The sequence below is a fragment of the Thermaurantimonas aggregans genome, assembly GCF_003851885.1.
GTDB classification, from domain to species: Bacteria; Bacteroidota; Bacteroidia; order Flavobacteriales; family Schleiferiaceae; genus Thermaurantimonas; species Thermaurantimonas aggregans.
In genome coordinates, this window is the sequence record NZ_BHZE01000002.1 from 1 (window position 1) to 218,841 (window position 218,841).

The following is a 218,841-nucleotide window of genomic DNA, read 5'->3' on the forward strand; positions in this document are numbered from 1 at the left end:
GACTGCAGTACACCTGGACCATCGCTCCGCCGGTGCCATCGACAGGGGTAAACACCGCAGCCCCCACCTTCGACATACCTCTGACCACCAATGACAGTGTGGTGTACACCGTCAAACTGGTAGTTACCGATACCAATGGCTGTGTGGACAGTGCAAGCAAGCAGTACTGGGTATATCCAAGGCCGAAGGCCGACTTTACCACATCGGCCGATACGGTGTGCGACGGCACAGCGGTTACCTTCACAAGCACCTCAACCTCTAACCAAAGCGGAGTACCACAACTGATTCATCAGTGGAACTTCGGCAACGGGCAGACCTCCACAGACTCCTTGCCGGCTCCGGTCGTCTTTACCAACAGCGGCACACAGGACAGCCTCTACACCGTATGGCTGAAGGTGACCAATGCCTTTGGGTGTGTAGATTCGGTCTCTAAAAACATCCTTGTACGCCCAAGTCCTATCGCTCAGGTTGATACAGGAATTACTGTTGCATGTGCACCTTTTACCATTGACTCCACCAACATCAAAGCCGTTGTTTACCCCCAGGCTAATGGTGTATACACCTGGCAAGTAATTAAAAACAATCAGGTTTTGACCAATTTTGGCGGACCCAATGCCGTAAACTACACTATGACCAACGACGGCGATACGGTTTTGATTCGCCTCATCGCTACGTCACTCTATGGTTGTGGTACCGACACAGCTGATCAGCTTTTTATCACCATCCCGAATCCGAGTCCCGGATTTGTGCTGTCGGATACAGCGGGTTGTCATCCACTTACGGTGCAGATTACAGACACATCTTCTGCCGGGGTTACTCACCAGTGGTTTATCAATGGAGTATTGGCTTCTACGATAAAAAATCCTCAATTTACTCTCACCAACACCTCCTTTACGACCGACTCTACGTACACCATCAAGCTTGTCATAACGGCCAGTGCTACCGGTTGTAAGGATTCAACAGAGCAAATTGTAAAAGTCTTTGCACGTCCTGATGTGAACTTTACTTCCACTGAAGCCTGTCATGGTTTTACCACGCAGTTTACTGACCTGACAACGACGGTTGATACCATCCTTCAGCGAATTTGGATTCTGGGCAATGGGGATACCCTCTTCGGATCAGCGAATCCTACGTATACCTATTCTGCACCAGGAGTATATAATGTTACTCTTATCGCTGTAGATAGCCGCGGATGCAGCAACTTTACCACAAAACCTGTCATCGTACGGCCAAATCCGGTGGCCAGCTTTATCACTCAATCGACCTGTGGTCAGGATACCGTTTGCATCGGCCAACCTTTCGCTTTAATCAGCACTTCAACCATTGATTCCGTCCTCGGCGGATCTTTATCGTATCAATGGGATATTCTGAACAACGGCACTATTGACTACACAACATCCCAACCATCTCACACTTTTACTCAAACCGGCACTTTCCCGATTAAACTTCGGGTCATTTCCCAATACGGTTGTATCGACTCGGCTATTAAGAACGTTGTCGTCATTTCTCCTCCAACAGCTACGTTTTCACTGAGTGATGACTCCATTTGCGGCTCGGTCAATGTTGGAATTATCGATTCCAGTTCCGGCCGTCTTGATTTTTACTATTGGGAGATCTTTGTTAAAGGCCCTCAAAACAACGAAATTGTCTTTTACACCGACAGCAATCCAAATCTGACACAAGGCCCGTTGCTCACCCCTTCGTACAACAATACCGATACCACTTATTATGTCCGGCTCACCGTGGGCAACTGTTGTGGCATCTCAACAGCCATCGACAGCGTCGTGGTGATTCCCATTCCAGTTCCCGATTTTCAGATTTTGCCCGACTCCGGCTGTTCGCCCCTGACAGTTACACTCCAGTTAGATGGCCTCATTCCGCCCAATGCTGATTCCCTGACCATAGATTTTGGATTTAATAACCAAAAAACCTCCATCACACCCACCATCATTCAAACCAATAATGGCCCAATAAAAGTCTGGGGGCAACCCTCTTTTACCTATACATACACAGGCACCTCGGCCGATACTACCTATTTCATCACTCTTCGCGCCTACAACGCCTGTGGTGACACGACCAAAGTCTTGCCTGTAAAAGTAGCTCCTAACACTGTTCAAGCCTTTTTCCAGAGTGCGCCTGCCATCGGCTGCGAACCGCTCACCGTGAATTTCCAGAACCTCTCCTTCGGTGCCTCCTTCCACAGTTGGTGCTTTGACTACAATCCCATTACCAAACAGTGCAACGGGCAGACATCCGTAGCGCAAAATCCATCGTATACATATCCCACTGCGGGCACGTATACTGCTGCACTCTTTGCCAACAACGGCTGCGGATATGACACCATCATGACGCAGATACAGGTATTTCCAAGTCCGATAGCGGATTTTACATACAACAACAACGTTTGTGTGGGCGATACCGTCTTTTTCACCAATACATCCATCTTCCCTCAAGGTCAGATCGTTCAAAACAACTGGAATTTTGGCAACGGACAAACATCTACGCAGATCAATCCCTATGTGGTGTACAATCAAGCAGGCACCTACAACGTGTGTCTCTACATACAGTCCAACACAGGCTGTGGCGATTCGGTATGCTATCCGGTGACGGTTTTTGGCAAATCAGCAATAAACTTCTACGCCCAAAACAAATGCTTCACCGATCAACCCATTCAGTTTTTTGATTCGACCAATTCGGCCGGTGTAATTCAAACCATCTGGAAGTTTGGCGACGGCAATACGTCCATAGCCCCCAATCCACAACACACCTATGCAGCACCAGGCATTTACAACGTCACACTGATTAAACAGATCAACCAGGGATGTATCGATAGCATTACAAAGCCCGTACACGTTTATCCCATGCCTACAGCGGCTTTTGTGCTGCAACTGATCGCAGGCGACAGTTGCAGCACCCCGCAGACATATAAATTCCTCAACCAAAGCCAGGGTGCTTTTGGATTTTCCTGGGATTTTAATTTCAACAACAGTCCCGGTCAGTTTACTTCGGTGCTCAATGAGCCTACCTTCACCTACAGCCAGCCGGGCGTATATCAAATACGCCTAATCGCCACCAATGGCTATGGCTGCACCGATACCGCCTACCGCACCATCATCATCGGCAATGGGGTCTTCCCCGACTTCACTCCCGATTCTGCTGCGGGCTGTGTACCTCTCACTGTCCACTTCCAGGATGCCTCCATCTACTCTGTAGGCATCGATACGGTGAAAAACTGGCATTGGAATTTCGGCGACGGCACCACCCTCTCTGGCATCCCAAATCCTACCCACACCTACACCATTGCCGGCAAATACACTGTCACGCTTTTGGTTGAGATGGCCTCCGGTTGTATCGACAGCGTCACCAAAAACGGCTTTGTCGATGCCTATCACCGCCCGGAAGTCAATTTCGACATCCTCTTCGAATCGCTCCGTCGCGTCCGATTGGTCAACTACACCTTCGAAGGCGGAGTGCTCACTAACTACGAAATCGACTTCGGCGACGGTACTACCTCCAACGACAGCACCCACCAGTACGACGTCCAGCTGCTCGGCCGCGACTCCATACAGATCTGTCTGAAAGCCACCAACTCCCTTGGCTGCGACTCCACCCTCTGCAAGCGCATCTGGCTCTGGAAGCATCAGCTCGACGTGCCCAATGCCTTTGCACCTGACCTCACCGAAGTAGGCGAAGGCAACGTCTTCTTGCCCAAAGGCCACAATCTCAAAGAATACCACCTGCGCATCTACGACGGGTGGGGCAACCTCATCTTCGAATCGCGCTCGCTCGACGACAAGGGCTCGCCCAACGAACCTTGGGACGGCCGCCACCAAGGCACCGGAAACATTCTTCCGATGGGCGCCTATGTCTGGACCATTCACGCTCGTTTCAACGACAATACCCTCTGGGAAGGCAAGCTCATGCCAAACGGCGAACGACTCACCTTTGGCACCGTTACACTGATTCGCTAATTCCGCTGAATGAAAACTCTACTCCCCATACTCCTGCTCCTCTCAGCTACACTCCGCATACGTGCACAAGACCCCGTCTTCTCGCAAATGTTGCTCAACAAAAACTACATCAACCCGGCCTATGCCGGCTACTCGGGCGACATCTCCTTCGACCTGCAGTCGCGCGTACAGTGGCTTCGCATACCAGCCTATTTTCTGACCAATGCCTTCTCTCTTCACGGCGGGTGCAATGCCACACGGCTCGGCTACTCCATCACCGGCATGCACGACATGCGCGGTGAAGGCTTCCTCCAAAACACCCGCATCAACGCAGCCGTATCCGTGAACATTCCCGCCTATTCGAGCCGAAGGCTTCGCCCGCGCTGGCTGCGCGACAAGAAGTTTATCTGGTCCACAGGCCTCAACATTGGCGTGGGTCAGCGCTATCTCAACTGGGAAAGGCTCACCTTCACCGACCAGTACGACATTTACTTCGGCTTCGTCCGCCCGCAATCGCTCGTACAGCCGCAGAACGTCGCCTCCAACATCATCATCGACCTTTCTGCCGGCACCCGTGCCCGCATGCAGCTCGGCGATGCCGGCTCATATCTGTCGGCAGGCTTTGCCCTTTGGCACATCAATCGGCCCGTAGAATCCTTCTTCTTCACCGACAATCGCCTGCCTATGCGCTACACAGGCCACGCCTTCTTCCATTGGCAGACGGAGAAGTACACCAACACACCTCGCTATTTTTCCTTCGGCTGGATAGGCAACTACCAACTCGAGATGCAGACCAACGTCGTTATGGCCTACCGCGACTTTGGCCTCGGCTACATGCTCGGCGCCGGCTACCGATCGGAGCGCATCTACGCCCTCACCCGCCGGGTCGATTCCTGGGTCTTCCAAATTCACGTCCGCAAGGAGCCCTTTTACCTGAGCTATTCTTTCGACCTCACCATGTCGAGCCTCGGTCCACACCGCACCTTCGGCACACATGAGTTTGGCATCAGCTATTTACTAAAGGGGTACAACATGTGCACCGGGTCTCTGCGCCGTTCGCGTCGCAAGAAGGCTGACTGCTTTTACCTCAATGACGACCTCTACGGCAAGCTTGGCTTCAGCGGCTATCACATGTAGCGTTCTGCTCTTTCAGGGTTTTACATTTTCTTTTTTTGAGTTTTTTGGGCGTGCCCCAGGCGAAGGGGCCAAAAGGTGCCTTCGCCGTAGGGCTTGGGCCAAAAGGCACCTTCGCCGTAGAGCTTGCCCAGGCAAGAGGCCGAGAGGCACCTTCGCCGTAGGGCTTGCCCAGGCAAGGGGCCGAAAGGCACCTTCGCCGTAGGGCTTGCCCAGGCAAGGGGCCGAAAGGCACCTTCGCCGTAGGGCTTGCCCAGGCAAGGGGCCGAAAGGCACCTTCGCCTGGGTCGGGCTATCCGCTCATATTCGCCTTGCACGTGGGCGCATCACAGCCTGGGTGCGTTGTCTGCCCTTCGGGCCAGCCAGCCGCTCCCAGTGTGCTGCAGCCCACCCGCTGCGGCTCATATCCGCTACTATCCCTCACGCGGCAGCGGCCTGCAGCCGCTTTAAAAAACTTTGAACTCAAACTTTAACTAAAACTAAAACTTTTTCTGCGCATTTCTGAGAGTTTTACGGAATTTCCACCCTCTTTGCGTCCGCAGTACGTTGAAGAGTCGCAGATGCGGAAAAAGCTTCCCTGAGTTTTCGTCGCTAGGTGCTGGGGATGTGAGTAAAAATTGTATCCCCCTTCCCCGCGTGAGGCATGCGTAGGGCGCGCGATAGCGCGGTGCGAAGGCGAAGCGAAGCAGAGCCGAAGCACGGAAGCGAAAGCGTACCCCGCAGCACGCCGACCCGAACGACTGAGCGTAGCGAAGGAGGTGAGGGGCACGCCCAAATAAAAATCAAACCCAAAATTCAAGCTCTTTAACCGAAAGTGGTGCCCGTGTATCCTAAGTTTGTGGGCACGATTAAGCCTTAAACGTATGACGGAACTGGAGGCTTTGGCCCGTATCGAAGAGCTTCGCGCACAACTACACCACCACAACTACTGCTATTACATACTCGACAAGCCCGAGATCAGCGATCAACAATTTGACGAACTGATGAAGGAGCTCGAAAAACTCGAGGAGCAGTATCCTCAGTTTTCCGACGAAAACAGTCCGACACGCCGTGTGGGTGGTGGGGTGCTTGAGGGCTTTGAGAATGCGCCTCACAAGTACCCTATGCTTTCGCTGGGCAATACCTACAGCGAGGGCGAGTTGCGCGACTATGTAGCGCGCACCGAACGCCTGGCCGGCGGCAAATGCCAGTTTGTGTGCGAGCTGAAGTACGACGGAACAGCCATCAGCTTGCATTACCGCGATGGTCAACTGGTACAGGCGCTCACGCGGGGCGATGGAACTGTGGGCGATGTGATTACGGCCAATGTGCGCACGATTAAATCCATACCCCTTCGACTGTCAGGCGACTATCCAAAAGAATTCTATATACGGGGTGAGGTCTTCATGCCTTTAGAAGGCTTCCGTAAGCTAAACAAGGAACGTATCGAGCTGGGGCTTGAGCCCTTTGCCAATCCGCGCAACTGTGCCTCGGGTACTCTCAAGTTGCTCGACACTAGCGAAGTAGCACGCAGGCCTCTGGATTCATACATGTATTTTGTAATCGCCGAGCCCCCTGTGGCTCCATCGCACTTCGAATCGATGATGAAAGCCCGGGAATGGGGCTTTAAAATACCCGACCCTGAGAAGCGCATGGTGCAACTGGCCAACAGCGTGGAAGAGATAATGGACTTTGTATACTATTGGGATGTGGCCCGCCACGACCTGCCCTTTGAGACCGATGGGGTTGTGATAAAGGTTAATCATTACCACCTTCAAGAGGAGCTTGGCTTCACAGCAAAGTCGCCCCGTTGGGCTATAGCGTACAAGTTTAAGGCTGAACAGGCGCGAACACGATTGCTCGACATCACTTACCAGGTAGGACGCACGGGAGCTATAACGCCAGTGGCTGAGCTTGAACCGGTCTTTTTGGCCGGCACTACAGTGAAGCGCGCCTCACTACACAATGCCGATCAGATCGCCCGGCTCGACATTCGCATTGGCGACTACGTGTACGTGGAGAAAGGCGGTGAGATCATCCCAAAAGTGGTAGGTGTGGATCTTACAGCCCGGGCAGCCGACTCAAAGCCACATCAATACATCACTCAATGCCCGGAGTGCGGCACCGACTTAATTCGCGAGCCGGGCGAAGCTCTGCACTACTGTCCGAACCGGGAGGGTTGTCCGCCCCAGATCATCGGCCGACTCGAGCACTTCGTCAGCCGCAAAGCGATGGATATCGAAGGTCTTGGCGGTGAAACAGTGGAGCTGCTCTACCGCAATGGCTTAATAGCCGATGTGGCCGACCTCTACGCCCTTAAAGACAAAAAAGACCAACTGCTCGCCCTCGAGCGCATGGCTGAAAAGAGTGTTGCTAACTTGCTGGAGGGCATAGAGCGCAGCAAGCAGCAGCCCTTTGAGCGGGTGCTATTTGCCCTCGGCATACGCTATGTAGGCGAAACAGTGGCCAAAAAAGTGGCTCGTGCCGTAGGCAGCATCGATCGACTCATGACCGCTTCAGTTGCCGAACTAATGGCTATAGACGAAGTAGGAGAAAAAATCGCGGAAAGCATTATCGAATACTTTTCGAAAGAGAAAAATCGCTTGCTTGTGGAGCGCCTGCGCACTGCCGGGCTGCAGATGGCTGTAACAGGTGTAGAAGCAGCACCTAAGTCTGATAAACTGAAGGGCTTAACGGTGGTGATTTCTGGTGTTTTTCACACCATAAGCCGCGATGACCTTAAGGAACTGCTCGAAAGTCACGGGGCTAAGGTGGGCAGTGGGATCACCGGAAAGACTGACCTACTCATCGCCGGCGATAATATGGGACCTGCTAAGTTGCAAAAGGCGCAACAGCTCAATGTGCGCATTATGAGTGAAAAGGAGTTTTTTGAATTTTTGGAAGGCCGCTAATAAGGTGGAAACCCGTGTTTTTTTGCTGATTTGAAAACTTTTTTTGATTTTAAAAGTATGATTCAATAGTATATTTACATCCAAATAACCTTTTACCACAATGATTAACGAAGAAAAAGAGATGCTGGAGCGCTTCCAGCAATATGTGGATGGAGAAAACAAGGTAGAACCCAAAGATTGGATGCCTGAGGCCTATCGCAAGACTTTGATCCGCCAAATCAGTCAGCACGCTCACAGTGAGGTGGTGGGTATGCTTCCCGAAGCCAATTGGATCACTCGTGCGCCTTCCCTTCGCCGTAAAATCACCTTGCTAGCAAAAGTGCAAGATGAAGCTGGTCATGGATTGTATCTCTACTCAGCCGTAGAGACTCTCGGTGTGAAGCGCGAAAAGACCATCGAAGACTTGCTCAGCGGAAAAGCGAAATACTCCAGCATATTCAACTATCCAACTTTGACCTGGGCTGACATCGGTGCAATCGGTTGGTTGGTCGACGGTGCTGCCATTGCCAATCAGGTGATGCTCTGCCGCACAAGTTATGGCCCTTATGCCAGGGCTATGGTGCGCATTTGCAAGGAGGAGAGCTTTCACCAGCGTCAAGGATATGAAATCATGATGACACTGGCCTTCGGTACTCCCGAACAAAAGGCGATGGCGCAAGATGCCCTCAACCGATGGTGGTGGCCTTCTCTTATGATGTTTGGGCCCTCTGACGACAACTCTCCCAACAGTGCCCTCTCGATGAAGTGGAAGATCAAGCGCAAATCTAATGACGAACTTCGCCAGGAGTTTATCGACAAAACGGTACCACAGGCTGAATACCTCGGACTCACCATACCCGATCCACACCTGAAGTGGAACGAGGAGCGCGGCCATTACGACTTTGGGCCCATCGAGTGGGAAGAGTTTTACAACGTGATATCAGGCAACGGTCCGTGCAACAAGCAGCGACTCGATGCCCGTCGTAAGGCTCACGAAGAAGGCCGCTGGGTGCGCGAAGCTGCTGCCGCCTTTGCTCGCAAGCGCGCCATGGAAATGCAAGAAGCGTAATTTTAATAAGAAAACCCCTATCAAATCCTGACTTCTTCGATAAGTCGGGATTTTTTATTTATAAAATTCTACGTTAGCTAATCTTCGCATACGATGCGCTGGATGCGTATAGGTGCTGATAGTAGAGCAGGGTAGGGCGGTGTTCGGGTTTAGTGAGTTTTGGATCGTCTTTGTACAGCGCTAAGGCTGCATCGCGGGTTACTTGTACTAAGAGTTGGTCGGTGGCCAGGTTGGCAATCTTCATATTCACCAATCCGCTCTGTCGAGTTCCCATGATGTCGCCTGGACCGCGTAGTTGAAGGTCGATTTCGGCAATTTCAAACCCGTCGTTGGTTCGGCACATCGTATCAATTCGCACTTTGGCATCCGATGATAGCTTGTTGCCCGTAACCAGGATGCAATACGATTTTTCGGCTCCCCGGCCTACTCGGCCGCGCAACTGGTGAAGCTGCGATAGGCCGAAGCGTTCAGCATTTTCGATGACCATCACTGTAGCATTGGGCACGTTCACGCCCACTTCGATCACTGTAGTAGCTACCATGATGTTTGAAATGCCCTTGACAAATCGTTCCATCTCATGGGCTTTTTCTTCAGGGCTCATTCGGCCGTGTACAACACTGAACTGGTAATCGGGCAGAGGAAATGCCCGCTGAAGGCTTTCGATGCCCTGCTCAAGCGCCAATAGATCCAGTTTCTCCGATTCTTCGATGAGCGGATACACCACGTACACCTGTCGGCCTTTAGCGATTTCGCTTTTCATAAATCCAAACAAGCGCAGTCGATGCGCTTCAGTTACGTGATAGGTAGCCACGGGCTTCCGGCCTGGCGGAAGTTCGTCGATTACCGAAACTTCCAGGTCGCCGTACAGAGTCATCGCCAGGGTGCGCGGTATCGGCGTGGCGGTCATTACTAAGATATGTGGGGGATTGGTATTTTTTTTCCAAAGTTTACCCCTTTGTTCTACGCCGAATCGATGCTGCTCGTCGATCACTGCAAGCCCAAGATTTTTAAAGGCGACTGTATCTTCGATCAGCGCATGTGTACCGATGAGGATGTGCAGTGAGCCATCGCTCAGCATCCGATGAATTTCCCGGCGCTCAGCTGTCTTAGTGCTCCCTGTCAGAAGTTTCACAGTAACAGGCAGGCCATACAGCATTTCGCCGATGGTTTGGTAGTGTTGTTGAGCGAGAATTTCGGTAGGAGCCATCATACAAGCCTGGAAGCCAGCATCTACTGCCATGAGCATAGCTTGAAGGGCCACAAGGGTCTTGCCGCTGCCCACATCGCCTTGCAAGAGGCGGTTCATTTGTTTGCCACTGGTCACATCAGCCCGTATTTCGCGCAATACTCTGATCTGAGCATTGGTGAGTTTATAAGGCAGCTTTTGATGGTAAAAAGTGCGCAAATGGTTATGTATTTCCTTGAAAATAAAGCCTTTGTTGTTTTGGCTGACGAGCATCTTTTGCCATACGACTGAAATTTGAATGAAAAAAAGCTCTTCGAATTTCAATCTCTGACGCGCCTTTTGAAGTTGTTCTTCGCTTTGCGGAAAGTGGATGTAAAAGAATGCGTCTTCGCGCGATATCAATTGATGCTTTTCGATGAAGTCGAAGGGCAATACTTCTTGCCATTTGCCTTTGATCAGTTCAAGAGCATTTTGTATTATTTTGGAAATTCCCTTGGAGTTCAAACCTACGGAGGTAAGCTTTTCGGTGGTGGAATATACTGGTTGTAATTTTGAGGTCATCTGTTGCCCAACACCAGGTCTTTCTTCCAGTTCCGGATGAATGAAGCTGTATGTGCCATTGAAGTAATTAGGTTTACCGAAAAGAATGTATGGTGTATCGAGTTTTATGAAGTCTTTTAAAAGCTTCAATCCCTGAAACCATGTAACTTCTACATTGCCTGTATCGTCGTAAAACACCCCGGTCAAGATGCGTCTTCCGCTTTTGGTTTTTGTTTCTTGTATGGATTTAAATTTTCCAACGATCTGGATGTCAATTTCGGTGGATTTAATTTGTGAAATAGTGTGAAATGTCGTGCGATCTACATATCGGAAAGGGAAGTGATGGAGCAGGTCATTTAGGGTGTGAATATTCAATTCTTTTCTCAGCAATTCTCCCCTTTTCGGACCCACCCCTTTGATATATTCGACAGGAGTATGTGCTAGTTCAAAATTCAAAAAAGTTCATTTTTGCAAAAATCAACTATCTGTACTGAGATTGGTAGAAAGAGTTCAGCTAATTCATCAAAAACGAACAAATTCTTTTAATTTTTCTTATTTTCACCAAAAATAACAAATTCGATGAGGTATCTAGTGGCTTCTCTCTTCTTCAGACTGTTTGGATGGAAACTGCAGGTGAGTGACCTGTCAATGATTCCCGGAACGGTAATGGTGGCAGCCCCACATACCTCTAACTGGGATTTTCCGATTGCTTTGTTTGCTTTCTGGAAGATGCGAATTCCATTTAAGTACTTCATTAAGGACAGTTACACCAAGTCGCCCCTGGGCTGGTTTTTCAAGTGGACCGGGGCTATTGGCGTAGATCGCAGCAGATTGAAAAACAATCTCGTGGAATATGCGGCCGAACTACTGAAGAAAAATCCAAAAATGGTGATATTGGTGCCTGCTGAAGGAACGCGAAAGCGTGTTGATCGCTGGAAAACAGGATTTTATCACATAGCCATGAAGGCAGGTGTCAACATCACTCTCGGCTTTGCCGATTATGAGAAAAAAACTGCCGGGGTATTGGGTGTGCTAAAGCCCAGTGGGGTTTTTGAAAAGGACATGTCAAAAATTCAGGAACAGTACAAAAACATAAAAGGCAAGTATCCGGAGCTATACAACGAGAAAATTTTTTAATTTTTTGGTTCTTGTTTACAATCTTTAAAATTTTTGTCATCAATAAATCGTATGTCTATGGAAGAAATCACAAACATCTCGTCACTTAAACAAAATCTTGAACTCAATAAATACATACAATTAGCCGTGGAATACGGCTTGATCCTGTTAAAGGCGCTTGTCGTACTCATCATTGGTCTATGGTTGGTTAAGCGACTGGTAAAGACCGTTGAGCGGATCATGATACGCTCCAGTGTCGATGAAACTCTTCGCCCGTTTTTACTTACCATTATCGACATTGTCTTGAAGGTTGCGCTTTTCATCGCAGTTGTTGGAATTTTGGGTATTCAGACCACCTCTTTTGTAGCAGTGCTTGGTGCGGCTGGTCTGGCTGTGGGTCTGGCCTTGCAGGGAAGTTTGTCGAATTTAGCTGGAGGGGTAATCATTCTTTTGCTAAAACCTTTTAAAGTGGGGGAAGTGATTGATGCACTCGGCTTTGCTGGAACAGTAAAGGAAATTCAAATATTTCATACGATACTCCACACCTTCGATAATCGCCGGATCGTAATACCCAACGGGCAATTGGCTAATTCGAGTCTGACCAACATAACACGTAATCCTATCCGTCGGCTTGACCTTGAAGTTTCTGTTGCCTATGGCAGTGATATTGATTTTGTAAAGCAAACCATCACAGAGATAATCAAAAGTGATGAACGCTTTCACAATGAGCCTGATCCGTTGGTCAGGTTACTTCGTATGGCCGACAGCGCTATCGTATTTATTATTCGCGTTTGGGTTGATACGGACAAATATTGGCCTGCGTATTTTGATTTATTGGAAAACTTGTATAAAGAATTCTATCGCCGGGGAATTTCGATTCCATTTCCGCAGCTCGATGTGCACATTCAGCAGAAATAAAAAAGGGGGCTTAAGCCCCCTTTTGTAAAAGTAAAGTTCTTATTTTTGAAATTTTGCGTACTTATTGCGAAACTTATCTACACGACCTGTGGTATCTACGATCTTCATCTTTCCTGTGAAGTAAGGGTGAGAAAACGAAGAAATTTCCATCTTCACCAAGGGATATTCTACGCCGTCAATGGTAATTGTATCTTTAGTTTCAGCACAGCTCTTAGTGATCACATAGTCACCAGTGCCCATATCTTTCATCACCACTGTACGGTAATTTTTCGGATGAATATTTTCTTTCATTTTTATGTCGATTAAAAAGCTTTTAGAAAATGGCCTGCAAAAGTAGGCAAATCGCTTGTTATTTTGCAACTGATTTTCTGAACTAAATGATTCGTCTAAGAGCTTTAACACTTTTTACACTTTCGTTGCTTGTCATCACACTTCTGTCTTGTCGAAAAGAATTTGAATTTACATCTACACGACTTGATTTGCGATTTTCGGCCGATACTTTATATCTCGATACAGTTTTTACCGGATTAAATTCCTCTACGCGAATACTGAAGGTTTTCAACACCTCGAACGAAGGTATACGCATCGAATCTGTCGCACTGGCACGTGGTGAGCAGTCATGGTACCGGCTGAATGTCAATGGCATTAGCGGCCGAAGTGTCGAAAATGTAGAAATCGGTCCTCGCGACAGCATTTACATATTTGTAGAAATCACGCCACTGTCTAACAGCCTTGAGCTTTTATATGTAGATAGCATTGAGTTTCGGTCAGGAGGCAGGGTGCGCCATGTGCACCTGGTCAGTCTTGTTAACGATGCTTATTTTCACTTTCCGAACAGATACATTCCAGGCCTTGGCATTCCCTACTCTGTGGCTCCTTGCAACACAACTTTGCCAAATGACAAGCCACATGTTATCTATGGGTATTGGGTGGTAGATAGTCTTTGTACACTTACCATACTACCCGGCACTAAATTGCATTTTCACTCCGGAAGCGGAATTTGGGTGTATAATGGTGGAACGTTGCTCGTTGATCCACAGAATACAGGTTCGTATGAAAATCCCGTTATTTTTCAAGGCGACCGACTAGAGCCCTTCTACAAAGAAATTCCCGGGCAATGGGGTGGAGCTTTGGGGGGAATTTTCTTAATGGGAGGCAGTAAAAACAACGTGATTCAAAATGCTTTGATTAAAAATGGCACTATTGGCATTGTGCTCGACAGCCTTGATTCGCCCAATTCAAATACTTTTATTAAAAACACGAGGATTTTTAATTTCTCTCGGGTAGGCATACTTGGAGGGTTTGGCAGTGCTGAAATTCAAAGTACAGTGGTGGCAAACTGTGGATTGTATTGCTTTTATGCCCTGGGCGGTCGCTACAGTTTTACATTTACCACCTTTGCCAATTATTGGAATCAAAGTGCACGTGGAACCCCAGCTGTAGCCATCACCAACTTTTTTGAAGACCCCGATCGGCGCATTCAGGTGCGCGATATTCTTAAGGCAGATTTTTCGAGCTGTATTATATATGGTGCAAACAATCAAGAGCTTGGACTGTACAGAGCTCCAGCATCGAGCAATGGGACGTTTTCATATTTTTTCAGAAATTCTCTGATCAAAGTGGATAATGACTCAACAAAAAGGGGATTTGATATTTCCAATCCCTTGTTTTTCCAAGATTGTAAGTTTAATCTCAATCCGAGATTTAGAGATATTCCGAGCAACAACTACTCGATTGATTCAATTAGCCCTGTCATTGATCAAGCTTTTTTCAACGATGCCATTGCCATACCTTTGGATATACGAGGTCGATTTCGCTCTAATGGAGGACTGCCCGACATTGGAGCCTATGAATACTATCAACAGTAAAAATTTTGAAGTATGGATTACATCACTGGCACACAATGGTGGATTATCGCAGGCATTTTGCTACTGATTCTTGAAATTTTTACGCCTGCTTTTTTTGCAGCAGCATTGGCTGTAGGATGCTTTATTACGGCGGTCTTTTCTTATTTAGGAACTCCTACTGAAATCAGTTGGTTGATTTTTTCTGCAGTTTCAATCATCACAGTTATTTATCTGCGACCATTAGCGAAGAAAATGTACAATGGCAAGCAGTTGAAAACCAATGCAGAGGCTATGATTGGTCGCACAGCTGTGGCCGAAACAGACATCAATACCGTTCAACCCGAAGGTTATGTAAAACTCGATGGCGTAAGTTGGAAGGCTGTTTTGGCTGACTCTTCAACATCTGTATTCAAGGGAGATCACGTCAAAATTGTAGGATACGAAAGCATCGTGTTAAAAGTGAAAAAAGTGTGATTAAGGCGAATATTCTATCAGTAATCCTTTGGTTTAGATGGTGTAGTTGAACGTAATTTGCAGCAAATTACCCGCCGATGGCAAAAAATTTACTCATAGTAGAGTCGCCTGCAAAGGCAAAAACCATTGAAAAATTTTTAGGAAAAGATTACAAAGTAGAGAGTTCGTATGGCCATATCAGAGATCTGGATACCAAGGGATTGAGTGTAGATGTTGAGAACAATTTTAAGCCCAAGTACGTCATATCTCCCGATAAAAAAGAGATTGTCAATAAATTAAAAAAATTAGCCCAAGAAGCCGAAACTGTATGGTTGGCTAGCGATGAAGACCGCGAGGGAGAAGCAATATCTTGGCATTTGGCCGAAACGCTGAAGCTCGATCCCATGAAAACCAATCGCATTGTTTTTCATGAGATTACAAAAACTGCCATCGAAAATTCCATAAAAAATCCCCGAAAAATTGACCTTAATTTAGTAAACGCACAACAGGCGCGACGTATTCTAGACCGCTTGGTGGGCTTCGAAATGTCACCTGTGCTATGGAAAAAAATCAAAAGTGGACTCAGTGCGGGCAGAGTGCAGTCGGTGGCAGTTCGACTTATCGTAGAGCGCGAACGCGAAATTCATCAATTTCAATCCACTTCCTACTTTCGAGTAGTTGCAATCTTCCAAAGTGCTGATGGCAAAACCTTTAAAGCTGAACTCAATCAGCGCTTCGATACAGAGGATCAAGCCCTTGATTTTCTTAAAAAAGTTACGGGATTTCCCTTTGAGATTGTCAATGTAGAAAAAAAGTCGGCTACGCGCTCGCCAGCGCCTCCGTTTACAACATCTACTCTTCAACAAGAGGCCTCGCGAAAGCTCGGTTTTTCCGTATCGCAAACCATGACCCTTGCTCAAAAACTCTACGAAGACGGGTTCATTACGTATATGCGCACCGATAGTGTAAACCTGAGCGAAGAGGCTCTAGCTGCTATTCAAAGCCAAATTAAAGCTGAGTTCGGGGAAGAATACTCCAAACTTCGACGATACACTACCAAATCGAAAGGTGCTCAGGAGGCACATGAAGCCATACGCCCTACGTATTTCGACAAAAAAGTAGCCGGCAGCGATGCCCAACAGAAAAAGTTATACGAACTCATCTGGAAGCGGGCCGTAGCCTCACAAATGGCAGATGCACAGATCGATAGAACAATCATTTCCTTAAATGCACCCGGCGATGGACTCCTTTTTCAGGCAAAAGGTGAAGTTATACGCTTTGATGGCTTTTTGAAACTCTACATCGAAGGCACAGATGAAGAGGAGACCGATGAAGATTCAGCCCTCTTGCCAAATGTGCAAATAGGTGATGCCGTAAAAGCACTCGAAATACAAGCCACACAGCGATTTACCAAGCATCCGCCTCGCTACACAGAAGCTTCCCTCGTCAAGAAACTCGAGGAGCTTGGCATCGGTCGTCCATCGACCTATGCCCCTACTATTGCTACCATTATCAAAAGGGGGTACGTTCATAAACCCGTTTTAGAAGGTAAAATTAGAGAATACAAAATTTTAACCTGGGAAGACGGTTCCATTAAAGAAAAAACTGAAACTGAAGTAACCGGAGCTGAGAAAAACAAACTCTTGCCTACCGACATCGGCTTTTTGGTCACAGATTTTTTGGTTGAAAACTTCAATGAAATTCTGGATTATCAATTTACTGCTCAGGTCGAAGAAGAATTTGACGAAATAGCTCGTGGCCAAAAAGATTGGGTGGAAATGATCCGAAACTTTTACAACCATTTCCACCCCACGGTAGAGGAAGCGTCAGAGAAAAAAGAAAAAGTAACAGGCGAGCGCGTTCTAGGTACCGACCCAAAAACTGGTAAAATTGTTTATGCCAAAATAGGTCGCTATGGACCTATGATTCAAATTGGCGAGAATACAGACAGCGAGAAGCCACAATTTGCCAGCCTGTTGAAGAATCAATCCATCGAAACCATAACGCTCGATGAAGCCTTAAAGCTCTTTGAATTGCCGCGCAAAGTAGGCGAATATAAAGGCAAAGAAATCGTCGCTGCTGTAGGTAAGTATGGACCGTACATCCGATATGGCGATTCTTTTATTTCCTTAAATCCCAACCTGGGAGACAGCCCACTTACCGTCACACTCGAGCGTGCCATTGAACTGATTGAAGAGAAACGAAAGTCAGCCGATTCGGGAATCATTCAAAAATTCGATGGCGTGACTCCTGAAATTCAAGTGCTAAAAGGCCGTTACGGACCTTACATCAAACAAGGCAAGAACAATTACAAAATTCCCAAAAGCACTAACCCACAAGAACTAACACTCGAACAATGCCTTCAAATCATTGAAGCTCAAAAAGCTAAACAATAACCACCTTATTTCATGGAATTGAAAGAGCTGCTCTATCCTGTGCCCGAGTACTGTGTAGATGAAGTGAGAGAACAGCTGCCTGCACGGCTTGGTAGTTTGATCCGTTATCACAGTGAGTTCGAAGGCTTACCCGACTTAGAAAACGCAAAGCTAGCAATCATCGGTGCGCCAGAAGATAGAGGATCGCAGCATAACAAGGGAAGCGCTTCGGGTGTCGATAAAATTCGCTACCAATTTTACAAGCTCTTTCCAGGCGATTGGAATACAGATGTAATTGTTGATCTCGGCAATCTCCAAAAGGGTTATAATCTTTCTGATACACATGCTGCATTGCAGTATGTATGTGAAGAGTTGATTTTACGACAGATTATACCCATAGTTGTAGGGGGCTCAAACGATTTGTTATACCCTTTATACAGAAGCTTTCAAAAAGCTGAGCAATTCGTAAACATCAGCGCTGTAGATACTTTCTTCGATCTTGGTAATCACACCAAAGAGGTAAACGACCAAAATTATCTGAGTCACATTGTATTAAACCAACCATTTCTCCTAAATAACTTTACCAACATCGGCTACCAGAGCTATTTGGTAAGTCCTGACGAGGTACAGCTGATGGAAAAGATGTATTTTGACTATCACCGATTGGGCGATGTAAGGCCGATAAAACGCATAGAACCTCTCATTCGAAATGCCGATATTGTTTCTTTTGACATGATTAGTGTGAAAGCGGCTGATAATCCGGGGCATGCACAAGTGCAACCCAATGGCTTTACCGGTGATGAGGCTTGTTCTATCATGCGTTATGCCGGTTTGAGCGACAAGTTATCAGCTATTGGATTGTTTGGATACAATCCAGCTTTCGATCATCACGCTATATCAGCCATTTTAGCTGCACAAATGCTTTGGTATTTCATTGAAGGGTATTTTTTGAGAAAAGGTGATTATCCGATGTGTTCGAAAAAAGACTTTTTAAAATTTACAGTGATCATTGAAGACGGAGACCATCAAATTGTTTTTTACAAAAATCCAAAAACAGGTAGATGGTGGATGGAAATTCCCTTAAACAATCCGATGGATAAGAATATCGAAAGACACCTTTTGATACCCTGTGATGAAGAAGATTACAACAATGCCGTGAACCAGGAAATACCACTGCGATGGTGGAAAGCCATGCAAAAAAATGCGCTGATTTCATGAAAAAAACGGAAAATTAAAATTTCCCTTTTGGAAAATTAAAAAAGTCATAAATTAGCCAAAACTTAAAGCGATTACATAATTTGGGTACATGAAGAAATTTTCAGTCCTATTTTTTGTTTTTTTCCTTACAAAAATCACGTTTGCCCAGCAGGAGATTCAGTTTACGCAATTCATGTTCAATCGTACCTTTTATAACCCTGCTCATACCGGAATGTCACCCGCCATTTGTGCTACAGTATTTAATAGAAGTCAATGGGTTGGTTTCGATGGTGCACCTGTAACATTGAGCGGTGTAATTGAGTCACCAATCAATTTTTTACATGGAGGGTTGGGTCTGAGACTTTACAGAGATCAAATCGGTTTTTTTGACGATATAAATTTTGGACTATCCTATTCATATCACATCGAGCGCGCTGAAGGTAGATTGGGTATAGGGGTACGGATAGATTTGATTAACAAATCCATCGGAAATGCTGACTGGATTACTCCGAGCGGCAATCTCTGGGTAAGTGATGGATCGATCGGTGCACCGGCCTCAAGCGGCCTTTCGCCCGATTTTGCTTTTGGTGTGCACTACGAAGGTACTAAGTTCAGCGCTGGTATTGCCTCCACCCGGCTGCTCGAAGCAGAAACCGACCTTCAAAACGGCACTGGTGGTGTGGTGAAGTTTAGAGGTCGTCGCACACTTTTGGGAAATTTTGGATACAATTTTCCTCTGGAAGGCACTAACTGGGTTTTGGTGCCAGGCACCTTTATAAAATATGATTTTACTAAACTTCAGGCTGATCTTAATGTAATGGCCTATTACAACGAGAAATTTTGGGGAGGTTTGTCATACAGATTTGTCGATGCGCTTGCGCTCATTGCCGGTGCACAAGTGTTGCCTTCGCTGGCTGTTGGATACTCATATGACCTCACTACATCATCGATTCGAAGAGTCTCTTCCGGAAGCCACGAAATCTTCTTGAGATATTGCTTCAAAATCACCATTCCTCCAAGAGAAATTGGAAGTTATAGAAACGTCAGATTTTTGTAATATAGCGGCCTGAAATAAATACCCGAAATCATCGTTAAAGCGAATGACTAAAAATCCTCAATACAATCGTCAAATAAATCACAATATGACAAGAGTTGCCTCATGGCTGTTTTTGGCTGGTGTTGTACTGAGCTCTTGTAGGAGTTCAGACCACGGTGAGCTCGTAGGCGTAAAAGATAGACCAAGATGGTATCCTTCAGAGCCTTATGGAATGGTCTTCATCAGACAAGGTTCGTTTAACATGGGTAATTCTGATCAAGATGTGCCTTATGCACAAATCAGCCCAACAAAAACAGTTTCAGTACCTGCTTTCTGGATGGATCAGACCGAAATAACAAATAACGAGTATCGGCAATTTGTTGAGTGGGTTCGTGATTCGATTTTAAGGTATAGACTTGCTGAAAATGAAGATGTTCCTGGTTATGAGTTTATATCACCTGACAATGTGAAAAGGCCGACTTTCTTCGACGAATACATGAACGCCAACTATCCTGACTCAATGAAGCGAACCTTGAATTGGGAGCCAAAATTGATCTGGGATCCGCGTAAATATCCAAGTGAAGAGTACACACAGATTATAGAATCAATGTACTTGCCACCTGAAGAGCGTTTTATGGGTGAGCGAATCATTGATGCACGTCAGCTCAATTACGTCTTTTTCTGGATTAACAAGCAAAAAGCTGCTCAGAAATCAAACAGAGTAATCTTTGACTACTTTGATGATGACAACGATGGCAGAAAATTCTCATATCGAGACTATATAAAAGACACAAAAGAAGAATCAGACAGGTCTTCTTTCTTTGAGCAGTCAATAATCAATGTATATCCCGATACCCTTTGCTGGATTCACGATTTTGCTTACTCTTTTAACGAACACATGCACGACGATTATTTCTATCATCCAGCATATGACGACTACCCGGTAGTGGGAATTACTTGGAAACAAGCTCGTGCCTTCTGTAACTGGAGAACAAAGTATAGAAATGATTATCTTGTTTCAATTGGCGAATCAAAGGAAAAGGAATTCCGCCTGCCCACTGAAGCCGAATGGGAGTATGCTGCTAGAGGCGGCATCAACAATATGACCTATCCTTGGGGTGGTCCTTATGCCATTAATTCATCAGGTTGTTATTTGGCTAACTTCAAGCCCATGCGTGGTAACCTGACAGCTGATGGTGGATTCTACCCGGTAAAAGTGACTGCATACAATCCTAATGGTTACAATTTATATAATATGGCCGGAAATGTGGCTGAATGGACTTCAACAGCTTTCGATGCTGCTTCCTATTACTATGTGAGCGATATAAGCCCTGATTTTCAGTACAATGCCAGCGATCGCGACGACGAGACTTTAAAGCGCAAGGTTATCCGCGGAGGTTCTTGGAAAGACGTGGCCTACTACCTGCAGGTAAGTACACGCGACTTTGAATATCAGGATACAGCAAAATCGTATGTGGGATTCCGCTGCGTTCAGTCGTTCCTCGGTAGAGATATTAAAGATTTCTAATCAAAAAGTCAATTCTATTGTTTAACTCTAATCTAAATCAAACATGCCACTCATCGATGTAAATGGTAAAAAGTTCAAAAACTTCTTGGCTAAACTATACGGTTTTGGTGCAGCCGTTGTAATCTTAGGAGCAATGTTTAAAATTCTGCACTGGCCAGGTGCTGACATCATGCTTATCGCTGGTCTATCTACCGAAGCTGTTATCTTCTTTTTTTCAGCATTCGAAAAACCTGCTCCCGAATATGACTGGACACTTGTGTATCCCGAACTCGCAGGTGTCGAAGATCTAGATTCCAAAAATTCAAACGCACTGGTTCAGCAGTCATCAAGTGTAACACAAGAGCTCGACATGATGCTCAAAGAGGCTAATATTGACGAAGAACTCATCCGTAGCTTAGGGGAAGGACTCAGAAAATTTGGCGATGCTGCTTCTAAGCTCAACGAAACAATTGATGCTGCTGCCGGCACACAGCGTTATAATGAGCAAATCACATTAGCTGCTAAGCATATGGAAAGCCTAAACGCTTTGTACGCTGTTCAGCTTGAAGGCACTGCCAGCCAAATGGAACTCCAAAACGCACTTATAGAAAAGCTAGGCAACAGCATTGAAAACACTGAAAAACTTTCACATGAGCTAAACGAGCTTGTGACCAATATGGCAGCTCTCAACAAAGTATACGGTGGTATGCTTTCAGCAATGGGAGTTAGCAGATAATAACCCAAAATCAAATTCTTTTATTAAGAACGAAAAATGGCACAAGGTAAACTTAGTCCACGGCAACGAATGATCAATATGATGTATTTAGTGCTCACGGCACTTCTGGCACTGAATATATCAAAAGACATACTTGATGCTCTTACAAAACTCAATGAAGATCTGGCCTCTACTGTGATGACAGTTGAGAAAAAACTCGGTTTTTTATACGATGCGTTTGACAAAGCAGCGTCTGAAAATCCAGAAAAGGCTGGAAAATGGAGAGATATGGCCTATGAAGTGAAGGAGAAATCAACCGAGTTGTATAATTTTATCGAAAGCCTTAAAAAAGAGCTCATTGAGATAACAGGTGGTATCGATGAAAAGTCTGGAAAGCCCAAAGGGCTTGACAATAGAGAAAAAGTAGCTAATTACCTTCTTAATGACCCATCAGTTGGTGGCGCCGGAAAGGCGAAAGAGCTGAAATCAAAGCTTGAGAAATTCAGAGAGGAAATGAAGACTTATGTGTCTGACAATCCCTCTTTGGTTTCTATGCTCGATGCCAATTTCAACACAGGTAAGCAGAAGGTTGGCGACATTCAAATCGAGTGGGAAAATGCTACATTCGAACACTATCCTCTAGCGGCTGTACTTCCATTTCTCACTGGTATTCAGGCCAATGTACGCAATGCAGAGGCCGATATTATTTCTCACCTCCAAAGTAACATAGGAAAAGCGGACCTTAAATTTTCAGATGTATATGCTGTTGTAAAGCCTAATGCACTATACATAACTCAGGGAGAAACTTATGAAGCAGAAATTTTTCTCGCAGCTTTTGATGCTACTCAAAAGCCCGAAGTTTACATCAACGGTCAGAAGTTAGACCCCTCAATGATCAACAATGGCATTGCAAAATACCGTGTTAATGCTTCAACAGTCGGTGAGAAGTCTTATTCCGGAAAGATTGTCATTCGTCAAAATGGTGAAGAAAAAGAGTACGAAATACCTACTCAAAAGTACACCGTAGCTCCCTCGTCCGTAGTTATTTCACCTACAGCGATGAATGTGCTCTATCGCGGTGTGGATAACCCGTTGGAGGTAGGTGTGCCAGGAGTTGATCCTTCGAAAGTAGAAGTCAAGGGTCCTGGATTGACAAAAAAATCTGACGGTACTTACACAGTAGATATTACCAAACTTGAGGGAACGACAGCTACGTATGAAGTTTTTGTGAAGACAGAAGAAGGAGTAAGAAAAGCCGGAGAGAAAAAATTCCGAATCAAAGGTTTACCTCAGGCTTCTGGAATGATTTACAACCGCAAGGGGGGGCTTTTCTCAGCAAATGCAGTTAAAAATGCTGAAATACAAGCTGTTTTTGAAGACTTTGTGTTTGACCTTTCATTGAAAGTTGTATCGTTTGAGGTCGTTGTACCCGGTTTTCCGCCTCAGCAGATTAGAGGTGACAGATTTGACGACGCTACGCGCAAAAAGATTGAAACTCTTAAGCCAGGTTCGAGCATTACCGTTCGCAATATCCGTGCTATCGGACCAAAAGATTTTCAGGTAACTAACATTTCTCCGATATCTATCGATATTCAGTAAAACATGAAAAATAGAATTTTCCTTGTTGTATCTCTTGCATCTGTAATTACCCTCAGTGCTCAGGTGCTAACCCCGCAGGACGACGGTATCATCCCTGCAGCTACTCGCTTTCACAACAACAATAAGGTTTTTGAATATCCTTATTTGAGAGAGGCGGATCTTATGTGGAGCACACGTCATTGGGAGCGAATTGATCTCAAGGAAAAAGCAAACTTCCATCTTTATTACCCTGAAACTCCATTACCTGACAGAAAGTCGCTGTTCAATGTATTGATAGATGGAATTTTAAAGGAGGCTACAATAGTAGATGTATTTGGTGACGATCGATTTGAAATCCCATACACTGCTGAAGAAGTAAGCCGATATGTTAAGACTATTGACACCATCTTTAACCCAGATGACCCTTCAAAAATTGATCTGATTGATACCATTGAAATTAAGAGTAAAGATGTAATTGCTTACTACATCAAATCAGATTGGTTTTTTGATAAACAGCGTGGTGAATTAAAAAACAGAATTATAGCCATTGCACCGGTAGTTAAAAACCCAAGGACAAAAGACATTTATCCATTATTCTGGGTATGGTTTCCCGATGCCAGGTATGCATTGGCTACCAATACTGCCTTCAATCGGGGAAACAACATGCAACGTCTCACGTTTGACCAAGTTTTTCACCTCAGATTTTTTACATCTGTGATATACAAGGAAGAAAACGTGTATGACCGCTCAATCGCTGATTATAAAAGAAAATCAACACTTGAGCAATTGCTTGAAGGACAGCAGATAAGAGAGAAATTAAGAAACTTTGAAAACGATTTGTGGGAGTTTTAAGATTCTTAATTGAATGTAATTATGCCGTGGTCATTCCACGGCTTTTTTGTTTGGTAACGGTTTATTAAAACAAAAAATCTACCTTTGCAGTCAAAACGGTTCAATGTTTAGATATATACACCTGTTCCTGTTTATTATTTCGCTCTCAGTAGGTGCTCAGTCTTACGACACGATCAGAATAATGACGTATAATCTCCTTTATTACAGAGTTAACTTTGAGCAATGTACAAATACAACAAATAATCCGAACAATAAAGACAATTACATTGCAACAATTTTTGATCATGTAAAACCAGATATTTTCATCGTTCAGGAAATGGGGGTTAACCCTGGCGCTTTTGATGGACCGCTCGTCACTTTTCATCAGAATATTTTTCTAAATAGAGGTTTAACACATTACAAGCGAGCTAATTTTACAAGAAGTAACAACTCAAACATTGTCAATGCGTGTTTTTATAACTCTAGTAAAGTTGAGCTGAAATCCCAATTTTTATTGACAACCGGCAGTAACAATCAGAACATTACAAGAGGCATAGACTTTTATACTTTTTACTATAAACATCCTAACCTCGGTCAACCTGGTGTAGACACTGTATTTTTTACCTGTATTGGTATGCACTTAAAAGCTGGAAGTACTCAATCTGACATTACCCAGCGTCAATTCGCCTTAGAAGCGGTGATGAATCACATCAATAACAATATTGGACAAGCTAACATATTGATTATGGGTGATTTTAACATGAATAGCTCATCCGAACCAGGTTTTCAAGCACTTCTTAATCACCCGAACCAAAATATTCGTTTTTATGATCCTTTAAATTCATTGGGTACTTGGTTTAACAACTCAACCTATGCTTTTCTTCATACACAATCTACGCGTTTAAATCAAACCAATAACAACTGTTTTGTAGGTGGTGGGCTTGATGATCGCTATGATATGATTTTAATTACTGACCCTATCCGCAATGAATCTAAAGGAATGAAGTATGTGCCGAATTCTTATAAAATTCCAGGAAACGACGGCCTGAGATTTAAAAACTTTATTACTTCTACGAACCCAGTACCTAATACTAGTGTACCCCCTGCTGTTTTAACTGCTTTGTACGAAAATTCAGATCACCTGCCGGTTTACTTAGATGTGACCGTTATGCGCAGCAACCTTAGCATCTCTGAATTTTCTCATAAAAAATGGAAGTGGAACGTTAGTTACACAGATGGGCAACTAAAATTTTTACTTGACGGATTATATCCTGATAACATTGACGTCTCAGTCACAGACATGACGGGCAAAATAGTGTATCGCGCGAGAATTGGAGTTTTAGAAAATGAGATTAAGCTCAACATGCCTTTAGCAAAAGGTATGTATATCGTTAATGTTTCTGAGTCTGGCCAAAGCACCAGCAGAAAAATAATTGTGTATTAGAGATGAGGCTCCGTTTCGGATATTCCTTTTTAGCTATATTAATCGTATTCAGTGCTCGGTCGCAGCAATTTGAAGAGCGTGTAACCACCGCAAGTAATGTGAGGCTTACGGTTACAAATGCAGGCACGTTTGGCAATGCCTTCAGAGGCTACAGAGATGGAACCGGAAGGCAAAGCTGTGAATATCCAGCTGGAAGTGGGATCGAACACCTTTTTGAAGGAGGACTATGGGTAGGGGGAGTTCGCCGTGGCGATGGAAGTATTCTAGTTAGTACCTCAGCACTCGATGCTCCTCAAGGATATGCTCCTGGTAGAGCAGGCTTTGAATTTACTATTCCAGTAGGCGCGCCTCCTATGCAAGAGCGATCTTCACTCACGGATTCGCGCTTTTATTCGCCATCGGCTGTGTCACATCAAGATTTTATTGCTGTTTTTAACGATGTGAGTCAAACGGTGCCTGGTACTTCTATACCCATCACCGGACACCAATTTCCGATGAATATTCAAGTAACCCAGGAGACATATAATTGGAACTATTCGTTTTCTGACTTTTTTGTGATCGTCAATTATAAAATAAAAAATATTGGAAATGCTGCTTTCGACAGTCTTTATGTAGCTCTTTGGAACAATACCGTAGTGCGCAATGTGAAAGTGACCCCTGCAGGGGCCGGAGGTAGCGTGTTCTACAGCCAGGGAGGCAATGGATACATGGATTCGCTTGGCTTGGCTTATTGCTACGACGCTACCGGCGATGTAGGCTTTACCGAAAGCTACATCGGTCAAAAATTTTTAGGTGCCGAAGACAAATTTGGATTTCATCACTTTTTACTCGACAGCACTTTTAATAAAAAAACAGGCCAGTGGGTTAAAGAAAATTTTAAGGCACATTACAACGCCTGGCAGTTTAACAATTCAAGTAATCCAATTTTCTTCTTTCCGACCAGCGACGAGTTGAGATACAACAAAATGACTGCGGGGCTGAATCACCATCCGTGTTGGAATGACCCATCTTCAACAGCCTGTCAATCTACATTGGGTGTAAACTTGCAGGTAGAGCTAAACAAGAGTGGAAACCGATCTGACATCGTAAGTGTAGGGCCCTTTAATGACTTTTTACCTGGCGATGAAATCGAAATAGCTTTTGCATATGTCATTGCCAAAAAATTTGAAGATGGCAATCCTAATTCAGCTAACAACGAAATACAGCGCAAAAACCTAATTACCAATGCAAATTGGGTACAAGTGGCATATAACGGTGAGGATAAAAATTTTAATGGAATTCTCGATCCAGATGAGGACAGAGATGGCAATGGAAAAATTACACGCTTTATTTTACCTGCTCCCCCCGACATTCCTCGTACACGAGTAGAGCCTTCGAACGGCAAAGTTGACATTTATTGGTCTGACAACAGCCTGTACAGTATTGACCCAATTTTACAGGAAATGGACTTTGAAGGTTTCAGAATATACATGACCAAACCAGGCTTTGATGTAGTAAATGTACAGGACATCGCATCAGCCTTTGTGTTAATTGGGGAATACGATATTCAAAACGGGATAGGAAATGATGTGGGAATGGAGAGAATTCGCCTGGCTACTCCTGTGAAATTTGACGGCGATACTACAGAATACCATTTCAAATACACTATTGACAATTTGCTGAATGGCTGGCAATATGCTGTATCGATCACTGCCTTCGATCGCGGGGATCAGTCACTGAATCTGGAAAAATTAGAGTCATCACGTTTGGCAAACCAATTTAGGGTTTTTCCAGGTACGCCGGTTAATGAAAACATGAAGGAAAATGAGCCCTTTGTATATCCAAATCCTTACTACTATGGCAGTTCCTGGGAAGGTGTAAGTAATTTTCAGGAGGAAACTAGAAAAATTTACTTTGCCAACTTGCCAAAGCGCTGCAAAATATCGATTTACAACCCAGTAGGAGATTTAATTGACGAAATCATCCACGACGAAAACTACAATGGCAGCGACACCCGTTGGTTTCGATCTTTCGCAGCTGAGGACCCTGAAAGAAATCGATTTAGTGGTGGAGAACACGCTTGGGATTTACTCTCGAAAAATACACAAATAATTTCGAGAGGTCTTTATCTCTATACGATTGAAGATCTCGAGACAAGTAAACGCTATACTGGAAATTTTGCAATAATTAAATAAATCCTTCATTCTTATGAGACACATTTATTCTTTTTTCTTGACTCTCACCCTGGCACTTAATGTAGGAGCGCAAACAACAGTGCCATACGTGAGTATTCACGACATTCAGTATGTCTCGCCTACCAATTTGGCAAACTGTGTTGACTCTTCTCAGTACGAAAATCAGCTTGTTCGTACACGTGGAATTGTGATTGTAGACGGTGGTAGAGTAGAAGTTCCCTCTTCAGCCGTGCAAGGAGGTTTTAGACCTTTTATGTATATTGTCGATACGGCAGCTGCCGGGCAGATGGGACCTTTTAAGGCAGTGGAGGTAGCTGGTTGGTATCCTAGCGGCAACCAGTTGGTTCCACATCCCGTAGCTTGGCAAGTAGTAGCTGGCGATGTGGTGGAGGTAATCGGTATTGTAAAAAACTTTAATCGCCAGACACAAATTGAACCTCAGCAGTTCAGCCATATCAATCTTATTTCATCAAATGCTCCTGTGCCACAACCTACAGTAGTAAGTATAGGCCAACTTAACGACAACAACCGCGTGAATCAACTAACCACTGGTGAACAGTGGGAAGGTGCCTTTGTGGAACTCCAAAACGTAACCGTTGTAAATGTGGAGTATTTTGCAAACGGTACTCGCGTAAGTTTTGATGTGGTAGATGGCAATGGCAACAGAATTAATGTTTCCGACCGCTTTATTGCTCAAAAGCTTCCGTCCTATCAAGTGACTAACCCTAATTCACCCTATGCCACCATCAATGGCGGACCAGGTACCGGTACTTTTCAAGCTCCAGTGGTCGGTGCATTCTATCAAAAACTAAAAGGAATCATCCTTCACTCTGCCAATGGATGTACTGGCCTGAATGGTCGCGGCTATGAGCTCAACCCATTCGACTCTACTCACTATGTACTTGGGGCTACTCCTCCTGTAATCAGCGATATTCAGAGAATACCTCCTGTGCCTAACCCGACTCAGAGTGTTAAAATCACTTTTATAGCCAACGATCCTGATGGCACTGTCGCGAATGCTAAAGTGTTCTACAGCTCAAACCTTTCAACTCCCGTGGCTCAGTTTGACTCCATCACAGCTACCCTTAAGCCCGGTACTACCGATGAATATGAGGTAACTCTTCCCCCTCAAGCGCTGAATACCGTGGTGAGATATTACATAAAAGCAGTGGATAATCAAGGTAATGTAGCTCGTCAGCCCGTCGGTACTTTTAACAACGAACCGCGTGTATTCCACTACACTGTGCGTTCTTCAGGTATGGTAATTCCTGATCTTCAATATGCATTAGATGGTGGTGCTTCGCCTTATGTGGGTCGTCAGGTTACAGTAAAAGGAATTGTGACTGCCACAGCTAAAGACCAAGACCTTGGATATGTGTATATTCAAGACCCAGACTACAACGAGTGGGCAGGCATTTGGTGTGTAGGTGTTGGTTTGTTTGATCTCTTCAGACACGAAGAAGTAGTAGTGACAGGTGTGGTAGAAGAGTTTTTCAACTACACGCGCTTGCAAGTAGTGAACGTGCAAAAAACCGGCAAACTTGACAGCACTGCTGTACAACCTGTTATTCTCAACCCGTCAGACAGTGCCACACTACAGCCGCTCAATATGGAGAAATATGAAGGTATGCTCGTTCGCTTCCAGCATCCTACTCAGGGTCAGAAAATCCGAATTACTGAGCCTAAACTCACTTTTGGTGAATATAGGATTGGTACGCAGGCAGGCAATACATCGCCCAACAACTCTTTTAGAGTGCACGCCGGTAGACAAAGTACCACTGCATTCAGCTCACTGTGGGTACAGCTTGTAACAGACACCATGTATGCTACAGTGGATGGCACTATGAACGTTCCACCGATTGTAACAAGCGATACCATGACATTTGATGCAGTACAAGGTATTGTTTTCTTTAGTTTCTCAAATTACAAACTTCATCCACGCGCTAACGATGACTTTTTAGGCGCAAACTTCCAGATGTTGCCAGTGACAAACCGCCCGAATTCTCCGCTGAATACCAAAGAATTTGAAAATGTACGCGTAGCCATTTACCCGAACCCAGCGAAGGATATTTTGAACATTACCTCTTCACTTTCAGAAAATGCTACCGTAACGATCACCGATATACAGGGTAGAGTAGTGAAGCGCATCGAGCTTCGTCCGTTTGAAGTGAATACATACGACATTACAAACTTCAAACCCGGCCTTTACATCGTTTCACTCACTTGTCAGAAGGGTACTGTTATTTCCAATTCAAAGCTTGTAGTACAATAAATCTTTAGGCAAAGGCCGGCTTATAAGGCCGGCCTTTGCTTTATTAAAGTAAAACATATGCGCTCCAAAAGTCTGTTGTATCTCTCAGCAATTATCGTCGGGCTTACTACTTGCAAAAAAGGAACATTTGTAGAAAACCAGCCTCCTAAAACACAACTCTTTCTCGATGAAATAAACAGAGTAGGAGAAAATCGACTGAACTCCACAGTGTTTCTCTCATGGATTGGTACTGATGCCGATGGCTATGTAGTAGGTTATGAATTTAGCATCGACAATCAAAACTGGTTCTACACAACTCGTACTGACAGTGTTTTCCGATTTTCGATAACCGCTGGTAAAGACACGGATGATATCAACTTTTGGATACGCGCAATCGATAATCTCGGCGCTAAAGATCCAAATCCTGCTTATCTAAAAATTCCTCTGAGAAATACGCCTCCAGTAGCAGTTTTTGATGAAACTGCTTTGCCGGCCGATACGGTGATTGTGGCTGCTACCTTCAGATGGAGAGCTACCGATGCCGATGGCGACAACACCATTACAAAAGTAGAAATACGAGCCAATGACGGTGATTGGATTGAGTTACCGAGAAATTCCAATTTGTTCACAGTGGTCTTGAAAAAGCCATTTCAATCGGGCACGCATCAAGCAGATATTTTCATCGATAATCAGCGCACACCTCTTCCTAAAGGATTGGATAAAATCCATTACAATCAGCCCAATGTGCTTTATATCAGGGCATTTGACATAGCCAATTCAGTAAGCCAATTAGATACATCAGATGTCTTTGTGATGGTGCCAGCGTCCAATGATTTTCTCATCATTGCAGGTCAGCCTTCCAACATTTGGGATGTATACAAACCGATTTTTGACCAGATTACGCCTAATGGTTTTGATTTTATTGATTTAATTCGAAATCAGGGAAAATATCGTCCGAAATTTTGGAATCCTACTTTTCGCCATATCATATCACAGTATCAAAAAATCTTTGTGTTTACAGATCCAACGAATTATCAAAATCCTGTCAGCGGACAATCAGCTTCTCTTCTTGTCTTTATGGCACCAGCGATGGCAGAGTACAACAATCTCGGAGGCAAATCATTAATTACTACTACTCTTACAGCCAATGCAGATATTAGTGCATTTTCAATTGCCTACCCTATTGATGGCCTTGTAGTTTCGGGGGGGCAAGCCCGATTAACACCTGATAGTGCCATTTACTCTGTACAGGGCACGCCGATACTCTATCCTTCCATCAAGCCCCAGTTTGTACTTACAGGTCTCGTACCCATTGTGCGATCACCTGACTCAGAACCTTTTTACCGTGCTCAAATTACCCGCTTACAAGGCTGGCAAGGCGACAACTTAGTGGGAGTTCGCCGAAAAAATGGTCAGGGAAATGTGCAGCAGGTGTTTTTTGGCATAAATCTCCACCACTTTGCTCAAGACGGCACCAATTTACAAGTATTACTCAATCAAATCATTAACAATGATTTCAACTGGTAATCGAAAGGCCTTTTTTACCGCGCTCAGTTTAGTTTTTACACTGCTTTCATTTGCTCAGCCTAAATCGGGGACCGGTGCACTGAAAGGAAAAGTGACCGATGCTACGAACGGCGAAGAATTGATAGGTGCCAGCGTCATCCTTGTGGGTACATACATGGGTGCCTCTACCGATATAAATGGTATGTATCTGATCCCAAACATTAAAGCTGGTGATTATGTAGTGCGCGTACAGTACATCGGCTATACCACACAAATTCTGACTGATATCACCATTAAGCCAGGCGAAACCAAGACTTTAAACATTGCATTACGCCCTCAAACAGAGTCCCTCAACGAGGTGACCGTGGTTGGACGCAAAAGTACAGTAAACCTTGAAAGTGCTAAAAGTGAGGTTACCTTTAAATTTGAAGAGATTGCGCAGATGAACGTGAGAAACGTTCAAGAGTTGGTTGCTATGCAGGCCGGGGTAGTTAAAACGCAAGATGGTCTGCAAATCAGAGGTGCTCGTGTGTATGAGACTGAATACATCATAGACGGAGTATCAGCCCAAGACCCACTGGCTGGTACTGGTTTTGGGGTAGAGGTGAGCTCCGGCGCGATCAATAGTCTCAACCTCATTACAGGAGGTGCAGGTGCAGAGTATGGAGGAGGTTCATCAGGTGTTATAGCTACTACCATTCGAGAGGGAGGAGATAAGTTTGAAATCTCGGGAAACTGGCAGCGCGATTATTTGATTAACAGCAAAAATCCAACTTCATTTAATACAGATATAGTAGAACTCACTTTTGCCACTCCGATACCGGGCACCAAGAAAAAATTGACGCTTTTTAACAACCTTACCACACGCCTTACCGATGAATACTTTGGTCCTACGGCTAACCAACTCGTATCTTCACTATTACCAGATCAGTCAAATCTCCTTGCCCCGCGCTATTCAAACACGCATATCCATACCCTCAAACTCGCTTATCAGCTAAAGCCAGGTACCAAGATTACCTTTACCAATCAATTCAGCCTCTCCATCAATCAAAATACGCGAATGCTACAAATTGTTGGCTTTGATGCCATCTTGGTTCCTGGCTTTCAATACGCTCGTAGTCAAAATTTAGACAATGCTACTACTTATACTCATAAATCTATTCTGAACGCCATCAATATTAATCATTTAATTAATAAAAAGTTAGGCGTCAACATTTCACTGGGTCGACTCTTTACCAATCTGAGAGCTGATGCCAATGGCCGCCCCTTTAGAACGCAGACTGTAGATCAAATTTTTGATGAAGACCACATAACCACTGATCCGGTTGAAATTTTCAATCCTGGCGATCCTTCAGGCACGTATTATGTTTTGCCGGGTAATGGTCTTGTAAACAACGGCGGAATAAGCCCCATTTGGCATGACCACTACGCACAGGAGTATTCTATTCGCACCAAGTTTACGTTCAATCCAAACGACAATGTCAATTTTATTTCATTCGGCTTTCAGCATTCTGCCAACGAATATCAATGGATAGATGTTATCAGACCTTGGGTAGGAGCTCCTATCAAAATCAATGATAGCACCTTTACGCCCTCCATTAGCATAGGATCTTCTAATGACATTTGGGCAGTAAAGCCACATAACGGAGGATTGTTTGTAGAGGATAAAATCACCTACAAAGGTATACAAGCCACCCTGGGCTTGCGACTCAACTACTGGGCCATGGGTCGCTTTGCCGATGAAGCAGTAGAAAATCCGGCCAGCCCGGTAATCGATCAGGTTCGTCAAGACTATTTAAACAAAACCACCAAAGTTCTTGGACTTCGTTGGAAGGCGCGTCTCATGCCGCGGATCAACGTGTCATTTCCAGTTACTGAAAACAACGTACTTTATTTCAACTACGGGCACAGCATGCGCATGCCACATCCTCGATTTGTGTATGCTGGACTCGATCCGGTGTACCAAAACAGATCATTCCTTGCTAACCTCGGAAATCCGGACATTGATCCTGAAATTAATGTGAGTTATGAAGTAGGTATTAAAACGAAAGTAAACAAAGATTTTGGCTTTACGCTTACAGCTTTCAACAACAATCGGTTTGACTACATTGTGTCGCGTTCAGTGATTACGCGTGATCCGACAGGACGATTTGTTACGCGTACCATGTTTATAAACCAAGACTATGCGCGTATAGCCGGAGTAGAATTTGGCTTTAACTATCGCCTGTATGCTCATTACAACTTTTTTGGAAATGTCGCCTATCAAGTAGCCCGTGGTAAGTCAAACTCAGCCCGTGAGTCAGCCTTACAGATAGCTCAAAACGGTGAGGTTCAGCTTAGCCGCGAACAATTTCTGGCTTTTGACCGGCCTTGGAACGTAAATATTGGTTTGATGTTTAATCCAGATTCTACCTTTAGAATTTTTGGCCGAAAAATTACAGGTTTCAGGGCATTTGCAGTTTATCAATATACCAGTGGTTTCAGATATACACCCATGAGACGCGTCGGCGAGCTTGAAGTAAGACCTGGTGTTGAACGACCGCTCTTTATGCCGGAAAACGATAAGTTTCTGGCTCGTCTGGCGTCACCTTGGCACAATGTGGATCTAAAAATAAGCTATGATTTCTTCATTAAACGCAACACCGGATTTACATTCTCTTTGGAAATGCGAAACGCCTTAAATAACAAAAACGCCCAAATCATTAATCCGGTTACTGGACGAGCTTATGAATACGGTGACGATGTACCAAACGATTGGCGAGATCCCCGCCCTGAATACAACGGCCCGCAAGAGCGCGGACTTGATCCAAGAAATCCAGCTCGCTACTTACCCCCTCGCCAGCTGCTCTATGGTGTAACTTTTAGATTCTAGGCCTGTGATGAAAAAAGTGTTTCAAATATGCCTCCTGGTCTTGGGAGTACATTTTTCGACTGCTCAGGTGTTTCCAAGTTATGGTGGGGAGCGCGCTGGGTTATCAGCTCTTACATTTCTAAAAAACGATATTAACCCCCGTTCGGCGGCTTTAGGAGGTGCTTCAGCTGCACTCAACGGTGACGCTTACTCTATTTTGTCAAATCCGGCAGCTTTGGTGCAACTTAAAGACAAGGGCTTTACTCTTGCTAATAAATTTATTGGTGCCGGGGTGAATCAGAGCTTTGTGTCGTTTGTAAATCCACAAAGTGATGAAACATCCGTTTGGGGTTTTTCGCTTAATTCACTTACAAGCGGATTCATTAAAGAGCGCACTGAATTTATGCCCGGTGGCACAGGCCGCGAATTTTCGGTAGTCAATATGGCTTTTGGAGCTACATATGCAAAGCTACTGAGTGAACAGTTTTCCTTCGGAGTAACGATGAAATATGTTTATGAGCATGTGGCGGGTTTTAATAACCACACTGCTGCTGTTGACTTATCTTTTCTCTACAAAACAGATTTTAAAAAACTTCAATTTGCCGCTGTACTTCACAACTTCGGAGGGAGCAGTTCATTAGCTTCGCGTGAGGACATCCCGGTCACTTTCAACAGAACCTTAGGTATTGCCCTTGAGACCAATCCCGTACCTACGGTTTTTTCAGTTGGTATGTCGATTGAGCCCTATCGAGCTGATAAACACGCCCTTCTAACAGCTTTTCAAATCAGCCACCCAAATGACAACAGTGAAAATATTCGTTTAGGTGCTGAATATTCTTATGGTGACCAGTTTTTTGCGCGTTTAGGCTACAAAATCAATGTATTAGGACACGTATATCCCACAGCTGGTGTAGGTGCCGCTGTACCTTATGGAAATGGACAATTCGTACTGATCGATTATGCCATTACTGCCACTCGTTTTTTTGGCTCACAGCATCTGATGGGTGTTCGCTTTATGATGTTAAAATCGAAAAAATAAGATGAAAAAAGTTATTCTTACGGCAAGTGCTTTGCTCTTGATCGCTGGCTGCCGGAAATATTTCGGAGAAAAAACGGATTTGAGTTTTATCGATGTGCCCCAGTTTACAAACAGAGAAATTGCATATGTGCCTATTTTGCCGGCGTTTAATGGCTTTATTAAACCAGTAGACATCGCAGTAGGATTTGATGAACTGATTTATGTGGCCGATGAAGGTGCTCAGGAGATCGTACAGCTCGATGAAACTGGCCGAAGGCTTGGAAGTTTTCCGATACCAGGTCTGCGCGCCGTGACTCAGGACCGCAGATTTGATCTGCTGGCCATTGGCACAGCCGATACAGTGATTGCAGGCTCTACTTTCACCTTTACCTGCATTTACCGCATTCGAATGACCGGGCCAGAAGGCTATAAACTCAATCCTTCAAATGCTCGTATTATTCGTAAAATTATGCATCCTTTTTATTATAAGACCACTTATTCAAATTCGGATTTAAATGTTCAGTTTAACAGAATTGGGGTAATAGCTTCTACAAATCCGGCTGAAAACAATTCGTATTTCGTCACACGTACAGGCCCGGCCAAAAATCCGATTCTCGGCCCCGATGATGCAGTTTTGTTATTTAGCAACAACGATCAGTACATCACCCCTGTTACTGTATCAACTTCTCAAGGTACTTTTAATGACTATTTTCAAAAGCCTTTTGGCATCACCACCTTTGCTAAGCCACCACAGATTACAGCTCGTACAGGGCAGAGCTTTATGGTAACTATGCTTGAACCCAACTCGGCTATTAAAGTACAGAACATTGAGCGTATTGAAAGTGAATTTGGAGCTGAATATCGTCCCAGATTCTTCCCTTACGGCGATACATCCAAATCAGATGGCGGTTTACATGAGCCGTTTAAATTTCAAGAACCAGTGGGCATCACACTGAGTGGAGATGCTGCTAACTTCATTTTTGTAGTGGACAAAGCGAAAGATTCATTGTATCAATTTTCCGGAAATGGTCTTGAAGGAGTACAGCCGCCGGCGGCTACGGGTATTACCAAGCTTCAAAAAGCGAGCTTTGGAGGCAGAGGTAATGATTATACCCAGTTCAGAGCTCCAATGTCTGTGGCTTTTTTCAAGAAAATTCTCTATGTAGCAGATTCAGAAAACGGAAGAATTTTGCGCTTCAGGCTTACCTTAGACTTTGATTAATTGGTAATAAAAATTCACTGCATCGGTTTCAGTGTAAATAATGCGAATTTTTGTAAGCAAGTGTAGCGAATTATTCAGTATTCTTCTATTTTTGTTTGGATTTTCAGCATATGCTCAATAAACTATTCATACTTTTCATTTGCCTTTTTGGACTTTCACTCTCAAGCTTTGCCCAGGGTGGTAACGATCGAATACCTCCTGAAGATCGCATTAACGAATGTGTTCTATTTATCCCCAATGCTTTTACTCCTAACGGCGACGGAATAAACGATCGCTTTGGAATAAAAGTAAACCCCAACTGTTTTATGGTGAGTTTTAATATGAAAATTTTCGACCGTTGGGGAAGAATGATTTTTGATGCTGATGACTATCGCGAACCGTATTGGTGGGATGGAAATTTTGACGGTAATCGCATGAAGGAAGGAACCTACACCTACCACATCATCGCCGAATTTGAACTACCCGACCGGAGCGATCGGGTAGAAATTCGACGACAAGGTTTTTTTACACTAATTCGCTAGTTTCTTTTCACAAGTTCGATTACAGTTCAAATCCGAAATCGATATTGTTCTTTTGATTAAGGATTAAGCGAATTTTTGATTTCAACTCTGGCAATTGTACTTTGTCGATAATTTCACCCGCAAAAGCCAATAATAAGAGTGCTTTTGCTTTGGATTCGGCAATACCTCTTTGCCGTAGGTAGAACAAGGCTTCTGTATCCATTTGACCTACTGTGCATCCGTGCGAGCACTTAACGTCGTTGGCGAATATTTCCAACTGTGGCTTGGTATCAATGGTAGCTTTTTCAGAGAGTACAATGTTGTTGTTTTGCTGAAAAGCGTTTGTCTTTTGAGCGTGTGGTGCTACGTACACTTTGCCGTTGAATACCCCTGACGATTTTCCGTCATAGATGCCTTTGTAGAGCTCGTTGCTTTGGCAGTGAGGTGCAATGTGATGAATGGCAGTGTGGTGGTCTACAAATTCATCGCCCTTCAGCATCGTTAAGCCCCACAAGTGGGCTTCAGCCATTGGATCGATCAACCTGACTGTGGGATTGTTGCGCACGAACTTTCCACCGAGACTTACGGTAGTGAGATTTAATACAGCATAACTTTCTAGTTGATACGCTGTATTGTCGATCAGTGCTGCTTCGTTGTTGTCGTTTTGTAATTTATAATGGTCAAGTATAGCTCCGGTGTGAAGAAATATCTCTGTAGCAGCATTTGTTAGCACGGGTGCACCACTCAATGAATAATGGCTCTCAATTACTGTGGCTCTAGAATTTTTTCCAAGTACCAACAAGCTTCGAGGTTGATGCAAAACGGGCTGAGTACATTCAGTAGAAAAATAGAGGATTTCGATAGGCTTATCTACCACTTTGTTGTCGGGCACAAAAACGAATGCGCCCTCTCGTGCAAAAGCAGTGTTTAGTGCGGTGATGCTATCGCCGTAATTGATGAGCTTTCCGATATACTCATGAGCAATCTCGTCAAATCTATTGAGCAAGGCAGAAAATGTGCAGATATCGTATTGATGATGGGTAGTGTGGCTTAGCCAAGAGGCATAATACCCATCTACAAACACGATGCGGTATGTATCTGTTTCAGAAAGAAAGTATTTTCTTACAACATTGAGGTCTAAATTCTTTTCTTTTGGGTGGAAGACTCGATAATCGTACTTGGTAATAGGCTTCAGATTGGTGTACTTCCAGTCTTCTTCCCTTTTAGTCGGGAATCCTCTTTGTTCAAATACTTCAAGAGCCTTTTGGCGGAGTTTGTGAAATTCGGATTTTTTCTGTCCGTTAAGTTGATTTTCAAAGACGATAAACGATGAAAGCAAAGTGTCTTTTAAAAGTTCCATTGTTGAACTAATGTGATCATTAAACCGCAGCTTCTTCCTTTATCCAGTCGTATCCCTTTTCCTCGAGTTCGAGAGCCAGTTCTTTTGTGCCTGTTTTTACAATCCGACCTTTGTAAAGCACATGTACATAATCAGGCACGATATAGTCGAGTAAGCGCTGATAGTGGGTAATGACTAAAAAGGCATTTTCGCTGGTGCGGAGTTTATTTACACCATTTGCTACGATTCGCAGGGCATCGATGTCGAGGCCTGAATCGGTTTCATCGAGAATGGCCAATTTGGGCTGCAACATAGCCATTTGGAAGATTTCATTCCGCTTTTTTTCTCCGCCTGAGAAGCCCTCGTTTAAGGAGCGACTAAGGAAAGACTTATCCATACTTAGTAGTTCCATGCGCTCGCGCATGAGCTTGAGCATTTCTTTCGCCGGCATGGGCTCCAGGCCACGGGCTTTGCGATTTTCGTTGATGGCAGTCTTGATGAAATTAGTAACCGAAACACCTGGAATTTCTACCGGATATTGAAACGATAGAAATATGCCGAGATGGGCGCGCTCTTCGGGTGCAAGTTCTAAAATATTGGTACCTTCAAATTCGATCGAGCCCTCTGTTATTTGGTAATCTTCTTTACCGGCAATCACGTTGCTCAGCGTACTTTTTCCTGAGCCGTTTGGCCCCATAATGGCGTGTATTTCGCCTTTATTTATTTGGAGGTTGATGCCTTTAAGTATGGGGGTATCGTCAACTGATACGTGTAGGTTGCGTATGGTAAGCATGTGATGTGTGAATTGTAATGGTTTATTGTGCTTTTAAAAATTTATCCAACAGAGCCTTCAAGGCTGATAGCCAGCAGTTTTTGTGCTTCTACGGCAAATTCCATAGGCAGCTGATTAATCACTTCTTTGGCAAATCCGTTTACAATCAGGTTGATTGCCTCTTCTGTGGGTATGCCGCGCTGGTTGCAGTAGAAGATCTGATCTTCGCCGATCTTACTTGTGGTAGCTTCGTGTTCTACTTTGGCGGTGGGATTTTCGATTTCGATGTAGGGAAAGGTATGCGCTCCGCACTGATCGCCCATGAGCATGCTATCGCACTGTGAAAAGTTACGTGCGTTTGTAGCGCGCGGACCTATTTTGACCAGTCCTCGGTAGCTGTTTTGACTCTTGCCGGCCGAAATTCCTTTAGAAATGATGGTACTGCGCGTATTGCGGCCTAGGTGAATCATTTTGGTACCCGTGTCAGCCTGCTGGTGGTGATTGGTAACAGCTACAGAATAAAATTCGCCCACGCTGTTGTCGCCTTTTAAAATGCAGGAAGGATACTTCCAGGTAATGGCCGATCCCGTTTCTACTTGGGTCCACGAGATTTTAGCGTTGCGTTCGCAGAGACCGCGCTTGGTTACGAAGTTGTACACGCCACCTTTGCCATCTTTATCGCCAGGATACCAATTTTGCACAGTGGAATATTTGATCTCAGCGCCTTCCAGTGCTATGAGCTCAACTACAGCAGCATGGAGCTGGTGTTCATCGCGCATCGGTGCAGTGCAACCCTCCAGATAGCTTACGTAGCTGCCTTCGTCGGCTATCACCAGTGTGCGTTCAAACTGTCCGGTGCCGGCTTCATTGATACGGAAGTAGGTACTGAGCTCCATCGGGCAGCGCACTCCTTTTGGAATGTAGCAAAACGATCCATCGCTGAAGACGGCCGAATTCAGAGCAGCGTAAAAGTTGTCGGTACGCGGTACAACAGTGCCCAAATATTTTCTTACCAGGTCTCCGTGCTCGCGAATGGCTTCGCTCATCGAGCAGAAGATAATGCCCAGCTCAGCAAGTTTTTCTTTAAAAGTTGTTTTTACAGAAACACTATCTACCACCACATCGATAGCTACACCTGCCAAGCGCTTTTGCTCATCGAGGCTTATTCCGAGTTTTTCAAAAGTTTTTAGAAGTTCTGGATCGACTTCATCCAGGCTGTTGAGCTGCTTTTTGGGTTTAGGCGCAGAGTAGTAAGAAATCGCCTGAAAGTCGGGTTTTTTGTACTTAATGTTTGCCCATTCAGGCTCCTTCATAGTTTGCCAGATTCTGAAGGCCTCAAGCCTCCATTCAGTCATCCACTCAGGCTCGTTTTTCTTAGCCGATATCAATCGGATGATGTCTTCATTGAGGCCTGGAGGAACCTTGTCGGCATCTATTGGGGTATAAAAACCGTATTTGTAGTCGCTTTGCGTTACTTTTTCGAGAATTTCCATAACCGGAAGTTTTTAGACGGCAAAACTTTCACCGCATCCGCAGGTGCGTTTTGCATTAGGGTTGTTGAAAACGAAACCTTTACCGTTGAGTCCGCCGGAGTAATCAAGGGTAGTACCTATCAGATAGAGAAGGGATTTTTTATCGACGGCTACTTTGATCTCTCCGTGTTCGAATACTTTGTCGTCAGGAGCTGGGTCAGCAAACTCCAACTTATACGACAGGCCGCTGCAACCGCCTGAAGTCACGGTCACGCGTATACAGCGCGATGTCCCATTTCCCTCGCTTTCCAGCAAGTGCAATATTTGTTTTTTTGCGCTGTCAGATACTTGGATCATAATTTTTAATTAATCTAAATTTCAATGCAAAAGTATAACAAATAAACCTCCTAAAATGTGTAAAGTTTGTAAAAACATGACTTTTGGGACAAAGTTGTAAAGTCCATTAGAGATCTTCTTAAAGAACTACTTTTGCTCCGTATGAATATTGGAATTCTTTGCCACCCAACCTATGGTGGCAGTGGGGTAGTGGCCACTGAACTCGGAATGTATTTTGCCTCGAAAGGCCATAAGGTTCATTTCATTACTTATGCGCAGCCCGTGAGGCTCGATATATTGGCTGAAAACATTTATTACCACGAAGTAAAAGTTCACGAATACCCCCTTTTCGAGTTTCCTCCCTATGAATTAGCTCTTACCAGCAAGGTGGTACAAACTGCCTTAAAGTGGAAACTCGAAGTCATTCATGCCCATTATGCTATTCCTCATGCCTATTCAGCCATTAATGCCAGTAGAATTTTAAAAGAGCATGGGGTTCATCTGCCAGTCATCACAACACTACACGGTACTGATATTACTATCGTGGGACGAAATCCCGCCTATCACGCAGCTGTAAACTACTCCATCAATCACAGCGACATAGTAACTGCCGTGTCGCAAAGCCTGAAAGAGGAGTCGTATCAGCATTTCAGCATCGCAAAAGAGATCGTTGTAGTTCCAAACTTTGTAAACTTCGACGAATTCAATCGCGACATTCCTTGTATTAAAAAACAATTTGCACCCGAGGGACAAAAGATTATCACACACATCAGCAACATGCGTCCGGTAAAGCGCTTGGGTGATGTGATCGAAATTTTTGCCCGAGTGCGCAAGCACATGCCTGCACGCCTGCTTATGGTGGGCGATGGCCCTGAAAAGGAGCCGGCAAGAATTCTCGCTAAAGACCTCGGTGTAACTGATGATGTTATCTTCGTCGGAAATGCCGTTGATATCTATAGGGTCATCAAATGTACCGATGTGCTCCTCTTGCCATCAGAAAAGGAGAGTTTTGGACTGGTGGCACTAGAGGCGATGGCAGCCGGAAAACCGGTAGTGAGTACCAATACAGGAGGTTTGCCCGAAGTAAACATTCATGGTGAAACGGGATTTCTGGCAAATGTGGGTGAGGTTGATAAAATGGCCCACTATGTTTTAAATCTTTTGAATGATCCAAACCTCTATAAAAGAGTGAGCGAAAGCGCTTTTGCAAATGCAAAAAAATTTGACATAAATAAAATTGCACCGATTTATTTAGAGCTCTATCAAGAATCTTTAGTCCGTTAAAAAAAAATTATAAAAATCATATTATTATTTTCAAGTTCTTGATTTATTTTGATAGAAAATTGCTCCAACAGTGGACACAGTTTATTATTTGGCCTGGTGGAATCTCGAAAATTTACTCGATGTAGAAAATGCCGATAGGCCTGAATGGCGAAAGAAAAAAATTGGCAAATACATCATCGGATGGAATGCAGAGATATTGTCAAAAAAAATCAGAAATATATCTTCAGCCATAGCCGAAATGAATAACGGCATTGGGCCTGACATCATAGGTGTATGCGAGGTAGAAAACGAACGCCTTCTCCACCTTTTAGCTGAAAGTCTTTCAATAACAGGTAGAAGATACTCTTTTGTACACTTTGACAGCTCTGATAAGCGGGGCGTCGATGTTGCCTTTCTTTTCGACGAAGCACTCTTTGAAGTTCCAAAAAATCTCTTATTTACCGTTCGCCTGCACAAGCGTTCCGCCACCAGAGATTTACTGCAAGCAGAATTCATCACTAAAAAAGGAAAATCGCTAATCATCATTGGCAACCACTGGCCTTCGCGCACCGGCGGGCAATATGAAACAGAACCCTTCCGCATTATGGCCGCTGAAACGCTAAGCTATTGGCTTTACCAAATTGCTGAAAAACGCGGCAACGACCAACCAGTACTAGTAATGGGAGACTTTAACGACGAACCTTTTAGCCGATCGATAACTGAGTATGCGCTCTCTACCCCAAATATTCGTTTGATTCGTTCTGCTCGAAAAGATCAAAACGGCATTTTTACTCCTTATTTGCTCAATTTGCTGTGGAATGAAATGGCCGACGGGAAAGGTACCTACCTATACAACGGCAAATGGAGCGTATTAGATCAAATCATGGTGAATCGCGCTATTGCTTTGAATAAAGGATTTACAGTGCTTAGTGCCGGAATCTATGACCACCCTGACCTTCTGACGCCTGGCCTGAACTCTTCACCAAAAGCCTTCGGTGCTCCCAGTAAAGCCCGTCGCGATCTTAAGGGAAACATCCGCGAATCATATGGTACTTTTTGGTCAAAGGGCTATAGCGATCACTTACCTGTTGTAATATTGTTAAAGGAAAATTAAAAAAAAATATATCATGAAAATAATGCTCGTAGATGATGATCCGGTGTTCAACTTCATAGCCCGGAAACTTATCGAATCTTCAAAAATCGACTTTTCTCTTGAAGAATACCTCGATGGATCAGATGCATTGGAAGCATTGAAAAAAAAGGATTCACCTGATCAACTACCTGATCACATCCTCCTGGACATCAATATGCCAAAAGTGAACGGTTGGCAATTTCTTGAGGCTCTGCGCAATATGAATATCGAAAAAGATATTACCGTTACCATCGTAACCTCCAGCATCGATGGTGAAGATCGCCGAAAAGCTTTTTCCTATCCCGAAATCGACGAATTTTTAATAAAACCAATATCAAAAAACGACCTTTCAGAAATATTGCTAAAAAAGAAAATCTAATCTCCCTCTCATTTTACTAATTCACACACCATGAAAACAAAAAATGGCAAACAGAATCTGCCGGAATATGTAGTAGGCATTGGAGCATCAGCTGGCGGTCTGGAGGCCCTCCAGGAGTTTTTTAAAAATGTGCCAACCAAATCAGGATTAGCATATGTGGTGGTACAGCATCTCTCACCCGACTACAAATCGCTGATGAATGAACTCCTGGCGCGTTTTACTTCTATACCCATTCAAATCATCGAAGATGGAATGGTACTGGAAGCAGACCACATCTATTTAATTCCACCCAAAAAAAATCTTACTGTTTTTCACGGTAAACTTTTGCTCGAAGAGCATAAACCCTCTAAAGGTATAAATCTGCCTATTGACATCTTCTTCAGGTCGTTGGCCTCAGATTATGGAAAAAAAGCTATTGGCATCATACTCTCAGGTACAGGAAGCGATGGTACCCTCGGCATTAAGGCCATTAAGGAAGCTGGAGGAATGGTGATGGTGCAAGACGAAAAGACAGCCAAATTCGACGGAATGCCCAAATCGTCAATAGCTACTGGAGTGGTTGACTTTATACTGCCGCCCTCCAAAATGCCTGAGGCCATCATTAATTACATCAAACACCCTTTTATCGAAAATAAAAACGGCATTGAAGAAATTCTGACCCAGAACATCGACCAGCTGGCTAAAATCATGCACATACTGCGCGAGTATAGCGGCATAGACTTCTCTTATTATAAAGAAAACACCATCATCCGCCGTCTGGAGCGTCGTATGTCGATCAATCGGCTGAATTCGCTGGACGAATACCTCATTCTTCTTAGTTCTGACGACAACGAGAAAGACATCCTCTACCGCGAGTTTCTCATCGGCGTAACGCGTTTCTTTCGAGACGAAGGCGCTTTCGAATTTTTGAAAGATCAGGTACTGCCTGAGTTGCTCTCTAAAGACAAGAAATCGGTGCGCATCTGGTCGGTCGGTTGCTCTACGGGCGAAGAAGTGTACTCCATCGCACTCTTGGTGCGCGATTTTATCGATACCTTTAATCTCAACATCGAAGTAAAAATCTTTGCCACCGATATCGATAAAACCGCAATTGAAATTGCCGGACAAGGCGTGTACGCTGAAAGCGTGGTGAGCGACATCGATCCGGTACTGTTGTCGAAGTATTTCATCAAAAAAGACAACACCTACCAGATCTCTGAATCCATTCGAAAGATGGTCATCTTCGCCACACACAACGTATTGAAAGACCCTCCCTTCTCAAAGATCAACCTCATCGTGTGCCGCAATCTCTTCATATATCTCAAGCCCGACAGCCAGTACAAGGTGCTCAATATGTTTTACATGTCGCTGTCGCACAAGGGCATTCTCTTCCTCGGCACCAGCGAAACCCTCGGCGATCTGAGTGAAGCCTTTGAGCCCATCAACGTAAAGTACAAGATTTTCAGAAAAAAAGAAGGTTATCAGCCGGTTTTCATTCCAGAGAGTAACCTCTCCTTCCAAACAAACAACCGATTGTCACGTGAGCCGCGAACGGGCCTGCTGCGCGAAGTGAAGCGACAGTCAGAACTCAGCGAAAAAATCATTAACGCCGTTCTGCCCCCCTCCATTGTTGTAAACAATAAGCTTCAGATCCTTCAAATAATCAACGACATAAATCCCTTCGTAACCATCCAATCGGGCAGGTTCAATCAAAACCTCGGCACCATCATCCACCCCGATTTACAGATCGTAATCAACAACATTATACGACGACTGAAAAACGAAGGCGACGTAGTATCGTTTGAAAACATTAAGTTTGAACACCTAGCCGATAGCTATGACATACAGGGCACAAAAATTTCAGACAGTGAAGCTGAGTCGATTTACTTAATCAGCTTTTACAAGGGCAAGGCTAAAAAACAACAAAAACAAAGCGAAGAGGTACTCTCCCTCGAAGATCACTACCACGACCGGGTTAAGGAACTCGAATACGAATTGCAATTCGTAAAAGAAAGCCTTCAAGCCACCGTCGAAGAGCTCGAAACCTCAAACGAAGAGCTGCAGTCGTCAAACGAAGAACTTATCGCTGCTAACGAAGAGCTGCAAAGCACCAACGAAGAGCTGCAAAGCGTAAACGAAGAGCTCTACACCGTAAACAGCGAGTTTCAACTTAAAATCGACGAACTCACACAGCTCAACAGCGACATTACCAACTTGCTGAACAACACAGGTATTGCTGCTCTCTACCTCGATCGCAAGATGTGTATTCGCAAGATTACGCCCTCCTTCAGCGAGCTGAGCCATGTGATGGACTTCGACATAGGTCGCCCGATCCACCATTTCTCAAATTCCATACTCTATCCCGAATTTTTGAACGACATCAAATCCGTTCAGAAAGACCTGCAAATCATCGAGAAAGAAATCGAAATCGGTGAAAATAATTATTATCTACTTCGCATAGCTCCATATCGCACTGATTTTCAAGCTGTAGATGGAATTCTTGTAACTTTGACCAACTTAAAAAACATCCACGAGCAGCGAAAAGCCCTTGAAACTGCTAATCAACGCCTGCAAATGGCCCTCGAAATGGGCAACATGGCCTGGTGGGAGTGGGATGTGCAGACAGGTCAGGTAAATATGCATGAGAAAAAAGCTACCATGCTTGGCTACAGCCCTGAGGAGTTCCCAAAAGAGGTATATGCTATATGCGAGTACTTGCACCCCGAAGATTACGAGCGCACCATGCAAGCCATGCGCGATCACTTAGAGGGTAAATCCCCGATGTGGGATATTGTGTACCGTATCCGATGTAAAGACGGTAGCTACAAAAAATACCATGACCGCGGTGGCGTAGTTACCAGAGATGATAGTGGAAAACCGCTGAAAATGGTGGGTATTGTTATGGATGTAACGAATTATTAAAGAAACAATTATGCAAGATGATAAAAAAAACATACAAAAGTCGATCGATGCATTTTTATCTGAATACGCAGATAAAAAAATCGACGATATTGTCTTAAACAATTTGAGCGAAAATCTTCATATTTTTAAAAAAGAATTAGAATATCAAAATGATGAGCTCAAAAGGATAAATATTGAGCTAGAAAGTAAAAATTATTTTATAGAAAATATCTTTCGAATTATACCTTCTATAATCTTACTTATCGATGAAGATTATAAAATCATAAAGTACAATCAAGCCTTTGAAATTTCGTTTAAATATTACAGGGATATATTCGATGATTTTAGAAAAATATTTAAAGATGAATCCCAAACTGATCTTTATCACTTACTTCAAAATGATTATCCGCGTATTACATTAAAAGGAATCAATAATCAAATATATCTTGCTGACGCTACATCGATAATATTAAATGAACGTAATATTACATTAGTACACTTAACAGATGTTACTGAATTAGAACTAAGTAAACAAAAATTAAAAGTAGAAAACGAAATAAAATCACTTTTCGAAGAAATAAATAAAGTTCATATAGATGGCATTTATGAAGAGTCGATTATTCAACAAGTAGGTCAAAAATTGGTGAATGGACTTGCTAAAATTCTATCGGCAGAAAAGATTTATTTATTTGACTTTAGTGATAACAATCATGTTCTCAAATTTGAGTCTCCATTCCTTTCAAATGAAATCTCAAATAAGGAGGAGATTGAGAATTTTTTTATGAAAGAACTCGATTGTATTTTTTATAAAGATTTTGATAAGTTTGATAAGAATAATTACTTTAAAAATATCGAATCAGATATCACCGAAAGGGGATTTATTTTACATAAAATATTTTTGCGAGAAAAGGGTATTTTGAATGGATGTTTTTTTATATTAAGTAAACATAAAATAGATGAAAAGATCATTGAATATCTCAAATTAGAAGTATCAAATATTTTCTTCAAATTGTTGGGCGAATCAAAAATATTTGAAAGTGAAAGGAGGTTAAAGGCAATTGTAGAAAATTCACCGGATGGATTAGCAGTTATAGAAAATGGTAAATTAATTTTTGCAACAGACAATTACTTTAAAATTACATCTATTCCCAAAGATGATCCACGATGGAAAGACCTTCAAAAAATATTTGACTACATACACCCTGAAGATCGTGAGTCAATCCGTGAAAAGCTACTTACAGCTCTTGCCAATAAAGAAACTACTTTGACGTATGAATTTCGAATATTAAACAACGAGGGTAAATATGTATGGCAACAAGATCGAATTAATATAGTTTACTTTAGTAATGATAATTTCAGAATATATGTAACTGCGCGTAACATCACCAATCAAAAAGAACAACTTCAACAGCTCAAAATCTTGGAAGCAGCAATTAATCAGAGCGATGCATCTATTGTAATAACCGATAGTGATGGCAATATTGAATTTGTTAATAAGGCATTTACAAAAATTACTGGTTATACATTCGAGGAGGCAAAAGGAAAAAATCCAAGGATTTTGAAATCTGGGCTTGTGGCTGAAGAAGTCTATAAAAACTTATGGCAAAATATCACCAATGGAAAGAGTTGGAGCGGTGAATTGATCAACAAGAAAAAAGACGGAACCTTATACATTGAAAGCGCCCACATAACTCCCGTGGTGATAAATGGTAAAATCACAAATTTTGTGGCCGTTAAAAATGATATTACAAAAATTAAAGAACTAAATAAAAAATTTGAAACTCTTTCGCTTGTAGCTTCTCATACGCAAAATCTTGTAATAATAACGGATAAAGAGGGAAGAATTACTTGGGTTAATAAAAGTTTTGAAGAAAAAACTGGTTATTCGTTTGATGAAGTTATTGGTAAGATTCCTGGATCTTTTTTGCAAGGTCCGGATACAAATCCTTTACACATTGAAAATATACGAAAAAAACTTAAGGAACTTGTACCCTTTAAGCAAGAGATTTTGAATTACACCAAAGATGGAAGGCCCTACTGGATCGAAATGAGTATAACTCCTATTTTCGATCAAAAAGGCAATCACATAATGTACATAGCCGTAGAAGATGATGTGACAAACAGAAAAGAATCTGAACGAAAAATATTAGAGAGCGAACGAAAAAATCGGGCTATATTAAATGCACTTCCAGACCTTATTTTTATCATTGATAGAAATTTAAAGTATATTGATTTTCATGCTTACGATCCTTCCCAGATTTTAATGCCACCGGAAGCTTTTCTTGGTAAAACGGTAAAAGAAATAATGCCGAAAGAGCAAGGTGAAATTATAGCAAAAAGTATTATTGAAACGTTTCGAACAGCTGAATTAAGAGAGTTTATTTTTCATTTAGACATCAAAGGGAAACGCAGATATTACGAAGGACGTTGTGTGTTAAAAGACATTAATTCCGTTCTTATCTTAATTCGCGATGTCACAAAACTTAAAACTTTTGAGCAAGAACTCATCAATGAAAAACTCTTGTTTAAAACTGTAATCGACAATTTGCCGAACACAATTTATGTAAAAGATAAGTCGTACAAAAAAATACTCGTTAACAAAGCAGAGGTGGCCTATTTAGGAAAAACATCAGAAAGTGAGGTGATTGGCCGAACCGACGAAGAATTTTACCCTGAAGAAGTTGCCAAAGGAATTTTCAAAGAAGATCAGGAAGTACTCACTACCGGTCAACCCTTAATTAACAAAATTGTAGAATATACTAACAATCGAGGAGATAAAAAATACATGATGATATCAAAACTGCCCTTTAAAGATTTCAACGGGCAGATAGCCGGTATAATCGGTATAGGTGTTGACATTACAGCTCTGAAATTAAAAAAACAAGAACTACAAAAAACAATCGATGTAATAACCGATCAAAACGAGCGTTTGCGCAGCTTTACCTATATTGTAAGCCACAACATACGCTCTTATGCTGCTAATATCGATGGTCTAATCGAACTTATTAATGGCAATTTAATTTCAGAAGAGGAAAAGCCTGAAATGCTAAATTTACTACGGCAAGCATCTTCAAATCTCATGGAAACCATCACTACGCTAAATGAAGTAATTACCATCGAGCGCAAAGTATCAGATAAAATTCAAACTATTGAATTAAACTCCGTGATTAAAAAGGTATTGAGTGTAGTGCAAAAGGAAATTGTAGATAATCAAATCATCGTTGTAAATGAAATACCCGATGGCGTAAAAGTTATGTTCAATCCAGCATATTTAGAAAGTGTAATTCTCAATCTTACAACCAACGCTATAAGGTATAGGAGAAATGATGTAAGAAGTTTTATAAAATATGTTTACAAAGAAGAAAAAGGAAAAAAAATCATCGAAGTTTCAGATAACGGAAAAGGAATAGATCTTCAGAAGTTTGGCAAGAGGATTTTTAATATGTTTGAGACCTTTCACGGCAATCCCGATGCCAAAGGATTAGGACTTTTTATTACCAAAGCACAGGTAGAAGCTATGGGAGGAAAAATAGAAGTAGAAAGTGTGGTAAATGAGGGGACGACCTTTAGAATAATACTCAAAAATTAAAATAAAAGTTTAATGTTTTGGGTAAACAATTTGATGGAAATTGCCAATAAAACAATACCGAAAGTTTTTCTCAAAATTCCAAGACCACTATTGCCAAATAGTCGCTCCAATCTTTCGGTATTTTTAAGTACGATATAAACAATCAGAGAATTTACGAGAATTCCGGCTAAAATGATTTTATAATCGTATTCTGCCCGCAGTGAAATTATGGTAGTAAGTGTACCAGCACCAGCTATCAGCGGAAAAGCAATTGGTATAATTGAGGCAGTGTCAGGATTTTCTTCTTTATAAATGCGAATGCCTAAAATCATCTCAATTGCCAAGAAAAAAAGTACCAACGAACCAGCCACAGCAAAACTGTTTACATCCACTCCTAGTAAACCGAGAAACTTTTCACCGGTAAAAAGAAATGCGATCATTATGACGGTAGCTACAAGGGTAGCTTTTTCCGATTGTACGTGACCGACCTTTTGCCTTAAAGAAATGATTAATGGTATTGAGCCCAAAATATCGATTACGGCAAAGAGTACCATCGTTACGGTTAAAAATTCGTCCATTAAAAAAATTATTTTTCGACAAAGATATTTTCTACTAAATTTGTTTTAATTATTTGCCAAAAAAATTAATTATCTTTTATAAGATCAATGCAACTTACGCCTGACTTTATAAGAAAATATATTCCTAAATATCTTCGAAAGAGTAAGAATTTGATGATTCTTGTAACCGATATTGAAGGGATAATTTTATATGTGAATGATTTTTATTTAAAACACTTCAATTTCAAATCAGAAAATGTTGTTGGAAAATTGTATACGACTCAAATTTTTTTAGGGGACAATGAGAGAATATTAGAGGCAATTAAAAAATGTATTGAAAACCCTCAGAATTCAGAAAAAATTATTATAAGAAAACCAAAAAAACATAACAAAACATATTATTATTCCAGCTGGGAATTTTTTGCTATCGTCAATGATTTAAAAGAGCCGATAGGAATTCTTTCTATTGGCTACGATATTTCAGATTCTTTCATCCTTGATGACCCTGAGATAGATGAATTTTATTCACTAGTAAACAATATGACCGCGGAATCATGGACATTTTACGACACCGATTTGCACTTGAGAACATGCAATCAAAAAGCAATCGAAATTGCAAAAAATGTTTTCAATGTAGAGCCGATCAAAGGTGATCACGCGATGATGTATGTTTTAGAAGAACACAAGCCAATAATGTAAAAGGCATATCAAAAGGCTCTGACAGGCGAACAAGTGCAGATGGAATTAAGTAATTCTACAGGACATTTTGTAATAACTCTAAAGCCAATTTACGATAAATCTGGTAAACTTTTGGGCATTGCACACTACTGCCTTGACATTACCAGCTTAAAGAAAAGTCAGGAAGAAAATCGCATTTTAAGTACGCGTTTTCAAACACTCATCAATCAAATTAATGGAATAGTGTTAATAGTTGATTTAAAAGGAAAAATTCAATACGTTTCTGACAATATTAAAAAGTTATCAGGTTTCGATAAAGAGTTTGTAATAAATCGACAATTTTCTGATTTTATTTATCCGGATGACTTACCTGAATTGAATCAGGCTTTTTAAAATCTGAGAAATTTAAATGATACTGTGGTGATTACCTTCCGATCGCTAAATGCAGATGGTTCATACAATTACACTCTAGGAAGAGGTATAGTAATCGAAGAAGACGGTGAAAAATACATTTTATCTGTTATACTTAATATTGATGAATTGCGACAAAAAGATGAAATTATCGAGAAGCATCACAAACGATTTCAACAAATTGCCTGGTTACAATCCCACGAAGTACGAGCTCCTTTAGCGCGATTGCTTGGGCTTACAGATGCTATTTACACCGATCTGATCGAAGATAGGGAAGAGTTAAAACAATTCATCCATCACATTAAACAATCTGCGCTCGACCTAGACGCTGTGATTCACAAAATTGTTCAGTTGACCGATACTGACAAAAAGGTTGATAAATAATCATTTAACTCTTCATTTATCCAAAGTTGATCCAGTTTTTTTTGGTATCATAAGCAGTAATTTCTACATTTGAGGGAGAATTAAAAATTCCACGCAACACTAAACACCAAATTTCTGCCCATTTCATCGGCGAAGTATTTCCAGCGGTTTAAATAATCGCGGTACTTCTGGTTCAGAAGATTTTCAACCCCAATTGAAAATCGAAATAGGCTCTTCTGAGCAGGTAGGGTAAAGGAAATGGATGAATTTAATAAAGTGTAACCGGCGGGAGGCGGCATAAAATCCTGCTCGGGTAGCACGCGCCTTTGTCGTGCTACAAACAGGCCGGTGATGCGCCAGTCAATGTTCTTGATTTTGTTAAGTTCGGGAAATGCGATAATTAAGGAAGTTTGTGCGCGGTTGGCGGGCATCCAGGCTAAGGGTTGTGATGTGCTTAAATTTTGAGCATAGAGAAAGGAACCTTTTGCTTCAAGAGTGAAGGGTTCGAAGGGGCCAATTTCTGCATTTACGTCCAGACCAGTGAGCAGAGCCAGATCGTGTTGATTGTACTTAAAAATCGGAAATGCACCGCGTATGGTAGAGCGAAGTTCGCCAGTAGGCTCAAGATTGATGAAATTGCGAAACAAGTATGCATAGGCATCGGCCTGAATAGTAAGTGATCCCTTGTGATAGAGAGTATTTACATGCTGTTGAATGCCGAATTCATTGCGCAGTGTACGATTACCTTCCTCAATGCCGGCTACGCCCTGGTGTAAACCGAAGCTGTAGAGCTCATTTACATCTGGGGCTCGTAAGGTGAGTTGCCCTTCATATGTAATAGCTTTTCGAGCATCTCTGAAAATGTTTGTAGCGAGATTAACCGTGTAGGTTTGAAAAGTTCTGAACTCCTCTCTAACCACCAGTGGCACACTGCGCTCAATTGGGAAGGCTTGCAAACGTATAAGTTCGTATCGAAGACCATATGTATACTCCTGATTGAGGATTCTTTTTATGCCTGAGTGAAAAATTGCTACTCTGTAGCTTAAAAAATCGGGTATTAGCGGTAGAATTCCAGTTTCAGGATTGTTCGTATTGTCTGTCACCCTAAACTGAACACCTGTTTTTTGCAAATCTGAACGATAAGATATTTCGGTGTAAAAATCATTTTGAATCAGACTTAGCGCCGGACGATCGTTTTCTCCACTTCTTCGAAAGTCAAATTCTTTTCGATCGTTGTGCTGAAATCCTACGCGTATGCGAAGGCTAGATTGGGGAGAGATGAACACATTGGTCAGATTATTTATCGTGTGGTGGGTAACTTCTTGTCGAGGTAAATCAATGCGCGATGAAAATTGGTCTTCTGTAAAGAAAGGTATGGGGCGGCTCAATGCCTCTTGAAGGTCAGAAACATTGCCTATATGTGCCCCTCGTAAAATGCCAAGAGTAGTTCGATAGTAATTGTAGTTGAAAATATTGTCAATCCGCGAGGAAATGTTCTTACGCCATAGCAAACCGTACGAAAATTCATGTACTCCGGTGTTGCGCAGGTAATAGTCAGGGGTATGTAAGTCTCCGGCAGTTTTATAGGCTACATCTGCTCTTATGCCGCCGGCATTTGTATTTCCTTTTTCGAGTTTCAAATGCCCCCATGCACCTCGGCCATTTGTAAAGATTCCCGACTGTAAACGTCCGTGGAGGTGTTGGTCGATAAAACTCGCTTTCTTGTCGGCCAGCATTGCTCCACCCATTTGGCCGGCTGGCAGTTCGACAGCGGCTATTCCACGTATCACGGCGATGCTATCGTACACTAGCGTGCTTACTTCCGGCGCATGATCGTTGCCCCATTGCTGGCCGGCTTGAGGCATGCCGTGATTAAGCACAGCAATGCGTTGTGCGTTCATACCGCGTATTATGGGCTTAGCTATTTGCCCACCGGTGCGAAGTACACTCACTCCTGGTATCGAAGTTACTACATCGGCAAGGGGTTTAAATTGGAGTCGCTCGATTTGAGCTGCTGATAGATGCTTTTGCGATGCACTGCCCGGAGCTATCTTTTTTTCAGTGATTGATACTTCCGGAAGTTCGATTACAGAATGCTGCAATCCGACGATTAGAATGGTGTCGCCTTTCAACTGAAGTGATCCCATCACGGGTTGGCAACCGGCATGCAAAATGGTGTAGTGATATTGCCCGTTGCAGAGTAGACGAAACTCCGCTCTCCCTTCTTTGCTCGTTAAGCTAGATCGACTAAGATTTCGGCCGTCTGAAATCGTTACAAAGGCGTCTTTCAAAGGCCTTTTGCTCCCAGCATCCTGAATCAGAAGGGTAAGCGAATGAGCACATGCGGACTGAGCTGCTGTCCAGATGGGCAGCACAATCAGCAATAAAGTGAACCGGCTAAGGCTTGATTTCAATGGGGAAAACAGCTTCAATGTCTGTTGAACCTCCGGCATTTTCAATATTTCCCTGAGCCACATCCGGCGCATTTTTATCTGGATAGTGACGAAGAACAATGCGTAAACTACCCGATGATGGGTTGCCCGTGATTACATCTACCAGCAGGCCGAGAGGTTTACCGTTAGGGTCAAAGTCTTTGTAAATGAATTGAGCTTCAATTTCTTCTGGTATGTAAAAGAACTGATGATCCTTAGCTGTGGCTAAAATTTCGACATTTACGTTGCCCGGTGGGGTTTGTGTTTCGTCCCAAAGATTGAGGCTGCCGCGATAGGCTTGATTGGCCTTAATTTCACCTACTTGCGATACCTGTGGTGGAATTCCACCCATGCCGTCGAGGTCAAAAAAGCGAAGCACAACACTGTCCGCAGGATTTTCACTGTTTTTTAAGAGAAATTCAAGCGTTGTAATCAGTTCGTTTTCTTTGGGTACTTCAGGCTTTTCTTTTTTGCAAGCATTTGATAATAAGATTGTTAGGCTAATTGCTAACAGTAATTTTGCAGAGTAGCTCATAAATGCAACTTTGTTGCAAATATAAAAGTAAATTTTCTTTTAATATGAACCTCACAATCTGATTTTGAAGCTATAAATTTCGTTACATTTGCAGCCCCTTTCCGGCAGCCTCGAAAAACTCAGAAAGGGTGATGAAAATGAATTGTTTAACACCTTCATTTTTTAAATGCTGCCTAAGAGTTTTTTTTAAAAAATGAATACAAATACTTCTTCATGAACGAAGAAAACAAAACCAACCAAGAAAATCCTGAAATGGACATCCATGCTCAGGTATCTGCTGAGACAACTACACCAGCAGAAGAAACCCACAGCACAGCTGAAGAAGCTGCAACACCAGTCGAAACAACCGCTGAAACACCCGTAGCTTCAGCCGTATCAAGCGATAGCGAAGAATTTGACTGGGATGAATTCGAAACAGGCCTGAAAAAGTTCAGCCAAGAGAAAAAGGCCGAAATCACTTCCCTCTACGAAAAGACTATCGGAAAAATCGAAGAGCACGAAGTAGTAATAGGCAAAATCGTAGCTAAAACCGACCGCGAAGTAATCGTTGACATCGGCGGTAAGTCTGAAGGCGTGATTTCACTCAACGAATTCCGTTACAACCCCGACCTGAAGGTGGGCGACGAAGTAGAAGTGATGGTTGATCGCCGTGAAGACAAAAACGGACAGCTCGTGCTCTCACACCGCAAGGCAAGAGCCGTGAAAGCCTGGGATCGCGTAAATGAAGCTTATAACAACGACGAGATCGTTCAAGGCTTCATCAAGTGCAAGACCCGCGGTGGTATGATCGTTGACATCTTCGGCATCGAAGCCTTCTTGCCAGGTTCGCAGATTGACGTTCGTCCCATCAAAGACTACGATATATATGTGGAGAAGACCATGGATTTCAAAATCGTAAAAATCAATCACGAGTTCAAAAACGTGGTCGTATCACACAAAGCCCTAATCGAAGCCGACCTCGAAGAGCAAAAGCGTGAAATCATTTCCAAGCTTGAAAAAGGTCAGGTGCTCGAAGGTGTTGTTAAAAACATCACTTCTTACGGGGTATTTATCGATCTGGGCGGAATAGATGGTCTCATCCACATCACCGACCTCAGCTGGAGCCGCATCAATCACCCCAGCGAAGTGGTGGAAATGGACCAGAAGCTCAATGTGGTAATTCTCGACTTCGACGAAGCTAAAACGCGCATTCAGCTCGGCCTCAAGCAGCTCACACCACATCCATGGGATTCGCTTGATCCTAACCTCAAGCCCGGCGATAAAGTGAAGGGCAAAGTTGTGGTACTCGCTGATTATGGTGCCTTTATCGAAATCATTCCTGGCGTGGAAGGTCTTATCCACGTGAGTGAAATGAGCTGGAGCAATCACCTCCGCAGCGCACAAGACTTCGTGAAAATCGGTGATGAAGTAGAAGCTGTAATCCTCTCGCTCGACCGCGAAGAGCGCAAAATGTCACTCGGCATGAAGCAGCTCACACCTGATCCCTGGGCCGATATTGAAACAAAATACCCAGTAGGCTCCATTCACGAAGGTCAGGTGCGCAACTTCACCAACTTTGGTGTATTCGTTGAGCTCGAAGAAGGCATCGACGGCCTCATCCACATCTCTGACCTCAGCTGGACACGTAAGATCAAGCATCCATCAGATTTCACACATATCGGCGCTCGCCTGAAGGTGATGGTGCTCGAAATCGACAAAGAAAACCGTCGCCTCAGCCTCGGCCATAAGCAAGTGACCGAAAACCCCTGGGATGTGTACGAAACCCTGCTTGAAGAAGGCAGTGTACTCTCAGCCAAAATCGTTGAAATGGTAGATGGTGGTGCCAACGCCATAATAGAAAACATCGGCTTGGAGGCATTCGTTCCCAAGCGCCATCTTACTAAGGCCGACGGCAGCCAGCTCAAGGTAGATGAAGTGGCTGACTTCAAAGTGATCGAGTTCAGTAAAGAAAATCGCCGAATAGTGCTTTCACACACCGATCTAGTGAAGGCTGCTGAAAATGAGGCTGCCGAAAAAGCTGCACGCAGTACCAAAGATGCTGTAAAGCGCATTCAGAGTAAAGTTGAAAAGACCACTCTCGGCGACATTGAGGCCCTTTCACAGCTCAAGGCCGACCTCGAAAAGCAAGACAACAACAAATAGTGATCTAACTATATCAATTAATACATAACCGCCCCTTGGGGCGGTTTTTTTATTTAGTTAGTAATTTTCTAATGTCATTGACTTTAATTAAAACGGAATCCCTTATACACTTATCTGCGAGTATTGTGGAAATTAATGGGTTAAGATTTAAAAATCAGGGGTTTAAGGTTAAGAATTTCAGCAACATTATCTAAAAAATTTAAATAAAATCGCAATTGGGTAAAATTTCTACTGCAACTTATCCATCAGTTCCTTAGGGCGTCTGAGCTCGAAGCTCTGACCTAAGTACACTTTTCGTACAACGGGGTCTTGGGCCAATTGCTCTGCAGTTCCATACCGCAATATGGCACCTTCAAACATCAAGTAAGTTCGGTGAGTGATGGCAAGTGTTTCTTGTACGTTGTGGTCGGTGATGAGAATTCCAATGTTTTTCTGTCGCAGTTTCAGTACAATGTGTTGAATATCTTCGACCGCTATGGGATCTACCCCCGCAAAGGGTTCATCCAGCAGTATAAATTTCGGATCAGCAGCCAGCGCACGGGCAATTTCGGTGCGACGACGCTCGCCACCGCTGAGCAGGTCACCGCGATTTTTGCGCACGTGCTTGAGCGAAAATTCTTCGAGCAATTCCTCCAACTGCTGTTTGCGCTCACGGTATGAGAGGTTGCGCAATTCCAGCACGGCCATAATGTTGTCCTCCACGCTTAGCTTCCGGAAAACACTAGGCTCCTGAGCCAGATAGCCAATGCCCTTTTGGGCACGTCGATACATGGGGTCTTGGGTGATGTCATGGTCGTCGAGCAGTATCTGACCTTCGTTGGGTTTAATCAATCCAACGACCATATAAAAAGACGTTGTCTTTCCAGCTCCATTAGGACCTAGCAGACCAACAATCTCACCTCGTGTAAGCTCAAACGACACATTGCGCACCACCTGACGCCCCTTGTAACTCTTCGATATATTCCTGGCCTGGAGTTTCATCCTACATTTTAGAAGTTTGGCCTGAGCAAATATTTAGAATAGAAGTCGTCAATCACCTTAATGGCATCTTTAGGTTCATCTACCAGATGAAAGAGGTTCAAGTCTTCGGGGTTAATATTTCGCTCTTTGATTACGGTGTTTTTCAACCAATCCACCAATCCTCCCCAATAGGCTTTCCCAAATAATACAATCGGGAAACGACCTATCTTCTCAGTCTGAATGAGAGTAAGTGCCTCAAAGAGTTCGTCTAGGGTACCAAAGCCACCAGGCATTACGATAAAGCCTTGAGAATACTTCACAAACATCACCTTGCGCACGAAGAAGTAGTCAAATTGCAGGTTTTTATCGTGATCAACATAAGGATTTGAGGTTTGCTCAAAGGGCAATTCGATGTTGAGTCCTACGGAAGTACCACCACCGCGCTTAGCACCGCGATTACCGGCTTCCATAATGCCTGGTCCACCACCTGTGATGATACCATAGCCGCGTTGGGTAAGCTGAAAGGCGATTTCTTCAGCGTGTTTGTACATGATGTGATCTTCTTTAGTGCGCGCTGAACCGAAGATCGTAACGCAAGGACCAATGCGGCTGAGAGTTTCATATCCGTTTACAAACTCGCTCATCACCTTAAAAATGGCCCATGAGTCGTTAGTTTTTATTTCGTTCCAGGTTTTAGGTTCAAAGGCTTTGATGATTTTTTCGTCTTCTGCTGTCATTTTTAGATCGTCTTATGGTTATTAAAATCTCGATAATTCTTGCGCAATATAGGGAGCAGTTACACTTTCAGGGTGTGCGGCTACTTGCTCAGGTGTGCCTTGGGCTACAATGTGTCCACCGGCTTCACCGCCCTCTGGGCCAATGTCAATGATGTGGTCGGCCACTTTGATTACATCGAGATTGTGCTCGATCACCAGCACGGTGTTGCCTTTATCAACCAAACGCTGCAGCACCTCTACGAGCATTTTTACATCTTCGAAGTGCAGACCTGTGGTGGGCTCATCGAGTATGTAGAGGGTGTTGCCGGTGTCGCGACGGGCGAGTTCTGTTGCCAGTTTTACGCGCTGAGCTTCACCGCCCGACAGGGTAGTGGAGGGCTGCCCAAGACTGAGATAACCCAGTCCTACATCGTAGAGCGCTTGGAGTTTCTGGACAATTTTCGGGATGTTTTCAAAAAATTGAAGCGCTGACTCTACCGTCATGTCGAGCACATCGGAGATAGATTTGCCCTTGTAGCGCACCTCAAGGGTTTCGCGATTAAAGCGCCGGCCTTGACACGTTTCACAATGCACATATACATCGGGCAAAAAGTTCATTTCAATGGTGCGCACCCCTGCGCCTTGACAGGTCTCACAGCGACCGCCTTTTACGTTGAAAGAGAATCGTCCTGGCTTATATCCGCGTATTTGAGACTCAGGCAGTTGAGCAAAGAGGTCTCTTATATCAGTCCACACATTGGTATAGGTAGCCGGATTAGAGCGAGGGGTGCGTCCAATCGGGCTTTGGTCAATGTCGATTACTTTATCGATGTTTTCAATGCCTTCGATCGAATCGTATGGAAGAGGCTCAGCCAGCGAGCGGTAAAAGTGGTTACTAAGTATAGGAAAAAGCGTCTCAGTTATCAAACTCGACTTACCCGAACCGCTTACCCCAGTCACACATATAAAGGTGCCTAAGGGCAGCTGTAGTGTCACATTTTTTAAGTTATGACCCTTAGCACCTTTTAGCGTAAGAGTTTTTCCATTTCCCTTGCGCCTTTGGGGGGGGATAGGGATAACTTTTTCGTTTCGAAGATAGAGTGCGGTATCTGTATTGGCTTTTAAAAGTTCCTGATATGTGCCATGAAATACGATACGGCCTCCGTGTTTTCCGGCTCCGGGACCTATGTCCACCACATAATCAGCACTCTCAATCATTTCGCGGTCGTGCTCTACTACGAGCACTGTATTGCCAATGTCTCGTAAATGGCGTAAGCTGTCAATGAGTTTGCGGTTGTCGCGCTGATGAAGTCCGATTGATGGCTCATCGAGTATGTAGAGCACTCCGACCAGCTGTGAACCAATTTGTGTAGCTAATCTAATGCGTTGCGACTCACCACCTGAGAGTGAACTGCTCGGACGATTCATAGTAAGATATCCCAAGCCTACATCTAGCAAAAAGCCGATGCGGGCATTGATTTCTTTAAGGATTTCGTGTGAAATTTTCCTTTGGCGTTCGTTGAATCTCTCCTGTGCAGATTGCAACCAAGTATGTAGTTGGGTGAAGTTCATTTCGGCAACATCTCCTATGCTTTTGCCGTCGATTTTAAAGAGTAGAGACTCCTTTTTCAGGCGTGTGCCGTTACATTCGGTGCAATCAATTTCGTGCATAAATTCATCTGCCCACCGGCGGATATGAGCACTCTTGTCGTCGGTAGCAGACGCTTCGATGAAGTGGATAATTCCCTCAAACGACTTGTTTAATTTTCGGGTGATGCCAAGTACCTTATTTTCAGCTTCCACCACTTCATCAGCTCCATACAGTATTACATCAATGGCTTCTTTTGGAATGTCTTTTATCGGCGTATCGAGCGAAAATCCAAAAATATCTGAGATGATTTCCAATTGGCTGAAAATCCAGGTGTGTTTGTAAGGCCCGAGAGGAACAATCCCGCCTTTTTTGATGGATATGGATGGGTCGGGTATAATCTTTTCCATATGAGTTACCTTCACCCGTCCCAGACCTTTGCAAACCGGGCAACTTCCTTTTGGACTGTTGAAGGAAAATGTATTAGGCTCGGGTGTGGGCAGCGATATACCTGATACCGGACACATCATATGCCGGCTATAGAAGCGTACCATTTCCGGTTGCTCAACGGCAGCTACCATGATAATACCATCTCCATGATACAGGGCTGTTTCAATACTTTCCTTTAGGCGCTGTTTGATCGATTCGGTTACTTTTATTTTATCAACTACGATTTCGATGTCGTGCGTTTTGTAGCGATCTAGCTTCATGCCCCGCGTGATTTCGCGTATCTCGCCATCGATGCGCACTTTTAGGTAACCCATTCGGGCAATTTGTTCGAATAGTTCGCGATAATGTCCTTTTCTGGCACGCACTACAGGCGCAAGTACATAGATACCCTGATTGGCATAATCCTTTAAAATGTGCTCAACGATATCGTCGGGCGTGTAGCTCACCATTTTTTCTCCCGTCACGGGTGAATAGGCTTCAGAAGCCTTGGCATACAACAGTCGAAAGAAGTCGTAAATCTCTGTGATTGTGCCTACTGTAGAGCGCGGATTCTTAACAGTGGTCTTTTGCTCGATGCTGATTACCGGACTTAATCCGGAAATGTAATCCACATCAGGACGTTCGAGATTGCCTAAGAATTGACGGGCATAGGCACTAAATGTTTCGATAAAGCGCCTTTGGCCTTCTGCATAAATGGTATCAAACGCCAACGATGATTTGCCACTACCTGATAAACCTGTAAAAACGACCAGCGATTCTCTTGGTATGCAGATATTTACATTTTTCAGATTGTGAACCCGAGCACCTGTTACTTCGATTACTTCTTGCTCCAACATTAGCCTGTGAACTCTTTTTAAAGATTTTCAACATCAGAAAAGCTCTCCTGGTTTTCTGCTTTTTCTTCGTGGAGCTCAGGTACTACGCCTTTCAGATCTGACATGATGTGATGATATCCTTTCTTAGGAATGGCTACTAGGTATTTTTTTCCGGTGGCATTGGTGAGTTTAATGTCGCGTATCCATGGATTGTGATAGCGTAATATTTTGTAAGTGATGCCAAACTGAGCTGCAAAATCAGGCCAACTACTTACAGCGGTATCTACCGTTACGTAATTGACCGGTATAGGTTGGTAGAGATCCTTCTTGCGGAAGTTAAATCCGTATTTTTTTGGATTGTTGTAAATCTCTTTAACTGCTAAAATGCGAAATACGTAACGCGAGGTCTCTTGATTGAGTTGTAAGTCAAAGTAATTGGTAACACCTTGCCGATTGATCTGTTTCGATATACCATTAACACCTAAATTGTAAGAAGCTGCAGCAAGTGCCCACGAGCCAAAGCGCTTTTTAGCGTCGAGCAAGTATTTACAAGCGGCTTCAGTGGCCTTTTCCAGGTGATAGCGCTCATCGACTTCGTCGTTTACTTCCAGGCCATAGTTTACAGCAGCATCTTTCATGAGCTGCCAGGGTCCGGTGGCACCGGCTGGGCTTACTATGTTAGTGAGGCCGCTCTCGATCAGAGCTATGAATTTTAAATCGTCAGGCACATTGTACTTCCGTAGAATCTTTTCGATCGTTGGGAAGTACTTATTTGCCCTTTTGAAGTAGAGTAGACCCTGCGACTGAAAATAGACGTTAGAAAGCAATTCTCTATCGAAGCGCTCTAAAATCTCCGGATCGTCAAAGGGAACTTCCTCACCGGCAAACATCAGATCATCCGGCATTACAAGCGCAAATACATTGTACTTTTCGTTGAATCGACGAAGAAATTCGATGTCTGTATCGTGATCGCTGTAAGCAAACATCAGAAGCTTAATAGCTGCTAAGGTGAGCAGTGTAATTGAGAGTATTTTGAAAAATCGAGAAAGTCTAGCAATTTTCACCATAGATAAACGGACTGTCAAAATCTTTGAAAAAAGGCGCTGTTTGATCTTTAGCTGACAATATTGGATTTTCTATACCCCAGTCGATACCAATGTCAGGATCATTCCAGCGGATGGCACCTTCCGTTTCGGGATGGTAGGTATCCGTGCATTTGTATTGAAACAAAGTATTGTCTCTCAAAGTCTTAAACCCATGTGCAAACCCTGGAGGAATCCACATAAGGTTAAAATTTTCTTCGGTCAGCTCATGGGCAAAAAATTTGCCATAAGTGGGTGAACCTTTGCGTATGTCAACGGCTACGTCGAGTACTGCACCTTTTACAACGCGTACCAATTTGCCCTGGGCATGTGGGGGGCGCTGAAAGTGAAGTCCGCGTACTACTCCGGCATTCGACAGACTCTGATTGTCCTGAACAAACTCATATCGGATGCCGAGAGCGAAAAATTTTTCTTTGTTATACGATTCAAAAAAATGACCGCGAGCGTCGGAAAACACCTTGGGTTCTATGACAAAAAGCCCTTCAATACCAGTTTCAATTATTTTCAAAGTTCCCAAAATTTAAATCGCGCAAAGATACAGCAGCAGAAAAGTATAGTACTTCTCTGATATTTAATCAGATACTAATTTTTTGGCCAATACGTACCAATGTGAACGCCCGGAAAGTCCGGGTTTTCAAAATATTTTTTAAGGGCAAAAGCAGTGGAAGAAAAGGCAATCTCGCTCCAGGGAATTTCCTCTTTAGTAAAAAGCCTTACTTCACTGCTTTCTGATGTTTCGCTCATCTTTTCATGCTGCATGTCAGCTAGAAAAATCATGTACACCTGTCGGGCGTGGGGCAAGTTGTAAACCGTGTGCAGGCGCTTAATTTCTACAAATGCCGCAGTTTCTTCGTACGTCTCTCTTCGAGCTCCTTCTTCCACAGTTTCGCCGTTTTCCAGAAATCCACAAGGCAAATTCCATAATCCCTTCCGAGGCTCAATTGCCCGTTTTGCAAGCAAAACTTTATTCTGCCAAACCGAAAGTGTACCTACGATGATGTTGGGATTTTGATAGTGAATCTGCCCACAAACTTCACAACAGTAGCGTTCAAAGTGGTCGCCATTGGGAATTTTTCGAACAATAGATGCAGACCCGCAAACGGAGCAGAAGTTCATTAATTATCGGCGTATTTTAATCGTTTTGTCCACTTTAGTGCTTCGCGTTTCGCGAGGTTTGACAAGATTTTGTCGTGTTGCTTCACAAAGGTATCAATTTGTTTGGGATTCGTCTTCGAATATTCTCTCAAGGCCCAACCGATGGCTTTTTGAATGAAAAAATCTCGATGATCAGCCAATGAAAGTATGTAATGATGCAGCAAGTCAAAATCGGTCTTTTCTTTGTATTTGAGTTGAAACAAAAGAGCTGAACGCATTAGCCATAAGTGTTTGGAATTCAGCCAGCGCTGGCCGATTTCTTTCTGCAATTCCTTTCGATCATAAAGCCACTTGCCCACAATATTCGTGGCTAAAAAATCGACCGTATCCCACCAGGGCTTTGTAGTGATGCACTTTTCTAATAGATTCTGCATTTGTACATCGCTGAGTAAACGATGTCTCGCTGCTAAGAGGTCAATGGCTGTGTATTGGAACTCCCGTTCGTTTGATTCATACAAGAGTTTTACAAGCTCGATTAAATCTTCGGAAGTCTTAACCGAAGCTACTTCCTTAAACCACTGTTTTTGAATGGACTTGCGTACAGGAGCTGGCACACCGATAAATGCGAATTGGTTTCGCATATACGCCTCCATCCAAGGTTTTTTCGAGAGATCTGCCGCGCCATGATAGGCTTCTGCCAGCCAATCGATGGAAGAATTAATTTCCACTATTTCAGTCAATTAAAAAGCTTCAGTAACCATCAGGTAGTAATGGGCGCCCTCGCGTCCCAGTCCTACGTCGAAACGAAGATTCAGTCGCTCAGCTGGATTGATTACAAATCTCAGACCTGTGCCTACAGAGTATTTCACGCGCTGCAGCGAGAGGTCATTAGTCGTTTTAAAAACATCGCCCGCCCCGGCAAAGGTGACCATGCCCAATCGCCAAAAGAGCGGAAAGCGATATTCTAGTTGAAATCCAGTAAAATTTCGGTCTCTGAATCGGTTTCGAGCATATCCGCGCAAGATTTCCTCACCACCCACAGTGGCCATGTCTAGCATGGGCACCCCGCTGGTATTGTATCGGCCTACAAATTGCACTGCCAAAACGTTTTTAGGTTTTAGCTCGAAATAGGTTTGGTAGGTCAAGTTGACATTGATGTAGTCAAAGTTGCTGCCGATCACTTTGTCGTAGAAGTAGGTAGAAATTTCAAACAGATGCCCTTTGTACGAGTTCACAATATTGTCGCGGTCGTCATATGTCATTACGAATCCGAGGCCAGAGGTTACGCCACCGCGATTCCCGATGATGTTCCCGACTTCTAATAAGCCATTTTCTTTAATCTTAAAATTGTATTCGTTCGAAACCATAAGGTCAAATCCCATGAAGAGTTCACCTCTTATTCTTCTGAGCATCAAATACTTAAATGATTTAAGGTCGTAAGCATAAAATTCTTCGTTGGAGCGAGGGGTAGCGTTGCCGATTCCATAAAATCGATCTGGAAAATTTCGGTATCTCAATTCGCCCTTGAGCAGATAATCTTCATTGCGGGTAAATACATTCCAAAGAGCCCAGATGTCAAGTTGTCTGTTTTGTGTGTAATCGGCTAAAAATTGAATGTAAGAAAGACGCGCGTCTTTTTGCTCCGGTTTTTTAGCCTTAAAGGAGAAGTAATAGACCCCTGCAGCCCCAAAGGCAAGACGGGTATCAGGTGTGTAGTAGAGCAATGGAATAACTGCAATTCCGGATTTTTCGGTAGAAACGGTATCATCGAGAGGTCTTATACCAAACCATTGCAGCCAATCTTGTGCACTTGAACTAAAAATAACTAATTGTAACGCTAGTAGTAGATATGCCCTGCTTTTTATCACGATGCAAATGAAAACAAAAAACTACATTCAAATTATCTGACAGAGAAAAGTGTTGCGATCAAATTGAGGATTATCGGAACAATGTGATAGTGCCTTTGCGCTGGCCGCGATAGTGATAAAAGATGTACGGGTATACTCCTTGTGGCACTTCCTTACCTTTATAGGTACCGTCCCAGAATTCGTTGAAAGGGTCATCTGTTTCGAAGACGAGCTGCCCCCATCGGTTGTAAATTTCCAATCGGGCACGTTCGAGGCATTCAGCTCCTGCAAGGTAGAATACATCGTTTGTTCCATCGCCGTTGGGGGTAAAGGTATTTGGAATGTAGAAGAAATCGCCGTAATAATCGACCGTTACTGGTATCTGATAGTTGTATTCACGATTACACAGGGTGTCGATAATTGTGAGTTTGATGATGTAATTGCCTGATTCAGTGTAGTTGAAAATAGGGAAACGACCGATTCGGGTATTACCTCCTCCAAAATCCCAAATGTATATGTAATGAGGCTGGGTATTTGATATTTCAAATTCAAAAGACCCTTCCGGACATTTAGGTTTTACTGATAAAATTTCCGGCCGCTGAATGGTATCGGAGTATGTGGCTGAAAAGAAAACCGTATCCGTTCGGTTACATATGGTATCGATTAGTACGAAATATCCATTGTAGGAGCCTTCGGCCGGATAGTTATGTGTTAATTGGTTCAGTCCGGTATACACTGTACCATCTCCCATGTTCCATAGCACTTGATGTCCTGAAGTCGAAAGATTTTCTACTGTGATTTTAAATTCTGAATCGCAGGAGCGATAGAACGTACTAATCTCGGCTTTAGGCCTAGGAAATTCGGGAATAAAAAAAGCAATTTCTGTGGTGTCATATTGATTGCACAGGGTGTCGTGGGCGATCAATTTAACCCGGAATGTATCTGGACCCACATAAAACGCTGTAGGTGCTGTTTGTGTAGACGTCTGGCCATTTCCTAGAATCCATAAAAAGTTCTGAGCATTGATGCTCTGATTGTTAAATACAACTTTATACATGTTGCAAACAGAATCTACTTCTACTGTGAGCTCCACACTGGCATCGGCTTTTACGAAATTGTCAAAGTCGATTTTCACAGCCCCGAGATTGCAGTTTGGACCGCCACGGGTGGGGCTGAAAACTCCCGGAGTTGTTGGAAAAGTTCCGCCTTGGCATCCTGCACAGATGGCCTGGTAAATAATACCTTCGGGGGAGAATCGACTGGTGCCTCCGTCCACGTGTTCGTTAGAGCTACCACCGAAATATGTAGCGTATTTAAGCGTGTTGCCATCTGCACCTAATACCATGAAATAAAAATCGCTCCCATCGGTGGTAGATTGAAAAGCATCAGATGTTAATGGAAGTCCTGAGGTTGAGCCATTTGGAATAGGGTTAGCTGGCGGGCTATTCACAGCACCTCCCCAGCCTGAGAGCATTATGTTAAAACATTCATCTACATTAAATGCAGCTGGAGAAATATTGATTGTGTTAGGTCCGCTGCCAAAGGTTGTGATCCAGTGCATCAGGCTAAGATCAGCATTCATTTTAAAAACGACCTGGCTACGGCCAGATTGCCCGTATTTACTGGGTGTTTTGATGATTGAACCCAATGTTTGGGCCATGCCATAGACTTCACCGTTTCGGTTGTGATCGATAAAGTACACCTGGTCATAGGCATTGGTCCCAAAGTAGGTTCCTCGCTGGAAAGCACCTGTAATGGCTGAAAATCGCGCTAAAAATCCATCTGAACTACCTGAATAAGTGTTTTGAAATGATCCGTTGTGTGTTGGAATAGAACTGCTGGTCGTCCCACCGCAGATAAATACCTGTTGACTAAATATCTTCACGGAGTAACCTGCATCGTTTTGCGTCCCTCCATAGAAAGTTCCCCAGAGGATTTGATTGAGATTAGGAGAAAATTTAACCAGGATTGCATCTTGCTGCCCGAAGTAGGTAAATGCGGGATTGGGTAAGATCAGATTGCTGCTGTTTGTACAAGAGGTTACGTAAATATTGTTTAACGAATCGACAATCACTTCACCACGGGCATAATCGCCATAGTTGCGCACAAGGGCAGCGTTGTGTCCGTCGTTCCCATTTCCGCCCAGGTAAGTAGAGGCTATAAGGGCTGATCCAGTCGCATTAAATCGGGTAATGAAGATATCGCTTCCATTCGCATATGTGTAATTGCCTATTACAAAATTCGACCCTCCAGCAAAGTTTGTCTGCGCTGTATTTGGAGTAATCGGAAAGTTGACGGAACCAGTTATGCCATACACGATAAGTTCGTTGTTGCTGTTTACTACCATACTATGTACTTGCTCACTACTACTTCCTCCTAAATAGGTGGAATAAATGAGCTGAGTGCCTGCAGGATTAAATTTAGAGATAGATACATCCGTGGTTGTGGGAAAATTACTACCGGAATTAAATGTAGTTTGAAACGCACCTTGAGTGGTAGGATATCCATTACCGAATACAATTCCGCCGGCGTAGAAGTTTCCGTTATTGTCAAACGTAGCTGAAAATCCCCAGTTGTCGGAAGTAGAGCCAGTGAAAGTAGAAAAGACTACCGTTGGGTCAATTACCAATTCGTATTGAGGATTGTAGGTGCCGAGTTTAAAAGTTACTATGTTTTTATCGACTACATAGTGGCACGCCACTCTGCGTGGCTGTCCATCGATGATTTGGTAGGTATATGGAGCTTTTTCTACCACATCTCCTGCGTTGGTTTTAACGATGAGATTGCCTTCGCGGTCGATGTAAATACTATCTGTAAAAGCATAGCGCACTTTGATCAGAGAAGGGTCAGCGCCCGGTGCTATCCTGTAGTCGTATTTAAATTGGTTTTCAGCCTCATAAAAATGAACGCTGATACCGGGATATACATTCTCATACGATACTCCACTATACACAGGCACTTCTGACCGCCAGTATTTAGGGTCTTTTCCCAGGAAGTAATTGTGATAAAACGCTTTTTTCTTTAAACCTTTTTTGATTGCTTTCAGATTTGCGTTTACAAATTGCATCTCGTACGTATGCATTCTCAATATACCTGGAGTGTAGCCAAACTGTGAAATGCCAAAAGATCTGGGAGTGGCAGCACTGTGTTGGGGGCCATGAAACTGCGCCCAATCGTACGGGTGAATCAGAAAAACTTTAACCTTTCCGTCTTCGAAATAAATATTTCCGTTACTGATTTTCAGTCTGTATTCAAAGGATTCGGGCCATTGACCGGCATTGTACACAAATTGGGCATCCTGAGCCTTCACCATCACAGCCCACAGCATTAGCAACAGATTTCGAACTATACCCCTCACCCGATTTTAAAATTATGGTTACTAATGTATAACAAAAATGATTAAAAAAATCTTGTGCTTAATGCCGAAAAAAGCACATTTTCGACTGATTTTTAAAGTTTTTCAGCCAAAATCCAGAGATTTTCGTTCTTTTCGGTTTTTGTTGCGATCAAAGCGTGGGTATTGCTTTCTTCAATCTTGTGTTTTTTTCGGATGCTTTCAGGCCTGTCGGGAAATTTACCTGTAATCACCATAGCTTCAGATACTTGTAGTTCTGATAGGGACTTAGAAAACCGCAAAGTGCGGTAGACCCTCCAGCCGGGCACTTTCGTTAGCTGTGATGAAGTATAAATGCGCGCTTCTGGATGAAAAGTTTTCAATTTAAAATCAGCAGCTAAGGCTTTATCACCACCACTTTTAACTAGAGCTGCATGAGGTATGTAAATTAAATCTTCGGGTTTAGCAGTTGTCAGCACCTTGTTATGATGGGTAAGTTTATCTGAAAAAAAAAGCAAATGAGAGGTATCGTCGCACTTCCATATCTCCAGTAGAGGAGGTGAAGCATGAGACGCATACAGCAGCAAAACCTCTTTGAGCTCGTCTTCCACAGCCAATAGATACACTTTGGCAGGTGCACCAATGTAGCGACTTAAAAAGTCAAGATCGGCTACTGGACTTACTTTTAAAAGGAAATCAACTTCTAAATTTTCAAGACTTTTACGTAATGCTGAGGGATTAGGCTCATAGTCTGCCGGGTGAAAGGTTTTCTTGCCCGAGGCGGTACGTCGGGCAGGATCGGCGTAAATTAAGGTTTTTTCATTGGATGGGAGAAGGTTCTTAAGCCAGTCAAAAGCATCGAGGTTATATCGCTCTACGTGTGGTAAATACTTTGAAAAATTGAAATCGTTGTAATCAAAAATGGATTTGTTTCGCTCAAGATAGATGGTTTTTGATGCAGCACGTGCAAGGGCTATGGTGTCCATTCCTAAGCCTCCTGTGAGGTCAATAGCGGTTTTGTAAGCCTCAGACAGCTTAGCTTTAAAAGCGGCCGTATGGTGATGAGATGCCTGCTGAAGGGGAAGACCCGCCGGAAGAAGCCATCCGGGATAAGACTTGAGTAAAAATTCAAACTTTTTTGCATATTTGATTCTGGCAAAACACTGCTGTGCGGCTTCTTTGAAGACAGGTTCGTTGCTGTATTTCAATAAAGCTCTTTCAATTCCATGTTGCTTTATTTCATCGTACAATTTGGCGTATTCATCTCTTTCTAATCCCAGAGAAACGCGCTCAAAGAGCTCTTTCGAAGACATAGTGTAAGATGTTGCAACCCATTTTTAGGGCACGCTGGCGCACCTCTTCGGGGTTGTTGTGCACTTCTTGATCCTCCCAGCCGTTGCCGAGGTCTGTTTCGTAGGTGTAGAGCAGTACGATGCGGCCGTTGTGTGTAATGGCGAATGCCTGAGCAGGTTTACCGTCGTGCTCGTGAATTTTCGGGATGTTTTTAAAGGGAAATTTTTGCTGAAAAATGGGGTGAAAATCAGGCAGTAGTTCCAGTTTCTTGTCGGGAAAGAGTTTTTGAATTTCTCTGCGCGCGTAAGGATCCATGCCATAGTTGTCGTCTATGTGAAGGAAACCACCGTTAAGCAAGTATTTTCTGAGATTTTTTATATCTTGATCGGTAAAATAAATGTTTCCATGCCCGGTGGCGTGAATGAAGGGGTAATTAAAGATATCTGGCGACGAAGGCTCTACCACGGCAGGTTCGGGATGGATGCGTGCGGGCAAGTGTTCATTGCAAAAGCGAATTAGATTTGGCAGTGAAGTAGGATTAGCGTACCAATCGCCCCCACCGGCGTATTTGAGAACAGCTATTTTCAATGATTGGCTGTACAAAAAGGATGCACTCAAAACAAGTAAAAGGGTTTGAACATGGCGCATACTCCTCATATCAGACAATTTTTCCGTCGCGTAAAGATATCACCTTGCTTGCCATAGCTGCCAGACTGTCGTTATGCGTCACGATTAGGAAGGTGATGCCAAGCTCTGAGCAGAGTGTCTGAAAGAGGTGACTGATCTGTTCAGCGTTTTTAGAATCTAAGTTTCCCGTAGGTTCGTCGGCCATTACAATTTTTGGATTATTTATCAGGGCGCGGGCTATGGCCACGCGTTGTTGTTCACCTCCGCTGAGTTCTGAAGGTTTGTGATTGAGGCGATGCTCCAGGCCTACTTTTTCGAGCCAAACAGCTGCTTGTTCCTCAGCCTTCTTTCGGCTTACGCCTGCGATCATAGACGGTATGGCTACATTCTCTAGGGCGGTAAACTCCGGTAGAAGATGGTGAAACTGAAATACAAAGCCAATATTACGGTTCTTGAGCTCTGCCAATTTTTTGTCAGAAAGAGATTTGTACGAAACCCCTTCAAAAAAGACCTCTCCACTATCGGGTTTATCGAGCGAACCCAATAGGTTGAGCAATGTGCTTTTTCCGGCACCTGAAGGACCTACAATGGCTATGAGTTTACCGGATTCGATTTCGACGCTTATGTTGTCGATTACCTTAAGATGGCCATACGACTTGCTGAGTGCATTTGCACGTATCAGTATGCTCAACGGCGTTGGATTTTGTAACGTTGATACACTGACAAAAATATTCCAAGGGTCATCATTACTATACCTGTCCAAAGTAAATTGATGGCTGGAAATACGATGGCTTTCATGATGATGAAATCGGGACCGTCGTTTAACTTCTTCCAGGTGGTGAAGACCAACTTGTTTTGTTCCTGATTGATGTCCTTGAAGCGCACCTTGATGCCTGCTTCTTCTGAAACGGCATCGATGTGGTTCACGACGTTCGACTCGTCGAGGTAGTATTTGGGCCGCACTTCATAGCGATTCCCTGTGGCTGATATCAATTTCAAAACAGCTTCAATTTCAATGGTCTTGATTTCTTTTGTGCGAGGGTCGCGACTGGTATTGGCTATAATGCTGTCGAGCACCATAAAATATCGATCGACGATAAATGTATCTCCCCTAGCCATCATAAATTCCATCTCATCCCCAAAACCATCGGGTGAATTTCGGTTTTGTACATCAGAGGCGTAGGAGAGAAAGGTATAGATGTCTTTATGCAAGTAGTGCTTAGTGCCAGGTTCGGCCACCAAGCCCATTCGGTCATTGATTTGAATATGGGGCACTACCGTAAAGGCATGAGCTAATTGGCCATCATTCTCTTTCAAAAAATCTACTTTGTAATATCTGCGATGATTTTCCTGCCAGGTATCGCTCCAAGTCACCAGATAAGGTTCCATGACGAGGGTATCGCCCTTTTCCATTAAAATATTTTCACTGGCTGGGATGTTTTCTGCAATGTACGTTTTGTTTTTAGTAATGATTTTTTGATTGGCTTGGCTCACTACGGTACCAAGCATCATGAGGCCGAAACCGGCATGTGCGATAGATGCCCCCGAAACAGCCCAGTTGCCGCGTACGATGCGCAACCAAAAATCCAGATTCGATACAAGAGCGAGAGCTGAGGTAAATGTAAGTAAGCTATACAGTGGATGCTTCCACATCTTAAAAAGAAGGATGAAAGGAAGGCTCAACAGCACGCTCACAGCTATGCTCAGCGAAATATTTTTCCAAAACTGATTTGCCTTCTTCTGTCTGTACGACAAGAATTGCCCAAAGGCCATAAAAAGCGTTATGATGATGGCGAAGGGCAATTGAAAAGAATTGTAGTGCTTAATGGCATCTACGGGTGGGGCGAGCTTCTCGGGCAAGAGCTTTACCAATCCATCAGGCCCAATCAATTTATTGATTACCGGTATCGAAGTGCTGAAGATGATTTGGAAGCCTGAAACCAGTAAAATCAAAGCCCCTACAAACATCCAAAACTCGCGGCTATAGAGTGTTTCGTCTTCAGTCTTGTCGGGAATCCATTTGTAATGAAAGGCAAAGAGCAGGAAAGGCAGTAGTAAAAAGAAAAACAAAAGGGCTAAGAGCTGACCATTGAGCCCCAGATCGACGAACGAATGCACTGAAGCATCGCCTAATACGCCACTGCGGGTCAAAAAAGTAGAGTAGAGGATGAAGAAATAGGTTAGAAATAGCATCCAATAACTGGTGCGTAGAGCAGTGCCTTTGTTAATGGCGATCATCATCAGATGTGCTGAAGCAGCCAAAGTTAGCCAAGGTACAAGGGAAGCGTTTTCAACAGGATCCCATGCCCAGAAACCTCCAAAACTCAGCGATTCATATGCCCAGGCGCCACCCATCAAGATGCCTGCACCCAGAATACCTAGCGCAAAATATGTCCAGGGTAAGGCTGGCTTTAACCATCCTTTGTAGTCGCGCTGAATGAGTGATCCGAGTGCAAAGGCAAAAGGAATAACCGTAGAGGCAAAACCAAGGAATAATGTGGGGGGGTGTATGGTCATCCAGTAGTTTTGTAATAAGGGATTCAATCCTCGACCCTCCATAAAGCCAGGTAGCTTCTGCAGGTAGTCTTCCATTTTGGTCCAAGGTAGTCCTATGTTTTCGGGCAATTCTCGGATCAGCACAAAGGGCGAGCTGCCAATTTTTACCCCAAAGGGATATATTCCCAGAATCATGCTTATCAGAAAAGTCTGTACCAATAAACCGATCATCAGCACTGGGGCTTCGAAGCGGTGTCTTGCTAATGGAAAAATCAAAAACAGCATCGCGTGCCAAAAAATCCAAAGAATGAAACTGCCCTCTTGACCCTCCCAAAAGGCAGAAAAGATGTATTTCGTCTCGAGGTTTCGGCTGGTGTGCTTCCAGGCATAGTCGTACTCGAAGTAGTGGCCCGTGAGCATCACGAGCATTAGAGCCACAATAGCTACTACTGAAAAGGTGTGAAGATAAAAAAGAATTCTTCCAGTTTTTTGATAATCAATGTTTTGACTTTTTAAAGTCAAATAGTAAAAAAAGGCTGATACCAGTGCAGTTACAAAAGCGAGGGATGTAAATATGCGACCGGCTTCCCCTATCCATGTTGCTTCACCAATGTAATTCATTCGCCGTCAGTTTTACCTTCTTCCAGTTTGTTTTGTTCGTTGTATTTCGATGGACACTTCAATAAAATCTCGTCAGCTACAAAGGCTGTGTCAGTCGAATATCCCTTCATTGTGATGTCTTCACTGCGCTCAAAGTCAGTTGGCTTGGGTTTGAAATACAGTACTTTGCGGCTATTTCCTTCTTTATCTACGGCGTAAAAGGAAAAAACACCCGCTCTTGCATCGAAGTCCATGGGCTTTTCGCGGTCGAGTTGCCCGATCACTGTGTACACTTTTCCAGGATTCTGCTCAGCTTTTGTAAAATTTACATAAGTACTCGCATCGCTAAGCGTAGCCATTACTGCGCCAATGGCAATGGCTATCACGATGAGCAAGACGATATACGACTTTTTCATAATGCTTACCTTACATTTTACTTCGATGAGTCTTCCAGCTTCTTAATCCTTCGGTCGAGATAAGTCAGGTAGCCGATCAGTCCAAACAGTACGATCAGACATACCACAACTACCACATAGATTTTACCTTCAGCCCTGAAAGCGTCGGCCATTTCGGGTTCTACTTGCTGACTGACTGCTTGGCCGAAAGTCAGTTGAGCCATTAAAAAAGTGTAGATGTATTTGTTCATTTTTTTAATTCAATCGTCTTTCTTCCAAAATTTTCAGTTGAGAGCTCCTGAAGCTCATTTCTCTTTTGCTCCAATCGATACAGCCGCACTTTGAGTTCAAGTATCCATGTTCCGATGAGCGACCAGCCAATCACTGCCGGATAAAACACCATTCGCATTCGATTGTCTAAATCATAAGAGCTGAAGGCGGGATTTCCTCCATTGCCCGGATGTAAACTGTCGGTCAGCCGTGGCAAAATTTGAATGAATACAATCATAATCACAAAAGCAAACACATTGTACACGGCGGATATGCGCGCCTTCTTCTCTCCGTCTTCCACCGCGCCTCTGAGTACAAAATAGGCTAAATAAGCCAGTAAAGTAATAGCTGCACCATTAAGCTTGGGGTCATTTACCCAAAAAGCTCCCCATGTATAGCGCGCCCAAATCATGCCTGTTACTATGCCAATAACCGACACTAATACTCCCACTTGAGCCGCTGCAAAGGCTACGGTGTCGTATTTGAGGTCTAACTTGAGCAAGTAGCGCACGCTGTACACTAGGCTAACTGTCAGCATTACCAGCATAGTCATCCACATCGTCACATGAAAGTACAGATTTCGAATCGACTCATTTAAAATTGGCAGCCGGGGTACTTCTGAGAGAAAACCCATTACAATGGTATACACCACCAGCATCGACGCCAGCACCTTCCACCAATTTTTTTTCAAAGACATAAAAATTTTTGCGCAAATATACAATGGCCTACAGGGCCATTTTTGTTCAAATAACACGCCAATAGCCTGTGTTGATTGCCTATTGAAATTCTAAAAATTAAGCATCACATCATTCCAACAGAAGTGTGAAGGAACTTTGTTTTACTTCTCATACTCGGGCGTTCCTCTGAAAAGGCCTCTTTCGGGCTCGCTATTTGCCCGGTACTTTGCTACGCACTGCCGGCTTCGCAGGTACCTTCCAGATTTTATTTTATGCAGATAGATTTTAAAAACTTTCGTATGTTCACCTCATGCCTAACGGCTTTCGGCCGGGTAGCTCTGAACTTGTGATTGCAATTTTGTTTTTTTAATTTTCTTTTTTGTTTCGCTGCATCCTTTCATTTTTTACCTTAAAAATCTTAGTACTCTCTTGTGAATCGAGATTGTGATTGAATATTAGCTTTGTCGCCCGTTTAAACAACGTTAAACGGGCGCACTTCACATCATGTCACATTCTACCAAATACATCTTCGTCACCGGCGGGGTAACATCGTCATTAGGTAAAGGCATCATCTCAGCTTCACTGGCAACACTGCTTCAGTCGAGGGGGTACTCCGTTACCATCCAGAAACTCGACCCCTACATTAATGTGGATCCAGGTACGCTTAATCCATATGAACACGGCGAGTGCTATGTGACCGAAGACGGTGCTGAGACCGATCTCGATCTAGGCCATTACGAGCGTTTCCTCAATCGCCCAACCTCTAAAGCCAACAATGTGACTACAGGTCGCATCTACTTGAATGTGATTGAAAAAGAGCGAAGAGGTGAATTTTTGGGCAAGACTGTGCAGGTAATCCCTCACATTACCGATGAAATCAAAAATCACATCAAGATTCTCGGCCAATCAGGAGAGTACGAAATAGTAATTACCGAAATAGGTGGCACTGTGGGCGACATAGAGGCGCTGCCCTACATTGAGGCTGTTCGTCAGCTCAAATGGGAGCTTGGACAAGACGCCCTGGTAGTACACCTTACACTGATTCCCTATTTATCAGCCACAGGGGAGCTGAAGACCAAGCCCACCCAGCACTCTGTAAAAATGCTTCAAGAGAGCGGTGTACAGCCCGACATCTTGGTATGCCGCACCGAGCACCCCTTGGGAGAAGACTTGCGCAAAAAACTGGCACTCTTCTGCAATGTGAAGAAAGATGCTGTCATCGAATCCATTGATGCTGAGACCATCTATGCCGTACCTATCCTCATGCGTAATGAAAAGCTCGATGAAGCTGTACTTAAGCGCTTAAATCTACCGGTACGTCAAGAACCTGATTTAGTGCGTTGGAAAGAATTTTTGTACCGTCTAAAGTTTCCAAAGACAGAAGTTACCATCGGATTAATCGGCAAATACGTCGAGCTCAAAGATTCTTATAAATCCATAGCCGAAAGTTTTATACATGCCGGTGCTCATACCGAAGTCAAAGTTAATATCCGGTGGATTCACGCCGAATCCCTCCGTCCCGAGACGGTAGTTGATACACTAAAAGGTCTGCACGGTGTGCTAGTGGCTCCCGGTTTTGGAGAGCGAGGTTTTGAAGGCAAGCTCGAAGCTGTGCGCTATGCCCGCGAAAACAAAATACCCTTTTTCGGCATTTGTCTGGGTATGCAAATCGCTGTAATTGAATTTGCTCGAAATGTTATAGGCTTGCAAGATGCCAGCTCCACCGAATTTCATCCGAAAACCCCTCACCCAGTGATTGACTTAATGGAAGAACAGAAAAAAATCACTGAAAAGGGAGGAACGATGCGTTTAGGTGCCTGGCCCTGTAAACTCGAACCAGATTCACTGGCGCACCGAATTTACCGCAGACTCGAGATCTCTGAGCGGCATCGCCATCGCTACGAGCTCAATAATGCCTATCGTTCTCAACTTATGGCAGCCGGCCTCCGCCTCTCAGGTATAAATCCCGACAAGGATTTAGTCGAAATCATTGAACTCGACGACCATCCCTTTTTTATTGGCGTACAGTTTCACCCAGAATATAAAAGTACCGTGTACAACCCGCATCCGCTTTTTATACATTTTGTAAAAGCAGCTAGTCATTATGCTGTGGATAATGAGTAACCTAAAAAAAGTTTGAGAAATACGTATGAACAAACTAGACAACAATACCATCATAGGCCTCATACTGATAGGCCTCATAATGATGTGGATAGGTTTTACATCCACACCCTCACAATCAACTCAAGAAAATACTCAAACTACTCCTACAGAACAACCTGAAGAAGAGGTAGTCGAGTCAGTCGATCTTTCGCAACCCATCGACAACGGCATCGCGATGATGCAAACAGCTGCTGAAGAATTTTATGCAATGGAGAACGACCTGCTGAATCTCACCTTCAGCAGCAAAGGCGCTGTATTGAAGCGCGTGGAGATTAAAAAGCAATTTAACTGGAAAAAAGAACCGCTTCAGCTTATTAACGACAACTTTGAATGGAAGCTGCTGCTTGGCAAAGTTGTAGCCGTACCTACCAGCAAGCTCTTTTTTCGAATAAAAGACAAATCAGATCGGCACATTACATTCACAACGCAATTTGAAGGCAAAGACTTGAACATCACGTACAGCCTTGAGCCAGGAAGTTATCGCATTAACATCGATATCGAATCGCCTTTGCTCAGCAATGGCGGCTACATCGATATGCGCATGAGGGCTTTTAGGCTGGAGAAAAACCGCGACTTCGAGAGCAATCGCACCTCTGTGTACTATCACTTGGCCAATGGCAAGCTAAAAAATCTCAGCGAAACTCGCTCAGACAACGAGCGCGCCGAACAGCTCGATTGGATTGCCTTCCGCCAGCAGTTTTTCTCCGTAATCCTGAGCTGCGAAAGCGATTTTAGCTCTGCTGAAATGACGGTGGAGCCTCTGGCCGATGAAAATTACACCAAACTCATGGCCTTACGCGCCGAACTGCCGGCTACTACCTCTGCCGTGAAACTCCACATGTACCTTGGCCCCAATAAGTTTAACATTCTCAAAAAATACAAAAACGACTACGAAAAGCTCATCCCTCTAGGCTGGGCCATTTTTGGCTGGATCAATCGAGGAGTTGTCATTCCCATTTTCAACTGGCTTGAGTCGTATAACCTCAACTACGGCATCATCATCCTCATTATGGCCATTCTTATTAAGATTGTCATCTTCCCCTTTACTTACGGTTCGTACCGCAGTATGGCCAAAATGCGCATCCTGAAGCCCGAAATGGATGAGATCAACGAAAAGTATAAAGACGAGAAAGACCAGCTCAAAAAGCAGCAAGCTCTCATGGAGCTATACCGTAAGAGCGGGGTTAATCCTCTTGGCGGATGTATTCCCTTGTTGTTTCAGTTGCCCATTTTGTTTGCTGTGTTTCAATTTTTCCCTGCCTCTTTCGAGTTGAGAGGTCAGTCCTTTTTGTGGGCAGAAGATTTATCAACATACGATTCTATTCTCGATTTACCCTTCCGCATTCCAGGGTATGGCTCACACGTTAGCCTTTTTACGCTGCTCATGACCATCTCTACCATTATCTACACCTGGATGAACCAGCAGCTCACTCCTCAAAACAATCAGTATCCGCAGCTGAAGTATATGATGTACTTGATGCCCATCGTTTTCCTTGGAGTATTTAACAATTATGCTTCAGGTCTAACGTATTACTACTTCATTTCAAACATCATTACCTTCGGTCAGCAATATGCCATTAAGGCTTTTATTGACGAAGAGAAGTTGCACGCTAAGATCAAGGAAAATCAAGCGCGTGAGGTAAAACCTTCGAAATTCATGCAGACCTTTGAGCAGTTGGCCAAAGAGCAACAAGCCAAAGGCAATAGAACCATCCGCAGAAGAAAGATGTAATTATGAAAAATTTTCAAAAACTCACGATAATTGCTCTGCTGGCAGCTTTTTCAGCATGTAAGAGCACCTCAAACACGACAGCCCGAGCGCTTAAAGGGAACAAACCTTTTGTGATTTCGCTTGAGCGCACGCCATGCTTTGGCACCTGTCCGGTTTACAAGGTTAGCATACACTCTGATGGTAAAATTGAATACAGCGGAAAAGACTTCGCAAACCCAAAGGGCGAGTATGAAACCTACATCCCGCTTACGGAGGTAGAAGTGCTGCGAAAAGCAATTATTGAAGCCAACTTTGTAAATCTGGCTGATACGTATGACAATATGTACATTAGTGATTTGCCTTCGGTTATTACCACGCTTACTGTGGAGGGCAAACAGGTAAAATCCATTAAAAATCGATACAATCCCCCTCCACAATTGGTGAAGCTCGAAGTACTAATCGACAACATATGGAGAAAAGAACTCGAGGTAAAAGAGTAATAGTTCTCAAAAGACATTCAAAAAAGCCCGTTTTAATGGGCTTTTTTGATTTCATTACCTTGTGAAAACCTTACCTTTGTATGCTCATTGTTCAATAATTTCTTTCTGAACCACAACGCTTTGCACCTCCGATGAGCGATAGCCTACAGCATGAGTGCGGCATTGCCCTACTCCGTCTCTTAAAACCTCTGGACTACTACCGCGAAAAGTACAAAACAGCTTTCTACGGCCTCAATAAGATGTACCTGCTTATGGAAAAGCAGCACAATAGAGGCCAAGATGGCGCCGGTCTAGCATCCATTAAATTCGACATGCAGCCCGGTCAACGATACATAAGTCGTATCCGCTCGAATGACCCTACGCCGATCAAAGACATCTTCGCGCGCATCAAAATTCGATTTTCTGAAACCCTTGGCTCTAAAAATCCCGAAGATCTCACAACTCAGGAGTTAAAAGAACTGCTGCCTTATATCGGCGAAGTGTATCTCGGCCACTTACGCTATGGCACGTATGGCGGCAATAGCATCGAGCAATGCCATCCTTTCTTGCGCCAAAACAACTGGATGACGCGCAACCTGCTGCTGGCAGGTAATTTTAACATGACCAACGTTGACCAACTCTTTAATAAACTCATTAGCCTCGGTCAACATCCAAAAGAAAAAGCCGACACAGTAACCATCCTGGAAAAAATCGGTCACTTTCTCGACAAAGAAAACGAAGAAATCTACCAGAAGTACAGAAAGGCTGGCTACAGCAAGAAGGACATTTCACCCTTGATAGCCCAAGAGCTCGATGTAGCTAACATTCTGAAAAAAGCCAGTAAACACTGGGATGGTGGCTATGTAATGGCCGGCTTACTCGGCCATGGCGATGCCTTTGTGCTGCGCGACCCCAATGGCATAAGACCGGCATTTTACTACGTAGATAATGAAATAATTGCCGTAGCCAGTGAGCGACCCGTATTGCAAACCACCTTTAACGTACCCCTCGAATCGGTACAAGAATTAGAACCCGGCCACGCCCTCATTATCAAGCGAAGCGGACAGTATTTCATCAAGAAAATTAAAAAAGACGCCGAACGGCGCAGTTGTTCTTTTGAGCGCATCTACTTCAGCCGCGGCAACGATGCAGGTATTTACCAAGAACGCATTTCTTTTGGCAAATCGCTCCTCGAACCCATTCTCAAAACCATAAATTACGACCTTGAAAACACAGTATTCTCGTACATACCAAATACGGCAGAAGTGGCTTATTACGGGTTAATTCAGGGCTTAAACGAATATCTAAATACCAAAAAAGCTGAACAGCTGGCCAAAGCGGGTAAAGCCCTCACCCAACAGCAGATCTTGTCTATTCTCAATCAGAAAATTCGGATGGAAAAGGTTGCCTGGAAAGATGCCAAGCTGCGCACCTTTATCACCGAAGATGCCTCTCGGTCTGATTTGGTGAGCCATTTGTACGACGTTACGTATGGCATCATTCGCCCCTCAGATACGCTTGTGGTACTCGACGATTCCATCGTGCGCGGAACCACGTTGAGAGATAGTATTTTGAAAATTTTGGATCGGCTCAATCCCAAACACATCGTAGTGGCTTCATCAGCACCACAGATTCGATACCCCGATTGCTATGGCATCGATATGGCTCGGTTGGGCGATTTCGCTGCCTTTCAAGCTGCAGTAGCCCTGCACTGGGAGCGCGGTACGCATTACATTCTGAATGAAGTATATCAGCAGTGCAAAGCCTATTTGGCCGAAGAAGATCCAGAGCCAAAAAATCTCGTAAAGGCTATTTACAAACCTTTTACGGTACAAGAGATTTCAGATAAAATGGCTGAACTACTCTCCCCGCCAGGTATGAAGGCGAAGGTTTCCTTTGTTTTTCAGAGCATCGAGTCTCTGCATCAAAGCTCCCCAATGCATACGGGCGATTGGTACTTTACGGGCGATTATCCCACGCCTGGAGGTATGCGCGTAGTAAATAAGGCTTTTGTTCACTATATGGAAGGCAATCCCAATAGGGCTTACTGACCATGACGGCAACTTCAAAAATTTTTTTCATCTCCGACCTTCATCTCGGTGTCGATGCCAAATTCACCTCTATTCAGCGAGAGCGCCTCTTTGTTAAATGGCTTGAGAAATACGGAGCTGAGATGAACGAGTTATACGTCGTAGGCGATTTGTTTGATTTTTGGTTTGAGTACAAGAAGGCTGTTCCTAGAGGCTTTACGCGCGCTATAGGATCGCTGGCCCTTTTGGCCGACAGTGGAGTAAAAATTCACTTCTTCACCGGTAATCACGATCTGTGGATTTTTGACTATTTGCCGAATGAAATAGGTTGCACCTTGCATCGCAATCCAATAACCCAAATCATTAACGGAAAAAAATTTTTCATAGGCCACGGTGATGGCTTAGGTCCGGGTGATTACGGATATAAATTTTTGAAAAAGGTTTTTACCAATCCGCTGGCACAGTGGCTATTTAGGCATGTACATCCCGATATAGGTATTCGCCTAGCTCAAGGCTCGAGTCGTGTGAGCCGAAAACACACCGGAGGGTCAGATGCTGTGTTCACTTCCAAAGAGCAAGAGTGGCTTTATCACTATTGTTTAGAGGTGCTTCAGAGCGAGCATGTCGATTATTTTATTTTCGGTCACAGACACTTACCTCTCGATTTGCAAGTTGGCAGTCATAGCCGGTACATCAACTTGGGTGAATGGTTGCACTATCAGACGTATGCTGTGTGGAATGGCACTGAGCTCGAATTGCGAGCCTTCGAATCAGATGCGCAGTTTATAAAAGGTTAGTGATGGATTGGTTTTTACTGGTCATTGCTTTTTTGTTTTTGATTGCGGGGCTGGCGGGAGCCGTTTTACCTGTTTTACCAGGTCCGCCTCTGAGTTTTTTAGGACTCCTTATACTGCATTTTTCTTCTCAAGTTCAATTTTCACTTGCCTTTCTCGTTGTGGCAGCGCTGGTAGCAGCGCTAATCACTGTTTTAGACTATGTGATTCCCACCTATTTCACACAGAAGCTGAAGGCTTCGCCAGCAGCGGTTAGAGGCACGTTTGTGGGTACCCTTCTAGGTCTTTTTTTAATACCTCCAGTAGGAATTTTGATTTTTCCGATACTTGGCGCTTTTGTGGGCGAACTCATTTTTTCAAACGATGTTCAAAAAGCTTTCAAAAGTGCTTTTGCCAGTTTTGCTGGCCTAGTGGGTGGCATTGTCATCAAAGGTGTCTATGGCCTTTGGGCGCTCGTGTATGGTGCTTTTGCACTGTTCTGATTCCTTACAGCAGCAGCTAGTATTTTGATTTTTTCCCGAAGTTCATGTAAGGTTTCAGTTTTATGTTTCACCCCATTGAGCTCAATATAAAATACTGCACATGCTGTAATAACCGACAAGCATTTTGATTGAATTTTTGAAAAAAACAGTATCCCTATGAAATCAATTAACTTAAGATTGTTAACCATCTTATTTTTCTGCACTATAACCTTTGCTAATGCACAAGATACACGGTTAGAAAAAATTTTTAAAAGTAAGAATCTTCCCTTCCAGTATGAACGAGAGGCTCTGAGATATTTAGTAGGCTATCCGCTGAAAAATGGCAGGGCACAGATTGTAAAAGTCACTGCTTTTCACACAATCGGAAATATAGATAACATAACAATATCGACAATGGTGAGGAGTAGCAGATTGAAAGGAAATGAGCTATCTGCATGGGTGACTAATACCAATAAAAAGATTAAACATGGATCCTTCAGATTGAATAAAGAGGCAGTGAATTTTGAACTGGAGATTCCGGTTAATTCTACTGACAAATCGATTTTAGAGGCACTTGAAATGGTGGCAGCTGAAGGCGATAAAGCAGAACTTGAACTCGCTGAGGGAGATGACTTTTGATTACTCGACTTCTGCTAAGTTACAACTACTTTGGTGGCAGAGCAAGAAGAGTTTTTCTGTATTAAATCCGTCGAAAAAAAAAGGTCACAACTTTTACGTTGTAACCTCTTGATTTTGAGTGGGCCCAACAGGGCTTGAACCTGTGACCCCCTGATTATGAGTCAGGTGCTCTGACCAGCTGAGCTATAGGCCCTAACCGCATTATTGCATCGGGCTGCAAATATACATGCCCCGATTTATTAATCGAACTTTAAAAACCATACCTTTTTACTTGTGAATTCTTAACAGCCATAGACCAAATATCACGAGCGCACCGTTGATGAGAATCAATTCAAAGCTAAAGGTGTAGCCAAACCACACAAGACTGTTTTTCTTAAGCAAATACGTGAGCAAAGGCCCAGCAATGGCAGCAATGGGTATCCACCGATCGTTTACTTGCCAACGCGTAAACATACCTACAACATACAGCCCAAGTAGCGGCCCATAGGTAAAACCTGCAATGGTAAAAATTTCGTTGATGACGCTCTCGCTCACAAAATATTTGAAAATCACAATTAAAATCAGCATAGCTGCTGACATTGCCAGGTGAGTAAGTATGCGAATACGCCGAGTTCGCTGATTTTCTATAAGCTCTAAGCCTAGAATGTCAACCGTAAATGATGTGGTAAGAGCTGTGAGTGCACTGTCAGCACTACTGTACGCAGCCGCTATAACCCCGAGTATAAACAGAATGCCCAATATCTGTGGAGCATCGGGGCTGAAAGCCACTGCTGCAAACAGACGGTCGCCTGTGGCTTCGATTCCATGAAGGGCAGCCCAGTCGTACAGCAATACGCCGAGGGACAAAAAGATCAGATTTACAGGAAGGAGCATTACAGAAAAGAGCATCATATTTTTTTGTGCGTCTTTTAAGTTTCTGCAGGCCAGGTTTTTCTGCATCATATCTTGGTCGAGACCAGTCATTGTGATGGCGATAAACATGCCCCCCAAAAATTGCTTGACGAAGTGCCTGCCGTCAGAAAGAAAATGATCGAAAAACCAGACTTTCGAAAGCGGATTAGAATATATGTAGCCAAATAAGCTTTCATCGGACATATTGAAATCTCTCCATATAAAAGTAACTGTAGCTATGAGGGCGCCGAGCATGAAAACGGTTTGCACCACGTCAGTGTAGATGATGGTACCTATGCCCCCACGCTGTGTATACAGGTAAATCATGCCGATGCTGAGCGAAACTGTAGCCCAAAATGGCCAACCAAAGTGCTCGAATACAAGTGTGTGTAGGATTAGCGCCACTAAGTACAAGCGAAATCCGGCACCGAACAGACGGGAGAGGATAAAAAAAGATGCCCCTGTTTTGTATCCCACTGGGCCAAAGCGGACTTTCAAATATTGGTATATAGAAATCAGTTGTAGACGGTAGTAAAGAGGAAGCAAAATGGTAGCGATGATTGCATAGCCGGCCAAATAGCCGAGCACCATCTGCATGTAAGCCATGTTTTGGGTCTTCACCCAACCGGGAATGGAGATGAAAGTAACTCCCGACAAGGAGGCGCCAATCATACCCACCGAAATCATAAGCCAGTGGGCATTTCGGCCCCCGGTGAAGAAGAAAAAGTTATCTCCCCGACTCTTCTTGCGGCTGATGACAAAGAGAAGGCTGAAATAACCAAGTATAAGAGTAAGAATAAAATAAGGAAGTGACATACTAACTGATGTAAACAAAAAAACCTCTCCGAAGGGGGAGAGGTGCTCTGCACTGCTGTGCGGATGGAGGGACTCGAACCCCCACGCCTCACGGCACCAGATCCTAAGTCTGGCGCGGCTACCAATTACGCCACATCCGCATTTTTATAAAACGGCTGCAAAGCTACACAAATATTTTATACAGCAATGGAATTTTATTAACCGTTGATTTTTTTCTGTTCGCCCTTACTTTGCCGACCAAATTTTTACACGAGATGCTTAAGATAAAACCGGGAGATATCCCCGTTCCGAAGTTTCAAGGATTGCTGCAGCATGCTGTGGCACCACGACCCATCGCATTGGCCAGTACTGTAGATGCCAATGGCAATCCCAATTTGAGTCCATTTAGCTTTTTCAACGTTTTCAGTGCCAATCCTCCGATCTTGGTCTTTTCGCCTGCCCGCCGTGTGCGCAACAATACCACTAAAGACACTCTGGAAAATGTATTGGCTACCAAAGAAGTGGTAATAAATGTAGTGACGTACCCAATGGTGTATCAGACCTCGCTGGCATCATCAGAATATCCGACAGGTGTGAATGAATTTGTAAAATCGGGTTTCACGCCGATTGAGTCTGAGTTGGTCAAGCCCTTTCGGGTAAAAGAGTCCCCCGTGCAGTTCGAATGCCGGGTAAATGATGTGATTGCGCTTGGCAGTCAAGGTGGTGCAGGACATTTGGTGATTTGCGAGGTGTTACTGGTGCACGTATCACCCGACATTTTGAATGCTGAAGGCATGATCGACCAACACAAAATAGATCTGGTAGCACGGTTGGGCAAAAATTGGTATTCGCGCAACAGCGGCAGTGCACTCTTTGAGGTAGATAAGCCTCTTGAGAAGCTGGGTGTGGGTGTAGATGCAATACCTGCTGAGGCGAAGGAGTCTGGAATCTTCAGCGGCAATGACCTCGGACGACTGGGTAATGTAGAGAAGTTGCCTGAAAAAGAAGAAGTTAATGTCTTTATCGAACAGTTGAAGAAGGACAATCCCATGTATGCCAATATTGAGCAATGGAGTAAGGCTAAGCTCTTTCAGTTGGCGAAAGACTTTTTACAAGATCAAGACGGCGACCCAATGGAGTCATGGATGATCCTGCTCTACGCTGCCGAAAAGGCTTCTTAAGAAAGGTTTGATTTACATACAAATACGATAAGCCTCGGACACAGGTGGTTAGTGTACGCTCGTCTGGGGCTTTTTTGTTGATTGATTTTTGATGCCTAGCACGGTTAAATGTAAAATTTCAACCATTCTAAAAGGTTGCTAAACAGAGAATTTTGTAGGTGGGTCACGAGTATTTTAGCAATCGAATCGTCACTGGAAATGCGTTTTACAGAAGATTGTTAGGAAGTAAAGGAGGCTTTGGGCTAGAATGTAACTATGAAAAGATGAGGATGGAAGCACTGCCCGCATGAGGTAAACAGAGGACGCGCGCCAACGCGGTTGCAAAGGCGTAGCGAAGCGAAGTCACAGCATGGGAGCAAAGCGTGTACTGACGAAAACTTTTAGAATTGTCAGCATCTTCGACTCCATCAGAGTAGCCCTATCCAGGCGAAGTCAGTTATTGCTGCCTTATCTAGACAGGCTCAACGGCTGTGGTGCTTATGGCGACTTCGCCTGGAGTACGCCCAAATAAAAAAAGAAAAAAATTTAAAAATTTAGGGCTTGTTCGAGATCGGCAATGAGGTCTTCGTGGTGCTCGATGCCTATGCTCAGTCGGATCATAGAAGGTGTGATGTTGTGCAGCTGCTTATCGGCTTCGGGTACATCGCTGTGGGTCATGGTGTAGGGGTGCTGGGCAAGGGATTCGTTGGAGCCGAGACTAACGGCGAGGTGGATGAGCTTGAGGCGATTGAGAAATCGGAAGGCTTCGCTTTCACCTCTGGATATGTCGAAGGAGATCATGGCACCTGAGCCTACACACTGCCTGTGGAAGATTGATACCTGGCGCTCGCCTTGGGAGGGTAGGCCCGGATAATAAACGCGGGTGATTTTTGGGTGTTTTAAAAGCCAATCAACCACCTGAAGGGCATTTTTCTGCTGGCGCTCCATTCGGATTTTAAGGGTTTCGATGCTTCGCATCAGCAGCCAGGCGGTATTTGGACTGATCATATTGCCTAGGAAGGTGCGAAGATGTTTGATCTGCTCGAGGTCAGTATGGCTGCCGAGTACTACACCGGCTATAAGATCGCTGTGGCCGCCGAGATATTTCGTGGCTGAGTAGAGTACAATATCAGCTCCGTGTAACAAGGGGTGCTGAAATACCGGCCCGAGGTAGGTATTGTCAACGACTACTTTCACGGTGTGGCCGGAGTGCTGCTGCAGGGCATCGGCGATGCGACGCACCATATGGATGTCGAAAAGGTCGTTGGTAGGGTTAGCGGGAGTTTCAATGTAGAGCATTCGGATGTGGTCCTTGAATCCGGAAGATTCGATGAGCTCGAGAATTTCGCTTTCCTCTTGTTTTGGGTGTATGTCGAGCACTTTTACGCCGATGGAGATGAGGTAGTGGTTAATAAAGTGATGTGTGCCACCATATACCGGATTGCCATACACGATGGCATCGCCGGGCTTTAGGAAGGCAAGCATGGTAGTGGCAATGGCACTCATACCGCTTTCGAAGGCAGCAGCCTCTTCGGCTTGATCCCAAAGGCAAAGGCGCTCTTCGAGGATCTGCATGTTGGGATTGTTGAGCCGGGAGTAAATTAAGCCTGGTATTTCACCCGGCCGCGCATAGCGCTTTCCGTAGGCCAGTTCAAAAAAGGCTTTGCCCTCTTCAGCAGTTTTGAATACGAAAGTAGATGTTTGAAAGATTGGACATTTAATGGCTCCCTCGCTCCACTCAGGGTGGTAGCCATACGACATCATGAGTGACTCTGGATGCATGATGAAAAAAATTTAAACAAAATTAGAATGTTCCTAAAAATATTCGATTGAGCTTTGTTTTAATTGAAAAAATAAGCAATTTAAGCTGTAATTTTGGTAAAAAATTAGATCAAATGAGCGTTGAAAGCGACAAAAGCCTAAAAATTACCGCTAGCGACATAATGCTCTTGAAGTACTTGCAAAAAAATGCACGTGCCACCCTTAAAGAGCTAGCCGTTTATGCAGGTTACCAAAGCCCGTCGGGTGTACTGGAGCGGCTTAAAAGGCTGGAAGAACGAAACATCATTTTGGAATACGAGACCAAGCTAAACAAAAATGCGCTGGGCTATAAGGTGTCGGTGCTCACGCATGTGAAGATTAAGGAGCACTATGAGGCTGTGATTCATGATTTTGAAGATCATGTGAAGAACCTGGAGGAGGTGAAGTGGTTTTTTCATGTGACGGGCGAATACGACTACATACTTATGGTGGTTTGCCAAGACATAGAGACCTACCACAGCTTTGTAGTGAAAAAACTTTCTAAAATTCCCAACATAATGACGGTCCACTCTTCTTTTGTGCTGAAGGAAGTGGAATGTAACAGCCTTTTGTAATTCGATCATCGCTTGATGTAATGGGGTTTTTAAAAACCTGTGGAAGGTGTTCGTGTTTAATGAAGGTATTTGTTTAATAAAACATGCTGACAGTAGCCTGGAGACCTGAGTACGTGCAACCCTTGCCCGTAGGACATCGATTTCCGATGCTGAAATATGAGCTCATACCTGAGCAACTCCTTAGGGAAGGGATAATTTCGGAAAGTCAAATCTTTAGTCCGGAGCCAGCTTCTGACGAAGACATCTTGGCAGTGCATCAGAGCGACTATGTACGCAGGCTAGAGGAGTTGAAACTTACCCGGTCAGAAGAGAGGCGCATAGGGTTTCCTCATAATGAGCGCTTGGTTTTCAGAGAAAAGTGTATTTCCCAGGGAAGCATCGAAAATGCCTTGAACGCTTTGAAGTACGGATGTAGTCTCAATGTAGCCGGTGGTACGCATCACGCCTATGCCGATAGAGGAGAAGGTTTTTGTTTGCTGAACGATATCGCTATAGCTGCCTCTTATCTGCTGAGGCACCAACTTGCCAAACGGATTCTGGTGGTGGACCTCGACGTACATCAAGGAAATGGAACAGCGGCTATTTTTAGAAATGTACCTGAGGTTTACACCTTCTCAATGCATGGAGCAAACAACTATCCGCTGCACAAAGAGCTTTCGGATTGCGATATAGCCTTACCTGACGGAATAACGGACGAGCCTTATTTAAAGTTGCTTGACCATCATTTGAACGAAATTTCCGATAAATTTCAACCTGATTTTATCTTTTACCAAAGCGGAGTAGATGTTCTGGCCACTGATAAGCTAGGTAGATTGGCGCTGACAGAGCAAGGATGTGCTTGGCGCGATCGACTGGTGTTTGAATTTTGTAAAAGGCATAACCTGCCTGTAGCAGTAAGCATGGGGGGAGGATATTCCCCCAAGTTAGCCCATATTGTAAATGCACACGTCACAACTTATCGCGAGGCTGCTTGTGTTTTTGATTAGGAATTAAGTGATGAATTCTTTTTTTTCTTAAAGTTGGCTATTCGATAGAAAAACTCTAGTGCGTCGGCTTCTGAGCGAAATTCTTTAGAAACTGAAAAGACAGGTAGTCCAAGGATTTTTTTGTTGACATTAACTACAAAAAGCTTTTCGCTTATTTTTACTAAGGTGATCTTTTTTTGAAAGGAATTGTACTCTTTAATAAGGGGATATGTCAGATTTTGAAAAGAATCCATAAACAAAAAATCCGCTACAAAGTAGCGGATTTCGTATTAAAAAGATGTGAAGTTTACATTCTTTTTTCTTTAATTCTAGCAGCTTTACCCATGCGCTGGCGCTGGTAGAAGATTCTGGCACGGCGTACTTTACCGCGCTTGTTCACCTCGATAGAAGAGATTGAAGGCGCATTGATGGGGAAAATTCTCTCAACGCCGATTTCGCCACTCATCTTGCGGATTGTAAACGTTTCAGTAGCACCTGAACCTCTGCGCTGAATCACTACTCCCTTGAAGGATTGCGGACGAGTCTTGTCACCTTCTTTGATCATGTAGGTAACAGTGATGGTGTCACCTGCTTTGAAGTCAGGCCACTTTTTTTGCTCGATGTACTTTTCTTGTACGTACTTGATTAAGTCCATTGTTTTTCATTTAAACGTTAACCGATATCAACGTACACAATTTTTGCCAGAGGTTGAGTATCAGTGAGTTGTAGAAACTTTAGTTCTTTTTTTTCGGCTTGCAAGTATAAGGCGATTTTTTTTGAAAATAAATATTAAATATGAAAAAGATCTAGATGGTTAGTTTAAAATTTTGCGAACGAAAAACGTATCTTGAAATTCTGAGCTTGTGGCAAATTGCGGGGCTCCACTCCACCGACCAGGTATGCGATGAATCAAACTGAGTTGAGCGCTGTGTAAGAGTTTTTGAATTTCTTCAAGATCATAGGCGACGTTTGCTTCGGGTACATCTTCGCTCATGATGTAGCATTTGTGATGCCGATGCGGAAAGCGAATTTCGGCCGAATTCATGTAAGGCCGATTGTGATCGTCAATGCAGAAAAAAGTTAACATAGCTCTGCCGCCAGGAGCAAGTGTGCGTGAAATTTCTTTAAGGTAATGTGCCACCTCGTCGTGAAGCATGTGGGTGAAGACAGATGTGGCCACTGCGATGTCAAATCGGTCGTTTTGATAGGGAAATCGGATTGAAGTGCTTGGAGTATGGGTGTTGAGATTGTAAAGATGATTTCGTGCAGGCAAGTGGGTAAAAGTGAAATTTGGATATTTGGAAGAGATGTTTTTCTGACACCACTTAATGCCAATTTCCACTATATCAAAGCCTTCATAGCTGCCATCAGCAGAGAGCACATCTGTGAGGGCTACAGCCAGGCGACCTATACCTGAACCGATGTCTAAAACCTTAGACGTCGATGTGAGTTCAGCGTGTGTCTTGAGCAAATGCACAAAATGTCGACCTGTTTCTATGAAATCTCCTCTTCCGGTGAAGATCATACCTCGTGGTGGCTGCAAAGGATGTCTTTTTCCTGAAATGCGGTCGAAAATATCCAAAGGAAAATACACCAATCTGCGAACTAAAAGGCGATGTTCTGGCCTGAGAGAATAATAAATTTTTCTCAATAAATTACTCATTTTACATTAGATAGTTTTTTTATTTTCCTTCACCTTTTAACACGTGAATTAATGTAAGAAAAAGAATTTTGATATCCAGAGTTAAACTCCAATTTTCAATATACCATACGTCGTTTTCAAGCCGCTCATTAAAGTGTTTATCATCAATTATTTCTCCACGTAATCCACGTACCTGAGCTAATCCGGTGATGCCAGGTTTTATCCAATGTCGCACCATAAAACGAGCACTTTTTTGTTTAAAGATTTCAATATCGTTTAAGTGGTAGGGGCGCGGTCCAATAAGTGACATATCACCTTTCAAAACATTTAAAAATTGTGGCCATTCATCAATGCTGTATTTGCGAAGAAAGGCGCAAATTTTTGGCATTTTATTGTTGTCTATTGTTCTAAATTTATAAAGTGTAAAAATTTTTCCGGTTTGTCCAAATCTTTTTTGAGTGTAAATGGGCGATTTTTTCCATACAAAGTAAAGTAATGTATAAACCAGAAGAAATGGTATAAATAGAAATATGACGATTAGTAAAGTGATCAGGAGGTCCATGCCTCTTTTTAAGGCGCGATTAAATGGCGATGACAAAGGCTCATCGCGCATTTTCAGTACATTTAATCGGCCTATTTGCGTGACTAAAGCTGAAAGCGAAATGGCAGAAATTTCGTGTAGTGAGATATAATGTTCTACAAACATTCGGTCACACCATGTTTGTACTGATGTCAGGGTTTTTCCATCTCTGTAAGTACTTATCACTGCCGAAATTTTTTCGGTAGTTTTGCTGAATAAAAATTCTTCTGGATCTTCGGTTTTTATTTCAATAATTTCTGTAAAATGAGGCAATGATGAACGCAATAAATTAGCTATTTCTGAAACTGTATAGTCATTTCCAATTACCAAGTAATTAGCAGTATAAAGATCTTTAAAGTATCTTTTGTAAAAAAGTGATATCAGCAAGATAAAAAGATTGCCAATAAACAATAATAAAATAAAAAATATCAAGGCAAAAATACGCGAGTAATAATAGCCTTTAAGGCTGACTAGTAATAATGAATAAAGTAAAATAAGTATAAACCATCTTCTGTTAAAAGTATCAGAAATGGATGTAAAGTTGGTGCCAGTATTTCTTCTATTTGTATAGAAGTACAAAGCAATCCAAACTGCATGAAGTAGAACGTACAACTGTAGGTAGTAGTCGTAATAAATGTTTTCGAGAGGTGTAGAATCGTCAAATCGCAGAAAGATGGCCGTAAAAAAGGAAATGTTTAGCGCAGCTATTTCAACAATTAGAAAAAATGCAGGTGAGATTTTTTTAAAAGATACTACAGTCATTTGTGCAATTGGTCCTTCTCGATCGCTGTTAGAGAGTTCTCTGCGCGAAGTAGCAGTAAAATGAGGAGTTTTAAAAGAATTTTATTGATAAGTCCAAATTATAAACATTTTGCACAAGAAATTCAAGTTTACTTCAGTTTAAATTGAGAGAATATATTATCAAATAGTTATATAACATTATGGTATACAGAATATTACAATGAGTTCGATTTCGATTTTAATTATTCTAGTCAATGTCAGAAATGGTTTCCTTAGCCCATCAAAAAACAAAGTTTAAAGAGGCATTTGTGCTTCAGGAGTGTTGCCAACACCTTCCTTTCCAAGTAATTTACTGACTGGTATGGCATAAAGGTCATCAACTGGTAAAGCATCCAGATGGTTAACAGCTGCTTTAAAATCTTCATGCAGCCAAATGTCGATGTCTTCAGCTTCCATAATAACGGGCATTCGTGGTTCTACTGTGTTGTGAATCGATTGCATAAAAGTATTGGCCTGGCGAGTCAAGATGCTTACGCTGAGCGCATAAGGAAGTGTTTCAGGCGCATTTTCAAAAATGCCTGCCACAAGCATCGGTCGATGATCGCTGTGTCGAATAAAATGGGGTTGTTTTATTTTGTTAAGTTGTTGATATTCAAAAAAACCGTCTAATAAGACAATACATCGATTGTTTATTGAATTTCGAAAGGAGGGTTTTTCACTCAAAGTTTCAATTCGCGCATTGAGCGTATTGTTGATGATTTTCTTTTGCTGCTCGATAGTTCGTGCCCATTTAGGTATAAGTCCCCAAAAGGCAGGAATGATTGAAAATGGAGAAATGTTTTTAATTAAAACAGGGAGCCCCGGATGATCAAATCCATACTTAAACCAACCAACTCCGAGTGAGGTTTTTGTCTGATCGAGTTGATTAAAAAAGGTAGGCTGGGAGTCAGACGTAACACCCAGCCTGCGGGCATACACTTCGTTTTTATGTGTCAGATAACTAACGGAATAGCACATCAATAAGCCTTTAACAACTTAAAAACCTTCTCGACACCGTCGAGTTCAATACGCAGCATGTAGGGGGCAGCTGGCAAATACACTGTTCGAGACCATTCAGGTTGAGAAAAATCCTGTAATTGAAAGATGGTTTTGCCCAATAGATCATACAGAGAGATCCGAACGGGTGCACCTCCCGGAGGCATGCCATAGACAAAGAGCTTATCGCCTGAAAATCCTGCCTGAAGGCGATCGGGGTCAAAGTCATCGATGCTGATGCTTGCGCAAGTGAGTGAATCACAAGCTCCGAAACACACAATTGGCAACGTGGTGTCGTTTGTGGGTACTGTGAGAAATCTGTTTCCGAACTGCGTGCAGCTGCCGGTGATTAGTTCTTGAGTAGTGAAAGAGCTTCCATTCGAAAACTTGTACAGTATCAAAGCACCTGTGTCAATCGGAATGGTAATTCTATAAATGTTTGGCTGAATTTGCGTCAATTTGTATTGACTGTAATTCCACTGATTGAATGTACCAGCTACGTGTACCCCTTCAGGCGAAACATTTTTACCTTTCATGTTTACTTGGAAAGTAACATCAGATGTTGATGGAGCAGGCGGAGGGGCTGGACAGGGATTACAACTGCCAAAGCAGACAGCCGGCAACACTGTATCGTTAACAGGCACTACGACAAAGCGGTTGGCCGGAGTGCCGATGCCACAGGCAGCAGGTACAGTCTCATCATTGCCCCAGGCGTTGCCGTTGATGAACTTGTACTGAACGGTATCGCCTTCGTTGAGCGCTGTGGTGTACGTCCAGAAACCGCTGGCAGAGTCGAAGGTCATCGGCGTAGCCGCAGGATTCCAACCCTGGAAGTTGCCAGCGATGTGCACTCCGGCAGGTGAAGCAGGCGTAGAGCCGAGGTTAACGCGGAAGGTTACCAGACTTGTAGGAGCCGGAGGCGGAGGGGCTGGACAGGGATTACAACTGCCAAAGCAGACAGCCGGCAACACTGTATCGTTAACAGGCACTACGACAAAGCGGTTGGCCGGAGTGCCGATGCCACAGGCAGCAGGTACAGTCTCATCATTGCCCCAGGCGTTGCCGTTGATGAACTTGTACTGAACGGTATCGCCTTCGTTGAGCGCTGTGGTGTACGTCCAGAAACCGCTGGCAGAGTCGAAGGTCATCGGCGTAGCCGCAGGATTCCAACCCTGGAAGTTGCCAGCGATGTGCACTCCGGCAGGCGAAGCAGGCGTAGAGCCGAGGTTAACGCGGAAGGTCACCAGACTTGTAGGAGCCGGAGGCGGAGGGGCTGGACAGGGATTACAGCTGCCAAAGCAGACAGCCGGCAAGATGGTATCGTTCTGCGGAACAGTCAGCGTTCGATTGGCGAAAGGTCCTGAAGCACAAGGTCCGGAGAGGGATTCGTAGGTAGAGCCGTTCAGGAATTTGTATTCAAGAGACGTATTTGGACTCAATACTAATTGAATATAATAGGCTCCATTGAGTGAATCAAAGGTCATTGGCAACGATGAGGTGGACCAATTGTTAAAGGTACCCGAAAGAAAAACTCCTTGAGGAGCCGGGGTAGTTGTGCCCAAAGAAACTCTAAAAGTTACCAAAACACCTGATTCACAGCTATCACAGGAGCCAAAACAGGTAATCGGTAAAATGGTATCGCTATCTGGAATGACAATTTGGCGCTGTTGAATTTGATTGATACAACAACCTGAAGAGATGTTTTCACCTATGCCATTAATTAAATAGGTGTAAGAAATTCTTTTTCCACACGAAGCTTGTAATTCGTACTGATAAATGCCGCCTCCTAAATGAAGCATTGGCTGCCCATTCTGGCCAAATACGCTCCCTGTAATTCGTACATCAGCATTTGATGGAATTCCGTTTGGGATACGAAGTCGAAAGAACGCGTTTATGGATTGAGAAACAATGCTTTGTGAAAATACAAAAAGAGATAAAAAAAGAAAATAAAAATTTTTCATATATAGAAAGTGTAGATTTTACACTTTCAAAAGTACAATAAATTGTTAGTCTTCTTTTAAAATTTTGTGAAGTAGGCGAGAATGTCAATTAAAAATCCCGTTGACTTTCGGTCAACGGGATACACCAAGCAATGTTAGAGAAAAATGTCTTAGTTATTGAGTGTAAGTTTTTTCTTTAAATCTTCCACATATCCTTTAAATTTTTTATCAGTATCCATTAGGTTCGCAACGGTTTTACAGGCATGGAGTACAGTAGCGTGGTCTTTGTTGCCACATTGGGCACCAATACTTGCCAGAGAGTTCTTCGTCAGCATTTTGGCAAAGTACATGCTGAGTTGTCGGGCTTGCACTACTTCGCGTTTTCTGGTTTTTGACTTCATTACATCAATAGGTAGGTCGAAGTAGTCACATACCACTTTTTGGATGTAATCGATGGATAGTTCGCGAGTGATGTTTTTCACGAACTTATCGATCATCTGGCGAGCCAGGTCGATGGTGATTTGTTTTTTGTTTAAGGAGGCTTGAGCCAGCAGCGATATTAAGGCGCCTTCCAGTTCGCGTATGTTGGTATTAATGCTGTAAGCCAAATATTCGATAACATCTCGTGGCATCTCGATGCCATCTTTGTACAGCTTGCTTTCCAAAATAGCTATACGTGATTCTAAATCAGGCATTTGAAGATCGGCAGACAGCCCCCATTTGAAGCGAGATAACAATCTTTGCTCTATTCCTTGAAGATCAACAGGCGATCTGTCAGAGGTTAAAATGATTTGTTTATTGTTTTGGTGTAGATGGTTGAAAATTTCGAAGAACACGTCCTGAGTCTTGATTTTACCAGCAAGGTTGTGAATATCGTCGATGATCAGCACATCGATCATTCGGTAGAAGTGCACAAAATCATTGGTGGAATTGTTTCGGGTAGATTCGTAAAACTGTTGAGCAAAGGTGTCACAGCGCACATACAGAACAGTTTTGTCAGGATAATTCTCTTTGATTTCTATGCCAATAGCATTGGCTAAATGCGTTTTGCCTAAGCCTGTTGCGCCGTAAATAAGCAGGGGATTAAAAGAAGTGCCTCCTGGCTTTTTTGCTACAGCAAACCCAGCCGATCTCGCTAAGCGATTAAAATCACCTTCTATGTAGTTGTCAAAATTGTAGTTCGGATTTAATTGAGAGTCAACATGAACTTTTCTAAGGCCCGGAATAACGAAAGGATTTTTTACCCCGTGTGCACTGATCTCCGCCGGGATGTTAACTTTTTGTTCTTTTACTGGACCTCTTTGATTAGAAGGTAAATTGATACTTGCCGGATTTTGATTTCCGTAAGTATTTTCCATAATTATTGAGTACACCAGCTTTGCATTTTCTCCAAGTTCTCTGGTGATGGCAGAGCGTATTAAAGGCAGGTAATGCTCTTCAAGCCATTCGTAAAAAAACTTGGACGGCACCTGTATTGTTAGTACATTATCCCGGAGTTTCAGCGGTCGAATTGGCAAAAACCAAGTTTTGAAATTTTGTGGCGTTATGTTGTCTTTTATGTAGTTAAGACATGCATCCCACACTTTTTCCGGGTTTTTTTCCATAGCGAGGTGATTTTAAATTCTTTAAAAAAATTTTAAAGACTTTTCCAAAATTGGAGGGCAAAAATGTGGACAACATTTTTAATAAAAAACTCTTTTTTGGGTTTTTTTATTTGTTTTTTATTCATAACTTGCAAAAGTAAACAGCTTAACAATTCCTTAATTTAAAAATTTAAAATACTGAAAAACAATAATATGTATCAGTATAAAACGAAAGTTAGGGTGCGCTATGGTGAAACAGACCGCATGGGGTATGTCTATTATGGCTATTATCCACTCTACTATGAAGTAGGCCGAGTAGAAGCATTAAGAAATTTAGATATTTCTTACAAGAAATTGGAAGAGAATGGTATATTAATGCCGGTCTTATCCCTACAAATCAAATACATAAGACCAGCTTTTTATGACGACTTATTAACAATAAAAACCGAGATCCGAGAAATGCCCGCCAGTCGAATAACCTTCCATCACGAAATCTTCAACGAAGCCGAAACTTTGCTCAACATCGGTACGGTAGAACTGGTGTTTTTGAACGCAGCGACCGGAAAGCCAGTTCGATGTCCTGAAAATGTAATACAAGAATTACAGAAATATTTTTAAAAAATCTTATAAAAATTTCATTCAACCACTTCTTTGCCGTTTTCATACCTTCGCGTCCCGATAAATTCTTTTTTGTTGAAGGTTGCAATATTTGGCATAAGTATCCCTACCGACGGCAGCACTTATGTTCAGCATTTATTGAATGTGCTAAGTGCTGCTAACGTTGCATATTCTTTGTATTTGCCGCTCGTCACAGTTCTCAAGGAACAGAACATTTCTTTTACAGCTATTGATGTATTTGAGAATGAAGAGGATTTGTATTTAAAAAATCCGGATTTTCTGATTTGTTTAGGGGGAGATGGCACCATATTAGAAGCCTCAACGCTCACTGCAGGTACTGGAATACCTGTAATGGGGATTAATCTTGGGCGTCTTGGCTTTCTTTCCAATGTCTCGAGAAACGACATAGACCTGGCTATATCCATGCTTTGCCAGGGAAGGTTCACCGTTTCAGAGCGGTCGATGCTCTCTCTGCGCAATTCTTCGAGTCCTTTGGGTGCTGACTTTCTCGCTCTTAATGAGGTGACCGTAAGCAGAAAAGATTCTGCCTCTATGATCACCATTCATGCGTGGATTGATGATCAATTCTTAGCTAGCTATTGGGCTGATGGGCTCATCATCAGTACTCCTACCGGCAGTACGGGGTATAATTTAAGTTGCGGGGGGCCTATTGTTTCGCCTGCGAGTGGTGTAATGATAATTACTCCGATAGCACCTCATAATTTAAATGTACGTCCTGTTGTAATATCTGACAGCAGCCAGATTCGCCTTCAAATCGAAGCACGGGAGAAATACTTTTTAGTGGCAACGGATTCTAAGACTCAAAACATAGAATGCGGAAAAGACCTATTGATTCAAAAAGCTAAAGTTACTTTTTCGTTGGTTCAATTAGAGGGATATCCATACTATAAAATTCTGAGAGAAAAGCTTTATTGGGGGGCTGATAAAAGAAATTGACACGTACAAATTGAAATAAAAAGACAGTACATGCGTTTAAAAAACGAAATCAAACAGGTGCAAGTTAAATATATATTTTTTTTTCTGCTTTTTGCTGAGCGCGTCATTGGCCAATTTATTGGTGCCGGCATTTCCGGAGGTGCTTCTCATTTTATCGGCGATGTAGGAAACTACGGCATTCACATGCCACAGGGGTACAATTTGGGATTAGCAGCTATTTACGCACTGAATCCACATTATTCCATTGAAGCGGGGGGATTTTATGGTGTAGTGGCCAATGACGACGCCCTTAGCTCGATTGATTGGCGTAAAAATCGAAATTTGAGTTTTCGATCTTTAGTTTATGAAGCGCACGGGCGAGTGAATTTTAACTTTTTTCCGGTGACTAATCGCACAGGTGAAAACCACAGTCCATATATCTTTCTGGGTTACGGTCTTTTTGCATTTTATCCTGAGGCATGGTATCAAAATCGATGGGTGAAGCTAAGGCCCTTGGGAACTGAAGGACAAGGCACCCGATTGAGCGACAAGGGAATCTATCCGGAAACAAGCAGCTTTATACTCTTTGGATTAGGTTATACAATTACAATTTCTCAAATTGTAAATTTCTACTTCGAAACAGGATTTCGACGTACCGACACAGATTATTTAGACGATGTAAGCGGCTACTATGTAGATGCCGCCGAGCTGGCAGAAATTCGAGGGCCTGTGGCAGCTACTCTCAGCAATCGATCGATCGTGCGGTACGATACTACCGATCGTCTACGAGGAAATCCCACAAACAATGATTGGTACGTATTTACGAATTTTAAAATAATATTCAAACTATCTTCGTCGCGCGAAAAATGCAGAACCGGTTGGTAACAAACTCAGATAACGCTGCTCTTAATCAGGCAACTATAGAAATAGACCTCACTCGACTGCCCAAACACATTGCTATAATTATGGATGGCAATGGCCGTTGGGCTCGGGCTAAAGGATATATTCGTTCACTCGGTCATGAAAACGGCGTCGATGCTCTTCGCAGAATAGCCACAGCCTCAGCTGAGTTGGGTATCGAATATCTTACGGTGTACGCCTTCAGCACTGAAAATTGGAAACGCCCGAAAACTGAGGTAAAAGCGCTGATGTCGATCTTAGTAAAAGCCTTGCGCAAAGAGCTTTCTACGTTGCTGGATAACAACATTCGCCTACAAGCGATTGGAGACATCTTGTTACTGCCTGAAGACATTCAAAAACAGCTTAAAGAGGTCATAGCCCTTACTGCTAAAGGTTCTCGCATGGCTTTAACGCTAGCACTCAGTTATTCATCTAAAGAAGAAATTCTGCGTGCTACTCGATTGCTGGCCGAAGACGTGCGAAAAGGGCTTTTGCTGCCTGAAAACATTACCGAACAAGTCTTTGAAAACTATCTATATACACGTGGAATGCCTCACCCAGACCTGCTCATTCGCACCAGTGGTGAATATCGAATAAGCAACTACCTGCTTTGGCAACTAGCCTACACTGAGCTGTATTTTTCGCCCAAGCTTTGGCCTGATTTTACAAAGGAGGATTTGCTACTGGCCATTGCTGAGTATCAAAAGCGCGAAAGAAGGTTTGGTTTAATTTCAGAACAACTCAATGAAAATTCTTAAAATACCAGCCCTTTATACTGTTTTGCTTTTGTCTTTATATATCGTTTTACCTAGTCAAATACACGGCCAGGTTCAAAACACTGTGGAGGTTACCGAGGGGCTTGAGTACGAAATCGGAGGGATAACCCTAGCAGGCGCTCAGCATTTAGATTATAACTTGGTTTTGCTCATTTCAGGGCTCAACGTAGGAGATCGTATTGTTTTTCCCAGCGATAAAATTACTCGCGCTATCAAAAACCTTTGGAAGCAAAAGCTCTTTGAAGACATTCAAATCTATGTGACTGGAAAAAGTGGTCGAATTATTTACCTTGAAATCTATCTAAAAGATCTTCCTCGACTTAGTAAATATTACATTACTGGAGTAAAAAAAAGCCGTCGCGACGAATTGCGCGACGAAATCAAATTGAACCGCGGAAACATCGTAACGGATAACCTTATAATTACAGCAAAAAACAAAATATTAAAATATTACGAAGACAAAGGCTATTTCGATGCTGAAGTAGAAGTAGTAACCGAAAGAGATACTGCTGAAAACAATGCATTAATCTTAGGTTTTCGCATTAAAGAAGGGGAAAGAATAAAAATCAAAGAAATTGAATTTATCGGAAATAAAAACATCAGCGATGCCAAGCTTAGAAAGGCTATGAAAGAAACCAAACGCCATCGCTGGTACAATATTTTTCGCACTTCGAAATACATCGATGAAAAATTTAGAGAAGACCTCGAAAAAGTAATTGATAAGTATCAGGAAAACGGCTATCGAGATGCTCGAATACTTAAAGATTCCATTTACCGAATACCCGGAGACAATTTTATTAACCTCTACATCACCATCGAAGAAGGCAATAAATTTTACTTCAGAAACATTACTTGGATTGGGAATACAAAATATCCGGATGAGGTTTTGAATGCTGTTCTGAAAATTAAAAAAGGAGACCCCTACGATGCTAAGCGACTCAGCGAACGCCTATATGCCGACCCCAACGGCAACGACGTAAACTCGTTGTACATGGACAATGGATACCTCTTTTTTAACCTTACTCCCGTAGAGGTATTAATCGAAAATGACTCCATCGATTTGGAAATGCGTATCCGCGAAGGCAGGCAAGCTACCATTAACAGAGTAACTGTAAACGGTAACGATCGCACAAACGATCACGTAATCATGCGCGAAGTGCGCACTCGCCCCGGCGATCTTTTCCGCAAGAGCGACATTCAACGCACCATGCGCGAGCTATCGCAGCTCGGATTTTTCGACCCACAACAGCTCAATGTTAATCCCGTTCCCAATCCTGAAACCGGTACTGTGGACATCGAATACACCGTGGTAGAACGCAGTACCAGTCAGCTCGAGCTGCAAGGAGGTTGGGGTGGTGGCTTGGGTATCGTGGGTACTCTTGGCTTGAGCTTCAACAACTTTTCAGCGCGTAATATTTTTAACAAAAAAGCATGGGCCCCTCTACCCTCTGGCGATGGGCAAACGCTTAATCTCAGAGCACAGAGCACCGGCCGATTCTTTCAGAATTATTCCATCTCTTTTACAGAACCTTGGTTAGGAGGTAAAAAGCCTAATTCGCTAACCATTTCTGGATATCATTCTGTACAAAATTTCGGTGGAAGAAGGATCGGCGACCCACTTCGTCAGGCTCTAAACATCACTGGGCTTACGGTAGGTCTTGGCAAGCGCCTTCGCTGGCCTGATGATTATTTTACTCTATATCAGGCTTTAGAATTTCAGCACTACAGACTCGACAACTTCGAGTTGGGTATCCCCAATTTCAGAAACGGATTTTCAAATAACTTTTCATATCGCTTCGTTTTAACGAGAAATAATACCGATGTACCCATCTTTCCCACACGCGGTTCAAACACTATATTTACCCTTAAGCTTACTCCTCCATACTCCCTACTCACCGGAAGAGACTACAGCGATGCCACACCACAAGACAAATATTATTTGCTTGAATACTACAAGTTTAAATTTAACACAACATGGTATACTGAGATCTATAAAAACATTGTTATCTCATCACATGCCGAAATGGGATTCATGGGTACGTACAACCGTGTAATTGGCCTTTCGCCCTTCGAAAGGTTCTTCGTGGGTGGTGATGGTATTCAAAACTTTATCCTTGACGGCCGCGAAATCATTGGCTTAAGGGGATATCCTAACAATTCCATAGTGCCTGGTGCAACTTCTACCGGCCAACAAAGTCAATTGGGAAATGGTGGAGTTCTTTATTCAAAATACACGGCTGAGTTGCGTTTCTTGATTTCGCCTAATCCCAATGCCCAAATATGGCCTCTTCTCTTTGTAGAGGCTGGAAACAATTTTGGTTCGTTTAGAGAGTATCGCCCCTTTCAGCTTTACAGAAGCACGGGTGCTGGTATTCGAATTTTTATGCCCATGTTCGGGCTCCTTGGCATAGATGTTGGCTACGGTTTTGACCCTGTACCGGGATTTTCGGCTCCCTCAGGGTGGCGTACGCACTTCATTATTGGTCAGCAATTCTAATGAGAGTAACTTCGCCTGCAGAAAGTATGAAGGTGTTTCCGCGCATTTTAGCTATCTTGATTTTTACTGTATTTAGCACTGTGCTAAATGCGCAAAACCAACGCATTGCCATTGTCGATACCGAGTACATCTTAAAAAAAGTACCCGAATACAACCAGGCGCAAATAGAGCTTGACAGACTATCCTCACAATTTGAAGGAGAGGTTGAGGCGTTAAAAAGCGAATTGCTGGCTCTACAACGCGCGTTGAATGCTGAAAAGGTGCTCCTAACCGATGAAATGATAAAGGAGCGTGAGGAAGTGATCGCTAAAAAAGAAAAACAGATTTACGAAACACAAAGAAAGTATTTTGGACCTGAAGGCGAGCTGTTTAAAAAGCGAAAAAGCTTAGTAAAACCGATACAAGATCAAGTGTATAATGCTATTCAGGAGGTGAGTCGCCAGAAACGCATTGACCTCGTAATAGATAAGGCTAATTCGCTGTCTATCCTTTATGTTAGTGATAAAATGGACATAAGCGACGATGTACTAAACAAATTAGGATATCGCTAATGACGAAAATTATAAACCTCTAATACCATAAACTATGCTTAGAAAAACCCTGCTTGCAGCTGTAATTACCTTGATTACCACTGCTGGGGCCTATGCCCAGAAATTTGCTCATCTCGATTTTACTGAATTGGTGCGCACCATGCCTGAGTATAAACAAGCTCAGGAAGAAATGGAAAAAATGCGCAAAGAAATGGAAGACGAACTCCTCGAGCTACAAAACGAACTGCGTGAAAAAGCCCAAAAATTTGAGAAAGAAGCTTCAGGCTATACTGAATTAGTACGCCAAAGAAAAATTCGAGAACTGCAAGAGATGCAGCAAAAAATCCAGGAGTATGCCGAAGAAAACCAGGAAAATCTCGCTCGTCGCCAGCAAGAACTTCTGCAGCCCCTCACTCAAAAGGCACAAAAAGCTATTGAAGAAGTAGCTACAAAAAACGGATATACTTACGTATTCGACTCAAGCCAGGGCAATGGCCTGCTCTTCTTTAAAAACGGCGAAGACATTATTGCACTTGTAAAGAAGCAATTAGAATCTATGCCTCCGATCGATATGAAGTCGAGCAAAGGAACAACTGAAGCTCCTAAACCAAATTCTCAAACACCAGCGCCTGCTCAGCAGCAACAAACCTCTCCTGCAAAAGACAAGAAAAAATAATTTTAAAAAAGTTAGTTTGTTAAAAAAGCCTCCAGTAATCGGGGGCTTTTTTATTTTTGTAATTCAACCTATGAAGATGGACAAAGGCGAGTACAATTTTGATAAACTGTTTGAAGTGTTGAGCAAAGAGAGTTGGCCGCAGGTATATTATTTTAAATTCATTGTGAGAGCTGACAACCATCTTATTGCTAGAGTTCAAAGTCTGTTCAATTCAAACGAAGCCAACATTAGCATGCGTCGTTCGGCTAAGGGAAACTATGTGACCATTTCAGCTAAAGAGATGATGCTCACCGCTGAAAGTGTAGTGGAGCGCTACAAGAAAGCTTCAGAAATAGAGGGCATTATTGCTCTTTGATGCATTTTAGTTGAAATGTTTCACCCTCCACTTCTCCGTTCAGGCGATACTATTTATATCACAGCGCCTGCCAGGGCATTTCCAATCGACGAGGTTCAATATGCAATTCACACGATTGAAAAATTTGGCTTTAAGGCAATCGTAGGCAATACGATAGGTGCCTCGTACCATCAATGGTCGGCTACTGATAGTAAACGTGCTGCAGATGTTCAAACTGCTTTGAACAATCCTGAGGTAAAAGCCCTGTTTATGGCTCGGGGCGGATATGGATGCGTACGAATCATCGATGAGGTAGATTTTTCACCCTTACAAAAACACCCCAAGTGGATGGTGGGATTCAGTGATGTTACTGTTTTCCACGCTCATTTGTGGTCGAATTTCCGTTTAGCCAGTTTGCACGCTCCGATGATTATTAACTTTAAAGAAAACACCGAAGAAAGCATCCAATCCATCTTCCATCAGCTCACAACGGGTGTGGGGAGTCTCAACGGTGCTGAAGGATTGCCAGGTTATGCCCGAGGGCCATTAGTTGGCGGCAATTTATCGGTGTTATACTCTCTGCTGGGCTCCAGGTCGTTTCCCGATTTACAAGGTGTTATTCTGATGTTAGAAGACCTAGATGAATATCTGTATCACATAGATCGCATGCTGTTTGCCCTTAAGCGAGCGGGGGTTTTAGAGGGTTTGGCGGGCTTGGTTATTGGTTCTTTCACAAAAATGCACGACAATCAGGTGCCTTTTGGCTACACAGTACGGGAGATCTTTCTGCATCACTTTGCAAACAGAGGCATTCCGTTGGCTTTTGGGGCAAATATTGGACATCACACCGATCAGCGGGCATTTATTCACGGTGCTGATGCCGTTTTGGAAGTAGATTCGACAGGCAATTGGCAATTACAATGGCAACTCACTTAGAAACGGGTCGAGGGGGAGAACAGCTGGCTGCCGAATTTTTGGAACAAAAAGGCCATCAGATTCTGGAGCGTAATTGGCGATGGGATAAGGCAGAGATCGATATCATTTCGAGAGATGGCGATTTCCTGGTCTTCACTGAGGTAAAAACCCGCTCAGGGTATCCTGTACCTGAGGCTTATGAAACGCTCGATGAGCATAAAATGGCTCATTATGCCGATGCTGCTGAGGCTTATCTGGAATGGAAAGACTTGGATTTAGAAGTGCGTTTTGACTTCATCGTGGTGTGGTTAATTCCTTATCGCGATCCCCTAATCCGTCATTTTCCATTTGCCTTTAATCCTTGAGTTTCTGAAAATGTTTTAACTGACAGGTTTTAAAAAAGCGTTTTAAAAAGAAATTACAGCCCTGATAATGATATTCCACAAGCTCCTTGAGGTAGATAGTGCCTTACTTTTGCAATGCTTCAATGCTTTTGTAAATGACCATACACATTACTCCATCGCATACCATTGATTTTAAGCTGATTTATGATGTTTATTTTCATAAAAACTCAAAAATTACTCTATCACCAGAAGTACTTGACCACGTAAAGAGTACACGAGAGCGCTTTGAAAATCTTTTACATTCATCACATTCGCCCGTGTATGGTGTTAATACAGGCTTCGGATCTCTGTGCAATGTAAAAATTGATGAAAGCCAGCTTGCGGAACTTCAGAAAAACATTGTGATGTCGCATGCTTGTGGCACAGGGAGTTATGCTGGCGATGAGGTGGTGCGGTTGATGCTTTTTTTTAAAATTGCGTCGCTCGTTCGCGGTTACAGCGCTATTTCGGTCGATACCCTTAATGCACTGACGGAATTTTTCAATCGTTCAGTACTGCCATATGTGCCTAAACAGGGCTCTCTCGGAGCAAGTGGCGACCTTGCTCCGTTAGCACACTTGTCTTTGCCCCTATTAGGGTTGGGATACGTGGCTGTATCAGGCGAGAAGATGCCTACCTCACAATGCACGGCACTCGAAGGTATGCAACTGCCCGTACAGCTGCGTTCTAAAGAAGGCCTTGCCCTGCTCAATGGCACACAATACATGTCGGCTTCTCTGGCAGCAGCACTCATCAGAGCCTTTAGACTGCATCAGCTGGCCAGTTGGATTTCAGCTCTTTCTCTAGAGGCATTTTTGGGTCGGCGCGAACCTTTTGATCCGCTCATTCATTCAGTTAGACCACATGCCGGTCAGCAAAAAGTAGCTGAATTTATGTACAGGCACTTGATCGATAGCGAATTACATACAGTAGAGCGCTCCTGGGTTCAGGATCCATATTCTTTCCGTTGTATTCCTCAGGTACATGGGGCATCGCTCGATACTTTGAATTACACACTGCAAGTGTTGCTCACCGAAGTGAATTCTGTGACAGACAATCCCCTGTACTTTCACGAAGACGATGTCATCTTATCCGGTGGAAACTTTCACGGACAGTCACTGGCTTATGTAGCTGATTTTGCCGCAATTGCTGTTCACGAATTGGCCAACATTTCAGAAAGGCGGATGTATCTACTACTGTCGGGTCAAAGGGGGTTACCGCCCTTCTTGGTAATGAATCCCGGACTGAACAGTGGATTAATGATCGCACAATACAGTGCGGCAGCGCTTGTAAGTGCCTCCAAACAGCTGTGTTCCCCGGCTTCCATTGACAGTATTCCCTCCTCCAATGGCCAAGAAGACCACGTAAGCATGGGGGCGAATGCTGTAAATAAATTGCACGATGTGCTCGATTTGACAGAAAAAGTACTTGCTATCGAACTTCTTCACGCTTCTCAAGCTTTGTACTTCAGAAAAGGTAAGTTAAATGCGTCGCTGGAGGAATTTTTATCACTTTTCAGAGATACTGTACCTGTGCTAGAAAACGACCGCGAATTGCACAATGACATCGAAGCAGCCATTCAGTTTGTAAAAAACCTACCGGTATCTTTTGACGCCATCAATCAATGGATAGAATGACGGGAGGTAGTCATTTAATCGTCGGTTCGGGCAATGCCGCGCGTTTCGTATTGAAACTGCTGGATGTCCTTTTTAACAGTGATTTTAAGGCAATGCTCGTTTCACGCTCGCCTGACACATGCAGTGTAAAGTTTAAGGAATGGAAGAATGTCACTATATCGAATCACCAATTCCATACAGACACTTATGATGCCATTTGGCTTGCTGTGCCTGATGCATTTATTTCGTCTTATGCGCAATCATTAAAAGCCGATGCCAGAAGGTGGATTCATCTATCGGGAGCCACCTCGCTCGAAGCTCTTGAACCCCATGCTGATAAAGGTTTAGTGATTTGGCCCATAATCTCATTAGCCTCGGCCTACGACATTCGTCAGGTTCCCTTTGCAATTGAGACTGCCACTCATGACGACTTCGTAGAAGTACTCAAATTGAAATTTACAAATGTTATCGAAATGCCCTACGAAAAGCGTCTTGCTGCCCATATGGCTGCTGTGGTGAGCAATAATTTTGCTCATCACCTGCACGCATTGCTCGAGGAGGAGCTCATTCAGCAAGGAATTTCACGACAATTCCTGAAGCCTATTATCGAACAGACCTTTCAGCGCATTTTGGCTGGTGATTTAAAGGGCAGTCAGACAGGTCCGGCGCGAAGAGGCGATTTGCCAACCATCGAAAAACACCTCAAAACCATCAAAAGCGAAAAACTATTGCTCCTATACAAAACGTTAACCCAAAGTATTCAAAAATATTATGCCACTGAACTACAAGCAAATACTACCGGAAATAACGACCTTCGTGTTTGATATAGATGGAGTACTGACGGATGGACGCATACACGTGTTGCCTGATGGACGTGCAGTGCGAAATATGACTACCCACGACAGTTTCGCTATTCAATTAGCGATAAAAAAAGGCTTGCGCGTGGCGATCATCAGCGGGGGCTCCGGTTTAGGAATTTCTGAAATTCTTCGCCATCTAGGTGTAGTTGATCTTTATCTGAATGCTGCATACAAAATTGAGGCGTACGAAGACCTAAAAGCATGCTACGGACTCAGCGATAGCGAAATTTGCTACATGGGCGACGACCTCCCTGATTATGAGGTGATGAGCCGTGTTCGACTTGCTGTGTGCCCACACGATGCAGCACCGGAGATTCGCGCCATCTCGCACTACGTATCGCCTAAAACGGGTGGTAATGGCTGTGTGCGCGACATTCTTGAGCAGACCCTGAGAGTAAGAGGCTGGTGGAACGATGTACATTCGCGTTCATGGTAGCCACTTTTTTTGATTATCTCAAGCTCGTTCGCTGGAAGAATTTGCTCCTGGCAGCATTCATTCAGCTCTTTTTAAGATACGGTTTTTACATTCCGTTTGGTATGGATCCCGCGCTCGACCATTGGCAATTTGCGTCAGGTGTTTTTGCTACCATGCTGCTAATGGCCGCGGGATATATAATCAATGATATTTATGATGTAGAATCGGATAAAATAAATAAACCAGACCGGCTGATTGTACAGAATAAAGTTTCTGAAAAAAATGCATGGATACTCTATTATCTATTCAATGCGATCGGGCTAATTATTTCCTTTTCTTTATCGTTAATTATTAATCGATTTAAGTACTTTTCAATTCCTGTTATCACCGTAGTTTTACTTTTTTTATATGCTACTGATTTTAAACGGAAGCCCTTTATCGGAAATCTCATCATTTCTCTCCTTGCAGCGCTCAGTATTATTACTGTTCTTTTCTTCGATATAATGCCCTTAATTTCAATGCCTTCTACATCGATAGAATTGCGTTACTTCGTGCTGATTGTTCATGTATTTATTGCTGTTTTTGCTTTTCTGACCACCCTTGTCCGCGAGCTGATAAAAACTTTGGAAGATATTACCGGAGATAGACAAGCTGGATATGTAACTTTACCACTGAAAATAGGAGAAAAAAACACTGTAATTCTTTCAATATTCGCATTAACTAGCCTTATTGCTTTCTCGCTTTTTTCGGTAGTAAAAGTGAATATGATCTATCTGTATATTTATTCTGCGATGTTTTTGCTTATACCCTGGTTGATCGTCTTCTATTTATTGATTTCCAATAAAGAAAAAAAGTATAAAATGGCTCAGCAGTGGATGAAAATATCTATGTTTACGGGTATTTTATCGCTGTTAGTATTGCAAATTTGAAGGTCTTTGTAAAGAATGAAGGTAATAAAATGTTCAAATTGTAAACAGTGGACAGATAACGATAAAAAACATTGTCTCTTTTGTGGGTTCGAACACCATAAACAGCAGAAAATCGAACGCGAACATTTAAAAAAACCTCTTGATGCGGGCTTTCCTTTTATTAAAATTCAGCAGACTGATCCGATTTTTATAAAAGCTGGAAAAGGTGTGGTGCTCTTTTTCCAAATCATCGTCTATGGTATTGTTTCATTGATTATGTATTTAGCCTCATCAGTAGTACATTAATGATTCAGGTTTGTGCTTAATTTGCTTAAAAAATATCTTTCTATTTTAGGTAAAAAGGAAGCTCTTTTGATTGTGCTATTTTCAGTAAATCAATTGATAGAGAAATTTGGAATTTTCATACCCTATGTCCACTCTTACTTCGACGATTTAATTGCAGTTCCGGCCACTCTTGGCCTTACTAAATTCCTGATGTATTTTATTCATAGAAATACCTACAAACATTTGTATACACCCTTTCAAATCTTTGTAGTGATCTGTATGTTTTCAGTGTATTTCGAATGGTATCTCCCTGAAAAATATCCCTATCATTATCGCGATTATGTCGATATTTTGTGTTATGTTGTTGGCGGTATTTTTTATTATCATTTTATTCAAAAAAAATCAAGATAAAATTGGAAAAAGGAAAAAGCTGAGTAGATATACAGTGAAAAGACCAATGATGCCGATGATTGCGCCAAGTTTTATGAAATCTTGACTCTTCAGCATGCCTGAGGCATAGGCAAGTGCATTGGGAGGTGTGCTTACGGGCAGTGCCATTGCTAAAGATGCTGATAAAGCAATCGAAAAGGCGAGCTCCTTTGCGAAAACCACATCCGTTTGCCCAAACGCAAATGCGGCTGATATGCCAATGGGAATCAGAAGATTAGCAGCTGCTGTATTAGAAATTACGGTAGAAAGTGCCAGTGTGGCGACCATGAGCGATATGAGTAAGATGTTTCTGTCGTCAGGCAAAAATTCTAGCACCATGCGGTCGAGTCCTGTGTCTGACATGCCCCTACCTAAGGCAATGCCCCCAGCAATTAGAATAAGCACATTCCACTCCAGACTGTTAATATCGTTTTTTTTGATTAATCCAGTAACTGAGAAAACCACGACTGGCAGCAGCGCTACCACGCTTGTAGGCAGGCCGTGAATCTTCTCCGTCATCCAGAGTAGTACTGTAATGGTAAAAATGGACATTACAAATACTTTTTTTGGATCTAAATCGGCCGGTTGAATCGAGATAGAAAGTTTATTGTTCTTTGGAGGAAAAATAGCGATTAACAGAAATGCTGTAATTGCAAGAAGAACGATACAAATAGGGATGGCTATGATCATCCAATCTGTAAATCCGATGTTGAGGCCTTTATTTTGCAAGAAGCCTAGAGCTATTGCATTAGGAGGCGAACCTATAGGAGTTCCCATGCCGCCGATATTGGCAGCAAAGGGTACAGCGAGGATCAAGGCTTTTTGAAATTTCTTTTCATCGCTCATTTGTGACAAAATGGGACCTAAGAGGGTTAGCATCATGGCTGTGGTAGCCGTGTTGCTCATCCACATTGAAAAAAGCGCAGTAAAACCCATAATGCCGATGATCAATTGAACGGGGGTAGCGCCGAAATAACGCAGCATCCAAGTAGCCAATGTTTGGTCAACGCCTCGTTTTACGCAGGCTTGGGCGAGAATAAAACCTCCCAAAAACAAGTAGATTACCGGCTCGGCTAAGGGTTGAAAATAATGCTTAAAATCTTGCTGATTCTCGGGATTTTCAAATCCAAGGTTAGACCAATTGCCCGGATTGGCTAGCAGCAGCACTTGCAAGCCTATGATGAGAAGTGACGTCGCAAAAAGGGGGATTGCCTCGGTAATCCAAAGTAGGCAGGCAAATACAAAAATGAAAATCATCAAAGCTGCTTCTTTGGGTATGCTCTGCTGCTTTGCATAAATGTATACACTGATGGAGATAATTAGCAAAGTTAGAAATACACTGATTGCACGAGAATCCCATTTTGGATTAGTACCAGCTATTTTTGTATGTGCTTTAATGTATTCGAGTACGTCTTCGATCTTGCGCGTCGGATAAGTACCGATGTAAATTGCCTCTTTCACGACGTTTGAAAATTTAAGAGGGCTTTTGTTCTCAGAGGTCATAAAAGTGTATGTTTTACACTATGTAAAAGTAGAATGGTGAATCATGCTGATTTATGACCTAAAACAGGGATTCAAAAAGTTGCTTAACTAGTTACGCTTAAATGAAATCTTCAACTTTTAAACTTCAGCTTGTGCTTAAAATTTTGCCTAAATCCTTAAAAAATGATCAATTAAATTACTGAAGGAGTATTTCTACGCGACGGTCTCTAGGTTGTGCCTTTTGCAGTGGCTTTACAATCACACCGCCCTTATCTTTTTTTATCCTTGAGGGTTGCACACCTTCCTCTATTAAAATAGTTTTTACATAATCGAGTCTATTTTCTATTAATCTGAAATTTAATGATTTAGGTCCAGTATTATCGGCATATCCTCTCAGAAGTACAATAGAAGACGTAGAATCTGCCAAGTATCTGGCGATTTCTCGCAAATGTGATTCTTCTGCGGATGATAGTTTTGCTTTGCCTGATTCGAAATAGATGGCTCCCCGGGTTTTAAATCCTGCTGTTGCTTTTATATCCCATATAGGGGAATTATCCTGTTCTGTAATTTCTCTTTTATCTGCTAAATTATCTTCGGTGTTTTCTTTTATGCTTTGATCATCTTGAGTCAATTTTTCCGTATTTATTTGATTTTCAATAGTTTGAACTTTTTGTGCTAATAGTTCTAAAATTTTTGTTTGTCTTTCTAAAATTTCAACAATGGATTTTTGAGCAGTACTATCTGTTGTAGTTTGACTTGTATCACTGAAATTTTCTGAAGATCGATTAGGCATTTCTGAGGGCGATACGGAGACGCTATTTGGATTTTTAACCTCATTACTCTGGCGCAGGGTCGTCGTGGTTGAACTTCTTGTTTTTTTAGCATTTTCAGGTCTTTTTTGTGAAGGAAATAACTCACTGGTCTCACCTACTTTATTCTTATTTTGAGATGGCTCATTATCCATTGAAAGTTGCTGTTCTATCGAAGGTGGTTCAGAGGTATTTGTTGGCATCAATGCCTGAGGGGTAACTTTCTTAACTTCTGAAATTTGTTGAGCATTTGTTTGATCGACCTCTTGATTTATTTTAGAATTTTGAGAAGAAAAGGCTGGCTGAATAACAGTTTCTGATGTTGGCCATTCTTCAATATTTTTTTCTTGATTACTTATCCAAATTTGTAAGCTGTCATTCTGGCTTTTAAGGGTTTTTAATAGATTTTCAAGTGAATATTTTTTAAGCTCAAGTTGTTCCAAATGATTCGAATAAACGATGTAAATACTGTCGCGCACTTCTTTTGGCAATATAGTATCTAATGCAATTTCATTTTTGTAGTTATTCAAAATGCGAATGCTATCGTTTATTTCAGAAAGTTTGCTTTCTGCAGTAATTTTTTCGCTTTGCAATTCGCTTATTTTTTGCCGACTTTTTAAGATTTGAATTTCTAAAATTGCTTTATTCAGATTCACACGAAGATCGCTTATTTGTTTTTGCTGATTTTCTATCACATATATCAATGAATCCGACAGATTAAGGGTAGATAATTGCCTTTGAGCCATCACTGCCGGGTCGAATTTGCTAGGAGTATTTTCTAATGAGGGTGGCGGTGCGTACCCTCCGATGCTTGGAAATTTCTTCAATCTCCTTTGACTGCCAAAGCTCCACTGAATACCCACGGAATGAAAAAGGTAACTGTCGCATACAAAATCGTCGCCTCTTTTTGAGGTCGTTTGTCGGCGGTTTGTAGGATCAGATGCACGTTGCTGCAGTTGGCTGTTGAATTGAGTGGGATAATTCATACTCACATCATCTAAATAATCTGTGGTTGTTACTGTTAGTTGGGTTGAAAGATTGAGATTAATTTGCCGACTCAATCGTATGCGAAAGCCCAGCTCTAATCTACCTCCGAAAGCTATTGTCTGATAATCAACGCCTTCTGTTTTTAGGCCAGTGAGTAACGTCTCGTAATCTCCGTTTTGGCGCAAGGCGGGGTTTGAAAGGTTGTAAAAATTCCCTTCATTATCGCGTAAATCCGCGTAAGTTTCAAAATTGAGCAATACAGCGTGCACTCCAATGTATGGGGCGATAAAGGACCTGTGAGATAACCACTTCAAATTATCGGTCTTAAAAATCAAGCCAATAGAAGCATCGTAGATGGAAGTTTCGGCATTGAGCCCACGGTCAAAGAAAGGTGCATCTGTCCAAAGAGTGCCATCGGGTTTTACAAAGCGGTCATTTGCGCTAAAGCTTACATTTCCAAAGGCCATTTTTAAAGCCCAGGATGGGCTGATGTATCGCTCGAGACTGACTTGCCAAGATGGTAAAGGAATATACTCAGCATTATAGGTGTATAAATGCCCAATTGATTTCAAGAGATCACCGTCCTCAAAGCGGTAGGGGGTTAGGTCGCCATAATAGGTAGAATAGCCAGTTTGAACGCTAAATCGCCATTTGTAGGGAAACATTTGGCTATTTAACAAACTAGGAAATAGAAGAAACAGTACAACGAATCGCGTCATCTTTTGCGCTTTTTGTCGAAACCAGCCCATACATTTAATTCGATGCTGACACCGCCAAATAAAGCCGCATCGAGCTGAATTTGGCCATCTGAGTTAGCGTCAGACGAAAGCAGTGTGCCGCCAATGTGGAAACGCGCTACGCGAAAAGCTTTGTATCCTAGCCCAGCATAGATCGGCAAGTTTATTACAGGGCCTGAGTATTTGATTTGTGAAAATTCCAGATCTCTCAACAAGACGCCTACTGAGAGAGAAGCGTTGCCCAGATAGCGGGCAAACGTCTTGTTAGCCAGAGGAATAGAGATTCCTACGTATGGGGATGTGTCGTACACCAGATTGCTAAAATTGCCCTCCCAGTATACGAATCCATAGCCAAAGTTGATGGGAATGGAACCAGGTAATTGCTCTGTCACAGCTACGGAGGTGCGTTCTTCTCTCAGAATGAGCATGTTGTCACTCAAAAATTGAGTTGCCTCACTTTGAACCAATTCGATCAGCTCTTGGATGAGTTTTTCGGCGTATGCTACGCGTTGCGATTCCTCTTTGCTCTTTTTCGCAATGTTAAATCGAGCATTGCTTAGACTTTCACTTTCTATTTGTCGGATTTTTGCCAATACAAGACTGCTGAATCTGTCGAAAGTTCGACCAGTTGTATGTCTGAACTCTTGTAATCCCTCAGCTATTAGGGCATTAAGTGTTTTCAATAGTTGATTGGGCGATTGTAATCCGATGATGCTGTTGCGTCGGTAGATATAATTTGATCGGATTGCAGCTTCTAAATTGGCATTGAGAGAGAGTTGTAGTGCTCTTAACTGTTCAGGAGTGGCTTTTGTAAAGTATTGAAAGGTAAAAAAATATTGCCTCCCGCTGCGTAAGGGATCGAGCTGAATTTCAAATCGATCGACTTTCATGTCGAAAGGTCGCTGATAGAATCCGATGTAATAGGGTTTGTTTTTTTCAGATTTTTCGTATAAAATTAATTCTACCCTATGTACTTCCTCTGGCAAAAGACCGACAATCTTAATTGGCTCTTCAGCTGGAAGCTCGGCTCCTCCAAAGAGCTGATTTTTAAGAATATCAAATGTGATTGTTCGAATATTGGACTGCCCTATCAGATCGCCAGATGTAAGAAAAAGTAAAATAATTATAGAAAAGATGTAGAAGGTTAATTTTTTCATCTATCAATTTTTGACGCAATTTAAACAAATTCTCGATGGGTATTTTAAAAGTTTGTTCGAACGGATTACTCTGAATTTCTCATACTAAAATTTTATTGTAAAAAAATGAAATGTAGGAATCTCACTTATGTGAGGCAACTCAATAAACTATCTTTGCCCAAACATTTTGAAGAAATGCAACCAATCTCCTCCATTATAAATCCCGAAGTTTTAAACCAAAAGGAAAAATTATCCAAACTTTTTAAAGAGGCACAGCCCTGCAGGCATGTAGCTATTGAAAACTTTTTAAATCCGCAAATTGCAGATCAACTCTTTGAAAATTTTCCTCCATTTGAAACCTTGAATGTAAAGCGCAAGAGCATAAACGAAGATAAAGCTGAGGACTACCACTTCGAGCGCTGGCACCCAATATTTTCCCAAGTAAGAGATGCCGTGCAAAGCGAAGAATTTTGCACTTGGCTGAGTGAGATGACCGGAGTAGAAGGCCTGAGATCTACCGATGATAGCCTGGGAAGTGGGTTACATCAGGGTAAAAATGGCAGTTTTGTAGATGTGCATGTAGATGTAAACATGAATCCTGAAAAGGGCCTATGGCGACGAATTAATCTGTTGATTTACCTCAATAAATATTGGAAACCTGAATACGGTGGAGATTTAGAGCTCTGGGATGTGGAAATGAAGAAATGTGTGAAAAAAATTCCACCTTTTCACAATGTGGCTGTAATTTTTTATACCGACGATAATTCGCCTCATGGATATAGTCGCATTCATGTGCCTGAGCACGAAAGCAGAAAGTCTTTTTATACCTATTACTATACTCCAATCGGTGAAGGTTTTACTTATCGCGATTCCAAATTCTTGCCTCGACCGGATGAAAGTTTGGGTAAAAAATTGATTACCAATGTAAAAGAAACAATTAAAATCAACACAAAACGCGCATTAAAATTTCTTGGCGTTAAAAAACTTGATTTTCAGGATAAAAATTAATAAGGCACTTCGTTAGTTGTAATTTGTTTTCATATTTGTCTAGGAATTTGTGCAAATGAATGTTTTGATCATTGACGATAATCAAATCGACTTATTAATAAACCAGCGAGTTGTAAAGAATTTAATGCCAGAGGCTGAGATAAAATCCTGTATATCTGCTATCGACGCTCTCAAGTATTTGGAGTATCTTCATATAAATCAAGAATTCGAAAAATTGCCGGATATCATTCTGCTCGATATCCGCATGCCCATAATGGATGGCTTTGAATTTTTAGAAAAGCTCAATGAATCACCAAGTCTGAAGCTAAAAATACCAAAGGTATTACTGGTCACTTCATCCATTGATCCATTGGACGTTCAGCGCTCAAATGAGCATCCCTTAGTAAAGGGTTTTATCGGAAAACCCCTGAAAATGAACGCGCTACAAGAAATAATTAATAAGCTAAATTTTTAAAGCTCTGAGCATTTCTCTTTTACCAGGCGGCCCCGGAATTTTTTCTACTTGAAAACCCACTTCTTTCAATGCGCGTCGTACGTCTCCCTTAGCAGAGTATGTAACCCAAACGCCTGGCGTACGCAGCATTTCAAAGCATTTGCCCATTGCTTCTACAGTCCACAATTCAGGTTGGGCTGATGGGCTAAAGGCATCGAAATATATCAGATCGATGCAATTTGCCTCAGGATGGAAGTTTTCAAAGGCAGTATGTATCAACTCAATTTTAAAATTTTCTGAAACGCGTGAAAATGACTCCGCATTAAATGTGTGAAAGGCAGTAAACTGCACTTCATCTAAACCAAGCAAGTCAATGTAATTCAATTTTTTAGCAGTTTCTGCATCAATGGGAAACAGATCCACAGCCTTGTAGTCAACCAAGAGTTGCCGTTTTAAAGTCTCTAAAAAGGTAAGCACGGCATTTAGACCTGTACCATACCCCATCTCGAAAATGTGCAGATTTTCCTTAGGGAATTTTTCGAGGTAATACAGCAGACCCTCTTTAATAAAAACATGCATAGACTCCTGAATGGCGCCATGCATGCTGTGATACGATTGCTGTAGGTGGGTATTTATGAGGGTAGAAGAACCGTCTTTAGTTTCTGCGAGTTGAAACATGTTCCGGCAGATCGACGTAGAGTTTTTTAATACGCGGAATTGGGCCCTGACAGAACTGTTGATGACAATTCACGCAGTTGCTTACCAGTGTGTTAAAAGCAGCGGGTTTTTCAGCTTCAGGCGCTTCTTTGAAGTTTTTTACCGATTCGATCCACGCTGTAGCCATTGGGTGAAATACTTCGGTGATTTCTTCTGGGTCTGTAGCCTCGGCTGTGTGCAGCTGGTTGAGCCATTCAGGTACTTCAATCGACGAATAATCACCGGCTTCTACGGATTTTTTCCATTGTGCAGTGAGCTTGTCCATGCGTCGCATCAAGAGGGCAAGCTCCGACATTTCAGGTCTTTTGTGCAAGTCTGCATCCTTTTCGTTCACAGCATTTTTCGACTCAGAACTGCACGAATAAAAAAGCGCTCCTGCTAAGAGCGCTGTGAACAAGATGAATTTTTTATTTAATAATGACACCATTGGCCATAAAGGTTATGCTAGTATCGGGCTGGGTGATGGCGGCAATTTCTTCAGCCGACTTTCCGGCGTCTTGAGCTTTGTGGCGGAGCCATTCTACATCTTGTACTTCGAGTTTAGCATATCCTTCCATGATGGCTGTATAACCGGCTGAATTTTTCGGAACAAAGAATTCGTAATCTTTAAAACGTACCACCATAGTTTTTCCATTTCCTAGGTCTACATCCATCCAGCAACCTTTCTTCTGACAGCATTCGTTTATCGTTCCGCGTACTTTTACAAATACAGAATCACCTTCTTTAAGCATAGTGAGCAGTTCGGATGCTTCTATTGCCCCTTCTTCAGTAATTTTTTCTCCAAAAAAACCGGTAGGAGATTCCTCTGATGTTTCTGGTTCTGTAGTTTCTGTCGTCTCTGTTTTGTTTGTACAAGCTATGGCTAAAAGGAGCATTCCTGTAATTGCAAAGTACTTTAACATTTTCATTTTAAAATTTTCTGCAAACTTATGCCGATTGGTGAAATTATTAAACAGTTGCCCCCACAAAAACCTTCACAACTTACCTTTGTCGAGGGGACAACGAACTTTTTGTAATACTATTCTACAAAATGAAGATTTCAAAAGTTAATCAATCAAGGATTAATGAGGTTGATTTTTCCAATCTTCCATTTGGAAAAGTCTTTACTGACCACATGCTCATCTGCACTTACGAAAATGGCCAATGGGGAGAACCTGAAATACGTCCATATGGACCGATTCCCATGTCGCCAGCTACACATGCCTTGCACTATGGGCAAGCTGTATTTGAAGGAATGAAAGCCTATCGAAAAGACAATGGCGTGGTGAGTATTTTTCGTCCGGAAGCAAATTTTCAAAGGCTCAATCGGAGTGCTGAGCGCATGACAATACCTCCTGTGCCTAGAGAGCTTTTTATGGATGGTCTTATTCAGCTCATTCAATTAGACTACGACTGGGTGCCGGCAGGAGAGGATATATCACTGTATATCAGGCCTTTTTTGTATGCATCTTCTGAATTCATAGCCGCTAGACCCTCTGAATCTTACGTTTTTTGCATTTTGCTCAGCCCTTCGGGTCCTTACTACAGCGGTGCTGTGAAGGTTAAAATCGAAGAAAAATTCGTGCGTTCGGCTGATGGTGGGGTGGGATTTGCTAAAGCCGCTGGAAACTACGGTGCAGCTTTTTACCCAACACGACTCGCACAAGAGGCCGGCTTTACTCAAATCATTTGGACGGATCACAAGAATCATCAGCTTATCGAGGAGTCAGGCACCATGAATGTGGCTATGGTGATCGATGGCGTTTTTCGAACACCTGCTCTCAGCGATCGCATTTTGGCGGGAATTACTCGAGACAGCATTCTCACCATGCTGCGCGATCAAGGCTATCCCGTACAGGAAGGTCCTGTAACGGTGGACGAGTTACTCACTGCTGCTCGCGAGGGCAGACTCAACGAAATGTTTGGCATGGGTACAGCTGCTGTAATCAGTCCGATTTCTCATATTGGCTATCGTGGTCAGATTGTTGAAGTGCCTACACCTACTGATGGATTGTCAGTTTCGATCAAAAAAGCACTTTCAGATATTCGATTAGGTCGCACTGCCGATAAGTACGGCTGGATGCACGACGTGTTTAGACCATGATATTTTTGAGAAGTGACTTTAAACGGCACTTCTTACATGGTTTTGAGCTTTTTGCGATCGATTTTACCCGTGTCGCTTTTGGGCAAAGATTCCAGTATTACCAAATGCTTGGGTATTTTGTATTTAGCCAAACCTTTTTCGCAAAACGCTTTCAGCGCTGGATAATCGAGCGTGTATCCTGGCTTGAGTGAAATAAACGCTTTGCCGGTTTCACCCCATTTTTCGTCAGGCACACCTATCACTGCCACTTCAGCCACCGCTTCGTGCGTAAGAATGTACTTCTCCACTTCTGCAGGATATACATTTTCGCCACCAGAGATGTACATATTTTTAATTCGATCAACCACATACAGATAGCCCTCTTCATCCCTTCGCAGGATGTCGCCCGTCTTAAACCAGCCCTCCGAAATGCTGCTTCGGGTAGCTTCATCGTTTTTCCAAAATCCGGGTGTTACAATGGGACCTTTAAGCCACAGTTCACCTGTGCCTTTGCCATTTACAGTGTTGCCTTCGCCATCTACGAGTTTATACTCCACATAGAAATTGACAAACCCTATGGAGCCTCGCTTGCGAATGGCATCATCTTCAGGAAGAGAGGTGATGTTGGGTCCGCATTCCGTCAATCCATAGCCTTGACGAATGGGTACCCCTTTTTCGGCCCAAATTTGAATAAGTGGGATGGGCAGTGGCTCACCCCCAACGATAAAATATTTCAAATGAGTAAAGGTGGCTTCTTTAAACTTGTTTGTCTCCGCCAGCATGCGCACCATCGTAGGCACAAGCATAAAGAGGGTGATATTCCTTTCAACCAATACCTCAAGGCACATTTCAGGGTCAAACTTTTTCATAAGATATACTGAGCCTCCAAAGTGGAGTAGGGGAGTGAGCAGCACATTCCAACCACCTGTGTGAAAAGGAGGTGTCACAATCAAAGTGCTGTCGTCAGAGTGTACTTTAAGCCGAAGAGCCGTATTTACACTGTTCCAAAAGAGCATTTTGTGCGTGTAGAGAGCGCCTTTAGGAGCTCCAGTGGTACCGCTGGTGTAGAGAATGAAAATAGGGTCGTCTTCGGATAAATGAGTGCTGTATTTTAAATCTGTAGTGCCGGCAATTTGAAGGTCAAAGAGCCCTTCGATCGGTTTGTGAACTAAAGAGATACCGGCCTGATTCCATAGTTGGTTGTATTCATTTGATACAAATACCAGCGAACATTCTGCGTTAGAAACGATGTAGGCAATTTCGCGCGGTGCGAGTCTATAGTTCAGTGGCACCAATACAAAGCCAGCCTTTTGTGCAGCAAAAAACAGAGCGACATATTCGGCGCAAAATGCTGAAAGTACCCCGATGCGATCTCCTTTTTTTATTCCCTCAGCCAAAAGATAAATGCCGATTTTTTCGGCATAGTCGTTTAGCTTTTTAAATGTAAAGGTTCTACCGGTGTCAACTTCTACAACGGCTGGCTTATTGGGGGAGTAAATGTTCCATTTTTTCGACCAATCAAGCTCCATAAACTCATTTTTTTGCGAACTAAGCTAATGCAGTTTTTTTGTTTAGTTATCCGGAGTGCATATTTGCTAGACTTAGCGAAAAAATGGAATTAGGAATAGATCTAAAACTCAGTGTATCAGGTTTAAAAGATTTTTTTTATTCATAAGACTCAAAGTCGTTTTACCTCCTTTCTGCTGGCGATGTTTCTTTATTCAAATAAAAGATCATTGATTTATAAGGCCTTGAGCAGTCATGGTGAATTTGTATAAACTCTGCCAGATCAAAAGCGTACTGAGATTTTTTTCCTTTCTTTGCACCGGTAAAACACGCGGAATTTCATGGCATGGTTTAAACGAAATAAAGAGGGCATTACTACCAGTACTTCTGAAAAGAAAGAAACTCCTGAGGGTCTGTGGTATAAATGTCCGAAGTGCAAAGTAATTACTGCAGTTGAAGATCACCAGGCCAACCTCTGGGTATGTGCCAACTGCAACTATCACGAAAAAATCAACGCTAAAGAATATTTTAAAATACTTTTTGACAACGGCGAATTCACCGAACTAGACCCAAACATGAGGTCGGTCGATCCACTAAATTTTGTGGACACAAAAAAGTACTCCGATCGACTCGCCGAAGCCATCAAAAAAGTAAAAGTAAATGAAGCTGTTACCACTGGTGTCGGCAAGTTGAATGGCCGTGATATCGTAATCGCTGCCATGAACTTTAACTTCATCGGAGGCTCGATGGGAAGCGTGGTGGGCGAAAAAATAGCTCGTGCCATGAAATATGGAATCGAGCACCGGGTGCCAGTAATGACAATTTCGAAATCAGGTGGGGCCCGCATGATGGAGGCTGCGTACAGCTTGATGCAAATGGCCAAAACTGCTGCAATGATTGCTCGAATGCGCGAGGCTGGAATTCCCTATATATCGCTTTTGACCGACCCCACTACGGGAGGTGTCACTGCATCATTTGCTATGCTTGGCGATATCAATATTGCAGAGCCAGGCGCTTTGATCGGTTTCGCTGGTCCGCGAGTGGTAAAAGAAACTATTGGAAAAGATTTACCTGAAGGTTTTCAAACCTCTGAATTTTTGCTAGAACACGGATTTATCGACTTTATCGTTGAGCGCAAAAACATCCGTGAAAAAGTGGATTTTTTCCTCCAGTGTGTGATGTAAATTTAACTTTGAATTTTGCGCTATTGTGCTATCTTTGCCGGCCATTAAAATAAATAAAATTTAGAAGGACAATATGTATCTGACACCGGAAATTAAGCAGAGTATCTTCGCAAAATATGGTACTTCAGCTACCGATACTGGCTCACCCGAAAGCCAAATTGCACTGTTTACCTACAGAATTAATTACTTAACCGAACACCTTCGCAAGCATAAAAAGGACAAGAGTACTGAAAGAGCACTCGTAATGCTGGTGGGTAAGAGAAAGAAATTGTTGAATTACTTAAAGGACGTAGATATTGAGCGCTACCGAAAAATCATTAACGAACTCAATATTCGCAAGTAATCTTCCTTTTAAAGTTCTTTTGTTTAAAAAGGGCATCAACTATTGATGGCCTTTTTTCGTTTTTAATAAGATACATGTAAATATGGCTCCAACACCCATTATACAAGAGATAAAATTGCCTGATGGTCAGATCATTACCATAGAAACCGGTAAACTTGCGCGTCAGGCACACGGAGCAGTGGTAGTAAAGTCAGGGGCTACCATGCTGCTGGCCACTGTGGTTTCAAACGAAGAACCGATGGAGGGCATCGACTTCATGCCCCTTACCGTAGAATACCGCGAAAAATTTTCTTCATCAGGTCGTGTGCCCGGCGGATTTATAAAACGCGAAGCAAAGCCGAGCGACGAAGAGATTCTGGTAGCCCGCCTGGTTGACCGTGCTCTGCGCCCGTTATTTCCGGAAGATTATCATTCTGATACTCAGGTTATTATAAATCTCATTTCTTACGACAAAAACGTAGCTGCTGACTCATTAGCCGGTTTAGCGGCATCAGCTGCCATCGCCGTGTCCAACATCCCCTTCAATGGCCCGATTGGCGAGGTTCGCGTTGCTCGTATCAACGGTCAATTTAAAATCAACCCTTCTCCAGCTGAAATTCCTACGGCTGATATCGACTTGATGGTAGGCGGCACGATGGATAGCATCATCATGGTGGAGGGCGAGATGAAGGAGGTTTCGGAGTCTGAAATGCTCGAGGCCTTAAAAGTGGCACACGAAGCCATTAAAATTCTTTGCCAGGCCCAGCTGGAGTTAGCCGCTAAAGTACCAGGTGCATATCCCAAACGCGAGTATTGTCATGAGACGAACGACGAGGAGCTCAAAAAGAAAGTAGAAGAAGCTACTTACGCCAAGGTTTATGAGGTGGCCAAAAGTGCCCTTCCTAAAAAAGTTCGCAATGCGCGTTTCAAAGAAATTTTTAAAGAATTCATCGAATCGCTCGGCGAGGATGTAGATGAACAAACCATTAAACTCGCTGAGAAATATTACGGCCTGGTGCAATACCACGCCATGCGCAATATGATCCTAAACGAATCTAAACGCCTCGATGGTCGTGGCCCGGCGGATATCCGCCCCATCTGGTGCGAGGTAGATTATTTGCCCGGTGCTCATGGTTCAGCCATTTTTACGCGTGGCGAAACGCAATCGCTCACGACTGTTACATTGGGTTCTAAACTCGATGAAAACAAAATAGACTCAGCCACCTTCGTGGGCTCTGAGCGCTTCTATTTGCATTACAACTTTCCTCCGTTTTCAACTGGCGAGGCAAAGCCGCTGCGCGGTGTAGGCCGCAGAGAGATTGGTCACGGCAATCTGGCTCAGCGAGCCCTCAAACCGGTAATTAGTGAGGATATTCCCTACACCATTCGGGTAGTGAGCGACATTCTTGAGTCAAACGGTTCCTCTTCAATGGCTACTGTCTGTGCAGGAACGCTTGCCTTAATGGATTCGGGTATTCCCATTTCAGCGCCGGTATCGGGCATTGCTATGGGATTGATTACTGACGAAAAGTCAGGAAAATGGGCTGTTTTAAGTGACATTTTGGGCGATGAAGACCATCTGGGTGACATGGATTTTAAAGTCACCGGTACGGCCAAAGGTCTCACTGCTTGTCAAATGGACATAAAAATTCAGGGTCTTTCTTTCGAAATCATGGAAAAAGCCCTCACGCAAGCAAAAGAAGGACGCCTGCACATTCTAAACGAAATGCTCAAGACCATTGACAAGCCACGCCCCGAACTCAAACCTCACGCACCTAAAATTATTAAATTGAGCATTCCTAAAGACCTCATAGGCGCAGTCATAGGTCCGGGTGGTAAGATTATTCAGTCAATTCAAAGCGAAACCGGCACTGTAATTGTAATCGAAGAGGTCAACGATAAAGGTGTGGTTGAAATATCAGGTACCGACCCAGAGGGCATCAACGAAGCAAAAAAGCGAATTCTCGACATCGCTTTTGTGCCCACAGTAGGTGAGGTGTACACTGGAACTGTAAAGTCTATTCAAACATACGGCGCATTTATTGAAATAGGGAAAGGAACCGACGGATTGCTGCATGTATCTGAAATCGACCATAAGAGGATTGCCAACGTGTCAGACGTGCTGAAAGAAGGCGACAAAATCGATGTAAAACTGATCGCCATCGACGAAAAAGGCAAGCTCAAACTATCGAGAAAGGTACTGCTGCCCAAACCGGAGGTTTCAGGTTAATACCCCCTCTGCGCGAAACATCGCGCTGCTTACTGATTCAAGAAATCAACTTTTTAAATCCCCTTTGAAAACACCAGTTGACAAATGAGGCAACTAAAAATTACAAAACAGGTTACGAACCGCGAAACTGCTTCGCTGGACAAGTACCTACAAGAAATCGGCAAAGTAGAACTCATCAGTGCCGAACAAGAAGTAGAACTCGCCCAGCGCATTAAGGCTGGTGACCAGAAAGCACTGGAGCAGCTCACCAAAGCCAACTTGCGTTTTGTGGTATCAGTAGCTAAACAATATCAAAATCAAGGTCTTACTTTACCTGACCTCATTAATGAGGGCAATCTTGGCCTTATAAAGGCTGCTCAGCGCTTTGACGAAACAAGAGGTTTTAAATTTATTTCTTATGCCGTTTGGTGGATTCGTCAATCCATCCTTCAAGCTCTGGCCGAACAGAGCCGTATAGTTCGCTTACCGCTCAATAAAATTGGAGCGATTAACAAAATCAACAAGGCTTACGCACAACTCGAACAAGAGCACGAGCGCGCCCCGTCAGCCGAAGAAATTGCCAGCCTGCTCGACATGTCAGAAGAGGATGTAAAAGAAAGCCTCAAAAACAGCGGCCGCCACGTGTCAATGGATGCTCCGCTGGTAGAAGGCGAAGACTCTAACCTCTACGACGTGCTCAGCTACGGCGAAAGCCCCAACCCTGAAGAAGACCTCTTGCACGAATCACTTCGTATCGAGATTGAACGGGCCCTTTCAACACTTACTCCGCGCGAAGCTGACGTAATCAGGCTCTTCTTCGGTTTAAATGGTCAGCATCCGCTTACGCTCGAAGAAATCGGCGATAAGTTTGACTTGACACGCGAGCGCGTCCGTCAGATTAAAGAAAAAGCCATTCGCCGACTGAAGCATACTTCACGCAGCCGAATTCTGAAATCTTATTTAGGAGGTTAATCTCCCGCTAAAAATCTCTTTATGTCAAGCCGCCCTGCTTTTGGGCGGCTTTTTTTATCTTCTGAAGTTTTGCTAATCTTTCAAAAAATAGACAGTTTTATTCACCAGTTTTTACTTTAAGCTATTCCAGGTATTTCACACTCTCTTTTACCAATTGCCTTCGTTCAGGTATCTTTGCGAGAAACTGTAGCCAACGTATGTCCACTGATCAATGGCCTCTCTGGGAAGTTTTTGTAAGGAGTAAAAATGGATTGAGTCACAAGCATGTGGGGAGCCTTCATGCACCTGATGCACAAACGGCCATTCTCAACGCGCGCGATGTGTACACACGTCGAAGCGAGGGTACCAGCATTTGGGTAGTTGAAGCGCGTCACATCCATGCTTCAGCGCCTGATGCAAAGGAACCGCTTTTTTCTCCCGCCGATGACAAGGTGTATCGCCATCCTACCTTTTACGATATTCCCGATGAAGTAGGCCATATGTAATTTGTCGATTAAATGAAAAAAAATATTCATACCCAAGGCGCTGATCATCGTCTTATTTACACATTGCGGTTAGCTGATACAGCATTAATTCTCGGCCAAAGACTAAGCGAATGGTGTGGACATGGACCTGAACTGGAGCTCGACATCGCACTGAGCAATATAGCACTCGATCAGCTTGGCCATGCCCGAATGCTCTATCAGTATGCAGCCCGTCAGCTTGGTCCTGATGTCACGGAAGACGATCTCGCCTTCTTTCGCGATACCAGTTCATTTCACAACCTGTTGATAACCGAACTGCCGAATGGTCACTGGGGAGATACACTGGCTCGACAGTTTTTATTTGATACCTATAATTATTACTTGTATTCGGCACTTTGCAAATCAACCGACGATGACATTAGAGCCATTGCCCAAAAAGCCATAAAAGAAATTACCTACCATGCCCAGTGGAGTGCTGAGTGGGTCATTAGGCTCGGCGACGGTACAGAAGAAAGCCATCAAAAAATTCAAAAATCACTTGATGACTTATGGATGTGGACAGGTGAGTTTTTTATGGCTGATGACGTAGATATGAATATGGCTGATATTGGGGCCGGTGTAAATCCCGAAACGTTAAAATCCGCTTGGGAGTCGAAAGTTAACGAAATACTCTCCCTTGCTACGCTTACTGTACCCCAAGCTAATTGGTTTCAGAAAGGCGGCAAACAAGGCCGTCATACAGAATATTTAGGTTACATCCTGGCCGAAATGCAGCATTTGCCGAGAATGTACCCCGATGCAAAATGGTAGGCTTACAATCAATTTTCTCTACATCATCTAATAAACATAGTTGCAGCGGCCAATTATCAATAAAGAAACTGTGTAAACTTTTTGATTGATGAAGCATTATTTTGTGTGAAACTGAAGTTGTTGCATGTTTTTTCCATCTAAGTTTCCAACACTGGCTACCACCATTTTCGCAAAAATGTCGGCGATGGCTGCCGAGCATGGTGCAGTGAATCTGTCTCAGGGTTTTCCTGACTTTCGTCCGCCCCAAGAGCTACTGAAATGCATCCAGCGCCATATTGACTCCCACACCCATCAGTATGCTCCCATGCCCGGTCTGCCTACGCTTCGTCAGTCTATTGCAGAAATGCATAGGCGAACCCACAACATTCAGATTGACCCTGATACTGAAATAACCATTACTGCCGGTGCCACTCAGGCTCTTTTTGCAGTGATTGCCACTTTGGTACATCCTGGTGACGAAGTGATTGTACTGGCACCTTCGTACGACAGCTATGTGCCTGCTATAGAGCTTATGGGTGGAAAAGGGGTGGAAATACCACTTTCTTCAGATTTTTCTCTTCCAACTCTTGAAATTCAGAAAGCCATTTCGCCAAAAACTCGGCTTTTAATCGTCAATAACCCCCACAATCCTTCAGGAAAAATACTATCAGCGGCTGAAATGCACTTTCTCGAAAATCTCGCGAAGGCAAATCCTCATCTCATCTTTCTGTTCGACGAAGTTTACCAGCATATCGTATTCGACGGACTACGACATCTCTCTGCTATTACCTATCCCGAATTGAGAAAAAGGGCTGCGTGCGTCTATTCCTTTGGTAAGAGCCTAAATGCTACCGGCTGGAAAATTGGCTACATAGTCGCTAACGAACCCTTAACTCGCGAAATCCGCAAGATTCACCAATACGAAGTTTTTGCTGTCAACAGTTTTATGCAAGCAGCCCTTGCCGAGTATTTACCAGATTTCGATCCCTCGGTTTTAGTCACACATTTACAGGCAGCGCGCAATTACCTCCAAACCCTGCTTTCCGAAACACGATTTAAACCCATATCCACTCAAGGAAGCTATTTCCAGCTTTACGATTATTCTGAAATTTCTGATCTTGACGATGTTCTATTTACCGAATGGCTCGTCAAAGAAGTTGGAGTAGCTCTGATTCCTATCTCTGTTTTTTACAAAAACCCTCCAAAAAACCAGCGCATTGTGCGCTTCTGCTTTGCCAAACGCAACGAAACGTTGCAACTTGCCGCCCAACGTCTTAAAAACTTGTAGTTGGAATGAACGATCTACAAAACCCTCTGCTTCAGCCATTTGATACGCCCTTTCAAATTCCTCCTTTTGATCGCATACAACCCATTCACTTTAAACCTGCCTTCGATCAGGCCCTAAAGGAAGCTAGAGCTGAAGTTCAGTTCATCGCAGAGGATAATTCTGAACCTACCTTCCAAAATACTGTAGAAGCTCTTGAATATGCAGGCCTTCGACTGAACGAACTTTCAGAAATCTTCTTTAACCTCAACAGCGCCGAAACAAATGACCAAATTCAACATCTCGCCCAAGAGATAAGTCCATTACTGGCTGAGTACAGCAACGATGTACTTCTTAACGAAAAGCTCTTTACACGCATCCACACCGTGTATCAAAACACGGATCAAGAGGCTCTTTCGCCTGAGCAGCGCATGCTGCTGCGCAAGACCTACCGAGCTTTCACGCGAAATGGCGCTTTGCTCGACGATGAAAAGAAAAAACAACTGCGCGACATCGACCAGCAGCTCGCCGTGCTCACCCAAAAATTTGCTCAAAATGTATTGGCCGATACCAATGCCTTCGAACTCTGGCTCTCCGAATCTGACCTCGAAGGCTTGCCCGACTTCGTGCGCGAAGCTGCCAAAGAAGCTGCTACCCAAAAAGGCAAACCCGACCAATGGCTCATTACGCTGCAAGCTGACAGCTACATACCCTTTATGACTTATAGCGCTCGGCGTGATTTGCGCGAGCAATTATTCCTTGCTTACGGAGCCCGAGCCTATCGCACTAAAAACGACAATACCGACATCGTATGTCAAATAGCTGACCTCCGTCGTCGGCGAGCTCAATTATTGGGCTTCGAAAGCCACGCTCACTTTGTACTCGAAGAGCGCATGGCTGGCTCGCCCGAGCGCGTTTGGCAGTTTCTTGACTTTCTGAAAACCCATGCCCGCCCGGCTGCTCTCTCCGATATCGAAAAGCTCCGTCAACGCGCCTTCGCTGATGGGCTCGACTCCCTGCAGCGCTGGGATGTGGCCTACATCATGGAAAAAATTAAAAAAGAAGAAATCGGCATTGACGACGAGCATCTAAAGCCCTATTTTCCCCTCCAGCAAGTCGTACAACAAGGCATTTTTAAGCTTGCTCAACGCTTATATGGCTTACAGTTCCGCCTGCGCAACGACCTTCCGAAGTATCATCCCGATGTTCAAACCTACGAAGTAACCGATGCCGACGGCCACCATCTGGCCATCTTTATGGCCGATTACTTCCCTCGACCGGGTAAGCGCGCTGGTGCCTGGATGACGCAGTACCGAGGCCAGTACCGTCACCTGGGCCGCGAGGTTCGCCCCATCATCAGCATCGTCTGTAATTTTAGTAAGCCCACCTCCTCCAAGCCTTCATTGCTCACTTTCGACGAGGTCCTCACTCTTTTTCACGAGTTTGGCCATGCCCTGCACGGCATGCTCGCCCATACTACATACCCATCCCTTAGCGGCACCAATGTCTATTGGGATTTCGTTGAGCTACCCTCGCAAATCCTTGAAAACTGGTGTTACACCGAGCCCATGCTATCGTCTATGGCGCGGCATTACCTCACTGGCGAGCCACTCCCAGCTGACGTCATCGAGCGCCTCAAGCGCATGAAAACCTTTATGGAAGGCTACTCCACCTTCCGCCAGCTCTCCTTCGGTGTGCTCGATATGCATTGGCATCATACGCTTACTAATACCCCTGACGACCTCAAAGCATTTGAATTACAATCACTTGCCGACCTCGATCTGCTACCACCCGTCGATAGCACGGCTATTTCCACATCCTTCAGCCACATCTTTCATGGGGCCTACGCAGCAGGCTACTACAGCTACAAGTGGGCCGAGGTGCTCGATGCCGACGCTTTTGAGTCTTTCGAGCAAGAGGGCCTTTTCAATCCAAGTGTGGCGCAGCGCTTTCGACAGTTGTTAAGTGCCGGGGGCACAATTGAGCCTATGGAGCTATTCGTCCGCTTCAAAGGTCGCGAACCCGACCCATCCGCACTCCTTCGCCGAGCAGGATTGATAAAATAATGCTTTTTTTCTGATTATCATTTGGGCGTGCCCCTCACTTCCTTCGCTGCGCTCAGTCGTTCGGGTCGGGCTATCCGCTCATATTCGCCTCGCGGGTGGGGGCGGCACCCTAAACTCTTCCAGAAAATTCAGCAGCTGAATTCGTCTGGGCTGCGTTGTCTGTCCTTTCGGCCAGCCAGCCTCGCCCAGGTGCCGCAGTGCCCCACCCGCTTCGGCTCATATCCGCTTCTATCCCTCACGCAGCAGCGGCCACCGGCCGCTCTTTAAAACTTTAACCTTAACTAAAACTAACACTTCTTTTGGGAACACAAATGCACGCGGATTTTATTCGCTGATGAACACAGATTTCGTTGAGAATTAAAGCGGATTTCTATCAATAAGCCCCATAGGGCGATATGTGAATAGCATCGCAGTAATTGTCAAACCATCAACTTCGTAGAAGCGACACATCACGTATGCACTGCCTTTTGTTCCGCGCCGTTGGAGCTGAATTGCTTAAAGGCATAAATGCTTGACTATTATCCTTTGGCTGCGCTGCAGTCTTTTTATCATCGACCTATAAATTTTACTTTTAAAGAAAATTCAAACGAAAACTTTTTCAGCGCACATCTGCGCGCTCTGCAGTAAATCTCCCCTCTTTGCGCCCAAAAGACGGAGGGAGAGTTTGGAGGTGTGTAAAAACGAGGAAAGCGAGGGGCAGAGGGAAGAGTAAAATTTGGCTTTAGGCTTACGTTAAAGAATAAGGATTTGAACTATTACACAGCCTAAAGAACGTTGACAGTTTTTTTAACCTATTTTACCAATCCGCTTTCTTGCACCAGTTCCATAAAGTCATCAAAAACCCACGGCTGGCCGGCCACTATTTCACCGCCAAACAAATAGTTTCCACCTCCCGAAAAATCCGTTACTCTACCTCCAGCCTCTTGCACGATCACAATTCCCGCTGCTACATCCCAAGGGCTCAGGCCATATTCAAAAAACACATCAAATCTTCCAGCCGCCACATAGGCTAAGTCGATAGCGGCAGAACCTATCCTGCGTACCCCTCGAGTGCGATAAAACGTGCTGTTTATCAACTTCATAAATGCCGGCATCCGCCCATAGTCACGATAGGGGAATCCCGTGGCGAGCAGTGCCTTATCGAGTCCGGGTTGAGTTCTTACTTTTATTGGTTGTCCATTTTTAAAGGCTCCACCACCTTTCCAAGCCGAGTAGAGGTCATTTAATCCACAGTCATAGATTACACCAACTATTGGTGTCATACGGTGTGTCAGCCCAATGCTAACGGAATAAAACGGAAGACCGTGAATAAAATTGGTGGTCCCATCTAAGGGATCAACTATCCACACATATTCATAATCACCTGATTGGCTTACTGTAGCCTCCTCGGTGATAAATCCTGCCTCCGGCAGAATGCGCTTTAATTCATTGACAATCAGTTCTTCTGAGGTCTTATCTACATAGCTCACAAAAGAGTTCAGCTCCTTAATCTCAACGCTTTTTTCTGAAAAACTTTTCTGCTCGTTTTGAATGAATTGCGAGGCTCTTTGGGCTACAGTCTCTACTTTTTTTACAACTTCTCTGAGATCAATCATTCTTTATCAGACAATTTGAGAACTTTAAGCAGTCTTTTTCCAAATTCTTCAATTACCTCAGCGGCTTCGTCATCGCTGGTAGCCCTGCGCAGTATAGTAGCAGAGGTCACAATGTTTTGATGGATAAATTTTTTCATAGCATCTACGCTCATGTCTTTGGTCCATAGGTCAAGGCGCAAGGTTTCTTGCTTGGCATCGTCCCAGAGAGTTAAAAACGCGGCTTTAGCATCGGCGTGAAACACTCCTCCATCTGGCGCATTCCATTCAATGCGTTCAGGTATCTGATTTTCGTCGAGCCATACGTCGAGGGTGATTTTTGCTTGTTTTTTCATTCGTTAAGGTTTATAGTTGGCTTGGTAAAAAATTGAATGATAGTCAGTACTTTTTATCAAGTCTTTGAGGGAAATATTTTTATTTTTTCGCATGTATTGGCTCACAATCTTATATCCAATCCACCTGCCAAGTCTGCCAGGTATTTGATTGTCGAATTCCGTTCCCAACTTAGTAAATGGAGCAGGGTCAATAAAATTTTTTTTCGTCATATAATTTACATCAAAAAGGAGCTTATTATTTACAAAATACAACCAAATATTTCGCTCGTTTTCTTCACAAAAATCAAGTTGTTCTTTTGTGTATTTAAAAATGTTATATTCCTTTTCCTCTGGCAACAATTTTCGAGTTATATACAGCTTGATTCCTTCGCGAATCATATGCGAGAGTAACGTCTCTGAAGTTTGCTTTTGCTCAATAATCAGAGATTCAGATATTGCATAGGCTACGTCAATGGGAATGAACTTTCTGTCGTGTTCTCGAGCGAGATATCTCGGCTGATTGCCATAGGCCGGATGTTCTTCTCCAAGATACAAATCGAGAGCAATAAACAGTAGAGAGTCACTAAAAATTACAGGGTAGTCATAGTCTAAGCGTGACACATAAGTGAACAAATAAAATTTTTCAAACGGTGGATTAAAGTGATATTTATATCGCTCTAAAACGGGTACTATTTGCTCTATTTCTTTGTTGATGTATTTAAACGAATCCCTCACATGCGCATAAAGTCTTAAATGAACAGAATCTTTCAAAATATTCCTCCAGAATTCATCATCTGTATTTGTAAAAAAGGGTGCATAGATTTTTTTTAATTTTGGAAGGCTGTCAAATACATTCTCTGGTGAAAGTTTAAAAAAATCCTGTTCAAATCTCCCTACTTTTAGTTCAACTTTTGCTCGGGAATCTTCTTCTAGAGTACAGCTGTTGAAAATCAATAAAAAAGATACGGGTAAAAGTATACAATAGTTAATTATACGAGTCATCTGCGAATTTGAAGATACTTTTGTGCAACAAAAATCCATTCAATCGATGAGTTTTTCAAAGTTCCGTCTCGCTCTGTACATTTTTTTGTTTTTAAGCTCATTTACAGCCATTTCCCAAGTTACTCATACCTACAGGTTAGGTATTTATGGAGCCTCAACCCTTACCTGGATGCCTTTTGACAATGACCTTTATCGAGGTCCGGCGCGGATGGGTTGGGGCTTTGGATTTTTGTTTAATCGTTTTTTGAACAGCAAAAATGCCTTTGCCGCAGGCCTCGACATTGGATCTTTGTATCACCATATCACCTATCCGGCTTACGACAGCATGATTGTCGGTAATCCCCTAATTAATGTTCGAATAAAAAATGATTTTCAATTCTTTTCATTTCCCTTCTCCTATCGGATGTTTTGGGGTGAAATTGGATATTATAACCCTTTTGTCAATTTTGGATTCAATCTTGGATTTAGACGTCGTCAGATAGTCGAATATGAACCAAATTATGAAAGTTTTAATCGAAACATCAACAATGGAATTCTGTTTAACCTTCTCATAGGTGTAGGAACAACCTACGAAATAGCAGAATCTACTGACCTGTTTTTCGAAGTTTTATTCAACAGAAGCCTATTGAACAACATCAAAGAAAGCGCTGTTCCACAACTAAGTGGTGAACAACCGCGTTTTTCATTTATCACGGTCAAGGCTGGATTGTTGTTTTAGGAATATGAATGCAGAAAGTGTAGCAAAGTATATAGCCGATTGGCTTAAAGAGTATGCTTTATCAGCCGGTTGTAAGGGATTTGTCGTCGGCATTTCAGGCGGAATAGACTCTGCCACGGTTTCAACGCTATGTGCCCGCACAGGTTTAGAGGTTTTGGTCATCACTATGCCCATCCATCAAGAGGTTAGTCAGCTCGATCGCGCAGCCAAGCACATCGATTGGTTAAAATCGCACTATCCCAAGGTTAGATCTTTAAAAGTGGATCTTACTAAAGTATTTGACGATCTCGTGGTTACCTATCAAGCTGATACTACCGATCACCTTGTAAATCTTTCTTTGGCCAATACGCGTTCGAGACTTCGAATGGTCACACTTTACTATTACGCTCAGGTCAACGGATTACTGGTTGCCGGCACTGGTAATAAAGTGGAGGATTATGGTGTGGGTTTTTATACTAAGTATGGCGATGGAGGCGTAGATCTGAGTCCTATAGCTGACTTAATGAAATCAGAGGTTTATGAATTAGGACGATATTTAGGAATCATAGACGAAATCCTAAATGCTCCTCCCACTGATGGACTTTGGCACGACAATCGAACCGACGAACAACAGCTCGGAGCCACCTACGCACAGCTCGAGTGGGCCATGAAAATGATTGAGGAAGGTAAATCGCCTGAAGACTTCGAAGGCGAGGAGCGAAAAGTGATGGAGGTGTTTTTATCTCATCACCGTCGCAACAAACATAAAATGGTGCCAATACCCGTTTGTAAGATACCTGAAACCATCAAAAATTAATCGCCATTTGAGATACCTCCTGATTATTGTGGCTTTTATACTTACAGGGGCAAGTTTCGCCCAAACCGACGAGGTATATTATGATGCTAAAGGGCGAAAAACCGGTTATTGGAGAAAATATTATCCTAACAAGCAATTGAAATTCGAAGGTCGCTTTGAAGACGACATCGAAGTAGGAGTTTTTAAATATTACCACGAAAACGGAAAGTTAAAGACAGAAAACACCTTCAGAGGTAAAACAGGTATTTGTTATTCAAAACAGTACGATCAAAATGGTAACCTGCTGGCAGAGGGTCTTTACAACAAACGCCAAAAAGACAGCGTTTGGACGTATTACAACGAGCAGGGGGTCAAGATTTCTCAAGAAACGTACACCAAAGGAAAACTCCACGGCCCTGTGATCACTTATTTTCCCAACGGCAAAGTGGCAGAGCGCATCGAATATGTAAACGGTGTGCGCCAAGGCGTCTGGGAGCAATTTTTTGAAGATGGCAATCGCAGTATTTCAGCCACCTACAAGGCTGACAAATTGCACGGTGAGGCTACGTATTACTCCGTATTCGGATCTGTGAGAGCAAAAGGAACGTATGTCGAAGGAGTGCGTCACGGCGATTGGTTTTTTTACAGCGACGAAGGTCGCCCGGAGCGAAAAGAGACGTATCAGAACGGATTTTTAGTGCGCATGGTTGAATATTCCAAAAAATCAGCCCAATAATGGCTCGTGTGGTAGTTGGCATGTCGGGCGGTGTGGATAGCAGTGTAGCTGCTCTGCTCCTTCAGCAGCAAGGGCATGAAGTAATAGGTATTTTCATGCGGAACTGGAACGACGAATCAGTGACGCTCAACAACGAGTGCCCTTGGGTGGATGACAGCCAGGACGCACTGATGGTGGCCGAATCGCTAGGAATCCCGTTCAGAGTGATTGATTTTAGCGAAACGTACAAAAAGCGGATCGTCGATTACATGTTTGCCGAGTATGAGGCCGGCCGCACTCCCAATCCCGATGTGCTCTGCAATCGGGAGATAAAATTTGATGTGTTTCTCGAAGAAGCTTTAAAACTCGGTGCCGATTACGTAGCGACAGGTCATTACTGCCGAAAGCAAGTAGAGACAGCAACAAGTGGAACTGAGATCCATCGCCTTCTGAAAGGTGTGGACCATAACAAAGACCAAAGCTACTTTCTCTGTCAGGTGAGGCAATCCCAGTTAGCTAAAGCTCTTTTTCCCATTGGTCACCTTCAAAAAGCCGAAGTAAGACAAATAGCTCAAAAACACGGTTTAATTACTGCAAACAAAAAAGATTCTCAGGGACTGTGTTTTATCGGCAAAGTCAGCCTACCTGAATTTTTACAACAGCAATTAAAACCCAAAAAAGGCAAAATCATTCTCGTTCCGCCACAAGCTCTGCAAGTAGCACTTTACACGGGTATGGAGGAAATAACCGAAGAAAATCTGGATGTTTGGGCTACTCCTCCGCAACTCACTGCCTCCATGGGTCAAAACATCGGCGAGCACAGTGGAGCTCATTACTTTACCATCGGCCAACGCAAGGGGCTTGGCTTAGGAGGCATGAAAAAACCACCTTTTGTGATAGGAACCGATGTGCATGAGAACATCTTGTATGTAGGCGAAGGCGAAGACCATCCGGGACTTTACCGCAGCGCACTAAAAATGAAAAATGAAACGCTCAACTGGATTGTTCCAGGAGAACATTTAAAACCCGGTGAGCGTAAAAGGTACATGTGTAGAATTCGCTACCGCCAAGAGCTTGAACCTGCCACGCTTTTTGTTTTCGAAGAATACAGTTATCTGCTTTTCGATAAACCTCAAAAGGCCATTAGTCCTGGCCAGTTTGCCGTGTGGTACGAAGGCGAGTATTTGGTAGGTAGCGGTGTAATACTTTAGAACATGAGGAAGGGAATTTTAATCTTGCTTTTTGCACTGGCTTCGGTTACGTATGCCCAGCAGCATTACATTGTTTATTTAAAAGACAAAGGCAGTAACATTCATTTACTTTCAGATCCTCAAAAATTCTTAAGTACACGTGCCTTATTGAGAAAACAGGCGCACAACATACCCATCGATGCAACTGACCTTCCTGTTTGTAACAACTACATAAAGGCGGTTTCAGAGGTCATTGGGACTGAGGGTAAAATTTTACAAAAAAGCAAGTGGCTGAATACACTTTTTTTAAGCACATCTGAGTACAAAATCAATCAAATTGCTCAATTGCCCTTTGTAACTCACATAGAGCCATATACACCCAAAAGTTCAATTACAGCGCGCACGCAAATAGTGAATCACGGCCTCAGCAAGCCTCAGATAGAAATGCTCAAAGGGCAATTTCTTCACAACCAGGGCTATTTAGGTCAAGGGATGCTCATAGCCGTTTTCGATGGTGGATTTTTTAATACAGATAATGCTTCTGTTTTCGATTCACTCTATCAATCAGGTCGATTAAAGTTTACTTACAATTTCAACAACAACAGTTCGAACGTTTACTTTCCTGGTTCGCACGGCACGGCTGTATTAGGTGTTTTGGCCTCTTATGCGCCAGGTCAAATGATTGGTACCGCACCTAAGGCCGATTACATTTTGCTCCAAACTGAATTTGAACCCACTGAAACCCGACAAGAAGAATACAATTGGCTCGCTGGAGCCGAGTTAAGTGATTCGTTAGGGGTTGACATTATTAATTCTTCACTGGGCTACAGCACTTTTGATAATCCTGCAGATAATTACACAGTCGCTCAGCTTAACGGGCAAACGGCTATTGTAACCCAAGCAGCTCTATGGGCTGCTCGAAAGGGGATGCTCGTGGTGAATTCAGCTGGCAATGAAGGGAATAGCAGTTGGCAAAAAATTCTCTTTCCGGCAGATGCTGATTCTATACTGGCAGTAGGTGGAGTAAACAGCGCGGGTCAGCGAGTTAATTTCAGCAGTATGGGACCTACAGCAGATCAACGCATTAAACCCGATGTCGCTGCCCAGGCTTTTCAGGTATTTACAATAAACAGCAGTGGGAATGCCACTACCGCAAATGGTACTTCATTCTCTGCACCTTTGATCAGTGGTTTAGCTGCTTGTTTATGGCAGATGTATCCCAACAAGTCGTTTTTTGACATTCGAAATGCCATCTTGCAAAGTGGTCATATGGCATCAAATCCTGATACCCTCTTAGGTTATGGAATTCCTGACTTTCAGCTTGCCGCACAACTGCTTCTTAATCAGTCTGAAATAGAAGATGACAAAGAGAAAATTAGCATTTTTCCTAATCCGGTAAGAGATGAACTCCATGTTAAGGGTTTGGAATCTGCTGAAATTAAAGAGATTAGGATTTACGATGGATATGGTCGACTTGTGAAAGCAATTAATAAAATTGAAAATGGAGATATAAATGTATCCTCGTTGCCGTCAGGGATCTATTTTATAACTTTTACTTTTGAAGGCCATAAAATCACAAAAAAAATTTTAAAGCTTTGATAGATAAGAGATTTGATTTTTCCAAAAATAGAGTTTGTTCCTTATTTGGCATTCGATATCCGGTGATTCAGGCCGGAATGATTTGGGTAAGTGGCTGGAAGCTGGCTCGTGCAGTAAGCGATGCTGGAGGACTGGGAATTATCGGGGCTGGCAGTATGTATCCGGATGTGCTGAGAGAACATATCCAAAAATTCAAAGCGCACTCCGACAAGCCCTTTGCCGTAAATGTGCCTATGTTGTATCCTGACTTGGACAAAATTGTGGACATCATCATCGAAGAAAGAGTTCCCATTGTCTTTACTTCAGCCGGAAATCCAGCTACCTACACTCCAAAGTTTAAGGACAATGGTCTGAAGGTGGTTCATGTAGTGAGCAGCGTAAAATTTGCCCTGAAGGCTCAAGCCGCTGGTGTAGATGCCGTGGTGGCTGAAGGCTTTGAGGCAGGTGGCCACAACGGACGGGAAGAAACCACTACGATGGTTTTAATTCCTGCTGTTAGACGAGAGATAGATATACCCCTGATAGCTGCAGGTGGAATAGGTTCAGGGGCATCAATGATGGCAGCTATGGCTTTAGGAGCCGAAGGAGTACAGGTGGGTTCGAGGTTTGCAGCTTCAGTTGAAAGCTCTGCTCATCAGGCATTTAAAAAAGCGATCGTAAACGCCAAAGAAGGTGACACAATTTTGACCCTTAAAGAGTTAGCCCCAGTGCGTTTAATTAAAAATAGGTTTTATGACCAGGTAAAGGCTGCATACGAACGTGGAGCCACTGTAGAGGAGTTAAAACAAATTCTCGGCAGAGCTCGGGCTAAAAAAGGCATGTTTGAAGGCGATCTCGACGAAGGTGAACTCGAAATAGGCCAAATCTCCGCCATAATAGACGATATTAAACCCGCAGCTCAAATACTTCAGGAAATTATTTCCGAATACAATGAATTAAAAGCAGCGATTAGAAATTCTTAGTCATTCGCTAATTAATAAAAAATGGAAATTAATTAGTGAGTTTGCATCAATTTTTTGCGGTTTATTGTATCTACTTTTAATTTGTATCAAATAAGGTCTTACAAATGAGGATGTACAAAAACGCACTGTTCACAATATTCCTATTTGTTTTTTCATTTCTGTCTTATCATACAAAATCCAGCCACATTCGTGGAGGAGAGATTACTTGGAGATGTGCACCAAATGGCGGGTGGATTTTTACCTTTAAAATCTATGGCGAGTGCGGAAGTACAGTTATTAGCCAATTTGAAACAAGTCTTACTCAGCAACTACAGATTCAAAACTATCCGACTGTTGGAGGAACGACTAATGTAACAGTTACACGCATTAGCAGGCAGGATATTTCGCCGAAGTGTTGGAATCCGAGTTGGGAATGGCGTTGCACGCCTAATAACCAACCGCCGTTTAATGGTCAGAATCCACAATGTCCTCCGCAGTTCACACCTTGCGATTGGAACGGTCAATCATACGGTGCCGTGGCGGAGTTTGTTTATGAATCTGCACCTATTATGCTATCGGGTACTCCACCTGCCCAAGGCTGGACTGTAAACTGGAACGTATGCTGCAGAAACAATTCAATTAACATTGTAGGTGCATCCGGTCAATCAGCTTGGTTTAGAAGTGTAATGTTTCCGAAGCCCAATCCGACAGGTCCTGGCTTCATGAACGCATCTACTTGCTACGACAATTCACCACAGTTTCTCGAGCCTCCAGTCGTTGTCATTTGTGCAGGTAACCCTCAGATTTACAGCCCACTTTCTTTCGACAAAGATTTGGACCCAGTTCAATACTCTTTAGCTAACGGACTGGGAAACAATGGCAATCCAATGACCTGGGCTACCGGATATTCTGCAAATCAACCTTTTCCCACTAATGCACCAAATGGACCTACTTCAATCGATCCAACTACAGGAAATATTACTATAAATCAAATTGGAAATATTACCGAAGGCAACTATTTGTTAGTTATACGCGTTACTTCATTTTGTGGTGGTGTTCCCATATCTGAAGTGTACAGAGATGTGCAAATATCCATAGTTAACTGTCAAAAAATTCAGGGAAATCCACCTAATAATGCCCCATCATTAACTATTTCACCAATAGGAAATCTGAATTACACTTTAGTCGGAAATACATTGACGGTGTATGCTGTGGCAAAAGATACAATTCAGTTTAATCTTTTAGCGCAAGATATTGATCTGAATCCTTTACCACCTACCAATATTCCGGCAATACCTCAGCAAGTGAGGTTTTTTGCTGCGGGTGGTCAGGTAGGAGCAAATTTAACAGATACAAACAGCTGTGATTTTCCACCTTGTGCAGTGATGCATCCGGGTCCAGGCCAATCCGGTTATACAAATCCTGTAAACAACGCAATAAAATTCTTCTGGAGAACTGATTGTAACCACTTGAGCAGTAATTCGGTATGTGGTATTTCAGGACTGAATGAATATGTCTTTACCCTTCGGATGTCTGACAATTATTGTCCATCACCGGCTATTGCCATTGCTACCGTACGGGTAATCATTAATGCCTCATCAGCTGACTCAGCGCGTTTACACTGTGTTAACCGACTCAACAACAATGGCGTGTATCAGCTGAACTGGACGCCTCCTCAAGACACCGGATATAACTTTAATTATTACATAATATATGGTAGCCCGAGCCCTGCTGGGCCATATGTGCCGCTTGACACCCTCTATGGTTGGGCTACAAATACTTATACCACTCAGCCACTTACTCCAAATACAGGGTGGAATTTTTATGTAGCCTCTAATATGGGTTGTAACTACAGCTCTAATTCCGATACGCTTCGCGCTATTGAACTAAATTTGAATGTTTTTCCACCAAACAATGGCCAGTTTGGACAAATGACCTGGAACGACATTAAGACAAATGGTAGTTCAGATAAATTCTTTTCAATATGGGCTGAACATCCTAAAGGTTCAAACAATTGGATTAAGTTAGATTCCACAAAGCTATTTACTTACACCGATACAGTAAACGCCTGTGGCGATACAGTGGCTTTTCAAATAAGAGCTGAGCAAGACAGTGGAGCTTCGTGTTTTGCTTATTCTAATATTGAAGATGGATATTTTACAGACATATCCAATACCGATACTATGCAGCTGGTTTATGTTACGGTAAACAACAACAAAGCTCAGATTGACTTTTTGCCGAGCAATTCGGGTGATGTAGAAACTTACTATATTTTAAGTGGCAATCCCTTTACAAATACCTGGTCGATAGTGGATACCCTTGATCAAAACGACACACTTCCACACATCTGGCAAGGGTCCAATGCTGGCAATCAAATTGAGTATTTTCGAGTCATATCGGCCGACAGTTGTGGTAATTTCTCTGACGATCAAATAGTTGTTTGGCATAATACCCTCTTAATCAACTATATTCTTAGAGTTTGCGAAGGAACTAATACCCTTTATTGGAATAGATACAATGGTTGGGGCAACGATCTTGTCGGTTATGAAGTCTACGCCGATATTAATTCGCCGATACTTGGCAATTTACCAAATCAATTGCTCTTCACCGGTACACCTAACGATACGTTTTACGTTCAAACCAGTTTCGAAGAAGGTGCAGACTATTGCTACAGAGTTGAAGCAATCCACACAAATGGAATTCGGTCAGTATCTCAGATTACTTGTATGAATCCAGGGGTGCTGATACCTTCAAACTTGATGTACATCCCTTACACTGAGGTTAAAAACAATGCCATCCAAATTGAATTTTTCTATGATGGCGCTGCTGATATTCGAGAGTACATTCTTCAAAGAGGTCATTCAGCCAATGGACCTTTCTATGAAATCGTGAGATTCCCACACAACACTACACCACCTTTTAGGCACACATTTACGGATAATAAGGTGGACATCAATCAATCGTATTTCTATCGGGTTGTCGGGGTAAACAATTGTGATACCATCGGTGCCGTATCAAATCATGCTCGTAATATTGTGGTGAAAGCCAATGCCTTGAGAAGCGATGTAAACAGAGTGCATTGGAACCCCTACACTGAGTTTAATGGGGGAGTATTTCAATATCAAATCCTTCGCAAGGTAGGTGAATTCGGTGCTTGGCAGTTACTGCCTGTTGTAATAACTGGTACCGATACCATGTATCTTGACGACATTAAGTCTTTTGAAGGTACTGAAAACCTTTACTGTTACAAAGTAATTGCCGTCGAAGGCACTAACACCTTGCCTATACCTCCAGGGTTTGGTCCATTTGTTAGTACCTCAAACGAAACCTGTGTCAATCAAAAAGTTAAGCTTTTTGTGCCCAATGCAATTAGACCGGGTTCGCCGATTCTGGAAAACAGAACTTTCAGAGTTCAATTTAAATACCTTGATATCACCAGATTTAGCATGCAGATTTTTAACCGTTGGGGCCAACTTATGTTTGAAACCGACGATCCTAACAAGGGTTGGGATGCCACCTTCGAGGGCAAAGAAGTACCTGCCGGAGTTTACACATATCTCATTAAGTACGCGACTCCGGGCGATAACGAACAAGAAGAACGAGGTACATTCACAGTTATTAGATAAAATTTTATATAACTTTGGCCCGCTCAATGAGCGGGCTTTTTTATGCTACACCGCGTCATGAAAAAACTATTCTTTGCACTTTTTCTTGCCCTTTATTCCCTTTTTGGTGCAAATGCCCAAATAACAGAGGAAATCAGCGAATCGACCCGGCAAATATTTATCAACTACAAAAGGCGATTCGAAAATAAAAGTCGAGTTACAGGGTATAGAATTCAACTCTTTACCGGAAACAAGCAATCTGCCGACCGCATCAGAGCTCAGTATTTAGCTCAAAACTTTCCTTACCCTGTCTATATGGTCTTTGAAATGCCCAATTATAAAATTCAGGTGGGTGATTTCAGAGATCGAATTGAAGCCGAGGGCGTACGTGAAAGCTTGATGGGAACATTTAGTGGTGCTTTTTTGGTGAGAACCTCAATCACCCCGTATTTAAAAATAGCTAATTTTTAATCAGGTTTAACGAATGAAATATAAACGCGTACTACTTAAACTGAGCGGTGAAGCTCTGATGGGAAGTCAGAACTACGGCATTGACCCCAAACGACTAAAAGAATACGCAAACGAAATAAAAGACGTTGTTTCTCAAGGTCTTCAGTTGGCTATCGTCATCGGCGGAGGAAACATTTTTCGGGGAGTTTCAGGGGCGGCTACCGGTATGGACCGTGTGCAAGCCGACCACATGGGTATGTTGGCCACAGTGATTAATTCTTTAGCGCTTCAATCAGCCCTCGAAAATGAAGGCATCTTTACCCGATGCATGTCGGCCATCGAGATGAATAAAATCGCCGAACCTTTCATCCGTCGTCGCGCCATCCGCCACCTTGAGAAGGGTAGGGTAGTGATTTTCGCCGGCGGCACAGGCAATCCCTATTTTACAACAGATACAGCCGCTACACTTCGAGCCATCGAAATAGATGCCGAAGCCATTTTAAAGGGTACTCGAGTAGATGGCATTTATTCTGCTGACCCTGAAAAAGACGCAAACGCTAAAAAATTTGATGCCCTTTCTTTTAAAGAAGTGTATGAAAAAGGCCTGAATGTAATGGACATGACCGCCTTTACCTTAAGCCACGAAAACAATCTGCCTATTATCGTCTTCGACATGAATAAGCCAGGTAACCTAAGAAAGGTGATTTTTGGAGAGAATATCGGAACAATTGTCAAAAATTAATACTTGAAAAATGGACGAAATACAACTCGTACTTGAAACCGCTGAAGAGAGCATGAAAAAGGCTCTCCATCATTTGGAGAAAGAACTCGTAAAAATTCGCGCCGGTAAAGCAAATCCTGCTTTGCTCGAAAGCATAAAACTAGAATACTATGGTGTGATGAGCCCGCTAAACGGTGTGGCCAACATAATGGTACCTGATGCCCGTACCATCACCATTCAACCCTGGGAAAAGAAAATGATCCCCGAAATCGAACGCGCTATTATGAATGCCGGACTCGGCCTCAATCCACAAAACAATGGCGAAATGGTCATTATCAACATTCCTCCCCTTACTGAGGAACGACGTAAAGAACTCGTAAAGCAAAGCCGCGCTGAAGCCGAGCATGCTCGCGTAGGCATACGCGCAGCTCGTAAAGAAGCCAATGACGAGCTTAAAAAGCTCCAAAATCAGGGAATAGCTGAAGATGCTATAAAAGACGCCGAAGAAAAAGTTCAAAAACTCACTAACCTCTATATCTCAAAAGTCGATCAGATGCTTGAGAAAAAAGAGGCTGATATCATGACCGTATGAAAAATTTCTTACATGCCGGGGCTCTCGCCCTGGCTATTTTATTTTCTAGCTGCTCATCATCCATTAATGTTGAGGATGGGGATACACTTACTGTGTATGTAAATAATTACTCTGTTAAGGATTTTGAGCCTTATCTCGACTGCTCAACGGTGCTTTCAAAAAATTCAGCAGACCACAAAAAGTTAGTAAAATTAATAGCTGATCTTAGCGACGAAACGTTTGAAGAGGAAGACGGCAGCAATTATTACACTATTACAATTACTGATGCTACAGGAATCCAAAAGGCAACGGTCACCATACCTCAGGGGGGCGGAGGGCGCTCGAAAAGCAAGAAGCTCTTTCAATTGCTCGATCAGATTTGTATCTATTGATTGACTGTGTCATAGTATCTGTATGTAAATAGACTTTCGAATTAGCTTAATAGATATCTTTAATACGTGAAATTCATCGAATTTGGTCAAAAAAAAGGCCTATAAAAAGTATTTTTGACCAAACAGAGTCGTTCCATGAATTTTTCAGATGTGTATGACAAGCACGTAGTTCTTACCTATCATTTGTACAATAACCTGTTTCTTACATTGCCTTATACAGGCATTCAAACAGCCGGACCCTACGTGCCAATTTTAAATAAAAAATCGTTTGAAGGTCTCCAGGCAGGTTTAGCACCAGATGAAATATTAAACCACTTCTTTGAAGACCATTATCCTATCGAAAGTGAACAGGAAAAAATCGACTTTCTCTTCAAGGTAGTACAATACATCGAGCGGCAAGTGGTACTATTTGATGCCGTTGAAGATGCAGCCTTCGAAAAACTTCACGACCTGCAAGGAAAAGGTACCCTGTCCTTCTTAATAGAAGAGGCTAAAGCTGAAAATGCGCTCAATGCCCTGGGCAAAGTATTGTCTTCTTTTGGAGTTCGAGTAGTACTAACAGCGCATCCAACCCAGTTTTATCCGGGTCATATACTTAGCATTATAACCGATATGGAGCAAGCCATTCGCAAAGGCAATGCTGCAGAGGTCACAACCTTAATGCGGCAGCTTGGTCTAAGCGCCATGTATCGTCGCAACAAACCTACTCCTCTTGAAGAGGCTACTTCGCTCATTTGGTATCTCGAAAACATATTCTATGACGTAAACGCCCAAATTCACCGACTCCTACTTGATAAAGTACCTTCCTACACCTTTAATCCCAAACTCATTACCACAGGCTTCTGGCCAGGTGGAGATCGCGATGGCAACCCTACTGTGAAGTCAGATACTACCATCGATACATGTAAACGATTAAAAGAGAGCATACTAAGATGCTATTTGCGCGATGTGCGTTCTCTTAAGCGCAAGCTCACCTTCCCAGGAATTGACCTTAAAATTCGAGAAATTGAGCTTCGTCTTCAATCAACCATCTATCGCCATGACGACAACTACTATAATCGCCCGGAAGAAGTGATTGCCGATCTTCAACACATTCGGGAAGAACTTCAGCAAAAATTTATGAGTCTGTATTGTGACGATGTAGATGCACTCATTCGCCAACTTCAAACTTTTGGCTTTCACTTCGCCCCCCTCGACATTCGTCAGGACTCTCGAGTACATCGTTCTTGGGCATTTGAGTTTTTGTCCTTTAGGGGTCTTGAGGAGCAATATCAAGTTTTTTCTACCGTAGAGCAAAAACTTGACTTTTGGTGGAATCAGCAGTGCGACCTACTATCTGATGAACTACTTTATCTGTCACCCGACCTCGCAGATGTTATCAGGCTTATTAAGGCCTTACCAATGATTCACATAAAGAATGGCCCAAGATCCATCGAACGCTACATCATCTCAAACACCCAAAATGCTGAAGACCTCGCTATTCTAAAATTTTTACTTACGGCTGCTGGCAGCGATTTTTACCTTCATATTCAGCCTATTCCTCTCTTCGAAACAGTAAAAGATCTGGCCAATTCCGAGCAGATTTTAACTGCGCTTTTCAATCACAGTGGTTACCGCCAGTGGTTAGCCGCGCATGGCAATAGGCAGACTATCATGCTCGGTTTTAGTGATGGCACCAAAGACGGAGGTTATCTCAAAGCCAACATAGCCATCTATAAAGCAAAAGCTGCAATCACTCGATTATGCCGTACCTATGGCATAGAACCGATCTTCTTCGACGGACGTGGCGGCCCACCTGCTCGTGGCGGTGGCGATACACACCTCTATTATGCAGCACAAGGTGCCGACATCGCCTGCAGCGAAATACAACTCACCATCCAAGGCCAAACCATATCCTCCAAATTCGGAAACCATCAGGCAGCACGATACAACCTAGAGCAACTCCTCACGGCTGGAGCTGGGCGCTACCTCTTCAGAAACTCCACACCCACCCTTACCGACCAAGAAGCTGAACTCCTGAGTCAACTAGCTGAGATTGCTTACACCAAATACGAAAGCCTTAAAAATCACCCTGCCTTTTCCGAATATTTACTAAAAGCTACCCCACTGCCGTATTACGCCGAAACAAACATCAGCAGTCGTCCAGCCAGGCGTGGCCGTACCGATAAACTTTCACTCGACGACCTTCGCGCCATACCTTTCGTTGGCACCTGGGCGCAGATGAAGCAAAATGTGCCTGGCTACTATGGCTTCGGCACAGCCCTACAAGCTGCTATCGATTCTGGTCAGGGCCAGCAGCTCAAGGACCTTTTTCGACACTCCAGATTCTTTCGTGCCCTTGTGCTCAACAGTATGCAGTCACTTGCCAAAACACGCTTTCAACTCACAGCTTACCTCCAGAACGATCCTCAGTTTGCCGACATCTGGCTCGATTTAAAAAAGGAAGCCGACCTCACGCAATCGATGCTCTTGTACATTTCTGGTTATTCGCAGCTGCTCGATGAGTCACCCAACAACCGCAAATCTATCGCTATGCGCGAAGAAATGATTTTGCCCTTGCTCATCATTCAGCAGTATGCCCTCTTACAATTGCGAAAGCGTCCTAAGACAGACCCTCAGCACGGAGTGTATAAAAAACTTGTGGTCCGATGCTTCTTCGGCAACATCAACGCCAGTCGCAACAGCGCATAAAATTTTTTTCTTTTTTTCTTTTTGGGCGTGCCCCAGGCTGGCGCTTATGGCGCTCAGCCTGGGTCGGGCTACTCCGGGGTACGCTTCGCTCCCGTGCTACGGCTCAGCTACGCTTCGCCTTCGCACCGCGCTGTCGCGCGCCCTACGTATCCCTCACGCGGGTAAAACATTAAACCTCATTTTCAAATGGATATCTTCGTACCAGTCTCCCGAGCTTTTGACGTTCAGAAATAAAACTTTCCTATAATCTCTGTTTTAGCTGCACTGAAATGTTCAAAAAATCAATTTACACGTTCTTTAGACAGTTGCGACCTAAGCTGCTCAGCTACAGTCAGCACAATGGGATCATGCATCTTAATTACTTTTTTCCCAGCTTGCGGTCCAAAGATCATGTAGGCTAAAGTGGCCTTTACATGTAAAATGCTGAAGTCTTTCATTTCTTGAGAGGAAGCCTCAGTTGAGGCGTTTCTACGCAAACCCATCAGCTGAAGAGCTTCTTCAAAAGTCGGATTAAAATCTTTCAAAAACCTTTCAAAGCCCTTATTCTTCCAAGAGTCCCCATTTTCACTCACATACTCAAACATTTTTTCACTTGGATTGATCATATACTGCATGCTGTGGGCAAAATGATGTAGTTCTTTGTATTTTAAGTTTATATCTGGTTGTATTCCGCCTCTCTCCATCAGGGTTTTTCCGTTTTTCGATGTGTGAATTTTTCTATCACCCCCTTTTTGTTCGTGTATTTCGGGTAAATAGGGCGATTGAATGGAGCGACCCGATGGGGTAAAATAACGAGCCGTAGTAATTCGCACACGGCTACCGTCGGGCAGAAGGCTTTCTTCTTGTACCAGCCCTTTGCCAAAGGTTGGCGAGCCTGCAATGAGCCCTCGCGAGTTGTCTTGAATAGCACCCGCCAAGACTTCGGCTGCTGAGGCCGAACCTTCATTTACCAGCACCACCAGCGGCAGCTTTCTGAAGCGCCCGTCACTTAGAGCTTTTACAGCTTCTCTGGCTTTCGAGCGATCTTCCACAATGACCACTGTGTCGTTTGCAGAAAGAAATTCTCTGGTCACGCGCACAGCTTCTATCATGAGTCCTCCCGGATTATCTCTGAGGTCAAGGATCACTCCTTTAGCCGTATCAATGCGCAGTTTCTTCGCTTCTCGCAAAAAATTTTGATACGTATTTTCTGCAAATCGCTCTATGCCCATTACAGCAATACCGCCAGGCAAATAAAATCCTTCATTTACCGATGGTACTGCAATCCATTCTTTTTCAAGTGTTTTGGTTATTTTAGAGTTTTCTCGTAGCAGAGTAAGTTGAATTTTATCGCGCTTAGGATTCCGTATGAGCGCAATGATTTTTTGTAACTCGCCAGCATAAGGGGCTTCTGTTAGGTTTTCACCATCTATGGTAAGCAGTTTGTCGCCGGCTTTTACAGCAGCACCTGCAGCAGGTGAGCCTGGAAATACACTGAGCACCACGGCAGTATCATTTACCATTGTAAATTCTATACCAGCGCCATAATACCTGCCTGTGATTTCTTCTTCTACATCGCCCGAATGTGCTGAGTCAATGAAAGAAGAGTGCGGATCGAGCCTATGCAGGATGTCATTGATAGCATAATCCATAAGTGAATCTACATTCACGTGCTCGACATAGTTATTTTCGATAAGAGCAAGAATTCGCTGAAGCTTGCTAAGACGATTTTCAGAAAAGGTAAAACCTTTTTGGGTAGAGACATTATTTTCAGAAATAAAAATGCCCAACCAAACCCCCACAATCGCTGATAGGGCCATATATAAGGGCCAGAAGGTTGAGCCTTTTGATTTCATATCGGCATTTGGATGTTTCTTTTAACGAAAAGGGATAAAAGTTGTTTTTCAGCCAGTCGAATTATCCAATTCAGGATATTGAACAATCTCTACACCTGCTCTTTCAAGAAATTCTAATCCCGAAGTATCGCTGTATTTGCGAATATACACAAGCCTGCAAATACCGGCTTGATGAATCAGCTTTGCGCAGTCGCGACAGGGCGAGAGCGTAAGGTATAGAGTAGCTCCACGGCACGATTGTGTGCTCCCTGCTACTTTCAGGATGGCATTGGCCTCAGCATGCAGTACATACCATTTTGTTTCGCCTGTTTCATCTTCACAATCATTTTCAAAACCCGAAGGTGTGCCATTGTATCCATCTGATATGATCATGCGATCTTTTACGATTAGCGCCCCTACCTTTTTTCGGGTGCAGTGTGAGAGCTGTGCCCATTGTTGAGCCATCCGAAGGTATGCTTGGTCGTATCGCTGGGTTTTGCTCAGTTCCGTATCAGTACTTTTGATGTGTTCCATGAAGAACTTTTTATATGTATAACATAAGCCCCTGATTTTAGCCATGATAGATCGAGGCCGTTTTTCAACTGTTGGTCCGAAAAGTGGGCTAAATAGTAAACTCGTCCCAATAGATCGGTTACCATTATCTCATAGTTTCCTTGATCTTTTATCTGTATAAAAATCGTATCCTGGAAAGGATTAGGAAATATAGAAATTCGCTCAGCTGCTGAAATTTCATTAGTTGCCATGAAATAATGATCAGCAAAAAGCCACAGAACAGCCTCTCCGAACTCCTGACGCCAGAAGGCTTCGTTGTGCTGTCCGTTTGGAACAACTTTATTTTGAATTTCTTGCTCCGCAAAACCTGCAGCAACAAGGGTTTGTTTCATTTGAGCTATTTGCTGGGCTACAGAACCATTGCTTTCTAAACCACCAGCAAGCTGATAGATGCGCATAGGATGTTTTTGACCAACCGAGGCCGGATAGCTCCATACTTGGTTCGAAAACCAATAACTCGGTGAGAAAATACCGAGCTTCGAAAAAGTCTCCTGATTGCGTAGTCCACCGTAGTAAGTAATAAGCCCTCCCATACTGCTGCCCATCATTCCAGTGCTATTCCGACTTTTTTGGGTGCGATACGCACTGTCGATGTATGGCTTGAGATATTGTACTATGAAATCCATGTACTGGTCGCCCTGACCACCTCCATACTGGCTATTTACCCAAGGGCTATATTCATTGATGCGCTGTGCACCTCCATTGTCGATACCCACCACAATGATGGATTTGCCCATCGAATTATACAAGCTATTTAGCGTTTCATCAACCTGCCACTCACCGGCAAACGATGTAGCCTGATCAAACAGATTTTGCCCATCGTGCATATACAGCACCGGAAAACTATCGGTATTCGTGGTGTAATGAGGCGGTAAATAAATCCAAATGCGTCGGCTTCGGTTAAGTGGTGGCATAAAAAAGGCATTGCTTACGATTGACACATTGGACGCTGCTGTGGAATTAGTGCCACCCAAATCTTCCCAACTTAAGATGGTAAGTTTAAGCGTATCGCCAGCTGACCAATTGTGCACTCTATTGGGTAAAAAGCCACCATTCTGATTGCCTTCAACTGTTTGCCAACTTCCTCTTGTGAATTTAAATTGAACCGGGTTTGTTGTAATTGTCAGTGTTTTAAAATATTGTGAGCCGATTTTAGTCAAAATTGTAGAAGTATCCGAAGGATTCCAATTGTTAAAATTACCGGCTATGTAGATAGATGCTGAAGGGGGTGTGTTTGCAGGAACCTGTTGAACAAGTATATGCAGCTGTGCTTCTGCAGAAATGTGTATAAGGATGGAGACAAATAATCCAAAAAATTTAAATACCTTCATAAGATTGGAAAAAAATCGCTGTTCCAAAGATGCAATAAAAAAGGGCATGATGTGCGATTCATGCCCTTTTTACTGCTCAAAAGTTTTTTAGAAGATAAGCTATATCAGTAATCTTCATCCTCTTCGTCTTCCTCATCGGTGTATTCCTCCTCCTCATCATCTTCATAATCATCTTCTGGATCAAAGCCTGCTTCCATGAAGCGGTCTCCGCTGCTGCGCTTTTTCTTGCGAGGCTTTACATCCTCTTCTTCTTCATCTGTTTCTGCTTCGGTATCATCTACTTCGCTGATAGGAGGTACATCGATGATTGGTGGGGTGAGTACATCCTCTTCATCTTCTTCAGTAAGCAAGTAGTTCTCTACTTTTTCGGCGAGTTCTACGCTTACTTTTACCAGATACTTTGTGTCTTCGGTTTCAAGGGGTACAGCCGATACCCACTCGTTCTTGGCATTTTTAAATTTTATGATAGCATCCTCATAGCCATTGGGATATGTTTCTAAAAGCAGACTGAGGAGCTTGTTGGTGATATTTTTGTAATCAACTATTACTCTTTTCTTTTCCATAAATCATTTAATTACTGACCGAGAATCCAGGCAAATATGAGGGGAGCCACAATGGTAGCATCCGATTCGATAACAAATTTTGGGGTATCAATTCCAAGTTTTCCCCAAGTGATTTTTTCGTTTGGAACAGCGCCCGAATAGCTACCATAGCTTGTGGTTGAGTCGCTGATTTGGCAGAAATAGCTCCAGAAGGGGATATTTTCCATCTCGAGGTCTTGATAAAGCATAGGTACCACGCAAATGGGGAAGTCACCAGCAATACCTCCACCGATTTGGAAGAAACCAATGCCCTTGCCACTGCTGTTTTTTATGTAATAGTCAGCTAACCAAACCATGTATTCGATACCCGATTTTACGACGCTGGGTTTAAGATCGCCTTTTATGCAGTATGAGGCAAAAATGTTACCCATAGTCGAATCTTCCCATCCGGGAACTACGATGGGTAGATTTTTTTCAGCCGCAGCTACCATCCAAGAATCCTTTGGATCTATTTGGTAGTACTGCTCCAGAACTCCACTGCGGATGAGCTCATACATGTATTCGTGTGGGAAGTAGCGCTTGCCTTCGGCGTCAGCTTCTTTCCAGAGTTTATAGATGTGCTTTTGCAGACGGCGAAAGGCTTCTTCTTCAGGTATGCAGGTGTCAGTTACACGATTGAAGCCGTTTTCAAGCAGCTCCCATTCGTCTTGCGGGCAGAGGTCGCGGTAGTTGGGTATGCGCTTGTAGTGATTATGAGCTACTAAGTTCATTAGGTCTTCTTCGAGGTTAGCACCTGTACAAGAAATGATATGCACTTTGTCTTGACGGATCATTTCTGCTAGGCTTACCCCCAGTTCAGCAGTACTCATTGCTCCCGCCAAAGTGATCATCATTTTTCCACCTTCGTCGAGGTGTTTTTCATAAGCTTTTGCTGCATCCATCAACGCGGCAGCGTTGAAATGTCTGAAATTGTGTTCTATAAATTGAGAAACCGGACCTCTCTTTTTCATTTTGTGTGAAGTACAATATTTTGGCTGGGCGAAAATATTTTGTGGTGTACGATTATCAAATTATTTACCAATTCGGGTAGTGCAGTTTAAGAAAATTTTGGTTTGCGCTTTTCGAGAAAAGCAGTTGTCCCTTCTTTAAAATCAGCTGTTCCAAAACATCTTCCAAATTCTTCAATTTCAGTATCAAGCCCGCTGCGCTGGTAGGTGTAGCCAGCATTGACGGCTCGTATAGCAGCAGCTAAGGCAGTTGATGAATTTTTTGACATGGCATCGGCCAGCGCGGTAGCTTCATCCATTAGTTCTTCTTGGCTTGTTAATTTGTTCACTAAGCCCCATTGTAAGGCTTCTTCGGCTTGAATCATTCCGGCGGTAAGAATCATTTCCAGTGCTTTGCCTTTGCCCACCAGTTGAGCCAGGCGCTGTGTGCCGCCATAACCGGGTATGAGTCCGAGTGTAACTTCGGGAAGGCCAAGTCGAGCATTGTTTGATGCAATGCGCACATGACAGGCCATTGCCAGCTCCAATCCACCACCTAAAGCATATCCGTTAATGGCTGCAATTACGGGTTTAGGATAATTTTCGATGTAATCAAAAAGCAACTTCTGACCTTGAGCAGCTAATTGTTTTCCTTCTTCTACGCCAAAGGAGGCAAATTCTGAAATATCAGCACCTGCTACGAAAGCCTTTTGACCGGCGCCGGTTATGATGATTACCCGCGCCTCTTTGTCCTCCTTCAGCACAGTTAGGGCATTGTGTAATTCTTCTATTGTGGGCTTATTCAGTGCGTTGAGCTTTTCAGGGCGATTAATGGTAATTACTGCTCGGTTATTCGATTTTTGAATAAGTAGGTTGTTGTAGTTCATCAGTTTGAAATTTTTTAGGGAAGTGTAAGGTAAAAGTAGATCCTACATTTTTAGTTGTTTGCAAATCTATACGCCCACCGTGAGCATCTACAATTTTTTTAACAATGGCCAACCCAAGCCCCATGCCCGAAGTTTTTGTGGTAAAGCGAGGGGTAAAGATTTTTTCTTTCAGATCATCGTCGATGCCACAGCCATTGTCACTCACTGAGATTAGTGCTTCGTTTTCATTTTCAGTTACATTGATTGAAATTTTTGGATTTGCTTGCCCCTCAGTTGCATGAATGGCATTTTTTAAAAGATTGTTTAATGCTTGAATAATTTGGCCTTTGTCGCCTAATATAAAAATTGGCCTGTTTGGTACATTTATATTGATCTGATGATCTGTGATAAGACTGCCGGTTTGACGAGCGATTTCACATAGATCAATGCGCTCAAGCGATATTTCGGGCAGCTTGCTGTAGCGCGAAAAGGTGTCAGCGATGCGCGAGAGGGTATCGATCTGAGTGATCATACTGTCGCAAAATTCTTTGAGCTTTACAGGTTCAGAAGTCTTAAGAGAGCGCTCTATCCACTGCACATTTAGCCGCATGGGCGTCAGTGGATTTTTAATTTCATGTGCTACCTGCCTTGCCACATCGCGCCAAGCAGAGTCGCGCTCGCTGTCAGCTAATTTTTCAGCACTGTGTTTCAGCTCGAGCAGCACTCGGTTATAATCATCTACAAGTTGTTGTATTTCAGAGGGATATTTTCCGGTTATGGGTTTTGAATCTTGAATTTTGTCGTTGGCCAGCACTTGAGCTCTAAGTTTATCGAGAGGTCTTGTAATGGTGTGGGCTAGGAGAATGGCTGCTCCAATGGCTATTAAAAAGAGAATGGCGTAAATCTGTATTAAATTGATAAAGAAATTTTTCATCTCCCGGTTGAAAAAGTGTTGATCGAGCAAATAAGGAATGTTGATGATCAATAATTCATTTCCAAGTTCATCGTATAAAAAGAAAAAATCATACAGATAAGGCTGGTTGTCAATTTTGGTTTGCAACGTATATCGATCGCCGAAGCTCATATTGATTGTGGTAATTAAGGCCGAGTCGAGCTGCAAGGGAAAGAGTTTTCTATCGTGATCGGGAATACGCGTTGAGCTTGTGAGCAATCGCCCGTTTAAGTCATAAAAGGCTATATCCACATTGTGCACGTCACTTATTTCGCAAATCTTCTGACTAAAGCCACGAGCTATGGCAATGGGATTTTTTGGTATTTTGCTTGAGTTTAAATGATGAGAAACAGAGGCGGTAATGGAATATTCTTTTCGCCTTAACCGCTCTAAATGATAAATTTCACTTTCTTTTTTATAGTGGTATAAAAAATAAACTCCCGTAAGGACAAAAGACAAAAGGGTAACTGCCAGTATCGCTAAAATAATGGTATAGCGTAGCTTCATTTCTTATGATCTAAAGTAATCGACCCGAAACTTTTACGATCTTCGGAAGTCCAAGCACGGCGGCAAAGTTGGTGCCATAGCCTATGGCAAGTACCGTAGTGGCAATCAACAGCAACTGCAGTGGTCTTAGCTCCACCGGATAGGCTTCTACCAGATAGCCTTCGCCTAATTTTACTAGGCCAAACACGTCCTGAAGCCATACGATCCCTATACCAAGCAATAACCCTGCGGCTACTCCGGTAGATACAATCAAAAGACCTGTATATCGAAAGATCGATGAAATATCGGAAAGTGTAAAACCCAGCGCCTGGAAAAGAAAAATGTTTGTCCGCTTTTCGTAAATCAACATGCGCATAGAGCCCATCAGGCCAAAGCTGGCCAATAGAGCTATGAATGAGAATATCAGATAAACCACCAGTTTCTCAGCCTGCATAATTTTAAAAAAGGCTTCTTGCTGCTCATCTCTGTTCAATATTCGAAATCCTTTCAGCGTTTTCTGCAATTCGAGCTGAGCACCTTTTACACTATATCCATTTTTTACCTTAACCTCTATGGCTGAGAATCCATCATTTAAGTTCATCCACTCTTTTAACTGTTCGATATTAATGATACAGTACTTTTCATCTACCTCAGGCTGAATGGAAAAAATGCCACTGGTCATCAGCATAGCTTGACTAAAGGCTTGGTCAGGTCGAATCAGACTGCGCGCATCAGCCCTTGGTACATATACTTGAAAAAGTTCATTCTCTAACCCGGCAGAAACTCCCAGATGATACGCAACACCAATACCTAAAATCGCTTGCCCGGGGTTGTAATTGAGCGTGCCATACAGCACACTTTTGCCGAGCTGTGCTACATTGTGAAAATTCGAATCTACTCCTTTTAGCACAGCTACAAATTCCCGATCACCTTTACGCAAATATGCTTTTTCTTCCAACACAAAAGAGAGGTGCTCTACGCTTGGCAACTGTTTCAATAAAGTGTAGAGCGAGTCACTGGCTGAGGCAAACTTTCCCTTAGTGGGCAGTATTTTTAAATCCGGATCAAAGGTGTTATAGAGCTCCCTCGAGAAGTTTTCCAGCCCATTAAACGCACTCAAAACTACTACCAGGGCCACTGTGCAGGCCACAATGCCAAGCATCGAAATAAAACCCAGAATGCTTACAGCACTTTTTGTAGATCTGCTGCCAAAATATCGGAATGCAATGAACCATTTAACTGCCCTCATGCAGTTTATTTGATGGGATTCTCACCGCCCTCTTTCAGGAGTTTGTCGATTTCAGCCTCTTTTTCAAAGGCCTCGTCGATCAGAAAATGTAGGTCAGGCATAATTCTCAGATGTTTTCCTACAAGTTTGGCAGCCTCTTGTTTTATAGCTACGTAGTTTTCGTCGAGGTAAAGCTTTACATCCTTGTGTTTTTCATAGGGAAAAACACTGAGATAAATGCGAGCGATGGAGAGATCTGGTGTGATTTTTACGGCTGTCACACTGATCAGTACCCCCGGAAAAGTGTTTTTTCCAATTTTTTGGAAAAGACTGCCAAACTCTTCTTGTAAGAAGGATTCTACTCTGGCAACTCTGTTTGCTTTCATGGCTATGTATTTTGCTTTTTAAAAGAGTTCCAGCCTTGGGCTGTAATGGGAATTTCTTCGTTTAAATTGGTCACGAGTGTAGCTGGCAAGTTAGGCTCTGTCATGTGACCGATTACTGTGAAGTCAGGGTGGTTTTTAATTTTTTCATAGTCGCTAAGCGGTATGGTAAAGAGCAATTCGTAGTCTTCACCCCCGTTTAGAGCTACTGTAGTGGCATTCAGCTGCATTTCTTCACAAACCTTGAAGGTCTGTTGGTCGATCGGCAACTTATTTTCATATATCCGGGCACCTACGCCACTCTTGGTGGTAATGTGGAGCAATTCGCTGGATAGACCGTCGCTGATGTCGATCATGCTGGTCGGCCGAATGCCCAAAGCCTTTAACTGTTCGAGGGCATCTGTGCGCGCTTCTGGCCTAAGTAGTCGGCGCACTACATAGTCGTAGGGCGAGAGGTCAGGTTGCACATACGGATTGGCTTTAAAGACTTCTTTCTCGCGCTCCAGCACTAAAAGTCCGCAATAAGCCCCGCCCAGATCCCCAGTTACTACAATCAGGTCACTAGGTTTCGCTGTACTGCGGAGAATGGCTTCACCTTTTTTTACTCGGCCGATGGCAGTTACACTAATAGTCATGCCCGAGGTTGAAGTTGTGGTGTCGCCACCCACCAGTTCTATACCATAGCGGCTGCAAGCTATCTGCATGCCTTCGTAGATCTCTTCTAGAGCCTCCACGGAGCTTCGGGCTGAAACAGCTATGCCTACAATGGCGTGAGTAGGCTCTCCTCCCATAGCGGCTATGTCTGATATGTTTACGACAATAGCCTTGTAACCTAAGTGTTTTAAAGGAGTGTAGAAAAAATCAAAATGTACGCCCTCAGTAAGTAAATCTTTAGAAATCAGTGTTTCATACCCATTGTGATCAAGGATGGCCGCGTCGTCGCCTATGCCTATGATGGTATCTTCTCGCTTAAAGGTCAGCAGCTTCGATAAATGGTCTATCAGGCCAAACTCGCCAAGCTCACTGAGTGGGGTGAATTTTTTGTTTTTATCTTCCAGCATTTTAATTGAAATAATACCGCAATCCGATTGTTAAACCTGTTGAAAAATACCGTTCACGCGGAAAGTTGGCATTGTTTTCAAACATCGGATTGAGCATGTAGTGAAAGAACGGTCGCACAAAGATAGAGTATTCCTCGGCCAGTCGAAAGTTGCCACTGAGCGATATACCCACAGTGTAGTTAATCTTTCGAGCTTCATTAGTCATATCAAATTGATCGATCTGACTTCCACTTTGTTTGTCAGAAATTCTTCCAGTGTAGCTGCGTAAAAAATTAATTTGAATTAAGGGAATAAATTCTAAATCAAAAACCTCGGTAATAGAACCTCTAAATGAAAATTGAATAGGCACATTGATAAAAGACAATTTACTCGTTAAATCATAGGTCTGCTGATTGAATTCATAATTTCTATCTCTAAACCCTAAAGTTCCGTATTGTACACCTGCCCAAAGCTCAAGTGATGATGCCAAGCGAAAGATCAAATCTCCGCCAAAACTGTAAGCAAAAACGGGGGAGGTGCGCGATTCGTTGCTACTTCCAATAGGCAATCCGCCTAAACCTACAGAATCGCTCATTATGCGTCTGTTTGTGAGGTAAGGATTTACATTCAGCGCAAGAGATATATTTGACTTTTTTGTCTGAGAATCGGTAAAATACACAATCTTTTCTTTGCCGTCCTTTTGGGCAATACCGATCACTGGAATTAATATTAAAATACTAGTAAAACTAAAAAAATAACGCATAAATTTATTCATATTTTTTACCTCTTGATTTTAAAAATTGACAAATTTATTTCACTTTCAAGTAGAATGGGAATCATAAAGCAAAAAAATACTACTCCCCATTGTCGTTCTAAATAACTTTCAGTAAAGAAACACAAAAAAATGTACAACATTATGACCAAAGTGTGCAATTTTTTAAATTTGTAAGAATATAAAAAGGAATACCCAAAAATGCTAAGAAGTGCAATTAAACCAACCATTCCTGTTGCTAAAGTTGTTTCAATAAATTGATTGTGCGCATTGAATTTTTCGCGATATCCGTATTTAAAATTATTTCGCAAATAGCTGCTTTCTAAATCAAAACGCGCATCGCCAATACCACTGCCAAAGAGAGGACGTTTCCCGATCTCTTGAAAAGCACATTTCCATTCTGCAAGTCGTATAGTAATACCATTAAATCCTTCGTGAAATGTTTCGGCTTCAATGTTGTATTTTAACGATGATAAATCTGAAAATCTTCCTTTTATTGATTCTGGAACAATTCTATAAATCATTGTACCGACTATCGCTATTCCAAGTAAAATAAATAAATTAAATTTAAAAGAATACTTCTCAAATAAATAAAAAACAAAAGTTATTAAAATTACTGCGAAAAAAGCTAAAATATTCATTCGGCTTTGAAGCAGTATCAATATTATAAAAAGACTGAAAGATGCTATTATATAAAAAATGATTTTTGCATTATTAAGAACAAAATATATAGACAATAAGAAAACGCTTCCAACCCAGATCGATAAATAAGCCGGATGGATAACCCATTCACTCAAACCTACATAGGTAAAATAGGTACTGATTATCTCACCAGTTTCTGGATAGGTGTAATATAGACTTTTAGATTTAATGCTTCTATATATAGCTATTAAAAGAAAATACGGAGTAGATGTAGCAAAGAGTATTACAAGATTTCTCATCAATTTTAATAATACATTTTTATCCGTATTTTTTATATAAATATGAAGTATAATAGGCAATAATAATAACGGAAATTTGATGCTCAATTTCACTTTTGCTTCTTCGATATTTTCACTATAAAAAACTGAAATTAAATACACTGAAAACAGAGCAATAAACGGAATTAGATAAGGATCAAAAGAAAATCGAATTTCCTTTTTAATAAATAACCAAATTGTTGTTAATAAAAACAAAAAAAGTACCAGACCAGTAGTATTCTCTGGCAGTATCATACTCGCTGGTATTAATAAGCCAAAAAAAAGAAAAGTATTTTCCTTATTAAGATGCAAGTGAATGTTTTTTTTGTTTAATATAAAAAATTGTACCGCTAAAGAGTAATGCTATTGTAAAGTAAATTAATATTTGAAATTTTGGAAGTACTTTGCCGTTAAAATACCACGCAAAAGCAATTATAATTACATTGAAAAAATACAAAATTAGCGCTGCTTGGTAATGTTTGAGACCTAAATCAGTAAGCATGTGATGGATGTGATTTCTGTCAGCTTTAAATGGCGATTTTTTATGAATAAAAATTCGAATAAATACTATCCTCAACGTATCAAATACTGGCACTATCAAAACAGCTAACGAATATGAAACAGCTGAGATATTGTAAAAAATATTAGGTTTAAAATCTTCACTTACTTTTATAAAATAAACAGTCAGAACTGTTACTAAAAACCCGATTACCATAGAACCAGAATCACCCATGAAAATCTTACCTTGAAAATTGTAAATACTAAATGCCAGTAGTGCCCCTGCAATACACATGGATAAGATTAAAAACAAAGGTTCTTTCATCACCCAAAACCACCATGAATAAGTCAAACTTACTATTATTCCTATCCCTGCTGAAAGACCATTAATACCATCAATAAAATTAAAAGCATTAATCAAAAAAATAAAAATAAAAACAGTGAGTAAAACACTTGTGATATATGGAATTTCGAAGATTCCAAAAATTCCGTATATGCTCTTAATGCGCACCCCTCCATGAACAGAAATAATTAAAGCTGCTAATAATTGTCCAAGTAGTTTTTTATAGGGGACCATCGGATACAAATCGTCTTTTACTCCAGTGACAAACAAAACTATCAATGCACATAAAATACTGTTGAGTTCTTGATAAGGAATACCCGCAGAAAAAAATAAAAAACTAAAGATCATTCCTCCGAATATACCAATACCGCCGAGGGCAGAAATGCGCTCTTGATGATTTTTTCTTTCATCAGGTCTATCGTATAATTTTTTTACTAAACTCAGCCTGATGATTGGCGGAATACTGAAATATGTAATTAAAAAAGAGCTTAAGGCTGCTGCTATTGGAATGCTAACGTTCACTAATGGCCTTGAATTTTGTAAAGTTCCCGATGCAAAAAAACTACAATTACCTCAAAAGTTACCAAAATGAGTTGTTATGTTATTTCTTAAAAAAGAAAAAGCCCTGATATACAGGGCTTTAAAGTTTGCATCAACTATTTAATTAGTGTTTGCTGAGGTATTCAGCTACACCGCTGTGAGTAGCGCTCATACCTTCTTTTCCTTTGCTCCAGTTTGCTGGGCATACTTCGCCTTTTTCTTCGAAGTACTGAAGGGCATCTACCATTCTGAGCGCTTCGTCTACGCTACGACCGAGCGGCATGTCATTTACTACTTGGTGGCGTACAATCCCATTTTTATCAATCAAGAATAAACCTCTGTAAGCCACCAATTCACCTTCAGCACAGAGTTCATCTTTGTCGTTGTAGTAGTATGTTCCGGCCAATACATCGTAGTTGCTGGCAATCGTCTTGTTGGTATCGGCCAAGATTGGATAGGTTACACCTTTAATTCCACCTTGTTCTTTTGGTACTTGCAACCAGCCCCAGTGTGACTGCTCAGTATCGGTAGAGGCAGCAATTATTTGTACGTTGCGAGCTTCAAATTCAGCAAGCTTTTCTTGAAAAGCATGGAGCTCTGTGGGGCATACAAAGGTGAAGTCCTTCGGGTAGAAGAATAGAATCACGTATTTTTTGCCTTCGAATTGGCTAAGGGTGAAATTTTCCACAATTTCCTCACCGTTGATTACGGCATTTACACTAAAGTCGGGTGCTTTTTTTCCTACTAATACTCCCATTGTTGTTTTGATTTTTATTTGACTGTCGCAAAGGTAGAACGAACCAATTAGCTTATCATTATCAATTCAATATATTTTTCTGAATTTTTAATAGAATAAAGCTATATCAGTGGAGGAATTCAACCATCCCAAATGCGAGGCTCGAAGCTAAAACGATGGTAACCAACTTCATCATATTAAAGCGATGATCGTGGCTACTTTCGAAAATGATCGTAGTAGAGATATGCATGAAAATACCTGCTACTATGGCTAAGAGATAAACAAAAATTTTCTGGAATGCTGGTATGAAATAGCCTGCTAAAGCCCCGGCAGGTGAGCTCATGGCAAAAAGCGCGAGATAAAATAATATTTTATTACGCTTTAATCCTTTGGATTTCAGTATCATATATAGAATTATACCAATAGGTAAATGATGAAAGACCACCCCCCAAAAGAGTAAATTGCCTTCATCAAGTATCCACTGTACACCAAGTGGCAAACTTTCGAGAATGCTGTGCAGATAGAGTCCTACGACAGCCCCTTTTGATAGAGAGAGTACGTTATCGTGATGATGGTGATGGCCGTGCTCTATGCCCTGCGTGAAAAATTCTAGAACAATTTGAAGCAAAATGCCCAACATAATGAAAAGCCCAACAATGTGGTTGTGACCACTGCGGTCATAAATGTCAGGCAATATGTGAAGGGCAGTAATGGCAAGGATGAATGAGCCTGAGAATGCCAACAAGATTTTTAGGCCAGGATGGTTTCTTGAGGTAAACCATCGAGCCAACCAAGCTCCTGAAAATGTGCTGAAAAATAATGTTAGTAGATTGACTATCAAGGTTTTTGGGCTATTATAATCACCCTTGGCGAAGTGGCTTCATCAAATGGATCAAGCTTTATATTGCCGTAAAGCGCTTTAATTTCAAGCCCAATTTGGGTGATTAAATTTTGCAACAAAGTTGCATCAAAAAGTTGAACGCGTTCAAAAAATGTGTAAATTCTACCAGAGTCGTGCACTACTATTTGTTTTACAACCTTTTCATTTTCGATAAATCTGCTGATTTCAAATCGAATACCTGATATCTCAACGATTTGACTAGGAATCACACCTTCTTTAACAGCCCTTGCATTCAAAAAGTCAAAAACGAAACAACCGCCTGATTTTAGAGACTTTTTTACATTTTTAAGCGTAATGATATGATCCTCTATGGTATCAAAATATCCAAAAGACGTAAATAAGTTGAAAACAGCATCGTACACCTGATGGCCGTATGGTTGACGCATGTCGTGTACAAAATACTGAACTTTGGGTGTCTCTTGTTCTATTGCATATTGAATGGATGATGCTGAAATGTCTAGACCAGTTACAAGCCATGCATGCTCAGCAAGTATGCGCGCATGGCGGCCTCTGCCACAGGCTAAGTCAAGCACGTGTGCATAAGGGGGCAAGTTTATTCGTTTACAAAGGTTTGTAATAAATTCCTTTGCTTCTTGTTCGTCTCGGTGGTTATATAAAATGTGATAATAATCTGTATCAAACCAGACTTTAAACCAATCACTCATTCGGCAAATATCAGAGTCCTCTGAAAATTAGAGTGAGCATTAGAATGTTTCTGTTGTTCTTAAGGGTAGCAGCTGGTACGTAATTAGCATCGTACATGTAAAAATCTTGGTTGTTTAAGAACAAAGTGTATGAAACATCCGCTTGAAATTCGTTTCCTCTAAAGCCAAAACCAGCGTGAATTCCATCATAACGACCTGATCTAGTGTCTCTATCGAAAGGCGAAGTCACTAGGCTGTAACCACCGCGCAGCGAAAGTTTTTCTACTCTCCACTCCGTGCCGATTCTGAATTGATGTGACACTTGGTAGAGTTCTTTTATTTGCCTGTTGTCTTCAGACAGGCTGTACAAGGATGATCTCAGTCGGTTTGTACTGAAGTCAGTGAAGTGATACTCGGCTGAGACAAGTCCAATATTTTCATATATGTAGGCACCGCCCAATTGAATTCGGAGCGGTGTGGTCAATTGAAAGCGAATATTGTCATCAACCAGCGGATTTGGTCGGTGTTCCACATTGTCAAAAGTTCGGCTTGCAGGCGATACTTCGAAATTTCCTCTTATAGAGTAGAGGGTGGGTGTATGCAGAGCTGCTGAAACGCGAATGTTTTGTTCGATTCGGTAAATAAAACCGGCTTTAAGATTAATGCCCGATCCGGTTAGATTTAAAAATTCGCGCAATTGATAGGATCGCAAGATGGAGGAAATGTCGTAATTCGATTCTGTGTAAAAAACTTCTTCCTGATAATTGATGAAAGGAACGCCGATCTGTACACCCCACTGAACTTTGTTCAAATAATTACCGCCATAGGTAAAGGCAAGCTCTGAAATGGTACCTTGTGTTTGCCTGCGATGGCGATGAATGATGTTGTCGCCATATGCCCAAAGTTTATCTATCACTTTGGTATTTTGATCGGTGTAGTCAATCAAATAAGGGAAGAAAGCCACATAATACAGATAGGGATCAGAGTTTAAGAGCTGTGCATCAGTTTTGCCTTGAGCTCGATCAAACCAAACTTGTCCTATGGAACTAGAATGAACTCCGTCGATTTGATGTTCACTGTTGAGGTTGGCCAATCTGTTAAAAGTTACTCCAAAGACCTGCTTATTTTTTGTTTGTTTTTTACTCTCGATCCTACGCACAAGACCTAAATTACCCAAAAGCAATCTGTCGTAAGAGCTGGGCGTCGTGACGCCTTGAAAAGTTGCATTCAGATTACTAAACAGAAATCCAAAGGACAAAGTAGTTTCATCCATTCGGTACACGCCTATACCTGCCGGGTTGTCGTGTATGCCTGAAATATCGTTTCCTAATGCGCCAAAAGCTCCGGCTATTCCGTTGTAGCGCCCTGTACCATAAGGAAGTAGAAAGCTAAATCGCAAAGCATCTGTAGCGTTTTGAGCAAATAACTGGATCGCAAGAGCACTTTTAAAGAGTAACAGGAACAATAGCTTACGGTACATAATGAAAAAATTTTTGTGTGATCAAAAAAAAAGGCAGAACAATCTGCCTTTTTGTGAAACCAAGCCATGAAAAAGAAAGGAGCAAAATTTTATCTCAATCTACCTCCTGCAGAGCCTCCGCCTCTTACTGCTCCTCCAGAGTTTCCATTGTAAGATGGGGTGGAATTAAACTGGCGAGCACCGCTATTGGGAGTAGAGAAATATTGTCTTTGAATTGGCGTAGATTCATACGTGTTTTGACGCTGGATAGGTCTAGCTGGGATATTCTCCATCTGTCCGCGGTTAAATTGTCTTACTGCTGGAGCCACACCTTCATTTGATCGGTATTCAATTCTTTGTGGCAATTGGCTGCCACGAGTAGCTGGCCTATCTGTTTGTATGCCTCTTTGAATGCGTTCGGCCTGAAGGGTATTGGTATTGATCCGTTCAGCATAATTACCTCTAGAAATGGTAGCTGAAGTAACTTCACGCGTACGGCTTAAATCAGAAGCTCTGAGACGGCTTACGGGTAAGTTCTCCTGATTTAGGTTGTTAGTTGATAATCTATTGTTTGATGTGTAAGATTCAATAGCTGTATTGTCTTTACCTGAGCGAAGTTGACTTACTCGGTCAGCAGGGGCTTCGGAAATTGTAGATTTTCTGCCCACTCCACCACCAGCGCCGGCATAGCTACCTGTACGCACACCTTGGATAGGAGTAACTACTCTAGGAGGTTGAACGATGATCCAACCTGGATTCCAACCCCATCCAAAACCGGGAAACCAAGGATTCATCCAGGGATTGCTCCAAGCCATAGGATGCCCCCAGAAAGGATCCCACATCATGGTGTTGTACATCCAAGGGTCCCACATCCACATGCGGTTCATCATCCACGGATCCCAATACCATGGATTGTATGCCCAGGATGGACCCCAGCCCATCCCCCAGCGGCTCCAACCCATTCCCCATCCGAGGCCGAAGGAAAGCCCAGGTCTCATCCACATAGGATTAAAACCCATTCCCCACATCGGATTGAAACCTCCGTAAAAATTATTATTCACGATTGTTTGGCCCTGCGATTTGTAGTTAGGGTCAAAATAATCATCTACCGCAGTAGCAGTACTTTCGCTGTTGTTTTCTGATTGAGCTAAACTTCCAGATGGGATATTGCCAATGGCGGGGTTATAGTAAATACCATCTTCGTAAAAGTTTGATACTATCCTGTTAGAAGTGTTACAAGAAGATACTATCAAACCCACGATTGCTCCTAAAATCAAAATCCGTTTCATGGCGTTGGTGTTATGGGTTAATAATTAATTTCGCACACCAAATATAGTGCAATAACTGTACCAACAAAATTCTATGGCAAAAGAACTCACATCGCGCGAAACAGATTATGCTAAGTGGTATAATGATCTGGTAATCAAGGCAGATCTCGCAGAAAACAGCGGAGTAAGAGGCTGTATGGTCATTAAGCCATATGGCTATTCAATATGGGAGAAAATTCAGGCTGAACTCGACCGGAAATTTAAAGAGACCGGTCATGTAAATGCTTATTTTCCCTTATTTATTCCAAAGTCATATTTAAGTAAGGAGGCAGCACACGTCGAAGGATTTGCAAAGGAGTGTGCTGTAGTGACGCATTACAGATTGAAAAATTCGCCCGATAAAAAGGGAGTAGTGGTAGACGAGGAGGCTAAGCTGGAAGAAGAGCTCATCGTTCGGCCCACCTCCGAAACAATCATCTGGGATACTTATAAAAATTGGATTCAATCTTACAGAGATCTTCCCTTGCTCATTAATCAGTGGGCTAACGTAGTACGCTGGGAAATGCGTACCCGCCTCTTCTTGCGCACGGCTGAATTTCTTTGGCAAGAAGGGCATACAGCTCACGCTACACGCGAGGAAGCCATTGCTGAGGCCGAGCAAATGCTGAATGTTTATGCCGACTTTGTAGAAAACTTCATGGCAATACCGGTGATTAAAGGTGTTAAATCGCCAAATGAACGCTTTGCTGGAGCTGAAGAGACCTACTGCATCGAAGCCATGATGCAAGATGGCAAAGCACTGCAGGCCGGTACGTCACACTTCTTGGGACAGAATTTTGCCAAAGCATTTGATGTAAAGTTTGCCAATAGAGAAGGTCGCGAAGAGTATGTATGGGCTACCAGTTGGGGTGTTTCCACTCGACTTATTGGCGCTCTCATTATGACGCATAGCGACGACAACGGACTTGTATTGCCTCCAAAACTTGCTCCCATTCAGGTAGTTATTGTTCCCATATACAGAGGTAAAGAAGACTTTGAGAATGTAGATGTAGTGGCAAGAGGAATTTTTGAAAATCTTAAAAAAGCCGGTATAACTGTAAAATACGACGACCGCGACACCCACAAGCCGGGATGGAAGTTTAATGAGTATGAATTGAAGGGTGTTCCTATTCGCATAGCCATTGGCCCGAAAGATGTAGAGAACAATCAAGTAGAAATTGCTCGTCGCGATACCTTGCAAAAGTTTACCGTATCACAAATTGGTCTTACAGATTATATCAAAATCTTACTTGAAGAAATACAGCAGAACATCTTTGAAAAGGCCAGGAAATTTAGAGATTCAATGATTACTCGGGCAGATACATGGGATGAATTTGTACAAATACTGGAAACGAAGGGGGGATTCATAAGCGCTCATTGGGACGGAACACCTGAAACAGAAGAAAAAATTAAAGAGCTCACTAAGGCGACCATTCGATGCATACCACTCGATGCACAGCCTGAAGAAGGCAAGTGTATCTTGACAGGCAAACCTTCTTCTAAAAGAGTGTTTTTTGCAAGAGCCTATTGATGTATTCATAGCTCAACATTGAAGCCTATTTTTGCCGCTTTGATATTTAACAATTTTCATTTTAGCGAATCAAAATGAGACTCATTCAATTCAGAGAAGCCGTAGCCGAAGCCATGAGTGAGGAAATGCGCCGTGATGAGCGCGTATTTCTCATGGGCGAAGAGGTGGCTGAGTACAATGGAGCATACAAAGCCTCCAAAGGCATGCTCGATGAATTTGGGCCAAAACGAGTAATAGATACTCCGATTTCCGAACTTGGCTTTGCCGGCATAGGCGTAGGCGCTGCAATGAATGGCCTGCGACCCATCATCGAGTTCATGACGTTCAATTTTTCGCTGGTGGCCATTGACCAGATTATAAACAATGCCGCTAAAATTCGCCAGATGTCGGGGGGTCAGTTCAGCATTCCCATTGTTTTTAGAGGTCCTACGGGCTCAGCAGGTCAGCTTGCCGCTACACACAGTCAGGCATTTGAGAGCTGGTATGCCAACTGTCCTGGACTCAAAGTGGTAGTGCCATCTAATCCATACGATGCTAAAGGACTGCTCAAATCAGCCATTCGCGATGATGATCCTGTCATCTTTATGGAGAGTGAACAGATGTATGGCGACAAGGGCGAAGTACCTGAAGAAGAATATCTGATCCCAATTGGAAAAGCAGACATCAAACGCCAAGGCTCCGATGTTACTATCGTTTCCTTCGGAAAGATCATCAAAGTGGCTTATGCCGCTGCTGATGAATTGGCTAAAGAGGGAATATCGTGTGAAATCATCGACCTACGCACAGTTCGACCGATTGATTACGACTGCGTAATCAACAGTGTAAAAAAAACAAACCGCCTTGTAATCGTGGAAGAAGCATGGCCTCTAGGCAGCATTGCTACTGAAGTAGCTTTTGCTGTTCAAAGACTTGCCTTCGACTATCTGGATGCTCCTATTCGTCGCATCACAAGTAAAGATACTCCTATGGCCTATGCGCCAACGTTGGTAGAAGCCTATCTACCTCAGCCAAGAGATGTAATCAAGGCTGTAAAAGAAATTCTCTATTTAGTTTAGTGTAATCATTTCACGCTTAATTCAAGTCCCCATCAGAAGATCTTAAACTGATGGGGATTTTTTTTCTGTCGCTACTGTCAGATGGCTGACAGAATGTCGTTAGTCGAGTATTTGGCACTTTATTCGACAAACATTAGGCATTCGAAAAATCAAAAAAAATCCGTATGAGTACAACCGGTAGAATAAGTGTAACAGCCGAAAACATCTTCCCGATTATCAAAAAATTCCTCTATTCTGATCACGAAATCTTTCTACGAGAATTAATATCTAACGCCGTTGATGCTACTACTAAACTCAAAACCCTTGCTTCCATTGGCGAATTCAAGGGAGAACTAGGCGACTTAACCATCCAGGTGAAAATCGACTCAAACAAAAAGACCATTACCATTTCAGACCGCGGGGTGGGCATGACAGCCGACGAAATCCGCCGGTACATCAACGAAGTTGCCTTCTCTGGAGCTGAAGAGTTTGTAAATAAATACAAAGACAAAGCCGGTGATGCCGGTATTATTGGCCATTTCGGTCTGGGTTTCTACTCAGCGTTTATGGTGGCTGATAAGGTTGAAATCTACACGAAGTCGTGGACCCAAAGTCCTGAAGAAGAAGGTACCCACTGGGAGTGTACCGGTTCACCCGATTTCGTAATGAAACCAACTCCACGTACCGATCGCGGTACAGACATCGTACTTCACATTTCCGATGATAGTACAGAGTTTCTTGAAGATTATCGCATCCGCGATTTGTTGAAGAAATACTGCCGTTTCTTGCCCGTTCCTATTCAGTTTGGCACTAAAGAAATTACCGAAAAGGACGAAAAGGGCAAAGAGGTCAAAAAGACCGTTCCCGACATAGTAAACAACCCCAATCCTGCCTGGATTAAAAAACCGGCCGACCTTACCCATGAGGATTACATGGCCTTCTACCGCGAGTTGTACCCTCTCACCTTCGAAGAGCCTCTCTTTTACATCCATCTGAACGTCGATTACCCCTTCAATCTCACCGGAATTTTATACTTCCCGCGGATTAAGCCGATGATGGAGCCTACTCGCAACAAAATTCAGCTCTATCAAAATCAGGTGTTTGTCACCGATTCGCTCGAAGGGGTAGTGCCTGAGTTTCTCACCCTTTTACACGGTGTAATCGACAGCCGCGACATTCCCCTTAACGTTTCGCGCTCATACCTGCAGAGCGATGCCAACGTTAAAAAGATCAGCGCGCACATTACCAAAAAAGTAGCTGACAAGCTCGAAGAAATGTTTAAAAACAATCGCGCTGACTTCGAGCAAAAGTGGAACGACGTGAAGATCTTCATTGAATACGGCATGCTCTCAGAAGAGAAATTCTATGAGCGCGCGCGCAAATTTGCCCTTTTCCCAACGACTGAAGGCAAGTATTACACCCTCGACGAGCTGCGTAAGAATTTGATGGATATTCATACCGATAAGGATGGTCAGCTCGTGCTGCTCTACACTTCTGATAAGGAGGCTCAGCACTCATACATCCAAAAAGCTAACAACGCCGGCTATACAGTTCTCGTGCTCGATAGTCCTCTTACTTCGCACCTAATCAATCGCCTGGAGTACAGCCAAGACGAGAAGCTGCGTTTTGCCCGGGTCGATGCCGGTCCACTTGATCAACTCATCCCTAAAAAAGACTCGGCTAAGCTATCCATACTTTCACAGAAGCAAAAAGACGATCTGCGCGATATTGTAGCTAAGGCGGTAGATAAGGAGAAATTCTCCGTGCGTGTAGAAGACCTTTCTTCTTCCGACGAACCCATAATTATTACTCAACCCGAGTTTATGCGCCGAATGAAGGAGATGAACATGATGAGCGGGGGTTTTTATGGCTCTGGAAACTTACCTGAGAGTTACGATCTGATCGTCAACGCCAATCACCCCATTGCACAGCGCATACTCGATACTACCGATACTGATAAGCGACAGCAACTCATACAGCACTGTACTGAGCTGGCCATGTTGCATCAGAATCTGCTCAAAGGCGAAGCTCTTTCAAACTTCATTCACCGCAGCATTCAGATGCTGAGCCAGCAATAGTTCTTTTTCGACTAAAAAACGCCAATCCCTTTAGCAGATAAACGGCTGAAGGGATTTTTTTTTTTTTTTTTTTATTTTAGAACCACCATTACCCTCTACATAATTGCATCTAAATTCATACAAATCTGGATACCTTTGCCACTAACAGAATTTGAATTGATGAATCCAAACTTTTATGCAGTTATACTCGCTGGAGGTGTAGGATCACGTTTTTGGCCTGCCAGCACGCAAGCTCACCCAAAACAATTTCACGACATCCTTGGCACAGGCAGTACACTCATCCAGCAAACCTATCAACGCATAGCCCACATTTGCCCTCCTGAAAACATCCTGATCTCCACCAGCGAAGAATATATTGATGAAGTAAAACAGCAACTGCCCGATATACCTGAAAACAACATCATGGCTGAGCCGGCTCGACGAAACACTGCGCCTGCTATTGCTTACGCCGTTTATAAAATCTACGCTAAAAACCCCAATGCATCTGTTTTAATCTGTCCGAGTGATCATCTTATTCTGAAAGAATCCGAATTTCACCGCATCGCCACACTCGGTCTCACCCTTTCGCAAACTAACAATGTGCTTTTTACCCTCGGCATCAAACCCACCCGCCCCGATACCGGATACGGCTACATACAGTATCTACCAGGTCCATCCCTTCACCCTGAAACCCGAAAAGTAAAAACCTTCACTGAAAAACCTAATCTCGAGCTCGCTAAAATGTTTCTCGAGAGCGGTGATTTCCTATGGAACGCCGGAATCTTCATCTGGTCTGTTCAATCTTGCCGACGTGCATTTGAAATGTACCTCCCTGAAATCCACCAAACTTTCGAGCGCGGCCTTCCGCTTTTTAATACCGACCAGGAAAAAGCTTACATTCAAAAAGTCTATCCCTCTTGCGAGAATCAAAGTGTAGATTATGGCATTATGGAGAAAGCCGACAACGTGCACGTCATTCCAGCCGACTTTGGGTGGAGCGACCTAGGCACTTGGGGCTCTCTCTACGAACACTTGAAATGGGACGAACACGGTAACGCCAAAGTGGGCACACATATACTCAGCTTCGACTCACGCTCAAACATCATTCGCATTGAAGGCGATAAGGTGGCCGTGATCGACGGACTGGAGAATTACATCATCGTTGATACTCCACATGCTCTGCTCATCTGCCGACGCGAAAACGAGCAGCTCATTAAAAACTTTGTAAACGAAGTCAAAATCCGAGCAGGCGAACGATTCGTTTAAAAATTTTTGTTACCCTCTAAGTCAGTGTATACAGAATAGCTTTTTTACCGTACATCTTACACGGTAACGGCTATTAGCAGATTTTCAAAACTTTAACTAAAACTAAAAATTTTTTCTACGTCAATCTGCGAGTTCTGTTGGAATTTTGGGTTAAGGGTAAAAGGTATGTCTATGTCGCTGCTTAAAAAATGTTGAACGTTTTAGGATTTAACAAATTTGAAGAAAATGCACCTTTTAAGTGATTTGAAATAAAAAACCGCTGAAATGAGTGATTGTACACTCATCGCAGCGGTCTTTATTCAAAAAACCTTACTTGAGAGAATTACTTCTTTTTCTTACCTGTTTTGGTGTTTATACCGGCTTTTTCACGCCATTCATTCAATGAATTCTGAATCATATCCGCATATCCAAAGGGACGACCTGCTGCCTTAGCCTGCTCATTGCCCATCTTTAGGGCTGTATTACCGGCATTAACAGCCTCAGCGAAGTTGCCTCTCCGAGCTAAGATTTCGCCTTTAAGATAGTGGCTGTACCAGTTGTCAGGGTTTAACTCAATCGAGCGGTTGATGTATTCAAGGGCGCGGTCCATGTGAATATTCTTAGTCAAAAAGTATTGAGCCGAATTTCTGAAAACACGCCAGTCGCGTTGGTTTTCCTTTATTGCTCGCTCGATGTTTGCCATTGCCATTTTATCTACCTCTACATCGATGTTTACAGGCACTTTTACATTTTCCCAAGCGAGTGTTAGGGTAGCTCCATTGTCGCGAAGAGCATCGATTGAGATGGTAAAAGTTTCATTACCGTCGCCTTCTAAAATGAAAGGCACGACGTCAACTCGCAATACGTCTTTCTTTTGGTCATAGCCATCCGCACCCCACAGAGTGGTATCAGAGTTGAAAATCACCGTCCACCGATCTTCACGGGGTATGGTCAACAGTCCGTATTTGCCAGCAGGAAGTTTCTGTCCTTCCACAAGGGCTTCTGTACTAAATGAAATGAGCGTGATTCGGTTAGCACCAGTACGCCAGATTTGGCTGTAAGGCACCAATTCTCCAAAAATTTTACGACCCCGGGCACTCGGGCGTGAGTAGTCAATTGTAATATCCGTGAGCCCAACGCGCTGCTGAACTACAGCCTTGGGACTTGGCTGGGGCAGCTCTTGGGCAACCGAGAAAATTGACAAAATAGTAGTGGCAATAATCCAATTGAGGTGTTTCATCTTTTTTCCTTTTTTGGCAAAGTAACTTATGAAAAGCTAAAGAGTTTGCTAAAGAATAGAGATTGTTATTAAAATACATTGAAAATATCAGAACGAAATCTTTACACCGTCGTAACAGCTGAAGGAGTAAGTTTGCAGATGTTTTTCCAACTGTGCTGTATGAATTTTCACGTTATCACATGGGATGTGTCGAGGGTACTGCTCGACCTTGGCATTATTGAGATTCGGTACTATAGTCTGCTCTTCGCGTTTGGCTTTGTGCTCGGTTATTTCATTATGAAGCGCATCTTCAAAGAAGAGAACGTTCCTCTGGAACAGCTTGATACTCTTCTCACCTACGTAGTGATTGCTACCATCATTGGTGCTCGCTTGGGTCACGTGTTTTTTTACCAGTGGGATTATTACAGCCAGCATCCCGAAGAGATCTTAATGGTATGGGAGGGTGGATTGGCAAGTCATGGAGCCGCTATTGCCATCATCATGGCTTTGATTATTTTCTCAAAAAAAGTTTCCAAGCGTTCTTTCTTTTGGATCATCGACCGCGTAGTGATTACAGTGGCTCTGGGCGGTAGTTTTATCAGACTGGGCAATTTGATGAACTCTGAGATCTATGGAAGTCCTTCAAACAGTGAGTCAGCCTTTGTGTACGTGAGTCCGGTGCGCGACATCTTCGAGCGATTTTTTGGTAATGAGGTGCAGGAAATCACTTTTAAAAAGACAGACGAAGTCGTAAAAACCGATTCGCTGAACATGCCCGTTTATGAGGTGAAGATGAAAATTGATCCGCGCGTGGATGGTGCACAAGTGGCCTCGCTAGTGAGCAATCGACTCTTACCGTATTTGAAGATGATCGATGCTGACGATCAGAATTTGGTGCCGAGTACCGACGGTTCTCCCGAGGTGATTCAGGAGGCAAACAGCACTTTTGTAAAGTTTCGACTACTGGCCATACCACGCATTCCCAGCCAAATCATTGAAGCAGTGGCGTATTTTCTGATTTTTTTAATTCTTTGGGGACTGTTTTTCTACACGAAGTTCAGGTATCAAGAGGGATTTTTATTCGGAGCCTTTTTGGTTTTGGTGTTTGGATTTCGGTTTGTAGTCGAATTTTTCAAGGCCAATCAAGTGGCTTTTGAAGACAATTTAGCTCTCAACATGGGACAATTTCTCAGCATTCCACTGGTGATCGCTGGATTAGCTTCAATTGTGTATTCTTTTGTGAAAAAGAAGGCGTAAAAACATGGTATATCGACTCATTGCAATTGCAGTACTGCTGGCGGCTCTTGCTACATCGTGCACATGCGATAACGACACAAAAACCGTAGACTCAATGAGTACTTCATACGAACCAAAGTTCAGAGAAGATGGACAGCTGTGGTTTCTCGATGAAAGCGGTGTGGATACCAACCTCCGCATCACCATCGAGGTGGCTATGACAGATGAGGAAATTCAGTACGGCATGATGTATCGAAAATCGATGGATGAAATGAATGGAATGCTCTTTCTGATGAAAAACGAGCGCCCACAGTCTTTCTGGATGAAAAATACCTACATACCGCTCGATATTATTTATATCAACTCTCAACTGCGCATCGTAAGCATTCAGAAAAATGCGGAGCCACTGAGTGAGACTTCGCTTCCGAGCTTTGAGCCGGCACTGTATGTGCTTGAAGTGAACGGCGGTTTTTGTGACCGACACAATGTAAAGGTGGGCGACAAAGTGTATTTCGAGCACCGGAGGCAATAGCACATGCGTGTAGTAAGTTTAGTGCCATCGTTGACCGAACTCCTTTACCACCTTGGGGTTGATGTGGTAGGTATTACGAAATTTTGTGTCCACCCAGAGGAGTGGTATAGAACCAAGCCACGTGTAGGTGGTACGAAAAATCCAGATATCAATCGCATCAAAGAGCTAAAACCTGATCTAATCCTTGCCAATAAAGAAGAGAATCGAAAGGAAGATGTAGAGCAGCTCAGGCAATTTAGCCAGGTGCTTGTGACGAACATTACCACTATTAATGATGCATTGGAAGCTATTAGGCTCATTGGCCGGGTGTGTAATGTAGTACAAGCTGCAGAAAAACTAGTACACAGCATCATAGAGCTTTGGAAACCACTACAAGGAAGCGCCGATGGTGCCAGAGTGCTTTACTTGATTTGGCGAAAACCTTATATGGCAGCTGGTACCGACACTTACATACATCACGTTTTGCAGCATCTGGGGTTTTCAAATGCAGTTAATCAAAGTAGATATCCTGTGGTAGATGAGAAGTCAATTCGATTGATGAATCCGGAATTGATTTTTCTTTCGTCAGAGCCTTATCCGTTCCGAGAAAAACACTTAGCTGAGTTTCAGGGAATGGCGCCTACGGCACATGTGCGCCTGGTAGATGGTGAAGCATTTAGCTGGTATGGATACAGAATGATTCCGGCGGCTTCGTATTTTTACCTGTTGATCCATGACATTAACGAGATGAAAAGATGAATTTATACAAAAGGTTTTTTGTGCTTTTAATGGGTCTTGTGTTCTTAACTATGGGCTGTAGCAAGACAGACGACCAGGACCAGAAAGACGATGAGTTGATTCGTAATTACCTGGCGCAGAATGGCCTGGAAGCTATTCGTACGAATAGTGGACTGTATTATCTGATAACCGAGCAGGGAACTGGGACATTTCCGACCATTGACAGTCGCGTGCGCGTTGTGTACAAGGGCTATCTGCTCGATGGTACTGTGTTTGACGAAACGGATCCAGCTGGACTTGAGTTTGACTTGCGAGGAGTAATTGCAGGGTGGCAAGAGGGCCTCACTTACTTCAGAGAAGGGGGTAGGGGAAAACTTTTTATACCGTCGAAGTTGGGATATGGCAAACAGTCGGTAGGGAATATTCCGCCAAACAGTGTGCTGATTTTTGATATCTATCTCTTGAAGGTACGCTAATAGTGGATAGTATTCCTTTTAAAATTTTTTTCTGATAAATTGAGGTAATTAGTCTATTAAGCTGAAGCCGGGCTTTTGCGTTTTCACACGTGAGGGATTCGGTGGGCGCGCGTCAGCGCGGTGTGGAGGCGTAGCTAAGCTTAGCCGCAGCGCGGGAGCGACGTGTATACTGACGAAGACTTTCAGTTTTGTCAGCATCTTCCCTTGGAAACACGCTGACCTGAGCAGCTGCCCGAATGGGCATTGCTAGGAAGGGTACGGCCTAAAAAAAAAAAAAAAAAACAAACACTCAGCTATGCTTGGCTGAGTGCTGGTGATTGAGTTTGTGTAGGGGGTAATTGCTAGTTTGCATCCTCGTGAAGGGCAAGGTAAGGTAGCTTGGAATGGTAAGCAACCTTGGTGGTGACTGACTTGTGGAAGATAGACTCGAAAAAACTGTAGTTGCGGCTCATGAGGGCAATCATGTCGGCGCGGTCTTCAGCTGCAAACTGTAAAAGGGTGTCTTCGACGTTTTCGCCACTGAGTACTTCGAAACGGTGGGAAATGCCTTTGAGGTATTCGGAGATGCGCTGCTTGGCTTCGATTACCGTTTGATTATCAATGCCATAATTGACAATTACATGAGCGATTACGACTTCTGCATTGAAGATGGAGGCGATTTCGGCAAGCTGGATGAGGGCGGTACCGTTGCGCTTTGATTTGAAGTCGGCACCAAAAACAATCTTGCGGATATTTGAGAAGTGTGAGCCGGCAGGTATGGTAATAACGGGTACTGTGACGCTCTGAAGGATAGAGGCAGCATTTGAGCCGATGAGGATTTCTTCTATACCACTGGCGCCTTTGGTGCCGAGGATTACCATGTCGGCGCCTTCATCTTCCACAGCTTTTTTCACTAAGCGAATGGGGTTGCCTACCAGACACCGTGTTTCGTAAGGTATGCCAGCGCTTTGAAGCTTTTCTTCCACTTTTTTCATCCCTGCTTCGGAGTTTTCCTTCATGATTTCGAGCAGGGAGTGGGTCATAACTGTCTCGGCGTAAGGCAAATCGTAAGCATTTAGAGCGATTATTTTAGCACCGGTTTTCTTAGCGAAGTCGATAGCAAAGTCGAGGGCCTTGTCAGCGTTGGCGGAATAATCTGTTGGGAAAATGATTGTTTTCATACAGGTCGATTAACTAAAGACGAAGGTAGTGCTCTTGAAAGTACGGATTTTATGATAATTATCAACACTTTTAGGTGGATTTCTTAAGAACAAGGCCCTTTAGATAGCGGCCTTCGGGGTGGTAGATGCTGACCGGATGATCAGCCGGCTGATGGAGGCGGTGTAAAATCTGAAAGTCGATGCCTGTGTCCATAGCGGCTGATGTGACGGTATTGAGGAAGAGCTCCTCTGAGATGTTTTGAGAGCATGAATAGGTCATGAGCAGCCCCCCGGGAGCGAGTTTGCTCATGGCAAGGGCATTCAGGCGTTTGTAGCCGATTACGGCATTGTGGGTGACGCGGTGGCTTTTTGCAAAGGCAGGTGGGTCGAGTACGATGATGTCGAAAGTGCGTTCGAGGTGGGTGAGGTAGTCGAAGGCATCGGTAGCCAGGGAGGTGTGCTTGCTAAGATCAAGTTGATTGATTTCCAGATTTTTTTCCAAGAGGTCGATGGCGCGCTGGCTAATGTCGAGCGATACTACTTCGCGGGCACCGGTCGCAATGGCATAGATACTGAAGCCACCCGTATATGAAAAGGTATTGAGAACCGACTTGCCAGTACAAAGCCGGGACAAAAGTTTTCGATTTTCGCGTTGGTCGATGAAGAAACCGGTTTTTTGGCCTTGCTGAAAGTCAATTAAAAACTTGTGGCCATATTCGCGGGCTATGATTTGTTTGGTAGGCTCGCCTACTGCCCATTGATTTTCAAGCGTGGCGTCGTGCAATGCGTCGGCGCTTTTGTCGTAGATGGCAGTAAGGCGGCTGCCCAAATGGCGCTGAAGTGCACCATAAATGCTCTCTCGTGCATGATACATGCCCAGGTGATGGCACTGCACGATGCAGTAGCCAGCGTAGTAGTCCACTACAAGTCCAGGTAATCCGTCACCTTCGCCAAAGATGAGGCGGAAGCAATCGGTTTCGGCTGATGAAAAGAAGCCGAGTTGTTCTCGCGTGTGAATGGCGGCTTTGATTTTTTGGTCAATGAAGTACTCTACGGGTAGTTTTTCTGTAGTCCAGCTTAAAATTCGAACGGCGATGCTTCCGCTAGAAAGAAATCCGATACCACGAATAGTGCCTTTAGCATCAGCTATAAACACTGGTGTGCCTTCGGTGGCTGACTTTGGAATGTTTCGCAAAGCCCCACTAAAAATCCATGGATGCCGCTGGAAGAAAATTTTTTCTTTTTCCGGCTTGATGTGGACTACAGGATAGTTTGGTAAAAAAGGTTTCAAAACTGTGTGGCTATTTTTTTGAGTTCTACAAAATCAGGAATTGACTTACTCGTGAGGTAGTAGATATCGATGGAACGGGTGTAAAAATGGTGGTCGATGCCATTAGTAATCAAGATGGCTGGACTTTTAAACCTTTGATTATAGCGCAAGGCCTGGGCAAGGACTTCCTCGTTGAGCAGAACATCGGGACTTTTGCACTCGGCCAGCAGCAAGATGCCCTCAGCGCCAAATACGGCCAGGTCAAATCGCTTAGCGAGACCATAGAGTGAAAAGGCTTTTTCAAGAGCAAGGGTCACAGGGGGAAATCCGCGCGAAAGAAGTTCTGCTACGAGGTGCTGCCGCACCCACTCTTCAGGAGTAAGCTGGAGCCAACGACGGCGGATGACGTCGTACACTTGCCAGCCGTCGGGTACACTTCTGAAGGCGTGAGGGGGAGGTGAATGGAGATTTAGCGGTCTAAAATCGTCGAAAACATCCTTCATTCCACCATCAGTAAGCAAGTGTAGCATTGGTCTTTTCAGCTATTAAATGCAGCTTATCTGTAGCCATAGCGCTTTAGCTTTTTGGTGTCAAAGCGCCAATTGGGATCGACTTTTACGTAAAGCTCCAGGTAGATTTTTTTCATGAAAAAATGCTCGAGTGCCAATCGTGCGTCGGTCCCAACGCGCTTGAGAGCACTCCCACCCTTACCAATGATGATGGTCTTTTGTGTTTCTCGCTCAACGATGATCATTGCCCTTATGCGTATGATGTTTTCTTCTTCTTTGAACTCCTCAACTACCACCTCACAGGCATAGGGGATTTCCTCTTTATAGTGCAGCAGGATTTTTTCACGTATCACTTCTGATACGATAAAGCGCTCTGACTTGTCAGTGAGCTGATCGGTATCGAAGTAGGGAGGGTGTACAGGGAGCAGTTCCAGCAGTCGATTTTTTAATTCAATTACATTAAATCCGTGTAGTGCTGAGATAAGCCAAATTTCAGCTTTAGGAACGGTTGACTTCCAATATTCGGCCTCGGCTAGGGCCTCTTCTTGTGCAATGGTGTCCACCTTATTGATGGCAATAATCAGGGGCACTTCACTTTGTACAATGGCTTCAAAGAGCTCTTTATTCTTGGCCTCTCTTTCCCCAGGCACAGCCAGGTATAGAGCTATGTCGGCATCTTCAAGGGCTTCTTTTACAGCATTCATCATGGTTTCTTGCAAGGCATATTTAGGCTCGATGATGCCAGGTGTGTCAGAGAAGATCATTTGATAGCCGGGTTCGTTCAATATACCAAGCATCCTAACGCGTGTGGTTTGGGCCTTGGGAGTAACAATGGCGAGGCGCTCGCCCAGCATGGCATTGAGCAGGGTCGATTTGCCTGCGTTTGGATTGCCGAAGATGTTTACGTATCCAGCTTTAAATTGTGTGGTGTCAGAATTTTCCATATCAGGGCAAAATTAACCGAAGTTTCTCGGCATCTACATTTCCGCCGGTGAGTATTACAGCCACCTTCTTGCCTTTAAACTTATCCTTGTGTTTTAGCAACGCTGCCACTGGCACGGCGCAGCTTGGTTCGATTATTAGTTTTAGGTAGAAAGTAATCCAGCGCCAGGCATCGATGACTTCTTCTTCAGTTACGGTCAGAATGTCGTGAACGTATTTACGAATGACATCAAAAGTGATGTCGCCGAGCGAGGTGCGTAGTCCGTCAGCAATTGTGTTAGCTGCTCCTACAGGTATGAGCTTACCGGCATGAAAAGACTGATACGCATCGTCAGCGTTTTTCGGCTCACAGCCTATCACTTTGGTTTTAGGTGAGAACTGGTGTGCAGCGAGGGCAGTGCCTGAAAGCAGTCCGCCACCACCCACAGGCGCCAGTATGAAGTCAGGTTCAAATCCTTCTTGAAGGATTTCGAATGCACAAGTTCCTTGCCCCTCGATAATGTCCCAATGGTTGTACGGGGGTATAAAGATAGCCCCTGTGCGCTCCACAACCTGTTGAAGTGTTTCTTCGCGAGCCTGAAGGGTAGGCTCACAAAAAGTAATTTCACCGCCCCAAAAGCGCACAGCATCCACCTTTGTTTTAGGGGCAGTCATTGGCATAACCACATGGGCCTGGGTGCCAAAAATTTTTGCAGCCCAGGCAAGTGCCTGTCCATGATTGCCACTGCTGTGAGTAGCTACGCCTTTTTCTAGAAGATTTTTTTGGAGTTTACTCAGAGCATTTGCAGCTCCCCGTGCTTTAAATGCATGAATTTTCTGTAAATTTTCGCATTTAAAAAAAGTAGTATTTTCTAAAAAATTATTGATGTAATCATCTGTTATTAATGGCGTTCGAATAATTATATTATTTATTCGATGATGTGCTTCTGCAATGTTTATTTTCATGTTGATTGCTGTTTTCAATTTCAAAAAGCAAAGTACATAAAACTCTACTTTTGTAATGAGTAACAGTGTTTTAATGGACGAATTTGTTTTAAATCGCGCTAAGGGTGCTCTCTACGCAGTAATAAATGCGGCTCACGATGTTTTGCAGTGTAATGAAGCTTTTAGAAGTTATTTTCAGATAAGAGAAAATTTTTCGGGAAAAATTGAAGATTTATTTGCCAAACAAGAGCATGAAAAATTAAGACAAATTGTATCAAATGTACTTCAATATGACGATCATTACACCAATTTAAAATTTGGCATAGCATCAGAATCATTCGAACAGAATCAAGGTGTGAATTGGGAAATCTATAGAATAAATTACAAGGACGAAAATTGTGTATTCTTTTTCGGGAGTTTATTGTGTAAAAAAGATCATATCCTACTAACTGAAAATTTAAATAAACTTGAAGCTATCCTTACCTCTACAAACGAAAGCAGTATCATAATATCGAAAGATAATCGCGTGGAATATTTCAGTGCTCACGCGTACAATGAAGTAAAGCAATTTTTTGGCAAAGAAATAAAGGTTGGTGATGATTTTGATCAATACATAATACCTGATTTGCGCGAGCTTTTCTACGAAAAATTTAATGAAGCACTATCGGGTAAGGAAATATTTTACGAAATAAATATTCCAGTAGGCGATGGGGATGGTTTGTGGTTTTTTATAAAATTTGTTCCAGTGCGTTCGAGCGATGGAACTGTAGGAGCTGTACTGTATTCAGCTCGAAATATTGACGATATTAAGAAATATGAATCGGAACTTACAAAGCAAAAGTTTTATCTGAAATCGATGTACGAAAGTACCGATACAGCTATAGCCATTTTTGACAGAAATTTAAAAATGATTTATGCAAACAAAAGAGCTTATGAATTGACTGAAAGTAAGTTTGGTAAGAAAATTAATAAAGGAGATTTTGTCCTTGATTTTATCTATCTGGATAGTCTTGAATTTTTTAAAAGCCAAATTGATAAAGCTCAGCAAGGAGAAATAGTGATTTTTGAATTTAATGATGGAGATGAATTCTGGAAATTCAAAATATTTCCCATACTCGATGAAAATGGAAGTAATTTAGGTATTTCTATTCATATTTCTGATATCACTACTATTAAAAATTACGAGAAAAAAATCATCGAACAAGCCCAATTTTTAAAAAAGTTAGCCTGGTCGCAAAGTCATGAATTGAGAGGTCCTTTATCTACCATTTTAGCAATAAGTGAAAACATAAATGATATTAAAGACAACGATTTGAAAGAAATAGTTCTCAGTAAGTTGAGAAAATATGCCGAACAAATGGACCACATTGTAAAATCAACGGTATTGAGCATCAATCAGCTTTCTGAGAAATTTGATATTTGAAGGTCAATAGGACAGGGCGCTTTTAAAATCATACAAATGAGTGAGGGAGGCTCCGGTGGGCCTCCCTCTACTTTTGGACAAAATCCTTAAAATAATGAAAACGCTAATCAAAACCTTTGTAATTTTAATCATGCTGCTCGTTGTAAGTGTTCAAGGCCTCTTTGCACAAGACAAGGCCCTGGAACAACAGTTGAACCGTGCTGGATTGAAATTCAGCTACGATAATAACTCGAGGAAATACAAATTGGTTTTTGATTTAAGTGACGGCCGGTCTCAGGTAGTTTTGATCAATGGCTGGACGTACGATTTAGGTGGCTTTCAGATTCGCGAGATATATTCTCCTGTCGCTACACTCCAGAACAAAACCGATTTTTCTCAGCGGGTTCTTTTCAACTTGCTCGAGAAAAATTTTGATTACAAGATTGGCAATTGGCAGATTCATGGTGGTGAGCCTCCTTTCATCTTGCAATACTCTATAAAAATCAATTCTGACATTAATGACGATGTAATTAGGGAGCTTTTGTCATTTGCCGTAAAAGTAGCTGATGCTATGGAAAAAGAACTCACCGGTACAGATGATTATTAAAAAGCATTTTCAATTGTAAATATCTGCTTAGATGAAAGTGGGGGAGGTGATTGCCAACAGATATGAGTTGGTCGCCAAGTTGGGCAGTGGAGGTTTTGGAGCTGTATGGAAAGCCAAAGACCGACTGGCTGGAAATATCGAAGTCGCCATAAAAATCTACGCCCACGAGACTGGACTCGACGATACTGCTTTGGCTCAGTTTCAAAAAGAATACACGTTGGTAATGGATCTACATCATCCCAACCTTCTGACGGCCAAGCATTTCGATATTTGGGAAAATCGCCCCTTCCTCATCTTTCCACTGATGACTGGTGGTAGCTTGTATCAAAAGATCCTCAATTCTGATGGGCTATCGGAAGATGAGATCGCTCAAGTGCTCTATCAAGTGGCCGATGGTTTGAGCTATTTGCACGAGAATGATGTGATTCATCAAGATGTAAAGCCTGATAATGTACTAATCGATTCCAAAGGACGGTATTTGCTTACCGATTTTGGCATCAGCAGTCGCATGCGAAGCACGCTTCGAAGAGCCACTGGTGTACAAAATAGCAAAACCGTATCTTTTGCTCCACCTGAGCGCTTCGGTAGCAATCAACAAATAGTACCTGAAGGCGATATCTTTTCACTTGGAGTGATGGTGTACGAAATGGCCACCACCTCATTGCCTTGGATGGGTATGGGTGGCATGCACCTAATGCCCCAATCAGAGTTGCCCACCTTGCCAGAGCGGTACTCAGCCGGTCTGAATGCTCTGATGGGAGCAATGTTAAATTATTATCCTTCAAAACGCCCTACTGCTCAGCAGATTAAGGCTGTTGCTGCGCATTATTTGGAGAGGGGAATTTGGAAAGTGGATGATATTTTAAAAACTCCCCAATCCGGAAGCCAACAAATGCATTTTGGAAGAGCTACGAGTGTATTTGAGCCAACAGACTCCTCAATATCGCAGAAATCGACAGGCTCCAGCGAAAAGAAAACTGTAATTTCATCGCCAATTGCGGCTGAAGATCGCTCCATTAACGGCGATCAGAAAAATCAAGACTTTCAAACCCATCACTCAAAACCAAAGGGTCGCAAAGCTATGATGGCTGCAATTATCGCTGTTGTGGTACTTGTAGGGGCTTTAGTTGGCTGGATAAAATACAATAAAGCTCAAGAAATCAAGCAATTTGAAACGTTAAAAGCCAATGTAAGTCAACTAATCGCTTCAAAGCAGTTTAAAAATGCCTATTTCTACACAGATTCCTTATTGGCTCTTTCAAATTACAGAAATTCAGATGAACTTAAATCTCTACAACAGCTGGCTCTCGATAGTATGGCTGAAAATTTTAAAAAATCTCAAGTGCTATATAGGTTGAGTTTTATCATACAAGACAAAGAGGATATGAAGAGCCATCTCGAAGATTTGTTAAAATTCACCATTAACCATGATACCATTGAAAAATACAAAAAAATACTCGCCGATATTTCGATCGATGCTTCTGAAAAATTGACTCCACCAGACCAACTATTTGGAGATAACAAACAAAAGCCTGAATCTACAGCCACTCGGAAACCCTCCGCACAGGCATCATCTACTTCTGCGCCCGCAGTTGCCTCTTCACCAAATCGAAGTACGGTAGCCCCAGCACCGTCTTCAGCATCAGCATCATCGACTTCATCAGATATACTTACCTTTTTTGACGACAAGGGAGCTACAATTACTGCCTTTAAAGTTGGCCGACTCTATTGGATGGTGACTCGCTCAAATCCCACCGTGCTTCGAAATGGTTCACTCATCCGCCAAATTACCGACCGCGAAGAATGGAATAGCACCTTGGCACCAGCTTATTATTTGCACAACGGCACTTACTTGTATAACGGCATAGCAACTAATGGAGGCAAGATCTGTCCGGAAGGATGGCGATTGCCAACTCAATCTGATTGGGAGAGTTTGATTAAATCACTTAACTCTTCACCAAGTGATCTCTTAGATCACAGGAAATTCGGGTTAAAAACTGTAGGCTATCGCGGTGCCGATGGACAGATGAAAGAGGGAGGATATGCCTTCTTTTGGGTAGCAGATCAAGCAGCAGCTAACTCCGGTGGTAAATTTGCCATTTACCTATCAGTAGGCGATGGCAAAGTTTACTACGACTACGAGCGGCTCATGGGCGATTGGGGACACACTGGCTTACAGTGCAGATGCGTTAAAGAGATTTAAGTCAATAAATCTCTCAAAGCGTCCTCTAATTCAGAAAATTCAAAGGAAAAGCCTTCGTTGAGTAACCGCTTCGGAATGACGGCACTTCCTTCTAATGTAATTGATGCCATTTCGCCTAACATCAGGCGAAGCATAAAGGCAGGCACTGGAGGAAAAAAGAAAGGCTTGCCGAGTACTTTAGCAATTGTGTGCATTAGTTCTCTATTGCTTACCGGACTGGGGGCTGTCGCGTTATAGATGCCTTTCATTTCTTCTTTCACCACCGCTTGCACATAAATATTGACTAAGTCGCGTATGTGAATCCAGCTTACCATTTGTTTGCCACTGCCTATGGGCGAACCGATGCCTAATTTCACTGGAAGCAGCATTTTCTTTAGGGCGCCACCCTCGGGGTCGAGCACAATTCCCGTTCTGATTTTTACTACTGATACGCCATTTTTTTCGTATTCATCGGCTGCAGCTTCCCAAATTTTTACTACCTCAGCCGGAAAGTCACTACCTGTTTGTTGAGAGTATTCATCGTACAATCCATCCGGATTTTGAGGATATATGCCAATGGCTGAAGCGGTTATAAATCTTTTTAAACCACTTTCAATAGCCGGTTGTAACAGCATCTGTGCACCCTTAACCCGAGAGTCGATGATGCTCTTTCGCGCTTTGGGCGTCCAGCGCTGAGCTATAGTACTGCCAGCTAGGTGAATGATTGTATGTATGCTATTAAAAACATTTTTGTTGATTTCACCCTTCTCCGGGTTCCAGTAAAAGGTGTTTTCATCTTCCTTACCACTGGTGGTGAGGGTTCGAATGGTATAACCAAATCTCTTGAGCTCAGGAATCAAATGCCTGCCAACCAAACCAGTGGCGCCTGTAACGAGTATGGTACGCGACATACTTCTTTAAATCTAAGGCCTTTTAATTTGTTTATCAGGCAAGAATTTTTTTGGTTTCGTTGATCATCTTATTTCTAAGCGCATCGCTCACAGGCCAGAGAGGCAGGCGCAAATGCTCTTCGATTATTCCCAAATACGCGAGCAAAGCTTTTATACCGCCCGGATTTCCCTCAGCGAAGAGCAATTTTGTGATTTCGAACAACTTGTAGTGCTTTTCGCGAGCTTCTTTAATGTTGCCTGCCAAGGCATCGCGCACCATTTGTGAAAAGATGTGGGGAAAACCTTGTCCTGATACACTGATCACTCCATCACCTCCTATTGCTATGATGGGTAGAGTGAGATTGTCATCGCCTGAAAGTACCAAAAAGTCCTTACGTCTGTCGCGGATGATGGTCATGATTTGCTCCAGATTGCCAGATGCTTCTTTGACTGCTACAATATTTTTAAAATCAGCCTGAAGACGAAGTATAGTGTCAGCTAATACATTCGACGAAGTTCGACCTGGTACATTATAGACGATCAGGGGTAGAGGAGAAGCTTCAGATAGGGCTTTGTAATGCTGATAAATGCCTTCTTGCGTAGGTTTATTGTAATAAGGTGAAACACTTAAAATAGCTAAAACCCCTTTTTGTTCAAAAGCTTTCAGTTGTTTTACCGCCTGTGCTGTGTTGTTTCCACCAATGCCAAAAACCACCCCGGCTTTTCCTTCGCACATTTCTAAAGCAATTTCAAGCAACTTTTTCTTTTCGTCGCTGTCAGTTGTTGCGCTTTCGCCGGTTGTTCCGTTTACTACTACGTATTCCACACCTCCGTCGATCACGTAGTGCAGCAGTTTTTTAAAGGCTTGATAATCAACATCACCCGTAGCAGTAAAGGGGGTGATCAGCGCTACGCCAGTTCCTTTTAATGCATTCATTTGTAAATTCTATTAATTAGTTGGATAAAAGTAGTAGCAGATTTTTGTAAATCTTCCTCTGGGGTAAATTTTAAAATAGCCGACTTTGATGGCAATTTTCCGATGTAAATTAGGGAAGTTGTGCTAAAAACACTCTCTACGAAGCGAAGTATGGACGAATCATTTCCTAAATAGATCACTTCATCGACTGTTGAAATATCAATCTTTAATCTTTCGAGGAGTGATTTTGGAATAAATCGATATAGAAAATGAACCTTTATTTCCTCGTTTTCAACATTCAAGACGTTTTGTTTTGTTGGAATTAAATACACTTTTGAATTTTCCAGAATTTTACTTGCCTTGAGTTGATTTAAAAATTCTGAGAATTCTTCATCTGAAAAAATAACAATATTCTTTCCCGAAAAAGAATTGTAAGTCTTTACTTCTTGTTTTAAAAGGGACATTAAAAATTAAAATTTTATGAACGAATACGCAGCTCTGAATCCTAAATATCTGTCTTGTATGTAAGAATCAAGCACAGAAAATCCTGATGCTTTATTGGTCATCATGGAATTGGAGAAAAGCTCCAATTGAAGCACATAATCGTTTTTAAATCGCACTTTGTATCCAATTCCAATATACCAACCTATGGAAAGATAACTGTAAGGATAAAATTCGAAATCATTTGTAAAGTTTCGTACATTATTTAATCTTGTTTGAAAAACATTAAAAGATGGTGCGATTTTAATGTAAGGACTTGTCTTATTTTTTCGCATGTACTTGCCAAAAGAACGCAGATGTAACTCAGCATTCGGTAAAATTTCAATGTTTGAGATAGATACTTGCCATGTATTGTTTTCTGCACGTCTGTAGGCATTTTTGAGGTGTATGTATCCTGCATCTATGCCAAGATGAATTCTATTGAAAAAAGAGTTTTTTAAAGAACCTCCAAATCCAATGGAAGGAGAGAAAGCGTAATTGCCTGAACTCGCAAAACCTGAGTGAATTTGTGAAGATATATATACGCCTGAAGTCCAATATTTTAAATTAGGCTGCGCAGCAAGGGGATAAATAGATATCGAAAAAACAACAAGGAGATTTCGAAGGATTTTCAATATCATTTTACATTTAAATTTTTACCAAAATTGTATCTCGATAAAATAAATCTTATTCCCCCGTAAGTGTCGTTAAAGCTGTTTACTCTTTTATCTAAATAGCCATCTAACAAATCTCGGTTTGTAAAGTGAAAAAGACCTTCGACACTCAATGAATAGTTATAGCGTATTCGCAACTTTAAACCTATTCCGACGAAGTAATTGACAAAAAAATACATTTGATCTTTTCTTTCAAATATATTTTCATTGAGTATTTTAGGTTGATGTAAGGTAGGATTGACTATGCCAAATCCAAATCCAAATTTTCCATAGGGTGCCCACTTTGTGGTATAAAAATATTTGCCAAATCTTCTTGCAATAACTTCGTTTACAAGATTGAATTGAACAATATGACTGGTAAATTCAAATGGTCTGGTGACAACCCGGTGATTTGCCTCATTTGCATATAAAATGCCGTAAGACATTTCAGTCCCAACGATGTAAATGGGAGATAAACCTTTATAATAACCTACTCCTAATGTAGGTCGCATTTCTTTAAGAATATTATTAGGATTCGAATAGTTTGGTGTTACATCACCCGAGTAATTTATTGTGCCGATCATTATTCCAAACTGCTCATACTTATAACCAGATATTTGACCGTTTGTAAACAACGTAAAACTGATCAAAATGTATGAAAAGAGATATTTTTTCATATCAAAATACCAGTTTTGAAATACCTAAAATGATAGAAATATATTGATCGTTTTTTGGAGTTTGTATACTATTGTCAATAAATCCATCCATTTTGTCAGTGCCTGTGTAATGTCTGGTGAATTGCAAAAAGAGTGAAGTTCGGTAACCAACGCGCGTTTTTACACCATAGCCGTAGAAGATGTTGTAACTTCCATACGTGTATGGGTGAAGTTCTATGGATTCAGGCAGATTCACAGTATTTTGACCTCTACTGCTTACCACGAGTGCCCCAGCGCCTACTTTGAAGTAAGGAGCTAACTTATTCTCCCAGTGCCATTTGCCGTAGCGCAAAAAATTCCACTCAAGGCTTAGATTAATATCAAAACTCTCTGAATACACATTCCAATTTCGCTCTGTTCTTCCATAATCAGTGTCTTTTACGATGCAGTTTCCATAGCTTGTTTCAATACCATAGCTAAACCAAGGAACTGGATTATTTCGAACGAAACCCGTTAAACGAGGTCCTGCTTCATTAAAAAAATTTCCTACTGAAAAATTCTCATTTAAATCGCCTTGGTAGTGATAGAGACCTGCACCAGCGCCCCATTCCCAATATTTGGTTTTTTGCCCAACTAAAAGCGTAGGGACTATCAGCCAATACACAAAAAGGATATTTTTAAAACGCATATCTTCTACTTATGGTAGGCAAACATACTTTAAGAAATTCGGTCTCTCTTAAATACGAAATGAAATTCACTGGACAAATCAAGGTCAAAAGTATAATTTTCGTAGTCGAAATACTGTAAATTTTCTGCCATTTCAATTTTATTTTTTATTATAAACCTAGCCATTAATCCACGTGCTTTTTTCAGAAATATGTTGACGGGTTTGTACTGATTTTTCACTCGGTCTAAAAAAGTACAATCATATACCGGAATATTAAGTCTTTTAAAATCAATCGCATCTGAATATTCCTTAGATGCAAGGTTTACAATAAAAGTACTTTCGTTTTTTGCCACGTAGGTTGTTAGGGTTTCTTGCCAAAATTCATACAGATTTCTGCTGTCACCTACAGTCAAATCGGTGCCCATTTCTAATCGGTAAGGGAGCATAGCATCAAAAGGCCTGAGTATGCCATACAATCCGCTTAAAATCCAAATATTGTCTTCCGCAAATTGCAAGTCCGATTCGTCGAGCGTATAGGCATCAAGACCTCGATACACGTCACCTGAGAAAGTAAAAAGTGCTGGTGTACCTTCTTTTCTAATGCCTTCTACTGTCCAGGCTTGATTGCGCTGGTAGTTGAGTTCAGCTAATTTGGCATTGATGTCGTGCAGCTGGGCGAGTTCTGGTGGTGTTTTGGTTTTTAATTCTGCGTGAATTCTTTGGCTTTGTTCCAAAAATTGTGGAACAGATTTAGCCCTTTGATTCACTTTTGCATTCAAATTTTTAGAGGGTGACAATAAGATTTTCAATGTTTCACAAATTTTACTTGCAAAAGTACATGACCATAGGATTAGGCACTTATTTTGACACGATTTGTACTAAGTGTTTTCCATCAGTGCGATCAAAAAACTATTGATTGAGATGAATAAATCTTTACTCCTAGCGCTTTTTTCTTCTTTTCTCGTTTTTGGGGCCTGCAGTGGCTCAAAGCGCTACTATAAATATGGCAGAAAACTCGAAAGTGCCGGACTTATTGCTGAGGCAGTCAATAATTACATGGAAGCTCTTCGTCGTAATCCCTCAAATATCAAAGCTCAAATTGCACTTTCAAACGCAGGGAAGATGTATTTGGAGCAGATATTATCAGAATTTTATGTAGCACATACTGCAGGCGACCATGAGAGGGCTGTGATGCGCTACCAGGGTGCTTTACGACTGGATCGAGATATGAAGAATTTGGGTGTAAACTCTTCAATTTCGGATCATTACAGGCAAATGTACCTTCAGAGTGAGCGCATTTTTGTGCAGAAAGTAGTGGAGCGGGCAGAAGATCTACTAGCCGAAGAAAAGTTTGAAGAAGCTGAAGCTGAGTTAAATAAGCTTAGTGAATTGAGTATCAGAAATGAGGAACTGAACAATTTGAAAACTTTAGCTCGGGCAGAACCACGATACAGAAGTGCCATGCGAGCCTATAACGAAGGAAAATTCCGTACTGCTTATTATGGATTCAAAGAAGTGGAGTCCATTAGACCCGGGTACAAAGACGCACAACGCATGATGGATCTTTCGCTCGAAAAGGCTCTATTTGTAATAGCTATCATGCCTGTTGAAACATCTGTAAATGCGAATGGATATGACCAACAAATCGTAAACGCCATCATTAATCAGATTCTTCGGTCAAATAACCCTTTTGTAAAAGTAGTGGATCGCCGTCGTACAGAAACCTTGATGCGCGAGCGAAACCTTACACTACTGAATGCAATGCGCACTTCGCGCGAGACAGGAGATTTGCTCGGTGCAAATGCTTTGCTCTTCTGTAAAATAACCGACTGGCGTACGAAAGAGGGACCACTTCAGCGCGAAGTAAGACCCGGCTATATGGGCAGAGAAATTAAAACCAAAAATCAAGAAGGTGTGGAAGTACGAACAGTAGAATACAGCAAGGTGCAGTACACAGTATTCAGTCGTGAAAATGAAGTGAGATGCTCTTTTAGTTATCAACTTGTAAGCGCTGAAACCGGTGAGGTGCTCGTGTCAGACGTACTCGAAACTCGGCAAAGCGACCGAGTTGAATATGCTGTATATCAGGGCGATACAAGGCTTTTATACCCTGGTACATGGCAAAGCATCAATAGACCTCATCCCTCTGACCGCATTGACAACAGTCCACGCGCCAAGCGAGAGCTCGATCAATTGTTAAGAGCTAGACAAACAGTTGCAGATTTATCAACCTTACAGGAGAGGCTACTTCAAAACATCAGTTCTCGAGTAGCAAATTCAATTTTAGCGTTTAATCCGGAGAAATGAGATTTGTTTATTTTTTGATTTTCACAAGTCTTTTTGTCTTTGTTGGTTGCAAAAGCAAAAAGAAAACAGCAAATAACGACGTAAGACCAGCACCTGCATGGATTTCGACTAAACCCGCTGATCCATTCTATTATCATGGAATTGGCGTAAGCCCTAAATACGCTTACAGTGCCAACTACGACTACAAACAAGTGGCTAAAAACAACGCATTGAATGACTTAGCAAGCGAAATTTCTGTAAAAGTCAATGCATCATCTCTTTTAAGTCAGGTAGAGGTAAATCGCCAGTTCAGTGAATCGTTTGTATCGAACACCCAAGTTACTTCAACTGAAGATTTGGAAGGCTTCGAACTTGTGGATACCTATGAGACGTCAACACATTATTACGTATTCTATCGCCTTTCTAAAGAAGAACACGAACGACGAAAAGCCCTTAAAAGAGAACGAGCTCTTGCAGCAGCGGCTGATTTTCTCTCAGCTGCTGAAGATTTCAGAAACAAGAGAGATGCTTATCAAGCTTACATATTGTACATCAAGTCAATGGAGGCCATTAAGAGCTTCTGGGCCGAACCGCTGGAATACACCTATCAAGGAAACCGCATTTTTTTTGGCAATCATTTGATTTCCAGAATTATTAGCTTTTTAAATGAACTTCAAATTCAGTCGCCCCTAAGACAGATTCAGGTAACAAGGGGAAAATCTATCGACGATGAGCAATTTGAGATTTTTGTAACCTTACAAAACATTCGTCAGCCTTCTATTCCGGTCAGATTATCGTATTCAGGAGGGCGACTGCGAAATCCGAATCAGAAAACCAATGTATCGGGAGCAGTATTGGTTGACTTGGGTCGCGTAACCTCAACCGCTCAAAGAGAGCGCATCACAGCAGCAATTAATGTAGAGGCATGGACTTCTGAGGCCACTCAAAATCAGCAAATTATTGCTCTTATGAATCAACTGCGACTCAGGCCTTTTGTTTTAGATGTCGTCGTACAGAGCCCTACATTTTTCTTTATTTCGGATGAGCGGGCTTTTGGCAGGTCATTTTCCTCTGCCGTTCTTACTGATGCCTTAAAAATGGAATTGGCTAAAGATCAGTTTCAATCTACATTAAGTGCCGATAATGCTGATTTTATCGTGTCGATCGCATCTGATGTTGAAGATGCTGGCTTCATCAATCGAATGAGCAACGTACAACTATCCTTCAGAATTCAGATAACTGATCGAAACAACAACGTAATTTACACTCGAAGTGTAAAGAACATCAGGGGAATACAAACAGATGAGCAATCAGCTGCACGCGATGCATACAACAAGGCTGTACGCCTGATTCAGAGAGAATTGTATTTGGAAATTCGAAGAAGCTTTATCGAATGAGGGCAAAATCATCTTTCCAACCAAAGATGGCTGTTCGTACTCCAATGTTAAACCAATTCATTGAATAAGCCTTTAGAGAGGGGTGAGTCATGTTAAAAGATTCATTTCTCCATGTGTAGCTCGCCTCTAACCGCATATTGACAACAGGCTGAAGGACGTAAGCCACTCTAAAAGTTGCCTGTATGATGGCTCTTTTAACCGGCGAGCCTATGTAATATCCGAGTTGTCCGTTGCCAAGTTCTTCATAAGACCTGCGAATGTCGTTGCCCCAATTTGCTGTAGAGGTATCAGTACCTCTAAAACCCACATTGAGTTTTGCTAATGCTTCCCATCTTTTGTAGGAGTAATGCCCTAACAAGACGGTTTCCCTAAAATTTGTTTCCCAAGGATGCGCCAGCGGTAGGCCCAAATGCTCATAGTTCGTAATAGTACTGCGGTGGGCGTACATAAAAGGTCTGGCTTGATTGACCTCAGCCAAAAGGAAAAGGCGTTGCAGACCGAAGGCTTTAGGGTAGCGAATACCCAGTTGCCATGCGAAAAAGTTCATGTAATGCCCTTGTGAGAGTTTACCTAAACCTTCGAACGAAAAATCGTCGAAGGCTATCTGAGTATAAGCTGTTAAGCGTTTGAAAACTTTGTATGAAGCTCCTACACCAATCATCGCATTACCAGTGTTAAAACCGCGGTTAGCCTCCAAGGCGCGGTAGAGAATGATGGGATTCAGAAAATTTACGTCAAAGCCACGCTGAATCCCAAGTGTATCAGATCCTAAGACAATGCTTTCAAAAAAGCTGAGATTAAATTTATTAGAAATATTCCAACTCAAATAATGCATGGCTGAATATTTGGGTAAGAACCTTCCAGAGGTCATAAATGAACGTGTGATGTCGCTCATAGCCGTGTAGAGATTGACATACTTGAATTTCCAGACAGTGGTTTCGATTCGAAAGAATCCATAAGGGATTGTATGGTCATCGAGAAATAAAGAGCGATATCCCTCACCGAAGAAGTGATTTCCATGACCGGCACTAAAGTTAAAAAATCGACCAGCATTGTACGATACTTGACCTAAAGAGAAAGGAAAGTCAAATCCACTTCTACCATACCCTCTGTGAAGGGTCCACCCAAAGGCAGAACCTTTTTGACGAAAATATTCGTTCATAAACTCAGGAAAGTATCCTTGATTTTCAATAAAAAACGTTTGGAATGTGAGATTATTTCCGATTTTTCCATCTACCGTAACACCTCTGGAATTGAGGTAGGTTTGTCGTTGGGTAAATGCGTCTCTTCCAATTTGTAGATGAAGTACAGGATTGATATAAAAGGCGTAATCCTTTGATTTAGCAAAAATCAAATCCTCCCTGAGCAATTTTTTATCAATCCATCTCGTGAAGCGTGAAGATTTAGATGGATCAATGGAAGAAATTCCATACAACTGCTTGTAAGATTCCAAATCGGCTTTTACATACGTTCGACGCTGAGGCCAAACAGATGTGTGAATTTGTTCTGAGGGCTCAGCTTTGTCAAGGATAAAAATTTTAGTTTCCAGATTTAAAGGGTGAAATTCGTATCTACCTTCTAATGAGCTTTGAGCATAAACGTTACTCAAGAAAATTAGTAATATGATTAAAGTAGATAGGAGATGCGTGTTGAGTGGAAAATTTCTTTGCAAGGTTATTTGTCTAACTTCGAATAAACGGAATTGTTGCTCTTGTACTCCTGAACGATTTGTTTTATAGCTCCCACTAGCGAGAAGTCATCACCACTCTGTAATTTCTCTTCAAGATTTTTTAGCTGGTAGGTCAACATCTCAAAATCAACATTTGCATTTTTTGCTTTCATGATTTTAGGGTGGTGTGTAGGCAGGTTATTCTCTTTATCGGCAAGGAGTTCTTCGTAAAGTTTTTCGCCAGGACGCAGTCCCGTGAATACAATTTCGATGTCTTTACCCAAAGTTAATCCGCTGAGTTTGATCATTTTCTTGGCTAGATCGACAATTTTTACCGATTCACCCATATCAAAGACAAAAATTTCACCTCCATTTCCCATAGCTCCGGCTTCGAGTACCAGATTACAAGCCTCAGGAATGGTCATGAAATAACGAGTGATTTCTGGGTGTGTGATGGTGATTGGACCACCCGCTTCGATCTGTTTTTTGAAGAGTGGTATTACGCTGCCATTGCTGCCGAGTACATTGCCAAAGCGGGTAGTAACAAAGAGGGTGGCGCAGCTCGAACATTGACTTAGCGATTGAACGTACATTTCGGCTATTCTCTTGGTTGCCCCCATTACATTGGTAGGGTTAACAGCCTTGTCGGTACTTACCATCACAAATTTGTGCGCGGCATATTCCACAGATAGATCTGCCAACAGTTTGGTGCCAAATACATTCACACGCACAGCCTCATACGGATGATCTTCCATTAGAGGCACATGTTTATAGGCAGCGGCATGAAATACTATCTGAGGTTTGTATTTTGAGAAAAGGAGATTCATTCGCTGCTCATTGGTAATGTCAGCAACGATGTATTCAATTTGCACCCCTAGTTTTTCTACAGTAGTTTTTATCTCATAACTCAGGTCGTAAAGGGCACTTTCAGCCTGATCAAGTGCGATGAGTTTTTTGGGTTTATAGTGAATAACCTGACGTAGAATTTCACTGCCGATTGAACCAGCAGCTCCGGTGATCAGAATTACCTTCCCGTTTAATTCTTTGTTTACATTCGTTGAGTCTAATGTAATGGGTTCTCTTTCTAAGAGATCTTCGATACGTACATTTTTTATTTGTTTTGAAGTCAAAGCACCCTGAATCCACGACTTAGCCGGAGGAACAACTTTAACCTTGAGGCCTAATTCCATACCGACCTCAATGAGTTGTTTCCTGCGCTCGAGCGATAGATTTTGAACGGCAATGATGAGTTGATGGATGCGTTTTGATTGAATAAATTCTTTTTTAAGAGCTAATTCAGGTTTGTATACAGGTATACCATCTTGCAATTTACCATTTTTCGAAGGATTGTCATCCAAAAAGGCAATTACTTCATAATTTTTTGTCACTTCTTTTAGGAGGGTTTGACGTGTTAATTCACCCATAGCCCCTGAACCAAAAATTAATACCCGGATACGCCTTAATCCATTAGTTGATTTTTTGAAATTTAAATATGCTGATTTGATCATAAATCTTACGGCTAAGAGCGATAATAAAGTGAGCAAATAGTGCAGTACTAATGTGTTTCTTGAAATATCGACCTGTATAAACTTAAAAGAATCTAAGAGATATGTGATCAGCAATAAAGCTGCAAATCCAAATGTAGAAGCTTTAAAAATAAGAAAAGCATCTCTAAGCCCTGTTTGCCGAATGACGCCTTTGTATGAATCATTGAATAAAAAGCTCAGGAGATATGTTAACCCTATAATCAGAGCCACCTCAATACCAAAGGAGGTATGCTGCATCAAGAGGATGTCAAAATTGTTTTTGATGAAAACTGCGACTGGATAAGTGAAAAGGACGATAAAAACATCAAAAACAAGAATGAGCCACTTTGAGATAAATCGATCTGAAAACTTTGTCAAAAGGGACTCAATCATGATATACTATTTGTACAAATGTATTTACAGTTATTATTAGAGTAATTTTTGGACTTTATCAAACAGTATTTTTTTTTCATGAAATTCCTTCAAATGGAAGACAAAAAACAGTAAAGAATTTATTAACTGTTAACAGTGTCAAAATTTAAATCTTGAAGCTAACCACATGATCAGTGACAAGACTACGGATAGAATGATAGATGTAAGAATAGGTATATAAATAGTGGTATTTCCGCGCTTGATCAGTATGTCACCGGGCAACTTTCCTGGGAATTTTAAGTCATATTTTTCAGCAGCATACCAAATTATTCCAATTATTAAAATCAGCAATCCTATGGAAATCAATGCTCTTCCCATTTTTCTATTTATTTCTTGCTCGTCTGTACAAATAGCTGGCTGAAATTAATACAACCACGAGAATCAGCAAACCGAAAACTCCGTAGATGGCTGAAATATTTGACTTTACCACAACGAGCATTACAATGGCAATCAGCAAAACTGTTGGAATTTCGTTGTACAGTCTTAATTTAAAAGAATTCATGGTCAATGCATTGTTTTTTAATTTTCTCAGAAATACATCGAGCGATATATGGTATGCATATAAGGCTATGACTAAGAGATATTTTATCCCCATCCAGGAGCCTCCGGAGGTAAGCATAATTTTATAGTATCCTGTTTTAATCATTATCCAATTGCCGAAAATGAATGTCAAAACTGCCGATGGCCATGTAATGATGTATAATAGTCGATCTGCCATCAAAATGAGCTGAGCTCGAAGGTCATGAGACTGTTTCTTTTCATCAGCTTCCCGTATGTACACAAATAGTCTCGGCAGATAAAAGAGACCTGCAAACCAAGTTATTACAAAAATGATGTGTATAGCTTTGATGTACTGCATTACGCCTTAGAAATTTTAAACAAATGAAAAGGAACGTTTGGATGCAGCGCTACATAATTGTATTCAGAATACCACGTCCAAGTATTGCCTGTGATGTAGTCTTGCATGAGCAAATGCGTGCCTACCGGTATTCCCATTTTCTCGAAGGGCGGACGTACCATCCCTTGTCGAGAGTTAAGGTGGTCTAAATTTACCACCATTAAGAAGTGCTCACCAGTTTCGATATCACCTTTGTAGTAGGCTAAGAGATGATCGTCGTTTACAGGGCAGAAGGTCAAATTGTAGGTGGTTTGAAAGGACTTGTAGGTTTTTCTGATTTGATTGATAAGTCTTATTAATACGGTTAATCGCGTTTCGCGTGTCCAATCCCAGTGGTAAATCTCGTACTTTTCGCTGTTGAGATATTCTTCCTTCCCCGGATATGGCTCATGAATGCCATATTCATACACTGGTCCGTAAATGCCGTAATTGGAGGAAAGCGTAGCTGCTAAAAATAGCCTGATCATAAATAGACTTTCATTACCGCCCTGAAGGCTCCACGGATTGATATCCGGAGTATTGGGCCAGAAGTTAGGCCTAAAAAATTCTCGCTGATCGGTAGTGGTGAGTTCGGTGAGGTATTCGGTTAATTCGGCTTTAGTGTTTCGCCAGCAGAAGTAAGTGTAAGACTGTGTAAAACCGAGCTTGGCCAGTTCGTGCATAATTTTCGGGCGGGTAAAAGCCTCACTTAGAAAAATGATATCTGAATGTGTTTTATGTATTTCAGAAATGAGCCATTGCCAAAATTTGAAAGGCTTGGTATGTGGATTATCTACTCTAAAGATGGTCACGCCTTGTTCCACCCAGTACTTCACTACGCGCAGCAACTCATTCCAAAGGCCCTGCCAGTCGTCGCATTCGAAGTTAAAAGGATAAATGTCTTGATATTTTTTCGGTGGATTTTCAGCGTATTGAATGCTTCCATCTGACTTTATGACAAACCATTCGGGATGCTCCTTCACATACGGGTGATCTGGAGCACATTGAAAGGCCAGATCCATTGCGATTTCGATGCCGTATTCTTTGGCCTTTGCAAGGAGGTTTTTGTAATCTTCTAGAGTTCCGAGCTCTGGATGTATTGCATCGTGACCACCAAATCGAGAGCCAATGGCCCAAGGAGACCCTGGCTCTCCGGGTTTTGAGGTCACAGAGTTGTTTTTGCCTTTGCGGTTGATCTCTCCTATTGGATGTATCGGCGGAAAATATAGTACATCAAAACCCAGGTCAGCAATTCGCGGCAAGAGCGCTTCGCAATCTTTAAAAGTGCCGTGTCGGCCTTTCTCCGGCGATGCTGAGCGAGGAAAAAATTCGTACCATGCGCTGAAACCTGCCTTTGGCCGATCGACCCATATTTTGTACTCTGGGCTCTCAACCGAATTTTTCCGTGTTGGATATTTTTCTAATATTGTTTTAAGCTCTTTACTTGTACAGGCTTCCAGCGACTTCAAATAATCAGATGCTTTGATGTATTCAACTGTCGATTTTAAAAAATCGTAAGACGCACTGTCAATCGATTTAGGGATGAGTTTTAAGGTTTCCTCGAGCAAGGGCAGTCCATCATTGAGCTCTACTTGAACATACTGCCCATCCAAAGCCTTTTTAATAAGGCCACTTTGCCAATTCAGGGCATAATCGACCCACGCGCGCACCTTATAGTGATAAAAGCGTTGTTTTTCAACAACAAAACTTCCATACCAATCATCGTTGACAGAAAGATTTAATCGAGCATTTGACCACTGTGTATCTGACTCGTGTTTGTAAAGAATTTCTGCAGCTACCACATCATGTCCATCGGCAAAGACAGCTGCATAAACGTCTACTTTCTCTCCTATGACTCTCTTTATAAAGTATTGACCACAATCAATAGAAGGTTTAACTATTGAAATTACCGCGCGTGAAGGTCTTTTGGCAGGTAGCGACATGTACTCAGAATTAGATTGACAAAAAAACAACTTTTATCTATTTCCATACATTGAAAAGGACACGCAGGCCGTTCACTGATTAATGATTCTGCGAATTTTGTATTTAAAACCAGCTACTAAAAGCGTCATCAAAGGACTTATCAAGCTGAAAAATGTAAAAGGCAGATAATCCAAGGTAGATACCCCTAAAATTCCCGAGTGATAGGCCCCACAGGTATTCCAGGGAATCAACACTGAAGTAACGGTACCGCTGTCCTCGAGCGTACGGCTAAGATTCTCTGGTGCTAATCCTTTGTCCTTAAAGGCCTTGTTGTACATTTTGCCAGGTATTACCAGCGAAAGGTATTGATCACTTGCACTTATATTTACAAAAAGTGTAGTGCTCACCGTAGCCGTAAAGAGCGAAAATTCACTGCGAGCTAGCGACATTATGGCATCAGTTATTCTTCCCAAAAATCCACTTGCTTCCATTGCGCCCCCAAAACACATGGCTGAAATGATTAGCCATACTGTATTTAACATACCTGACATCCCGCCAGTGGTTAAAAGTTCGTCGAGCGCAGGTACACCGGTGTGAATTTCGTTTTTCGATGTAAGCACATGAATCAATGTTTTAGCGCAGTCGACTGCATTTAAGTCGTGCATTACATGATTTTTTTGGAAAATGAGCGTGACAATAATTCCCCCAAGTATTCCCACAAAAATGGCTGGCAGGCTAGGGAATCTCATAGCAATGAGTAAAATGACCAGAGCTGGAACTAAAAGTGTCCACCCAGATATCTTAAAGGTAGCCTCGAGTGTATGAATCATTTCTTGAGATACTGACATATCTACCGCATTTCTGTTTTGAAAGAGTGAAATGCCTATAAAAATCAACATCGATATGCCATACGATGGAAATGTCGTAATGGCCATGTAACGAATATGTGTGGCGAGGTCAGTACCAGCCACAGCAGGGGCTAGATTAGTGGTGTCAGAGAGCGGGCTCATCTTATCGCCGAAATAGGCCCCTGTTAGTATGGCGCCTGCCGTTATGGCAGGGTTTATTCCCAAAGAGTTTCCAATACCCATCATCGCAATGCCCACTGTGGCTGTAGTGCTCCAAGAGCTACCAGTAGCTACTGATACTACCGATGAAACAAGCACTGTGAGTGGTAGAAAAAAGTCAGGATTAAGCAAGTTTAAACCAAAATAGATCATCGTAGGCACGATGCCGCTAAACGTCCAAATAGCTGCTAATGAACCAATTAATAGCAAAATAAAAACAGCGGCACTGCTCTGCTGTATGTTCATGGCTATTTTGTCCATTATCATTGGCCATGATACACCATAGAAATGACTCAGCACAAACGTCACAAAGGTGCAGGTGATTAGGATGAGTTGATTGCTTCCGCTCAGGGCGTCGTCTCCACTAACATATAAAACGTTGATTGAAAGCAGTACAATGAGCAAAAGTACCGGTAGCAAAGCCACCCACAGAGGAATTCGATGGTTTTTCAACGACTTTTTTGCGACAAATTAAAGTTCGTTGCAACCAAAATTGAAATTTAATTGTTTATATATTGATAGTTTGCTATTAAATATCGATATTTGCATTAGTGTAAATAGTACACTTTATGGTACAATACGAAATAGAGAATCCAAATACTTTGTCGGGTAATAAGGTATTGATTTTCGAAAACGATGAAGTAAATCAGCTCCTTCTGAAAATAATGCTGGAAAACAACGAATTACAACCTGAAATCGTTACCGATATTAATGACCTTTACAAAAAAATTGAAAGCCACTCTTATGAGCTGCTCTTGTTGGATATGGAAAATAAAAATCCATCGTCCTTCGAGATTATAGATGTAATTCGAAAGGAACTGAAATGCGATATTCCTGTCATTGGATTATCCACAAAAGACTACAGAGGCAGGGCTATATACCACGGAATTAATGTCCTTTTGCAGCGCCCTATCGAAAATCGCGCTTTAATGCACCACATCATGCGAGTTTTGTATGGGAGCTCAAAGTACAAGAATCCGATAACCGTCACGATTTAAAATAAACTCTTTTCCATCTGAACTTCTAAGTATCACCTTCAGAGGGTGCTGAAGTTTCTCTAATGGCTTAGGTGGGGTTCGGGATGCATGGTTATGTATGTGAATTGTAAATAATGTTTTCGATCTCTCTTTTATTTCAATTTTTTCAGGCATCTCATTCCACACAAGATCCGATTCTTCCATCTGCCATTTGTTTAAATATTTGGAAAAAAGTGTTTTTCGTTGTGTCTTAATCTTTTGAAAATTAGCAGAAAATATCCAAATCTTTTTGCCTTTCAGATTTATCAGCAACAAAGGTTTTTCCTGAATAAATGACAAGTAAATTTCAGTAAAGGCTCGTGAAATTTTGAAAGATTGTTGGACAGAATATATTTCAAATAAAACTAATAAAATAATTCCCGTTAAAAATATCCTTTTCTTTTTGTTCACTATTCCATAAAACAACAAAACGATTGTTAACAACAAAAGCGTAAATTGAACAGCGTCAAAAAATTGTTTTTCGATAATTGAAAAAGGTAATTTTACTATAAAATTATTGAGAAAATTATTTACTGTAATGAAAAATGCGGGAACTTTGCCTAAAAAATCGAATGCATCAGAAATCATGGAAATAATAGCAATCGGAAAACCCAGGTACAAGGTAAGTGTAACGAGCGGTATAGCATACAGATTTGCTATGAAAAACCATGTCGGAAATTTCGAGAAGTAAAACACTGTGAATGGAAAGGTAAAAAGTTGAGCTGCAAGCGATACCGATAAAATTTCTGAAATTTTTTTCAATAAAAAATTATCAGAAATCGATAAAATTTTATTGAAAAAATTAGATGTACTTACAATTCCATACACTGCAGCATAGCTCAATTGGAAGCCAATATCAAATAGCAATAATGGGGAAGTTGACAATAATAAAACAGCAGATAAACACAGAGAGTGATAAATACCAGTTTTGCGCTTTAAATTTTGACCAAATTCAATGAAAGTAAACATTGTTGCTGCTCGTACCACCGATGGGCTTAATCCGGTAAATAGTGCATAAAACCACAAAATACTTATTAATAAAAAGCCTCGAAGTATCCTCAATTTACTGCCAAAAATTAATGCAAGCAAACTTGCAAACAATACGTAAATTAAACCTGTATGAAGACCTGAAACTGCAAGCACGTGAATCGTGCCCGTATCGGAGTAGGTGGTTCTAATTTCTTCAGTCAAATAATCTTTTGAACCGGTTAAAAGAGCTATTAACACCTCTCTTGCATCCTTATTTATAGACCATCGGAGTATGGTTTTTACTATTTTTTGGTTGATTTCATAAGCTATTTTATATAGATTGAATTTATCCTCTTTTTTATGAAATAGAATACTTTTGGATGTTAAATAGCATGCGTGAGAAATTCCTTTGGTTTCGTAATAATTTTTTGCCTGAAATGCAAAAGGTATTGTAGTATTTTCAATGGGCTGAACCTTTGAAATAGCAATGATATAATCTCCAGGTATAATGGCTTGTATTATAGAATCTTTTTTGATATATAAAATAGCCCTTAAATAATACTTACCATTTGTATCAAGCGAAAGTCCCTTTGCGTGAATAGTATTTTCTGTTTGCTTAAGAATTCGTTCAATTTTTAATAGATGTATCCCCGAATATTCTTTGTCACAAGCATGTAATTTTTCCGATTCTTTTAAGTAGAGCAGAGATCCTAATGAGAGAAAAATAAAATAGACAAGGACACCTCTGTATGAGCGAAGAAATATATATAAAATGATTGAGCTAATAAAGATGAATAGACTAATGTAAAAATATCTATGATCGAGTAAAAATCGAGCAGAAAGAATACCAAAAATAAAGGCAAAAGTGAGCTTAAAAAGCCAATTGTGGGGCTTCGGCCATGAGTTGTCGGTACATACTAAGGCTTTCAAGCTTCACATTTTCGTAGTAAAAGTAAATAATTTCACGATATGTAAAGCCTTGAGATGCCATATTAATCGCTCCTTCTTGTGACAATCCTACTCCATGACCATTGCCTTTTCCCTTCAATATGTAATAGTTCCCATCTGGCTCAATGTCGAAATATGTGGAACGCAGCTGAAAGTGAAATCTGAAATCTCTCAGCGGAAAAGATTTGTTTTGATACCGGAAGTAGTTTAGCCTTGTTGGCTGTTTGAAAGTTTCGATGGCAGCGATTAGCTCAGGAGTCAATTTTGTTTGGAGCTTGCGCGCAATGTATTCTTGAACGTCTTTTTTAGGTAATTTTTTTGTCCATTCATAAGAGTTCATTCCTTCGGAATAGGGGTCAGGTTTAGCAATCAGATTGGGCAATTTTTTGTGCCAGGCATCCTCGGCACATACGGTATGCCCTCCACTGTTAGCATGAAAGGCTGCAAAAATTGGAGCTCCCGAGGCACTGTCTACCACAATGGTATCACGCGTTTCTAAAACAGCTTGTCGAATTAGATCTGAATTTCGATAATAAGCTCTGCTGAGATATACTTGTGAAGAAATATCGTCTTTTAAATTGTAGCCTTCGCGGAGGTGTTTGTTGTAATTTCTAATAGCGAATGTTCTTGCTAAAACTGCTTGAGCTTTGAAATATTCCAGCTGAGGAAAATTTCCTCCCTCAGACTCTACTACACCAGCTACATATTGTTCGAGATTAACTTGATTGATTGCTAGAAGATTTTGCTGATTAGGCAATAAAATTAATGAACCATCATACCAGCGTTCTTTCTTGTTTACATGTATCAGAAAATTCGAAGAAGTATCTGTAGTAATAAAGGAAATAGCGTAAAAATTTCCTAAGTGTTTTTTCCCGATTTTTAAGGAGATATACGATCCATTTCGTTGGATGGAAAAGAGTATTTCTGGTGATTTTGAATGTACATAATAAATTGTGTCAACAAGTCCGCCGTTTTTGTCAAGAGCAATTAAGAAATATTCACCATTTTTTATTCTGAAAAGACACTCGGAAAAATTCTCGTTGCTAAAGATGCGAATTTTAATGTCAGAAGGAACTGCTTTTAAATGAAGAGTGAGGAAAAACAACCAAAATACAAACAATAATCTCTTATACAACTTCTTCATTTTCTAGAAAATTTTTGATGCAAAAAGCGGCACGTTCAGAAGCGCCTTTCCCTCCTAATTTATTGCGGAGTTCCGCAAATGCACTCCTCTGAGCTTTTACTGCGCTTCCTTCTTCTAAAAGTTTTCTTATTTCTTTTTCCAAATTTTCAGTAGTGAGATCATCTTGTATAAGTTCTGGTACAGCCTTTTTGTCAAGTATAAGATTTACAAGTGAAATATATTTTACTTTAACCAATTTTTTAGCTATCAAATAACTCAACTTACTGCCTTTGTACACCACTATCAAAGGGGTGTTAAGTAATGCCGTTTCAAGAGTGGCTGTACCCGAAGCCACAATGGCAGCTCGTGATGAGCGAATTACCTCATAGGTTTTTCCTTCAATAATTTTAATATTATTTGTTCTTGAAGTATATTTTTCATACAAAGATTTTTCAATGGAAGGAGCAGCAGCAAGACCAAATTTTAAATGTATATTTTTTACGGCGAATTCTGTCATTGCTGGCAAAATATTTTCTATCTCTTGTTTTCTGCTTCCTGGTAATAATGCTATATCAAATTCAATTTGATTTTCCAATAAATTTTCTGTAGAACTTATGTCAATAGCATCAAGTAAAGGATGACCTACATATTCTACTTTATATCCATATTTTTCGTAAAAATTTTTTTCGAAAGGCAGTATGGTAATCATCAGATCAATATCCCGCTTGATTTGATGCACCCTACCTTCTTTCCATGCCCATATTTGAGGACTAATGTAGTAGATGTTTTTAAATCCTTTCTCTTTAGCAAATTTAGCTATTCGCATATTGAAACCTGGAAAATCGATATATACAATGACGTCTGGCTTGTTCTTTAAGATCCAATTTTTACAAAATTCTAGATTTTTTAAAATTTTTCGAAGATTTTTTATGACTTCATAAAAGCCCATGAAGGCCATTTCTCTGTAGTGAAGAAGAAGAATACCACCTTCATTTACCATTTTATTGCCTCCAAAGCAATAAAAAGTGCTATCTGGATATAATTTTTTTAGATTTTTTAAAAGATTGGCGCCATGAAGATCTCCTGAAGATTCACCAGCGAGTAGAAGAAATTTCATACTTTTCGAGAACTTTTCAAAGAAAATGTAATTTCAAAAATGAAATAATTGTTTCTTCTGTTTTTTATAACAAGAATTTGTGAATAACTGCTGCTAAAAGTACGATAAGAGATGCCGCTAAAATGCCACGTGAAATAGATTCTTTCTTAAAACGGAGAAATAAAAAAAATAGACCGACATTGATTAAAAGTCCCAAACTGATAATTTGAAAAATCAGGGTTTTTAATTGAATTTTCGTTAAGTTCGATTCACCTGATAGCAAAACAGGATATTTGAAAAATAACAAAACCAAACTACCTACTGGCGCTATTAAGGCGATTAAGATTCCTTGCATTATACTTCGCGAGGTACGGTTTTGTGGATTTCGAAATTCCATTTTGACATGGTTTTTAATTGGTCGTAGGCAGTAAAATCGACATTGATTGGCACGATTGAAATAAAGTAATTTTTCAAGGCATACTCATCAGTATCAGTGCCGGTATCGTGGTTTACAAATTGGCCTGAGAGCCAGAAATATTTGCGCCCTCTGGGGTCGGTACGCACGTCGATTTCTTCTTCCCAAACGGCGTCAGCTTGTCGACAAATGCGCACGCCTCTATAATCTTCGCCGTTTATGACTTTAGGAATATTTACATTTAGGCATATTCCTTTTGGAAGCCCGTGTTTTAGAACCATTTTAGAAATGACACGCACCCAGCGCTTGGCCTTTGAGAAGTCGGCTTCCCATGCGTAGTCGAGCAGCGAGAAGCCGATGGAAGGTATGTTTTCTAAAGCGCCTTCAACTGCTGCCGACATAGTACCGCTATAGATTACATTGATCGATGAGTTTGACCCGTGATTGATGCCTGATACGATCAGATCAGGTTTGCGCGGCAAAATGTATGATACTGCGAGTTTTACGCAATCAACCGGAGTGCCGCTGCAGGCATATTCAGTCTGCGGGCCGTCATCTATTTTAATAGGATCGCAACGCAGTGAGGAATTAATCGTAATGGCATGCCCCATGCCTGATTGAGGCTTATCTGGGGCTACTACTACCACATCACCTATATCGCGTACAGCTTCTATTAAATTTCTGATGCCCGGGGCTGTGATTCCATCGTCATTGCACACCAATATGAGAGGTCTCTTCATTAGCTTACTTAATACCTTGCAAAAATAACTTCTGCCAAAATGACCTTTATTTGCAGAGGCATGTGATTTGTTATTTTTGACCTAAAATTCAAAAAGCTATGATTCTCATATTGATTGTTTTTGCCTTAGTTGGATTTATTGTTCAAACCCGATTGAAAACAAAATTCGAAAAATACAGCAAAGTACCTGTAGCTGCCGGACTTACCGGTGCTGAAGTGGCTGAGAAAATGCTTCACGACCACGGAATTTACGATGTGCGTATCATCAGCGTACCGGGTAAGCTTACCGATCACTACAACCCTCTGGACAAAACTGTTAACTTATCACCTGATGTTTATCACGGTCGCTCAGTAGCGGCAGCTGCAGTAGCTGCTCACGAAGTAGGTCATGCAGTTCAGCATGCTACAGCATACGCTTGGCTTCAGATGCGTTCAGCTTTGGTGCCTATTGTAAGTTTCAGCAGTAGAATGCTTTCCTTTATTTTCCTGTTTATGCTCTTTGGTTCTGTTATAGTTCACTTATTTCCAATTCAGACAGTGTTGCTTACAGTGGTGATTCTTCAAAGCGCTATAACACTTTTTACCATAATAACCTTGCCGGTTGAGTACGATGCCAGCAACAGGGCGCTTGTATGGTTAAATTCTGCCGGAATTACTTCGGTCAGGGAGCACAACATGGCTAAAGATGCACTTAAGTGGGCAGCAAACACCTATCTGGTGGCGGCATTGGCTTCAATTGCTCAACTGGTTTATTACATTCTTCTCTATCTAAACAGTAGAGATTAAGTGCATAAAATATAAAAAAAAAGTCGCCACATCAGGCGGCTTTTTTTGTTTATACTGATAAATACAGCATTACTGATTAATTAAATATTAAGTCAATTGTATTGTAGTTTTGACCCTGTTTTTAAAAATTAAGCCAAAAATTCACTCAAATGCCCCCTTTTCATGGATAGGTTTTCGTTTCTGAATGCAGCCCATTTGCAGTTTTTCGACGAGCTATACCAAAAATATCTTGAAAATCCTGACATCGTTGAGCCTTCTTGGAGGGCATTTTTTCAGGGCTTTGACTTTGCAAATGAGTATGCCGACCGCTCGCCGGTTGAAAAAGTCAAAGTAATTGAAAAGGCCGTAGAGCAGTCGCCTGACCTCAGCCACATAATTAAGGAGTTCCGAGTCATTGAACTGATCAACGCATACAGGCAGCGCGGTCATCTATTTACTGAAACAAATCCTGTACGCGCTCGCCGTAAATATTCGCCCACGTTAGATATTGAAAATTTTGGCCTCGATGCCAGCGATCTTGATAAGCCCTTTGAGGCAGCCCGCGAGTTAGGTTTGAACGGTCCTGCACCCTTGCGACGGATTATTCAGCATCTAAAAAATGTCTATTGCCGCTCGATCGGGGTGGAGTTTATGTACATCCGCGATGTAGAGCGTCGCAAATGGATCATTGATCGATTAAATGTAAATGAAAACATCCCAAACTTTACACCTGATCAGAAGAAACACATTCTTACAAAACTTACGGAAGCTGTCGGTTTCGAAGCTTTCCTCAATACAAAATTCGTTGGCCAAAAGCGCTTTTCCATCGAAGGAGCCGAATCATTGATTCCGGCACTCGACATGGCCATCAATCATGGTGCAGAGCTTGGAGTGCGTGAGGTGGTAATGGGTATGGCACATCGCGGCCGTTTAAATGTTTTGTCAAATATTTTCGGAAAGACACAAAGAGATATCTTTTCAGAATTCGAAGGCAAAGAGTATGAAGATGAGGACTTTGATGGGGATGTGAAATACCACCTAGGTTACAGTACGCTAAAGGTACTTGACGACAGTACGCAAATACGCTTGACTTTGTCGCCCAATCCATCGCACCTCGAGGCTGTAAATGCCGTGGTAGAGGGCATTGCCCGCGCACGTATCGATTACAATCACGACGGGAATGTATCGGCTGTACTTCCCATCCTGATACACGGCGATGCTGCCATTGCAGCTCAAGGCATTGTGTACGAGGTGGTGCAAATGGAAACGCTGGATGGCTATAAGACCGGAGGTACCATCCATTTCGTAATTAACAATCAGGTGGGATTTACTACAAACTATCTCGACGCTCGTTCGAGTACCTACTGTACGGATGTAGCAAAAGTGATATTAGCACCTGTATTTCACGTAAATGGCGATGATACCGAAGCTGTAGTACATGTAGCCAAATTTGCCATAGAATATCGCCAGCGCTTTTTGCGCGACATTTTCATCGACTTGCTGTGCTACCGCAAGTATGGTCACAATGAGGGCGATGAACCTCGTTTTACTCAACCACTCCTTTATAAAATTATTGCTAAGCACCCCAATCCGCGCGACATCTACATGAAGAAGCTCAAAGAAGAGGGCCTAGTAGATGAAGAATTTCTCAAAAAAGTGGATGCTGATTTTAAAGCTATTCTTGAGATGCGGTACGACGAATCAAAAAAAATTGAGAAAAACCGCATTACCCCCTTCTTACAAGAAGACTGGCAAGGCTTTAGAAAGGCAACGCGCGAAGATTTTCTCACTTCACCCGAAACAGGTGTGAGTCGCGATAAACTGCTCAAAATTGCCAAAGCGCTCACCACTCTGCCCGCTGACAAAAAGTTCTTCAACAAAGTGGTGCGCCTGGTAGAAGATCGCAGAAAAATGGTAGAAGAGCGCAATGCACTCGATTGGGGGATGGGTGAGCTCATGGCTTACGGTTCGCTACTCATTGAAGGCATCCCTGTGCGAATCTCGGGCGAAGATGTAGAAAGAGGGACCTTCTCACACCGTCATGCTGTAATACTGGTTGAAGATTCGGAAGAAGAAATCGTACAACTCAATCACATTGAGCCCGGTCAGGCGCGTTTTGAAATTTACAATTCGCTGCTTAGTGAATATGGTGTACTGGGTTTTGATTACGGATATGCTTTGGCACGTCCAAATCACCTTGTTATCTGGGAGGCTCAATTCGGTGATTTTGCCAACGGTGCTCAAATCATCATTGACCAATTCATTTCAGCGGCTGAAGACAAGTGGGCTGTACAGAATGGTCTGGTGCTGTATCTGCCACATGGATACGAAGGCCAAGGTGCAGAGCATTCAAGCGCTCGCCTTGAGCGATTCTTGCAACTGTGTGCCCAGCTCAACATGATCGTCTGCAACCTTACTACTCCGGCTCAGCTCTTCCACATGCTGCGCAGGCAATTCGCTTGGCCCTTCCGCAAGCCTGTGGTGCTGATGTCGCCAAAGTCACTTCTGCGCCATCCGAGAGCTACAAGTACTTTAGAAGAGTTAGAGTCTGGACGTTTTCGGGAAGTGATTGACGATCATCTGATTGAAGACAAAGCCACTATAACAAAACTTGTTTTCGTGACGGGTAAGTTCTACTACGAATTGCTCGAGGAGCGCGAGGCTGAAAAGCACTTTGATACTGCCTTAGTGCGCATTGAGCAGCTGTATCCACTGCCATACCAGAAAATAGAGGAAATCATAGCCAGTTATCCGAATGCAAAAAAGATCGTCTGGGCACAAGAAGAGCCTTCAAATATGGGAGCCCACTGGTATATGAAGATGAAATTACCCGTAAAAGACCTGTTGGTTGTATGCCCGAGCGCAAGTGCTAGTCCGGCCAGCGGTTCACACCAAGCTGCTATAGCTTTGCAAAAGCGCACCATTAAACAAGTATTCAGCATTTAACGACCCCAATCATAAACACCTCGCTATGATTTTAGAAATGAAAGTGCCCTCACCGGGCGAGTCTATTTCAGAAGTAGAAATAGCCCAATGGCTTGTAAAAGACGGCGATTACGTAGAAAAAGATCAGGATATAGCCGAAATCGACAGCGATAAAGCTACTTTAGCTTTGCCGGCTGAGGCATCTGGAATCATTAAAATACTCGTGCCAGCAGGTAGCACAGTAGCAGTAGGCGATGTGGTTTGTACCATTGATACTTCAGCACAAGCACCGGCTAAAGCTGCACACCAAGCATCAACTCCTAAAAAAGCAGAAGAACAAACACCGGCACCTAAAAAAGAAGAACCAAAACCCGCACCCGTAGCTGAACAGAAACCCACCTCCTACGCAATGGGTACTCCATCGCCTGCAGCACGCAAACTGATGGAAGAAACCGGCGTAAGCCTATCGGCTGGCACAGGCAGAGATGGTCGAATTACAAAGGCTGATGTTCTGAAAGCTGCTGAAGAAGCAAAAGGTCGTGCATCGATGGGCTCACCGGGTACAGGTAGCCGCAGTACACAGCGCAAGCGCATGTCGGCTCTACGGCGCAAATTATCCGAGCGCCTCGTATCGGTAAAGAATGAAACAGCCATGCTCACTACCTTCAACGAGGTAGATATGAAAGCCATTTACGACCTGCGCGCTGAGTATAAAGAAGCCTTTGCGGCTAAGCACGGTGTAAATCTAGGCTTTATGTCCTTTTTCACACTCGCTTGTGTAAGTGCACTGAAGGCTTTTCCACAAGTGAACTCGATGATCGACGGCGAAGACATGGTCAGCTTCGACTTCTGCGATATTTCTATTGCTGTAAGTGGTCCTAAAGGGCTGATGGTACCGGTACTTCGCAATGCTGAAAACATGACCTTTGCTGGCGTAGAAAAAGAAATCAAGCGTCTTGCTACCCGCGTGCGTGACGGTGTGATAACCGTAGATGAAATGACAGGTGGTACTTTCACCATCACCAATGGAGGTGTTTTCGGTTCCATGCTTTCAACCCCCATCATCAATCCACCACAGTCAGCCATACTCGGCATGCACAACGTAGTGGAGCGACCTGTAGTACGCGATGGCCAAATCGTGATTCGCCCCATCATGTATGTGGCACTCAGCTACGACCACCGTATCATCGACGGCAGGGAATCTGTGGGATTTCTTGTGCATGTAAAAGAATGCCTTGAAAATCCGGTCGAAAAACTCATGAACGGCGATCCACAACGCGCCCTCGAACTTTGATTCGAATGCATTACATCAAACAAGTAATTAAAATACTTTATACTGATTTTAAAATTGAATGGCGAGAAAAGCACCAGCTTTTCTCGCTTTTTCTTTACATCGCCTCATCTGCCTTCATCGCCTACATGATTCTGAAAGCTGATGTAGCTCCGCGTATCTCTATTTCAGTCTTTTGGATCATCTTGGGATTTGGGGCAGTCACTTCTACTTCTCGCAGTCTTATTCGCGAAACCTCTACACGATTTCTTTTCTATTACCAAACAGTGCCCCCATCGCTGCTTATCGTTTCAAAAATTACCTTTAATGCCCTTTTGCTTGGCGTGGTGTCTGTTTTTACGGCTTGGCTCTTCGATCTGTTGTTTCACACCCAGTTTTCCTTGTCGTATCTTTTAGGTATCAGTCTATTGGGAGCATTAGCTTTTGCCAGTACGCTCACGCTTATTGCAGGCATCTCAGCAGCAGTGCAAGGCAATGCCGCCATAATGGCCGTTTTGTCCTTTCCGCTGCTCATCCCGCAGCTTTTGGTACTTATCCGAATTAGCGAAGCTATGCTCATCGGTGTGGAGAGCACGCGTTATGTAGTTGCTTCGCTTTTACTAGACCTTATCACAGTAGCGCTCAGTATTGTGTTGTTTCCTTTCTTATGGAAAGAATAAATTCGTAGCCATGAAATTTCGTTTTAATCTCACCATTGCCGAGCCACCCTTTCACATACGGCTGGCAGTCAGTACGCTAAGCTTTTTCCTTGCTTCTTACATCACACCGGGTGTTGAACTTCGCGACATACTTGCTGCCTTTATTGTGGCACTTGTCCTCAGCATATTTAATGTCACCATCAAGCCCCTTCTTATATTACTTACTCTGCCCGTAACTCTTTTAACCTTTGGCATCTTTCTCTTTGCCATCAATGCAATCGTTATTCTCATTGCTGCAGAATTTGTCAGCGGTTTCGAAGTCAGCAGTTTTTGGAGCGCTCTCCTGTACAGTTTATTCGTTTCGCTTATAAGCGGCTTCTTGCATGCCTTAGCTCAAAATCTCAGTCAACGTAATAATTCTCAAGACCATTAATGTATTTCATCTTTTGTAAATCTTTATTTTTATTTTTTAGCGTGCCTCTTCACTTTCTGCTGTGATCAGATCTTCGGACTTATCCTGCTAAGGAGCTGACGGGGCACATTTGTCGCAGGTAGCCAGACCGAAAGACACTGTCGATAAAGCTGTAGCCATCCGCTTCTACCCCTCGCGCAAGGATAGTGTACGAGTTTTTCAGAAGTAACTGTTTACACGCTACACTTTGCCCTATAGATTGCATTTCATTGGTTGAAATCGTAGTCTGCACTATCACCTTAGTCAGCACAAATGATCCTATTTTTTAGAATATTCATAAGTTTTCAATCCGGATAAATTCCTATACATTTGTTTAGAAAATTTGTGAAAACGCTGGCATTACATACGCGGTTGTCTTTTAAGCAACGTAAACTGAATCTTCTATTATTTTTTGCCGGAGTTTTTGCCCTCTTTTTACTGAATTTTACAGGCCATAAACTTCAAAGAAATTCCTACCAGAATCATTCAGTTGTTTCTTTACAACACATTTCATCCATCTTCGGTACAAAAATCAATTTTCTTTTTGCTGAATTTTCTTTTGAAGAAGAGCAGGAAGATGTCGATTCTAATGAACTGCTGAAATGTGCTAAATACAAATACATTTCTTCGTCACTTTCTATTTATCTTTTTGGTTTTCATAAGCTTTCATCTGGTTTATACAAATTTCAGCAAGGTTTACCTGTTCTCAAACCTCTGTACATTTTATACCATTCCTGGAAGTCGTTTTTGGTATAAAGTATCCTTCAATTTTCAGCTTTTTTAAGTAAAACTTTCTGAATCGGATTTTTCCTAAAGTCCATTTCCTCACAATCCATTTCTCTATCCAAAAACACACAAAAAACCTCCATTGTATGAGAAAAATCTTGAACCTTGCCATTGTATTATCCATTTTTATATCAAGCTGCCATCACAAAGAAGAACACGGCGATCAGAATGTAAAATTTGTTGCTACTAGCCCAATAAAAACAGACACCACTGTATTCCGCGAATACGTTTGCCAGATCCATTCCATCCAACATATCGAACTGCGCGCCCTCGAAAAAAGCTACCTTCAAAACATTTACGTGGACGAAGGGCAATTTGTAAAGAAAGGTCAAATGCTCTTTCAGATCATGCCAGTGATTTATCGGGCAGAGGTACAGCGGGCTCAGGCTGAAGTTGACTTTGCTGCCATTGAATACAACAATACCAAAGCTCTGGCCGACAGCCATGTGGTCTCTCCCAACGAACTTGCCTTGGCTAAAGCGAAATACGAAAAAGCAAAGTCAGAACTTGCCCTTGCCAAAGCGCATCTCTCATTTACCGAAATAAGAGCTCCGTTTGATGGGCTGATAGGCACCTTCAACGATGTACGCATCGGCAGTCTGCTCGACGAAGGCGAGCTACTTACCACCCTGTCCGACAACAGCAAAATGTGGGTCTATTTCAATGTACCCGAAGCTGAATATCTGAACTATGCCCTCCAAAAAAGACAGGATAAACCCCTGAAAGTACTGCTTCGAATGGCCAACGATCAGCTCTACGACCAGGAGGGTGTAATCGAAACCATTGAATCAGACTTCAACAGCGAAACCGGGAACATTGCTTTTAGAGCCACCTTCCAAAATCCAAACCGCATCCTTCGCCACGGGCAGACGGGCAACATCCTAATGCCAGTGCCTTTGAAAAACGTGCTTCTCATCCCTCAAAAAGCCACGTATGAAGTGCTTGACAAGACGTATGTGTATGTCATTAATAACAATAATCAAATCGAAGCTCGCGAGATCAAAATAGGCGCAGAGCTGCCCCACCTCTTTGTGGTGCGCGAAGGCCTATCAGAAAAGGACAAAATTCTTGTAGAAGGGCTGCGAAAAGTCAAAAACAAGCAAAAGATCCGCTACGAGTTTGAGCCGCTTTCAAAGATTATTTCTGAACTGCATTCCATTCACGCCGAATAATTTTTAATAAAAGGAAGAAATATGTTCAGCAAATTCATTAAGAGGCCGGTACTCTCCATCGTAGTATCTACCATCATCTTGTTTATAGGCATCTTATCTATTCAGCAACTTCCTATTTCGCAGTTGCCTGATATAGCGCCTACTACGGTAAATATCTTTATCGCATATCCCGGTTCGAGTGCCGATGTGTTGGTCAAATCCACCCTCATTCCGCTCGAAGCTGCCCTCAATGGGGTGCAGGGCATGCGCTATATTGTGTCAGATGCTACGAGCGCCGGCGAGGCTACGATTCAAGTTGTCTTTGAGCCGGGAACAGACCCGAATCAGGCTGTAGTGAATGTGAAGACGCGCGTTGACCAAGTCATGCCGCTCTTACCTGAGCTCGTTCAGCGCGAAGGGGTGATCATCACACCTATACAGCCCAGCATGCTCATGTATGTAAACCTGTATAGCACAGACAAAAACGCCGACGAAAAATTCCTCTACAACTACGCCTACACGCGCATGATACCCGAAATACAGCGCATTAATGGCATAGCGCGTGCACAGATATTAGGGAGCCGCATCTTTGCCATGCGCGTGTGGCTAAAGCCCGATCGAATGCGCGCCTACAACGTATCGGCTGAAGAGGTGATGACAGCTATGCAAGAGCAAAGCCTCTTGGCTCGCCCTGGTAGGCTCGGACAGGCTTCGGGCAAGTCGCCCCAGTCGCTCGAATACGTGCTGGTGTATCAAGACCGATTCAACAAGCCCGAGCAATACGAAAACATCATCATCCGCGCCAACGAAAAAGGTGAATTGCTTCTGCTCAAAGACATAGCTGATGTAGAGCTGGGCAGCGAGTTTTTTGACATTTACTCTAATCTCGACGGATATCCGGCGGCTTCCATCGTACTGAAGCAAAATGTGGGCAGCAATGCCAGCAAGGTTATCGAAGATGTGAAGAAAAAGCTCAAGGAGCTGAAAGCAGACTTTCCGCCAGGTATGGATTACAAAATCAGTTACGACGTATCTCAGTTTCTCGATGCTTCGATCGAGCAGGTGCTACACACCCTGCGCGATGCTTTCATCCTGGTTACGTTGGTAGTATTCCTCTTTTTGGGCGATTGGCGATCTACCCTTGTGCCGGCCATTGCTGTACCTATTTCGCTGGTAGGTTCCTTCTTTTTCATGAAAATGTTTGGGTTATCGATCAATCTCGTCACCCTTTTTGCCCTTGTGTTGGCCATTGGTATTGTGGTTGACGACGCCATTGTAGTTGTGGAGGCTGTGCATGCCAAAATGGAAGAAGAGCATCTATCGCCCCTCAATGCGGTAAAAAAAGTATTGAGTGAAATTGGTGGGGCCATTATAGCCATTAGTTTGGTGATGATTGCTGTTTTTATACCGGTCACCTTCATGACAGGTCCTGTCGGAGTTTTTTATCGGCAGTTTTCCATCACTATGGCCAGTTCGATTTTGCTGTCGGCTGTGGTAGCACTCACTCTTACGCCGGTACTGAGCGCAATGATTTTAAAAAACAATCACGGCAAGCCCGCTAAAAAAACGCCCATCAATTGGTTTTTAGAAAAGTTCAACAAAGGATTCGAAAAGCTTACCGGCAGATATGTGGGTGTTTTAAACAAGATCGTCAGCCGTCGCTTGGTTACTTTTGGCGTACTTCTGGCTTTTGTAATTGGTATAATTCTGGAAGTCAAGAGCTTACCAGCCGGCTTTGTACCCAATGAAGACCAGGGCACCATCTACGCCATTATACGGACTCCTCCGGGTTCAACTTTAGAGCGAACGAATGAAGTTGCTCATAAACTTCAAAAGCTTTGCGAAGAGATCGAAGATGTAGAATCGGTAACTGCATTGGCCGGTTACGAAATCATGACCGAAGGTCGTGGTTCAAATGCCGGTACTTGCTTGATAAACCTTAAATAATGGTCAGAGCGCAAGCGTTCTGTGCACGAAGTAATGGAACTGCTCGAAGAGGAGACCAAAGACTTTGGCGCTGTCATCGAATTTTTTGAGCCACCTGCAATTCCAGGTTTTGGATCGTCCGGTGGGTTCTCACTCCGACTGCTCGATAAGACCAATGAAGTTGATTATCATGAATTTGAAAAAATCAATAACGAATTTATGGACGCTCTGCGCAAGCGCAAAGAGCTCACCGGATTGTTCACCTTCTTCGCAGCCAACTACCCGCAGTACGAGCTCAAAATTGACAACAAAATCGCCATGCAGAAGGGCGTATCTATCGGCAAGGCGATGGAAAACCTCAACATTTTGATCGGCAGTACCTACGAACAAGGTTTTACCCGCTTTGGCCGTTTTTTCAAGGTTTACACCCAAGCAGCACCCGAGTATCGGCGTTACCCCTCAGACCTTGAAAATCTGTTTGTGAAAAACGACAAAGGCGAAATGGTGCCGTACTCCTCCTTCATGAAAATCATTAAGCGACAGGGACCCAATGAATTGACGCGATATAATATGTACAATTCAGCTGCCATCAGAGGCCTGCCAGCCGAAGGTTACACTACAGGAGATGCCATCGCTGCCATTCAGGCGGTTGCGCGCGAAGTGCTGCCTAAGGGTTTTGACATAGCGTGGGAAGGTCTCTCGTACGACGAGGCCCGTCGTGGAAATGAGGCTCTTTATATCTTTTTGGTGGTAGTAGTTTTCGTTTATCTAGTCTTGGCTGCTCAATATGAGAGCTTTATCATTCCGTTTGCCGTGTTATTGTCCCTTCCTGTCGGTATTTTCGGTTCTTTTCTGATGCTCAAGTGGATGGGACTGGCCAACGACATCTATGCGCAAATAGGTCTTATCATGCTTGTCGGTCTTTTAGGAAAAAATGCTGTGTTGATCGTAGAATTTGCCATCCAGCGAAATCAGCAAGGGGCACCCATTCTTCAGGCAGCCATTGAAGGGGCTAAAGTGCGCTTCCGTCCAATTTTGATGACCTCTTTTGCCTTCATCGCCGGTCTTATCCCATTGGTTGTATCGACTGGTCCGGGTGCCATAGGCAATCGCACCATTGGCTCATCAGCTTTAGGCGGTATGTTACTGGGTACGGTGTTTGGCGTGCTCATCATTCCCGGACTTTACTACGTATTTGCCAAGTTGGCTGATGGCCGCAAGCTGATTCGAGACGAAGAATTAAGCCCGCTGAGCGAAGACTTTGTCGAAAGTGCTTCGCGCGAGTCACTGCTGAAAAGACTTCAGAAAGTCACCATTCTCAAAAGAAAAAATTCAAGAAAAAAAGAATGAAAAAGCTCCTGACTTCCGCAGATTTTTTATTTTTTGCTTAGTTGTAATTATAAATATTTGTTATACAATGATTTATAAAATCCATTTTCGTCATTTTGGGTGTTAATTTTATTTAGAGGCAAAAATTTGAAGT

187 protein-coding genes, 2 tRNA genes and 1 pseudogene are annotated in these 218,841 nt (G+C 42.7%); 103 read left to right on the forward strand and 87 right to left on the reverse strand.

The window, feature by feature from the left end; translation table 11 throughout:
• The 4 genes from EIP89_RS00985 to paaA form a co-directional block, all read left to right on the forward strand.
• A partial coding sequence (locus EIP89_RS00985) for a PKD domain-containing protein (protein ID WP_124396797.1) occupies window positions 1-3,971 on the forward strand: 3,971 nt, incomplete at its 5' end.
• A 9-nt stretch (window positions 3,972-3,980) separates the two neighbouring features.
• A complete protein-coding gene (locus tag EIP89_RS00990) occupies window positions 3,981-5,087 on the forward strand; it encodes a PorP/SprF family type IX secretion system membrane protein (protein WP_124396798.1) in 1,107 nt (368 codons plus the stop codon).
• A gap of 860 nt (window positions 5,088-5,947) precedes the next feature.
• Complete coding sequence (gene ligA, locus EIP89_RS00995; RefSeq protein WP_124396799.1) at window positions 5,948-7,975, forward strand: NAD-dependent DNA ligase LigA; 2,028 nt, start codon at window positions 5,948-5,950, stop codon at window positions 7,973-7,975.
• 100 nt (window positions 7,976-8,075) lie between these two features.
• A complete protein-coding gene (paaA, locus tag EIP89_RS01000) occupies window positions 8,076-9,023 on the forward strand; it encodes a 1,2-phenylacetyl-CoA epoxidase subunit PaaA (RefSeq protein WP_124396800.1) in 948 nt (315 codons plus the stop codon).
• A 73-nt stretch (window positions 9,024-9,096) separates the two neighbouring features.
• Here the strand turns inward: paaA and recG are convergent, their stop codons facing one another.
• Window positions 9,097-11,205 carry an ATP-dependent DNA helicase RecG gene (gene recG, locus EIP89_RS01005; protein WP_124396801.1) on the reverse strand — a complete coding sequence of 703 codons (2,109 nt, stop codon included), beginning with the start codon at window positions 11,203-11,205 and terminating at the stop codon, window positions 9,097-9,099.
• 123 nt (window positions 11,206-11,328) lie between these two features.
• On the opposite strand from recG, the gene EIP89_RS01010 reads away from it, so the two are divergent.
• Together EIP89_RS01010 and EIP89_RS01015 are read left to right on the forward strand one after the other, a co-directional pair.
• On the forward strand, window positions 11,329-11,886 hold the full coding sequence (locus tag EIP89_RS01010; protein ID WP_124396802.1) for a 1-acyl-sn-glycerol-3-phosphate acyltransferase: 558 nt from the start codon (window positions 11,329-11,331) through the stop codon (window positions 11,884-11,886).
• Between the two features lie 57 nt (window positions 11,887-11,943).
• Window positions 11,944-12,783 (forward strand): mechanosensitive ion channel family protein, encoded by an 840-nt coding sequence (locus EIP89_RS01015; protein WP_124396803.1) that lies wholly within the window; start codon window positions 11,944-11,946, stop codon window positions 12,781-12,783.
• Between the two features lie 39 nt (window positions 12,784-12,822).
• Here the strand turns inward: EIP89_RS01015 and EIP89_RS01020 are convergent, their stop codons facing one another.
• A complete protein-coding gene (locus EIP89_RS01020; RefSeq protein WP_124396804.1) occupies window positions 12,823-13,074 on the reverse strand; it encodes a type B 50S ribosomal protein L31 in 252 nt (83 codons plus the stop codon).
• A gap of 86 nt (window positions 13,075-13,160) precedes the next feature.
• Here EIP89_RS01020 and EIP89_RS01025 point away from each other — a divergent pair, with 86 nt between their 5' ends.
• From EIP89_RS01025 to EIP89_RS01105, 17 genes are all read left to right on the forward strand, one after another.
• Window positions 13,161-14,651 (forward strand): right-handed parallel beta-helix repeat-containing protein, encoded by a 1,491-nt coding sequence (locus EIP89_RS01025; protein ID WP_124396805.1) that lies wholly within the window; start codon window positions 13,161-13,163, stop codon window positions 14,649-14,651.
• Between the two features lie 12 nt (window positions 14,652-14,663).
• Entirely contained in the window at window positions 14,664-15,104 is a 441-nt protein-coding gene (locus EIP89_RS01030; RefSeq protein ID WP_124396806.1) for an NfeD family protein, read from the forward strand.
• A gap of 77 nt (window positions 15,105-15,181) precedes the next feature.
• Window positions 15,182-17,479, forward strand: coding sequence for a type I DNA topoisomerase (topA, locus tag EIP89_RS01035; protein ID WP_124396807.1), 2,298 nt, complete (start codon window positions 15,182-15,184; stop codon window positions 17,477-17,479).
• Between the two features lie 12 nt (window positions 17,480-17,491).
• Entirely contained in the window at window positions 17,492-18,676 is a 1,185-nt protein-coding gene (locus EIP89_RS01040) for a formimidoylglutamase (RefSeq protein WP_124396808.1), read from the forward strand.
• Window positions 18,677-18,764: 88 nt separating this feature from the next.
• A complete protein-coding gene (locus EIP89_RS01045; protein ID WP_124396809.1) occupies window positions 18,765-19,712 on the forward strand; it encodes a PorP/SprF family type IX secretion system membrane protein in 948 nt (315 codons plus the stop codon).
• A gap of 85 nt (window positions 19,713-19,797) precedes the next feature.
• Window positions 19,798-21,219, forward strand: coding sequence for a T9SS ring complex lipoprotein PorK/GldK (porK, locus tag EIP89_RS01050; RefSeq protein ID WP_124396810.1), 1,422 nt, complete (start codon window positions 19,798-19,800; stop codon window positions 21,217-21,219).
• 43 nt (window positions 21,220-21,262) lie between these two features.
• Window positions 21,263-21,934, forward strand: a complete 672-nt coding sequence (porL, locus tag EIP89_RS01055) for a type IX secretion system motor protein PorL/GldL (RefSeq protein ID WP_124396811.1) — start codon at window positions 21,263-21,265, stop codon at window positions 21,932-21,934.
• 36 nt (window positions 21,935-21,970) lie between these two features.
• Complete coding sequence (gene porM, locus EIP89_RS01060; protein ID WP_124396812.1) at window positions 21,971-23,512, forward strand: type IX secretion system motor protein PorM/GldM; 1,542 nt, start codon at window positions 21,971-21,973, stop codon at window positions 23,510-23,512.
• Between the two features lie 3 nt (window positions 23,513-23,515).
• Window positions 23,516-24,343, forward strand: coding sequence for a type IX secretion system ring subunit PorN/GldN (gene porN, locus EIP89_RS01065; protein WP_124396813.1), 828 nt, complete (start codon window positions 23,516-23,518; stop codon window positions 24,341-24,343).
• A gap of 181 nt (window positions 24,344-24,524) precedes the next feature.
• Window positions 24,525-25,766, forward strand: a complete 1,242-nt coding sequence (locus tag EIP89_RS01070) for a T9SS type A sorting domain-containing protein (protein WP_160160472.1) — start codon at window positions 24,525-24,527, stop codon at window positions 25,764-25,766.
• A 2-nt stretch (window positions 25,767-25,768) separates the two neighbouring features.
• On the forward strand, window positions 25,769-27,940 hold the full coding sequence (locus EIP89_RS01075; RefSeq protein WP_124396815.1) for a hypothetical protein: 2,172 nt from the start codon (window positions 25,769-25,771) through the stop codon (window positions 27,938-27,940).
• Window positions 27,941-27,953: 13 nt separating this feature from the next.
• Entirely contained in the window at window positions 27,954-30,212 is a 2,259-nt protein-coding gene (locus EIP89_RS01080; protein ID WP_124396816.1) for a T9SS type A sorting domain-containing protein, read from the forward strand.
• A 57-nt stretch (window positions 30,213-30,269) separates the two neighbouring features.
• Window positions 30,270-31,718: a hypothetical protein gene (locus EIP89_RS01085; protein WP_124396817.1), complete on the forward strand. Its 1,449-nt coding sequence runs from the start codon at window positions 30,270-30,272 to the stop codon at window positions 31,716-31,718.
• A complete protein-coding gene (locus EIP89_RS01090; RefSeq protein ID WP_124396818.1) occupies window positions 31,702-34,569 on the forward strand; it encodes a TonB-dependent receptor in 2,868 nt (955 codons plus the stop codon). Before EIP89_RS01085 ends, EIP89_RS01090 begins: the two co-directional genes overlap by 17 nt.
• 7 nt (window positions 34,570-34,576) lie before the next feature.
• On the forward strand, window positions 34,577-35,587 hold the full coding sequence (locus tag EIP89_RS01095; protein ID WP_124396819.1) for a PorV/PorQ family protein: 1,011 nt from the start codon (window positions 34,577-34,579) through the stop codon (window positions 35,585-35,587).
• A gap of 1 nt (window position 35,588) precedes the next feature.
• Window positions 35,589-36,788 (forward strand): hypothetical protein, encoded by a 1,200-nt coding sequence (locus EIP89_RS01100; RefSeq protein ID WP_124396820.1) that lies wholly within the window; start codon window positions 35,589-35,591, stop codon window positions 36,786-36,788.
• A gap of 110 nt (window positions 36,789-36,898) precedes the next feature.
• Window positions 36,899-37,309: a T9SS type B sorting domain-containing protein gene (locus EIP89_RS01105; protein WP_124396821.1), complete on the forward strand. Its 411-nt coding sequence runs from the start codon at window positions 36,899-36,901 to the stop codon at window positions 37,307-37,309.
• Between the two features lie 19 nt (window positions 37,310-37,328).
• On the opposite strand, the gene sufD is transcribed toward EIP89_RS01105, so the two are convergent.
• The 4 genes from sufD to EIP89_RS01125 are packed head-to-tail and all read right to left on the reverse strand — an operon-like array spanning window position 37,329 to window position 41,228.
• The gene (sufD, locus tag EIP89_RS01110) at window positions 37,329-38,648 is read right to left on the reverse strand and encodes a Fe-S cluster assembly protein SufD (protein ID WP_124396822.1); all 1,320 of its coding nucleotides are present in this window, start codon (window positions 38,646-38,648) and stop codon (window positions 37,329-37,331) included.
• 19 nt (window positions 38,649-38,667) lie between these two features.
• Window positions 38,668-39,420: a Fe-S cluster assembly ATPase SufC gene (gene sufC / locus EIP89_RS01115; RefSeq protein ID WP_124396823.1), complete on the reverse strand. Its 753-nt coding sequence runs from the start codon at window positions 39,418-39,420 to the stop codon at window positions 38,668-38,670.
• Between the two features lie 41 nt (window positions 39,421-39,461).
• The gene (gene sufB / locus EIP89_RS01120) at window positions 39,462-40,892 is read right to left on the reverse strand and encodes a Fe-S cluster assembly protein SufB (RefSeq protein ID WP_124396824.1); all 1,431 of its coding nucleotides are present in this window, start codon (window positions 40,890-40,892) and stop codon (window positions 39,462-39,464) included.
• Between the two features lie 12 nt (window positions 40,893-40,904).
• Window positions 40,905-41,228 carry a HesB/IscA family protein gene (locus EIP89_RS01125; protein ID WP_124396825.1) on the reverse strand — a complete coding sequence of 108 codons (324 nt, stop codon included), beginning with the start codon at window positions 41,226-41,228 and terminating at the stop codon, window positions 40,905-40,907.
• A gap of 141 nt (window positions 41,229-41,369) precedes the next feature.
• On the opposite strand from EIP89_RS01125, the gene bshA reads away from it, so the two are divergent.
• From bshA to EIP89_RS01150, 5 genes are all read left to right on the forward strand, one after another.
• Window positions 41,370-42,491: an N-acetyl-alpha-D-glucosaminyl L-malate synthase BshA gene (bshA, locus tag EIP89_RS01130; protein WP_124396826.1), complete on the forward strand. Its 1,122-nt coding sequence runs from the start codon at window positions 41,370-41,372 to the stop codon at window positions 42,489-42,491.
• Window positions 42,492-42,561: 70 nt separating this feature from the next.
• A complete protein-coding gene (locus EIP89_RS01135; RefSeq protein WP_124396827.1) occupies window positions 42,562-43,584 on the forward strand; it encodes an endonuclease/exonuclease/phosphatase family protein in 1,023 nt (340 codons plus the stop codon).
• Window positions 43,585-43,597: 13 nt separating this feature from the next.
• Complete coding sequence (locus tag EIP89_RS01140; RefSeq protein ID WP_124396828.1) at window positions 43,598-43,981, forward strand: response regulator; 384 nt, start codon at window positions 43,598-43,600, stop codon at window positions 43,979-43,981.
• A gap of 30 nt (window positions 43,982-44,011) precedes the next feature.
• On the forward strand, window positions 44,012-46,882 hold the full coding sequence (locus tag EIP89_RS01145) for a chemotaxis protein CheB (protein ID WP_124396829.1): 2,871 nt from the start codon (window positions 44,012-44,014) through the stop codon (window positions 46,880-46,882).
• A gap of 10 nt (window positions 46,883-46,892) precedes the next feature.
• A complete protein-coding gene (locus EIP89_RS01150; RefSeq protein ID WP_124396830.1) occupies window positions 46,893-50,450 on the forward strand; it encodes a PAS domain S-box protein in 3,558 nt (1,185 codons plus the stop codon).
• On the opposite strand, the gene EIP89_RS01155 is transcribed toward EIP89_RS01150, so the two are convergent.
• The gene (locus EIP89_RS01155) at window positions 50,447-51,007 is read right to left on the reverse strand and encodes a MarC family protein (protein WP_124396831.1); all 561 of its coding nucleotides are present in this window, start codon (window positions 51,005-51,007) and stop codon (window positions 50,447-50,449) included. The genes EIP89_RS01150 and EIP89_RS01155 overlap by 4 nt on opposite strands.
• Window positions 51,008-51,160: 153 nt before the next feature.
• Between EIP89_RS01155 and EIP89_RS01160 the strand changes: the two genes are divergently transcribed.
• From EIP89_RS01160 to EIP89_RS01170, 3 genes are read left to right on the forward strand one after another with little or no spacing between them, the layout of a single operon-like run.
• Window positions 51,161-51,685 (forward strand): PAS domain-containing protein, encoded by a 525-nt coding sequence (locus tag EIP89_RS01160; RefSeq protein WP_160160473.1) that lies wholly within the window; start codon window positions 51,161-51,163, stop codon window positions 51,683-51,685.
• Window positions 51,686-51,724: 39 nt separating this feature from the next.
• The gene (locus tag EIP89_RS01165) at window positions 51,725-52,057 is read left to right on the forward strand and encodes a PAS domain-containing protein (protein ID WP_124396973.1); all 333 of its coding nucleotides are present in this window, start codon (window positions 51,725-51,727) and stop codon (window positions 52,055-52,057) included.
• 27 nt (window positions 52,058-52,084) lie between these two features.
• Entirely contained in the window at window positions 52,085-52,459 is a 375-nt protein-coding gene (locus tag EIP89_RS01170; RefSeq protein WP_160160474.1) for a histidine kinase dimerization/phospho-acceptor domain-containing protein, read from the forward strand.
• Window positions 52,460-52,539: 80 nt separating this feature from the next.
• Here the strand turns inward: EIP89_RS01170 and EIP89_RS01175 are convergent, their stop codons facing one another.
• Together EIP89_RS01175 and EIP89_RS01180 are read right to left on the reverse strand one after the other, a co-directional pair.
• Complete coding sequence (locus EIP89_RS01175; protein ID WP_160160475.1) at window positions 52,540-54,852, reverse strand: TonB-dependent receptor domain-containing protein; 2,313 nt, start codon at window positions 54,850-54,852, stop codon at window positions 52,540-52,542.
• Entirely contained in the window at window positions 54,836-55,405 is a 570-nt protein-coding gene (locus EIP89_RS01180) for a hypothetical protein (RefSeq protein ID WP_124396835.1), read from the reverse strand. The genes EIP89_RS01175 and EIP89_RS01180 overlap by 17 nt, the downstream gene beginning before the upstream one ends.
• 213 nt (window positions 55,406-55,618) lie before the next feature.
• Between EIP89_RS01180 and rpsA the strand changes: the two genes are divergently transcribed.
• Window positions 55,619-57,547, forward strand: a complete 1,929-nt coding sequence (gene rpsA / locus EIP89_RS01185) for a 30S ribosomal protein S1 (RefSeq protein ID WP_170157614.1) — start codon at window positions 55,619-55,621, stop codon at window positions 57,545-57,547.
• A gap of 228 nt (window positions 57,548-57,775) precedes the next feature.
• On the opposite strand, the gene lptB is transcribed toward rpsA, so the two are convergent.
• The 16 genes from lptB to EIP89_RS01265 form a co-directional block, all read right to left on the reverse strand.
• A complete protein-coding gene (gene lptB / locus EIP89_RS01190) occupies window positions 57,776-58,528 on the reverse strand; it encodes an LPS export ABC transporter ATP-binding protein (RefSeq protein ID WP_124396836.1) in 753 nt (250 codons plus the stop codon).
• An 8-nt stretch (window positions 58,529-58,536) separates the two neighbouring features.
• Entirely contained in the window at window positions 58,537-59,244 is a 708-nt protein-coding gene (locus tag EIP89_RS01195; protein ID WP_124396837.1) for an LOG family protein, read from the reverse strand.
• 21 nt (window positions 59,245-59,265) lie between these two features.
• Window positions 59,266-62,097, reverse strand: a complete 2,832-nt coding sequence (gene uvrA, locus EIP89_RS01200) for an excinuclease ABC subunit UvrA (RefSeq protein ID WP_124396838.1) — start codon at window positions 62,095-62,097, stop codon at window positions 59,266-59,268.
• Window positions 62,098-62,114: 17 nt separating this feature from the next.
• Window positions 62,115-63,143, reverse strand: a complete 1,029-nt coding sequence (locus EIP89_RS01205) for a lytic transglycosylase domain-containing protein (RefSeq protein ID WP_124396839.1) — start codon at window positions 63,141-63,143, stop codon at window positions 62,115-62,117.
• Window positions 63,127-63,687 carry a dTDP-4-dehydrorhamnose 3,5-epimerase gene (rfbC, locus tag EIP89_RS01210; protein WP_124396840.1) on the reverse strand — a complete coding sequence of 187 codons (561 nt, stop codon included), beginning with the start codon at window positions 63,685-63,687 and terminating at the stop codon, window positions 63,127-63,129. Before rfbC ends, EIP89_RS01205 begins: the two co-directional genes overlap by 17 nt.
• 74 nt (window positions 63,688-63,761) lie before the next feature.
• On the reverse strand, window positions 63,762-64,295 hold the full coding sequence (locus tag EIP89_RS01215) for an NUDIX hydrolase (protein WP_124396841.1): 534 nt from the start codon (window positions 64,293-64,295) through the stop codon (window positions 63,762-63,764).
• Entirely contained in the window at window positions 64,295-65,002 is a 708-nt protein-coding gene (locus EIP89_RS01220) for a DNA alkylation repair protein (protein ID WP_124396842.1), read from the reverse strand. Before EIP89_RS01220 ends, EIP89_RS01215 begins: the two co-directional genes overlap by 1 nt.
• A 12-nt stretch (window positions 65,003-65,014) precedes the next feature.
• Window positions 65,015-66,142, reverse strand: a complete 1,128-nt coding sequence (locus tag EIP89_RS01225; RefSeq protein WP_124396843.1) for a BamA/TamA family outer membrane protein — start codon at window positions 66,140-66,142, stop codon at window positions 65,015-65,017.
• 70 nt (window positions 66,143-66,212) lie between these two features.
• Complete coding sequence (locus EIP89_RS01230; RefSeq protein ID WP_124396844.1) at window positions 66,213-69,479, reverse strand: T9SS type B sorting domain-containing protein; 3,267 nt, start codon at window positions 69,477-69,479, stop codon at window positions 66,213-66,215.
• A gap of 92 nt (window positions 69,480-69,571) precedes the next feature.
• Window positions 69,572-70,768, reverse strand: coding sequence for a THUMP-like domain-containing protein (locus EIP89_RS01235; protein ID WP_124396845.1), 1,197 nt, complete (start codon window positions 70,766-70,768; stop codon window positions 69,572-69,574).
• On the reverse strand, window positions 70,746-71,396 hold the full coding sequence (locus EIP89_RS01240) for a DUF4159 domain-containing protein (protein WP_124396975.1): 651 nt from the start codon (window positions 71,394-71,396) through the stop codon (window positions 70,746-70,748). The genes EIP89_RS01235 and EIP89_RS01240 overlap by 23 nt, the downstream gene beginning before the upstream one ends.
• A 10-nt stretch (window positions 71,397-71,406) precedes the next feature.
• Window positions 71,407-72,066 (reverse strand): ABC transporter ATP-binding protein, encoded by a 660-nt coding sequence (locus EIP89_RS01245; RefSeq protein WP_307718662.1) that lies wholly within the window; start codon window positions 72,064-72,066, stop codon window positions 71,407-71,409.
• Window positions 72,063-74,492: a cytochrome c biogenesis protein CcsA gene (gene ccsA, locus EIP89_RS01250; RefSeq protein WP_124396846.1), complete on the reverse strand. Its 2,430-nt coding sequence runs from the start codon at window positions 74,490-74,492 to the stop codon at window positions 72,063-72,065. The genes EIP89_RS01245 and ccsA overlap by 4 nt, the downstream gene beginning before the upstream one ends.
• Window positions 74,489-74,887 carry a cytochrome c maturation protein CcmE domain-containing protein gene (locus EIP89_RS01255; protein ID WP_124396847.1) on the reverse strand — a complete coding sequence of 133 codons (399 nt, stop codon included), beginning with the start codon at window positions 74,885-74,887 and terminating at the stop codon, window positions 74,489-74,491. The genes ccsA and EIP89_RS01255 overlap by 4 nt, the downstream gene beginning before the upstream one ends.
• Before the next feature lie 17 nt (window positions 74,888-74,904).
• Window positions 74,905-75,117: a CcmD family protein gene (locus EIP89_RS01260; protein WP_218019305.1), complete on the reverse strand. Its 213-nt coding sequence runs from the start codon at window positions 75,115-75,117 to the stop codon at window positions 74,905-74,907.
• The gene (locus EIP89_RS01265) at window positions 75,114-75,833 is read right to left on the reverse strand and encodes a cytochrome c biogenesis protein (RefSeq protein WP_503827244.1); all 720 of its coding nucleotides are present in this window, start codon (window positions 75,831-75,833) and stop codon (window positions 75,114-75,116) included. Before EIP89_RS01265 ends, EIP89_RS01260 begins: the two co-directional genes overlap by 4 nt.
• Before the next feature lie 484 nt (window positions 75,834-76,317).
• On the opposite strand from EIP89_RS01265, the gene pyrG reads away from it, so the two are divergent.
• The 7 genes from pyrG (at window position 76,318) to EIP89_RS01300 (ending at window position 84,090) form a co-directional block, all read left to right on the forward strand.
• Window positions 76,318-77,937 (forward strand): CTP synthase, encoded by a 1,620-nt coding sequence (pyrG, locus tag EIP89_RS01270; protein WP_124396849.1) that lies wholly within the window; start codon window positions 76,318-76,320, stop codon window positions 77,935-77,937.
• 25 nt (window positions 77,938-77,962) lie between these two features.
• Window positions 77,963-79,708: a membrane protein insertase YidC gene (gene yidC / locus EIP89_RS01275; protein WP_124396850.1), complete on the forward strand. Its 1,746-nt coding sequence runs from the start codon at window positions 77,963-77,965 to the stop codon at window positions 79,706-79,708.
• Between the two features lie 2 nt (window positions 79,709-79,710).
• On the forward strand, window positions 79,711-80,187 hold the full coding sequence (locus EIP89_RS01280; RefSeq protein ID WP_124396851.1) for a DUF6438 domain-containing protein: 477 nt from the start codon (window positions 79,711-79,713) through the stop codon (window positions 80,185-80,187).
• A gap of 131 nt (window positions 80,188-80,318) precedes the next feature.
• The gene (locus tag EIP89_RS01285; RefSeq protein WP_124396852.1) at window positions 80,319-82,217 is read left to right on the forward strand and encodes an amidophosphoribosyltransferase; all 1,899 of its coding nucleotides are present in this window, start codon (window positions 80,319-80,321) and stop codon (window positions 82,215-82,217) included.
• Window positions 82,218-82,219: 2 nt separating this feature from the next.
• Complete coding sequence (locus tag EIP89_RS01290; RefSeq protein WP_124396853.1) at window positions 82,220-82,993, forward strand: UDP-2,3-diacylglucosamine diphosphatase; 774 nt, start codon at window positions 82,220-82,222, stop codon at window positions 82,991-82,993.
• A 2-nt stretch (window positions 82,994-82,995) separates the two neighbouring features.
• Window positions 82,996-83,472, forward strand: a complete 477-nt coding sequence (locus EIP89_RS01295; protein WP_124396854.1) for a DUF456 domain-containing protein — start codon at window positions 82,996-82,998, stop codon at window positions 83,470-83,472.
• A gap of 156 nt (window positions 83,473-83,628) precedes the next feature.
• Window positions 83,629-84,090: a hypothetical protein gene (locus EIP89_RS01300; protein ID WP_124396855.1), complete on the forward strand. Its 462-nt coding sequence runs from the start codon at window positions 83,629-83,631 to the stop codon at window positions 84,088-84,090.
• 119 nt (window positions 84,091-84,209) lie between these two features.
• On the opposite strand, the gene EIP89_RS01305 is transcribed toward EIP89_RS01300, so the two are convergent.
• The 3 genes from EIP89_RS01305 to EIP89_RS01315 form a co-directional block, all read right to left on the reverse strand.
• Window positions 84,210-84,283: transfer RNA gene (locus EIP89_RS01305), tRNA-Ile, on the reverse strand.
• Between the two features lie 74 nt (window positions 84,284-84,357).
• On the reverse strand, window positions 84,358-85,797 hold the full coding sequence (locus tag EIP89_RS01310) for a sodium:solute symporter (RefSeq protein ID WP_124396856.1): 1,440 nt from the start codon (window positions 85,795-85,797) through the stop codon (window positions 84,358-84,360).
• A 58-nt stretch (window positions 85,798-85,855) separates the two neighbouring features.
• Window positions 85,856-85,937: transfer RNA gene (locus EIP89_RS01315), tRNA-Leu, on the reverse strand.
• A gap of 114 nt (window positions 85,938-86,051) precedes the next feature.
• On the opposite strand from EIP89_RS01315, the gene EIP89_RS01320 reads away from it, so the two are divergent.
• Both EIP89_RS01320 and EIP89_RS11430 read left to right on the forward strand, forming a co-directional pair.
• Window positions 86,052-86,957, forward strand: a complete 906-nt coding sequence (locus EIP89_RS01320) for a flavin reductase family protein (protein ID WP_124396857.1) — start codon at window positions 86,052-86,054, stop codon at window positions 86,955-86,957.
• Window positions 86,958-87,306: 349 nt separating this feature from the next.
• Window positions 87,307-87,468 (forward strand): hypothetical protein, encoded by a 162-nt coding sequence (locus EIP89_RS11430; RefSeq protein WP_160160476.1) that lies wholly within the window; start codon window positions 87,307-87,309, stop codon window positions 87,466-87,468.
• A gap of 14 nt (window positions 87,469-87,482) precedes the next feature.
• Here EIP89_RS11430 and EIP89_RS01325 read toward each other — a convergent pair whose 3' ends face one another.
• Window positions 87,483-88,718, reverse strand: coding sequence for a cystathionine gamma-synthase family protein (locus tag EIP89_RS01325; protein ID WP_124396858.1), 1,236 nt, complete (start codon window positions 88,716-88,718; stop codon window positions 87,483-87,485).
• Window positions 88,719-88,831: 113 nt separating this feature from the next.
• Between EIP89_RS01325 and EIP89_RS01330 the strand changes: the two genes are divergently transcribed.
• Window positions 88,832-89,311, forward strand: a complete 480-nt coding sequence (locus EIP89_RS01330) for an Lrp/AsnC family transcriptional regulator (protein WP_124396859.1) — start codon at window positions 88,832-88,834, stop codon at window positions 89,309-89,311.
• Between the two features lie 83 nt (window positions 89,312-89,394).
• Window positions 89,395-90,297 (forward strand): histone deacetylase family protein, encoded by a 903-nt coding sequence (locus EIP89_RS01335; RefSeq protein WP_124396860.1) that lies wholly within the window; start codon window positions 89,395-89,397, stop codon window positions 90,295-90,297.
• Between the two features lie 286 nt (window positions 90,298-90,583).
• Here EIP89_RS01335 and rplS read toward each other — a convergent pair whose 3' ends face one another.
• From rplS to dnaA, 6 genes are all read right to left on the reverse strand, one after another.
• Window positions 90,584-90,931 (reverse strand): 50S ribosomal protein L19, encoded by a 348-nt coding sequence (gene rplS / locus EIP89_RS01340; protein WP_124396861.1) that lies wholly within the window; start codon window positions 90,929-90,931, stop codon window positions 90,584-90,586.
• A 159-nt stretch (window positions 90,932-91,090) separates the two neighbouring features.
• Complete coding sequence (locus tag EIP89_RS01345; RefSeq protein ID WP_160160477.1) at window positions 91,091-91,927, reverse strand: class I SAM-dependent methyltransferase; 837 nt, start codon at window positions 91,925-91,927, stop codon at window positions 91,091-91,093.
• Between the two features lie 31 nt (window positions 91,928-91,958).
• A complete protein-coding gene (locus tag EIP89_RS11615) occupies window positions 91,959-93,260 on the reverse strand; it encodes a sugar transferase (RefSeq protein ID WP_245966074.1) in 1,302 nt (433 codons plus the stop codon).
• Window positions 93,261-93,533: 273 nt separating this feature from the next.
• Window positions 93,534-94,256: an SOS response-associated peptidase gene (locus EIP89_RS01355; protein WP_124396863.1), complete on the reverse strand. Its 723-nt coding sequence runs from the start codon at window positions 94,254-94,256 to the stop codon at window positions 93,534-93,536.
• Window positions 94,256-96,235, reverse strand: a complete 1,980-nt coding sequence (locus tag EIP89_RS01360; protein WP_124396864.1) for an early set domain-containing protein — start codon at window positions 96,233-96,235, stop codon at window positions 94,256-94,258. Before EIP89_RS01360 ends, EIP89_RS01355 begins: the two co-directional genes overlap by 1 nt.
• Window positions 96,236-96,384: 149 nt before the next feature.
• The gene (gene dnaA / locus EIP89_RS01365; RefSeq protein ID WP_124396865.1) at window positions 96,385-97,818 is read right to left on the reverse strand and encodes a chromosomal replication initiator protein DnaA; all 1,434 of its coding nucleotides are present in this window, start codon (window positions 97,816-97,818) and stop codon (window positions 96,385-96,387) included.
• 192 nt (window positions 97,819-98,010) lie between these two features.
• Here dnaA and EIP89_RS01370 point away from each other — a divergent pair, with 192 nt between their 5' ends.
• From EIP89_RS01370 to EIP89_RS01445, 16 genes are all read left to right on the forward strand, one after another.
• Complete coding sequence (locus EIP89_RS01370) at window positions 98,011-98,415, forward strand: acyl-CoA thioesterase (RefSeq protein ID WP_124396866.1); 405 nt, start codon at window positions 98,011-98,013, stop codon at window positions 98,413-98,415.
• Between the two features lie 75 nt (window positions 98,416-98,490).
• Window positions 98,491-99,372 (forward strand): NAD kinase, encoded by an 882-nt coding sequence (locus EIP89_RS01375; protein ID WP_160160478.1) that lies wholly within the window; start codon window positions 98,491-98,493, stop codon window positions 99,370-99,372.
• A gap of 30 nt (window positions 99,373-99,402) precedes the next feature.
• Window positions 99,403-100,236 (forward strand): DUF6089 family protein, encoded by an 834-nt coding sequence (locus EIP89_RS01380; RefSeq protein ID WP_124396868.1) that lies wholly within the window; start codon window positions 99,403-99,405, stop codon window positions 100,234-100,236.
• A complete protein-coding gene (gene uppS / locus EIP89_RS01385) occupies window positions 100,218-101,009 on the forward strand; it encodes an undecaprenyl pyrophosphate synthase (protein WP_124396869.1) in 792 nt (263 codons plus the stop codon). Before EIP89_RS01380 ends, uppS begins: the two co-directional genes overlap by 19 nt.
• Window positions 100,996-103,524, forward strand: coding sequence for an outer membrane protein assembly factor BamA (gene bamA, locus EIP89_RS01390; RefSeq protein ID WP_124396870.1), 2,529 nt, complete (start codon window positions 100,996-100,998; stop codon window positions 103,522-103,524). Before uppS ends, bamA begins: the two co-directional genes overlap by 14 nt.
• The gene (locus tag EIP89_RS01395; RefSeq protein ID WP_245966075.1) at window positions 103,524-104,075 is read left to right on the forward strand and encodes an OmpH/Skp family outer membrane protein; all 552 of its coding nucleotides are present in this window, start codon (window positions 103,524-103,526) and stop codon (window positions 104,073-104,075) included. The genes bamA and EIP89_RS01395 overlap by 1 nt, the downstream gene beginning before the upstream one ends.
• A gap of 34 nt (window positions 104,076-104,109) precedes the next feature.
• Window positions 104,110-104,730 (forward strand): OmpH/Skp family outer membrane protein, encoded by a 621-nt coding sequence (locus tag EIP89_RS01400; RefSeq protein WP_124396871.1) that lies wholly within the window; start codon window positions 104,110-104,112, stop codon window positions 104,728-104,730.
• Window positions 104,731-104,806: 76 nt separating this feature from the next.
• On the forward strand, window positions 104,807-105,085 hold the full coding sequence (locus tag EIP89_RS01405) for a DUF493 family protein (RefSeq protein ID WP_218019306.1): 279 nt from the start codon (window positions 104,807-104,809) through the stop codon (window positions 105,083-105,085).
• A 15-nt stretch (window positions 105,086-105,100) separates the two neighbouring features.
• Complete coding sequence (locus EIP89_RS01410) at window positions 105,101-106,000, forward strand: S66 peptidase family protein (protein ID WP_124396873.1); 900 nt, start codon at window positions 105,101-105,103, stop codon at window positions 105,998-106,000.
• Window positions 105,985-106,344 (forward strand): YraN family protein, encoded by a 360-nt coding sequence (locus EIP89_RS01415; RefSeq protein ID WP_124396874.1) that lies wholly within the window; start codon window positions 105,985-105,987, stop codon window positions 106,342-106,344. The genes EIP89_RS01410 and EIP89_RS01415 overlap by 16 nt, the downstream gene beginning before the upstream one ends.
• A 134-nt stretch (window positions 106,345-106,478) precedes the next feature.
• Window positions 106,479-107,999: a histidine ammonia-lyase gene (gene hutH / locus EIP89_RS01420; protein ID WP_124396875.1), complete on the forward strand. Its 1,521-nt coding sequence runs from the start codon at window positions 106,479-106,481 to the stop codon at window positions 107,997-107,999.
• A complete protein-coding gene (locus tag EIP89_RS01425; protein WP_160160479.1) occupies window positions 107,996-108,802 on the forward strand; it encodes a DUF2520 domain-containing protein in 807 nt (268 codons plus the stop codon). The genes hutH and EIP89_RS01425 overlap by 4 nt, the downstream gene beginning before the upstream one ends.
• Window positions 108,750-109,274, forward strand: coding sequence for a KdsC family phosphatase (locus EIP89_RS01430; RefSeq protein WP_124396877.1), 525 nt, complete (start codon window positions 108,750-108,752; stop codon window positions 109,272-109,274). The genes EIP89_RS01425 and EIP89_RS01430 overlap by 53 nt, the downstream gene beginning before the upstream one ends.
• Window positions 109,268-110,182, forward strand: a complete 915-nt coding sequence (locus EIP89_RS01435) for a geranylgeranylglycerol-phosphate geranylgeranyltransferase (protein WP_124396878.1) — start codon at window positions 109,268-109,270, stop codon at window positions 110,180-110,182. Before EIP89_RS01430 ends, EIP89_RS01435 begins: the two co-directional genes overlap by 7 nt.
• Before the next feature lie 15 nt (window positions 110,183-110,197).
• Window positions 110,198-110,467 carry a hypothetical protein gene (locus EIP89_RS01440; RefSeq protein ID WP_124396879.1) on the forward strand — a complete coding sequence of 90 codons (270 nt, stop codon included), beginning with the start codon at window positions 110,198-110,200 and terminating at the stop codon, window positions 110,465-110,467.
• A gap of 66 nt (window positions 110,468-110,533) precedes the next feature.
• Complete coding sequence (locus tag EIP89_RS01445; RefSeq protein WP_124396880.1) at window positions 110,534-110,857, forward strand: magnesium citrate secondary transporter; 324 nt, start codon at window positions 110,534-110,536, stop codon at window positions 110,855-110,857.
• Here the strand turns inward: EIP89_RS01445 and EIP89_RS01450 are convergent.
• From EIP89_RS01450 to EIP89_RS01460, 3 genes are all read right to left on the reverse strand, one after another.
• Window positions 110,849-112,378, reverse strand: a complete 1,530-nt coding sequence (locus tag EIP89_RS01450; RefSeq protein WP_124396881.1) for an SLC13 family permease — start codon at window positions 112,376-112,378, stop codon at window positions 110,849-110,851. The two genes, EIP89_RS01445 and EIP89_RS01450, sit on opposite strands and share 9 nt — an antisense overlap.
• A gap of 175 nt (window positions 112,379-112,553) precedes the next feature.
• Window positions 112,554-114,620 carry an OmpA family protein gene (locus EIP89_RS01455; protein ID WP_160160481.1) on the reverse strand — a complete coding sequence of 689 codons (2,067 nt, stop codon included), beginning with the start codon at window positions 114,618-114,620 and terminating at the stop codon, window positions 112,554-112,556.
• Window positions 114,621-114,868: 248 nt separating this feature from the next.
• On the reverse strand, window positions 114,869-116,047 hold the full coding sequence (locus tag EIP89_RS01460; protein ID WP_124396883.1) for a hypothetical protein: 1,179 nt from the start codon (window positions 116,045-116,047) through the stop codon (window positions 114,869-114,871).
• A gap of 174 nt (window positions 116,048-116,221) precedes the next feature.
• Here EIP89_RS01460 and EIP89_RS01465 point away from each other — a divergent pair, with 174 nt between their 5' ends.
• On the forward strand, window positions 116,222-117,034 hold the full coding sequence (locus tag EIP89_RS01465; protein WP_160160482.1) for a 2OG-Fe(II) oxygenase: 813 nt from the start codon (window positions 116,222-116,224) through the stop codon (window positions 117,032-117,034).
• A 55-nt stretch (window positions 117,035-117,089) separates the two neighbouring features.
• Window positions 117,090-117,488 (forward strand): response regulator, encoded by a 399-nt coding sequence (locus tag EIP89_RS01470; protein ID WP_124396885.1) that lies wholly within the window; start codon window positions 117,090-117,092, stop codon window positions 117,486-117,488.
• On the opposite strand, the gene mnmC2 is transcribed toward EIP89_RS01470, so the two are convergent.
• Genes mnmC2 through EIP89_RS01485 form a run of 3 tightly spaced genes read right to left on the reverse strand, consistent with a single transcriptional unit; the run spans window position 117,477 to window position 119,092 of the window.
• On the reverse strand, window positions 117,477-118,145 hold the full coding sequence (gene mnmC2, locus EIP89_RS01475) for a tRNA (5-methylaminomethyl-2-thiouridine)(34)-methyltransferase MnmC2 (RefSeq protein ID WP_124396886.1): 669 nt from the start codon (window positions 118,143-118,145) through the stop codon (window positions 117,477-117,479). The genes EIP89_RS01470 and mnmC2 overlap by 12 nt on opposite strands.
• The gene (locus EIP89_RS01480) at window positions 118,123-118,611 is read right to left on the reverse strand and encodes a hypothetical protein (RefSeq protein WP_124396887.1); all 489 of its coding nucleotides are present in this window, start codon (window positions 118,609-118,611) and stop codon (window positions 118,123-118,125) included. Before EIP89_RS01480 ends, mnmC2 begins: the two co-directional genes overlap by 23 nt.
• The gene (locus EIP89_RS01485; protein WP_218019307.1) at window positions 118,592-119,092 is read right to left on the reverse strand and encodes a DUF4920 domain-containing protein; all 501 of its coding nucleotides are present in this window, start codon (window positions 119,090-119,092) and stop codon (window positions 118,592-118,594) included. Before EIP89_RS01485 ends, EIP89_RS01480 begins: the two co-directional genes overlap by 20 nt.
• A gap of 122 nt (window positions 119,093-119,214) precedes the next feature.
• Here EIP89_RS01485 and EIP89_RS01490 point away from each other — a divergent pair, with 122 nt between their 5' ends.
• A complete protein-coding gene (locus EIP89_RS01490) occupies window positions 119,215-120,267 on the forward strand; it encodes a branched-chain amino acid aminotransferase (RefSeq protein ID WP_124396888.1) in 1,053 nt (350 codons plus the stop codon).
• A gap of 32 nt (window positions 120,268-120,299) precedes the next feature.
• Here the strand turns inward: EIP89_RS01490 and EIP89_RS01495 are convergent, their stop codons facing one another.
• Window positions 120,300-121,775 carry an acyl-CoA synthetase gene (locus EIP89_RS01495; RefSeq protein ID WP_124396889.1) on the reverse strand — a complete coding sequence of 492 codons (1,476 nt, stop codon included), beginning with the start codon at window positions 121,773-121,775 and terminating at the stop codon, window positions 120,300-120,302.
• A gap of 318 nt (window positions 121,776-122,093) precedes the next feature.
• Between EIP89_RS01495 and accD the strand changes: the two genes are divergently transcribed.
• The 8 genes from accD to EIP89_RS01535 all read left to right on the forward strand — a co-directional run bounded on the left by accD (window position 122,094) and on the right by EIP89_RS01535 (window position 131,022).
• On the forward strand, window positions 122,094-122,936 hold the full coding sequence (gene accD / locus EIP89_RS01500; protein WP_124396890.1) for an acetyl-CoA carboxylase, carboxyltransferase subunit beta: 843 nt from the start codon (window positions 122,094-122,096) through the stop codon (window positions 122,934-122,936).
• A gap of 73 nt (window positions 122,937-123,009) precedes the next feature.
• Window positions 123,010-123,279, forward strand: coding sequence for a 30S ribosomal protein S15 (rpsO, locus tag EIP89_RS01505; protein ID WP_124396891.1), 270 nt, complete (start codon window positions 123,010-123,012; stop codon window positions 123,277-123,279).
• A gap of 82 nt (window positions 123,280-123,361) precedes the next feature.
• A complete protein-coding gene (locus tag EIP89_RS01510) occupies window positions 123,362-125,488 on the forward strand; it encodes a polyribonucleotide nucleotidyltransferase (protein ID WP_124396892.1) in 2,127 nt (708 codons plus the stop codon).
• An 84-nt stretch (window positions 125,489-125,572) separates the two neighbouring features.
• Window positions 125,573-126,439 carry a sigma-70 family RNA polymerase sigma factor gene (locus tag EIP89_RS01515; protein ID WP_124396893.1) on the forward strand — a complete coding sequence of 289 codons (867 nt, stop codon included), beginning with the start codon at window positions 125,573-125,575 and terminating at the stop codon, window positions 126,437-126,439.
• 197 nt (window positions 126,440-126,636) lie between these two features.
• A complete protein-coding gene (gene paaB, locus EIP89_RS01520; RefSeq protein ID WP_124396894.1) occupies window positions 126,637-126,924 on the forward strand; it encodes a 1,2-phenylacetyl-CoA epoxidase subunit PaaB in 288 nt (95 codons plus the stop codon).
• A gap of 12 nt (window positions 126,925-126,936) precedes the next feature.
• The gene (paaC, locus tag EIP89_RS01525) at window positions 126,937-127,713 is read left to right on the forward strand and encodes a 1,2-phenylacetyl-CoA epoxidase subunit PaaC (protein ID WP_124396895.1); all 777 of its coding nucleotides are present in this window, start codon (window positions 126,937-126,939) and stop codon (window positions 127,711-127,713) included.
• A gap of 124 nt (window positions 127,714-127,837) precedes the next feature.
• Complete coding sequence (locus EIP89_RS01530; RefSeq protein ID WP_124396896.1) at window positions 127,838-128,980, forward strand: methionine aminotransferase; 1,143 nt, start codon at window positions 127,838-127,840, stop codon at window positions 128,978-128,980.
• A 5-nt stretch (window positions 128,981-128,985) separates the two neighbouring features.
• Entirely contained in the window at window positions 128,986-131,022 is a 2,037-nt protein-coding gene (locus EIP89_RS01535; protein WP_124396897.1) for a M3 family metallopeptidase, read from the forward strand.
• Between the two features lie 791 nt (window positions 131,023-131,813).
• Here EIP89_RS01535 and EIP89_RS01540 read toward each other — a convergent pair.
• From EIP89_RS01540 to gldB, 3 genes are read right to left on the reverse strand one after another with little or no spacing between them, the layout of a single operon-like run.
• Window positions 131,814-132,617: an inositol monophosphatase family protein gene (locus EIP89_RS01540; protein WP_174706039.1), complete on the reverse strand. Its 804-nt coding sequence runs from the start codon at window positions 132,615-132,617 to the stop codon at window positions 131,814-131,816.
• Window positions 132,614-132,949, reverse strand: a complete 336-nt coding sequence (locus EIP89_RS01545) for a gliding motility protein GldC (protein ID WP_124396898.1) — start codon at window positions 132,947-132,949, stop codon at window positions 132,614-132,616. Before EIP89_RS01545 ends, EIP89_RS01540 begins: the two co-directional genes overlap by 4 nt.
• A gap of 3 nt (window positions 132,950-132,952) precedes the next feature.
• Window positions 132,953-133,930, reverse strand: a complete 978-nt coding sequence (gene gldB / locus EIP89_RS01550) for a gliding motility lipoprotein GldB (RefSeq protein ID WP_124396899.1) — start codon at window positions 133,928-133,930, stop codon at window positions 132,953-132,955.
• Between the two features lie 46 nt (window positions 133,931-133,976).
• Between gldB and EIP89_RS01555 the strand changes: the two genes are divergently transcribed.
• The 12 genes from EIP89_RS01555 to EIP89_RS01610 all read left to right on the forward strand — a co-directional run bounded on the left by EIP89_RS01555 (window position 133,977) and on the right by EIP89_RS01610 (window position 148,298).
• Window positions 133,977-134,648, forward strand: a complete 672-nt coding sequence (locus EIP89_RS01555) for a hypothetical protein (RefSeq protein ID WP_124396900.1) — start codon at window positions 133,977-133,979, stop codon at window positions 134,646-134,648.
• Window positions 134,649-134,652: 4 nt separating this feature from the next.
• Window positions 134,653-135,444 (forward strand): NAD(+) synthase, encoded by a 792-nt coding sequence (nadE, locus tag EIP89_RS01560; protein WP_124396901.1) that lies wholly within the window; start codon window positions 134,653-134,655, stop codon window positions 135,442-135,444.
• A gap of 7 nt (window positions 135,445-135,451) precedes the next feature.
• A complete protein-coding gene (locus EIP89_RS01565) occupies window positions 135,452-136,159 on the forward strand; it encodes a toxin-antitoxin system YwqK family antitoxin (RefSeq protein ID WP_124396902.1) in 708 nt (235 codons plus the stop codon).
• Complete coding sequence (gene mnmA, locus EIP89_RS01570; protein WP_124396903.1) at window positions 136,159-137,349, forward strand: tRNA 2-thiouridine(34) synthase MnmA; 1,191 nt, start codon at window positions 136,159-136,161, stop codon at window positions 137,347-137,349. Before EIP89_RS01565 ends, mnmA begins: the two co-directional genes overlap by 1 nt.
• A gap of 3 nt (window positions 137,350-137,352) precedes the next feature.
• Window positions 137,353-138,927, forward strand: coding sequence for a S8 family serine peptidase (locus EIP89_RS01575; protein ID WP_124396904.1), 1,575 nt, complete (start codon window positions 137,353-137,355; stop codon window positions 138,925-138,927).
• Window positions 138,924-139,889 carry an NAD(P)H-dependent flavin oxidoreductase gene (locus EIP89_RS01580; RefSeq protein ID WP_262607375.1) on the forward strand — a complete coding sequence of 322 codons (966 nt, stop codon included), beginning with the start codon at window positions 138,924-138,926 and terminating at the stop codon, window positions 139,887-139,889. Before EIP89_RS01575 ends, EIP89_RS01580 begins: the two co-directional genes overlap by 4 nt.
• 104 nt (window positions 139,890-139,993) lie before the next feature.
• Window positions 139,994-143,494 carry a T9SS type B sorting domain-containing protein gene (locus tag EIP89_RS01585; protein WP_124396905.1) on the forward strand — a complete coding sequence of 1,167 codons (3,501 nt, stop codon included), beginning with the start codon at window positions 139,994-139,996 and terminating at the stop codon, window positions 143,492-143,494.
• A 57-nt stretch (window positions 143,495-143,551) separates the two neighbouring features.
• Window positions 143,552-143,944, forward strand: coding sequence for an SPOR domain-containing protein (locus EIP89_RS01590; protein WP_160160483.1), 393 nt, complete (start codon window positions 143,552-143,554; stop codon window positions 143,942-143,944).
• 13 nt (window positions 143,945-143,957) lie between these two features.
• Window positions 143,958-144,665, forward strand: a complete 708-nt coding sequence (pyrH, locus tag EIP89_RS01595; protein WP_124396907.1) for a UMP kinase — start codon at window positions 143,958-143,960, stop codon at window positions 144,663-144,665.
• Between the two features lie 10 nt (window positions 144,666-144,675).
• Window positions 144,676-145,236, forward strand: a complete 561-nt coding sequence (frr, locus tag EIP89_RS01600) for a ribosome recycling factor (protein WP_124396908.1) — start codon at window positions 144,676-144,678, stop codon at window positions 145,234-145,236.
• Window positions 145,233-145,607 carry a hypothetical protein gene (locus EIP89_RS01605; RefSeq protein WP_124396909.1) on the forward strand — a complete coding sequence of 125 codons (375 nt, stop codon included), beginning with the start codon at window positions 145,233-145,235 and terminating at the stop codon, window positions 145,605-145,607. The genes frr and EIP89_RS01605 overlap by 4 nt, the downstream gene beginning before the upstream one ends.
• A gap of 135 nt (window positions 145,608-145,742) precedes the next feature.
• Window positions 145,743-148,298, forward strand: a complete 2,556-nt coding sequence (locus tag EIP89_RS01610; protein WP_124396910.1) for a phosphoenolpyruvate carboxylase — start codon at window positions 145,743-145,745, stop codon at window positions 148,296-148,298.
• 281 nt (window positions 148,299-148,579) lie between these two features.
• On the opposite strand, the gene EIP89_RS01615 is transcribed toward EIP89_RS01610, so the two are convergent.
• The 18 genes from EIP89_RS01615 to EIP89_RS01700 all read right to left on the reverse strand — a co-directional run bounded on the left by EIP89_RS01615 (window position 148,580) and on the right by EIP89_RS01700 (window position 166,640).
• A complete protein-coding gene (locus EIP89_RS01615; RefSeq protein WP_124396911.1) occupies window positions 148,580-150,133 on the reverse strand; it encodes a S41 family peptidase in 1,554 nt (517 codons plus the stop codon).
• A 48-nt stretch (window positions 150,134-150,181) separates the two neighbouring features.
• Window positions 150,182-150,646 carry a deoxycytidylate deaminase gene (locus EIP89_RS01620; RefSeq protein ID WP_124396912.1) on the reverse strand — a complete coding sequence of 155 codons (465 nt, stop codon included), beginning with the start codon at window positions 150,644-150,646 and terminating at the stop codon, window positions 150,182-150,184.
• The gene (locus EIP89_RS01625) at window positions 150,613-152,016 is read right to left on the reverse strand and encodes an alpha/beta hydrolase-fold protein (protein ID WP_160160484.1); all 1,404 of its coding nucleotides are present in this window, start codon (window positions 152,014-152,016) and stop codon (window positions 150,613-150,615) included. Before EIP89_RS01625 ends, EIP89_RS01620 begins: the two co-directional genes overlap by 34 nt.
• A 104-nt stretch (window positions 152,017-152,120) precedes the next feature.
• Window positions 152,121-152,579 carry a DNA primase gene (locus EIP89_RS01630; protein WP_124396914.1) on the reverse strand — a complete coding sequence of 153 codons (459 nt, stop codon included), beginning with the start codon at window positions 152,577-152,579 and terminating at the stop codon, window positions 152,121-152,123.
• 11 nt (window positions 152,580-152,590) lie between these two features.
• Window positions 152,591-153,568 carry a deoxyhypusine synthase family protein gene (locus EIP89_RS01635; RefSeq protein ID WP_124396915.1) on the reverse strand — a complete coding sequence of 326 codons (978 nt, stop codon included), beginning with the start codon at window positions 153,566-153,568 and terminating at the stop codon, window positions 152,591-152,593.
• A gap of 86 nt (window positions 153,569-153,654) precedes the next feature.
• Window positions 153,655-154,431, reverse strand: coding sequence for an enoyl-CoA hydratase/isomerase family protein (locus tag EIP89_RS01640; RefSeq protein ID WP_124396916.1), 777 nt, complete (start codon window positions 154,429-154,431; stop codon window positions 153,655-153,657).
• On the reverse strand, window positions 154,394-155,869 hold the full coding sequence (locus EIP89_RS01645) for a sensor histidine kinase (protein ID WP_124396917.1): 1,476 nt from the start codon (window positions 155,867-155,869) through the stop codon (window positions 154,394-154,396). The genes EIP89_RS01640 and EIP89_RS01645 overlap by 38 nt, the downstream gene beginning before the upstream one ends.
• A 10-nt stretch (window positions 155,870-155,879) precedes the next feature.
• Window positions 155,880-157,097 (reverse strand): ABC transporter permease, encoded by a 1,218-nt coding sequence (locus tag EIP89_RS01650; protein ID WP_124396918.1) that lies wholly within the window; start codon window positions 157,095-157,097, stop codon window positions 155,880-155,882.
• Between the two features lie 5 nt (window positions 157,098-157,102).
• Window positions 157,103-157,462 carry a ribosome-binding factor A gene (locus tag EIP89_RS01655; RefSeq protein WP_124396919.1) on the reverse strand — a complete coding sequence of 120 codons (360 nt, stop codon included), beginning with the start codon at window positions 157,460-157,462 and terminating at the stop codon, window positions 157,103-157,105.
• A 2-nt stretch (window positions 157,463-157,464) separates the two neighbouring features.
• The gene (gene thiL / locus EIP89_RS01660; RefSeq protein WP_124396920.1) at window positions 157,465-158,520 is read right to left on the reverse strand and encodes a thiamine-phosphate kinase; all 1,056 of its coding nucleotides are present in this window, start codon (window positions 158,518-158,520) and stop codon (window positions 157,465-157,467) included.
• 1 nt (window position 158,521) lies between these two features.
• Window positions 158,522-159,262 carry an outer membrane beta-barrel protein gene (locus EIP89_RS01665; protein ID WP_124396921.1) on the reverse strand — a complete coding sequence of 247 codons (741 nt, stop codon included), beginning with the start codon at window positions 159,260-159,262 and terminating at the stop codon, window positions 158,522-158,524.
• 17 nt (window positions 159,263-159,279) lie between these two features.
• Window positions 159,280-160,542, reverse strand: a complete 1,263-nt coding sequence (locus EIP89_RS01670; protein WP_148086777.1) for an O-antigen ligase family protein — start codon at window positions 160,540-160,542, stop codon at window positions 159,280-159,282.
• A complete protein-coding gene (locus tag EIP89_RS01675) occupies window positions 160,532-161,593 on the reverse strand; it encodes a glycosyltransferase family 4 protein (RefSeq protein WP_124396923.1) in 1,062 nt (353 codons plus the stop codon). Before EIP89_RS01675 ends, EIP89_RS01670 begins: the two co-directional genes overlap by 11 nt.
• 142 nt (window positions 161,594-161,735) lie before the next feature.
• Entirely contained in the window at window positions 161,736-162,368 is a 633-nt protein-coding gene (locus EIP89_RS01680) for a peroxiredoxin (RefSeq protein ID WP_124396924.1), read from the reverse strand.
• Window positions 162,369-162,474: 106 nt separating this feature from the next.
• Window positions 162,475-163,188 (reverse strand): ZIP family metal transporter, encoded by a 714-nt coding sequence (locus EIP89_RS01685; protein WP_124396925.1) that lies wholly within the window; start codon window positions 163,186-163,188, stop codon window positions 162,475-162,477.
• A complete protein-coding gene (locus tag EIP89_RS01690; protein WP_124396926.1) occupies window positions 163,185-163,913 on the reverse strand; it encodes a class I SAM-dependent methyltransferase in 729 nt (242 codons plus the stop codon). The genes EIP89_RS01685 and EIP89_RS01690 overlap by 4 nt, the downstream gene beginning before the upstream one ends.
• Before the next feature lie 10 nt (window positions 163,914-163,923).
• A complete protein-coding gene (locus EIP89_RS01695; protein WP_124396927.1) occupies window positions 163,924-165,372 on the reverse strand; it encodes an OmpP1/FadL family transporter in 1,449 nt (482 codons plus the stop codon).
• 89 nt (window positions 165,373-165,461) lie between these two features.
• Complete coding sequence (locus tag EIP89_RS01700; RefSeq protein WP_124396928.1) at window positions 165,462-166,640, reverse strand: hypothetical protein; 1,179 nt, start codon at window positions 166,638-166,640, stop codon at window positions 165,462-165,464.
• Window positions 166,641-166,713: 73 nt separating this feature from the next.
• On the opposite strand from EIP89_RS01700, the gene proS reads away from it, so the two are divergent.
• From proS to EIP89_RS01720, 4 genes are all read left to right on the forward strand, one after another.
• Entirely contained in the window at window positions 166,714-168,189 is a 1,476-nt protein-coding gene (proS, locus tag EIP89_RS01705) for a proline--tRNA ligase (protein WP_124396929.1), read from the forward strand.
• A gap of 74 nt (window positions 168,190-168,263) precedes the next feature.
• Window positions 168,264-169,244, forward strand: coding sequence for a pyruvate dehydrogenase complex E1 component subunit beta (locus EIP89_RS01710; protein WP_124396930.1), 981 nt, complete (start codon window positions 168,264-168,266; stop codon window positions 169,242-169,244).
• A 164-nt stretch (window positions 169,245-169,408) separates the two neighbouring features.
• Window positions 169,409-171,301: a molecular chaperone HtpG gene (gene htpG, locus EIP89_RS01715; RefSeq protein ID WP_124396931.1), complete on the forward strand. Its 1,893-nt coding sequence runs from the start codon at window positions 169,409-169,411 to the stop codon at window positions 171,299-171,301.
• Window positions 171,302-171,460: 159 nt separating this feature from the next.
• Window positions 171,461-172,546: a mannose-1-phosphate guanylyltransferase gene (locus EIP89_RS01720; protein ID WP_124396932.1), complete on the forward strand. Its 1,086-nt coding sequence runs from the start codon at window positions 171,461-171,463 to the stop codon at window positions 172,544-172,546.
• A gap of 322 nt (window positions 172,547-172,868) precedes the next feature.
• On the opposite strand, the gene EIP89_RS01725 is transcribed toward EIP89_RS01720, so the two are convergent.
• The gene (locus EIP89_RS01725) at window positions 172,869-173,765 is read right to left on the reverse strand and encodes a DUF2911 domain-containing protein (protein WP_124396933.1); all 897 of its coding nucleotides are present in this window, start codon (window positions 173,763-173,765) and stop codon (window positions 172,869-172,871) included.
• A 159-nt stretch (window positions 173,766-173,924) separates the two neighbouring features.
• Here EIP89_RS01725 and EIP89_RS01730 point away from each other — a divergent pair, with 159 nt between their 5' ends.
• Genes EIP89_RS01730 through EIP89_RS01745 form a run of 4 tightly spaced genes read left to right on the forward strand, consistent with a single transcriptional unit; the run spans window position 173,925 to window position 176,705 of the window.
• Window positions 173,925-175,001: a prolipoprotein diacylglyceryl transferase gene (locus tag EIP89_RS01730; protein WP_160160485.1), complete on the forward strand. Its 1,077-nt coding sequence runs from the start codon at window positions 173,925-173,927 to the stop codon at window positions 174,999-175,001.
• A 4-nt stretch (window positions 175,002-175,005) separates the two neighbouring features.
• Complete coding sequence (locus EIP89_RS01735) at window positions 175,006-175,512, forward strand: DUF192 domain-containing protein (RefSeq protein WP_124396935.1); 507 nt, start codon at window positions 175,006-175,008, stop codon at window positions 175,510-175,512.
• 3 nt (window positions 175,513-175,515) lie between these two features.
• A complete protein-coding gene (locus tag EIP89_RS01740) occupies window positions 175,516-176,250 on the forward strand; it encodes a helical backbone metal receptor (RefSeq protein ID WP_124396936.1) in 735 nt (244 codons plus the stop codon).
• Complete coding sequence (locus EIP89_RS01745) at window positions 176,247-176,705, forward strand: FKBP-type peptidyl-prolyl cis-trans isomerase (RefSeq protein ID WP_124396937.1); 459 nt, start codon at window positions 176,247-176,249, stop codon at window positions 176,703-176,705. Before EIP89_RS01740 ends, EIP89_RS01745 begins: the two co-directional genes overlap by 4 nt.
• Window positions 176,706-177,046: 341 nt before the next feature.
• Here the strand turns inward: EIP89_RS01745 and EIP89_RS01750 are convergent, their stop codons facing one another.
• From EIP89_RS01750 to EIP89_RS01770, 5 genes are all read right to left on the reverse strand, one after another.
• Window positions 177,047-177,865, reverse strand: a complete 819-nt coding sequence (locus EIP89_RS01750; RefSeq protein WP_124396938.1) for a universal stress protein — start codon at window positions 177,863-177,865, stop codon at window positions 177,047-177,049.
• A gap of 70 nt (window positions 177,866-177,935) precedes the next feature.
• A complete protein-coding gene (locus EIP89_RS01755; RefSeq protein WP_124396939.1) occupies window positions 177,936-179,135 on the reverse strand; it encodes a class I SAM-dependent rRNA methyltransferase in 1,200 nt (399 codons plus the stop codon).
• Window positions 179,132-179,644 carry a type I restriction enzyme HsdR N-terminal domain-containing protein gene (locus EIP89_RS01760; protein WP_124396940.1) on the reverse strand — a complete coding sequence of 171 codons (513 nt, stop codon included), beginning with the start codon at window positions 179,642-179,644 and terminating at the stop codon, window positions 179,132-179,134. The genes EIP89_RS01755 and EIP89_RS01760 overlap by 4 nt, the downstream gene beginning before the upstream one ends.
• Window positions 179,645-179,670: 26 nt before the next feature.
• A complete protein-coding gene (gene era, locus EIP89_RS01765; RefSeq protein ID WP_124396941.1) occupies window positions 179,671-180,567 on the reverse strand; it encodes a GTPase Era in 897 nt (298 codons plus the stop codon).
• A gap of 1 nt (window position 180,568) precedes the next feature.
• A complete protein-coding gene (locus EIP89_RS01770; RefSeq protein ID WP_124396942.1) occupies window positions 180,569-181,510 on the reverse strand; it encodes a threonine ammonia-lyase in 942 nt (313 codons plus the stop codon).
• A 55-nt stretch (window positions 181,511-181,565) separates the two neighbouring features.
• Here EIP89_RS01770 and EIP89_RS01775 point away from each other — a divergent pair, with 55 nt between their 5' ends.
• The 3 genes from EIP89_RS01775 (at window position 181,566) to EIP89_RS01785 (ending at window position 185,701) form a co-directional block, all read left to right on the forward strand.
• Window positions 181,566-182,912, forward strand: a complete 1,347-nt coding sequence (locus EIP89_RS01775) for a PAS domain S-box protein (RefSeq protein WP_124396943.1) — start codon at window positions 181,566-181,568, stop codon at window positions 182,910-182,912.
• Window positions 182,913-183,006: 94 nt separating this feature from the next.
• On the forward strand, window positions 183,007-183,498 hold the full coding sequence (locus EIP89_RS01780; RefSeq protein WP_124396944.1) for a hypothetical protein: 492 nt from the start codon (window positions 183,007-183,009) through the stop codon (window positions 183,496-183,498).
• A gap of 31 nt (window positions 183,499-183,529) precedes the next feature.
• A complete protein-coding gene (locus EIP89_RS01785; RefSeq protein WP_124396945.1) occupies window positions 183,530-185,701 on the forward strand; it encodes a protein kinase domain-containing protein in 2,172 nt (723 codons plus the stop codon).
• Here the strand turns inward: EIP89_RS01785 and EIP89_RS01790 are convergent.
• From EIP89_RS01790 to yaaA, 7 genes are read right to left on the reverse strand one after another with little or no spacing between them, the layout of a single operon-like run.
• On the reverse strand, window positions 185,698-186,591 hold the full coding sequence (locus tag EIP89_RS01790) for a TIGR01777 family oxidoreductase (RefSeq protein ID WP_124396946.1): 894 nt from the start codon (window positions 186,589-186,591) through the stop codon (window positions 185,698-185,700). The two genes, EIP89_RS01785 and EIP89_RS01790, sit on opposite strands and share 4 nt — an antisense overlap.
• 34 nt (window positions 186,592-186,625) lie before the next feature.
• A complete protein-coding gene (gene dapA / locus EIP89_RS01795) occupies window positions 186,626-187,507 on the reverse strand; it encodes a 4-hydroxy-tetrahydrodipicolinate synthase (protein ID WP_124396947.1) in 882 nt (293 codons plus the stop codon).
• A complete protein-coding gene (locus EIP89_RS01800) occupies window positions 187,504-187,950 on the reverse strand; it encodes a hypothetical protein (protein ID WP_124396948.1) in 447 nt (148 codons plus the stop codon). The genes dapA and EIP89_RS01800 overlap by 4 nt, the downstream gene beginning before the upstream one ends.
• A 6-nt stretch (window positions 187,951-187,956) precedes the next feature.
• Window positions 187,957-188,607: a hypothetical protein gene (locus tag EIP89_RS01805; RefSeq protein ID WP_124396949.1), complete on the reverse strand. Its 651-nt coding sequence runs from the start codon at window positions 188,605-188,607 to the stop codon at window positions 187,957-187,959.
• Entirely contained in the window at window positions 188,604-189,296 is a 693-nt protein-coding gene (locus EIP89_RS01810) for a DUF6089 family protein (protein ID WP_124396950.1), read from the reverse strand. Before EIP89_RS01810 ends, EIP89_RS01805 begins: the two co-directional genes overlap by 4 nt.
• Window position 189,297: 1 nt before the next feature.
• Window positions 189,298-189,939 carry a DUF6089 family protein gene (locus EIP89_RS01815; protein WP_148086778.1) on the reverse strand — a complete coding sequence of 214 codons (642 nt, stop codon included), beginning with the start codon at window positions 189,937-189,939 and terminating at the stop codon, window positions 189,298-189,300.
• A gap of 53 nt (window positions 189,940-189,992) precedes the next feature.
• Complete coding sequence (gene yaaA, locus EIP89_RS01820; RefSeq protein WP_160160487.1) at window positions 189,993-190,751, reverse strand: peroxide stress protein YaaA; 759 nt, start codon at window positions 190,749-190,751, stop codon at window positions 189,993-189,995.
• Between the two features lie 112 nt (window positions 190,752-190,863).
• Between yaaA and EIP89_RS01825 the strand changes: the two genes are divergently transcribed.
• Both EIP89_RS01825 and EIP89_RS01830 read left to right on the forward strand, forming a co-directional pair.
• Window positions 190,864-192,249, forward strand: a complete 1,386-nt coding sequence (locus EIP89_RS01825; RefSeq protein WP_124396953.1) for a tetratricopeptide repeat protein — start codon at window positions 190,864-190,866, stop codon at window positions 192,247-192,249.
• Entirely contained in the window at window positions 192,246-193,625 is a 1,380-nt protein-coding gene (locus EIP89_RS01830; RefSeq protein ID WP_124396954.1) for an LPP20 family lipoprotein, read from the forward strand. Before EIP89_RS01825 ends, EIP89_RS01830 begins: the two co-directional genes overlap by 4 nt.
• Here EIP89_RS01830 and EIP89_RS01835 read toward each other — a convergent pair.
• The 6 genes from EIP89_RS01835 to nhaC all read right to left on the reverse strand — a co-directional run bounded on the left by EIP89_RS01835 (window position 193,615) and on the right by nhaC (window position 201,572).
• Window positions 193,615-195,234: a hypothetical protein gene (locus EIP89_RS01835; RefSeq protein ID WP_124396955.1), complete on the reverse strand. Its 1,620-nt coding sequence runs from the start codon at window positions 195,232-195,234 to the stop codon at window positions 193,615-193,617. The genes EIP89_RS01830 and EIP89_RS01835 overlap by 11 nt on opposite strands.
• Window positions 195,235-195,299: 65 nt before the next feature.
• The gene (locus EIP89_RS01840) at window positions 195,300-197,213 is read right to left on the reverse strand and encodes a polysaccharide biosynthesis protein (RefSeq protein WP_124396956.1); all 1,914 of its coding nucleotides are present in this window, start codon (window positions 197,211-197,213) and stop codon (window positions 195,300-195,302) included.
• 138 nt (window positions 197,214-197,351) lie between these two features.
• Complete coding sequence (locus EIP89_RS01845) at window positions 197,352-197,570, reverse strand: DUF2905 domain-containing protein (protein ID WP_124396957.1); 219 nt, start codon at window positions 197,568-197,570, stop codon at window positions 197,352-197,354.
• Between the two features lie 4 nt (window positions 197,571-197,574).
• Window positions 197,575-198,111: a CopD family protein gene (locus tag EIP89_RS01850; protein WP_124396958.1), complete on the reverse strand. Its 537-nt coding sequence runs from the start codon at window positions 198,109-198,111 to the stop codon at window positions 197,575-197,577.
• The gene (locus EIP89_RS01855; RefSeq protein WP_124396959.1) at window positions 198,111-200,072 is read right to left on the reverse strand and encodes an alpha-1,4-glucan--maltose-1-phosphate maltosyltransferase; all 1,962 of its coding nucleotides are present in this window, start codon (window positions 200,070-200,072) and stop codon (window positions 198,111-198,113) included. Before EIP89_RS01855 ends, EIP89_RS01850 begins: the two co-directional genes overlap by 1 nt.
• A gap of 72 nt (window positions 200,073-200,144) precedes the next feature.
• A complete protein-coding gene (nhaC, locus tag EIP89_RS01860) occupies window positions 200,145-201,572 on the reverse strand; it encodes a Na+/H+ antiporter NhaC (RefSeq protein WP_124396960.1) in 1,428 nt (475 codons plus the stop codon).
• Between the two features lie 116 nt (window positions 201,573-201,688).
• Here nhaC and EIP89_RS01865 point away from each other — a divergent pair, with 116 nt between their 5' ends.
• Window positions 201,689-202,117 (forward strand): response regulator, encoded by a 429-nt coding sequence (locus tag EIP89_RS01865; RefSeq protein ID WP_124396961.1) that lies wholly within the window; start codon window positions 201,689-201,691, stop codon window positions 202,115-202,117.
• Here the strand turns inward: EIP89_RS01865 and EIP89_RS01870 are convergent.
• From EIP89_RS01870 to surE, 5 genes are all read right to left on the reverse strand, one after another.
• The gene (locus EIP89_RS01870; protein WP_124396962.1) at window positions 202,082-204,034 is read right to left on the reverse strand and encodes a ComEC/Rec2 family competence protein; all 1,953 of its coding nucleotides are present in this window, start codon (window positions 204,032-204,034) and stop codon (window positions 202,082-202,084) included. The genes EIP89_RS01865 and EIP89_RS01870 overlap by 36 nt on opposite strands.
• Window positions 203,976-205,196, reverse strand: coding sequence for a SpoIID/LytB domain-containing protein (locus tag EIP89_RS01875; protein WP_124396963.1), 1,221 nt, complete (start codon window positions 205,194-205,196; stop codon window positions 203,976-203,978). Before EIP89_RS01875 ends, EIP89_RS01870 begins: the two co-directional genes overlap by 59 nt.
• Window positions 205,180-206,292: a lipid-A-disaccharide synthase gene (gene lpxB / locus EIP89_RS01880; protein ID WP_124396964.1), complete on the reverse strand. Its 1,113-nt coding sequence runs from the start codon at window positions 206,290-206,292 to the stop codon at window positions 205,180-205,182. Before lpxB ends, EIP89_RS01875 begins: the two co-directional genes overlap by 17 nt.
• A 64-nt stretch (window positions 206,293-206,356) precedes the next feature.
• Window positions 206,357-206,626 carry a hypothetical protein gene (locus tag EIP89_RS01885; protein WP_218019308.1) on the reverse strand — a complete coding sequence of 90 codons (270 nt, stop codon included), beginning with the start codon at window positions 206,624-206,626 and terminating at the stop codon, window positions 206,357-206,359.
• A complete protein-coding gene (gene surE, locus EIP89_RS01890; RefSeq protein ID WP_124396966.1) occupies window positions 206,626-207,426 on the reverse strand; it encodes a 5'/3'-nucleotidase SurE in 801 nt (266 codons plus the stop codon). Before surE ends, EIP89_RS01885 begins: the two co-directional genes overlap by 1 nt.
• 98 nt (window positions 207,427-207,524) lie before the next feature.
• On the opposite strand from surE, the gene EIP89_RS01895 reads away from it, so the two are divergent.
• The 7 genes and pseudogenes from EIP89_RS01895 to EIP89_RS01925 all read left to right on the forward strand — a co-directional run bounded on the left by EIP89_RS01895 (window position 207,525) and on the right by EIP89_RS01925 (window position 218,708).
• On the forward strand, window positions 207,525-208,211 hold the full coding sequence (locus EIP89_RS01895) for a zinc metallopeptidase (protein WP_124396967.1): 687 nt from the start codon (window positions 207,525-207,527) through the stop codon (window positions 208,209-208,211).
• A gap of 162 nt (window positions 208,212-208,373) precedes the next feature.
• Entirely contained in the window at window positions 208,374-211,136 is a 2,763-nt protein-coding gene (locus EIP89_RS01900) for a 2-oxoglutarate dehydrogenase E1 component (RefSeq protein ID WP_124396968.1), read from the forward strand.
• A gap of 25 nt (window positions 211,137-211,161) precedes the next feature.
• A complete protein-coding gene (gene odhB, locus EIP89_RS01905) occupies window positions 211,162-212,409 on the forward strand; it encodes a 2-oxoglutarate dehydrogenase complex dihydrolipoyllysine-residue succinyltransferase (RefSeq protein ID WP_124396969.1) in 1,248 nt (415 codons plus the stop codon).
• Between the two features lie 5 nt (window positions 212,410-212,414).
• Entirely contained in the window at window positions 212,415-213,065 is a 651-nt protein-coding gene (locus tag EIP89_RS01910; RefSeq protein ID WP_124396970.1) for a heme exporter protein CcmB, read from the forward strand.
• A 10-nt stretch (window positions 213,066-213,075) separates the two neighbouring features.
• Complete coding sequence (locus tag EIP89_RS01915) at window positions 213,076-213,477, forward strand: phage holin family protein (RefSeq protein ID WP_124396971.1); 402 nt, start codon at window positions 213,076-213,078, stop codon at window positions 213,475-213,477.
• A gap of 890 nt (window positions 213,478-214,367) precedes the next feature.
• Window positions 214,368-215,453 carry an efflux RND transporter periplasmic adaptor subunit gene (locus tag EIP89_RS01920; RefSeq protein ID WP_124396972.1) on the forward strand — a complete coding sequence of 362 codons (1,086 nt, stop codon included), beginning with the start codon at window positions 214,368-214,370 and terminating at the stop codon, window positions 215,451-215,453.
• A 21-nt stretch (window positions 215,454-215,474) separates the two neighbouring features.
• Window positions 215,475-218,708 (forward strand): annotated as a pseudogene (locus tag EIP89_RS01925) (efflux RND transporter permease subunit).
• The last annotated feature ends 133 nt before the right edge of the window (window positions 218,709-218,841 follow it).

Coding starts and splice junctions, on each gene's coding strand:
- EIP89_RS00990 (WP_124396798.1), top strand. CDS start 3,981: ATGAAAACTCTACTCCCCATACTCCTGCTCCTCTCAGCTACACTCCGC.
- ligA (WP_124396799.1), top strand. CDS start 5,948: ATGACGGAACTGGAGGCTTTGGCCCGTATCGAAGAGCTTCGCGCACAA.
- paaA (WP_124396800.1), top strand. CDS start 8,076: ATGATTAACGAAGAAAAAGAGATGCTGGAGCGCTTCCAGCAATATGTG.
- EIP89_RS01010 (WP_124396802.1), top strand. CDS start 11,329: ATGAGGTATCTAGTGGCTTCTCTCTTCTTCAGACTGTTTGGATGGAAA.
- EIP89_RS01015 (WP_124396803.1), top strand. CDS start 11,944: ATGGAAGAAATCACAAACATCTCGTCACTTAAACAAAATCTTGAACTC.
- EIP89_RS01020 (WP_124396804.1), bottom strand. CDS start 13,074: ATGAAAGAAAATATTCATCCGAAAAATTACCGTACAGTGGTGATGAAA.
- EIP89_RS01025 (WP_124396805.1), top strand. CDS start 13,161: ATGATTCGTCTAAGAGCTTTAACACTTTTTACACTTTCGTTGCTTGTC.
- EIP89_RS01030 (WP_124396806.1), top strand. CDS start 14,664: ATGGATTACATCACTGGCACACAATGGTGGATTATCGCAGGCATTTTG.
- topA (WP_124396807.1), top strand. CDS start 15,182: ATGGCAAAAAATTTACTCATAGTAGAGTCGCCTGCAAAGGCAAAAACC.
- EIP89_RS01040 (WP_124396808.1), top strand. CDS start 17,492: ATGGAATTGAAAGAGCTGCTCTATCCTGTGCCCGAGTACTGTGTAGAT.
- EIP89_RS01045 (WP_124396809.1), top strand. CDS start 18,765: ATGAAGAAATTTTCAGTCCTATTTTTTGTTTTTTTCCTTACAAAAATC.
- porK (WP_124396810.1), top strand. CDS start 19,798: ATGACAAGAGTTGCCTCATGGCTGTTTTTGGCTGGTGTTGTACTGAGC.
- porL (WP_124396811.1), top strand. CDS start 21,263: ATGCCACTCATCGATGTAAATGGTAAAAAGTTCAAAAACTTCTTGGCT.
- porM (WP_124396812.1), top strand. CDS start 21,971: ATGGCACAAGGTAAACTTAGTCCACGGCAACGAATGATCAATATGATG.
- porN (WP_124396813.1), top strand. CDS start 23,516: ATGAAAAATAGAATTTTCCTTGTTGTATCTCTTGCATCTGTAATTACC.
- EIP89_RS01070 (WP_160160472.1), top strand. CDS start 24,525: ATGACGTATAATCTCCTTTATTACAGAGTTAACTTTGAGCAATGTACA.
- EIP89_RS01075 (WP_124396815.1), top strand. CDS start 25,769: ATGAGGCTCCGTTTCGGATATTCCTTTTTAGCTATATTAATCGTATTC.
- EIP89_RS01080 (WP_124396816.1), top strand. CDS start 27,954: ATGAGACACATTTATTCTTTTTTCTTGACTCTCACCCTGGCACTTAAT.
- EIP89_RS01085 (WP_124396817.1), top strand. CDS start 30,270: ATGCGCTCCAAAAGTCTGTTGTATCTCTCAGCAATTATCGTCGGGCTT.
- EIP89_RS01090 (WP_124396818.1), top strand. CDS start 31,702: ATGATTTCAACTGGTAATCGAAAGGCCTTTTTTACCGCGCTCAGTTTA.
- EIP89_RS01095 (WP_124396819.1), top strand. CDS start 34,577: ATGAAAAAAGTGTTTCAAATATGCCTCCTGGTCTTGGGAGTACATTTT.
- EIP89_RS01100 (WP_124396820.1), top strand. CDS start 35,589: ATGAAAAAAGTTATTCTTACGGCAAGTGCTTTGCTCTTGATCGCTGGC.
- EIP89_RS01105 (WP_124396821.1), top strand. CDS start 36,899: ATGCTCAATAAACTATTCATACTTTTCATTTGCCTTTTTGGACTTTCA.
- sufD (WP_124396822.1), bottom strand. CDS start 38,648: ATGGAACTTTTAAAAGACACTTTGCTTTCATCGTTTATCGTCTTTGAA.
- sufC (WP_124396823.1), bottom strand. CDS start 39,420: ATGCTTACCATACGCAACCTACACGTATCAGTTGACGATACCCCCATA.
- sufB (WP_124396824.1), bottom strand. CDS start 40,892: ATGGAAATTCTCGAAAAAGTAACGCAAAGCGACTACAAATACGGTTTT.
- EIP89_RS01125 (WP_124396825.1), bottom strand. CDS start 41,228: ATGATCCAAGTATCTGACAGCGCAAAAAAACAAATATTGCACTTGCTG.
- bshA (WP_124396826.1), top strand. CDS start 41,370: ATGAATATTGGAATTCTTTGCCACCCAACCTATGGTGGCAGTGGGGTA.
- EIP89_RS01140 (WP_124396828.1), top strand. CDS start 43,598: ATGAAAATAATGCTCGTAGATGATGATCCGGTGTTCAACTTCATAGCC.
- EIP89_RS01145 (WP_124396829.1), top strand. CDS start 44,012: ATGAAAACAAAAAATGGCAAACAGAATCTGCCGGAATATGTAGTAGGC.
- EIP89_RS01150 (WP_124396830.1), top strand. CDS start 46,893: ATGCAAGATGATAAAAAAAACATACAAAAGTCGATCGATGCATTTTTA.
- EIP89_RS01155 (WP_124396831.1), bottom strand. CDS start 51,007: ATGGACGAATTTTTAACCGTAACGATGGTACTCTTTGCCGTAATCGAT.
- EIP89_RS01160 (WP_160160473.1), top strand. CDS start 51,161: ATGATTCTTGTAACCGATATTGAAGGGATAATTTTATATGTGAATGAT.
- EIP89_RS01165 (WP_124396973.1), top strand. CDS start 51,725: ATGGAATTAAGTAATTCTACAGGACATTTTGTAATAACTCTAAAGCCA.
- EIP89_RS01180 (WP_124396835.1), bottom strand. CDS start 55,405: ATGAGCTACTCTGCAAAATTACTGTTAGCAATTAGCCTAACAATCTTA.
- rpsA (WP_170157614.1), top strand. CDS start 55,619: ATGAACGAAGAAAACAAAACCAACCAAGAAAATCCTGAAATGGACATC.
- lptB (WP_124396836.1), bottom strand. CDS start 58,528: ATGAAACTCCAGGCCAGGAATATATCGAAGAGTTACAAGGGGCGTCAG.
- EIP89_RS01195 (WP_124396837.1), bottom strand. CDS start 59,244: ATGACAGCAGAAGACGAAAAAATCATCAAAGCCTTTGAACCTAAAACC.
- uvrA (WP_124396838.1), bottom strand. CDS start 62,097: ATGTTGGAGCAAGAAGTAATCGAAGTAACAGGTGCTCGGGTTCACAAT.
- EIP89_RS01205 (WP_124396839.1), bottom strand. CDS start 63,143: ATGGTGAAAATTGCTAGACTTTCTCGATTTTTCAAAATACTCTCAATT.
- EIP89_RS01215 (WP_124396841.1), bottom strand. CDS start 64,295: ATGAACTTCTGCTCCGTTTGCGGGTCTGCATCTATTGTTCGAAAAATT.
- EIP89_RS01235 (WP_124396845.1), bottom strand. CDS start 70,768: ATGTCTTCGAAAGAGCTCTTTGAGCGCGTTTCTCTGGGATTAGAAAGA.
- EIP89_RS01240 (WP_124396975.1), bottom strand. CDS start 71,396: ATGCGCCATGTTCAAACCCTTTTACTTGTTTTGAGTGCATCCTTTTTG.
- ccsA (WP_124396846.1), bottom strand. CDS start 74,492: ATGAATTACATTGGTGAAGCAACATGGATAGGGGAAGCCGGTCGCATA.
- EIP89_RS01255 (WP_124396847.1), bottom strand. CDS start 74,887: ATGAAAAAGTCGTATATCGTCTTGCTCATCGTGATAGCCATTGCCATT.
- EIP89_RS01260 (WP_218019305.1), bottom strand. CDS start 75,117: ATGAACAAATACATCTACACTTTTTTAATGGCTCAACTGACTTTCGGC.
- EIP89_RS01265 (WP_503827244.1), bottom strand. CDS start 75,833: ATGTCTTTGAAAAAAAATTGGTGGAAGGTGCTGGCGTCGATGCTGGTG.
- pyrG (WP_124396849.1), top strand. CDS start 76,318: ATGTCACATTCTACCAAATACATCTTCGTCACCGGCGGGGTAACATCG.
- yidC (WP_124396850.1), top strand. CDS start 77,963: ATGAACAAACTAGACAACAATACCATCATAGGCCTCATACTGATAGGC.
- EIP89_RS01280 (WP_124396851.1), top strand. CDS start 79,711: ATGAAAAATTTTCAAAAACTCACGATAATTGCTCTGCTGGCAGCTTTT.
- EIP89_RS01285 (WP_124396852.1), top strand. CDS start 80,319: ATGAGCGATAGCCTACAGCATGAGTGCGGCATTGCCCTACTCCGTCTC.
- EIP89_RS01290 (WP_124396853.1), top strand. CDS start 82,220: ATGACGGCAACTTCAAAAATTTTTTTCATCTCCGACCTTCATCTCGGT.
- EIP89_RS01295 (WP_124396854.1), top strand. CDS start 82,996: ATGGATTGGTTTTTACTGGTCATTGCTTTTTTGTTTTTGATTGCGGGG.
- EIP89_RS01300 (WP_124396855.1), top strand. CDS start 83,629: ATGAAATCAATTAACTTAAGATTGTTAACCATCTTATTTTTCTGCACT.
- EIP89_RS01310 (WP_124396856.1), bottom strand. CDS start 85,797: ATGTCACTTCCTTATTTTATTCTTACTCTTATACTTGGTTATTTCAGC.
- EIP89_RS01320 (WP_124396857.1), top strand. CDS start 86,052: ATGCTTAAGATAAAACCGGGAGATATCCCCGTTCCGAAGTTTCAAGGA.
- EIP89_RS11430 (WP_160160476.1), top strand. CDS start 87,307: ATGGGAGCAAAGCGTGTACTGACGAAAACTTTTAGAATTGTCAGCATC.
- EIP89_RS01325 (WP_124396858.1), bottom strand. CDS start 88,718: ATGCATCCAGAGTCACTCATGATGTCGTATGGCTACCACCCTGAGTGG.
- EIP89_RS01330 (WP_124396859.1), top strand. CDS start 88,832: ATGAGCGTTGAAAGCGACAAAAGCCTAAAAATTACCGCTAGCGACATA.
- EIP89_RS01335 (WP_124396860.1), top strand. CDS start 89,395: ATGCTGACAGTAGCCTGGAGACCTGAGTACGTGCAACCCTTGCCCGTA.
- rplS (WP_124396861.1), bottom strand. CDS start 90,931: ATGGACTTAATCAAGTACGTACAAGAAAAGTACATCGAGCAAAAAAAG.
- EIP89_RS11615 (WP_245966074.1), bottom strand. CDS start 93,260: ATGACTGTAGTATCTTTTAAAAAAATCTCACCTGCATTTTTTCTAATT.
- EIP89_RS01355 (WP_124396863.1), bottom strand. CDS start 94,256: ATGTGCTATTCCGTTAGTTATCTGACACATAAAAACGAAGTGTATGCC.
- EIP89_RS01360 (WP_124396864.1), bottom strand. CDS start 96,235: ATGAAAAATTTTTATTTTCTTTTTTTATCTCTTTTTGTATTTTCACAA.
- dnaA (WP_124396865.1), bottom strand. CDS start 97,818: ATGGAAAAAAACCCGGAAAAAGTGTGGGATGCATGTCTTAACTACATA.
- EIP89_RS01370 (WP_124396866.1), top strand. CDS start 98,011: ATGTATCAGTATAAAACGAAAGTTAGGGTGCGCTATGGTGAAACAGAC.
- EIP89_RS01380 (WP_124396868.1), top strand. CDS start 99,403: ATGCGTTTAAAAAACGAAATCAAACAGGTGCAAGTTAAATATATATTT.
- uppS (WP_124396869.1), top strand. CDS start 100,218: ATGCAGAACCGGTTGGTAACAAACTCAGATAACGCTGCTCTTAATCAG.
- bamA (WP_124396870.1), top strand. CDS start 100,996: ATGAAAATTCTTAAAATACCAGCCCTTTATACTGTTTTGCTTTTGTCT.
- EIP89_RS01395 (WP_245966075.1), top strand. CDS start 103,524: ATGAGAGTAACTTCGCCTGCAGAAAGTATGAAGGTGTTTCCGCGCATT.
- EIP89_RS01400 (WP_124396871.1), top strand. CDS start 104,110: ATGCTTAGAAAAACCCTGCTTGCAGCTGTAATTACCTTGATTACCACT.
- EIP89_RS01405 (WP_218019306.1), top strand. CDS start 104,807: ATGGACAAAGGCGAGTACAATTTTGATAAACTGTTTGAAGTGTTGAGC.
- EIP89_RS01410 (WP_124396873.1), top strand. CDS start 105,101: ATGTTTCACCCTCCACTTCTCCGTTCAGGCGATACTATTTATATCACA.
- EIP89_RS01415 (WP_124396874.1), top strand. CDS start 105,985: ATGGCAACTCACTTAGAAACGGGTCGAGGGGGAGAACAGCTGGCTGCC.
- hutH (WP_124396875.1), top strand. CDS start 106,479: ATGACCATACACATTACTCCATCGCATACCATTGATTTTAAGCTGATT.
- EIP89_RS01425 (WP_160160479.1), top strand. CDS start 107,996: ATGACGGGAGGTAGTCATTTAATCGTCGGTTCGGGCAATGCCGCGCGT.
- EIP89_RS01430 (WP_124396877.1), top strand. CDS start 108,750: ATGCCACTGAACTACAAGCAAATACTACCGGAAATAACGACCTTCGTG.
- EIP89_RS01435 (WP_124396878.1), top strand. CDS start 109,268: ATGGTAGCCACTTTTTTTGATTATCTCAAGCTCGTTCGCTGGAAGAAT.
- EIP89_RS01440 (WP_124396879.1), top strand. CDS start 110,198: ATGAAGGTAATAAAATGTTCAAATTGTAAACAGTGGACAGATAACGAT.
- EIP89_RS01450 (WP_124396881.1), bottom strand. CDS start 112,378: ATGACCTCTGAGAACAAAAGCCCTCTTAAATTTTCAAACGTCGTGAAA.
- EIP89_RS01455 (WP_160160481.1), bottom strand. CDS start 114,620: ATGGCCTTTGGAAATGTAAGCTTTAGCGCAAATGACCGCTTTGTAAAA.
- EIP89_RS01460 (WP_124396883.1), bottom strand. CDS start 116,047: ATGAAAAAATTAACCTTCTACATCTTTTCTATAATTATTTTACTTTTT.
- EIP89_RS01465 (WP_160160482.1), top strand. CDS start 116,222: ATGCAACCAATCTCCTCCATTATAAATCCCGAAGTTTTAAACCAAAAG.
- EIP89_RS01470 (WP_124396885.1), top strand. CDS start 117,090: ATGAATGTTTTGATCATTGACGATAATCAAATCGACTTATTAATAAAC.
- mnmC2 (WP_124396886.1), bottom strand. CDS start 118,145: ATGTTTCAACTCGCAGAAACTAAAGACGGTTCTTCTACCCTCATAAAT.
- EIP89_RS01480 (WP_124396887.1), bottom strand. CDS start 118,611: ATGGTGTCATTATTAAATAAAAAATTCATCTTGTTCACAGCGCTCTTA.
- EIP89_RS01485 (WP_218019307.1), bottom strand. CDS start 119,092: ATGAAAATGTTAAAGTACTTTGCAATTACAGGAATGCTCCTTTTAGCC.
- EIP89_RS01490 (WP_124396888.1), top strand. CDS start 119,215: ATGAAGATTTCAAAAGTTAATCAATCAAGGATTAATGAGGTTGATTTT.
- EIP89_RS01495 (WP_124396889.1), bottom strand. CDS start 121,775: ATGGAGCTTGATTGGTCGAAAAAATGGAACATTTACTCCCCCAATAAG.
- accD (WP_124396890.1), top strand. CDS start 122,094: ATGGCATGGTTTAAACGAAATAAAGAGGGCATTACTACCAGTACTTCT.
- rpsO (WP_124396891.1), top strand. CDS start 123,010: ATGTATCTGACACCGGAAATTAAGCAGAGTATCTTCGCAAAATATGGT.
- EIP89_RS01510 (WP_124396892.1), top strand. CDS start 123,362: ATGGCTCCAACACCCATTATACAAGAGATAAAATTGCCTGATGGTCAG.
- EIP89_RS01515 (WP_124396893.1), top strand. CDS start 125,573: ATGAGGCAACTAAAAATTACAAAACAGGTTACGAACCGCGAAACTGCT.
- paaB (WP_124396894.1), top strand. CDS start 126,637: ATGTCCACTGATCAATGGCCTCTCTGGGAAGTTTTTGTAAGGAGTAAA.
- paaC (WP_124396895.1), top strand. CDS start 126,937: ATGAAAAAAAATATTCATACCCAAGGCGCTGATCATCGTCTTATTTAC.
- EIP89_RS01530 (WP_124396896.1), top strand. CDS start 127,838: ATGTTTTTTCCATCTAAGTTTCCAACACTGGCTACCACCATTTTCGCA.
- EIP89_RS01535 (WP_124396897.1), top strand. CDS start 128,986: ATGAACGATCTACAAAACCCTCTGCTTCAGCCATTTGATACGCCCTTT.
- EIP89_RS01540 (WP_174706039.1), bottom strand. CDS start 132,617: ATGATTGATCTCAGAGAAGTTGTAAAAAAAGTAGAGACTGTAGCCCAA.
- EIP89_RS01545 (WP_124396898.1), bottom strand. CDS start 132,949: ATGAAAAAACAAGCAAAAATCACCCTCGACGTATGGCTCGACGAAAAT.
- gldB (WP_124396899.1), bottom strand. CDS start 133,930: ATGACTCGTATAATTAACTATTGTATACTTTTACCCGTATCTTTTTTA.
- EIP89_RS01555 (WP_124396900.1), top strand. CDS start 133,977: ATGAGTTTTTCAAAGTTCCGTCTCGCTCTGTACATTTTTTTGTTTTTA.
- nadE (WP_124396901.1), top strand. CDS start 134,653: ATGAATGCAGAAAGTGTAGCAAAGTATATAGCCGATTGGCTTAAAGAG.
- mnmA (WP_124396903.1), top strand. CDS start 136,159: ATGGCTCGTGTGGTAGTTGGCATGTCGGGCGGTGTGGATAGCAGTGTA.
- EIP89_RS01575 (WP_124396904.1), top strand. CDS start 137,353: ATGAGGAAGGGAATTTTAATCTTGCTTTTTGCACTGGCTTCGGTTACG.
- EIP89_RS01585 (WP_124396905.1), top strand. CDS start 139,994: ATGAGGATGTACAAAAACGCACTGTTCACAATATTCCTATTTGTTTTT.
- EIP89_RS01590 (WP_160160483.1), top strand. CDS start 143,552: ATGAAAAAACTATTCTTTGCACTTTTTCTTGCCCTTTATTCCCTTTTT.
- pyrH (WP_124396907.1), top strand. CDS start 143,958: ATGAAATATAAACGCGTACTACTTAAACTGAGCGGTGAAGCTCTGATG.
- frr (WP_124396908.1), top strand. CDS start 144,676: ATGGACGAAATACAACTCGTACTTGAAACCGCTGAAGAGAGCATGAAA.
- EIP89_RS01605 (WP_124396909.1), top strand. CDS start 145,233: ATGAAAAATTTCTTACATGCCGGGGCTCTCGCCCTGGCTATTTTATTT.
- EIP89_RS01610 (WP_124396910.1), top strand. CDS start 145,743: ATGAATTTTTCAGATGTGTATGACAAGCACGTAGTTCTTACCTATCAT.
- EIP89_RS01615 (WP_124396911.1), bottom strand. CDS start 150,133: ATGAAATCAAAAGGCTCAACCTTCTGGCCCTTATATATGGCCCTATCA.
- EIP89_RS01620 (WP_124396912.1), bottom strand. CDS start 150,646: ATGGAACACATCAAAAGTACTGATACGGAACTGAGCAAAACCCAGCGA.
- EIP89_RS01625 (WP_160160484.1), bottom strand. CDS start 152,016: ATGAAGGTATTTAAATTTTTTGGATTATTTGTCTCCATCCTTATACAC.
- EIP89_RS01630 (WP_124396914.1), bottom strand. CDS start 152,579: ATGGAAAAGAAAAGAGTAATAGTTGATTACAAAAATATCACCAACAAG.
- EIP89_RS01635 (WP_124396915.1), bottom strand. CDS start 153,568: ATGAAAAAGAGAGGTCCGGTTTCTCAATTTATAGAACACAATTTCAGA.
- EIP89_RS01640 (WP_124396916.1), bottom strand. CDS start 154,431: ATGAACTACAACAACCTACTTATTCAAAAATCGAATAACCGAGCAGTA.
- EIP89_RS01645 (WP_124396917.1), bottom strand. CDS start 155,869: ATGAAGCTACGCTATACCATTATTTTAGCGATACTGGCAGTTACCCTT.
- EIP89_RS01650 (WP_124396918.1), bottom strand. CDS start 157,097: ATGAGGGCAGTTAAATGGTTCATTGCATTCCGATATTTTGGCAGCAGA.
- EIP89_RS01655 (WP_124396919.1), bottom strand. CDS start 157,462: ATGAAAGCAAACAGAGTTGCCAGAGTAGAATCCTTCTTACAAGAAGAG.
- thiL (WP_124396920.1), bottom strand. CDS start 158,520: ATGCTGGAAGATAAAAACAAAAAATTCACCCCACTCAGTGAGCTTGGC.
- EIP89_RS01665 (WP_124396921.1), bottom strand. CDS start 159,262: ATGCGTTATTTTTTTAGTTTTACTAGTATTTTAATATTAATTCCAGTG.
- EIP89_RS01680 (WP_124396924.1), bottom strand. CDS start 162,368: ATGGGAGTATTAGTAGGAAAAAAAGCACCCGACTTTAGTGTAAATGCC.
- EIP89_RS01690 (WP_124396926.1), bottom strand. CDS start 163,913: ATGAGTGATTGGTTTAAAGTCTGGTTTGATACAGATTATTATCACATT.
- EIP89_RS01695 (WP_124396927.1), bottom strand. CDS start 165,372: ATGTACCGTAAGCTATTGTTCCTGTTACTCTTTAAAAGTGCTCTTGCG.
- EIP89_RS01700 (WP_124396928.1), bottom strand. CDS start 166,640: ATGAAACGGATTTTGATTTTAGGAGCAATCGTGGGTTTGATAGTATCT.
- proS (WP_124396929.1), top strand. CDS start 166,714: ATGGCAAAAGAACTCACATCGCGCGAAACAGATTATGCTAAGTGGTAT.
- EIP89_RS01710 (WP_124396930.1), top strand. CDS start 168,264: ATGAGACTCATTCAATTCAGAGAAGCCGTAGCCGAAGCCATGAGTGAG.
- htpG (WP_124396931.1), top strand. CDS start 169,409: ATGAGTACAACCGGTAGAATAAGTGTAACAGCCGAAAACATCTTCCCG.
- EIP89_RS01720 (WP_124396932.1), top strand. CDS start 171,461: ATGAATCCAAACTTTTATGCAGTTATACTCGCTGGAGGTGTAGGATCA.
- EIP89_RS01725 (WP_124396933.1), bottom strand. CDS start 173,765: ATGAAACACCTCAATTGGATTATTGCCACTACTATTTTGTCAATTTTC.
- EIP89_RS01730 (WP_160160485.1), top strand. CDS start 173,925: ATGAATTTTCACGTTATCACATGGGATGTGTCGAGGGTACTGCTCGAC.
- EIP89_RS01735 (WP_124396935.1), top strand. CDS start 175,006: ATGGTATATCGACTCATTGCAATTGCAGTACTGCTGGCGGCTCTTGCT.
- EIP89_RS01740 (WP_124396936.1), top strand. CDS start 175,516: ATGCGTGTAGTAAGTTTAGTGCCATCGTTGACCGAACTCCTTTACCAC.
- EIP89_RS01745 (WP_124396937.1), top strand. CDS start 176,247: ATGAATTTATACAAAAGGTTTTTTGTGCTTTTAATGGGTCTTGTGTTC.
- EIP89_RS01750 (WP_124396938.1), bottom strand. CDS start 177,865: ATGAAAACAATCATTTTCCCAACAGATTATTCCGCCAACGCTGACAAG.
- EIP89_RS01760 (WP_124396940.1), bottom strand. CDS start 179,644: ATGCTACACTTGCTTACTGATGGTGGAATGAAGGATGTTTTCGACGAT.
- era (WP_124396941.1), bottom strand. CDS start 180,567: ATGGAAAATTCTGACACCACACAATTTAAAGCTGGATACGTAAACATC.
- EIP89_RS01770 (WP_124396942.1), bottom strand. CDS start 181,510: ATGAAAATAAACATTGCAGAAGCACATCATCGAATAAATAATATAATT.
- EIP89_RS01775 (WP_124396943.1), top strand. CDS start 181,566: ATGAGTAACAGTGTTTTAATGGACGAATTTGTTTTAAATCGCGCTAAG.
- EIP89_RS01780 (WP_124396944.1), top strand. CDS start 183,007: ATGAAAACGCTAATCAAAACCTTTGTAATTTTAATCATGCTGCTCGTT.
- EIP89_RS01785 (WP_124396945.1), top strand. CDS start 183,530: ATGAAAGTGGGGGAGGTGATTGCCAACAGATATGAGTTGGTCGCCAAG.
- EIP89_RS01790 (WP_124396946.1), bottom strand. CDS start 186,591: ATGTCGCGTACCATACTCGTTACAGGCGCCACTGGTTTGGTTGGCAGG.
- dapA (WP_124396947.1), bottom strand. CDS start 187,507: ATGAATGCATTAAAAGGAACTGGCGTAGCGCTGATCACCCCCTTTACT.
- EIP89_RS01800 (WP_124396948.1), bottom strand. CDS start 187,950: ATGTCCCTTTTAAAACAAGAAGTAAAGACTTACAATTCTTTTTCGGGA.
- EIP89_RS01805 (WP_124396949.1), bottom strand. CDS start 188,607: ATGATATTGAAAATCCTTCGAAATCTCCTTGTTGTTTTTTCGATATCT.
- EIP89_RS01810 (WP_124396950.1), bottom strand. CDS start 189,296: ATGAAAAAATATCTCTTTTCATACATTTTGATCAGTTTTACGTTGTTT.
- EIP89_RS01825 (WP_124396953.1), top strand. CDS start 190,864: ATGAATAAATCTTTACTCCTAGCGCTTTTTTCTTCTTTTCTCGTTTTT.
- EIP89_RS01830 (WP_124396954.1), top strand. CDS start 192,246: ATGAGATTTGTTTATTTTTTGATTTTCACAAGTCTTTTTGTCTTTGTT.
- EIP89_RS01840 (WP_124396956.1), bottom strand. CDS start 197,213: ATGATTGAGTCCCTTTTGACAAAGTTTTCAGATCGATTTATCTCAAAG.
- EIP89_RS01845 (WP_124396957.1), bottom strand. CDS start 197,570: ATGGGAAGAGCATTGATTTCCATAGGATTGCTGATTTTAATAATTGGA.
- EIP89_RS01850 (WP_124396958.1), bottom strand. CDS start 198,111: ATGCAGTACATCAAAGCTATACACATCATTTTTGTAATAACTTGGTTT.
- EIP89_RS01855 (WP_124396959.1), bottom strand. CDS start 200,072: ATGTCGCTACCTGCCAAAAGACCTTCACGCGCGGTAATTTCAATAGTT.
- EIP89_RS01865 (WP_124396961.1), top strand. CDS start 201,689: ATGGTACAATACGAAATAGAGAATCCAAATACTTTGTCGGGTAATAAG.
- EIP89_RS01875 (WP_124396963.1), bottom strand. CDS start 205,196: ATGAAGAAGTTGTATAAGAGATTATTGTTTGTATTTTGGTTGTTTTTC.
- lpxB (WP_124396964.1), bottom strand. CDS start 206,292: ATGAAATTTCTTCTACTCGCTGGTGAATCTTCAGGAGATCTTCATGGC.
- EIP89_RS01885 (WP_218019308.1), bottom strand. CDS start 206,626: ATGCAAGGAATCTTAATCGCCTTAATAGCGCCAGTAGGTAGTTTGGTT.
- surE (WP_124396966.1), bottom strand. CDS start 207,426: ATGAAGAGACCTCTCATATTGGTGTGCAATGACGATGGAATCACAGCC.
- EIP89_RS01895 (WP_124396967.1), top strand. CDS start 207,525: ATGATTCTCATATTGATTGTTTTTGCCTTAGTTGGATTTATTGTTCAA.
- EIP89_RS01900 (WP_124396968.1), top strand. CDS start 208,374: ATGGATAGGTTTTCGTTTCTGAATGCAGCCCATTTGCAGTTTTTCGAC.
- odhB (WP_124396969.1), top strand. CDS start 211,162: ATGATTTTAGAAATGAAAGTGCCCTCACCGGGCGAGTCTATTTCAGAA.
- EIP89_RS01910 (WP_124396970.1), top strand. CDS start 212,415: ATGCATTACATCAAACAAGTAATTAAAATACTTTATACTGATTTTAAA.
- EIP89_RS01915 (WP_124396971.1), top strand. CDS start 213,076: ATGAAATTTCGTTTTAATCTCACCATTGCCGAGCCACCCTTTCACATA.
- EIP89_RS01920 (WP_124396972.1), top strand. CDS start 214,368: ATGAGAAAAATCTTGAACCTTGCCATTGTATTATCCATTTTTATATCA.